This is a genomic window from Mesorhizobium sp. CA13 (assembly GCF_020165235.1).
GTDB lineage: Bacteria > Pseudomonadota > Alphaproteobacteria > Rhizobiales > Rhizobiaceae > Mesorhizobium.
On sequence record NZ_JAIUHS010000004.1, the window covers coordinates 110,958 to 334,842 of the forward strand.

General features: G+C 62.8%; 214 protein-coding genes, 3 tRNA genes and 2 pseudogenes (2 of these 219 only partly in view). 103 read left to right on the forward strand and 116 right to left on the reverse strand.

Annotated elements, in window-relative coordinates:
* The 5 genes from LB566_RS11990 to LB566_RS12010 form a co-directional block, all read left to right on the forward strand.
* Nucleotides 1-924, forward strand: partial view of a cysteine synthase A gene (locus tag LB566_RS11990; RefSeq protein ID WP_140548621.1) — the 3' portion only. It extends 111 nt beyond the left edge of the window; the window shows 924 of its 1,035 coding nt (coding positions 112-1,035); its start codon lies off the left edge, out of view; it ends in the stop codon at nucleotides 922-924.
* Nucleotides 924-1,667 carry an alanyl-tRNA editing protein gene (locus LB566_RS11995; protein ID WP_224624548.1) on the forward strand — a complete coding sequence of 248 codons (744 nt, stop codon included), beginning with the start codon at nucleotides 924-926 and terminating at the stop codon, nucleotides 1,665-1,667. The genes LB566_RS11990 and LB566_RS11995 overlap by 1 nt, the downstream gene beginning before the upstream one ends.
* Before the next feature lie 75 nt (nucleotides 1,668-1,742).
* Nucleotides 1,743-2,594 carry a 3-mercaptopyruvate sulfurtransferase gene (sseA, locus tag LB566_RS12000; protein WP_140548617.1) on the forward strand — a complete coding sequence of 284 codons (852 nt, stop codon included), beginning with the start codon at nucleotides 1,743-1,745 and terminating at the stop codon, nucleotides 2,592-2,594.
* A 2-nt stretch (nucleotides 2,595-2,596) separates the two neighbouring features.
* Nucleotides 2,597-3,160: a GNAT family N-acetyltransferase gene (locus LB566_RS12005; RefSeq protein WP_224624549.1), complete on the forward strand. Its 564-nt coding sequence runs from the start codon at nucleotides 2,597-2,599 to the stop codon at nucleotides 3,158-3,160.
* A gap of 173 nt (nucleotides 3,161-3,333) precedes the next feature.
* The gene (locus tag LB566_RS12010) at nucleotides 3,334-3,801 is read left to right on the forward strand and encodes a DUF1203 domain-containing protein (protein ID WP_224624550.1); all 468 of its coding nucleotides are present in this window, start codon (nucleotides 3,334-3,336) and stop codon (nucleotides 3,799-3,801) included.
* A 374-nt stretch (nucleotides 3,802-4,175) separates the two neighbouring features.
* Here the strand turns inward: LB566_RS12010 and ald are convergent, their stop codons facing one another.
* A complete protein-coding gene (gene ald, locus LB566_RS12015; protein ID WP_140501325.1) occupies nucleotides 4,176-5,291 on the reverse strand; it encodes an alanine dehydrogenase in 1,116 nt (371 codons plus the stop codon).
* A 157-nt stretch (nucleotides 5,292-5,448) separates the two neighbouring features.
* On the opposite strand from ald, the gene LB566_RS12020 reads away from it, so the two are divergent.
* Nucleotides 5,449-5,922, forward strand: a complete 474-nt coding sequence (locus LB566_RS12020; RefSeq protein ID WP_140501327.1) for an Lrp/AsnC family transcriptional regulator — start codon at nucleotides 5,449-5,451, stop codon at nucleotides 5,920-5,922.
* A gap of 32 nt (nucleotides 5,923-5,954) precedes the next feature.
* On the opposite strand, the gene LB566_RS12025 is transcribed toward LB566_RS12020, so the two are convergent.
* The gene (locus tag LB566_RS12025) at nucleotides 5,955-6,614 is read right to left on the reverse strand and encodes a 5-formyltetrahydrofolate cyclo-ligase (RefSeq protein ID WP_224624551.1); all 660 of its coding nucleotides are present in this window, start codon (nucleotides 6,612-6,614) and stop codon (nucleotides 5,955-5,957) included.
* Between the two features lie 165 nt (nucleotides 6,615-6,779).
* Between LB566_RS12025 and LB566_RS12030 the strand changes: the two genes are divergently transcribed.
* The 7 genes from LB566_RS12030 to LB566_RS12055 all read left to right on the forward strand — a co-directional run bounded on the left by LB566_RS12030 (nucleotide 6,780) and on the right by LB566_RS12055 (nucleotide 13,241).
* The gene (locus LB566_RS12030; protein WP_224624552.1) at nucleotides 6,780-8,045 is read left to right on the forward strand and encodes an NAD(P)/FAD-dependent oxidoreductase; all 1,266 of its coding nucleotides are present in this window, start codon (nucleotides 6,780-6,782) and stop codon (nucleotides 8,043-8,045) included.
* 153 nt (nucleotides 8,046-8,198) lie between these two features.
* Nucleotides 8,199-10,178, forward strand: a complete 1,980-nt coding sequence (locus LB566_RS12035) for a bifunctional 2',3'-cyclic-nucleotide 2'-phosphodiesterase/3'-nucleotidase (protein ID WP_224624553.1) — start codon at nucleotides 8,199-8,201, stop codon at nucleotides 10,176-10,178.
* Between the two features lie 201 nt (nucleotides 10,179-10,379).
* A complete protein-coding gene (locus LB566_RS30350; RefSeq protein ID WP_263486323.1) occupies nucleotides 10,380-10,514 on the forward strand; it encodes a hypothetical protein in 135 nt (44 codons plus the stop codon).
* A 118-nt stretch (nucleotides 10,515-10,632) separates the two neighbouring features.
* Nucleotides 10,633-10,923 (forward strand): Dabb family protein, encoded by a 291-nt coding sequence (locus tag LB566_RS12040; RefSeq protein WP_140548605.1) that lies wholly within the window; start codon nucleotides 10,633-10,635, stop codon nucleotides 10,921-10,923.
* A gap of 47 nt (nucleotides 10,924-10,970) precedes the next feature.
* The gene (locus tag LB566_RS12045; protein WP_224624554.1) at nucleotides 10,971-11,861 is read left to right on the forward strand and encodes a VOC family protein; all 891 of its coding nucleotides are present in this window, start codon (nucleotides 10,971-10,973) and stop codon (nucleotides 11,859-11,861) included.
* A complete protein-coding gene (kdsA, locus tag LB566_RS12050) occupies nucleotides 11,858-12,703 on the forward strand; it encodes a 3-deoxy-8-phosphooctulonate synthase (RefSeq protein ID WP_224624555.1) in 846 nt (281 codons plus the stop codon). The genes LB566_RS12045 and kdsA overlap by 4 nt, the downstream gene beginning before the upstream one ends.
* Before the next feature lie 172 nt (nucleotides 12,704-12,875).
* The gene (locus LB566_RS12055; protein WP_140501340.1) at nucleotides 12,876-13,241 is read left to right on the forward strand and encodes a PRC-barrel domain-containing protein; all 366 of its coding nucleotides are present in this window, start codon (nucleotides 12,876-12,878) and stop codon (nucleotides 13,239-13,241) included.
* Nucleotides 13,242-13,310: 69 nt separating this feature from the next.
* Here the strand turns inward: LB566_RS12055 and LB566_RS30355 are convergent, their stop codons facing one another.
* Nucleotides 13,311-13,433, reverse strand: coding sequence for a hypothetical protein (locus LB566_RS30355; RefSeq protein ID WP_263498129.1), 123 nt, complete (start codon nucleotides 13,431-13,433; stop codon nucleotides 13,311-13,313).
* A gap of 199 nt (nucleotides 13,434-13,632) precedes the next feature.
* Between LB566_RS30355 and eno the strand changes: the two genes are divergently transcribed.
* The 10 genes from eno to LB566_RS12105 all read left to right on the forward strand — a co-directional run bounded on the left by eno (nucleotide 13,633) and on the right by LB566_RS12105 (nucleotide 23,725).
* Nucleotides 13,633-14,907, forward strand: a complete 1,275-nt coding sequence (gene eno / locus LB566_RS12060; protein WP_140501342.1) for a phosphopyruvate hydratase — start codon at nucleotides 13,633-13,635, stop codon at nucleotides 14,905-14,907.
* A gap of 157 nt (nucleotides 14,908-15,064) precedes the next feature.
* Nucleotides 15,065-15,388 (forward strand): FtsB family cell division protein, encoded by a 324-nt coding sequence (locus LB566_RS12065; RefSeq protein ID WP_140501344.1) that lies wholly within the window; start codon nucleotides 15,065-15,067, stop codon nucleotides 15,386-15,388.
* Between the two features lie 214 nt (nucleotides 15,389-15,602).
* Nucleotides 15,603-16,640 carry a pyruvate dehydrogenase (acetyl-transferring) E1 component subunit alpha gene (gene pdhA, locus LB566_RS12070; RefSeq protein ID WP_140548599.1) on the forward strand — a complete coding sequence of 346 codons (1,038 nt, stop codon included), beginning with the start codon at nucleotides 15,603-15,605 and terminating at the stop codon, nucleotides 16,638-16,640.
* Nucleotides 16,641-16,655: 15 nt separating this feature from the next.
* Nucleotides 16,656-18,047, forward strand: coding sequence for a pyruvate dehydrogenase complex E1 component subunit beta (locus LB566_RS12075; protein WP_224624556.1), 1,392 nt, complete (start codon nucleotides 16,656-16,658; stop codon nucleotides 18,045-18,047).
* An 18-nt stretch (nucleotides 18,048-18,065) separates the two neighbouring features.
* The gene (locus LB566_RS12080) at nucleotides 18,066-19,478 is read left to right on the forward strand and encodes a pyruvate dehydrogenase complex dihydrolipoamide acetyltransferase (RefSeq protein ID WP_224624557.1); all 1,413 of its coding nucleotides are present in this window, start codon (nucleotides 18,066-18,068) and stop codon (nucleotides 19,476-19,478) included.
* A gap of 123 nt (nucleotides 19,479-19,601) precedes the next feature.
* The gene (locus LB566_RS12085) at nucleotides 19,602-20,237 is read left to right on the forward strand and encodes an SGNH/GDSL hydrolase family protein (RefSeq protein WP_140548593.1); all 636 of its coding nucleotides are present in this window, start codon (nucleotides 19,602-19,604) and stop codon (nucleotides 20,235-20,237) included.
* A 15-nt stretch (nucleotides 20,238-20,252) separates the two neighbouring features.
* Nucleotides 20,253-21,698 (forward strand): dihydrolipoyl dehydrogenase, encoded by a 1,446-nt coding sequence (gene lpdA / locus LB566_RS12090; RefSeq protein ID WP_224624558.1) that lies wholly within the window; start codon nucleotides 20,253-20,255, stop codon nucleotides 21,696-21,698.
* 99 nt (nucleotides 21,699-21,797) lie between these two features.
* A complete protein-coding gene (locus LB566_RS12095) occupies nucleotides 21,798-22,055 on the forward strand; it encodes a GlsB/YeaQ/YmgE family stress response membrane protein (protein ID WP_140498561.1) in 258 nt (85 codons plus the stop codon).
* Between the two features lie 134 nt (nucleotides 22,056-22,189).
* Nucleotides 22,190-23,155 (forward strand): lipoyl synthase, encoded by a 966-nt coding sequence (gene lipA / locus LB566_RS12100; protein WP_140549367.1) that lies wholly within the window; start codon nucleotides 22,190-22,192, stop codon nucleotides 23,153-23,155.
* 114 nt (nucleotides 23,156-23,269) lie between these two features.
* Nucleotides 23,270-23,725 carry a type II toxin-antitoxin system RatA family toxin gene (locus LB566_RS12105; RefSeq protein WP_140548589.1) on the forward strand — a complete coding sequence of 152 codons (456 nt, stop codon included), beginning with the start codon at nucleotides 23,270-23,272 and terminating at the stop codon, nucleotides 23,723-23,725.
* On the opposite strand, the gene LB566_RS12110 is transcribed toward LB566_RS12105, so the two are convergent.
* Both LB566_RS12110 and LB566_RS12115 read right to left on the reverse strand, forming a co-directional pair.
* A complete protein-coding gene (locus LB566_RS12110) occupies nucleotides 23,704-24,210 on the reverse strand; it encodes a CinA family protein (protein ID WP_224624559.1) in 507 nt (168 codons plus the stop codon). The two genes, LB566_RS12105 and LB566_RS12110, sit on opposite strands and share 22 nt — an antisense overlap.
* Nucleotides 24,207-25,436, reverse strand: a complete 1,230-nt coding sequence (locus LB566_RS12115) for a bifunctional 2-C-methyl-D-erythritol 4-phosphate cytidylyltransferase/2-C-methyl-D-erythritol 2,4-cyclodiphosphate synthase (RefSeq protein ID WP_224624560.1) — start codon at nucleotides 25,434-25,436, stop codon at nucleotides 24,207-24,209. The genes LB566_RS12110 and LB566_RS12115 overlap by 4 nt, the downstream gene beginning before the upstream one ends.
* Before the next feature lie 238 nt (nucleotides 25,437-25,674).
* On the opposite strand from LB566_RS12115, the gene dusB reads away from it, so the two are divergent.
* From dusB to hflX, 8 genes are all read left to right on the forward strand, one after another.
* A complete protein-coding gene (dusB, locus tag LB566_RS12120) occupies nucleotides 25,675-26,697 on the forward strand; it encodes a tRNA dihydrouridine synthase DusB (protein ID WP_224624561.1) in 1,023 nt (340 codons plus the stop codon).
* Nucleotides 26,694-27,836, forward strand: coding sequence for a two-component system sensor histidine kinase NtrB (locus LB566_RS12125; RefSeq protein WP_140548581.1), 1,143 nt, complete (start codon nucleotides 26,694-26,696; stop codon nucleotides 27,834-27,836). The genes dusB and LB566_RS12125 overlap by 4 nt, the downstream gene beginning before the upstream one ends.
* Nucleotides 27,833-29,293, forward strand: a complete 1,461-nt coding sequence (ntrC, locus tag LB566_RS12130; RefSeq protein ID WP_224624562.1) for a nitrogen regulation protein NR(I) — start codon at nucleotides 27,833-27,835, stop codon at nucleotides 29,291-29,293. The genes LB566_RS12125 and ntrC overlap by 4 nt, the downstream gene beginning before the upstream one ends.
* 129 nt (nucleotides 29,294-29,422) lie before the next feature.
* Nucleotides 29,423-31,708 carry a sensor histidine kinase NtrY-like gene (locus tag LB566_RS12135; protein WP_224624563.1) on the forward strand — a complete coding sequence of 762 codons (2,286 nt, stop codon included), beginning with the start codon at nucleotides 29,423-29,425 and terminating at the stop codon, nucleotides 31,706-31,708.
* Nucleotides 31,698-33,059 (forward strand): sigma-54-dependent transcriptional regulator, encoded by a 1,362-nt coding sequence (locus LB566_RS12140; protein WP_140548579.1) that lies wholly within the window; start codon nucleotides 31,698-31,700, stop codon nucleotides 33,057-33,059. The genes LB566_RS12135 and LB566_RS12140 overlap by 11 nt, the downstream gene beginning before the upstream one ends.
* Nucleotides 33,060-33,244: 185 nt before the next feature.
* Nucleotides 33,245-34,108, forward strand: a complete 864-nt coding sequence (locus LB566_RS12145) for a D-amino-acid transaminase (protein WP_224624564.1) — start codon at nucleotides 33,245-33,247, stop codon at nucleotides 34,106-34,108.
* A gap of 145 nt (nucleotides 34,109-34,253) precedes the next feature.
* A complete protein-coding gene (hfq, locus tag LB566_RS12150) occupies nucleotides 34,254-34,499 on the forward strand; it encodes an RNA chaperone Hfq (protein ID WP_006202172.1) in 246 nt (81 codons plus the stop codon).
* A complete protein-coding gene (hflX, locus tag LB566_RS12155; protein ID WP_224624565.1) occupies nucleotides 34,500-35,888 on the forward strand; it encodes a GTPase HflX in 1,389 nt (462 codons plus the stop codon).
* A gap of 6 nt (nucleotides 35,889-35,894) precedes the next feature.
* On the opposite strand, the gene mazG is transcribed toward hflX, so the two are convergent.
* Nucleotides 35,895-36,719 carry a nucleoside triphosphate pyrophosphohydrolase gene (mazG, locus tag LB566_RS12160; protein WP_140548573.1) on the reverse strand — a complete coding sequence of 275 codons (825 nt, stop codon included), beginning with the start codon at nucleotides 36,717-36,719 and terminating at the stop codon, nucleotides 35,895-35,897.
* A gap of 89 nt (nucleotides 36,720-36,808) precedes the next feature.
* Nucleotides 36,809-37,993, reverse strand: a complete 1,185-nt coding sequence (locus LB566_RS12165; RefSeq protein ID WP_224624566.1) for an aromatic amino acid transaminase — start codon at nucleotides 37,991-37,993, stop codon at nucleotides 36,809-36,811.
* Between the two features lie 194 nt (nucleotides 37,994-38,187).
* Here LB566_RS12165 and LB566_RS12170 point away from each other — a divergent pair, with 194 nt between their 5' ends.
* The 5 genes from LB566_RS12170 to LB566_RS12190 all read left to right on the forward strand — a co-directional run bounded on the left by LB566_RS12170 (nucleotide 38,188) and on the right by LB566_RS12190 (nucleotide 41,791).
* Nucleotides 38,188-38,721, forward strand: coding sequence for a sigma-70 family RNA polymerase sigma factor (locus LB566_RS12170; RefSeq protein ID WP_411910474.1), 534 nt, complete (start codon nucleotides 38,188-38,190; stop codon nucleotides 38,719-38,721).
* The gene (locus LB566_RS12175; protein WP_140548567.1) at nucleotides 38,718-39,491 is read left to right on the forward strand and encodes an anti-sigma factor family protein; all 774 of its coding nucleotides are present in this window, start codon (nucleotides 38,718-38,720) and stop codon (nucleotides 39,489-39,491) included. Before LB566_RS12170 ends, LB566_RS12175 begins: the two co-directional genes overlap by 4 nt.
* Nucleotides 39,492-39,514: 23 nt before the next feature.
* The gene (locus LB566_RS12180; protein ID WP_224624568.1) at nucleotides 39,515-40,231 is read left to right on the forward strand and encodes a Bax inhibitor-1/YccA family protein; all 717 of its coding nucleotides are present in this window, start codon (nucleotides 39,515-39,517) and stop codon (nucleotides 40,229-40,231) included.
* Nucleotides 40,232-40,436: 205 nt separating this feature from the next.
* Nucleotides 40,437-41,321 carry an aldose 1-epimerase family protein gene (locus LB566_RS12185; protein ID WP_224624569.1) on the forward strand — a complete coding sequence of 295 codons (885 nt, stop codon included), beginning with the start codon at nucleotides 40,437-40,439 and terminating at the stop codon, nucleotides 41,319-41,321.
* 77 nt (nucleotides 41,322-41,398) lie between these two features.
* Complete coding sequence (locus LB566_RS12190; protein WP_224624570.1) at nucleotides 41,399-41,791, forward strand: GFA family protein; 393 nt, start codon at nucleotides 41,399-41,401, stop codon at nucleotides 41,789-41,791.
* 25 nt (nucleotides 41,792-41,816) lie between these two features.
* Here LB566_RS12190 and LB566_RS12195 read toward each other — a convergent pair whose 3' ends face one another.
* On the reverse strand, nucleotides 41,817-43,334 hold the full coding sequence (locus LB566_RS12195) for a winged helix-turn-helix domain-containing tetratricopeptide repeat protein (RefSeq protein ID WP_224624571.1): 1,518 nt from the start codon (nucleotides 43,332-43,334) through the stop codon (nucleotides 41,817-41,819).
* Between the two features lie 136 nt (nucleotides 43,335-43,470).
* Here LB566_RS12195 and LB566_RS12200 point away from each other — a divergent pair, with 136 nt between their 5' ends.
* Both LB566_RS12200 and LB566_RS12210 read left to right on the forward strand, forming a co-directional pair.
* Nucleotides 43,471-43,731, forward strand: coding sequence for a DUF1127 domain-containing protein (locus LB566_RS12200; RefSeq protein WP_318012712.1), 261 nt, complete (start codon nucleotides 43,471-43,473; stop codon nucleotides 43,729-43,731).
* A gap of 287 nt (nucleotides 43,732-44,018) precedes the next feature.
* Nucleotides 44,019-44,150: pseudogene (locus LB566_RS12210) on the forward strand (sulfite exporter TauE/SafE family protein); the annotation flags it as partial.
* A 232-nt stretch (nucleotides 44,151-44,382) separates the two neighbouring features.
* On the opposite strand, the gene LB566_RS12215 reads toward LB566_RS12210, so the two are convergent.
* The 7 genes from LB566_RS12215 to LB566_RS12245 form a co-directional block, all read right to left on the reverse strand.
* Nucleotides 44,383-45,204 (reverse strand): MBL fold metallo-hydrolase, encoded by an 822-nt coding sequence (locus LB566_RS12215; RefSeq protein ID WP_224624572.1) that lies wholly within the window; start codon nucleotides 45,202-45,204, stop codon nucleotides 44,383-44,385.
* 3 nt (nucleotides 45,205-45,207) lie between these two features.
* Entirely contained in the window at nucleotides 45,208-46,002 is a 795-nt protein-coding gene (locus tag LB566_RS12220) for a TatD family hydrolase (protein ID WP_224624573.1), read from the reverse strand.
* Complete coding sequence (gene metG / locus LB566_RS12225; RefSeq protein ID WP_224624574.1) at nucleotides 46,002-47,555, reverse strand: methionine--tRNA ligase; 1,554 nt, start codon at nucleotides 47,553-47,555, stop codon at nucleotides 46,002-46,004. Before metG ends, LB566_RS12220 begins: the two co-directional genes overlap by 1 nt.
* A gap of 83 nt (nucleotides 47,556-47,638) precedes the next feature.
* Complete coding sequence (locus LB566_RS12230) at nucleotides 47,639-48,694, reverse strand: DNA polymerase III subunit delta' (RefSeq protein ID WP_224624575.1); 1,056 nt, start codon at nucleotides 48,692-48,694, stop codon at nucleotides 47,639-47,641.
* Nucleotides 48,691-49,365: a dTMP kinase gene (tmk, locus tag LB566_RS12235; RefSeq protein ID WP_224624576.1), complete on the reverse strand. Its 675-nt coding sequence runs from the start codon at nucleotides 49,363-49,365 to the stop codon at nucleotides 48,691-48,693. The genes LB566_RS12230 and tmk overlap by 4 nt, the downstream gene beginning before the upstream one ends.
* Nucleotides 49,366-49,536: 171 nt before the next feature.
* On the reverse strand, nucleotides 49,537-50,703 hold the full coding sequence (locus LB566_RS12240; RefSeq protein WP_224624577.1) for a D-alanyl-D-alanine carboxypeptidase family protein: 1,167 nt from the start codon (nucleotides 50,701-50,703) through the stop codon (nucleotides 49,537-49,539).
* A gap of 83 nt (nucleotides 50,704-50,786) precedes the next feature.
* The gene (locus LB566_RS12245) at nucleotides 50,787-52,001 is read right to left on the reverse strand and encodes a septal ring lytic transglycosylase RlpA family protein (protein ID WP_224624578.1); all 1,215 of its coding nucleotides are present in this window, start codon (nucleotides 51,999-52,001) and stop codon (nucleotides 50,787-50,789) included.
* Nucleotides 52,002-52,328: 327 nt separating this feature from the next.
* Here LB566_RS12245 and LB566_RS12250 point away from each other — a divergent pair.
* A tRNA-Ser gene (locus LB566_RS12250) sits at nucleotides 52,329-52,418 on the forward strand.
* A gap of 151 nt (nucleotides 52,419-52,569) precedes the next feature.
* Here LB566_RS12250 and LB566_RS12255 read toward each other — a convergent pair.
* Nucleotides 52,570-53,694, reverse strand: a complete 1,125-nt coding sequence (locus tag LB566_RS12255) for a helix-turn-helix transcriptional regulator (RefSeq protein WP_224624579.1) — start codon at nucleotides 53,692-53,694, stop codon at nucleotides 52,570-52,572.
* 187 nt (nucleotides 53,695-53,881) lie between these two features.
* Here LB566_RS12255 and LB566_RS12260 point away from each other — a divergent pair, with 187 nt between their 5' ends.
* From LB566_RS12260 to LB566_RS12290, 7 genes are all read left to right on the forward strand, one after another.
* Entirely contained in the window at nucleotides 53,882-54,352 is a 471-nt protein-coding gene (locus LB566_RS12260; protein ID WP_224624580.1) for a cupin domain-containing protein, read from the forward strand.
* Between the two features lie 587 nt (nucleotides 54,353-54,939).
* Complete coding sequence (locus tag LB566_RS12265) at nucleotides 54,940-56,505, forward strand: FAD-dependent monooxygenase (RefSeq protein WP_224624581.1); 1,566 nt, start codon at nucleotides 54,940-54,942, stop codon at nucleotides 56,503-56,505.
* A 172-nt stretch (nucleotides 56,506-56,677) separates the two neighbouring features.
* Complete coding sequence (locus tag LB566_RS12270; protein ID WP_224624582.1) at nucleotides 56,678-57,376, forward strand: DUF2161 domain-containing phosphodiesterase; 699 nt, start codon at nucleotides 56,678-56,680, stop codon at nucleotides 57,374-57,376.
* Between the two features lie 45 nt (nucleotides 57,377-57,421).
* On the forward strand, nucleotides 57,422-57,829 hold the full coding sequence (locus LB566_RS12275; RefSeq protein WP_140548530.1) for a DUF930 domain-containing protein: 408 nt from the start codon (nucleotides 57,422-57,424) through the stop codon (nucleotides 57,827-57,829).
* Between the two features lie 195 nt (nucleotides 57,830-58,024).
* Nucleotides 58,025-58,711 carry a TerC family protein gene (locus tag LB566_RS12280; RefSeq protein WP_224624583.1) on the forward strand — a complete coding sequence of 229 codons (687 nt, stop codon included), beginning with the start codon at nucleotides 58,025-58,027 and terminating at the stop codon, nucleotides 58,709-58,711.
* Nucleotides 58,712-58,868: 157 nt separating this feature from the next.
* Complete coding sequence (rimO, locus tag LB566_RS12285) at nucleotides 58,869-60,182, forward strand: 30S ribosomal protein S12 methylthiotransferase RimO (protein WP_140664458.1); 1,314 nt, start codon at nucleotides 58,869-58,871, stop codon at nucleotides 60,180-60,182.
* A 99-nt stretch (nucleotides 60,183-60,281) separates the two neighbouring features.
* Nucleotides 60,282-61,388: an acyltransferase family protein gene (locus tag LB566_RS12290; protein WP_224624584.1), complete on the forward strand. Its 1,107-nt coding sequence runs from the start codon at nucleotides 60,282-60,284 to the stop codon at nucleotides 61,386-61,388.
* A 45-nt stretch (nucleotides 61,389-61,433) separates the two neighbouring features.
* Here the strand turns inward: LB566_RS12290 and LB566_RS12295 are convergent, their stop codons facing one another.
* From LB566_RS12295 to LB566_RS12330, 8 genes are all read right to left on the reverse strand, one after another.
* Nucleotides 61,434-62,501 (reverse strand): BMP family ABC transporter substrate-binding protein, encoded by a 1,068-nt coding sequence (locus LB566_RS12295; protein WP_140548524.1) that lies wholly within the window; start codon nucleotides 62,499-62,501, stop codon nucleotides 61,434-61,436.
* Between the two features lie 51 nt (nucleotides 62,502-62,552).
* The gene (locus tag LB566_RS12300; RefSeq protein WP_224624585.1) at nucleotides 62,553-63,473 is read right to left on the reverse strand and encodes an ABC transporter permease; all 921 of its coding nucleotides are present in this window, start codon (nucleotides 63,471-63,473) and stop codon (nucleotides 62,553-62,555) included.
* Nucleotides 63,473-64,603, reverse strand: a complete 1,131-nt coding sequence (locus LB566_RS12305; RefSeq protein ID WP_140548520.1) for an ABC transporter permease — start codon at nucleotides 64,601-64,603, stop codon at nucleotides 63,473-63,475. The genes LB566_RS12300 and LB566_RS12305 overlap by 1 nt, the downstream gene beginning before the upstream one ends.
* Nucleotides 64,600-66,177 carry an ABC transporter ATP-binding protein gene (locus LB566_RS12310; RefSeq protein ID WP_224624586.1) on the reverse strand — a complete coding sequence of 526 codons (1,578 nt, stop codon included), beginning with the start codon at nucleotides 66,175-66,177 and terminating at the stop codon, nucleotides 64,600-64,602. Before LB566_RS12310 ends, LB566_RS12305 begins: the two co-directional genes overlap by 4 nt.
* Before the next feature lie 215 nt (nucleotides 66,178-66,392).
* Nucleotides 66,393-67,370: a quinone oxidoreductase family protein gene (locus LB566_RS12315; RefSeq protein WP_224624587.1), complete on the reverse strand. Its 978-nt coding sequence runs from the start codon at nucleotides 67,368-67,370 to the stop codon at nucleotides 66,393-66,395.
* A gap of 26 nt (nucleotides 67,371-67,396) precedes the next feature.
* Nucleotides 67,397-68,215, reverse strand: coding sequence for a phosphatidylcholine synthase (gene pcsA / locus LB566_RS12320; protein WP_318012756.1), 819 nt, complete (start codon nucleotides 68,213-68,215; stop codon nucleotides 67,397-67,399).
* Nucleotides 68,212-68,826, reverse strand: a complete 615-nt coding sequence (locus tag LB566_RS12325) for a DUF1326 domain-containing protein (protein ID WP_140548513.1) — start codon at nucleotides 68,824-68,826, stop codon at nucleotides 68,212-68,214. The genes pcsA and LB566_RS12325 overlap by 4 nt, the downstream gene beginning before the upstream one ends.
* Nucleotides 68,827-68,840: 14 nt before the next feature.
* Complete coding sequence (locus LB566_RS12330; RefSeq protein ID WP_224624588.1) at nucleotides 68,841-69,737, reverse strand: DUF2182 domain-containing protein; 897 nt, start codon at nucleotides 69,735-69,737, stop codon at nucleotides 68,841-68,843.
* A gap of 112 nt (nucleotides 69,738-69,849) precedes the next feature.
* Between LB566_RS12330 and LB566_RS12335 the strand changes: the two genes are divergently transcribed.
* Both LB566_RS12335 and hspQ read left to right on the forward strand, forming a co-directional pair.
* Nucleotides 69,850-71,064 carry a UbiH/UbiF family hydroxylase gene (locus tag LB566_RS12335; protein WP_224624589.1) on the forward strand — a complete coding sequence of 405 codons (1,215 nt, stop codon included), beginning with the start codon at nucleotides 69,850-69,852 and terminating at the stop codon, nucleotides 71,062-71,064.
* 160 nt (nucleotides 71,065-71,224) lie between these two features.
* A complete protein-coding gene (hspQ, locus tag LB566_RS12340) occupies nucleotides 71,225-71,548 on the forward strand; it encodes a heat shock protein HspQ (protein WP_181169261.1) in 324 nt (107 codons plus the stop codon).
* Between the two features lie 75 nt (nucleotides 71,549-71,623).
* Here hspQ and LB566_RS12345 read toward each other — a convergent pair whose 3' ends face one another.
* Nucleotides 71,624-72,253, reverse strand: a complete 630-nt coding sequence (locus LB566_RS12345) for an invasion associated locus B family protein (protein WP_140638130.1) — start codon at nucleotides 72,251-72,253, stop codon at nucleotides 71,624-71,626.
* A gap of 225 nt (nucleotides 72,254-72,478) precedes the next feature.
* On the opposite strand from LB566_RS12345, the gene LB566_RS12350 reads away from it, so the two are divergent.
* From LB566_RS12350 to mgtE, 4 genes are all read left to right on the forward strand, one after another.
* Nucleotides 72,479-74,299, forward strand: a complete 1,821-nt coding sequence (locus tag LB566_RS12350) for an extracellular solute-binding protein (RefSeq protein WP_224624590.1) — start codon at nucleotides 72,479-72,481, stop codon at nucleotides 74,297-74,299.
* A gap of 71 nt (nucleotides 74,300-74,370) precedes the next feature.
* Nucleotides 74,371-75,051, forward strand: a complete 681-nt coding sequence (locus LB566_RS12355; RefSeq protein WP_140548506.1) for a DsbA family oxidoreductase — start codon at nucleotides 74,371-74,373, stop codon at nucleotides 75,049-75,051.
* A 617-nt stretch (nucleotides 75,052-75,668) separates the two neighbouring features.
* Nucleotides 75,669-77,573, forward strand: coding sequence for an ABC transporter ATP-binding protein/permease (locus tag LB566_RS12360; RefSeq protein WP_224624591.1), 1,905 nt, complete (start codon nucleotides 75,669-75,671; stop codon nucleotides 77,571-77,573).
* Between the two features lie 290 nt (nucleotides 77,574-77,863).
* Nucleotides 77,864-79,228: a magnesium transporter gene (gene mgtE / locus LB566_RS12365; RefSeq protein ID WP_224624592.1), complete on the forward strand. Its 1,365-nt coding sequence runs from the start codon at nucleotides 77,864-77,866 to the stop codon at nucleotides 79,226-79,228.
* A gap of 52 nt (nucleotides 79,229-79,280) precedes the next feature.
* Here mgtE and gor read toward each other — a convergent pair whose 3' ends face one another.
* From gor to rpiA, 3 genes are all read right to left on the reverse strand, one after another.
* Nucleotides 79,281-80,672 (reverse strand): glutathione-disulfide reductase, encoded by a 1,392-nt coding sequence (gene gor, locus LB566_RS12370; RefSeq protein WP_224624593.1) that lies wholly within the window; start codon nucleotides 80,670-80,672, stop codon nucleotides 79,281-79,283.
* 117 nt (nucleotides 80,673-80,789) lie between these two features.
* Nucleotides 80,790-81,386: a DUF2059 domain-containing protein gene (locus LB566_RS12375; RefSeq protein WP_224624594.1), complete on the reverse strand. Its 597-nt coding sequence runs from the start codon at nucleotides 81,384-81,386 to the stop codon at nucleotides 80,790-80,792.
* A 22-nt stretch (nucleotides 81,387-81,408) separates the two neighbouring features.
* Entirely contained in the window at nucleotides 81,409-82,104 is a 696-nt protein-coding gene (gene rpiA, locus LB566_RS12380; RefSeq protein WP_224624595.1) for a ribose-5-phosphate isomerase RpiA, read from the reverse strand.
* A 404-nt stretch (nucleotides 82,105-82,508) separates the two neighbouring features.
* Between rpiA and LB566_RS12385 the strand changes: the two genes are divergently transcribed.
* A complete protein-coding gene (locus LB566_RS12385; RefSeq protein WP_224624596.1) occupies nucleotides 82,509-83,192 on the forward strand; it encodes a phosphoglycolate phosphatase in 684 nt (227 codons plus the stop codon).
* A gap of 125 nt (nucleotides 83,193-83,317) precedes the next feature.
* Nucleotides 83,318-83,392, forward strand: a tRNA-Val gene (locus tag LB566_RS12390).
* A gap of 242 nt (nucleotides 83,393-83,634) precedes the next feature.
* Here the strand turns inward: LB566_RS12390 and LB566_RS12395 are convergent.
* Together LB566_RS12395 and LB566_RS12400 are read right to left on the reverse strand one after the other, a co-directional pair.
* Nucleotides 83,635-84,111 carry a TIGR02391 family protein gene (locus tag LB566_RS12395; RefSeq protein WP_140674679.1) on the reverse strand — a complete coding sequence of 159 codons (477 nt, stop codon included), beginning with the start codon at nucleotides 84,109-84,111 and terminating at the stop codon, nucleotides 83,635-83,637.
* On the reverse strand, nucleotides 84,108-84,788 hold the full coding sequence (locus LB566_RS12400; protein ID WP_140674676.1) for a DUF5343 domain-containing protein: 681 nt from the start codon (nucleotides 84,786-84,788) through the stop codon (nucleotides 84,108-84,110). The genes LB566_RS12395 and LB566_RS12400 overlap by 4 nt, the downstream gene beginning before the upstream one ends.
* A gap of 553 nt (nucleotides 84,789-85,341) precedes the next feature.
* Here LB566_RS12400 and LB566_RS12405 point away from each other — a divergent pair.
* Both LB566_RS12405 and LB566_RS12410 read left to right on the forward strand, forming a co-directional pair.
* Nucleotides 85,342-85,599: a PepSY domain-containing protein gene (locus LB566_RS12405; protein WP_224624597.1), complete on the forward strand. Its 258-nt coding sequence runs from the start codon at nucleotides 85,342-85,344 to the stop codon at nucleotides 85,597-85,599.
* 156 nt (nucleotides 85,600-85,755) lie between these two features.
* Complete coding sequence (locus tag LB566_RS12410) at nucleotides 85,756-86,226, forward strand: hypothetical protein (protein ID WP_224624598.1); 471 nt, start codon at nucleotides 85,756-85,758, stop codon at nucleotides 86,224-86,226.
* Nucleotides 86,227-86,230: 4 nt separating this feature from the next.
* Here LB566_RS12410 and LB566_RS12415 read toward each other — a convergent pair whose 3' ends face one another.
* Both LB566_RS12415 and LB566_RS12420 read right to left on the reverse strand, forming a co-directional pair.
* Entirely contained in the window at nucleotides 86,231-88,126 is a 1,896-nt protein-coding gene (locus LB566_RS12415) for a murein L,D-transpeptidase (RefSeq protein ID WP_224624599.1), read from the reverse strand.
* A gap of 213 nt (nucleotides 88,127-88,339) precedes the next feature.
* Complete coding sequence (locus LB566_RS12420) at nucleotides 88,340-89,086, reverse strand: SDR family oxidoreductase (RefSeq protein ID WP_140548474.1); 747 nt, start codon at nucleotides 89,084-89,086, stop codon at nucleotides 88,340-88,342.
* Between the two features lie 98 nt (nucleotides 89,087-89,184).
* Here LB566_RS12420 and LB566_RS12425 point away from each other — a divergent pair, with 98 nt between their 5' ends.
* Both LB566_RS12425 and LB566_RS12430 read left to right on the forward strand, forming a co-directional pair.
* Nucleotides 89,185-89,799 carry a TetR/AcrR family transcriptional regulator gene (locus LB566_RS12425; protein ID WP_224624600.1) on the forward strand — a complete coding sequence of 205 codons (615 nt, stop codon included), beginning with the start codon at nucleotides 89,185-89,187 and terminating at the stop codon, nucleotides 89,797-89,799.
* A 71-nt stretch (nucleotides 89,800-89,870) separates the two neighbouring features.
* Nucleotides 89,871-90,272 carry a rhodanese-like domain-containing protein gene (locus tag LB566_RS12430; RefSeq protein ID WP_140548470.1) on the forward strand — a complete coding sequence of 134 codons (402 nt, stop codon included), beginning with the start codon at nucleotides 89,871-89,873 and terminating at the stop codon, nucleotides 90,270-90,272.
* A 7-nt stretch (nucleotides 90,273-90,279) separates the two neighbouring features.
* Here the strand turns inward: LB566_RS12430 and LB566_RS12435 are convergent, their stop codons facing one another.
* Nucleotides 90,280-91,191 carry an alpha/beta hydrolase gene (locus tag LB566_RS12435; protein WP_224624601.1) on the reverse strand — a complete coding sequence of 304 codons (912 nt, stop codon included), beginning with the start codon at nucleotides 91,189-91,191 and terminating at the stop codon, nucleotides 90,280-90,282.
* 47 nt (nucleotides 91,192-91,238) lie between these two features.
* Between LB566_RS12435 and LB566_RS12440 the strand changes: the two genes are divergently transcribed.
* Nucleotides 91,239-91,691 carry a MarR family winged helix-turn-helix transcriptional regulator gene (locus tag LB566_RS12440; RefSeq protein ID WP_140548466.1) on the forward strand — a complete coding sequence of 151 codons (453 nt, stop codon included), beginning with the start codon at nucleotides 91,239-91,241 and terminating at the stop codon, nucleotides 91,689-91,691.
* A 21-nt stretch (nucleotides 91,692-91,712) separates the two neighbouring features.
* On the opposite strand, the gene LB566_RS12445 is transcribed toward LB566_RS12440, so the two are convergent.
* Both LB566_RS12445 and LB566_RS12450 read right to left on the reverse strand, forming a co-directional pair.
* Nucleotides 91,713-92,324: a pyridoxamine 5'-phosphate oxidase family protein gene (locus tag LB566_RS12445; RefSeq protein ID WP_224624602.1), complete on the reverse strand. Its 612-nt coding sequence runs from the start codon at nucleotides 92,322-92,324 to the stop codon at nucleotides 91,713-91,715.
* Between the two features lie 63 nt (nucleotides 92,325-92,387).
* A complete protein-coding gene (locus LB566_RS12450; RefSeq protein WP_224624603.1) occupies nucleotides 92,388-92,741 on the reverse strand; it encodes a gamma-butyrobetaine hydroxylase-like domain-containing protein in 354 nt (117 codons plus the stop codon).
* A gap of 195 nt (nucleotides 92,742-92,936) precedes the next feature.
* Here LB566_RS12450 and moaA point away from each other — a divergent pair, with 195 nt between their 5' ends.
* The 9 genes from moaA to LB566_RS12495 all read left to right on the forward strand — a co-directional run bounded on the left by moaA (nucleotide 92,937) and on the right by LB566_RS12495 (nucleotide 100,632).
* Entirely contained in the window at nucleotides 92,937-93,932 is a 996-nt protein-coding gene (gene moaA / locus LB566_RS12455) for a GTP 3',8-cyclase MoaA (protein WP_224624604.1), read from the forward strand.
* Nucleotides 93,933-94,110: 178 nt separating this feature from the next.
* Nucleotides 94,111-95,031: a DMT family transporter gene (locus LB566_RS12460; protein WP_224624605.1), complete on the forward strand. Its 921-nt coding sequence runs from the start codon at nucleotides 94,111-94,113 to the stop codon at nucleotides 95,029-95,031.
* A 179-nt stretch (nucleotides 95,032-95,210) separates the two neighbouring features.
* Nucleotides 95,211-95,720 carry a molybdopterin-guanine dinucleotide biosynthesis protein B gene (mobB, locus tag LB566_RS12465; protein ID WP_224624606.1) on the forward strand — a complete coding sequence of 170 codons (510 nt, stop codon included), beginning with the start codon at nucleotides 95,211-95,213 and terminating at the stop codon, nucleotides 95,718-95,720.
* A gap of 159 nt (nucleotides 95,721-95,879) precedes the next feature.
* Nucleotides 95,880-96,665 carry an ABC transporter substrate-binding protein gene (locus tag LB566_RS12470; protein ID WP_140498631.1) on the forward strand — a complete coding sequence of 262 codons (786 nt, stop codon included), beginning with the start codon at nucleotides 95,880-95,882 and terminating at the stop codon, nucleotides 96,663-96,665.
* Nucleotides 96,666-96,738: 73 nt separating this feature from the next.
* Nucleotides 96,739-97,455 (forward strand): ABC transporter permease, encoded by a 717-nt coding sequence (locus LB566_RS12475; RefSeq protein ID WP_140498632.1) that lies wholly within the window; start codon nucleotides 96,739-96,741, stop codon nucleotides 97,453-97,455.
* The gene (locus LB566_RS12480; protein ID WP_224624607.1) at nucleotides 97,452-98,276 is read left to right on the forward strand and encodes an ABC transporter permease; all 825 of its coding nucleotides are present in this window, start codon (nucleotides 97,452-97,454) and stop codon (nucleotides 98,274-98,276) included. Before LB566_RS12475 ends, LB566_RS12480 begins: the two co-directional genes overlap by 4 nt.
* A gap of 110 nt (nucleotides 98,277-98,386) precedes the next feature.
* A complete protein-coding gene (locus LB566_RS12485; protein WP_224624608.1) occupies nucleotides 98,387-99,256 on the forward strand; it encodes an NAD(P)-dependent oxidoreductase in 870 nt (289 codons plus the stop codon).
* A 7-nt stretch (nucleotides 99,257-99,263) separates the two neighbouring features.
* Nucleotides 99,264-99,968: a DNA alkylation repair protein gene (locus tag LB566_RS12490; RefSeq protein WP_224624609.1), complete on the forward strand. Its 705-nt coding sequence runs from the start codon at nucleotides 99,264-99,266 to the stop codon at nucleotides 99,966-99,968.
* A 97-nt stretch (nucleotides 99,969-100,065) separates the two neighbouring features.
* Nucleotides 100,066-100,632, forward strand: coding sequence for a DUF3299 domain-containing protein (locus LB566_RS12495; protein ID WP_224624610.1), 567 nt, complete (start codon nucleotides 100,066-100,068; stop codon nucleotides 100,630-100,632).
* Between the two features lie 47 nt (nucleotides 100,633-100,679).
* On the opposite strand, the gene LB566_RS12500 is transcribed toward LB566_RS12495, so the two are convergent.
* From LB566_RS12500 to LB566_RS12515, 4 genes are all read right to left on the reverse strand, one after another.
* Nucleotides 100,680-101,171: an Lrp/AsnC family transcriptional regulator gene (locus tag LB566_RS12500; protein ID WP_006205209.1), complete on the reverse strand. Its 492-nt coding sequence runs from the start codon at nucleotides 101,169-101,171 to the stop codon at nucleotides 100,680-100,682.
* Nucleotides 101,172-101,279: 108 nt separating this feature from the next.
* Nucleotides 101,280-101,960: a uracil-DNA glycosylase family protein gene (locus tag LB566_RS12505; protein ID WP_224624611.1), complete on the reverse strand. Its 681-nt coding sequence runs from the start codon at nucleotides 101,958-101,960 to the stop codon at nucleotides 101,280-101,282.
* Complete coding sequence (locus LB566_RS12510; protein WP_224624612.1) at nucleotides 101,900-102,511, reverse strand: glutathione S-transferase; 612 nt, start codon at nucleotides 102,509-102,511, stop codon at nucleotides 101,900-101,902. Before LB566_RS12510 ends, LB566_RS12505 begins: the two co-directional genes overlap by 61 nt.
* A 49-nt stretch (nucleotides 102,512-102,560) precedes the next feature.
* Nucleotides 102,561-103,184 (reverse strand): thermonuclease family protein, encoded by a 624-nt coding sequence (locus LB566_RS12515; protein ID WP_140548444.1) that lies wholly within the window; start codon nucleotides 103,182-103,184, stop codon nucleotides 102,561-102,563.
* 73 nt (nucleotides 103,185-103,257) lie between these two features.
* On the opposite strand from LB566_RS12515, the gene LB566_RS12520 reads away from it, so the two are divergent.
* Nucleotides 103,258-104,778 (forward strand): sensor histidine kinase, encoded by a 1,521-nt coding sequence (locus tag LB566_RS12520; protein WP_224624613.1) that lies wholly within the window; start codon nucleotides 103,258-103,260, stop codon nucleotides 104,776-104,778.
* 37 nt (nucleotides 104,779-104,815) lie between these two features.
* Here LB566_RS12520 and LB566_RS12525 read toward each other — a convergent pair whose 3' ends face one another.
* On the reverse strand, nucleotides 104,816-105,814 hold the full coding sequence (locus LB566_RS12525) for a nicotinate-nucleotide--dimethylbenzimidazole phosphoribosyltransferase (RefSeq protein ID WP_224624754.1): 999 nt from the start codon (nucleotides 105,812-105,814) through the stop codon (nucleotides 104,816-104,818).
* A 160-nt stretch (nucleotides 105,815-105,974) separates the two neighbouring features.
* On the opposite strand from LB566_RS12525, the gene LB566_RS12530 reads away from it, so the two are divergent.
* Nucleotides 105,975-106,208, forward strand: coding sequence for a DUF1289 domain-containing protein (locus tag LB566_RS12530; protein WP_140548438.1), 234 nt, complete (start codon nucleotides 105,975-105,977; stop codon nucleotides 106,206-106,208).
* A 13-nt stretch (nucleotides 106,209-106,221) separates the two neighbouring features.
* The gene (locus LB566_RS12535; RefSeq protein WP_224624614.1) at nucleotides 106,222-106,926 is read left to right on the forward strand and encodes a TIGR02281 family clan AA aspartic protease; all 705 of its coding nucleotides are present in this window, start codon (nucleotides 106,222-106,224) and stop codon (nucleotides 106,924-106,926) included.
* Between the two features lie 17 nt (nucleotides 106,927-106,943).
* On the opposite strand, the gene dusA is transcribed toward LB566_RS12535, so the two are convergent.
* Nucleotides 106,944-107,948 carry a tRNA dihydrouridine(20/20a) synthase DusA gene (gene dusA / locus LB566_RS12540; protein WP_224624615.1) on the reverse strand — a complete coding sequence of 335 codons (1,005 nt, stop codon included), beginning with the start codon at nucleotides 107,946-107,948 and terminating at the stop codon, nucleotides 106,944-106,946.
* A 464-nt stretch (nucleotides 107,949-108,412) separates the two neighbouring features.
* Here dusA and LB566_RS12545 point away from each other — a divergent pair, with 464 nt between their 5' ends.
* The gene (locus LB566_RS12545; RefSeq protein WP_224624616.1) at nucleotides 108,413-108,619 is read left to right on the forward strand and encodes a hypothetical protein; all 207 of its coding nucleotides are present in this window, start codon (nucleotides 108,413-108,415) and stop codon (nucleotides 108,617-108,619) included.
* A gap of 152 nt (nucleotides 108,620-108,771) precedes the next feature.
* Here the strand turns inward: LB566_RS12545 and LB566_RS12550 are convergent, their stop codons facing one another.
* The 3 genes from LB566_RS12550 to LB566_RS12560 form a co-directional block, all read right to left on the reverse strand.
* Nucleotides 108,772-110,172, reverse strand: a complete 1,401-nt coding sequence (locus LB566_RS12550) for an aspartate ammonia-lyase (protein ID WP_224624617.1) — start codon at nucleotides 110,170-110,172, stop codon at nucleotides 108,772-108,774.
* A gap of 132 nt (nucleotides 110,173-110,304) precedes the next feature.
* A complete protein-coding gene (locus LB566_RS12555; protein ID WP_224624618.1) occupies nucleotides 110,305-111,693 on the reverse strand; it encodes a M20/M25/M40 family metallo-hydrolase in 1,389 nt (462 codons plus the stop codon).
* 44 nt (nucleotides 111,694-111,737) lie between these two features.
* Nucleotides 111,738-112,949, reverse strand: coding sequence for a trans-sulfuration enzyme family protein (locus LB566_RS12560; RefSeq protein WP_224624619.1), 1,212 nt, complete (start codon nucleotides 112,947-112,949; stop codon nucleotides 111,738-111,740).
* Between the two features lie 110 nt (nucleotides 112,950-113,059).
* Between LB566_RS12560 and LB566_RS12565 the strand changes: the two genes are divergently transcribed.
* The gene (locus LB566_RS12565; protein ID WP_224624620.1) at nucleotides 113,060-113,935 is read left to right on the forward strand and encodes a LysR substrate-binding domain-containing protein; all 876 of its coding nucleotides are present in this window, start codon (nucleotides 113,060-113,062) and stop codon (nucleotides 113,933-113,935) included.
* Nucleotides 113,936-114,041: 106 nt separating this feature from the next.
* Here LB566_RS12565 and LB566_RS12570 read toward each other — a convergent pair whose 3' ends face one another.
* The 6 genes and pseudogenes from LB566_RS12570 to LB566_RS12590 form a co-directional block, all read right to left on the reverse strand.
* Nucleotides 114,042-114,818, reverse strand: coding sequence for an amino acid ABC transporter ATP-binding protein (locus LB566_RS12570; protein ID WP_224624621.1), 777 nt, complete (start codon nucleotides 114,816-114,818; stop codon nucleotides 114,042-114,044).
* Between the two features lie 3 nt (nucleotides 114,819-114,821).
* On the reverse strand, nucleotides 114,822-115,733 hold the full coding sequence (locus tag LB566_RS12575) for an amino acid ABC transporter permease (RefSeq protein ID WP_224624622.1): 912 nt from the start codon (nucleotides 115,731-115,733) through the stop codon (nucleotides 114,822-114,824).
* Nucleotides 115,734-115,737: 4 nt separating this feature from the next.
* Nucleotides 115,738-116,637 carry an ABC transporter substrate-binding protein gene (locus tag LB566_RS12580; RefSeq protein ID WP_224624623.1) on the reverse strand — a complete coding sequence of 300 codons (900 nt, stop codon included), beginning with the start codon at nucleotides 116,635-116,637 and terminating at the stop codon, nucleotides 115,738-115,740.
* A 178-nt stretch (nucleotides 116,638-116,815) separates the two neighbouring features.
* Nucleotides 116,816-117,145, reverse strand: a complete 330-nt coding sequence (locus LB566_RS30560; RefSeq protein ID WP_140549361.1) for a SapC family protein — start codon at nucleotides 117,143-117,145, stop codon at nucleotides 116,816-116,818.
* An 86-nt stretch (nucleotides 117,146-117,231) separates the two neighbouring features.
* Nucleotides 117,232-117,378: pseudogene (locus LB566_RS30565) on the reverse strand (SapC family protein); the annotation flags it as partial.
* A gap of 323 nt (nucleotides 117,379-117,701) precedes the next feature.
* Nucleotides 117,702-125,402, reverse strand: coding sequence for an autotransporter-associated beta strand repeat-containing protein (locus LB566_RS12590; RefSeq protein WP_224624624.1), 7,701 nt, complete (start codon nucleotides 125,400-125,402; stop codon nucleotides 117,702-117,704).
* Between the two features lie 268 nt (nucleotides 125,403-125,670).
* Here LB566_RS12590 and LB566_RS12595 point away from each other — a divergent pair, with 268 nt between their 5' ends.
* Nucleotides 125,671-127,281, forward strand: a complete 1,611-nt coding sequence (locus LB566_RS12595) for a tetratricopeptide repeat protein (RefSeq protein ID WP_224624625.1) — start codon at nucleotides 125,671-125,673, stop codon at nucleotides 127,279-127,281.
* 770 nt (nucleotides 127,282-128,051) lie between these two features.
* Here the strand turns inward: LB566_RS12595 and LB566_RS12600 are convergent.
* Nucleotides 128,052-128,354, reverse strand: a complete 303-nt coding sequence (locus LB566_RS12600) for a DUF982 domain-containing protein (RefSeq protein WP_140548411.1) — start codon at nucleotides 128,352-128,354, stop codon at nucleotides 128,052-128,054.
* Between the two features lie 328 nt (nucleotides 128,355-128,682).
* Here LB566_RS12600 and LB566_RS12605 point away from each other — a divergent pair, with 328 nt between their 5' ends.
* Nucleotides 128,683-130,140 carry an NCS1 family nucleobase:cation symporter-1 gene (locus LB566_RS12605; protein ID WP_224624626.1) on the forward strand — a complete coding sequence of 486 codons (1,458 nt, stop codon included), beginning with the start codon at nucleotides 128,683-128,685 and terminating at the stop codon, nucleotides 130,138-130,140.
* 45 nt (nucleotides 130,141-130,185) lie between these two features.
* Here the strand turns inward: LB566_RS12605 and LB566_RS12610 are convergent, their stop codons facing one another.
* The 5 genes from LB566_RS12610 to tpiA form a co-directional block, all read right to left on the reverse strand.
* The gene (locus tag LB566_RS12610; protein WP_224624627.1) at nucleotides 130,186-130,737 is read right to left on the reverse strand and encodes a DUF1697 domain-containing protein; all 552 of its coding nucleotides are present in this window, start codon (nucleotides 130,735-130,737) and stop codon (nucleotides 130,186-130,188) included.
* A 27-nt stretch (nucleotides 130,738-130,764) separates the two neighbouring features.
* The gene (locus LB566_RS12615; protein WP_140498648.1) at nucleotides 130,765-132,402 is read right to left on the reverse strand and encodes a CTP synthase; all 1,638 of its coding nucleotides are present in this window, start codon (nucleotides 132,400-132,402) and stop codon (nucleotides 130,765-130,767) included.
* 212 nt (nucleotides 132,403-132,614) lie between these two features.
* Nucleotides 132,615-133,739 carry a L,D-transpeptidase gene (locus LB566_RS12620; RefSeq protein WP_224624628.1) on the reverse strand — a complete coding sequence of 375 codons (1,125 nt, stop codon included), beginning with the start codon at nucleotides 133,737-133,739 and terminating at the stop codon, nucleotides 132,615-132,617.
* Between the two features lie 335 nt (nucleotides 133,740-134,074).
* A complete protein-coding gene (gene secG, locus LB566_RS12625) occupies nucleotides 134,075-134,530 on the reverse strand; it encodes a preprotein translocase subunit SecG (protein ID WP_224624629.1) in 456 nt (151 codons plus the stop codon).
* A gap of 171 nt (nucleotides 134,531-134,701) precedes the next feature.
* The gene (gene tpiA / locus LB566_RS12630; protein ID WP_140560956.1) at nucleotides 134,702-135,469 is read right to left on the reverse strand and encodes a triose-phosphate isomerase; all 768 of its coding nucleotides are present in this window, start codon (nucleotides 135,467-135,469) and stop codon (nucleotides 134,702-134,704) included.
* Nucleotides 135,470-135,611: 142 nt separating this feature from the next.
* Here tpiA and LB566_RS12635 point away from each other — a divergent pair, with 142 nt between their 5' ends.
* From LB566_RS12635 to glp, 5 genes are read left to right on the forward strand one after another with little or no spacing between them, the layout of a single operon-like run.
* Nucleotides 135,612-137,504, forward strand: coding sequence for a SurA N-terminal domain-containing protein (locus LB566_RS12635; protein WP_140548401.1), 1,893 nt, complete (start codon nucleotides 135,612-135,614; stop codon nucleotides 137,502-137,504).
* The gene (trpD, locus tag LB566_RS12640; RefSeq protein ID WP_224624630.1) at nucleotides 137,501-138,511 is read left to right on the forward strand and encodes an anthranilate phosphoribosyltransferase; all 1,011 of its coding nucleotides are present in this window, start codon (nucleotides 137,501-137,503) and stop codon (nucleotides 138,509-138,511) included. Before LB566_RS12635 ends, trpD begins: the two co-directional genes overlap by 4 nt.
* 4 nt (nucleotides 138,512-138,515) lie before the next feature.
* Nucleotides 138,516-139,328, forward strand: coding sequence for an indole-3-glycerol phosphate synthase TrpC (gene trpC, locus LB566_RS12645; RefSeq protein WP_140548397.1), 813 nt, complete (start codon nucleotides 138,516-138,518; stop codon nucleotides 139,326-139,328).
* Between the two features lie 2 nt (nucleotides 139,329-139,330).
* Nucleotides 139,331-139,831, forward strand: a complete 501-nt coding sequence (gene moaC / locus LB566_RS12650) for a cyclic pyranopterin monophosphate synthase MoaC (protein ID WP_224624631.1) — start codon at nucleotides 139,331-139,333, stop codon at nucleotides 139,829-139,831.
* Nucleotides 139,831-141,036 (forward strand): gephyrin-like molybdotransferase Glp, encoded by a 1,206-nt coding sequence (gene glp / locus LB566_RS12655; protein WP_224624632.1) that lies wholly within the window; start codon nucleotides 139,831-139,833, stop codon nucleotides 141,034-141,036. Before moaC ends, glp begins: the two co-directional genes overlap by 1 nt.
* A gap of 36 nt (nucleotides 141,037-141,072) precedes the next feature.
* Here the strand turns inward: glp and LB566_RS12660 are convergent, their stop codons facing one another.
* A complete protein-coding gene (locus tag LB566_RS12660) occupies nucleotides 141,073-141,912 on the reverse strand; it encodes an alpha/beta hydrolase (protein WP_224624633.1) in 840 nt (279 codons plus the stop codon).
* A 166-nt stretch (nucleotides 141,913-142,078) separates the two neighbouring features.
* On the opposite strand from LB566_RS12660, the gene LB566_RS12665 reads away from it, so the two are divergent.
* Together LB566_RS12665 and kynA are read left to right on the forward strand one after the other, a co-directional pair.
* The gene (locus LB566_RS12665) at nucleotides 142,079-143,704 is read left to right on the forward strand and encodes an AMP-binding protein (protein ID WP_224624634.1); all 1,626 of its coding nucleotides are present in this window, start codon (nucleotides 142,079-142,081) and stop codon (nucleotides 143,702-143,704) included.
* Nucleotides 143,701-144,537 (forward strand): tryptophan 2,3-dioxygenase, encoded by an 837-nt coding sequence (gene kynA, locus LB566_RS12670; protein ID WP_140548387.1) that lies wholly within the window; start codon nucleotides 143,701-143,703, stop codon nucleotides 144,535-144,537. The genes LB566_RS12665 and kynA overlap by 4 nt, the downstream gene beginning before the upstream one ends.
* Nucleotides 144,538-144,597: 60 nt before the next feature.
* On the opposite strand, the gene kynU is transcribed toward kynA, so the two are convergent.
* Both kynU and LB566_RS12680 read right to left on the reverse strand, forming a co-directional pair.
* Complete coding sequence (gene kynU / locus LB566_RS12675) at nucleotides 144,598-145,845, reverse strand: kynureninase (protein ID WP_224624635.1); 1,248 nt, start codon at nucleotides 145,843-145,845, stop codon at nucleotides 144,598-144,600.
* 2 nt (nucleotides 145,846-145,847) lie between these two features.
* Nucleotides 145,848-146,519 (reverse strand): TetR/AcrR family transcriptional regulator, encoded by a 672-nt coding sequence (locus LB566_RS12680; RefSeq protein ID WP_224624636.1) that lies wholly within the window; start codon nucleotides 146,517-146,519, stop codon nucleotides 145,848-145,850.
* 465 nt (nucleotides 146,520-146,984) lie between these two features.
* On the opposite strand from LB566_RS12680, the gene lexA reads away from it, so the two are divergent.
* A complete protein-coding gene (gene lexA, locus LB566_RS12685) occupies nucleotides 146,985-147,725 on the forward strand; it encodes a transcriptional repressor LexA (protein ID WP_224624637.1) in 741 nt (246 codons plus the stop codon).
* On the opposite strand, the gene LB566_RS12690 is transcribed toward lexA, so the two are convergent.
* Entirely contained in the window at nucleotides 147,719-150,169 is a 2,451-nt protein-coding gene (locus LB566_RS12690) for a ComEC/Rec2 family competence protein (RefSeq protein ID WP_224624638.1), read from the reverse strand. The two genes, lexA and LB566_RS12690, sit on opposite strands and share 7 nt — an antisense overlap.
* Before the next feature lie 103 nt (nucleotides 150,170-150,272).
* On the opposite strand from LB566_RS12690, the gene gltX reads away from it, so the two are divergent.
* Both gltX and gltA read left to right on the forward strand, forming a co-directional pair.
* Nucleotides 150,273-151,697, forward strand: coding sequence for a glutamate--tRNA ligase (gltX, locus tag LB566_RS12695; RefSeq protein WP_224624639.1), 1,425 nt, complete (start codon nucleotides 150,273-150,275; stop codon nucleotides 151,695-151,697).
* A 182-nt stretch (nucleotides 151,698-151,879) separates the two neighbouring features.
* Nucleotides 151,880-153,208: a citrate synthase gene (gene gltA, locus LB566_RS12700; RefSeq protein ID WP_140498678.1), complete on the forward strand. Its 1,329-nt coding sequence runs from the start codon at nucleotides 151,880-151,882 to the stop codon at nucleotides 153,206-153,208.
* A gap of 74 nt (nucleotides 153,209-153,282) precedes the next feature.
* On the opposite strand, the gene lpxB is transcribed toward gltA, so the two are convergent.
* The 13 genes from lpxB to LB566_RS12765 form a co-directional block, all read right to left on the reverse strand.
* Entirely contained in the window at nucleotides 153,283-154,461 is a 1,179-nt protein-coding gene (gene lpxB / locus LB566_RS12705) for a lipid-A-disaccharide synthase (RefSeq protein ID WP_224624640.1), read from the reverse strand.
* Nucleotides 154,454-155,353, reverse strand: a complete 900-nt coding sequence (locus tag LB566_RS12710) for an LpxI family protein (RefSeq protein ID WP_411910475.1) — start codon at nucleotides 155,351-155,353, stop codon at nucleotides 154,454-154,456. Before LB566_RS12710 ends, lpxB begins: the two co-directional genes overlap by 8 nt.
* On the reverse strand, nucleotides 155,340-156,173 hold the full coding sequence (gene lpxA, locus LB566_RS12715; RefSeq protein ID WP_224624642.1) for an acyl-ACP--UDP-N-acetylglucosamine O-acyltransferase: 834 nt from the start codon (nucleotides 156,171-156,173) through the stop codon (nucleotides 155,340-155,342). Before lpxA ends, LB566_RS12710 begins: the two co-directional genes overlap by 14 nt.
* 14 nt (nucleotides 156,174-156,187) lie before the next feature.
* A complete protein-coding gene (gene fabZ / locus LB566_RS12720; protein WP_140548369.1) occupies nucleotides 156,188-156,655 on the reverse strand; it encodes a 3-hydroxyacyl-ACP dehydratase FabZ in 468 nt (155 codons plus the stop codon).
* Entirely contained in the window at nucleotides 156,648-157,706 is a 1,059-nt protein-coding gene (lpxD, locus tag LB566_RS12725; protein ID WP_140548367.1) for a UDP-3-O-(3-hydroxymyristoyl)glucosamine N-acyltransferase, read from the reverse strand. The genes fabZ and lpxD overlap by 8 nt, the downstream gene beginning before the upstream one ends.
* A 76-nt stretch (nucleotides 157,707-157,782) precedes the next feature.
* Complete coding sequence (gene bamA, locus LB566_RS12730) at nucleotides 157,783-160,155, reverse strand: outer membrane protein assembly factor BamA (RefSeq protein ID WP_224624643.1); 2,373 nt, start codon at nucleotides 160,153-160,155, stop codon at nucleotides 157,783-157,785.
* Between the two features lie 217 nt (nucleotides 160,156-160,372).
* Nucleotides 160,373-161,515, reverse strand: coding sequence for an RIP metalloprotease RseP (rseP, locus tag LB566_RS12735; protein WP_224624644.1), 1,143 nt, complete (start codon nucleotides 161,513-161,515; stop codon nucleotides 160,373-160,375).
* 100 nt (nucleotides 161,516-161,615) lie between these two features.
* On the reverse strand, nucleotides 161,616-162,431 hold the full coding sequence (locus tag LB566_RS12740; protein ID WP_224624645.1) for a phosphatidate cytidylyltransferase: 816 nt from the start codon (nucleotides 162,429-162,431) through the stop codon (nucleotides 161,616-161,618).
* Nucleotides 162,428-163,162, reverse strand: coding sequence for an isoprenyl transferase (locus LB566_RS12745; RefSeq protein ID WP_224624646.1), 735 nt, complete (start codon nucleotides 163,160-163,162; stop codon nucleotides 162,428-162,430). The genes LB566_RS12740 and LB566_RS12745 overlap by 4 nt, the downstream gene beginning before the upstream one ends.
* Nucleotides 163,163-163,195: 33 nt before the next feature.
* Complete coding sequence (gene frr / locus LB566_RS12750) at nucleotides 163,196-163,750, reverse strand: ribosome recycling factor (protein ID WP_224624647.1); 555 nt, start codon at nucleotides 163,748-163,750, stop codon at nucleotides 163,196-163,198.
* Between the two features lie 111 nt (nucleotides 163,751-163,861).
* Nucleotides 163,862-164,584, reverse strand: coding sequence for a UMP kinase (gene pyrH / locus LB566_RS12755; protein WP_140498986.1), 723 nt, complete (start codon nucleotides 164,582-164,584; stop codon nucleotides 163,862-163,864).
* Nucleotides 164,585-164,745: 161 nt separating this feature from the next.
* A complete protein-coding gene (locus LB566_RS12760; RefSeq protein ID WP_224624648.1) occupies nucleotides 164,746-165,855 on the reverse strand; it encodes an aldo/keto reductase in 1,110 nt (369 codons plus the stop codon).
* Nucleotides 165,856-165,893: 38 nt separating this feature from the next.
* Nucleotides 165,894-166,421 carry a nuclear transport factor 2 family protein gene (locus LB566_RS12765; RefSeq protein WP_224624649.1) on the reverse strand — a complete coding sequence of 176 codons (528 nt, stop codon included), beginning with the start codon at nucleotides 166,419-166,421 and terminating at the stop codon, nucleotides 165,894-165,896.
* Between the two features lie 111 nt (nucleotides 166,422-166,532).
* On the opposite strand from LB566_RS12765, the gene LB566_RS12770 reads away from it, so the two are divergent.
* Nucleotides 166,533-167,459, forward strand: coding sequence for a LysR family transcriptional regulator (locus LB566_RS12770; protein WP_224624650.1), 927 nt, complete (start codon nucleotides 166,533-166,535; stop codon nucleotides 167,457-167,459).
* 27 nt (nucleotides 167,460-167,486) lie between these two features.
* Here the strand turns inward: LB566_RS12770 and tsf are convergent, their stop codons facing one another.
* The 4 genes from tsf to LB566_RS12790 form a co-directional block, all read right to left on the reverse strand.
* On the reverse strand, nucleotides 167,487-168,407 hold the full coding sequence (gene tsf / locus LB566_RS12775; protein WP_140498706.1) for a translation elongation factor Ts: 921 nt from the start codon (nucleotides 168,405-168,407) through the stop codon (nucleotides 167,487-167,489).
* A gap of 107 nt (nucleotides 168,408-168,514) precedes the next feature.
* Entirely contained in the window at nucleotides 168,515-169,297 is a 783-nt protein-coding gene (rpsB, locus tag LB566_RS12780) for a 30S ribosomal protein S2 (protein ID WP_224624651.1), read from the reverse strand.
* Between the two features lie 201 nt (nucleotides 169,298-169,498).
* Nucleotides 169,499-169,777, reverse strand: a complete 279-nt coding sequence (locus LB566_RS12785; protein ID WP_140548351.1) for a DUF4031 domain-containing protein — start codon at nucleotides 169,775-169,777, stop codon at nucleotides 169,499-169,501.
* A 167-nt stretch (nucleotides 169,778-169,944) separates the two neighbouring features.
* Complete coding sequence (locus LB566_RS12790; RefSeq protein WP_140548349.1) at nucleotides 169,945-170,772, reverse strand: cell envelope integrity EipB family protein; 828 nt, start codon at nucleotides 170,770-170,772, stop codon at nucleotides 169,945-169,947.
* A 138-nt stretch (nucleotides 170,773-170,910) separates the two neighbouring features.
* Here LB566_RS12790 and LB566_RS12795 point away from each other — a divergent pair, with 138 nt between their 5' ends.
* From LB566_RS12795 to LB566_RS12810, 4 genes are all read left to right on the forward strand, one after another.
* Nucleotides 170,911-171,375, forward strand: a complete 465-nt coding sequence (locus LB566_RS12795; RefSeq protein ID WP_140548347.1) for a RidA family protein — start codon at nucleotides 170,911-170,913, stop codon at nucleotides 171,373-171,375.
* An 11-nt stretch (nucleotides 171,376-171,386) separates the two neighbouring features.
* The gene (locus LB566_RS12800; protein ID WP_224624652.1) at nucleotides 171,387-172,115 is read left to right on the forward strand and encodes a glycerophosphodiester phosphodiesterase; all 729 of its coding nucleotides are present in this window, start codon (nucleotides 171,387-171,389) and stop codon (nucleotides 172,113-172,115) included.
* A gap of 56 nt (nucleotides 172,116-172,171) precedes the next feature.
* Nucleotides 172,172-173,386, forward strand: coding sequence for a GNAT family N-acetyltransferase (locus LB566_RS12805; protein ID WP_224624653.1), 1,215 nt, complete (start codon nucleotides 172,172-172,174; stop codon nucleotides 173,384-173,386).
* A gap of 158 nt (nucleotides 173,387-173,544) precedes the next feature.
* Complete coding sequence (locus LB566_RS12810) at nucleotides 173,545-173,976, forward strand: HIT family protein (protein ID WP_224624654.1); 432 nt, start codon at nucleotides 173,545-173,547, stop codon at nucleotides 173,974-173,976.
* A 194-nt stretch (nucleotides 173,977-174,170) separates the two neighbouring features.
* Here LB566_RS12810 and LB566_RS12815 read toward each other — a convergent pair whose 3' ends face one another.
* Nucleotides 174,171-174,812, reverse strand: coding sequence for a chloramphenicol phosphotransferase CPT family protein (locus LB566_RS12815; RefSeq protein WP_224624655.1), 642 nt, complete (start codon nucleotides 174,810-174,812; stop codon nucleotides 174,171-174,173).
* Between the two features lie 116 nt (nucleotides 174,813-174,928).
* Between LB566_RS12815 and LB566_RS12820 the strand changes: the two genes are divergently transcribed.
* The 3 genes from LB566_RS12820 to LB566_RS12830 all read left to right on the forward strand — a co-directional run bounded on the left by LB566_RS12820 (nucleotide 174,929) and on the right by LB566_RS12830 (nucleotide 177,982).
* Nucleotides 174,929-175,603 carry a response regulator transcription factor gene (locus LB566_RS12820; protein ID WP_140548337.1) on the forward strand — a complete coding sequence of 225 codons (675 nt, stop codon included), beginning with the start codon at nucleotides 174,929-174,931 and terminating at the stop codon, nucleotides 175,601-175,603.
* On the forward strand, nucleotides 175,600-176,928 hold the full coding sequence (locus tag LB566_RS12825; protein WP_411910472.1) for a sensor histidine kinase: 1,329 nt from the start codon (nucleotides 175,600-175,602) through the stop codon (nucleotides 176,926-176,928). The genes LB566_RS12820 and LB566_RS12825 overlap by 4 nt, the downstream gene beginning before the upstream one ends.
* Before the next feature lie 193 nt (nucleotides 176,929-177,121).
* Nucleotides 177,122-177,982, forward strand: a complete 861-nt coding sequence (locus tag LB566_RS12830) for a DUF3313 domain-containing protein (protein ID WP_224624656.1) — start codon at nucleotides 177,122-177,124, stop codon at nucleotides 177,980-177,982.
* 56 nt (nucleotides 177,983-178,038) lie between these two features.
* On the opposite strand, the gene clpA is transcribed toward LB566_RS12830, so the two are convergent.
* The 3 genes from clpA to LB566_RS12845 form a co-directional block, all read right to left on the reverse strand.
* Nucleotides 178,039-180,507, reverse strand: coding sequence for an ATP-dependent Clp protease ATP-binding subunit ClpA (clpA, locus tag LB566_RS12835; RefSeq protein WP_140548333.1), 2,469 nt, complete (start codon nucleotides 180,505-180,507; stop codon nucleotides 178,039-178,041).
* Nucleotides 180,508-180,513: 6 nt separating this feature from the next.
* Nucleotides 180,514-180,843: an ATP-dependent Clp protease adapter ClpS gene (clpS, locus tag LB566_RS12840; protein ID WP_027051901.1), complete on the reverse strand. Its 330-nt coding sequence runs from the start codon at nucleotides 180,841-180,843 to the stop codon at nucleotides 180,514-180,516.
* A gap of 269 nt (nucleotides 180,844-181,112) precedes the next feature.
* On the reverse strand, nucleotides 181,113-181,442 hold the full coding sequence (locus LB566_RS12845) for a phasin family protein (RefSeq protein ID WP_140498728.1): 330 nt from the start codon (nucleotides 181,440-181,442) through the stop codon (nucleotides 181,113-181,115).
* Between the two features lie 282 nt (nucleotides 181,443-181,724).
* Between LB566_RS12845 and LB566_RS12850 the strand changes: the two genes are divergently transcribed.
* Nucleotides 181,725-183,158, forward strand: a complete 1,434-nt coding sequence (locus LB566_RS12850; protein ID WP_224624657.1) for an SPOR domain-containing protein — start codon at nucleotides 181,725-181,727, stop codon at nucleotides 183,156-183,158.
* Between the two features lie 47 nt (nucleotides 183,159-183,205).
* Here LB566_RS12850 and LB566_RS12855 read toward each other — a convergent pair whose 3' ends face one another.
* From LB566_RS12855 to LB566_RS12865, 3 genes are all read right to left on the reverse strand, one after another.
* A complete protein-coding gene (locus LB566_RS12855) occupies nucleotides 183,206-183,904 on the reverse strand; it encodes a DnaJ domain-containing protein (protein WP_224624658.1) in 699 nt (232 codons plus the stop codon).
* A 350-nt stretch (nucleotides 183,905-184,254) separates the two neighbouring features.
* Nucleotides 184,255-184,692 (reverse strand): DUF1489 family protein, encoded by a 438-nt coding sequence (locus LB566_RS12860; protein ID WP_224624659.1) that lies wholly within the window; start codon nucleotides 184,690-184,692, stop codon nucleotides 184,255-184,257.
* A gap of 69 nt (nucleotides 184,693-184,761) precedes the next feature.
* Nucleotides 184,762-186,165, reverse strand: coding sequence for an L-serine ammonia-lyase (locus LB566_RS12865; protein WP_224624660.1), 1,404 nt, complete (start codon nucleotides 186,163-186,165; stop codon nucleotides 184,762-184,764).
* A 175-nt stretch (nucleotides 186,166-186,340) separates the two neighbouring features.
* On the opposite strand from LB566_RS12865, the gene LB566_RS12870 reads away from it, so the two are divergent.
* Nucleotides 186,341-187,060: a DUF599 domain-containing protein gene (locus LB566_RS12870; protein ID WP_224624661.1), complete on the forward strand. Its 720-nt coding sequence runs from the start codon at nucleotides 186,341-186,343 to the stop codon at nucleotides 187,058-187,060.
* Here LB566_RS12870 and LB566_RS12875 read toward each other — a convergent pair.
* The 6 genes from LB566_RS12875 to LB566_RS12900 all read right to left on the reverse strand — a co-directional run bounded on the left by LB566_RS12875 (nucleotide 187,033) and on the right by LB566_RS12900 (nucleotide 191,401).
* Nucleotides 187,033-187,830, reverse strand: a complete 798-nt coding sequence (locus tag LB566_RS12875) for a YdcF family protein (RefSeq protein ID WP_140548323.1) — start codon at nucleotides 187,828-187,830, stop codon at nucleotides 187,033-187,035. The genes LB566_RS12870 and LB566_RS12875 overlap by 28 nt on opposite strands.
* Before the next feature lie 27 nt (nucleotides 187,831-187,857).
* The gene (locus LB566_RS12880) at nucleotides 187,858-189,423 is read right to left on the reverse strand and encodes an amidase (protein WP_224624662.1); all 1,566 of its coding nucleotides are present in this window, start codon (nucleotides 189,421-189,423) and stop codon (nucleotides 187,858-187,860) included.
* Entirely contained in the window at nucleotides 189,423-189,866 is a 444-nt protein-coding gene (locus LB566_RS12885; RefSeq protein ID WP_224624663.1) for a GNAT family N-acetyltransferase, read from the reverse strand. The genes LB566_RS12880 and LB566_RS12885 overlap by 1 nt, the downstream gene beginning before the upstream one ends.
* Nucleotides 189,867-189,873: 7 nt before the next feature.
* On the reverse strand, nucleotides 189,874-190,161 hold the full coding sequence (gatC, locus tag LB566_RS12890) for an Asp-tRNA(Asn)/Glu-tRNA(Gln) amidotransferase subunit GatC (protein WP_027044576.1): 288 nt from the start codon (nucleotides 190,159-190,161) through the stop codon (nucleotides 189,874-189,876).
* 88 nt (nucleotides 190,162-190,249) lie between these two features.
* A complete protein-coding gene (locus tag LB566_RS12895; protein ID WP_140548317.1) occupies nucleotides 190,250-190,666 on the reverse strand; it encodes a hypothetical protein in 417 nt (138 codons plus the stop codon).
* Between the two features lie 39 nt (nucleotides 190,667-190,705).
* Entirely contained in the window at nucleotides 190,706-191,401 is a 696-nt protein-coding gene (locus LB566_RS12900) for a metal-dependent hydrolase (protein ID WP_140548315.1), read from the reverse strand.
* Nucleotides 191,402-191,524: 123 nt separating this feature from the next.
* Here LB566_RS12900 and ruvX point away from each other — a divergent pair, with 123 nt between their 5' ends.
* A complete protein-coding gene (gene ruvX / locus LB566_RS12905) occupies nucleotides 191,525-192,031 on the forward strand; it encodes a Holliday junction resolvase RuvX (protein WP_224624664.1) in 507 nt (168 codons plus the stop codon).
* On the opposite strand, the gene LB566_RS12910 is transcribed toward ruvX, so the two are convergent.
* The 3 genes from LB566_RS12910 to LB566_RS12920 all read right to left on the reverse strand — a co-directional run bounded on the left by LB566_RS12910 (nucleotide 191,949) and on the right by LB566_RS12920 (nucleotide 194,585).
* Nucleotides 191,949-192,290: a DUF6105 family protein gene (locus tag LB566_RS12910; protein WP_224624665.1), complete on the reverse strand. Its 342-nt coding sequence runs from the start codon at nucleotides 192,288-192,290 to the stop codon at nucleotides 191,949-191,951. The genes ruvX and LB566_RS12910 overlap by 83 nt on opposite strands.
* Nucleotides 192,290-192,838 carry a hypothetical protein gene (locus LB566_RS12915; RefSeq protein WP_224624666.1) on the reverse strand — a complete coding sequence of 183 codons (549 nt, stop codon included), beginning with the start codon at nucleotides 192,836-192,838 and terminating at the stop codon, nucleotides 192,290-192,292. Before LB566_RS12915 ends, LB566_RS12910 begins: the two co-directional genes overlap by 1 nt.
* Nucleotides 192,839-192,956: 118 nt before the next feature.
* The gene (locus LB566_RS12920) at nucleotides 192,957-194,585 is read right to left on the reverse strand and encodes a DNA alkylation response protein (RefSeq protein ID WP_140548307.1); all 1,629 of its coding nucleotides are present in this window, start codon (nucleotides 194,583-194,585) and stop codon (nucleotides 192,957-192,959) included.
* A gap of 149 nt (nucleotides 194,586-194,734) precedes the next feature.
* Between LB566_RS12920 and LB566_RS12925 the strand changes: the two genes are divergently transcribed.
* Genes LB566_RS12925 through dprA form a run of 4 tightly spaced genes read left to right on the forward strand, consistent with a single transcriptional unit; the run spans nucleotide 194,735 to nucleotide 198,763 of the window.
* Nucleotides 194,735-195,700: an aspartate carbamoyltransferase catalytic subunit gene (locus tag LB566_RS12925; protein WP_224624667.1), complete on the forward strand. Its 966-nt coding sequence runs from the start codon at nucleotides 194,735-194,737 to the stop codon at nucleotides 195,698-195,700.
* Nucleotides 195,697-196,983 carry a dihydroorotase gene (locus tag LB566_RS12930; RefSeq protein ID WP_224624668.1) on the forward strand — a complete coding sequence of 429 codons (1,287 nt, stop codon included), beginning with the start codon at nucleotides 195,697-195,699 and terminating at the stop codon, nucleotides 196,981-196,983. The genes LB566_RS12925 and LB566_RS12930 overlap by 4 nt, the downstream gene beginning before the upstream one ends.
* A gap of 59 nt (nucleotides 196,984-197,042) precedes the next feature.
* Nucleotides 197,043-197,630 carry a glycerol-3-phosphate 1-O-acyltransferase PlsY gene (gene plsY, locus LB566_RS12935; RefSeq protein WP_224624669.1) on the forward strand — a complete coding sequence of 196 codons (588 nt, stop codon included), beginning with the start codon at nucleotides 197,043-197,045 and terminating at the stop codon, nucleotides 197,628-197,630.
* Nucleotides 197,627-198,763, forward strand: a complete 1,137-nt coding sequence (gene dprA, locus LB566_RS12940) for a DNA-processing protein DprA (protein WP_224624670.1) — start codon at nucleotides 197,627-197,629, stop codon at nucleotides 198,761-198,763. The genes plsY and dprA overlap by 4 nt, the downstream gene beginning before the upstream one ends.
* Before the next feature lie 9 nt (nucleotides 198,764-198,772).
* Here dprA and LB566_RS12945 read toward each other — a convergent pair whose 3' ends face one another.
* From LB566_RS12945 to LB566_RS12965, 5 genes are all read right to left on the reverse strand, one after another.
* Nucleotides 198,773-198,985: a hypothetical protein gene (locus LB566_RS12945; RefSeq protein ID WP_140548297.1), complete on the reverse strand. Its 213-nt coding sequence runs from the start codon at nucleotides 198,983-198,985 to the stop codon at nucleotides 198,773-198,775.
* 52 nt (nucleotides 198,986-199,037) lie between these two features.
* Nucleotides 199,038-199,841, reverse strand: a complete 804-nt coding sequence (gene otsB, locus LB566_RS12950) for a trehalose-phosphatase (protein WP_224624671.1) — start codon at nucleotides 199,839-199,841, stop codon at nucleotides 199,038-199,040.
* Complete coding sequence (locus tag LB566_RS12955) at nucleotides 199,841-201,610, reverse strand: trehalose-6-phosphate synthase (protein WP_224624672.1); 1,770 nt, start codon at nucleotides 201,608-201,610, stop codon at nucleotides 199,841-199,843. Before LB566_RS12955 ends, otsB begins: the two co-directional genes overlap by 1 nt.
* A 79-nt stretch (nucleotides 201,611-201,689) precedes the next feature.
* Nucleotides 201,690-203,852 (reverse strand): glycogen debranching N-terminal domain-containing protein, encoded by a 2,163-nt coding sequence (locus LB566_RS12960; protein WP_224624756.1) that lies wholly within the window; start codon nucleotides 203,850-203,852, stop codon nucleotides 201,690-201,692.
* Between the two features lie 45 nt (nucleotides 203,853-203,897).
* A complete protein-coding gene (locus tag LB566_RS12965) occupies nucleotides 203,898-204,956 on the reverse strand; it encodes a glycosyltransferase family 4 protein (protein WP_140548291.1) in 1,059 nt (352 codons plus the stop codon).
* 17 nt (nucleotides 204,957-204,973) lie between these two features.
* On the opposite strand from LB566_RS12965, the gene LB566_RS12970 reads away from it, so the two are divergent.
* On the forward strand, nucleotides 204,974-205,612 hold the full coding sequence (locus LB566_RS12970) for a hypothetical protein (protein WP_224624673.1): 639 nt from the start codon (nucleotides 204,974-204,976) through the stop codon (nucleotides 205,610-205,612).
* A 1-nt stretch (nucleotide 205,613) separates the two neighbouring features.
* Here LB566_RS12970 and LB566_RS12975 read toward each other — a convergent pair.
* Nucleotides 205,614-205,689 (reverse strand) — tRNA-Lys (locus LB566_RS12975).
* Between the two features lie 300 nt (nucleotides 205,690-205,989).
* Between LB566_RS12975 and LB566_RS12980 the strand changes: the two genes are divergently transcribed.
* On the forward strand, nucleotides 205,990-206,460 hold the full coding sequence (locus LB566_RS12980; RefSeq protein WP_224624674.1) for a BA14K family protein: 471 nt from the start codon (nucleotides 205,990-205,992) through the stop codon (nucleotides 206,458-206,460).
* 99 nt (nucleotides 206,461-206,559) lie between these two features.
* Here the strand turns inward: LB566_RS12980 and LB566_RS12985 are convergent, their stop codons facing one another.
* From LB566_RS12985 to LB566_RS13065, 17 genes are all read right to left on the reverse strand, one after another.
* Nucleotides 206,560-207,030, reverse strand: coding sequence for a DUF6882 domain-containing protein (locus LB566_RS12985; RefSeq protein ID WP_224624675.1), 471 nt, complete (start codon nucleotides 207,028-207,030; stop codon nucleotides 206,560-206,562).
* A gap of 40 nt (nucleotides 207,031-207,070) precedes the next feature.
* Nucleotides 207,071-208,564, reverse strand: coding sequence for a glycerol kinase GlpK (glpK, locus tag LB566_RS12990; protein ID WP_224624676.1), 1,494 nt, complete (start codon nucleotides 208,562-208,564; stop codon nucleotides 207,071-207,073).
* A 93-nt stretch (nucleotides 208,565-208,657) separates the two neighbouring features.
* A complete protein-coding gene (locus LB566_RS12995; RefSeq protein WP_140548283.1) occupies nucleotides 208,658-210,382 on the reverse strand; it encodes an ABC transporter substrate-binding protein in 1,725 nt (574 codons plus the stop codon).
* Nucleotides 210,383-210,465: 83 nt separating this feature from the next.
* Entirely contained in the window at nucleotides 210,466-210,753 is a 288-nt protein-coding gene (locus LB566_RS13000; protein ID WP_140548281.1) for a DUF2160 domain-containing protein, read from the reverse strand.
* Nucleotides 210,754-210,755: 2 nt separating this feature from the next.
* On the reverse strand, nucleotides 210,756-211,676 hold the full coding sequence (locus tag LB566_RS13005; protein WP_140498790.1) for a carbohydrate ABC transporter permease: 921 nt from the start codon (nucleotides 211,674-211,676) through the stop codon (nucleotides 210,756-210,758).
* 1 nt (nucleotide 211,677) lies between these two features.
* Nucleotides 211,678-212,544, reverse strand: coding sequence for a carbohydrate ABC transporter permease (locus LB566_RS13010; RefSeq protein ID WP_224624677.1), 867 nt, complete (start codon nucleotides 212,542-212,544; stop codon nucleotides 211,678-211,680).
* The gene (locus LB566_RS13015; RefSeq protein WP_224624678.1) at nucleotides 212,545-213,612 is read right to left on the reverse strand and encodes an ABC transporter ATP-binding protein; all 1,068 of its coding nucleotides are present in this window, start codon (nucleotides 213,610-213,612) and stop codon (nucleotides 212,545-212,547) included.
* 10 nt (nucleotides 213,613-213,622) lie between these two features.
* Nucleotides 213,623-214,702 (reverse strand): ABC transporter ATP-binding protein, encoded by a 1,080-nt coding sequence (locus LB566_RS13020; RefSeq protein WP_224624679.1) that lies wholly within the window; start codon nucleotides 214,700-214,702, stop codon nucleotides 213,623-213,625.
* Between the two features lie 36 nt (nucleotides 214,703-214,738).
* Nucleotides 214,739-216,265 (reverse strand): glycerol-3-phosphate dehydrogenase, encoded by a 1,527-nt coding sequence (glpD, locus tag LB566_RS13025; protein ID WP_224624680.1) that lies wholly within the window; start codon nucleotides 216,263-216,265, stop codon nucleotides 214,739-214,741.
* Between the two features lie 124 nt (nucleotides 216,266-216,389).
* A complete protein-coding gene (locus tag LB566_RS13030; RefSeq protein WP_140515319.1) occupies nucleotides 216,390-217,157 on the reverse strand; it encodes a DeoR/GlpR family DNA-binding transcription regulator in 768 nt (255 codons plus the stop codon).
* Nucleotides 217,158-217,285: 128 nt separating this feature from the next.
* Nucleotides 217,286-218,695, reverse strand: coding sequence for a pyridoxal phosphate-dependent decarboxylase family protein (locus LB566_RS13035; protein WP_224624681.1), 1,410 nt, complete (start codon nucleotides 218,693-218,695; stop codon nucleotides 217,286-217,288).
* 98 nt (nucleotides 218,696-218,793) lie between these two features.
* Nucleotides 218,794-219,525, reverse strand: a complete 732-nt coding sequence (locus LB566_RS13040; RefSeq protein WP_140548271.1) for a peptidase — start codon at nucleotides 219,523-219,525, stop codon at nucleotides 218,794-218,796.
* Nucleotides 219,526-219,556: 31 nt separating this feature from the next.
* Nucleotides 219,557-220,351 carry a transglutaminase domain-containing protein gene (locus tag LB566_RS13045; protein WP_224624682.1) on the reverse strand — a complete coding sequence of 265 codons (795 nt, stop codon included), beginning with the start codon at nucleotides 220,349-220,351 and terminating at the stop codon, nucleotides 219,557-219,559.
* Between the two features lie 7 nt (nucleotides 220,352-220,358).
* Nucleotides 220,359-221,300, reverse strand: a complete 942-nt coding sequence (locus LB566_RS13050) for an alpha-E domain-containing protein (protein WP_224624683.1) — start codon at nucleotides 221,298-221,300, stop codon at nucleotides 220,359-220,361.
* A gap of 60 nt (nucleotides 221,301-221,360) precedes the next feature.
* Nucleotides 221,361-221,753, reverse strand: coding sequence for a four helix bundle protein (locus LB566_RS13055; RefSeq protein ID WP_318012843.1), 393 nt, complete (start codon nucleotides 221,751-221,753; stop codon nucleotides 221,361-221,363).
* A 43-nt stretch (nucleotides 221,754-221,796) separates the two neighbouring features.
* Nucleotides 221,797-223,209 carry a circularly permuted type 2 ATP-grasp protein gene (locus LB566_RS13060; protein ID WP_224624684.1) on the reverse strand — a complete coding sequence of 471 codons (1,413 nt, stop codon included), beginning with the start codon at nucleotides 223,207-223,209 and terminating at the stop codon, nucleotides 221,797-221,799.
* Between the two features lie 170 nt (nucleotides 223,210-223,379).
* On the reverse strand, nucleotides 223,380-223,616 hold the full coding sequence (locus LB566_RS13065; protein WP_010909609.1) for an Lrp/AsnC family transcriptional regulator: 237 nt from the start codon (nucleotides 223,614-223,616) through the stop codon (nucleotides 223,380-223,382).
* A 262-nt stretch (nucleotides 223,617-223,878) separates the two neighbouring features.
* Between LB566_RS13065 and LB566_RS13070 the strand changes: the two genes are divergently transcribed.
* On the forward strand, nucleotides 223,879-223,885 hold the 5' portion of the coding sequence (locus tag LB566_RS13070; protein ID WP_224624685.1) for a DUF4864 domain-containing protein. Its footprint extends 413 nt past the window's final position; 7 of the gene's 420 nt are visible here — the first part of the coding sequence; it begins with the start codon at nucleotides 223,879-223,881; its stop codon lies beyond the right edge, outside the window.

Consider the following 223,885-nt stretch of genomic DNA (forward strand, 5'->3'; position numbering starts at 1 on the left):
GGACAGTCGGTCAAGGACCGCGCCGGCCTGTTCATCATCCGCGATGCCGAAGAGCGTGGGCTGCTCAGGCCGGGTGGCGTCATTGTCGAGGGCACGGCCGGCAATACGGGCATCGGGCTGACGCTGGTCGCCAAGGCGCTCGGCTACCGCACCGTCATCGTCATTCCCGAGACGCAGAGCCAGGAGAAGAAGGACACGATCAAGCTGCTCGGCGCCGAGCTGATCGAGGTTCCGGCCGTGCCGTACAAGAACCCCAACAACTACGTGAAATTGTCGGGGCGGCTGGCTGAGCAAATGGCGCGGTCGGAGCCGAACGGCGCTATCTGGGCCAACCAGTTCGACAATGTCGCCAACCGCGACGGGCATATCCGCACCACGGCGCAGGAGATCTGGAGCCAGACCGGCGGCAAGGTCGACGGCTTCGTCTCGGCGGTCGGCTCGGGCGGGACGCTGGCCGGCGTCGCTTTCGGGCTGAAGGCGAAAAGCAGGGACGTCAAGATCGCTCTCGCCGATCCGCTGGGCGCCGCTCTCTACAGTTTCTACACCAGCGGTGAGCTGAAATCCGAGGGCAGTTCGATCACCGAAGGCATCGGGCAGGGACGCATCACCGCCAACCTCGACGGATTCACGCCCGACTTCTCGTTCCAGATTCGTGATGAGGATGCGTTGCCGATCGTCTTCGACCTGGTCCAGGAGGAAGGCCTTTGCGTCGGCGGTTCGACCGGCATCAACATAGCGGGCGCGATCCGGCTGGCGCGTGAACTCGGCCCCGGCCATACCATCGTGACCATTCTTTGCGACTACGGCACACGCTACCAATCGAAGCTGTTCAATCCCGAGTTCCTGCGCGAAAAGAAGCTGCCGGTGCCCGGCTGGATGGAAGAGAAATCAGAGATTTCCGTGCCGTTTGAAAAGGTTGTGTGATGGCGCACAAGACCGAAGCGCTGTTTCGCGACGACGCCTATCTCAGGACGGCCGATGCCGTGGTTGTCGCCGTCAACGAGCGCGGCGGCATCGTTCTGGACCGCACCATCTTCTATGCCACCTCGGGCGGGCAGCCGGGCGATAGCGGCTATCTCCAGCGCGCCGATGGCAGCCGCATCGTCCTGGCCGCCACCGTCACCGGGGAGACGAAGGACGAGATCATCCACGTGCCGGCGGCGGAACAAGCCGCGCCTGCGGTCGGCGAGCGCCTGAAGCTCGCTATCGACTGGGAGCGGCGGCACCTTTTGATGCGCATGCATGCCGCCTGCCATTTGCTCACCGTCGTCTGCCCGTTTCCAATCACCGGCGCGGCGGTTTCGGAAGACGACAGCCGTGTCGATTTCGACATTCCCGACGCCAGCTTCAGCAAGGAAGAGGTGACGGCTAGCCTGATGGGCCTGGTGCGGGCCGATCATCCGATCTTTACCAGGCTGATCAGCGACGAGGAACTGGCCGCCAATCCGGGGCTGGTGAAGTCCAAAAATGTCCGTCCGCCGCTGGGTACCGGCAAAATCCGGCTGGTCTGCATCGGCGAGAACGCTTCGGTGGACAGCCAGCCCTGCGGTGGCACCCATGTCAAAAGCACCGGCGAGGTCGGCGAAATCCATATCGGCAAGATCGAGAAGAAGGGGCGTGAAAACCGGCGCTTTCGCATCCGGTTCGGCCCAATGCCCCAAACATGATCTCGAAAGCTGCGACGTTTTCGACAAGATCATGCGGCAAGGCAACGTCTGGTCAATGGCGGCAGGAGAACCACAATGGCTGAAGACAGTCCTTTCACCGTCGACGCGGACTGGTTGCAGGAGCGTTTGGGTCAGCCTGGCCTGACGATTGTCGATGCATCCTGGTACCTTCCGGCGCAAAAACGCGACGCGCGCGCCGAATATGATGCCGGGCACATTCCGGGCGCCCGCTTCCTGGATCAGGATGCGGTCTCGGATCCGGACGCTGCGCTGCCGCATACGCTGCCGTCGCCGCAGCATTTTGCCCAGTATGTCGGCGCGATGGGCGTTTCGGCAGATGACACGATCATCGTCTATGACGGCCCGGGCTTTTTCTCGGCACCTCGAGCATGGTGGATGTTCCGGGTGATGGGCGTCTTCCAGACCTATATCCTCGACGGCGGTTTCGATGGCTGGAAAGCGGCAGGTCGGCCGGTGACGGCCGAACCGACCAAAATCGCGCCAAGCGTGTTCCACGCCGATTTCGACGCCGGCCGGGTCGCCAGCCTTGCCGATATGCGCCGCATCGTCGAAACCCGGGAAAGTCAGATCGCCGATGCGCGCGGGGCAGGGCGCTTCACCGGCGCGGAGCCGGAGCCGCGCGCGGGCGTCCGTTCCGGCCATATGCCGGGCGCGCGCAACTTGCCTTATTCGGCGCTGTCGGAAAACGGCGTGCTTCTGCCGAAGGAGCGGTTGCGCAAGGTGGTCGAGGAAGCCGGCCTCGATCTGTCGAAGCCTGTCGTCACCTCCTGCGGCTCCGGCGTTACGGCGGCGGTGATCACGCTTGCGTTGGAAACGCTTGGCCATACCGACAACAGGCTTTACGACGGCTCATGGACCGAATGGGGCGGTCTCTCCGACACACCAGTCGTGACAGGCAAGGAATGACGATGGAAAACGGCGAGCTGAAGGACATCGAAGTCACGGTGACGTTCCTCGAGATGCATGCGCCACCGGCCGTGTCGCCGCCCATGCCCTACAACCGCCAGGTCGCACTCCTGAAAACCAAGGACATTCCGCTGCATTTCTATCGGTACCTGATGGATCGGGTGGGGCGTAAATGGCACTGGGTCAATGTGCTGAGGCTGGATGACGACGAACTATCGGCCGGCATCCACCGCGAGGATCGCGACATCAGGGTGCTCTATCTTGATGGCGCGCCCGCCGGTTTTTTCGACCTCAAGCCGCATCTGCCTGATGAAGTCGAGCTTGCCTATTTCGGCATGATGGAACACGCCACCGGGCAAGGCATCGGCCGCTGGTTCCTGGGATCGGCGATCGCCGCGGCTTGGTCGTATGGACCGAAGCGGGTGACGGTGCAGACCTGCACGCTCGACCATCCTGCTGCCTTGCCGCTCTACCAGAAGCTCGGCTTCGCGCCGGTGGCGCAGAAGAAGGAGACCGTGCACCCCCTGCCTTTCGCTGAGCGCTCGGCCAGCGTCATGCGGCCATAAGCGGTCCTCGAATTACCCGGGATGTCACATGTTTGGTCGGCTAGTATGGCCGACTAGGCAGGCGATTGCCCGGCAAGGCTCGATACAGCGAACTCCAACGCTTGGCAGGAATCGGGTGGGAGGCGGGGACTGAAGCGCATAATTTCCGATCAACGACATCGGAGATTTTCGCCATGACCATCCAGTTCAAAGCCTTGCCGACGCAAGATGTACGCGCGCTGCAGCGCGGCGGACCCGATGCCTATGGAAACACGTCCGAGCGCAAGATTTCCGACGGCGACGGCATGCCATGCCGGCATTGCCTGAAGAATATCGCCGCAGGAGACGACTATCTCATCCTGGCCTACCGGCCATTCCCCGAACTGCAGCCCTATGCCGAGACCGGACCGATCTTCCTGCATGCGCAGGAATGCGAACGCGCCGCCGATGCGCAGGCGCTTCCCGAAATTCTCGAAAGCCCGGATTACATCGTGCGCGGCTACGGCAGGGATGACCGCATCGTCTATGGCAGCGGCGGCGTCATTGCGACCGATGCGATCCCCGCGCGCGCCGAGGCTCTCTTGGAACGCGATGACATTGCCTACGTGCATGTCCGCTCAGCGCGCAACAATTGCTACCAGTGCCGGATCGAACGCGTCTGACGGGCGCATGTGGCGGTGCGATAGCGGAGCGCTGTCGTACTTCCGTCATACCATTGCGGTACACGGGTAGCCGTCGATCGATTTGTCGACCGCGGATGAACCGGCGGCAAATCTCGACATCGAGGAAGCGGGGCCTTGGCTCCGCTTTTTTGTTTGCCGGAACCTCCCACAGGAACTTGTGCGCAAAGAAGCCGATGGGCTTCGACTATTTGCCTGGAGGGCTCAGTTAAACCTGCAATTGGCGCCGAGACGCAGGTTGCGGCACATGTTTTAGGCCCGAGCCTGGTGCAGGCCTGACAGCCCTCAATCCGGAAAGAAAAAACCCGCCGGAATGACCGGCGGGCTGACGGGAGGCAGGTCTCCTCTCAGGGGAATCAGGCCGCGAGAACCGCCTTCGGTTCGACCAGTTCGTAGCCGAGCGCTTCGGCGACCGCACGGTTGGTGATCTTGCCTCTGTGGACGTTGAGTCCATTGCGCAGATGATGGTCGTCGACCAGCGCCTTCAGGCCCTTGTCGGCGAGCTGAAGGCCATAGTGCAGCGTCGCGTTGTTGAGTGCATGTGCTGAGGTGACCGGCACGGCGCCTGGCATGTTGGCGACGCAGTAGTGGATGACGCCGTCGACCTCGTAGGTCGGCTCGGCATGCGTGGTCGCGTGCGAAGTCTCGAAGCAGCCGCCCTGGTCGATGGCGACGTCGACCAGCACCGACCCCTTCTTCATGCCCGAAAGCATTTCGCGCGAGACCAGCTTCGGCGCCGCGGCACCCGGGATCAGCACGGCGCCGACGACGATGTCGGCGGAAAAGCATTCTTCTTCCAGAGCCTCCACGGTCGAGTAGCGGGTGTGGACGCGGCCGGCAAAGAGATCGTCGAGCTGGCGCAGGCGCGGGATCGAGCGGTCGATGATGGTGACGTCGGCCCCCAGGCCGGCCGCCATCCTGGCCGCGTGCAGGCCGACGACGCCGCCGCCGAGCACGGTGACCTTGCCGGGCAGCACGCCGGGCACGCCGCCGAGCAGCACGCCGCGGCCGCCATTGGCCTTCTGCAGCGCCGTGGCACCGGCCTGGATCGACAGGCGGCCGGCGACTTCCGACATCGGCGCCAGCAACGGCAGGCCGCCACGGTCGTCGGTCACGGTTTCATAGGCGATGGCGGTAACGCCCGAAGCGAGCAGGCCCTTGGTCTGTTCCGGATCCGGAGCGAGGTGAAGATAGGTGTAGAGGATCTGGCCATCGCGCAGCTGGGCCCATTCGTTAGGCTGCGGCTCCTTGACCTTGACGATCATGTCCGACTTGGCGAACACATCGGCCGCTGTCTTGGCGATGGTGGCGCCGGCGGCGCGATAGGCATTGTCGTCGGCGCCGATGCCGGCGCCGGCTCCGGTCTCGACCAGCACCTCATGTCCGTGGGCGACATATTCGCGGACCGAGCCGGGCGTAAGTCCGACGCGATATTCATGATTCTTGATTTCCCGGGGGCAGCCGACGCGCATTTCTTTTCTCCTGACACGGCCCTTCGGGGCTCGTTCCCTGTATTGACGCAGTCAACCACGAATCGTTGCGTAAGTGTTTGCGAATGCACTTGCAGGAGGGCTCGCTATTCGATAATTGTTGCGTAAAATGCGCAAAAATTCGCAGGAATCACGAAGAATGCCGCTCGACAGGATTGATATCGCCATTCTGGAGACATTGCAGAAGGATGGCCGGATGCCGAACGCCGCCCTTGCGGAAAGGGTCGGCCTGTCGCAGTCGGCCTGTTCGCGCCGGCTCGACAATCTGGAGAAATCCGGAACCATCCGCGGCTATCATGCCCGGCTTTCCAATGCAGCACTTGGTCACCAGATGACGGCGATCGTGCACATATCGCTGTCGGGCCAGTTCGAGAAGACGCTGTCGGATTTCGAGGCTGCGATCAAGCGCTGCCCCAACGTGCTATCCTGTCACCTGATGTCGGGCGAATACGACTACATCCTCAGGATCGCGGCCAAGGACCTTGCTGACTACGAACGCATCCACAAAGAGTGGCTGTCGGCGATGCCGCATGTGACGAAGATCAATTCGTCTTTTGCCCTGCGCGAAATCGTCGACCGGACGGCGATGGGTCTGAAGCCTGAAATGGCCTGATCATTCGATCGGCCTTCTCCGCCTTAAGCCATCTACGCCTTGGCAGCCTCCGTCACGATCCGGTCCATCGGGATATCGTGCGGCTGCGGGTAGATGGTGGCGATGCGCTGCAATTCGTAGCCGACGCCGATGACCAGCGGCTTGAACGGCATCGCCGCCAGCGTTCGGTCATAGAACCCGCCGCCGTAGCCCAGGCGATAATTGCCGGAATCGATGCCGACGATTGGCGAGATGACGATGTCGGGCAAGACCGGTTCGCCCTCGGCGGGAATTGGAATGTTCCACACGCCCTTCTCCAGCCGGTCGCCCGGAACATAGGCCCGGAAGATCAGCGGCCGTGCCTTTTCGACGACGACGGGCAGCGCGGTGCGCCCGCCTCGTTCATTGATGGCAGCCATCCATGGCCGCAGGTCCGGCTCGCCGCGAAACGGCCAATAGAGGCTGACCATGCGGCCGGCGATATTGCCGATCACCGCGTCGAGGGCTCCGGCGATGCTCTGCGACATCGCCGTTCGCGCATCGGCGGAAACCGCGAGACGCGCCGCGATCAGGCGTTCCCGTTCGGCCTTGCGCCATCGTCTGACGTCGGTCCAATCGGATATCGGCGCGTGAAACGCAGGATCGAGTTCGTGCATGAAGCATGGCGGCGAGGAATATTGCGCGGGACCCTGGTCGTCGTGATCGTTGGCCATGCTTCACCTCATCGCTGTTTTCCATAACGCTATACCCGGCGGCGGGATGCGACATGTGCATTCACGACATGGAACGACGAGTCTCGGGCACGGCCTTTGTGTTGCTGCATTGCACAAAAGCTCCTACATCAAAGGCAGGCGATATTGCTCGTCAGGGTGAACGCGATGGATCAAGCCAACCACCATGTCGTCGTCGTAGGGGCGGGGTTCGGCGGCCTCGAATTCACCCGCGCTCTCGCCGGTGCGCCCGTGCGCATCACCATGATCGACAAACGCAATCATCATCTTTTCCAGCCGCTGCTCTACCAGGTCGCGACGACGGCGCTGGCGACCTCGGAGGTCGCTTGGCCGATCCGCCACCTGCTGCGCAAGCGTAAGGACGTGACGACGTTGCTCGCCAATGTCACCGGCATCGACCGAACCGGAAAACGCGTGCTGCTCGATGACGGCAGCACCGTTGCCTACGATACGCTGGTGCTCGCCACCGGCGCCCGACACGCCTATTTCGGCCACGATGAATGGGAGCCGTTCGCACCAGGGCTGAAGACGCTGGAGGACGCCACCACCATTCGACGGCGCATTCTGCTCGCCTTCGAACAGGCCGAGCGGGAAACCGATCCCGCCAGGCGCCAGGCGCTGCTGACCATCGCGATCGTCGGCGGCGGTCCGACCGGTGTCGAACTCGCCGGCACCATTGCCGAACTGGCGCACGACACGCTGCGCGGCGAATTCCGCAACATCGACACGCGCGAGACGCGTGTGGTGCTGATCGAGGCGGGCGACCGCATACTGGCCAATTTCGCGCCGAAACTGTCCGATTATGCCAAAAAGGCGCTGAAGCGGCTCGGCGTGACGATCGAGCTCGGCCGGGCGGTCACGCGTTGCGACGCCGAGGGCGTCGTCTTCGGCGACACGCATCTGCCGGCGAGGACCATATTGTGGGCGGCGGGCGTTGCCGCCTCGCCTGCAGCCGAATGGCTGGGCGCCGCCGCGGACCGCGCGGGAAGGGTGCTGGTTGAACCCGATCTCACCGTGCCGGGCAGCCCCGAGATTTTCGTCATCGGCGACGCCGCCCTCGTGCTGCGGCGCGATGGACGGCCCGTGCCCGGCGTGGCGCCTTCCGCCAAGCAGGAGGGCCGTCATGTTGCCGCGACCATCAAGGCCAGGCTTGCGGGCGACACGAGCGTACGGCCGTTCCACTACAAGCATGCCGGTGACCTGGCCACGATCGGCAAACGGGCGGCGGCGATCGATTTCGGTTGGATCAAACTAACTGGCTGGCCGGCTTGGTGGCTATGGGGCATCGCCCACATCTATTTTCTGATCGGTTTCCGCAACCGGCTTGCGGTTTCCCTGAACTGGCTATGGATCTATGTCACGGGCCAACGGAGCGCCCGCCTGATCACGCAGGGCGACGACGACAAGGGCTGATCTTCCACGCCTGCGCCCGTTCATCCGCCCGTCATCTGTTGCTGATCGACTGACAGCTCCGGCGCGCGCAACTTCTTGAGTGGACTCGAATGGGTTTCAGCGCGAAGTTCGCTCCGGGGCAGGGTCTTTCTTGTCGTCGAAGAAGGAGAAGACATGTCGCAGCTGCTCCATTCCGTCTCCCGCCGCGGTCTCCTCGCGGGCGCCGCCGCCACGGGCGCGCTGATTGCGCTTCACCCTTTCTCCGCCCGCGCCCAGGCCAACCAGGCGCATCTCCGGATCATGGAGACCACCGACATCCATGTGAATGTGCTGCCCTACGACTATTACGCCGACAAAGCGAATGACACGATGGGACTGTCGCGCACGGCCTCACTGATCGACGCGGTGCGCAAGCAAGCCGTCAATTCGATGCTGATCGACAATGGCGACCTTTTGCAGGGCAATCCGATGGGCGACTACATCGCCTATGAAAAGGGCATGAAGGACGGCGACCTCCATCCGATCATGAAAGGCATGAACCTGCTCGGCTACGAGTGCTCGACGCTGGGCAACCACGAATTCAACTACGGCCTGTCCTTCATGGACAAGGTTCTGGCCGGCGCCAATTTCCCCTTCGTCTGCGCCAACCTGATCCGCGGCACCGAGCTTGCCGCGAACCCGCGCGACGACAAGCTCTACCTCAAGCCCTACGTCATCCTCGACAAGAAGATCAAGGACGGTTCAGGCACCGAGCAACCGATCAGGATCGGCATCATCGGCTTCGTGCCGCCGCAGATCATGGTCTGGGATCTCAAGAACCTCGAAGGTAATGTCAGAACGCGCGACATTGTCGAGGCCGCCAAGGCCTGGGTGCCGCAGATGAAGGAGGAGGGCGCCGACATTATCATCGCGCTCTCGCATTCTGGCATCGACATCAAGCAGGGCGATATGATGGAGAACGCATCGTTCTTTGTCGCCGGCGTTGAAGGCATCGACGCGGTGTTCACCGGTCACCAGCATCTGGTATTCCCTGGCAAGAAGGATTTTCAGGCGCTCGAAGGCGTCGATGCGCAAAAGGGCACGCTGCAGGGCAAGCCCGCCGTCATGGGCGGCTTCTGGGGCTCGCATATGGGCCTGATCGACCTGATGCTGGAGCGCGACGGATCGAAATGGAAGATCGTTTCCGCCACCTCGGAGGCGCGGCCGATCTTCGAGCGTGTCGACAACAAGAACAAGCCGACTGTCGCGGACGACAACCGCATCATCGCCGCGCTCGAGCAGGACCACCAGGCAACGCTCGCCTATGTGCGTCGTCCCGTCGGCAAAACCGCAGCGCCGCTCTATTCCTATTTCGCGTTGGTCGCCGACGATCCGTCGGTTCAGGTCGTCAACCAGGCGCAGACTTGGTACCTCCAGGACATCCTGAAAAACACACAGTGGAAGGACGTGCCGCTGCTGTCGGCGGCAGCTCCCTTCAAGGCCGGCGGGCGCAACGGCGCCGACTACTACACCGATGTGCCGGCAGGCGACATCGCCATCAAGAACGTCGCCGACCTCTACCTTTATCCCAACACCGTGCGGGCCGTTGAGATCACCGGGGCGCAGGTCAAGGAATGGCTGGAAATGTCCGCCGGCATCTTCAACCGGATCGAACCCGGCAAGGCGGACCAGTCGCTCATCAACACCGGATTTCCGTCCTACAATTTCGACGTTATCGACGGCGTCACCTACAAAATAGATCTGTCCCAGCCGCCGAAATACGATGCCAAGGGCGGGCTTGCCAATGCCTGCGCCAATCGCATCGTCGGCTTGATGTTCGACGGCAAACCGATCGATCCCAATCAGAAGTTTGTGGTTGCAACGAACAACTACCGGGCCGGCGGCGGCGGCAATTTCCCTGACATTGATGCTTCCAGGATCATCTACGAAGCGCCGGACACCAACCGCGACGTCATCGTCCGCTACATCGTCAAGCAGGGCACGATCAACCCGTCGGCGGACGGCAACTGGTCGTTCGCGCCGCTGCCCGGAACCAGCGTCGTGTTCGAGACAGGGCCTAAGGCGAAGGACTTCATCTCCGAAGTGAAGTCGTTGAAGATCGAGCCGGCGGGCGAAGGCGAGGCAGGATTCGCGAAATACCGAATCCTTCTCTGATCGCCACTCGCAATTGGGCCGCGGGCCGTTTCGGGGTCATGCCCGGCCAGTCGCCCGGCGACGAGATCGAAGGCGCATCGGCATTGATTTGCCAGCTCCAGGTGCCGAGAGATCACATACCGGACGAGGGTCGACACGGATCCCGTCTTTGCCTGGCGGAAACGTCTATGAGCACAGCCGGGCTTATGCGATAGATTAGCCATGCGTTATGTCATCGTCATCGCCGCCGTTGCGTTTTTCCTGATCTGGGACGGTCTCTACAACCAGGGCCGGTACCTCGATATGACGGTGAGGAATGTCTCTCACGTGGTGCGTTACGTCACCGGCAAGGCCTAGTTCCCGGTCAGGTCTCATGCATCCCGGGCGCGTCGCAAGGACGCGCGGCACCCTGAACGGTTGACCTGACGGTTTCGTCGTCACAAAAGACCCCGGATTTTTGATCGAGGAGGCGGGGTTGATCCGGCATATCGTTTTCTTCAGCGCGCGGCGTGACGAGGATGTGGAGGCAGTGCGCTCTGGGCTGCTGGCGCTCGGCGGCATTCCCCATTCCAGCCTGTTCGAGGTGACTCTGAACACCAAGGTCGATCCGCTGTCGGATGAAATCGACGTGGTCGTCTATGCCGAATTCACGGATGCCGCCGCATTGGCCGCCTACAAGGCGCATCCGCTCTATGCGCAGACCACCAGCAGGGTCAAACCATTGCGTGAATTGCGCTATTCCGCCGATGTGGTGGCGGGGAGCTGATCCGACACTCTTGAACCCTTTTGCGGAATGATGCACACCGCGCTGGCATGATCCAAACACTACCCACAGGCACTCATCCGCTCGACCACCTCGTGCTGCCGACCTCGAGCCTGGGTGTGGCGCGGGCGCGGCTAACGGCCCTCGGCTTCATCGTCGCGCCGACAGGCATCCATCCATTCGGTACGGAAAATTGCTGCGTCTTCCTTGCGGACGGCACCTATCTGGAACCGCTGGCTGTCGGCGATGACCAGGCCGCGATGAAGGCCGCCGGCCAGGGCAATGTCTTCGTCGCGCGCGACCGGCTCTATCGTGACCGCAATGGCAATGAAGGTTTTTCCGCCGTGGTCCTGGCCACGGATGACGCCGATGCGGACCATGCACGCTATGTCGATGCGAGCCTGTCGGGCGGGGACATGCTGGGCTTTTCGCGCGCCTTCACCGATGCCTCCGGCAAAAGCGATATGGCGTCATTCAAACTGGCCTTCGCGTCGGCAGGGGGTTCAACCGATGCGTTCCTGTTCGCTTGCCAGCGCGTCAACGCGCCGGAAGTGGACCGCACAGCGCTGCAGGCTCACGCCAACGGTGCCACGGGAATCGTCGAGATCGTGGCGCTCAGCGACGAGCCCGCCGAGCAGCGCCGGCTGATTTCCGTGGCAGCAAACGATCCGACGGCTGACGCGCGCGCCTCCATTTTTCGTCTACCTAACGCTATCTTGACTGTGCTCGACCCGGCCTCTTTCACGGCACACTTTGGCGTGCCCGCCGGTAAGCCGACGCAACTCCGCTTCGCGGCAGTCGTCTTTTCGGTTCAGCGTGCCGCTGTCGCGGCAGGTCTGCTTGCAGCCAATTCCATCAGATACGATATGTCGGGCAATGATATCGTCGTGCAGCCGGCATCCGGGCAGGGCGCGGCCTTCATCTTTCGGGAGATACAATGAGCAACGCCTTGGCGCCCAATTCATCGGTAACCGTCGGCAATGTCGTCTTCGACAACGCAGCACCGCTGTCGCTGATCGCCGGCCCTTGCCAGTTTGAATCACGCCAGCATGCCTTCGACATGGCCGGCGCGCTGAAGGAATTGACAGGCAGGTTGGGCATAGGCCTCGTCTACAAGACCAGCTACGACAAAGCCAACCGCACCTCCCTGTCGGCAACGCGAGGTGCCGGTATGGAAGCGGCGCTCCCGGTCTTCGACGAGTTGCGCAAGGAATTCTCCTTGCCGGTTCTGACCGACGTCCACACCGAGGAACAGTGCGCCATCGTTGCGCCACATGTCGACGTGCTGCAGATCCCGGCCTTCCTGTCGCGTCAGACCGACATGCTGGTTGCCGCCGCAAGGACAGGCAAGGTGATTAACGTCAAGAAGGGACAGTTCCTCGCGCCCTGGGACATGAAGAACGTGGTGGCCAAGATCACCGGCTCCGGCAACGCCAATGTCTTGACCACCGAGCGCGGCGCCTCGTTCGGCTACAACACGCTTGTCTCCGACATGCGGGCCCTGCCCATTATGGCCGACATCGGCGCGCCTGTTATTTTCGACGCCACGCATTCGGTCCAGCAGCCGGGCGGGCAGGGCGGTTCCTCCGGGGGCGAACGCCGCTTCGTCGAGACTTTGGCCCGCGCGGCTGTCGCTGTCGGCGTTGCCGGCGTCTTCATCGAGACCCACCAGGATCCGGATAATTCGACCTCGTCCGACGGACCGAACATGGTGCCGCTGAAGGACTTGCCGGCACTTCTGGAAAGGTTGATGGCGTTCGACCGGGTGGCGAAGGCCCGCTGACCCGGCGCAGTTGAAGGTTGCGCCGAGGTGGGCAAAGCATCGGCCTGCCACGTCAGCGAGAAGTCACCTTCATACAGGCGGAAAAACTCGAACAGACCGGCGGAAAAGTCGGGAACCTTCGATCTCGCCCCTCATTGTGAAAGTCCAGAGCAACGACAATGAGGAGCACATCATGACAACCCAGGCAGGACACACAGAGGCTATCGCTGCTTCGCGGGTTATCGGCACATCCGTCTATAATACCGAAGGCACGAAGATCGGCAGCATCGAGGACGTCATGCTCGACAAGCTGTCCAACGGCATCATGTTCGCTGTGATCGGTTTTGGCGGCTTTCTCGGCATGGGTGAAAAATATCACGCCATCCCATGGGCGAGTTTGGATTACGATGAGGATCGGGGCGGCTATGTCGTGCCATTCTCCAAGGACCAGCTGAAAGCCGCTCCCGCCTATTCGATCAACGAACTGACGGGCGCCGATGGCGAGGCCGCACGTGACGCTTCCTACAATTACTACAAGGTCGAGCCTTACTGGCACTGACCGGCCAGCCTGACGTGAAAAGGCCCCCGCAAACGCAGCGGGGGCCTTTTACATGATCGCCTGCCGTGCCTACTCCGCGCTGCGGAGGGTCGACAGTTGCACCGCGCCCGGTGGAGGCTGCTGGTTGTCGCAGGACGTCAGGAACGCCGCCGCGATCAGGAACAAACTCACGATACCGCTCAACTCGGACATGGCGAAACTCCTCCTGTTTCGCCCCGCGCAACCGCCATCATAGACCGGCGGCCACCCCATGGCGCATGACTTATGATGACAGGAATTTGCGCTTCGTGAATCTCGCCGGCGGCAATAATTGCCGGTGGCCCGATTGCCTTTTGCGCCGCTTTGGCTAAGACGGGCGCGACGTTTCGTCAGATCAATCGGGGACATCGCAATGACCGCCATCATCGACATTGTCGGGCGTGAAATCCTGGACAGCCGTGGAAATCCGACCGTCGAGGTCGATGTCGTGCTCGAAGACGGTTCGATGGGCCGCGCGGCCGTGCCGTCTGGAGCTTCGACCGGCGCGCATGAAGCCGTCGAACTGCGCGACGGCGGCGCCCGCTATCTCGGCAAGGGCGTGCTGCGGGCCGTCGAGGCGGTCAATGGCGAACTGTTCGAGGCAATCGGCGGCATGGAAGCCGAAAACCAGATACACATCGACCAGACCATGATCGAACTCGACGGCACGCCCAACAAGAGCCGGCTCGGCGCCAACGCTATTCTTGGCGTGTCGCTGGCGGTGGCTAAGGCCGCGGCCGAAGCCGCCGGCCTGCCGCTCTATCGTTATGTTGGCGGCACCAAGGCGCATCTGCTGCCGGTACCGATGATGAACATAATCAATGGCGGCGCCCATGCCGATAACCCGATCGATTTCCAGGAATTCATGATCCTGCCCGTCGGTGCGCCGACCCTGCGCGAAGGCGTGCGCTGGGGTTCGGAGGTGTTCCACACGCTGAGGAAGAAGCTGAAGGACGCCGGCCACAACACCAATGTCGGCGATGAAGGCGGCTTTGCCCCGAACCTGAAGAGCGCGCCGGTGGCGCTGGATTTCATCATGGAATCGATCGAGCAGGCCGGCTTCAAGCCGGGCGAGGAGATCGCGCTCGGCCTCGATTGCGCCGCAACTGAATTCTTCAAGGACGGCAACTACGTCTATGAAGGCGAGAAGAAGACACGCGACCCAAAGGCGCAGGCGAAATACCTGGCCAAGCTCGCCGCCGATTATCCGATCATTTCGATCGAGGACGGCCTTGCCGAGGATGACTGGGAAGGCTGGAAATATCTGACCGACCTGATCGGCAAGAAGACGCAGCTCGTCGGCGATGATCTCTTCGTCACCAACACTGCGCGCCTGCGCGACGGCATCCGCATGGGGGTCGCCAATTCGATCCTGGTCAAGGTCAACCAGATCGGCTCGCTGACCGAGACGCTCGATGCCGTCGAGACCGCGCACAAGGCCGGCTACACCGCCGTCATGTCGCATCGCTCGGGCGAGACCGAGGATTCGACCATCGCCGATCTCGCCGTCGCTACCAATTGCGGGCAGATCAAGACCGGATCGCTGTCACGCTCCGACCGCATGGCCAAATACAACCAGCTCATCCGCATCGAGGAAGAACTCGGCAAGCAGGCGCGCTACGCCGGCAAGTCGATGTTGAAGGGCTGAGCCGAAGCATCGGACACAGGGATGGCGGTGAGGGGCGGGAATTCCCGCCCTTTTTCGTTGGAGCGCCTGTGGACGCGTCATCCGTAACCGTCCGTTAAGCACAATGGAGCGAAAAAGACCGTGGTCGCCTGAGTTCGCGACTGCGAGGGAACGGACGATGTGGACGCGTCAGCACAAACAGAGAAACACCGGCCGGCTGATCATCCCCTCGCTCTGCGCGGTGTTCCTGGCCTATTTCGGCTTCCATGCCTATCACGGCGAGTTCGGCATCAATTCGAAATACCAGCTGGAGGCCGAGACTGTTGCCCTGCAGGCCCAGCTCGATGCGATCAAGGCGCGCAGGATGGAGCTGGAACGGCGCGTCAAGCTGATGCACGACGGCACGCTGGAGAAGGACATGCTCGACGAGCAGGCGCGTAAGGCGTTGAATTTGTCCCAGGCCGACGAGATCACCATCATGCTGCCGGTCTCGGCAAAGTAACCAATATCAGGTTAATCACCAATATTTTCAATGATTCTAATTGCTTAGTCGCATGCCAGCTATGCAATTTCGACATGGCGGAACACGTTCTCACGTGTTAGCCTCCCCAAAATCAGTGGGGAGAGCTGATCTCCCCTGAGCAGATTTCATCTTGCTCGAGCAGATTTCATCTTGCTCGAAATGTCCGCGAAGAGACGCCAACAGGGAGTGATGCATGGCAACCGCAGCCAGGAAAGCGCCTGCCAAGTCGAAATCCGACGGCAAATCGGGCCTTTCCGCGCCCAAACCAGTGGAATTCACCAAGGACGAGGAGCTTGCCGCCTACCGGCACATGCTGCTTATTCGTCGCTTCGAGGAAAAGGCCGGCCAGCTTTACGGCATGGGCTTCATCGGCGGCTTCTGCCATCTCTACATCGGTCAGGAAGCGGTCGTCACCGGTATGAAGATGGCGCTGGTCGACGGTGACCAGATGATCACCGCCTACCGCGATCACGGTCATATGCTGGCGATGGAACTGTCGCCGCGTGGCGTCATGGCCGAACTGACCGGCCGCCGAGGCGGCCTGTCGAAGGGCAAGGGCGGCTCCATGCACATGTTCTCCAAGGAAAAGCATTTCTACGGCGGTCACGGCATCGTCGGCGCCCAGGTCTCGCTCGGCACGGGCTTGGCCTTCGCCAACCGCTATCGCGGCAACAACAATGTCACGCTGACCTATTTCGGCGACGGGGCCGCCAACCAGGGCCAGGTCTACGAAAGCTTCAACATGGCTTCGCTGTGGAAGCTGCCGGTGATCTACATCATCGAGAACAACCGCTATGCCATGGGTACCTCGGTATCGCGCTCCTCGGCTGAGACCGACTTTTCTAATCGCGGCGCCTCGTTCAAGATTCCCGGCATCCAGGTCGACGGCATGGACGTGCGTGCGGTCAAAGCCGCCGGCGATCTCGCCACCGAATGGTGCCGTGCCGGCAATGGGCCGCTGATCCTCGAAATGCAAACCTATCGCTATCGCGGCCATTCGATGTCCGACCCGGCGAAATACCGCTCCAAGGAAGAAGTGCAGAAGATGCGCTCCGAGCATGACCCGATCGAGCAGGTCAAGGCGCGGCTGATCCAGAAGAAGTGGGCAAGCGAAGACGAATTGAAGACCATCGACAAGGAGGTTCGCGACGTCGTCGCCGATGCCGCCGAGTTTGCCCAGCACGACGCCGAGCCGGATCCGTCCGAGCTCTGGACCGACATCGTATTGTAACGGGAGGGCAAGGACATGCCGATCGAAATTCTCATGCCCGCCCTTTCGCCGACCATGGAAGAGGGCAATCTTTCCAAATGGTTGAAGAACGAGGGCGACAAGGTGGTCGCCGGCGACGTCATCGCCGAGATCGAAACCGACAAGGCGACGATGGAGGTCGAAGCTGTCGATGAGGGCACGCTTGCCAAGATCGTGGTTCCCGCCGGCACCGAAGGCGTCAAGGTCAACGCGGTGATCGCCGTGCTGGCCGTGGATGGCGAAGACGTCGACAAGGCCGGCGAAGGCATCGGTGAAGAGCCCGCAAAGGCTGAAGCAGCGGCGCCGTCGCCGGCGCCCGCGGCGGCCAAGAGCGAGGCGGCGGCACCCGTGGCGGCCGCGCCGAAGACGGAAGTCGCCGCCGATCCTGACATTCCTGCCGGTACCGAGATGGTCTCGACCACGGTGCGCGAAGCGCTGCGCGATGCCATGGCGGAGGAAATGCGCCGCGACGGCGATGTCTTCATCATGGGCGAGGAGGTTGCCGAGTACCAGGGCGCCTACAAGATCACCCAAGGCCTGCTGCAGGAGTTCGGACCGCGTCGCGTCGTCGACACGCCGATCACCGAGCACGGCTTTGCTGGCGTCGGGGTCGGCGCGGCGATGGCCGGCCTGAAGCCGATCGTCGAATTCATGACCTTCAATTTCGCCATGCAGGCGATCGACCAGATCATCAACTCGGCCGCCAAGACGCTCTATATGTCCGGCGGCCAGATGGGCGCGCCGATCGTCTTCCGCGGGCCGAACGGTGCGGCCGCCCGCGTCGCCGCCCAGCATTCACAGTGCTATGCCGCCTGGTACAGCCATATACCAGGCCTGAAGGTGGTGATGCCTTATACCGCCGCCGACGCCAAGGGACTGCTCAAGGCGGCGATCCGCGATCCGAACCCGGTCATCTTCCTCGAAAACGAAATCCTCTACGGCCAGTCCTTCGACGTGCCGAAGCTGGACGATTTCGTGCTGCCGATCGGCAAGGCGCGCATCCATAAGTCAGGCAAGGACGTCACCATCGTCTCCTTCGGCATTGGCATGACCTATGCGGTCAAGGCCGAAGCGGAACTGCGCGGCATGGGCATCGACGCAGAGATCATCGATCTCAGGACCATCCGTCCGCTCGACTTCGACTCCATCATCGCCTCGGTGAAGAAGACCAACCGGCTGGTCGTGGTGGAAGAAGGCTTCCCGCAGAACTCGGTCGGCGACCATATCGCCAACCAGGTATCGCAGCGAGCCTTCGATTTCCTCGACGCGCCGGTCATCACCATTGCTGGCAAGGACGTGCCGATGCCCTATGCGGCCAATCTCGAAAAGCTGGCTTTGCCGAATGTCGGCGAGGTCATCGAGGCCGTCAAAGCCGTCTCATATCGCTGAACCGGGCGGGAGGACACAATGCCAATCAACATCACCATGCCGGCCCTCTCGCCCACCATGGAAGAGGGCAATCTGTCGAAGTGGCTCGTGAAGGAGGGCGACAAGGTTTCGCCCGGCGATGTCATTGCCGAGATCGAGACCGACAAGGCCACGATGGAAGTCGAAGCCGTCGATGAAGGCACGGTGGCGAAACTGGTCGTTCCCGCCGGCACCGAAGGTGTCAAGGTCAATGCGCTGATCGCCGTGCTTGCCGCCGAGGGTGAGGACGCAAGTGCCGCGGCGAAAAGCGATGGCGATGCCGCACCGGCGAAAGCGGAGGCCAAGCCGGAGAAGGCGCCAATCTCCCCCCAAGTGGGGGAGATGTCGGCGAAGCCGACAGAGGGGGGCGCTGTCCCGCCGTCTTCTCAGCGCGAGGCGCCCCCCTCCGGCCTGCCGGGCATCTCCCCCACAAGGGGGGAGATCGGCCAATCCTCGGAAGGGCGCACCTTCGCTTCGCCGCTCGCGCGCCGTATTGCCAAAGAGGCGGGCGTCGATGTGTCTGCCGTGACCGGCACCGGCCCGCACGGCCGGGTGGTGAAGGCCGATGTCGATGCCGCTATCTCCGGCGGCAGCGCCAAGGCGGCACCCGCTGCCAAAGGTCCGGCCGGCGCGCCGGCCGCTGCTCCCGCGCCGGTAAAGGCGATGTCGGACGATCAGGTGCTGAAGCTGTTCGAGGAAGGCTCCTATGAACTCGTCCCGCACGACAACATGCGCAAGACCATTGCGCGCCGGTTGGTCGAGGCCAAGACCACCATCCCGCATTTCTACCTGACGCTCGACTGCGAACTCGATGCGCTGCTTTCGCTGCGCACGCAACTCAATGCGGCCGCACCGGTAAAGAAGACCGACAAGGGCGAGGCGCCCGCCTACAAGCTCTCGGTCAACGACATGGTGATCAAGGCGATGGCCATGGCCTTGAAGGCGGTGCCGGATGCCAATGCCTCGTGGACCGAGAGCGCCATGGTCAAGCACAGGCATGCCGATGTCGGCGTCGCCGTGTCGATCCCCGGCGGCCTGATCACGCCGATTATCCGCAAGGCGGACGAAAAGACGCTGTCGGTGATCTCCAACGAGATGAAGGACCTGGCCAGCCGCGCGCGCAGCCGCAAGCTGAAGCCGGAGGAGTATCAAGGCGGCACCACGGCGGTGTCGAACCTTGGCATGTTCGGCATCAAGGACTTTGCCGCCGTCATCAACCCGCCGCATGCGACGATCCTGGCGGTGGGCGCCGGCGAGGAGCGGGCGGTGGTCAAGAACGGCGAGATCAAAATTGCCACGGTGATGTCGGTGACGCTGTCGACCGACCACCGTGCGGTAGACGGCGCGCTCGGCGCTGAACTGCTGGTCGCCTTCAAGAAGCTGATCGAGAACCCGATGGGCATGCTGGTGTAGGAAGAACAAGGCGGTGCGGAAATTCTTCACCGGCTTCTTCGCCGGCGGCTTGGAGGCGCAGGAATTCGCCGTCGTCACCAATGCCGAGGAAGAATACACCCTCGCAAGGGCGGGTTGAGCACGATGAAGACGGTTCTTTGCTACGGCGACTCGCTGACCTGGGGCTACAATGCCGAGGGTGGCCGTCATGCGCTCGAGGATCGCTGGCCAAGCGTGCTGCAGACCGGACTAGGTGACGGCGTGCATGTCATTGCCGAGGGGCTGAATGGCCGCACAACGGCGTTCGACGATCACCTGGCAGGCGCCGACCGCAATGGCGCAAGAACGCTGCCGACGGTGCTGACCACGCATGCGCCGATCGACCTCATCGTCATCATGCTCGGCGCCAACGACATGAAGCCCTGGATCCACGGCAATCCCGTTGCGGCCAAACAAGGCATCCAGCGCCTGATCGACATCGTGCGCGGCCACGACTATCCGTTCGACTGGCCGCCGCCGCAGATCCTCATCGTTTCACCGCCTCTCGTCAGTCGCACCGAAGATGCCGAGTTCAAGGCGATGTTTGCCGGCGGCGACGATGCCTCCAAGCAGCTTGCGCCGCAATATTCCGCGCTTGCCGATGAGGCCGGCTGCGGCTTCTTCGATGCGGGCACGGTGGCCCAGACCACGCCGCTCGACGGCGTCCATCTCGATGCCGAAAATACCCGAAATATCGGCGAGGCGTTGACGCCGCTCGTGCGCGTCATGCTGGAATTGTGATTGAAGGAGAAAACCGTGGCTGAGAACTACGACGTCATCATTATCGGCTCCGGTCCCGGCGGCTATGTCACCGCGGTACGTTCCGCGCAGCTCGGTTTCAAGACGGCGATCGTCGAGCGCGAGCATCTTGGCGGCATCTGCCTGAACTGGGGCTGCATTCCGACCAAGGCGTTGCTGCGTTCGGCCGAGATCATGCATTATTCGGATCATCTGAAGGACTATGGACTGAAGCTCGACGGCAAGGTCAGCGTCGACACGTCGGCCGTCGTCGACCGCTCGCGCAAGGTTTCGCTGCGGCTCAATGGCGGCGTCGCCTTCCTGATGAAGAAGAACAAGGTCGACGTCATCTGGGGCGAGGCCAAGCTGACAAAACCGGGCGAGATCGTCGTCTCCAAGACGGCCAAGAAGCCGATGGAGCCGCAGCCGCCTGTGCCGAAAGGCGTCAAGGGCGAGGGCACCTACACCGCCAAGCACATCATACTGGCGACCGGCGCCCGGCCGCGGGCGCTGCCGGGCATCGAGCCGGACGGCAAGCTGATCTGGACCTATTTCGAGGCCATGGTGCCCAAGGAAATGCCGAAGTCGCTGCTGGTGATGGGTTCGGGCGCTATCGGCATCGAATTCGCCTCGTTCTACCGCACCATGGGCGCCGACGTGACCGTCGTCGAACTGCTGCCGGCGGTAATGCCTATAGAGGATGCCGAAGTCTCGAAATTCGCCCAGAAGCAGTTCGAGAAGCAAGGCATGAAGATCATCCTCGAAGCCAAGGTGACCAAGGTCGAGAAGGGTGCCAACTCCATCACTGCGCATGTCGAGATGAAGGACGGCAAGGTGGAGAAGATCACGGCCGACCGCATGATCTCGGCCGTCGGTGTGCAAGGCAACATCGAAGGCCTCGGCCTGGAGACGCTTGGCGTAAAGACGGAGCGCGGCTGCGTCGTCGTCGACGGCTACGGCAAGACCAATGTGCCCGGCATCTATGCCATCGGCGATGTCGCCGGGCCGCCGATGCTCGCCCACAAGGCCGAGCATGAAGGCGTTGTCTGCGTCGAGAAGATCGCCAATTTCCCCGGCGTGCACGCCACCGACAAGCTGAAGATCCCTGGCTGCACCTATTGCAATCCGCAGGTCGCTTCGGTCGGCCTGACGGAAGCGAAAGCCAAGGCCGAGGGCAAGGATGTCAGGGTCGGCCGCTTTCAGTTCGCCGCCAATGGCAAGGCCATCGCGCTTGGCGAGGACCAGGGCTTCATCAAGACCATCTTTGACAAGAACACCGGCCAACTGCTTGGCGCCCACATGGTAGGCGCCGAAGTGACCGAGCTGATCCAGGGTTTTGTCGTGGCGATGAACCTCGAGACGACCGAGGAAGAACTGATGCATACGATCTTCCCGCACCCGACCCTGTCGGAGATGATGAAGGAAAGCGTACTCGACGCCTATGGCCGAGCGTTGAACGCATGATAGATTGGCCGCACGAGACTCAGGTGCGAAAGCCGCAGGAGCTCGACGGCAAGTTAGTTCGTTTCCGGATGCGTTTTTTCTCAAGCAAGGAGAGGGCATATGGACGTGAATGGCGTGGGCTGGATCGCAGCCATCATCATCGGCGGCCTGGCGGGCTGGTTTGCCGAAATGGTCATGAAGAGCAATACCGGCGTCTTGATGAACATCATTTTGGGTATTGCCGGCGCAGTGGTGCTGAACGCGATCCTGCGTGCCTTGAACATCGGCGTGTTTGGCGTCGGCTGGACCGCCTACCTGATCACCGGTTTCATCGGCGCCTGCCTGTTGATCTGGGCCGGGCGTCTGGTGCGCCGTTAGTCGGTATCGTTTCCGCCATGCGAAAACGGTTGTGGCGGCATGTTCCGCCGCAGCCTTTTTCTTTGTGCTGAAAAGTCCTAGATGACGTGTAAGTGACGATCGCCGGCGGCGATCGCAAAGAAACCAGGGTTCCGATGGTCACCGTCCTCGACACGATTGCCAATGCGCCGCGGCTGCGCCATCCCGAGAAGGCGCACAAGCCCGACCAGGACGTGCTGCGCAAGCCTGACTGGATCCGCGTCAAGGCGCCGGTATCGAAAGGCTATGCCGAAACCCGCGAGATCGTGAAATCGCATAAGTTGGTAACGGTCTGCGAGGAGGCCGGCTGCCCGAACATCGGCGAGTGCTGGGAGAAGAAGCACGCCACTTTCATGATCATGGGCGAGATCTGCACGCGCGCCTGCGCCTTCTGCAATGTCGCCACCGGCATCCCGACCGCGCTCGATCCGGATGAGCCGGCCCGCGTCGCCCACGCGGTCAAGCAGATGGGCCTCAGCCACGTCGTCATCACCTCTGTCGACCGCGACGACCTCGCCGATGGCGGCGCACAGCATTTCGCCGACGTCATCCGTGCGATCCGCGCGGCGACGCCCTCGACCACGATCGAGATCCTGACGCCTGATTTCCTGCGCAAGGACGGCGCCCTGGAGATCGTCGTGGCCGCCAAGCCGGACGTGTTCAATCACAATTTGGAAACCGTGCCGTCGAACTACCTGACGGTCCGGCCAGGCGCCCGCTATTTCCATTCGATCAGGCTTTTGCAGCGGGTCAAGGAGCTCGACCCTTCGATCTTTACCAAGTCCGGCATCATGGTTGGACTGGGCGAGGAGCGAAACGAAATCCTGCAGCTGATGGACGATCTGCGTTCAGCCAATGTCGACTTCATGACCATCGGTCAGTATCTGCAGCCATCGAAAAAGCACCACCCGGTGATCCGCTTCGTCACTCCGGAGGAGTTCAAGTCCTTCGAGACGATTGGCCGGACCAAGGGCTTCCTGTTGGTGGCGTCGAGCCCGTTGACCCGCTCCTCGCACCATGCCGGCGACGACTTCGCCAGGCTGCGCGCCGCGCGCGAAGCGCAGCTCCAGAAATCGCTCTGATGCATGTCGCCCAAAGTGACCTCGGGTTTTGGGAGAACGACATGCACGAGAACAAAGACTCCAAAGCGCGTCGCATGAGTCTGTGTCGACGCGACGCGCTTTAGAGTTGGGTTCATGCCGAAATTCGAAGCCACCCGCCGCGTTGCCCACACGCCGGAACAGATGTTTGCCCTGGTCGCCGACATCGAAGCTTATCCGCAATTCCTGCCGCTTTGCGAGGCGCTTACGGTGCGCTCGCGCAAGGAGCGTGACGGGCGCACCATCCTCGTCGCCGATATGAGCATCGGCTACAAGGCGATCCGCGAGACCTTCACGACGCAGGTGCTGCTGAAGCCCGACGAACGTGCGATCGACGTCAAATACATCGACGGTCCGTTCAAATATCTGACCAATGTCTGGCGATTCGACCCTGCCGACGGCGGCTGCGCCGTCTGCTTCTTCATCGATTACGAGTTCAAGAGCCGCATCCTCGGCGCCCTGATGGGCACGATGTTCGACCGTGCTTTCCGTATGTTTTCCGAGGCATTCGAGAAGCGTGCTGATGTCATCTACGGTGCAAAACCGGCGTGAGCATGCCCAAGCGCGTGCAATCCCAGCTTGAGTGCATGGCTGACGGTCTCCCGGCGAATGAAATCACGGCCTTCATCGGCGAACAGCACGCGCTCGGCCGTCACCGACCGGCCGCTTAGGCCAATCCCGAACCAGACGAGGCCGACCGGTTTCTCCGGCGAGCCACCGCCCGGTCCGGCAACGCCGGTGACCGCCAGGGTCAGCCTGGCACGCGAATGGGCCAGCGCGCCGGCCGCCATCTCGATCGCGGTCTCGCGTGAAACCGCGCCATAAGCCTCCAGCGTGGCGGCGGAAACCCCGAGCATGTCCATCTTGGCTTCATTGGAATAGGTGACGAAGCCGCGATCGACCACGGCGGACGAACCGGCGATGTCGGTCAGCGCGGCGATGATCATGCCGCCGGTGCAGCTTTCCGCCGTCGCAAGCATGATGCCGCGCTTCCGGCAGGCTTGCAGCAATGCGTTCGCCAATTCGCGGTTGCTCATTCCGGCACCTCGCCGGGAAACACCACGCTCGCCGTCGCGATCGCCGCTATGCCTTCCTCGCGTCCGACGAAACCGAGCTTCTCGTTGGTTGTCGCCTTGATCGAGATGCGGTCAGCGGAAATGGTCAGCATCTGCGACAGGGCAGCCGTCATCGCCTCACGATGCGGGCCGACGCGTGGCGCCTCGCAGATCAGCGTGATGTCGGCATTGGCGATGCGCCCGCCGCGCGCGCGTACCAGCTTTGCCGCATGTTCGACGAACAGCCGCGAGGCAGCGCCCTTCCATTGCGGGTCGGAGGGCGGGAAATGCGTGCCGATATCACCGGCGCCGCAGGTCGCCAGCAGCGCATCGGTAAGGGCATGGAGCCCGACATCGGCATCGGAATGGCCGGACAGTTTCTTGTCGTGCGGGATGGGGATGCCGCATAGCGTGACGTGGTCGCCAGGCTCGAACGCGTGGACGTCGTAGCCATTGCCGGTTCTGATATCGGGAAAGCGCATGCGCTCGCTGGAAAGCCGTTGGTCCGCCATGGCGATGTCCCGTGCCCAGGTGAGTTTGACATTGTCCGGCGAGCCGGGAACGAGTTTGACCGGCATCTGCATCCACTCGGCGATCGCGGCGTCGTCGGTAAAGTCGGTTTTGCCGCTGTTATAGGCTTCCTCATGCATCGTCATAATCGCCAGGAATGGAAAACCCTGCGGCGTTTGCGCTGCGTGAAGCCCGCTCCGGGAGACCGTTTCAGCGACCATGCCGGCGGCGGATTCGCGTTTGAGCGTGTCGGCAACGGGCAGCGCCGGGAGCGCGCCTTCGCGCTCGCCGATGGCTGCGATCGTACGGTCGATCAGATCGGCGTCGACGAAGGGGCGCGCCGCGTCGTGGATGAGAACCTTGTCCGGTGCGTGGCTTCTCAGCGCCAGCAGGCCGAGCCGAACCGAATCTTGCCGGGTGGGGCCACCCGCAATTGCCGTGACGCGATCGGCGTGCGCGCCGACCGCATGCCGAAAAAGGTCATGATCCTCGGCGTGAATAGCCACGACGAGCGGGCCGATACGCGGATGCGCCAGGAAAATATCGATGACGTGGGCGATGACGGCGCGACCGCCGATCTGCTGATATTGCTTTGGGCCGTCGGCCTGTCCGGCACGCGCGCCGCGGCCGGCCGCGACAATAACCACCGCGACCTTGTCGTTCGCCTCCAAAGCCTGATTTTCGCTCGCGTCAGTCATGCCGATTGGCTTAGCGCACGATCCCCAAAAGTGTAATCGGTTTTCGGAGAGATCGTAGGCGAACATGAAGTCCTAAAATGTCCATTGCGTGTCCGTGCAAGGCGCGGCGCTATGCTCGGGACTGCAGCCGAGCTCGGCATTTCCCAATTGCGCCTTAATGTGGCGTCATTCCGCGTTGCACATTGCGGCCGATATGGCTAGAGAATGTGCAGCAAATGAACATGCTTGGTTTTTGTGCATGCTTGACCTGACCAAATTGGCCGCACCTCTCGATCTCGGCGGCGTGAGTATCCGCAATCGCGTGTTCCTCGCGCCGATGTCGGGAATTACCGACGAGCCGTTCCGGCGACGCGCCCATGCGCATGGCGCCGGCCTTGTCGTGTCCGAAATGGTGGCAAGCGGCGAGCTCGCTAAAGGCAGGGCCGGCTGCGACCTGCGCATACGTCATTCGGGCCTGCCCGTCCATATGGTGCAGCTTGCCGGCCGCGAGGCGGCACACATGGCCGAAGGCGCGCGCATCGCCGCCGGCGAGGGCGCCGATATCATCGACATCAATATGGGTTGCCCCGCCAAGAAGGTGACCGGCGGCTATGCCGGTTCGGCACTGATGCAGAATCTCGATCATGCACTGTCGCTGGTAGACGCCGTGGTCGGCGCGGTCAGTGTGCCGGTGACGCTGAAGATGCGGCTCGGCTGGGACGAAACTGCGCTCAACGCACCTGACCTGGCGCGCCGTGCCGAGCAGGCGGGCGTGAAGATGGTAACGGTGCACGGCCGCACGCGCTGCCAGTTCTACCAGGGCAAGGCTGATTGGCGCGCCATAGCCCGCGTCAAGGCTGCCGTGTCGATCCCGGTCGTCGCCAATGGCGACGTGTCTTCGCCTGCGCAAGCAGCCGCTGCTCTGGAGCAGTCCGGCGCCGATGCGGTGATGGTCGGCCGCGCCCACTACGGCGCGCCCTGGGCCGCCGGAACCATCGCGGCCGCGGCGGCGGGCGAGCTTGCCCATCTGCCGGAAAGCGCTGCGGAACTGGCCCACTACATCATTGCCCATTACGAGGACATGCTTGCGCTCTACGGCGTCGAAAGTGGCTTGCGCCAGGCGCGCAAGCACCTCGGCTGGTATCTGGACCGCCGTGCCGGCGCCGTCGCCGACGAAAAGCGCAAGGCCATTCTCACGTCGTTCGACCCCGCGCGGACGATCACCTTGCTTCGCGAGGTGTTTTCGGCCGCCGAGCAAACACCCTTGCGGAGCGCCGCATGAACGCCTCGGTCGGCCAGAGCCCGGAAATGGCGGATGCCGCCCAGATCGTGCTCAACACCATCCGCCGTCCGGTCATCATGATCAGCCCGGAGGGGTTCATCACCTTCGCCAACGCCGATGCGGAAGACTTCTTCCGCTCGAGCGCGACGATGCTCGCCCGTAACACGCTGTCAAAGCTCATCCCCTTCGGCAGCCCGTTGCTGACGCTGGTCGACCAGGTGCGCGAGCGCCGGGCCCCCGTCAACGAGTACCGCGTCGACGTGTCGTCTCCGCGTCTCGGCATCGAGAAGGTGGTCGACCTCTATGTCGCCCCGGTACCCGAGTTTCCAGGCTCCGTCGTGGTGATGTTCCAGGAACGGTCGATGGCCGACAAGATCGACCGGCAGATGACGCATCGCGGCGCGGCGCGCTCGGTGACCGGTCTGGCGGCGATGCTGGCTCATGAGATCAAGAACCCGCTCTCCGGCATCAGGGGCGCTGCCCAGCTGCTTGAACTGTCCGCTTCCGACGAGGATCGCGCGCTGACGCGGCTGATCACCGACGAGACCGACCGCATCGTCTCGCTGGTCGACCGCATGGAGGTGTTTTCCGATGAGCGGCCGATCGACCGTTACCCCGTTAACATCCATGTCGTGCTCGACCATGTGAAGGCGATCGCCAAGAACGGTTTTGCGAAAAAAATCAAGATATTGGAGGATTATGATCCTTCATTGCCTCCGGTTTTCGCCAACCGCGACCAGCTCATCCAGGTGTTTCTCAACCTGGTCAAGAACGCCGCCGAGGCGATCGGCGGCGATCCCCAAGGTGAAATCGTCCTGTCGACGGCCTTCCGGCCGGGCATTCGCGTTTCGGTTCCAGGCACCCAGGACCGCGTGTCGCTGCCCCTCGAGTTCTGCGTGCGCGACAACGGTTCCGGCGTCTCGGAGGATATCCTGCCGATCCTGTTCGATCCCTTCATCACCACCAAGCCGAACGGCTCGGGACTGGGCCTCGCGCTGGTGGCCAAGATCGTTGGTGAGCATGGCGGCATCATCGAATGCGAATCGACGCCGCGCGCGACGATGTTCCGCATCCTGATGCCGGCCTGGAAGGAAACGGCGCTCGGCGCCGATGAAGACGCTGAAGGAGACCGCAAATGACCGTTCGCGGCAATATTCTCGTCGCCGACGACGATGCGGCGATCCGTACGGTCCTCAACCAGGCCCTTTCGCGTGTCGGCCACGAGGTGCGCGTGACTTCCAATGCCTCGACGCTGTGGCGCTGGGTGGCGGCGGGCGAGGGCGATCTCGTCATCACCGACGTGGTGATGCCGGACGAGAACGCCTTCGACATGCTGCCGCGCATCAAGAAGGCGCGGCCGGAGCTGCCAGTCATCGTCATGAGTGCCCAGAACACGTTCATGACGGCGATCCGTGCCTCCGAGACCGGCGCCTACGAATATCTGCCGAAGCCGTTCGACCTCACCGAGCTCCTCAACATCGTCAACCGGGCGCTGTCGGAGCCGCGGCGCCCCAAGATCGACGCGCGGCCGGAAGAGCAGCCCGAGACCATGCCGCTGGTCGGCCGCTCGGCCGCCATGCAGGACATCTATCGCATGCTGGCGCGCATGATGCAGACCGACCTGACGGTGATGATTTCGGGCGAGTCGGGCACCGGCAAGGAGCTGGTGGCGCGTGCGCTGCACGAATATGGCCGCCGCCGTGGCGGCCCTTTCGTTGCCATCAATATGGCGGCCATCCCGCGCGACCTGATCGAATCGGAACTGTTCGGCCATGAGAAGGGCGCCTTCACCGGCGCGCAGAACCGCTCAACCGGCCGCTTCGAACAGGCCGAAGGTGGCACGCTGTTCCTTGACGAGATCGGCGACATGCCGATGGAAGCGCAGACGCGCCTGCTGCGCGTCCTTCAGCAGGGCGAGTACACGACGGTCGGTGGCCGCACGCCGATCAAGACCGACGTGCGCATCGTCGCAGCCACCAACAAGGATTTGCGCACGCTGATCCACCAGGGGCTCTTCCGCGAGGATCTTTTCTATCGCCTCAATGTCGTGCCCCTCAGGCTGCCGGCACTGCGCGAGCGCTCCGAGGACGTGCCGGACCTCGTCCGGCACTTCTTCAAGCTCGGCGAGATGGAGGGTCTCCAGACCAAGCGTATCTCGTCGGGCGGCATCGAATTGATGAAGCGCTATCCCTGGCCGGGCAATGTGCGCGAACTGGAAAACCTGGTCCGCAGGCTCGCCGCGCTCTATTCACAGGACGAAATCTCCGCCGAGATCATCGAGGCGGAACTGAAGACCGGCGAGCGCCCCGTGGTGCCGGGCGGCGGCAACCTCATTCCCGACGACCTGTCCATCGGCCAAGCGGTCGAGCATTTCCTGCAGCGCTATTTCACCTCGTTTGCCGGCGAATTGCCGCCTGCCGGCCTCTACCAGCGCATTCTCTCGGAGGTCGAATATCCGCTTGTGCTGGCCTCTATGACCGCGACGCGCGGCAACCAGATCAAAGCCGCGGAACTGCTGGGGCTCAACCGCAACACGCTGCGCAAGAAGATTCGCGAACTCGGCGTCAACGTCTACAAATCGTCACGCCAGGCCTGAGCCGGGATCGAGCCGAAGCGCTTTTCCGGGGGACTGGCCGCGAAAGATTTCCGTCCAGGCCACACTTGTTGCATAATCGCCACAATGCGTTGCATAGATCCGACGCAATCACTGGCTCTAGACGGCGACATGGCTTCGCAGGCTCCGACACCGAACGAACCGCTTTTCAACGACCCCGGCACGCGTGACGGGCGCCGGCTGCTGGCGCTGCCCGGCGTGGTGGCGGTCGTCGGTGCGCTGGTCATGGCGGCCATTTCGTTCGCCATCCTGGTCGGCGCGACGCCGATTGCGCCCGACGCCAGGACAACCTGGGCGTTGATCGCACTCAACGCCGCCTTCGTCCTGTTGCTGATCGCACTGATCGGCCGCGAGGTCCATCGCATCGTCATGGCGCGCCGGCATGGCAAGGCTGCCTCGCGGCTGCATGTGCGCATCGTGGCCATGTTCGCGCTCGTCGCCGCCATCCCTGCCATCATGGTGGCCATCATCGCATCGATCACGCTCGATATCGGTCTCGACCGCTGGTTCGAGATTCGCACCAAGACGATCGTCAATTCGTCGCTGTCCATCGCCGATGCCTATGTGCAGGAAAACGCGCGCAACCTGCAGGGCACGACGCTGTCGATGGCCTATGACCTCGACGCCTCGCGCACGCTTTACGGCCTCGACCGGACTGGCTTCCTCGATCTGATGAGCAAGGAAGCGGTGGGCCGCTCGCTGGCACATGCCGCGCTGATCAAGCCCGACGGCTCCTTCGTGATGAGCGCCAAGACCGATGCCGACTTCGCCATGCCGGAACCGCCGGAGGGAGCGGTCGCCAGCGCCACCGATGGCAAGCCGGTTCTGATCGAGCCGCGCACGCGCAACATCATGGGCGCCATTGTCAAGCTGCGCGAGATCGATGGGCTCTACCTCTACACGATCCGGCTGGTCGATCCCGAGGTGATAAAGGCGCGCCAGATCGTCAGATCGAACACCGACGAATATCGCAACCTCGAAGGCAACAGGCGCACTTCGCAGGTGGCTTTCGCGCTGCCCTATCTGTCGCTGACGCTGATCATCATCCTGTCGGCAATCTGGACCGGCATTGCCGTGGCCGACCGTCTGGTGCGTCCGATTCGTCAGCTCATCGGCGCGGCCGACGAGGTCGCGACCGGCAATCTCGACGTCGCCGTACCGGTGCGGCCGTCCGACGGCGACGTTGCCTCGCTCGGCAATACTTTCAACAAGATGCTGCAGGAATTGAAATCACAGCGCAACGAGATCCTGTCGGCCAAGGATCTGATCGACGAGCGACGGCGCTTTTCGGAAGCGGTGCTGGCCGGTGTCACTGCGGGCGTCATCGGCGTCGATCCCTATGGCATCGTCACCATCGTCAACCGCTCGGCCGAGTCCATGCTGGCCATTTCGGCCAGTGCGGCACTCGGGCAGAACCTTTCCGCCATTCTGCCGCATGTCGGCCGCGTCTTCGAGATCGGCCGCCAGTCGGGTAAGCCCGTCTATCGCGAGCAGGTGACGTTTTTCCGCGCCGGCACGGAGCGGACTTTCAACGTGCAGATCACCATCGAGGCCGGCGATAACGGCATGGAGGAGAAATCCTACGTCGTGACGGTCGACGACATCACCGATCTGGTCCAGGCGCAGCGCTCCTCGGCCTGGGCCGATGTGGCGCGCCGAATCGCCCATGAGATCAAGAACCCGCTGACGCCGATCCAGCTTTCAGCCGAGCGCATCAAGCGCCGCTACGGTAAGGTCATCACCGAGGACCGCGAGGTCTTCGACCAGTGCACCGACACCATCATCCGGCAGGTCGAGGATATCGGCCGCATGGTCGACGAATTCTCCGCTTTCGCGCGCATGCCGAAGCCCGAGATGAAGTCCATCGACCTGCGCGAAGCCCTGCGCGAAGCCTCGTTCCTGGTCGAGGTGAGCCGTTCCGACATCACGTTTGAGCGCATATTCGGCAACGAACCGCTCAAGGGTACTTTCGACAGCCGCCTGTTGGCGCAGGCTTTCGGCAACGTGATCAAGAACGCCGCCGAAGCGATCGACGGGCTGGAACAGAAGGACGGTTCGCACGGCATAATACGGATTCAAGCCGGACGTCAGAATGGCGCGATTCGCATCGACGTCATCGACAATGGCAAAGGCCTGCCGCGGGAGAATCGCCAACGGCTGCTCGAGCCCTACATGACCACGCGTGAGAAGGGCACGGGCCTTGGCCTCGCCATCGTCAAGAAGATCGTGGAGGACCATGGCGGCAGGCTGGAGCTCCACGATGCGCCTGCGGATTTCCACGGCGGGCGCGGCGCGATGATCAGCATCATCCTGCCACCTGCGGCCGTGGCGCCAGCGCGCGGCGAAAGCAGGACGGAACACGAAAGAGAAACTGAAAAGGTCGGTAATGGCGTCTGATATTCTGATCGTCGATGACGAGGAAGACATCCGTGAGCTCGTCGCAGGCATACTGAGCGACGAAGGTCACGAAACCCGCACGGCATCCGATGCCGACACCGCGCTGGCGGCTATCGCCGACCGAGCGCCGCGGCTGATTTTCCTCGACATCTGGTTGCAGGGTTCGCGCCTGGACGGTCTGGCTCTGCTGGACGAGATCAAGACCATGCACCCCAACCTGCCGGTGGTGATGATTTCGGGCCATGGCAACATCGAAACCGCGGTCTCCGCCATCAGACGCGGCGCTTATGACTTCATCGAGAAGCCATTCAAGGCGGACAGGCTGATTCTGATTGCCGAGCGTGCGCTGGAAACCTCCAAGCTGAGGCGCGAAGTTTCCGATCTCAAGCTGCGCAGCGGCGAGACCTTCGACCTGATCGGCATGTCGTCGGCGATGAGCCAGTTGCGTCAGACCATCGAGCGCGTCGCGCCGACCAACAGCCGCGTCATGATCATTGGCCCCTCCGGATCTGGCAAGGAGCTGGCCGCGCGCGCCATCCACACGCTGTCGGCGCGCAAGAGCGCGCCTTTCGTGACGCTGAGCGCCGCCAACATCACGCCCGAACGCATGGAGATCGAACTGTTCGGCACCGAATCGAACGGCGTAGAGCGCAAGGTCGGCGCCCTGGAGGAAGCCCATCGCGGCATCCTCTACATCGATGAGGTGGCCGACATGCCGCGCGAGACGCAGAACAAGATCCTGCGTGTGCTGGTCGAACAGCAGTTCGAGCGCGTCGGTGGCACCAAACGGGTCAAGGTCGATGTCCGCATCATCTCCTCGACGTCGCAGAACCTGGAGGCGATGATCGCCGATGGCCGTTTCCGCGAGGATCTATACCATCGCCTTGCGGTGGTACCGGTGATGGTGCCGGGACTTGCCGAGCGGCGCGAGGACATTCCTTATCTCGTTGACAATTTCATGAAGCAGATCGCCCGTCAGGCCGGCATCAAGCCGCGCCGCATCGGCGATGACGCCATGGCGGTGCTGCAGGCGCACAATTGGCCAGGCAATGTTCGCCAATTGCGCAACAATGTCGAACGGCTGATGATCTTGGCGCGCGGCGACAATGTCGATGCGCCGATCACCGCCGACCTTTTGCCGTCCGAAATCGGCGATGTCATGCCGCGCACGCCGAACCAGTCGGACCAGCACATCATGGCGCTGCCGCTGCGCGAAGCGCGCGAACAATTCGAGAAGGACTATCTGATCGCCCAGATCAACCGGTTCGGCGGCAACATTTCGAAAACGGCCGAGTTCATCGGCATGGAGCGTTCCGCGCTGCACCGCAAGCTGAAGTCGCTCGGCGTCTGACCTGATAGCTTGAAGGGTTCGGCGTTTCAGGGATCGCCGACCGCTTGGGCTTTGTCTGTACAATGGCGGACGCAAAACCGTTACAAGTTTTTTTCCTGGAATTGCTCCAGTGGCCCACGCGATTATCCATCACTGTTGATGCGGAATCGCCTAAACAAGCCGAAGCAGATCCCCCGAGGTGACAAATGCCGCGTATTGCCTATGTGAACGGGCGCTACACCGCTCATGCCGATGCCGCCGTGCATATCGAAGACCGTGGCTACCAGTTCGCCGACGGCGTTTACGAGGTCTGCGAAGTGGCGCGGGGCTTCATCGTCGACATGCCGCGTCACCTTGCCCGGCTGAAGCGTTCGCTGGGCGAGCTGTCGATCGGCTGGCCGGTCACCCCAGGCGTCCTGCCGCTCATCATGCGCGAAGTGGTCAACCGCAACCATGTCATCGACGGCCTGGTTTATGTCCAGGTCACACGCGGCGTTGCCAGCCGCGACTTCGCCTTCCCCTCGGCTGACACCAAGCCGTCGCTGGTGATCACCGCCAGGAAGCTGGATCCCGCTGCTGGGGCCAAACGGGCCGAGACCGGCATCGCCGTCATCACAGTGCCCGAGAATCGCTGGGATCGCGTCGATATCAAGAGCACCGGCCTGCTGCCCAATGTGTTGGCCAAGCAGAAGGCCAAGGAAGCTGGCGCGCAGGAAGCCTGGTTCGTGGATACGGACGGCAACGTCAAGGAAGGCGGGTCGTCGAATGCCTGGATCGTCACCAGGGACGGCGTTCTGGTCACCAGGCCGGCCGAGCACGGCATTCTGCGCGGCATAACCCGCACCACCATGTTTGAAGTGGCGGCCAAGCTCGGCCTCAAGATCGAGGAACGCGGCTTTTCCGTCGCCGAGGCAAAGGCGGCGAGGGAGGCTTTCATCAGTTCCGCGACCACGATTGCGATGCCGGTCGTGGCCATAGACGGCGATCCGGTCGCCAACGGCCACCCCGGCTCGATAACACTTTCGTTGCGGCAAGCCTTTTTTGACATTGCGGAAAAAAGTCCAGCCTGATAACCGCACAGGTGGAATGAACATCAATATATCTCGTTCTGCTTGTCGTTACTGACGACAAGACGGTGTTTGCGCGCTTGACATGTGCTGGTTAATTTGGCGCATTGGCCTGCAAACCGAAGGGGATCGGCGAAAGACAAGAACAATGGCGGAACGATCGCAAAACCTTCAGGACCTGTTCCTGAACTCTGTTCGCAAGAGCAAGAACCCGCTCACCATCTTTCTCATCAACGGCGTGAAGCTGACCGGCGTCGTCACTTCATTCGACAATTTCTGTGTCCTGCTGCGCCGCGACGGCCACTCCCAGCTCGTCTACAAGCACGCCATTTCCACGATCATGCCGAGCCAGCCGGTTCAGATGTTCGATGGCGAGGAAAGCCAGGGCGCCTGATTGGCACGTGAGAAGGACCCGGACCGCAGCGTTCGTGGAAAATCAGTACATCAGCCGGGGACGGAAGCCGAGGGTCCGACCCGGGCAGTCGTCATCGTGCCGGTGCTTACCCGCCAGCCGCGCGGCGAGGACGACACCAGCCGTCCGCGGCTGACGCGCTCGGCCGAGGCCCGTCATGATGAGGCTGTCGGCCTTGCCCGCGCCATCGATCTTGATCTGATCCACACGGCCGTGGTTACCGTCAACGATCCACGCCCGGCGACCTTGCTCGGCAGCGGCAAGGTCGAGGAGTTGGCGGAGATCGTCAAGGAAGGGCACGCGGAGGTGGTCATCGTCGATCATCCGCTGACGCCGGTGCAGCAGCGCAATCTCGAGAAGGAATTCAACGCCAAGGTGCTGGACCGCACCGGGCTGATCCTCGAGATCTTCGGCGAGCGCGCCCGCACCAGGGAAGGCACGCTGCAGGTCGAGCTTGCCCATCTCAACTACCAGAAGGGCCGGCTGGTGCGTAGCTGGACCCACCTCGAGCGCCAGCGCGGCGGTGCCGGCTTCCTCGGCGGTCCCGGCGAAACCCAGATCGAATCGGATCGGCGCGTCCTGCAGGACAAGATCGTCAAGCTGAAGCACGAGCTGGAGACGGTGCGCCGCACCCGCGACCTGCATCGTGCCAAGCGCAAGAAGGTGCCGTTTCCGGTGGTGGCCATCGTCGGCTACACCAATGCCGGAAAATCGACGCTGTTCAACAAGCTGACCGGGGCAGGGGTACTGGCGCAGGACATGCTGTTCGCAACGCTCGATCCGACGCTGCGCCGCGTGCGGCTGCCGCACGGCACGCCGATCATCCTCTCGGATACGGTCGGCTTCATCTCGGACCTGCCGACGCATCTCATCGCGGCTTTCCGCGCCACGCTTGAAGAGGTGGTCGAGGCAGATCTCGTCATCCATTTGCGCGACATCTCCGATCCCGACACATCCGCCCAGGCCGAGGACGTCGAGCGCATCCTGGCCGATCTCGGCGTCGACGCCGGCGATACCAAGCGGGTCATCGAGGTCTGGAACAAGGTCGACCTGCTCGATGAAGGCAATCGCGCACGGCTGCTTGCCGAGAGTACGGATGCCAAGGCGCCTCCCGTCGCCATATCGGCCGTCACGGGCGAGGGCATCGATGCGCTGAACGCGATCATCGAGACACGGATGTCCGGCGAACTCGAAGATCTGACGGTGACGATCGAGCCGGCGCAGTTCGGCCTTGTCGACTGGCTTTACCGCAATGGCGATGTCGTTTCGCGAACCGACAACGAGGACGGCAGCGCCACCATCTCGCTGAAGGCGACGCAAAGTGCCCGCGAAGAGATCGAAAGCAGATTGCGTCGCAAGAATAACGGCTAACGCCAGTTATTTCGCGCTCTTCGCTTCCTGCCAGAGCGTTTCCATTTCTTCCAGATCAGCCTTTTCCAGCGAGCTGCCGGATTTCTCCAGGGCCTGCTCGACATAGTGGAAGCGCGAACGGAATTTCTCGTTGGTGCCGCTCAGCGCTGCTTCCGAGTCGAGCTTGAGGTGGCGGCCGAGATTCACGACGGCAAACAGCATATCGCCGAATTCGTCCTTGATCTCGGCGGTTTCGCCCTTGGCCAGCGCCTCGCGCAATTCGCCGATCTCTTCCTCGATCTTGTCGAGGATGGGCGCTGCCTCGCTCCAGTCGAAACCAACGTGGGCGGCCTTTTCCTGAAGTTTCAGGGCCCGCGTCAGTGCGGGCAGGGCGACCGGCACGCTGTCCAGAAACCCCTTGCCATTGTCTTCCGGGTCGAGACCGCGCGCGAGACGGGCGCTACGCTTCTCAGCCTTCTCTTGCGCCTTGATCCTCTCCCACATGCCCTTGGCCATGCCGGCGCTGCGCGCCTTCTCGTCACCGAAGACATGCGGATGGCGGCGGATCATCTTCGTGGTGATGGCCTGGACCACGTCCCCGAAAGCGAACTCGCCGGCCTCCTCAGCCATCTGCGCGTGGTACACGACCTGCAAAAGGAGATCGCCGAGTTCGTCGCGCAGGTCGTCGAGATCGCCGCGCGCGATGGCGTCGGCCACCTCATAGGCCTCCTCGATCGTGTAAGGCGCGATGGTCGAGAAATCCTGTTCGATGTCCCACGGACAGCCGGTCTTCGGCGCGCGCAGCGCCGCCATGATTTCGATCAGGCGCGAAATGTCTTTCGATGGCTTCATGCGGCGGATGCTATCGCGCGGTCCGCCGCGCGGCCAATGCTGTCGGCCGGCGAAGCGGGCTTGTCCACAGTTGCGCCGGACAAGTCCGGTCAGTCGAGCACGGAAACGATCGCCTTGGCGAGCTTGTCCATGCCGTCTTCCGGCAGGCCGGCGACATTGATGCGGCTGTCGCCGACCATGTAGACGCCATACTCCGCGCGCAGCCGTTCGACCTGCGCTTCCGTGAGCCCCAGCCGGGAAAACATGCCGCGATGGCTGGCGACGAAATCGAAGCGGTCGGAGTTGGACTGCCGGCGCAGCGCCTCGGCGAATTGCACCCGGAGCCTGAGCATGCGCAGGCGCATCTCCTCGAGTTCGGCTTCCCAGTCCGCGCGCAAGACCGCGTCCTCAAGCACGATGCGCACAGCCGCCGCGCCGTGGTCCGGCGGCATCGAATACATGGCACGAGCCGCCGACAGCATCTGGCCCAGCGCCACGTCGGCCTGCGCGCTGTCCCTCGCCAGGATCATCGCAGCGCCGACACGGTCGCGGTAGACGGCGAAGTTCTTCGAGCAACTGGACGCGACGACCATTTCCGGAACCTTTTCGGCCAGCAGCCGCAGTCCGGCGGCATCGGCCTCGAGGCCATCGCCAAAGCCCTGATAGGCAATGTCGACAAACGGCAGCAGGCCGCGCTCGACGACGAGATCGGTGACAGCGGCCCACTGCGCGATGTCCAGATTGGCGCCGGTCGGGTTGTGGCAGCAGCCATGCAGCAGCACCACGTCGCCGTTCTTTGCCGTGCGCAGTGCTGCCAGCATGTCGTCGAAGCGAACGGCGCCCGATGCCGCGTCGAAATAGGGATATTCACGGATTTGCAGCCCGGCGGCGCGCATCACCGGCATGTGGTTCGGCCAGGTGGGATCGGACAACCAGATCGTCGCATCGGCGCGGGTTCGCATCAAAAGCTCGGCCACCAGCCGCAATGCGCCGGAGCCGCCAGGCGCCTGCGCGGCACGGATCCGCGTCATGTCTGCACCCGGACCGAAGGCGAGCCTGGCCATCACGGTATTGAACCCGGTGTCGCCGGCGAGGCCGAGATAAGTCTTGGTGTCCTGACCCTGCAGCAGCCGCTTCTCCGCCTCGCGGACGGCCCGCATGACCGGCGTCTTGCCGTCGCGATCCTTGTAGACGCCGACACCAAGGTCGACCTTGTCGGGTCGAGGATCGGCGCGATAGAGGCCGATCAAGGCAAGGATCTTGTCGGCGGCAGCCGGCTGAAGGTTTTCAAACATCTGCATGGTTCCGTTGGCGCGGCGGAGTGATACGCAAATCGAACCCCTTGCACCAGCGGTTTTAACTCGCGCCAGCCCGAATCGCATAGCCTTGGCATCGCCGCGAGCTACGTCCGCGGCTGCATATCTGCGGCGTTTCGCGAAAAAATCTGCAGGGCCGGGATTAAAACCCCCACATGTTCCGTAAACAGGGCATGAAACGGTCGATGCCACGCTTCGATATCGTCGGACAACTCGGCTCGCTCAGGCGTTACGCGCGCTCGTTGACGCGCAACGGTGCCGATGCCGAGGATCTCGTGCATGACGCTCTTGTGCGTGCCTATGAGCGGCGCGGCACCTTCCGCTCGGGCGGAAATTTGCGCGCCTGGCTGCTGTCCATCGTCCATAACACGTTCGTCGACCGCATGCGCTCGCGACGCTCGGAAGCAGCGCGCCTCGAACAGGCTGGATACCTTGCGGACGCCAGCGCGCCGGCGCCGCAGGAGCATTCGGTGCGCCTGGGCCAGGTGCGCGATGCTTTTTTCAGCCTGCCCGAAGAACAGCGCTCGGCCCTGCATCTCGTCGCCATTGAGGGCCTTTCCTACAGCCAGGCGGCCGATGCCAGCGGCGTGCCGCTCGGAACGCTGATGTCGCGCATCGGCAGGGCACGCGCCGCGCTTCGCGAGATGGAGGAGGGGGCTCCGGCGAAGGCGAAAAATCACCTCAGGATTGTCGGAGGCCCGTCATGACAGCAACTATCGACCCCGTGACGGACGCCGATCTCGACGCCTATGTCGACGATCAGCTCGACGTCTCGCGCCGCATCGAAGTCGAGGCCTTCCTCTCCGCCCGGCCGGAAGCGGCCGCGCGTGTGATGTCGGATCTCAGGATGCGGGACGAACTGCGCGTGGCGCTGGCGGGGTCAGGCGGCATGGCGAGGCCGGCCACGACCGATGCCGCGCGGCGCCTGGAGAGGGGGCTTGCCCGGGGCCGTATCTTCGGTGTCTTGCAGCGTGCCGCGGCGGTGGCCGCTTTCGTCGCCGCCGGCTGGCTTGCCAACGGCATAATCGGGCCGATGTCGGTGACGAAGGTCGTCGCCTCGCCGCAGCCGCCCGCCTATCTCGACGAGGCGGTGCGCGCGCACAGGACGACCCTTGTGCGCGAGACCATGCCCTCGCAGGCCGAGGCGCCGAACTACAATGCCGGCGAAATCCGCGCGGCGACGGCCATCGTCATGCCGTCCTTGCCCAAGGACTGGAAGGTCCGCGACGTGCAGGTCTATCCGTCGCGCTTTGGGCCCAGCGTCGAGATGGCGGTCGAGACCAAGGAGATGGGCCTGGTGTCGCTGTTCGCGATCCGGCCGGGAACCTTCGACGTGGTCAAGCCGACCGTCGCGCCCTCGGGCGATATTTCCTCGGCCTATTTCCAGATCGGCGAGGTCGCCTATGCGGTGGTTGCGCAGGGCGAGGTCCGTGACCTCGACCGCGCCGCCGAGACGCTTGCCAGAACGCTTTACTGATCCGTTCACAAAGGAGAATGCAAATGAACACGCCCAATCTGGGATACCGCGTCGGCACCGGCGCCCAAAGCGGCGCCCTCTACGACGAGGGCCTGCGCCAGCACATGCTGCGCGTCTACAACTATATGGGCCTCGGCCTCGTGGTCACCGGCCTCGTCGCGTTCATGGTGTCGTCGACGCCCGCGCTCTACGTGCCGATCTTTTCCAGCCCGCTGAAATGGGTGGTGATGCTGGCGCCGCTCGCCTTCGTCCTGCTGTTCTCGTTCAAGATGCAGACGATGTCGGCGGCAAGCGCGCAGGCGATGTTCTGGGCCTTCTGTTCGGTCATGGGTCTGTCGTTGGCTTCCGTCTTCCTGGTTTTCACCGGAACCAGCATCGCGCGCACCTTCTTCATCGCCGCCACCATGTTCGGCGCCACCAGCCTCTACGGCTACACGACCCGGCGTGACCTGACCCAGTTCTCGTCCTTCCTGATCATGGGCCTGATCGGCGTGGTGATTGCCAGCATCGTCAACATCTTCCTCGGCTCGACCGCTTTGCAGTTCGCCATCTCGGTGATCGGCATCGCCGTGTTCATCGGCCTGACTGCGTGGGACACGCAGTCGATCAAGGAACAGTATGCGGAGAACTTCGACGCGGAGTCGCGGCAGAAACTGGCTGTTTTCGGCGCCTTCTCGCTCTACCTCAACTTCGTCAACATCTTCCAGCTGCTGCTGAATTTCACCGGCGAGCGGGAATAGTCCGAACTGTAGCAGGCAACATTTGGCATCTTGCCGTGGCCGGAGGGAAATCTCCGGCCACTCTTCATTTGAGACGGCGCCTGGCCCACTTGTGCCATCACACGTTCATCGTGACTGTGTGAAACGCAATGCAAACCGCCGCCTTGAGTTCACGCCTGGCCATTTGCTAGCCTGCCGGCCAAGCAAAGACAAACCGCGAGAACATATGGCACAGGACAGCCAGACACTTCATGGCGACGGCATTTCGGCCGTGATAGTCGGGCAGGGGGCCGAACTGGTCTCGCTGCGGGATGCGGATGGGCTGGAACTTGTGTGGCAGGCCGGACCGGCCTGGCGCCGTCATTCCCCAGTGTTGTTTCCGATCGTCGGCCGGCTGAAGGGCGATCAACTGCGCCATCGCGGCCAGACCTATCCGATGACGCAGCACGGCTTCGCCCGCGATAAGTCGTTTGCCTGGGCGGAGAGGGGTTCTCGGTCCTGCATGCTGGTGCTCACCGACGACGCGGAGACCCGAACGCACTACCCTTTCGCCTTCCGTCTGGCGGTAGCCTACACTCTCGACCGCCGGCAGCTTGGCGTCACGTTCGAGATCACCAACACCGGCGACGAGCCGCTGCCGGCGTCGATCGGGGCGCACCCGGCATTCAACTGGCCGCTGCTGCCGGATCTGCCCAAGGAGGCTTACCGCCTGACCTTTGCACAGCCCGAGCCTGCGCCGATCCGCCGTCTCAAGGACGGGCTGCTGCTGACGGCGCGGCAGCCGACGCCCATCGAGGGCAACAGTCTCGCTCTGTCGGATCGCCTGTTCGACAAGGATGCCGTGATCCTGGACCAGCCTGCCAGCACCGCCGTGCGTTACGGCGCCGACCGCGGTCCGGCGATCGAGATGCATTGGCACGGATTTCGGGAGCTAGGCATCTGGTCCAAGCCGGGAGGCGCGCCGTTCCTCTGCATCGAGCCCTGGTACGGTCTCGCCAGCCCGGCGGATTTCGACGGCGAATTCGCCGACAAGCTAGGACTCATGCTGATCGAGCCGGCCGGAAGGCGCGTGCTCGGCTACCGGATCGAACTTCAACCGCGGACGCGTTAGCTGAAAGCTGGCGCCGCGTTCATGGATGGTGGAGTTGGTCGTAAACATCCAGCCCGCTTGATTTGGAGGAATACAGCATGGACCGATTCACCGGCGGTTGCCTGTGCGGCAACGTCCGAATTGTGGCGACTGGACGCCCATACCGGGTGGGCCTCTGTCACTGTCTCGATTGCCGCAAGCATCACGGGGCGCTTTTTCACGCTTCCGCGATTTTCCCTCAGGACGCGGTGACGATCGACGGCGAAACACGCGACTATGCCGGGCGGTTTTTCTGTCCGCGCTGCGGCTCGACCATTTTCGGCCGCACTGCCGACGAAATCGAAGTGAACCTGGGATCCCTGGATGCCCCTGACCAGCTGACGCCGACCTACGAAAGCTGGATCATCCGTCGCGAAGCCTGGTTGCCTCCGTTTCCGCTCACGAGACGATATGAGCGCGATCGTGACGCCACGGGCCGCTTCGAGGAGTAGGCGGCACCAGGGGACCGGCGGCGAGTCATTCCGGAAGGCCGGCCTTGCGGAAGCCGTCGACAAAATGATCGAGCATCGCCGCATCGCGGAAGGGCTCCGTCCAGACCCAGTGGCTGGTGGTGAAATGCGGGTTGCCGACGAGGAACAGTTCGACCTCCGTGCGCGCCTCGTCGAGCCGGCCGAGCTGCGCGAGGCTAGCCGCCAGGAAGCGGCGTGAGCTCGTTCGGTAAGTCTCGTCCCGGCGCAACGTTTTGACGGCGGCCTCGTAGTCGCGCGCCGCATATTGCGCCGCGCCGAGCGTCAGATAGTACCAGCTTGCCGGAAAGGGGTTGAGCCTGAACGCCTTGCGGATCTGCTCGAGCCCCTCCTCGACCCGCCCGGCCAGCACGAAGATGTCGGACAACGTCGCCCAGGCATCGGCCTCGTTGGGGTCGAGCTCGAACGCCTTGGCGAACTCGGCATCCGCTTCGGCGAAGTCGCGCTCATAGGCGAGCAGGTTGCCGAGCACCCAGCGGCAGCCGGCGTCGTTGGGATCGATCGCCACCGCTTTGCGCGCCAGATCCAGGGCCAGGCGACGGTTGGGTTCCATCGGCTCGCCCCAATGTACCCATCCCATCCAGTGGTTCATGGCAAGCCAGCGATAGGCCTCGGCATAGTCGGGATCGAGTGCGACTGCGCGCGTCAGCATCAGATGCGCCTCCCGCGCCGTCTGCGGCGAATCGTCGATCAGCTTGCGCGCCCGAACGCAGAGATCGTAGGCCTCGAGATTCTTGGGCCGATTGCGCGGCAGCGGCGCGCGCAACCGGCCGAGCAGCGCTTCCACGATCTTGGCCGTCACCTCGTCCTGAACGGCAAAGATATCGTCCACCCCGCGATCGAAGCGTTCCGCCCACAGGTGATCGCCGCTCACGGCATCGACCAGCTGGGCGTTGATGCGCACGCGTCCCGCGGCACGTCTTGCGCTACCTTCCAGGAGGTAGCGCACGCCAAGCTCCCGGGCGATCTCGCGCACGTCCATGGCCTTTCCCTTGTAGGCAAAGGTCGAGTTGCGCGCGATGACGAACAAGCCCGAGGCCCTGGACAGGTCGGTGATCAGGTCTTCGGTCAATCCGTCGGCGAAGGGCTCCTGCTCGGGGTCGTTGCTGAGATTGACGAAGGGCAGCACGGCTATCGAGGGCTTGTCGGGCAGCGGCAAAGCTTTTCGCTTCGCGCCATCGAGGGATTCCACGATCCCGGCGAAGCGGTAGCCGACGCGCGGAATAGTGGCGATCCATTCCCCGCCGTCGGCGGGCGGACCAAGCAGCTTGCGCAGCTGCGCGATCTGGACGGTGAGATTGCCTTCCTCGACCGCTGTACCCGGCCATGCCGCATCCATCAGCTCGGCCTTGTCGAGGACTTCGCCTGGCCGTTCGACGAGCGCCGCCAGCAGCTTGAGCCCACGGTAGCCGACGGCAACGGGATTATCGTTCCGAAGCAGTGTTCCCGCATCCGGATCAAGCACAAACGGACCAAAGGCAAAGCGCGATCCCTGCATGAAGCGCATCTATAGCTCGTTTGGAACTTTTGAGAACTATTTGGGAGAGCTTAATTACGGCGCTGTTCGCATCCGGCACAATTCAACCTCTTTCAGGTCGAGGTCCCAAGTCGAGGACCCCACCCTCAAACCGTAGGAGGTTGCCATGAACGATACCCTTGCATCGACGCGGTGTCGGACCGCGCGGCCGAGGATGCCCGAGGGGCTGGCGGAAGCGTTGCATCGGCGCCTGACGACCCTGCGAAGCATTGTCGAGAGCTGGCACGATCGGAGCTGGCGCGAGCGGATACGCTTTCGCTGGGAGCTTGAGCGAATGACGAAGGACAATCCCCATCTGATCGACGACATCGGATTGACGAAACGGCAGGTCGAGGCAGAGCTAGCAAAGCCCTTCTGGCAACGGTAGGCCGAATGCTGAGCAGATATCAGCAGTATAGGGTAGGGCGGATTTCAGACCTGCCAGGCGATGGTACCAATCACATTGATGACGAGCCGTGCGGCGGTCAGGGCCGACAGGCGTCAATATCGGGACGTAGAGCGGCTTCGATGCTATGGGCATGGACCTCGCGGGCGGTCACGAAGTGGCTGCCATAATGCAAGGGCCGCTTAGACGTCGGTGTAAGGCGCGCGCTGCCTACGCTGCGCAGCCCGAACGTCAAGCAGGTGTTCGGCGAAGCGCTGCCGGCGCAGGCCCTGGGAGGCGCTGAGTTTCGTCTGCCGCTATTATTGGCACGTTCAACTTCGCTGGAAGCAGTGATCCTGAACAACGCGATCAGCCTGGTCGTGGTGGCCACGGCGTTGCCGTTCAGGGCACAGACAGTGCCTGCTGGTCATCATCGCGGCCGTGCTGTTGTTCGGTACGAAGCGCTTGAATGCACCAGATCGCCGTCAACACGAGACGGCGATCTGGTGCCCATTCGAGCAGCCGCTCTCCCGCACCAGCCTGCCATCTCCATAAGTCGCATAAGATAGATTATGGAACTGTCGCATTGAGCTGATGCAGCGTATTGCCGTATTGCCTTGATCTGTCCAGCAACGCCCCGATGAAGACTTCTTCCTATGATGCTGACTCATAAGGAATTTCAAGCGCCATGCCATCAAATGCCGGCTCGACATTTGCCGGAGTCTCAGCCATCACGGTAGCGTAGTCCAGCGGCCCATGCATATGGGTCAGCACGGCCCGTTTCGGAGCCAGCCGTTCGATCCATTCTAGCGCCTGGTCGAGCGACAGATGGCTCGGGTGTGTCCTGTACTGAAGCGCGTCCACGATCAGGACATCAAGATTACGCAGCCGCTCGGCGGTGGCAGCCGGAAAATCGCTGATGTCGGGGCAATAGGCTAGTCCGCCGATGCGGAAGCCGAGCGATATGATGTCGCCATGAACCTGCGGCAGCGGCTCGAGGGTGAGGGCACCGCCCTCGCCTTCGATCACGACGGGCTTTGCGTGATCGATGATATGGGCGTCGACGATCGGCGGATAGGAGCTGCCTGGCGGCGTCTCGAAACAATAGCCGAAGGCCTGGCGCAGCCGCAGCATCGTTGGCTGGTCGGCATGGATATCGATCCGCTGCCGCTGGTCGAGCACGAAGCCGCGCAGGTCGTCGATGCCGTGGATGTGGTCGGCATGTGGATGCGTGTAGACGACGGCGTCGATGCGTTTGACCGACGCCATCAGCATCTGCTGGCGGAAATCCGGTCCGGTGTCGATGACGACGGTGGTGCGGGCGCCACTCGCGGCGATCCGCTCGACAAGGGCGGCCGTGCGCATGCGCCGATTTTTTGGATTTTGCGGGTCACAATTGCCCCAGTCGCCGGTGATGCGAGGCGTGCCGGGTGACGAGCCGCAGCCGAGAATGGTGAGGCGCAGCCGGTCTGTCATCGTTCAGGCGCTTTGCTCGGTGGGTCGCGGCATTTTGCCGAACAGCCGGAAGAAGTTGTCGGTCGTCAAAGCCGCGATTTCACCTTCGCTGACGCCGACCGTCTCGGCCAGCACCTTGGCCGTGTGCGCGACATAGGCGGGTTCATTGCGCTTGCCGCGAAACGGGATCGGCGCGAGATATGGCGCATCGGTCTCCACCAGCAGCCGGTCATGCGGCAGGTCGGCGGCTATGGCGCGTATTTCGGCCGAATTCTTGAAGGTCAGGATGCCGGAAAACGAAACATAGCCGCCCAGCGAGACGCCAACCTCGGCCAGCCTGCGTCCCGACGAAAAACAGTGCAGGACGAACGGGAAGGCGCCCTTCCCCGTTTCCTCCTCCAGAATATGAGCCATGTCGTCGTCGGCATCGCGCGAATGGATAACCAGCGGCAGGCGCGTCTCGCGGGCAGCGGCGATGTGGTTGCGCAAACCCTGCGCCTGCGCATCGCGGGGCGCCTTGTCATAGAAATAGTCGAGCCCGGCTTCGCCGATCGCCACCACCTTGGGATGGGCGGACAGGCGCACGAGATCCGCCGTCGTCACATCAAGCTCTTCGGCCGCATTGTGCGGATGGGTTCCGACGGAGCAGTATACTTCGTCGAAAGTTTCTGCGATTTCAAGTATTTGCTGAAATCGCTTCACGTGCGTCGAAATCGTCACCATGCGGCCGATCCCGGCGGCCAAGGCGCGGGCGACGATGGCTGCCCGCTCCTCGGCGAAGTCCGGGAAATCCAGATGGCAGTGGCTGTCGACGAGCATCAGCCGTTCGCTTCCGGCTGATCGACATAACGCGGAAACACGCCTTCTGGCACAGGCAACGCTCTGCCCGGCACAAGCGCATGGTCGGCGTGGAGATGCACGAAATCGCGCTCGTCTGCCGGCACAGCCAGCAGGTCGAGCAGCTTCGCGGCCGATCCTGGAGTGAAGGGCTGGCACAGAATCGCCACGCGCCGCACCACTTCGGCCGTAGTCCACAATACCGTTTGCATGCGCTCGGGGTTGGTCCTCTTCAGCGCCCAGGGTTCCTGTCCGGCGAAATACCGGTCGGCTTCGGCCACCACGCCGAAGATCGATGCCAGCGCCAGATGGATGCCTTGCTCGGCCATTGCCTTGCGCGCGGCGGCAAGAGCGGCCGCCGCCTGATCGAGGATTGCCTTGTCGGCATCCGTCAGTTCGCCGCGCGTCGGCACCACGCCGCCGCAGTTCTTGGCGATCATCGACAGCGAGCGCTGCGCCAGATTGCCGATGCCGTTGGCGAGGTCGGCATTGGTGCGGTTGACGATCGCTTCGTGGCTGTAGCTGCCGTCCTGGCCGAACGGCACCTCGCGCAGGAAGAAATAGCGCACCTGGTCGAGCCCGTAATGCTCTATCATGGTGAAGGGGTCGATGACGTTGCCGACCGATTTCGACATCTTCTCGCCGCGGTTGAACAGGAAGCCGTGGCCAAAGACGCGCTTCGGCAGCGGAATGCCTGCCGACATCAGGAAGGCCGGCCAGTAGACGGCGTGGAAACGCACGATGTCCTTGCCGATGATGTGCGCATCGGCCGGCCAGAATTTCCAATTATCTGCTTTTTCATCGGGATAGCCGACGCCGGTAATGTAGTTTGTCAGCGCGTCGACCCAGACATACATCACGTGCTTCTCGTCGCCGGGCACCGGCACGCCCCAGTCGAACGTCGTGCGCGAGATCGACAGGTCCTTCAGTCCCGATCTGACGAAGCTCATCACTTCATTGCGCCGCTCGGCCGGGCCGATGAAATCCGGCTGGCCCTCGTAGAGCGCCAGCAGTTTGTCCTGATAGGCCGAGAGCCGGAAGAAATAGCTTTCCTCCTCGACCCATTCGACCGGCGTTCCTTGCGGGCCATAGCGGACATTGTCGGGACGAACCTCGGTTTCCTCCTCGCCGTAATAGGCTTCGTCGCGCACCGAGTACCAGCCGGCATAGCCGCCCTTGTAGATGTCTCCATTGGCAGCCATCGCCTTCCAGATCGCCTGAGATGCCGCGTAGTGCCGCTCTTCGGTGGTGCGGATGAAATCGTCGTTGGAAGCGTTGAGCGCGGTCGCCATGCGCTTGAACTCGGCCGAATTGCGGTCGGCCAGTTCGCGCGCCGAAATGTCTTCCCTTTTCGCCGTCTGCAGCATCTTGATGCCGTGTTCGTCGGTGCCGGTGAGAAAGAAGACCTGCTTGCCGTCGAGCCGCTGGAAGCGGGCAAGCGCATCGGTGGCGATCAATTCGTAGGCATGGCCGATATGCGGCTTGCCGTTGGGGTAAGAGATCGCGGTCGTGACGTAGTATGTATCGCGTGACATGAATGAACCGTCATGAATGTCTGAATGGAAGGCGTGGCGGTGGATATCGCATCGCGGCGGCGATTGCCATCCCGAGGGAACCATCACATTCGCATTGCAGACTTCAGGCGGTCGATCATGGTCAGGGCGTGCTGCTTCTTGTCGAGATTGTAAGTGTCAGTCTCAGATATAGCGTCCAGCGCCTCATGCCAAGTGTCCGACAGCGTTTTGGCTCGTGCGAGATCGCCGGCCAACGCCGCCCGGCTCGCCGCATCGGACAACAGGTCGAGCGCACGGCGGTTGAATATATCGAACTGGATCGCCTGGTCGCGCCCGGCCACCACCTCGGCAAGGCGATAGGCGCCGGCGATGTCGCTCTTGCCGGCGGTCACCAGGGCGTCCAGCGTCTCGGCGATCTCCAGCCCGCCATACTGCGTCAGGAGGATCGCATTGCGGGCGCTGCCCCCTGCCCGCGCCGCCAGCGCCGCACGCGCGGCCGGATCGTCCGGCGGAGGCGGCTCGGCGGTTTCCAGCACCGCCATCAGTTCGTCGGCATCGAGCGGCGACAGCCGCACCAATTGGCAGCGCGAGCGGATCGTCGGCAGCAGGCTGCCCGGTGCATGGACGATGAGGATGAACAGCGTTCGCGCCGGCGGCTCCTCGAGATTCTTCAGCAAGGCATTGGCTGCGTTGGTGTTCATGTCGTCGGCCGGGTCGACGATCACCACCCGGTAGCTGCCGTCATGCGAAGTCAGCGACAGGAAGCGACTGACCTTGCGTATCTCGTCGACGGTGACGACCGTCTTGAAGTTCTTGGTCTTGTCGTTCAACGGACGCGTCAGATGCAGCACGCCCGGGTGCGCGCCGGTGGCGATCTGACGAAACAGCGAGGACGCCGGATCGGGAACGGCGAGCGTCTCCGGCGCTTGCTCGAAGGCGGGATGCTTCAGGAGGTGATGCGCCAGATGGAAGGCGAGCGTCGCCTTGCCGATGCCGACCGGTCCGACGAAAATCAGCGCGTGTGGCAGCTTTCCCGCGCGATAGGCGGCGGCGAGCATGGCAGCGACCTGCCCGTGCCCGACCAGAACAGGCGTTTCGGATGGTTCGGGGACGCCGTCCAGCGTGTCATGCTGTTCCGGCGCGATGCGTTCGAAGATCATGCGGGTGCGGTCTGTCTGTTGCGTATGGGCGCCCTTGCCTCCAGCGCCGCGAACACGGTGGCGGTGACGGCATTTTCTACCGCATCGGGAGCGGCGGATGCGTCGATCACGACGCAGCGCTCCGGCTCGGCCGCGGCGATCGCCAGGAACGCCTCGCGGCGCGCCTGGTGGATGGCAAGCGTTTCCTTTTCGAAGCGGTCGGGGCCGGCGCCGGCGCCGCGACGCACTGTTGCGCGTCTCAGGCCTTCGGTGGGATCGATGTCGAAGATCAGCGTCATATCGGGCATCATGCCATTGATGGCCACCTGCTCCAGCGTCTCCATGAACACCGGGTCGAGGCCGCCGGTGACGCCCTGGTAGACGCGCGAGGAATCCAGGAAACGGTCGCATAGCACGATGGAGCCGCGCTCGACCGCCGGGCGGATGACCTGCTCGACATGGTCGGAACGCGCCGCGGCGAAAAGCAGCGCCTCCATCTTTGGTCCGAACGGCTCGGCGGCGCCCGAAAGCAGCACATGCCGGACCGCTTCCGCGCCCGGCGAGCCGCCCGGCTCCCGGGTGACGAGGACGTCGTATTTCTTGGCGCGCATCTTTCCCGCCAACCGCTCGATCTGCGTCGACTTGCCTGCTCCTTCGCCGCCTTCGAAGGTGATGAAAAATCCGCGTGCCAATCGAAAGGCCTTTATCCCATATTTGAATGGATTCTAGCGCTTTAGATAGTCCGCGCTCGGGAAAACGTCCATGCTGCCGGCGCATCGCATGTCGCTCAAAAGTGACATCTGAGAGAACGACATGCATAAACGAAGACGCTAAAGCGCGTCGAATGAATCCGTTTCAGCGCTTTAGCGCAGCCAGCCGACCGCCAGTTCCTTGACGGCGTCGAGGGCGCGTTGCGGCAGCGTGCCGACGCCGATCGATTCCGCGGCGAAAAGCGGCGTCTCCTGGCTCAGCGTGTCGCCGATCCAGACCCGCAGCGCACCTACAGGCTGCCCCTCCTCCACAGGCGCGGCAACCGGTCCGTCATAGACGATGCTCGCCCTCAACTTGTCGCGGTTGGCGACGGGCAGGAAGATCGCGATCGGCCCCTTCGCCTTCAACGTCACGCCGGCTTTAGCGCCGCCGAAAACCTGCGCTTGGCCCACCACCTCGTCCTTGGCGAAGATTTCCGTCTTCTCGAAGGAACGGGCACCCCATTCGAGCAGCTTGCGCGCCTCTTCGGCGCGTTCCTTGTCGCTGGCGAGCCCGCTCATCGCCGCGATGACCCGCACGCCATTGTGGCTGACCGAGCCGACTATGCCGAAGCCGGATACCTCACTGCTGCCGACCGCCAGGCCATCGGCGCCGATGTCCATCGCCAGCAGCGGGTTGCGGTTGCGCTGCGAAATCTTGTTCCAGGTAAAATCCTTCAGGCCGTAATAGCGATAGAGGTCCGGATAGTCGCGCCACAGATGCAAAGCCAGCATTGCCAGTTCGCGCACGCTCGTCTGCTGGCCGTCCGCCGGCAGCCCGGTCGAATTGACGAAAGTCGATTTCGCCAGGCCGATCTGGCGCGCACGTTCGGTCATCTGGGCCGCGAAATTGCCCTCGGACCCGGCCATGCCTTCGGCCAGCACGATACAGCCGTCATTGGCCGCCTGTACCGTCACGCCCTGGATCAGGTCCTCGATCCGGACCGCCGATTTGAGTTTGGCGAACATCGTCGACGTTCCGGAAGGGGCACCCCCCGTGCGCCAGGCGTTTTCACTCACCACGAATGTATCGTCGAGGGTCAGGCGTCCTGACTTGATGGCGTTGAACACCACTTCCATCGTCATCAGCTTGGCCATCGAGGCGGGCTGTATCGGCTTGTCGGCGTCCTTGGAAAACAACACCGTCCCGGTGTCGGCGTCGATCATGAAGGCCTGCGCTGCCTTGGTCTCGAAAAGCTGCGCGCTGGCGGGCCCGATGCAAAGCAGCAGCAGGGCCAATCCCAGAACTCCGGCCAAAGGCGGAAAGACGCGCAACTGCATGAAATCTCGACCCGTTTGCCGGTTCTGGCACAGCCAAGCTATCAGGATTTTTTCCGCGGGATCAACCGTGCGGGAAAAATAGATCAGTTGCGCACGGCCAGAGCGTCCGGCGCACCATGCGACCATGCCGCCTGCAGCAGATCGTCGACGCCGCCATGGCCGTCCGGATAGAGGTTCACCGCATACCAGTCCTTGCCGTCGAATTCGGAACGCTGGATCTCGATCCTGCCGAAGGGCTCGAGCGCGGCGGCCACGCGTTTTGCCTCGGTGGCGTCATCGAAGGTGCCGGCCGCGACATAGGCGGGCGATGGCGCTTGCGGGTTGGCGTTCTTCCATGAGCGCAGGATGTCGGCGGGCGACATGCCGTCGTCGAGTGCGGCAAAGACATCGGCGCGCCGCACGCGCTCGTCGGCATAGGAAAGCGAGGCCACCGAGAACGGCGATTGCGGCGGCAGGCCGATATCCGGACGCTCCGGCACGATCGGGCCGAAGTCGGGCAGCGCCAGGTCGCCCAAGGCCGGCGATTGTGCCGGCACCTGCGCTTGCGGAGCTATATCGGAATTCGTCAACTGGCCCGGAAACGGCACGGCGGCAGCGCCCACCGGCAGACTGGGCGACGGTCCGTTCATGGCCACCATGACGCCGGTTGGCAGGCCGTCGGACGGATCCGGTATCCTGTTGCCTGGGTGGTAGGAGGCCATCAGATACTGGTCGTCGTTTCCGTCGAGCGGTGCGCGGCCGACATACTCCACCTTCACCTCGGCCGTGCCGACATTGGCATAGTCGAGCATCTGGGCGGCGCGTTCCGAGACATCGATGATGCGGCCCTGGTGGTAGGGACCACGGTCATTGACGCGCACGATGACCGAACTGCCGGTCTTGAGATTGGTGACGCGAGCGTAGCTCGGCAGGGGCATGGTCGGGTGCGCCGCCGTCAGATGGCTCATGTCGTAGACTTCGCCGTTGGCGGTCAGCCGTCCATGAAAGGCATCGCCGTACCAGGACGCCAGGCCGACCTTGGCATAGTGCTTGTCTTCCTTCGGATAGTACCACTTGCCGCGAACCTGGTAGGGTTTGCCGAGCTGGTCGCGGCCGCCGCCGCGCCGCATGAAGGCGGCGCGAGGACTGGCCTTCACGCCATATTCGGTTTCGGCGAAATATTCCTTGGAACGGGTCTTCTTGTGGACCATCCCTTTTGGTTCAGGCTGCGACGCGCAGGCGGCAAGCAGGACTGCCGACATGGTGAAGAGCGCGAAAGCGCAAGCACGGCGTAGACGCGGGCGCGCCGTAGTCTGCATTTCCTGATGTCCCCTACAGTCTCGACCAAAGACGCCGCGGCTTGAATGTCGCAGGAGCCAAAGCTTACCTGACCAATACCGACGACACCTTGAACCCCTGTCCTTTGTGCGCAGGAATTGTTTATCACGCTATTAATCGATTGTGGCCGGAACCGGGCAAGATTGTGACGCCACCCGGCCCAGGGTCGGGTGCCGGGAAACGTGCTGTCCGCGCATGCCGGTTGACAGGCCTTTGCCGGGCACACTAGAGCATCAGCCGGATGGCTCTCTTCATTCGCCGCCAGGCTCGAATATATGTCGAGTGATGTTGGGCGAAGAGATGTCGCTGGAGGGATGGCCGAGCGGTTTAAGGCACCGGTCTTGAAAACCGGCGTGGGCGCAAGTTCACCGTGGGTTCGAATCCCACTCCCTCCGCCATTTGCTCAAAAAACTTTCCGGCGCGCGCAGTGCCACCGCGTAGCGGTTCACGGGTTATTCGAAGCGCTGGATTGCTGCTCCTGCGCTGTTCTTCGCAGATGGACTTCCATGCGCGGCCAGCCTGTGACCGCAAAAAACCGGCTGCGTTAGCCTATTGTCGGACGTAAGGCCCGCTGGCGGCGATGAGGCGCACCAACTCTGCCTGTCGCCGCGTCTCCGTCTTTTCGAATACGTGCTGCAGGTGGGTGCGCGCGGTCGTCAGGCTGATATCAAGTTCATCCACAACCGCCTGCAGCCCTTCGCCGCGTGCGATCGCCATGGCCACGGCCGCCTCGGCTGGGGTCAGCCGATAGAGATTGCGCAACTGGTCCTGGGCCGTCCGCGGCGCGCTGTCCGGATCGGCCACGAACACGATCGCGGCTGGACGACCCGTCACGAACCACGTCGACTCAATGATCAGCGGCGCTACCAAAACGCTCAGTGGCCGGCGCGGCCCCGGCCGCCCGAGCGCCATCACGCCGCCTGCGGCGTCCGCTCGCTCCGCGGCTGTGGCGATCAACCGCTGAAGTTGCGCGGCATCCGCTGGCCTGCTTGCGCGCAGCGCCGTTTTTTCCGTCCTGATCCCGTCGGCTTCGGCGAGCAGCGCCTCGGCCGCCCGATTGGCGAACAGAATATCGCCGTTCGCGGCGACGATCAGTACGCCCTGGGCGACGCGATTGAGCGCCTCGGCGTTGGCATTCCTGGAGATATCGGAGCGCGTGAGCCGCAGCCTCACGCTCGCCGCGCGGACCAAATGTGGCCCGATGCGGCGCAGCCGGTCGAGGTGCTCGGGCTCGAACTCACCGGCCGTCCTGGCACGGCCGCAGGTGAAGACGACGCGCATGTCCGGCTCGTTGGCGAGCACGACCCCGATCGGGTGGCACATGTCGCCGGGCCGGCAGAAGTCGTTGTAGAATTCGGAGCGCTGATAGACTTCGCGCGGCAGGAGGTTCCACACCGGAATCAAGGTGCCCGCATGCAGCCTGGCGACGCGCGGCAGGAACACATTGGTCTTGTGGTAGTACTGCGCGTAGGTGAGGTCCGCCTCCGGCGGCATGCGTACAGAACTCGCTTCGCTGCGCAATGTCCTCGCGTTCTGGAATGTCAGCTTGGTGGCGGCGCCCTCGAGGAAATCCGACAGGGCTTCGAGAACCTGCGGCCAGCGGCCGGGCTCGAGCGCCGCATCATAGACCTGCCCGACCAGTCGATCGAAGTCGTGGACGCGCGCTTCTGACATCTGTCTGGGCCGGAATTTACCGCTCCATCATCCGACGGGACTTGCAGTTTGCCGCAAGCCGGCTTCAGTGACAACCATTTCTCCGCCGGTCCCGCGCCCATCTCATATGTTCATACGAGGCACCGACCCGAAATTGGGGATAGCTATTCGTGACGATGCAAAGCCATTTCTTTGACGGGAGACTCGGATGCAACAGCTGTGGCGGGATATGCAAACGGGGGTAGCACCTGGTACCCAAACCGACTGGAATGGTACGCACTACGAAGCGCTTCTGACGCAACGCGAGACCGGCGGCAAGTTTGGCGCATTTGCATCCGATGCTGGCCGCGGCCATGGACCGCCGCGCCACCGTCATCCCAAGTCAGATGAAATCTTTGTCATTCTCCAGGGGCGGCTACGCTTTTGGTGTGCCGGCGAAGCTTCCGAACGCACCGCCGGAGAACTATTCTACATTTCCGCTGGCGTAGAGCACACGTTCGTCGTCGTTGAGCATGCACGATGGATCGCCATCCTGTCCCCGGGTGGTCTCGAGGGTTTTTTCCCGGCGGTTGCCGCGCAGGGGCTAGAGATTCCGCGCGATCTCGCGGAAGTCAAAGCGATCGCGGCCCAATTCGATATGGAGATTACCGGGCCACCCTTAGCCATCCCTCGACCATAGGCCTTGCCAAGCCACGGGCAGTTGGTGATGACGGATTGCGCCGCTATCCTACCCTTGTGGCAGATCGAATTTTCGTAGGCTGGGTAGTAGCTATTGTGCGGACGTTGGCGTGGGCGCGACGGATGTCGCTGCGGCACTCGAACAATTCAAGCTCGGAGACGTCGTCACAGAGCGCGAAAGCCGTCCGCCGTCAGGAAGCCCTTAGGGTTGTGCCACGGGAACGGTCCCCTGGAATGGCGTTCCATTCAAACCGACCGACGGCGAAACTGCGACGAGATGAACGACTCGGACAAGGCATCGGGCGGCGCTTCATCGATTCAAGCCTGAGCGCGTATGATTCCGTTCGGCATCGGCCGCAAGCCCGTCTGTTGCTGATCGCTCACCGCAACGCTATAAAGCCGGTGTCGGAAAAGGCAGACTTGGTTTGGTAAGCCCAAGTCCTTTCGGTAACGAAAGCTCTGGTCTTTGGCCTCCTGCAGGAGATCCCCACGACGAACATCGGACGCTTCTCGCGCGTCCAATCGTTCGTCCGTGTGGTTCTCAAATCCGAGGAACGCTCCGGTCGAACATCGACAAAGGAGCAGTTCATGCACAACCGCCATCTCGATTCCCATGACGTAATAATTGCTGGTGCAGGCCCTGTCGGCCTGTTCCTCGCTTGTGAGTTGCGCCTCGCCGACCTCTCGGTGCTGGTGCTGGAGCAAGCCGAAGACCCGCACTCCCCGTTGAAGCGGCTTCCGTTCGGGCTGCGCGGCCTCTCGGTTCCCACCATCGAAGCCCTCTACCGTCGCGGTCTGCTGGACGACATCGCCGCTCAACAGAATGCGAGGGATGGAACGGGCAATAGTGGCGCTGCGACTGGCGCGCACTGGCTGAATCAACCGCGCCGTCCGGGCGGCCATTTCGCAGGTATCCAGTTCTTCCACGATGCTGTAGACGCCGCGAAATGGCCCTACCGCCTGCCAGGTTCGGCCACCGCCGCAGTCGCGGTCGAGATGGCGCACCTCGAATCCGTCTTGGCCGCGCGCGCAATCGCAATGGGGGTCGAGATCAGGCGCGGCTTCGGTGTCGAGGATTTCGATCAGACGCATGAAGGCGTGACCGTTCGCGCCGGCGGTGAGATTTTTCGTGGATGCTGGCTTGTCGGCTGTGACGGCGGGCGCAGCACGGTGCGCAAGGCCGGCGACTTCACGTTCGTCGGTACCGATCCGGAATTCACAGGCTATTCCGTTCAGGTCGAAATGGCCGACCCGGACAGGCTCACGCCAGGCCGCCACTACACGCCGACCGGCATGTACACTTATCAAAAGCCCGGTACCGTCGCGATGGTCGAGTTCGATGGCGGGGCTTTCCACCGAACCCAGCCAATCACCTGCGACCATGTGCAGGCGGTATTGCGCCGAGTGTCCGGCGCGGACGTTACGCTGACGGCCCTCAAACTCGCCGCCACCTGGACGGATCGGGCCTACCAGGCAACGACCTACCGCAAGGGACGAGTGCTGCTTGCCGGCGACGCCGCGCATATCCATTCCCCCTTGGGCGGCCAGGGTCTCAACCTCGGGCTCGGCGACGCGATGAACCTTGGCTGGAAGCTGGCCGCCACCATCCGCGGCGACGCGCCGGACGGTCTGCTCGACAGTTATTTCAGCGAACGCCATCCGGTCGGGGCGCAAATCCTCGACTGGTCGCGCGCCCAGGTCGCGCTCATGCGGCCAAGCCCGGCAACGCGCGCGCTCGAAACCATCATCCGCGACCTGATCGAAACGCGCGACGGCGCGACATATTTCGCCGAACGGGTATGGGGTATTTCTCTTCGCTACGATCCTGGCGGCGGCCACGGGCTGGTCGGGCGCAGTGTTCCCGATTTCGAGCTGATCGAAGGAAGAAAAATCGGCGAACTCCTCAGCCCGGGCAAGGGCCTGTTCCTTGACTTTGACGCTCGCCCATCGCTTGAAGCGCTTGCAGGTCGCTGGGGTGACCGGATCACCTACATCGCCGGCAACGCCAGGGATCAGCTGGGCTTGAGCGCCGTGCTCGTGCGCCCCGATGGCTTCGTGGCCTGGGCCGGCGAGGATGCCCCCAACCCGGAGGAAGCCGCCCAAGCCGCATCACGATGGTTCGGCGAACCCAGAAAGGCATGTAGGCCTGCCTGATGAACCAAACGATCGGAGCGCGACATTGACCGCTGATGAAGTGACCGAAAGCGTCGCGCCGAACGCGGACGTCGGCGTCGGCAGGGTGTGGGACGCCGATGTCGCTTCCTTCATGATGTGGTGAGGGTCACTCCCGAGGCTTTTTGCGCCGAATCGGCTAAGCCTTGAACCCATGAGCGAAACCTCACTCTACGCGCCGGTGAAGCGGTTTCTCGAAAGCCTGGACTTTGCCGTGAAGGGCGAGATCGGCGGCTGCGACATCATCGCGCTGCGTGAGGGGGAGCCGCCCGTCGTTGTCATCTGCGAGTTGAAGCTGGCGTTCAATCTCGAACTGGTGCTGCAAGGCGTCGACCGTGCAACCGCCTGCGACGAGGTGTGGCTGGCCGCGCGCATGTCGGCCAGGGGCAAGGGACGCGAGAGCGACGCTCGGTTCCGCAATCTTTGCCGCCGGCTTGGCTTCGGCCTGCTCGGCGTCACGGCGAGCGACCGGGTCGAGGTGATTCTGAGCCCGGTCACAGTCATGCCGCGCAAGAACCCACGGCGCCGCTCGCGGCTGGTCGACGAACATCGCCGGCGCCGGGGCGATCCTGTCGCGGGCGGGGGATCGCGCAATCCCATCATGACAGCGTACCGCCAAAGCGCCCTCGCCTGCGCCGCGGCATTGGCCGACGGGCCCAAGCGCCCGCGCGATCTCAAGGCGTTGACGCCGCTTGCGCCGAAAATCCTGCTGCACAATGTCTATGGCTGGTTCGCGCGCGTCGACCGCGGCGTCTACGATCTGACCGACGCCGGCCGTGCCTCGCTGATGCGTTGGCCGCAGCCATCGCACGATGAATCCCGACACGGGATTTTGAACGCGCCGAGTGCCTGAGCGCGGGACAACGCCCGGCCCTTTGGTTGATTTTTCAGACAAAATATGCTGCTTGTCCCGCCCATGAAGACACTCTGCACGATGGTCATGGCGTTCTTGACCCTGGCTTTTCCGGCCAACGCCATGGACAGCGCCTTGCGCGCCGGCCTCCTGAAACTCGACCCGCAAACCCGCCTCGAACAGCGCTGTGACGCTGAAGTCCTCGACCGCATCACCCATGACGACCGCAAGTACAAGGCGGATCGGGTGGTCGCTTACGCCTTTGCCACGCCCGTCATGAGCGACGACGCCATCAAGAGCCCGGGAGCCGCCTTCCGCAGCAAGGGGCAATGGTACCGGCTGAAATTCAAGTGTGAGACGGCGCCGGACCATATGGAGGTTTTACAGCTCCGCTACCGCATCGGCGACGAGATTCCGGAGACCGACTGGGCAAAATACAATCTCTACGATTAGGCTCTACGGCTAGGTTTTCACTGCCGTTTCGGCTCGCCTGCCGCGATTGTCGAATCCCCTCAATGGCGCCGCTGCAACGAAAGCGGCTTTGCGCGTTGCCCGAAGCGATGTCTTGACGGCAAGGGACCATGCCTTTAGGGCGGGCTGGGCGATCGACAACAAACACTCGGCGAACAGGCAAGGGCTTCCAGGTCGATGGAAATATTTACTGCCGCAGGCTTATCGGCCCTTTTTCAGGTAATCGCGATCGATCTTGCGCTGGCTGGGGACAACGCCATCGTCATCGGCCTTGCGGCGGCCGGCTTGCCGGCCAGTCAGCGCAAACGGGCCATTCTGGTCGGCATCATCGCGGCCACCATCCTTCGCATTTTCTTCGCCCTGATCACGCAATGGCTGCTGACAATTGGCCCCATGCTGCTCATCGCCGGCGGCCTGCTGCTGCTTTGGGTGTGCTGGAAGATGTGGCGGGAGCTGGGTGTCAGTCACGAGCAGGAGCGCGACGCGACCGAAGCGCTGTCGAATGGCGATTTCGACAAGGATGGGACCATCGCCGGCAAGTCGCCGCGCAAGACCTTCTCGCAGGCCGCCTGGCAGATCGTCATTGCCGACGTCTCGATGTCGCTCGACAATGTCCTGGCCGTGGCGGGTGCGGCCATGAACCATCCGACGGTGCTGATCATCGGCCTCGCTCTGTCGATTGCGCTGATGGGCTTCGCCGCGTCCTTCGTCGCGCGCCTGCTGCACAAATACCGCTGGATCGCCTATATCGGCCTGCTGATCATCCTTTACGTCGCCGTGAAGATGCTTCTCGACGGCGCTGTGCAGCAGTTTCCCGACCAATTCGCTTTCCTGGCGCCATGGTTCGGGTCGAGCGGCCACTGAGCCGGAACCTTGCGCCCGCCGCCCTGTTTGCCTGATCGGGCAAGCCGTGCTATTGCGCCGCCCGAATTGAGCTCCTGCCAGAGCCGTGCAAACCGTTATATGTCGAGACTTCGAGCCGGATCAGCGTTTCCGGTTCACCTCCATTGGAAACTTGCCCATGTCCGCCCCGCGCGTCAGCTTCGTCAGTCTCGGATGCCCCAAGGCGCTGGTGGATTCGGAACGCATTATCACGCGCCTGCGCGCCGAGGGCTATGAGATCGCGCGCAAGCATGACGGTGCCGACCTCGTCGTGGTCAACACCTGTGGTTTCCTCGATTCCGCCCGCGATGAATCGCTCAATGCCATTGGCTCCGCGCTTTCGGAGAACGGCAGGGTCATCGTCACCGGCTGCCTGGGCGCCGAGCCCGACGTCATTCGCGAGAAGCATCCCAACGTTCTCGCCATCACCGGTCCGCAGGCCTATGAGAGCGTCATGGCCGCCGTGCACGAGGCGGCGCCGCCCAGCCATGATCCCTATATCGATCTGCTGCCGCCCCAGGGCGTCAAGCTGACGCCGCGCCACTACGCCTACTTGAAGATTTCGGAAGGCTGCAACAACCGCTGCACCTTCTGCATCATCCCGGCGCTGCGCGGCGACCTTGTCTCGCGGCCGGCGGCCGATGTGCTGCGTGAAGCCGAGAAACTGGCCAAGGCCGGCGTCAAGGAGCTCCTCGTCATCTCGCAGGACACCAGCGCCTACGGCATCGACATCAAATATCAGACCAGCATGTTCGGCGACCGTGAAGTACGGGCGAAATTCCTCGATCTGTCCGAGGAACTGGGCAAGCTCGGCATCTGGGTGCGCATGCACTATGTCTACCCCTACCCGCACGTGGCCGACGTCATCCCGCTGATGGCCGAGGGAAAGATCCTTCCCTATCTCGACATCCCCTTCCAGCATGCTTCGCCGCAGGTATTGAAGAACATGCGCCGGCCGGCACATGGCGAAAAGACGCTGGAGCGCATTCGCGGCTGGCGCGATGTGTGTCCCGACCTCGCCATTCGCTCGACCTTCATCGTCGGATTTCCCGGCGAGACCGACGAGGATTTCGAGATGCTGCTCGACTGGCTGGATGAGGCGAAGATCGATCGCGCCGGCTGCTTCAAATACGAACCTGTACGAGGCGCGCGCTCCAACGAACTCGGCCTTGAGCAGGTGCCGCAGGAGATCAAGGAGGCGCGCTGGCACCGCTTCATGCAGCGCCAGCAGAAGATCTCGGCGACGCAATTGGCCAAGAAGGTCGGCAAGCGCCTGCCGGTGCTGATCGACGAAGCGCACGGCACATCGGCCAAGGGCCGCACCAAATACGATGCGCCGGAGATCGATGGCTCCGTTCACATCCAGTCGCGCCGCCCGCTGCGCGCCGGCGACATTGTCACCGTCAAGGTCGATCGCGCCGACGCCTATGATCTCTACGGTTCGGCCGTCTGAGGACTGCGATTTACCACATTTCGCGATAGTTCCGGCCATTTACCCTGTTTGGCCGCCGCCTGCTTTATGGTTTCCGAACCGTAAACGCAGGGACTAAGGATGGACCCCAGACCTGCCCGCCAGGACTATATCGCGACTCTGGACCTGTTGAGGCTGGGGGCGGCGCTGGCCGTCGTGCTGTTTCACTATTTCTTCCGCGGTGCGGCAGCAGACGGCTTTCTCACGGCTGGCTATCCTCATGCCGCGCCGCTGGCTCTGTACGGCTATCTCGGCGTCAATCTGTTCTTTCTGATCAGCGGTTTCGTCATCGCATGGTCGGCGGAAGGCGGCGGCTGGGAAAGATTCGCCGTCGCGCGTTTCGCACGTCTATATCCGGGCTTTCTGCTCTGCATGACGATAAGCTTCGCGGTTATCGCCTTTTCCGGCACGCCGCTGCTCCCAGCCTCCTTCAGCCAGTATCTCGCCAATCTCGCAATGTTCGCGCCGGCCTTCGGCCAGCCTTTCATGGACGGCGTCTACTGGTCGATCGTGCTTGAAGTGGTTTTCTACGGATGGGTGACGCTGGCCCTCGTTGCCGGCGTTTTCCAGCGATGGAAATTGGCGCTGATCCTCGGCTGGCTGGCGATCGCGGCCGTCAACGAACTCTTCCTCGGCAGCGGCGCGGCGCGGCTTCTGTTTCTCACCGAGTTCGGACCGTTCTTCGCCGCCGGCATGCTGGTCCATCATCTCCACGCGCATGGTCGCTCAGTGCCGGCCTTGCTGCTGCTGGCGGCCGCCTTCGTGCTCTCCAGCTATACGCTGTCGGTGACACAACAGTGGATGATCGGGCATTACGGCATCGCGGTCCCGTCCGCCCATCTCGTGGCCGCCAACGTGGTGATGCACGCGGCGCTGACCGGCGCTGTCCTGCTGCGCGACCGGATCAGGCCGTCGCCGCTCACGCTGGCTCTGGGCGGGCTGACTTATCCGCTTTACCTCCTTCACCAGAATGCCGGCTATCTCTTCATCAACGCCTTGACGCCGCTGGCCGGCAAATGGGTTGCAGCGTGGACCTGTGTGGCGCTCATGGTTTTGGTGTCGTGGGCGATCTGGCGCCATTTCGAGCGGCCGGTGCAACATTGGTTCAAGATCCGGCTCAGCCTTGTGGTGGACGCCGGCCTGGTGCGGTTTCGCCATGTCTCGGCGGCGGCGCAAGCCGCCGAATGAAAAGGGCGCCTCGCGGCGCCCTTCCCTGTCGAACGTACGTAGAGCCTATTGCGGCAACTTGTCGTCGACGCCCTTGACGTAGAAATTCATGCCGAGCAGCGTGCCGTCATCGGCGACCTCGCCGTCCTTCAGCCATGGCGAGCCGTCCTGCTTGGCGATCGGTCCGGTGAAGGGGTTCCAGCCGCCGGCGATCTTCTTCTCGGTCGCCTCGGCCATCGCCTTCACGTCGTCGGGCATGTTGGTGTAGGGCGCGAGTTTCACTGCGCCGTCCTTGATGCCGAGCCAGACATTGTCCGGCTTCCAGGTGCCGTCGATGGCCGCCTGGACGCGGCTGATATAATAGGGCCCCCATTCGTCTGTCAGCGAGGTCAGCTGCGCGTGCGGCGCGAACTTGATCATGTCGGAGGACTGGCCGAAGCCGTGCAGCTTGCGCTCCTCGGCCACTTGCAGTGCCGCGGTCGAATCCGTGTGCTGGACGATGATGTCGGCTCCCTGGTCGAACAGGGCCTTGGCCGCGTCGGCTTCCTTGCCCGGATCGAACCAGGAATTCACCCAGACGATCTTGGCCTTGAAATTCGGATTGATCGACTGCGCGCCGAGCATGAAGGAGTTGATGCCCATCACCACTTCCGGGATCGGGAAGGAGACGATGTAGCCGGCGACGCCGGACTTTGATTCTTTGGCCGCGATCTGACCGAGCACATAGCGGCCTTCATAGAAGCGCGCATTGTAGATGCCGAGATTGTCCGCCGTCTTGTAGCCGGTGGCGTGCTCGAACATCACCTTGGGGAACTTCTTGGCGACCTTCACTTCGGCGTCCATGAAGCCGAAGGACGTGCCGAAGATGATCTTGCAGCCCTCGCGCGCCAGACGCTCGAAAGCGCGGTCGGCATCGGGGCCTTCGGAGACGTTCTCCAGATAGGCGGTCTCGACCTTGTCGCCGAGCGCCTTTTCGACTTCGAGGCGGCCCTGGTCGTGCTGGTAGGAATAGCCGAAGTCGCCGATCGGGCCTGTATAGACCCAGCATGCCTTCAGCTTGTCGGCGGCCTCCGCGGACGCGGCCAGCGAAAATGCCGCTGTCGTCGTCATCAGGGCAATAAGCAGTTTTTTCATCGTGTTACCTCTCTGAGTTAAGCCTTGGAGCTTCCCGTCTTGTTATTGTTGTCAACGATCCGGAACGAATGGCTGCCCCAAGGAAGCCGGTGTGTTCATCATCGTCAGACGCTTGTTGCGCGAGATTAGAACGAGAACCACGACCGTCGCCAGATAGGGCAACGAAGAAAGCAGTTGCGAAGGCACTGGAATGCCAAAAGCCTGTGCATGAAGCTGGCCGATCCACACCGCGCCGAAGATATAGGCGCCCGCCAGCACCCGCCACGGCCGCCAGGACGCGAACACCACCAGCGCAAGCGCGATCCAGCCGCGGCCCGCGCTCATGTTCTCGACCCACTGTGGCGTGTAGACCAGCGAGAGATGGCCGCCGGCAAGACCGGCGCAGGCGCCGCCGAAGATCACCGAGAGATAACGGTAGCGGATGACCTTGATGCCGAGCGCATGCGCCGAGGCGTGACTGTCGCCGATCGAGCGCAGTGTCAGCCCGGTGCGCGTCCTGAACAGGAACCACATCACGGCGGCCGTCAGTGCGATGGAAATGTAGAAGACCGGATCCTGGCCGAACAGCAGCCGGCCCACGACGGGAATGTCGCTGAGGCCGGGTATATACAGGTTCGGCAACCTGACGCCGGGCTGGCCGACGAAACTGGTTCCCATCATGCCGGAGAGGCCGAGGCCGAGCAGCGTCAGCGACAGGCCGGTCGCCACCTGGTTGGTGGCCAGCGACAGCGTCATGACGGCAAACAGCAGCGAGAACAGCGCGCCCATGGCGACGGCCGCCAAGAGCCCGATCCAGGGCGAGCCGGTCAGATAGCCTGCGCCGAAACCGCCGACCGCGCCCATGATCATCATGCCTTCGACGCCAAGGTTGAGCACCCCGGAGCGCTCGACCACCAGTTCCCCGATCGCGGCAATGAGCAGCGGCGTCGCCGCCGTGGCGATGGTCAGGAGGATGTTGACGGTGATGTCCATCAGCGGGCTTCCTTCAACTTTGGCGCGGCCTCGAGCTTCGCGGCACTCTCCGATTTGGTCAGCGCCAGACCGATCAGCCGGATGCGGTAATGGATGAGCGTGTCGCATCCGAGCACGAAGAACAGCAGCATGCCCTGGAACACGCGCGCCACCTTGTCGGAGATGCCGAGCGCGCTTTGCACCGCCTCGCCGCCGAGATAGGTCAAGGCCAGCACCAGGCCCGCCGCGACGATGCCGAGCGGATTGAGGCGGCCAAGGAACGCCACGATGATGGCGGTGAAACCGTAGCCGGGCGAAATGACGGGCTGAAGTTGCCCGATGGCGCCGGAAACTTCCGATATGCCGGCAAGCCCGGCCAGCGCGCCCGACAACAGGAAGGCGAAGAAGACCATGCGGTTGAGGCCGAAGCCGGCGAAGCGCCCTGCCCGCGGACTGGAGCCGAGCACGCGGACCTCGAAACCCTTGAGCATTCGGCTCATCATCAGCCACACCAGCACCGCCGCGACCAGCGCGAACACGAAGCCCCAATTGGCGCGGCCGGCATCGGGCATCAGCTCCGGCAGGATGGCCGAGTCGCCGAACTGGATGGTCTGCGGGAAGCCATGGCCCTGCGGGTCGCGCCACGGTCCGCGCACCAGCCAGTCGAGGAAGAGCTGTGCCACATAGACCAGCATCAGGCTCGTCAGGATCTCGTTGGTGCTGAAGCGGGTTTTCAGAAATGCGGGGATAGCCGCGTAGGCGGCACCGCCGACCATGCCCAGCAGAAGCATCAACGGCAGCACCAATGGGCCCTCGAACCCAGGAAACAGCACCGGAACGGCCGAGCCGAAGATGGCGCCGAAGATGAACTGGCCTTCGGCGCCGATGTTCCAGATGTTGGCCTTGTAGCAGACCGACAGGCCGACCGCGATCAGGATCAGCGGCGCCGCCTTGATCGCCAGCTCGTGCAGTTGCCAGACCTGGCTGATCGGTTCGATGAAATAGATGTTGAACGCGCTGAACGGATTGACCCCGAGCAGCGCGAACATGATACCGCCCGCGATGATCGTCAGCGCGAAGGCGATGAATGGCGACAGCATCGAAAACAACGCCGAGCGCTGCGGCCGTTTGACGAGTTCGAGGCGCATCATGCCGTCTCCAGCGTGTGTTCGGCGTGGCCTGGTTCGGCGCCGCCCATCAGCAGGCCGATCTTTTCGAAGGTCGCCTCGGCGATCGGCAGCGGCCTGGACAGTTCGCCATTGTGCATCACCGCGATCGCATCCGATATCTCGAACAGCTCGTCGAGATCCTGGCTGATGACCAGCACCGCCGAGCCGCTGCGGGACAGTTCGATCAGTGCCTGGCGGATATGGGCGGCGGCGCCTGCATCGACACCCCATGTCGGCTGGTTGACCACCATGACGTCAGGCCTGCGGTCGAGTTCGCGGCCGACGATGAATTTCTGCAGATTGCCGCCGGACAGCGTTGCCGCCTCCGGATCGGGCGCGCTCTTGCGCACGTCCATCGCCTCGATGATGCGTTGGGCGGCGGCGTAGACGGTGCCGCTCTTGACCATTCCGCCTGTGCCGACAAAGGTCCTGCCGTCGGTGGCATGGCGCGACAGGAGCAGGTTCTCCGAGAGCCTCATGCGCGGCGCGGCGCCATGGCCGAGGCGCTCTTCCGGCACGAAGGCGGCGCCCAGCAGCCGGCGCCCGGTGATGCTGAGGCTGCCTGCATCCTTGCCGCGGATGCGCACCGAGGCAGCATCCGGCTGCAGGACTTCGCCGGAGACGGATTCGAAGAACTCGCCCTGGCCGTTGCCGGCGACGCCGGCGATGCCGATCACCTCGCCGGCGCGGACGGTGAGGTTGATGTTCTTCAGCGGGATCGAAAACGGCGTCGCCGGCTTGCGGCTGAGGCTGCGGATTTCGAGCAGGGACTGCGCTGTTTCGATGCCCGCGACCGGCGCCCGCACTACGGCCTGCACTTCGTTGCCGACCATCATGCGAGCCAAGGACGAGGCTGTTTCCTCGCGCGGATTGCAGTGGCCGACCACCTTGCCGTGCCGCAGCACGGTGGCGCGGTCGCAGATCCGTTTGACCTCCTCCAGCCGGTGCGAGATGTACAGGATCGATTTGCCTTCCGAGCGCAGACGCTCCAGCGTCTCGAACAGCTTGTCGGCCTCCTGCGGCGTCAGTACCGAAGTCGGCTCGTCGAGGATGATGAGTTGCGGCGTCTGCAAAAGGCACCGGATGATCTCGATGCGCTGGCGCTCGCCCACCGACAGGTCGCCGACCAGCGATTCAGGATCGAGCGGCAGGCCGTAGCTGTAGGAAAGCGCCCTCGCCTTGGCCGCGATGCTGCTGATCGGCGAACCGTCATCCAGGGAAAGCGCGATGTTCTCGGCCGCCGTCAATGCCTCGAACAGCGAGAAATGCTGGAACACCATGCCGATGCCGAGCTTTTTCGCGACGCCCGGGCTGGTAATTCGGACGGCCTGGCCATTCCAGAAGATCTCGCCGGAATTGGGTTCCAGCGAGCCGAACAGCATCTTGACCAGCGTCGATTTGCCGGCGCCGTTCTCGCCGAGCAGCGCGTGGATCTCACCCTTGGCGATGTCGAGGTCGACATGATCGCATGCCGTCAGCGTGCCGAAAATCTTGGTAAGGCCGCGAACCTCAAGCAGATTCGCTCCGTTATGATTTGCACTCACAGTGCCTCCCATCCGGGTTCCCGGATATGTTCTGTGTTCCCGCAAGCATCGTATGCGCGGCCAGCTCCCATGCGAAAGCAGCACTCGACTTGAAAGAGCTTCAAGAATTTCAGCGGAAACTCAAGGGCAAAGATCAGCCTTCTTCATGCAACCATGCAGCGGGCCGGCTTTTCGCGCAAACCGTGCCCGCACCTGCGGCAGAGAGCTGAAAACCAGGGCAGTTCCCGTCAGGGAACCAGTATGGTCGTGCCCGTGGTCCGGCGGCCTTCAAGATCCGCGTGAGCTTTGCCCGCGTCCTTGAGTGCATAACGCTGGTTGATCTTGATCTCGACGGCGCCGCTAAGCACGACATTGAACAGGGCCGCGGCCGAGGCGTCCAGATCCTCGCGTTTTGCGTTGTAGACGAACAACGTCGGCCTCGTGGCGTACAAGGACCCTTTCTGCGCCAGCAGCGACATCGGGAATGGCGGGATCGGACCCGAGGACTGGCCGAAGCTGACGAACATGCCGAGCGGCTTCAGGCAGTCGAGCGAGGCCGGGAATGTGTCGTTGCCGACGGAATCGTAGACGACGTCGCATTTCCTGCCGCCGGTGATGGCCGCGACGCCGGCGACGAAATCCTGCTCCTTGTAGTTGATGACATGGTCGAAGCCGTGTGCCTTGGCGAGCTCGATCTTGTCGGTCGAGCTTGCCGTGCCGATAACGGTCGCGCCCAGATGCTTCGCCCATTGGCCGAGAATGAGCCCGACGCCGCCGGCTGCCGCATGGAACAGGATGGTGTCACCTGCCTTGACCTTGAAGGTCCTGCGCAAGAGATATTCGGCGGTCATGCCTTTCAGCATCATCGCTGCCGCCTGCTCGTCGCTGATGCCCTCCGGCACCTTGACGACCTTGCTGGCATCGATGACGCGCTCCTGCGCATAAGCGCCTGTGGTGACGGCATAGGCGATCCGGTCGCCCGGCTTCAGCCAGTCGACGCCCTCGCCCACTGCCAGCACCAAACCGGCGGCTTCGCTGCCGGGGATGAGCGGAAACCCGCCGGGCGGCGGATAGAGACCGGAGCGATGATAGACGTCGATGAAATTGAGACCGATTGCCGTGTGCCTGACCAGGATCTGCCCCGATCCCGGTTGCCCGGGATCGGTGTCCTCATAGGCCAGGACTTCCGGACCGCCATGGGCGTGGATGCGGATTGCTTTGGGCATGGTAGGCTTCCTTGAGAAATGGCCGATCAGGCTTTCTTGGCACCGAGATTTGGAAAAAACTGCATGATGCCGCCGATACAGGCGAGATAGAGCCCCGTAACGGTAATGCCAATCTTTATGAAGGTGCTGACCTGCGCGCCCAGCACGCCGATCTGGTCATAAAAGGCCGCGAGAGCCGCCTGCGCCAGCGCCAGCGCGCCGAAAGCGCACCACAGAAGCGTCATTGCGAGATTGATGGGCCGCAGCCGCACCACCCGCACCGGATGAATGAAATTGATCGGCACGAACGTCAAAATGCCGGCCACAACCACCACCGCGAACGAGACCCATTGCCCCGGCTCGATGACAAACAGCGTGAACACCACCATGTTCCAGACGACCGGAAATCCCTTGAAGAAATTCTCCTTCGTCTTCATGCCGGTGTCGGCATAGTAGATAGCGCTGGACACCACGATGATGGCCGCCGACAGGAACGACAGGCCCTCGCCCATGAAGCCACGCTGGTAGAGTGCGAAGGCCGGGATCAGCACATAGGTGACGTAGTCGATGATGTTGTCGAGGAGTTCGCCCGACCATGTCGGGAGGATCTCCTTGACATCGAGCTTACGCGCGATCGGCCCGTCTATGCCGTCGACGAACAGCGCCAGCCCCAGCCACCAGAACATGGCCGTCCAGCGTTCCTCGCTCGCCGCCACCAGCGACAGGAAGGCGAGGAACGAGCCCGACGCCGTCAGCAGATGGACTGAGAAGGCCCTTGCCTGCGGCCAGGTGACTTTCTTCTTCGGCCGCGGAATCCGGTCGGCGATTTTCTTGGCGGCTTTCCTGGCCGTTGTGTTCTTGCTCACGGGCCCTGCCAGTCCAGCTTGCAGATTTCGGCTGAACGGCCGCCGAAATTCCAGTTGCGGCCAAAGGCTCGCATCTTGCTCTTGTCGGACTTGGCCACGATGATCTCCGGCGCGATCCAGTATTCCGAATTGCTGATCACCGTGTCCTTGTCGCGGTCCTTGCCGACAATTGGCGTGACCGCCCCGTCGATGATCTTCGGTATCTGGAAGATACGCGTCTTGTCGCGTGTCTCATAGGTGATCGGCACTTGTTCGACGCCGAGAAATTTGCCGACGAGGATCGAAAGCAGCGAGGTGGTCCCGCCCGCCTTGCCGGTGAAGATCTTCGTCAACGCCTTGACCGCGTAGATCGAGGCCCTGATGTCGATGAACAGGCCGGCGGTCCAGTTGCCGCGGCTCATGTAGCCGGGGATTTCCATGATCAGTCCGAGATTGAGGCCTGACAGGTCGACCTCTCCGAAATGACCGGCATCGATACGGAAACCCGCCCAGGTCTGGCAGTAGCCTTCGGTCGGAGGATGGCTGCCTAGCGACAGCACGCAAGGGCAAAAAACCGTGCAATTGCAGGAGAGTACGAGCTCCCCTTTCATTGCCCAGCTCGGATCCGTCATCGAGTTTCCCCCACTCATAGCGAGACTAATAGCAGCGCGGCCGCCCAGACAAGCAGTATCGCACCGGCCAGCCGGGTTGGAAGCCTGCTTGCGGCTTGTTTTTCGATCAGGGTGAACAGGCCGATCAGCGCCATCCAGAAGACGTTCATCACGCCCACGGCGAACATCACCAGCATCAATGCCCAGCAGCAGCCAAGGCACCAGACGCCTTGCGCGACGCCGAGCCGGAAAATGGCTGTAGGCCGCGCGCTCCAGTTGGAAAACAGGATCGCGAACGGGTTCCTGCATTTCTTCAGGCAGGCCTCCTTCAAGCCGCTGAACTGGTAGAAGCCGGCAACCAGCAGGGCGACGGCACCGGCAATGCCCAGGACCGGATCGAGCATCTGGCCTGACGAGGCGAACGCATCGAGGGCGAGCGTCAGCGCCGCAAGCCCAGCCGACGCGGCCAGCCATATCGAGAGATAGCCTGATACCAGCACCAGCGGATGGACGACCGGCTCATGCCTGATCCTGGCCGTATCGGCAATCTCGCAATAGGTTCGGATCATCGGCGCCGCCGAGGGCAGCATCGTCGCGGTCGCCATCAGGAACCACATTGCCGTCAGCGCACCGGCGCGCGGGCCGATATCTCCGTCCAGCGGCGCGGCCGAGAGGCAGAGGGCGAAGAACCGGGCCAGGGAATCGGGCAACGGGAGCTGCGGCAGGGTTTTCAACAAGGCGTCGCCGGGCGCGCCGATACCCGCGGCGCGTCCCTCCGCGGCGCGGATCGCCATTGCCGCCAGGGACAGCCAGGCAAGCAGGATGCCGGTGCCCACGACGAGGTTCACCGTCAAACGCGGGTTGCACGCGATATCGGCCGTCGCACGGCCTGCGCTGTCGAGATGGCTGAAATCGTCCTGACGGCCGGTCATGACATCCGAATGGGCCGAATCGCCACGTTGATCAAGCCTTATGACCTGACCTATATGCTCATCGAATGGCGGGGCGCGCGGGCTGCCTCGCATTGCAAGCCGGAAGCCGATCTTGGAGCATCAGAAAACAGCACGGATACTCATCGCAGGCACGGGCCCCGCAGGGTTGATCGGCGCGCTCGGTTTCGCCGACGCCGGCTTCCCGGTGACGCTCGTCGGGCCGGAGGCATCCGCCCCCGATGGCCGCACGACGGCGCTGATGAACCCTGCTTTGAAGGTGCTTGAGCGGCTGGGCGTCCTCGCCGACATCAGGCCACAGGCCGCGCCCCTCAAGGTGATGCGCATCGTCGACGCGACAAGCCGGTTGATCCGCAGTCCGGTCGTCACCTTCCGCGCCAGCGAGATCGACGAGGATCAGTTCGGGCTCAACCTGCCCAACAGCGTCCTCATTCCCGCGCTCGCCGGCAGGGTCGGCGCGCATTCCGGGATCGCGTGGCTGACATCCATGGTCGACGCCTGGCATCTCGGCGCCGACAAGGCTCGCGCGGCCCTCGCCGACGGCAGCGTGATCGAAGCATCCCTGGCGGTTGCCGCCGACGGACGCCTGTCGCCGGCGCGTCAGGCGGCGGGCATCTCGACCGCCGCACGGACTTATCCCCAGGCAGCGCTGGTGCTCAACTTCTCCCACGGCCGCGACCATGGCTTCACCTCGACCGAGTTCCATACCGAAACCGGTCCGTTCACGCAGGTTCCGCTGCCCGGCAACCGCTCGAGCCTGGTCTGGGTGGTAAAGCCCGAGACCGCCAAGGAACTCGCTGCGCTGGATGATGCGACGTTGTCGCTGCGGGTCGAACAGCGGATGCAGTCCATGCTGGGCCGGGTCACGGTCGAGCCGGGCCGGCAGGTCTATCCGCTCGCAACCGCGACGCCGCTGCGTTTTGCGCGCGACCGGGTGGCGCTTGTCGGCGAAGCCGCCCACGTATTTCCCCCGATCGGCGCACAAGGGCTTAACCTTGGCATTAGGGATATCGACGATCTTATTGGAATCGCGAATGAAAATTATGAGGACCCAGGGGCCGCGAAAGCCCTCGCCGTCTATGACTTCAAGCGCCGGCCCGATATTCTGGCGCGCAGCAGCGCGGTCAATCTGCTGAACATGTCGCTGCTTTCCGACATGTTGCCGGCGCAGATGGCGCGCGGCGCCGGGCTCGGCGTGCTTGGCGGTTTTGCACCGCTTCGCGCTTTCTTCATGCGCGAAGGGCTCCGTCCCGGCAGCGGGTTTGCGGCGCTTGGCGGTGGCCTGGGGAAGCAAGCGCGTCAGCGGTGAGCTTGCGAACACATGTGCTGCCGGCAGGCATCGATGGCCCGCCGCCCACCCAAAATCTTTGCTCCGCATCATAGGCAGCTCGAGGACGCACAAACGCTTCGGGATTGAATTGACTCGGAGTCTGCGCCAAATAAAGCTAAGGAATTCAGTGGTGAGTACGATGAAAACAGCCAAATTCGCGATCGGACAGGTGGTTCGCCATCGGCTGTTTCCGTTCCGGGGAATCATTTTCGACGTCGATCCGCAATTCGCCAATACGGACGAATGGTACGAGGCCATCCCCGTCGACGTGCGCCCGCGAAAGGACCAGCCGTTCTACCATCTGCTCGCCGAGAATTCGGAAACCGAATACATTGCCTATGTGTCCGAGCAGAATTTGCTTGAGGACCAGTCGGGAGAACCGGTCCGCCATCCACAGATCAACGAGATGTTCGACAAAAAGCCGGACGGGCGCTACGAGCCTAAACGGCAGTCCAGGCACTGATCAGCGAGGTCAGGTGCAGAAGAAAAAAGCGGGGCATGACCCCGCTTTTTTGTGGCTTGAGAGTGCCCGAACCGATCAGTTCGCGGTCTTCGCCTTGTCCTGCTCTTCCTTGAGCTTCTTGGCGAAGTCCTGGTTGTTCTTGGCGACGAAGTCCTGGAGCTTCTTCTGCCGGTCCTCGATGTCGGACTGCTGCAGCGGCGGGCCGTCATAGGCGCCGCTGAAGCCCTGCAGCGCGACCTTGATCGGATTGGGCTGGTTCTGGAAATTGATCGAGGTCAAGGTGATCGCCTGGCCCTTCTTGAAGGAGGCGACGAGCTGGTCGGTCAGCGGTACTTCCGCAACGCAGCGGTCGGGGAAGCAGACCACATATTCAAGCTTCTGCGTCTTGCCGGTATCGATCTGGAGGCCGATGCCGGCACCGACCAGACGACCGGTCGGAACCGTCACCTGGAAGACCTTGCGGTTCACCTTGCCTTTCAGCTCGATCAGGCTCACGCCGGTGACCAACTGACCGTTGCCGGCGGTGGTGATGTTCTGCACGTTGCAGATGTCGACGTCTTCCTGCTTTGTGCAAGCCTTGAACCAGCCCTGCGGGATCTGTTGTTGCTGCTGTGCGGAAGCAACGGGAATTGCCGCGCCCAGAAAGCCGATCACGCCAGCGGCCATGACCGACAGGCGGTACGCATTGCTGTTCAGGCTCGTCATGTCGTGCACTTCCTCTCAAATGATCCCGGGGACCGGCTTCTTCGCGCCATGTGGTCCAGCTACCTGTTGCCGAAATGAGGCAACAGAATGACTTCGGACGGCGTGTTACACTGCAAGCGGTGCCGAATCCAGCCTGCAATCTGCGATTCTTGGCAACGAACATTGGCGGTGCCTCATGCTAGTGTGCGCACCGAATCATCAAGCCGACCCGGTAAGGAGACGGTCATGGGCCGCGTTCTCGTTTGGCTGATCACCGCGACATCATTTTTCGTCCTTTCGTCCCTGCCGGCGGCGTCGGAACCCAAATATGCAATTGCCATGCAGGGTGAGCCGGCCCTACCGCCCGACTATGCGCATTTCGACTACGTCAATCCCGACGCGCCGAAAGGCGGCAGCATCACCTATTGCGTCGTCGGCAGTTTCGACAATCTCAACCCCTTCATCCTGAAGAGCCTGCGCACCACGGCGCGCGGCATGATGGACACGATCTTCGGCAATCTGGTCTTCGAGCCGCTGATGCAGCGCAATGCCGACGAGGCCTTCACGCTCTATGGCCTGCTTGCCGAGTCGGCCGACATGGATCCCGAGCGCAAGAGCATCGAATTCCATCTCAACCCGAATGCCAAATGGTCGGACGGCCAGCCGGTGACGCCGGAGGACGTGCTGTTCACCTATGATGCCTACACGCAGAAGGGCCGTCCGCCCTACAGCGACCGCATGGCCAGGATTGCCAAGCTTGAGAAGACCAGCGACCACAGCGTGCGCTTCACCTTCAACGACAAGGCCGATCGCGAGTTTCCGCTGATCATCGCGCTGACGCCGATCATTCCCAAGCACGCCTTCGACATGGAGACTTTCGACAGGACCACGCTGAAGCCACTGATCGGCAGCGGCCCCTACAGGATCGCACAGGTGACACCCGGTCAGCGTATCGTCTTCAAGCGCAATCCGGATTATTGGGGCAAGGATGTTCCGGCCAAGCGCGGCTTCGACAATTACGACCAGATCACCATCGAATATTTCCTCAACGCCAATGCCAAGCTCGAGGCGTTCAAGAAAGGGCTTTGCGCCATCGACGACGACAGCGATCCGGTTAAGCGCGAACGCGATCTGGATTTTCCCGCCTTCCATAGAGGTGAAGTGGTTGCCGAAACCTTCGACACCGGCATTCCGCCCGTCGTGACCGGTTTTCTGTTCAACACGAGGCTGCCGAAATTCTCGAATCCCGTGGTGCGTCGGGCGCTCGGCATGCTCTACGACTTCGAATGGGCCAACAAGAACCTGTTCGGCGGCAAATACGCGCGGACCATGAGCTACTGGCAGAATTCCGAGCTTTCCGCGCTCGGCCATCCGGCCGACGACAGGGAAAAGGCGTTGCTGGCGCCCTACCCCGGACGCGTGCCGGCGGACGTCATGGACGGAACCTGGCGGCCGCCGGTGACCGATGGCTCGGGCCAGGACCGCAAGGTGCTTAAAGCGGCCTTCGATCTCCTGAAAAGCATTGGCTACCACCTGCAGGGCGGCACGATGCTCGACCCCGAAGGCAAACCCTTCGGCTTCGAGATCCTGACGGCCTCGCAGGACGAGGAGCGTCTCGCCGGCATCTACCAGCGCACGCTGGAAAAGATCGGCATCGATGTCTCCATCCGCAGCCTCGACGGCGACCAGATCCAGTCGCGCAAGCAGCGTTTCGATTTCGAGGTGCTGATCGGCTCGAGCGGCTTCAACAATTCGCTGTCGCCCGGCATCGAGCAGATCGGTCGTTGGTCATCCTCCGCCGCCAAGGCTGAAGGTTCGTTCAACCTCGCCGGCGTCGCCGATCCCGCGGTGGACGCTGCGATCGAGGCCATGTTGCGCGCCCGCACGAAAGAGGATTATGTCGCCGCCGTGCGCGTACTCGACCGGCTGCTGATCTCCGGCAACTACATGGTGCCGATGCAGCACAACACGCAGCAATGGATCGCTTACTGGAATTATCTGGACCATCCGCGAAAGACGCCCATATTCGGTTACCAGTTGCCGACCTGGTGGCGCAAGCCGAACTGAGCATGGGCCCGAGGAGTGGAAGCCCGGTTCTCGCGGAAGTGCACGGCACCCAAGACGTTCAGGAGATCGAGATGAGCCAAGCGAATGCGATCACCGTCGACGTGGTATCCGACGTCGTCTGCCCATGGTGCTTCATCGGCCAGAAGCGGCTGGACAAGGCGGTCGCCGCCGCCGGCGAGGTGGATGTGCATATACGCTGGCGGCCGTTCCAGCTCGACCCGACCATTCCGCCGGAAGGCAAGGATCGCCGCGAGTACATGCTGGCCAAGTTCGGCAGCGACGAACACATTCGCCAGATTCACGCCCGTATCGAGCCGCTCGGCGAAGCTGAAGGCATTTCCTTCGCTTTCGGCGCCATCAAGGTCGCGCCCAACACGCTTGATGCCCATCGCGTCATTCGCTGGGCCGGTGCGGCCGGCGAAGACGTGCAGAACCGGCTGGTGCGCCGCCTGTTCCAGCTGAACTTCGAAGAAGGCGCCAACATCGGCGATCAGGCCGTGCTGGTCGAGGCGGCGCGCGAGACCGGAATGGACGCATCCGTTGTCGAGACGCTCTTGCCGACCGATGCCGATGTCGAGGCGGTTCGCACCGAAATCGCCACCGCCTCGCGCATGGGCATATCAGGCGTGCCGTGCTTCCTGCTGGAGGGCAAATATGCGGTGATGGGCGCGCAGGACGTCGACACGCTCGCCGACGCCATCCGCCAGGTAGCCGCCGCCAAGGCGCGTGGCGAACTGGAAAAAGTCGACTGAGCCCGATCCTCAACGCAGGTTTTTCAAAGCAGCCCTGCCCGGGCGTGAGGCAACGCCTGACCCCGTGGGATCCGCGCTTGCGTTGGCTTTCCCGGCGTCGCGGTCTGCGCTGATGCCGCCCGGTCCGGTCGATTGATGGCTTGTCAGCGTCCAGGTCATTTCCGGACCTCCGGCGTGGACATGCCAGCGAGGAATCAGGCGTCCGGGGCGACATGTTTCCGGAATTTTTGATTAGCCTGCGATGAAAAGCCGGCTTGCCGGGCAGGCCAAGCGGGTCACAAATTCGTGCAATCGCTTTACCTAGGGGAAGGTAGAAATGCGGCGCCATGGTACCGCGTAATTACCTGATATCTCTAGCTTAAACCCGCTTTTTATCGGCTTTGACGCGACGCTCGGAAAGTCGGCCCTGTTGCCCTGCAGCCACGGCCAGCGCTTCAATGTCGCCTGTCCCCTATAAAAATTAATGGAAAATGATCAATTGGTGTTACCATCCGTAACAAAACAAAAAAGGTTTGGGCGGGATTGTGATTCGGGTCGGCAGACCACCGCAACAGTCAGGAACGGATGGACTACACAGCGATGCCGCAAGGCGGCCGCTTCTGACCCCGGTTTCCTCGATGCGCAGCTTCTGGGGCCTGATGCGGGCCTACTGGGTCTCGGACCGGTGGAAGGAAGCCTGGACGCTGACGCTGGTGATCGCGCTGCTCACCGCTCTGTCCAGCAAGGCCGGCGTCTGGTTCGCAGAAGCGTCCGGAGAACTGGTCAACTCGATCGCCTTCTTCCACGACGCCGCCAACACCACCCCTCTCCAGACGCTTTTGGTCAATGCCGGTATCCTTGTGCTGCTGGTGGTGCTCAAGGACGCAGGCTTCACCGGCATCCGCAATCTCGTGTCGGCAACCTTGCACCGCAAATGGCGCGGTTGGCTCGACAGCCGCTTCAACGAGGCGCTGCTGGACGGCAATCACACCCATTTCCACGCCCAGCATGCCTCGACAGGCAATGGCGCGCCGGCCCCCGACAACATCGATCAGCGCGTCCAGGAATCGATCAAGGACATGACCGGGGGCGCCATCGGGCTGGCCATGGGCGTGCTGGGTGTCGCCACTTCGCTGTATTTCGTCGGCCAGAAGCTGCTCGAAACCTCGGTCGAGGTGAAGGGGCTTGAATTCCTCGGCAGCTATGGCAGCGCCATCCTCGCCCTCCTTGCGGTCGCCATCTACGTGCCGCTCAACACCTGGATCGCGATGAAGCTCGGTGGCATGCTCGAGCGTCTCAATGTCAGGATGCAGCAGGCCGAAGGCAGTTACCGTGGTGAGCTGACGACATTCCTGCGCCGCAGTTTCCATGTCGCGGCCTCGCGCGGCGAAGGCGTGCAGAGGACCATGCATGGCCGCCTCTATGGCGATATTGACGGCACGTGGACGCGGCTCAATATCGTCAACACCGTCTACATGTCGTTCGAGCTGATCTACAATTTCATCGGCGCCCGTATTGTTGCCTACGGGCCAGGCCTTGTGCCGTTCATCCACAACGGCTTCGACCTCAAGGGTTACATAACTGGCTCCGAACTGGTCAATTCGCTGATCGGCCAATGTTCGTGGTTCATCCATGTCATGCCCGCCATCGCCACCCTGCGCGCCAACAGCCAGCGCGTCACCGAGCTGGCCAACGCGATCGAGAACGTTCAGCACCCCCAGGAATTCTACAGCCAGAGCGGCCGTTCCGATTTCCGCTACGCCAGCCAGAACCCGGTTTTCGGCTTGACCATCCAGAAGCTGGAACTGGCGCATCAGGGCGAGGACGCAACGCCTTTCCTCGTAGCGGCGAACCTGCGCTTCCGGCGCGGCGAATGGACCTTCCTGAAAGGCGAATCCGGCTGTGGCAAGACCTCGCTGATCAAGGCCATCAACGGCCTTTGGCCCTACGGCCGCGGCACCATCGTCTTCCCCGAAGGGGTGAAGAGTTTCTATGCCGCCCAGGAGGTCAAGCTGCAGCAGGTGTCGCTGAAGCAGCTGGTCTGCCTGCCGGGCTCCGAGCACGACCATGGCGACGCGCAGGTCGCGTCCGCGCTGCACAGAGCGGGCCTGGGCGACTTCATCGAGCATATGGCCGACGAAAGCCGCGAAGGCAAAAGCTGGGACCAGGTCCTGTCCGGCGGCCAGAAACAGAAGCTGGTGGTGGCCCGCATCGTGCTCCAGCAACCCGGGCTGCTGTTCCTCGACGAGGCGACCGGCGCACTCGATCCGGAGGGCAAGGTTGCCTTCCACCAGGCGATCAAGGACAACTGCCCCGATGTCACGGTAATCAGCGTCATGCATGAAGCAGTGGCGCCGCGATCGGTCACCGGTGCCGAGTTCTACCACTCGATCGTCGCCATCGCCGACGGCGTCGCCACCAAGAAGCCGCTGGTTCCGAGCCTGCCTCCCGAACTCACCACCATTCTCGCACAGCCAGGGCCGGTCCCAAGGTCGGTCGACGATAAATGGCTGCGTTTCCCGCGCCGGCTGAAGCAGAAGTAGCCGGACTGGCCGTGGCATAGGCCGGCCAGTCATTTCGCCATTTCTACGCGACACGCTTCAGCGATCACAGTCTCGCGAGTGGGGCATGCTGGCCGCATTTTCCTCGATCACATCGATTGACAGGGCAAGGCGAGCTCCTATGTTGCGCCCGCTCGCAGACATCAAACTCGAACCCGCGAGCGGAAAGGTCACCGCGCCATGCCTGGCGACAGTCACAGTCGAACGCAACCGCCGTCCGCCCTGACGTGACCTCGATGGTTCACGTCTTGCCGGACGGCAAGGAGTGAACCATGAACGATTTTTCCCCGGTAGCGGACGACGAGGCCGTCGCCATCGCCCGCATCCTTGCAAACGACCATGTCGCCGACGTGGTCGAAGCACTCAACCGCGAGTCGCGCGAAACGGCGACCGAGCTGCTTTGCGAAGTGCCGTTCGAGCGGCTGGTCGAGATTTTCGACCAGCCGGAGCTCGAGGGCGCGCCCGAGCTGGCGGAGGCCTTGCCTCGCGCCAAGGCGGGCAAGCTGCTTACCGCCATGTCGGTCGATCGCGCCGCCGACATCCTGCGCGATCTTGACGAACCAGCCCGCTCCGAGCTGCTCGGCGTGCTGGCGCCGCAGCTGCGCGCAACCCTGCTTTCGATTCTCGGTTACCCCGAAGACAGTGCCGCTTCGATCATGACGACGGAGTTCGTCAGCGTGCCCTCGGACTGGACCGTCGGCCGCACGCTCGACTACATCCGCAAGGTCGAGCGAACGCGCGAAACCGTCTACGCCATCTACATCGTCGATCCTGAGACGCATCTGCTCGTGCGCTCGACGGGCCTGCGCCGGCTCATCACCGGCGAGCCTGACGATTCGATCCTGTCGGTGGCGCCGGACCGCGCGCCGGTGACCGTCACGCCTTTGACCGATCGCGAAACCCTGGCGCAGACGATTTCCAAATACGATCTGCTCGCCGTTCCCGTCGTCGACCACGGCAAGATCCTCGGCATCGTCACCATCGACGACATTATCGACACGATGATCGAGGAGACGACGGAGGACGTGCATCGCTTCGGCGGCATGGAGGCTCTCGACGAGCCCTACATGAAGATGAGCTTCCTCGCCATGATCCAGAAGCGCGCCGGCTGGTTGTGCGCGCTGTTCGTCAGCGAGATGCTGACGGCCAATGCGATGCAGAGTTATGAAAGCGAGCTGGAAAAAGCGATCGTGCTGACGCTCTTCATTCCGCTGATCATGAGCTCCGGCGGCAATTCCGGCTCGCAGGCGACCTCGCTGGTCATACGCGCGCTGGCGTTGCGCGAGATCGGGCTTCGCGACTGGTGGCGGGTGGCGCTGCGCGAATTGCCCACCGGCCTCCTGCTCGGGGCGATACTCGGCGTGGTTGGCATCTGCCGCATCGCGCTGTGGCAGTATTTCGGCTTCTACGACTACGGCCCGCACTGGACGTTGATCGCCGCGACGGTCGGAACGGCATTGGTCGGCATCGTCACCTTCGGCTCGCTGTCGGGATCGATGTTGCCGTTCGCCTTGAAACGCATCGGCTTCGACCCGGCCAGCGCGTCGGCGCCGTTTGTCGCCACGCTGGTCGATGTCACCGGGCTTGTCATCTATTTCTCGGTGGCGCAGGTGATCCTGCGCGGCACGTTGCTGTAGCGGCTCTCCCAACTGCGCCGCGGCAAGCACCTTGCCGCGGCGCGTTTGTCCGTCAGCCGATGCGCTCGCCATCCTTCACGAGGTAGGTCGGCTTGTACATCGTCACAAGCTCTTCCGCGGCTGTCGGATGCACGGCCATGGTGCGGTCGAAATCATCCTTGACCAGCCCGGCCTTCAGCGGAATGGCGAGAAGCTGCGCCATTTCGCCGGCATCCGGCCCCAATATGTGCGCGCCGAGTACCTTCTTGGACGCGCCATCGACCACCAGCTTCATCAGCATCTTTTCGTCGCGCCCGGACAAGGTGTGCCGCATCGGCCGGAATGTCGCGCGATAGATCTCGATATCGGGGAAACGCTTGACGGCTTCGTCTTCCGACAGGCCGACCGTACCGATCTCCGGTTGCGAGAACACTGCGGTCGCGATCGTGTCGTGGTCGGGCGCGGTCGGGTTGCCCTTGAAGGCGGTCTCGACGAAGCACATCGCCTCGTGGATCGCCACCGGCGTCAGTTGCACGCGGTTGGTGACGTCGCCGATGGCCCAGATGTTTTCGACGTTGGTGCGGGAATACGCGTCGACCTGGATCGCGCCGGTCGCGGTCATCTCGATGCCGATGCCTTCCAGCCCCATATTCTCGGTGTTGGGGATGCGGCCGATGGCGAGCATCACCTGGTCGACCGTCAAGGTCTGGCCGCCGGTGAGCAACGCGTCGAGCCGGCCATCAGGCCGTTTGCGGATCCATTCCGACACGGCGTGGCAAAGGATCTTGATCCCCTTCTTCTCCATCGTTTCGTGCAGCATGCGCCGCAGGTCCATGTCGAAGCGGCTGAGGATCTCCTTGCCGCGATAGACCAGCGTGGTGTCGACGCCCAGGCCATGGAAGATGTTGGCGAATTCGACCGCGATATAGCCGCCGCCTTCGATCATGATCGACTTGGGCAACTGCTCGAGGTCGAAGGCCTCATTGGAGAAGATGCAGTATTCGTGGCCGGGCAATGCCGGGTGCGGCGCCGGACGGCCGCCGGTGGCGATCAGGATCTGGTCGGCGGTGACGGTACGGTCCCCGTCCAGAAGATGCACCACATGCGGGTCGACGATCATGGCGCGCGTATGAAAGGCCTCGCCACCGGCGCCCTCGACGTTCCTCTTGTAGATCGCCTCCAGCCGGCTGATCTCGCGGTCCTTGTTGGCGACCAGCGTAGGCCAGTCGAAACTGGCTTCCGGCACCGTCCAGCCATAGCCGGCGGCGTCGGCGAAATGCTCGGGAAATTGCGAGGCATAGACATAGAGCTTCTTCGGCACGCAGCCTCTGATGACGCAGGTGCCGCCGAAGCGGTATTCCTCGGCGATGCCGACCCGCTTGCCGAGCGCGGCGGCGACGCGCGCCGCCCTCACCCCGCCCGAACCGCCGCCGATGACGAAAAGATCGTAGTCGTAACCGGCCATTGCGCGGCTCCTTGGGCTTCGGAAAATGTGAGTGACAGGTAGGCCGCAAACCATCAAAAGAAAAGCCCGGGCAAGCCGGGCTTCACAGATGGCCGCAAGGGCCTTTGGAATGCAGGATCAGTTCTGCGTGTCGTCGGCAGGCGCCGACCCGTCGGCGGGGGCGGCGCCATTCGCGGGCGCGGCCGCATCGGCAGGCGCTGCCGGCGCCTTCGCCTTGGCAGCCGCCGCCAACGTTTCACCGACCTGCTGGGCGAGGTCGCGAGCAAGCCCGTTCTGCCAGATATCGGCGGCCTTCACCAGGTCGCGCGTAACGGCCGGGCCGCTGTCGAGGAGCTTCTTGCCGGAGTCTGAACTGTAGAAGGTCGCGATGTCGTTGAGTTCCTTCTCGGAAAACACCTTCGCATAGGCAAGCGCCGCTTCCTTCTCCAGGTCGGCCCGGCGCGAGGCCAGCGCCAGGGCCTTCTCGTTGATCGTCTTGGCGATCAGCTCCTGCATGTCGGGGTTCTTCTGGATGAGCTGCGATTCGAGAGCGGCGGCGGCCTGCGGCAGGATGTTGTCGAACGGGTCGGTCGCGTGGATCGCGGTGACCGCGGCGCGCGCCGCCTTCAGGTGCGCTTCCGTGACGTCCTGCGAGAACGCCGGCGAAGAGAAGGCGAAAACGGCCGATGCCGCCAGAAGGACGGAAAGGCGGCGAACCCGGTTATGCAACATCATGGTCGATAGAACTCCCTGTTTTTCAGGCGGCATGGACGGTTTGGATGCCATCGCCCCCGGCGGTGATGGCCGCTGACGCCAGCCCGATGAAAAGACCGTGCTCGACCACGCCGGGAATGGCGTGGAGAGCATTCGATAGCGCTCTTGTATCCGGAATGCGGCCAAAAGATGCATCGAGGATAAAGTGGCCGCCGTCTGTAACAAAAGCCTGGCCGCCCGTCATCCTCAATGTAACCGGACCGGAAAGACCGAGCCTTGCAGCCGCCTTGCCGACCGCGATTTCGGTTGCGCGCAGGCCGAACGGGTTGACCTCGATGGGCAGTGGAAAACGGCCGAGTGTCTCGACCATCTTGGACCGGTCGGCGATGACGATCATGCGAGCGGAAGCCGCCGCGACGATCTTCTCGCGCAGCAATGCGCCGCCGCCGCCCTTGATCAGGGTCAGCGCAGGGTCGACTTCGTCGGCGCCGTCCACAGTGAGATCGAGCTCAGGCGTCTCCTCCAGTGTCGACAGCGGCACGCCGAGCTCGCGGCACAGCGAGGCGGTGCGCTCGGAAGTCGGCACGCCGATGATGGTCAGGCCGGTGGCCACCTTGTCGGCAAGCAGCCGCACGAACTCGTCGGCGGTAGTGCCGGTGCCGATGCCGAGCCGCATGCCGTCGGTGACATGGGTAAGGGCCGCTCGCGCGGCTTCGACCTTCAACTGTCTTGCATCCATGCCGCTTTTGCCGCCCCGGAACCTGGTGTTTGGGGCTCCTACCATTTTTGCCGGTCCGGTCAAAGCTTTTGACCGTGGTTAAGCCCTTGGCGGCGGGGTAGGTTGATGATGCCCGGTATCCCGCCAATGGTATGCCCGTGCGGTCAGCGAGCGATGCGCGGCAACGTTCGTAGGAATTTTTTCTTAGGGACTATTGACTGGGTGAAGGCAGTTATGCTACATATTTGCCTATGGTGCAGATTTGCGCCGGGACCCGCCGCTCTGGCGGGTTTTTCATGCCTGGCGGCTTGTCGCGAATGCCCGGTCCGGGGAGCTTGCTTGCCTGAACGAGCTTGCCCGGCGCTTGCCTTGACGCGCCGCAGCCTTTATCGCCTGCCCATTGCATAAACTGCCCAGGATGGATCATGACCCGCCCGATCATCGTGTTCGACCTCGACGGTACGCTGATCGACACAGCGCCGGACCTGCTCGACAGCCTCAACCACAGCCTTGCCGCCAGCGCGCTCACGGCCGTCGACGAAGCCGGCTTCAAGCGTTTCGTCGGTCATGGCGGCCGCGTCATGATCGAACGGGCGCACGCCACCCAGCAACGGTCGCTCGATGTCGCGGAACACGACCGACTGCTGAAACTGTTTCTCGATCACTATACCGACAACATCCCCGGCAAATCGCGCCCCTACCCCGGCGTCCTCGAGGCGATCGCGCGCTTCGAGAAGGCGGGCTATCTCCTGGCCGTCTGCACCAACAAATACGAGGCAAACTCGCTGGCGCTGATCGAGGCGCTCGGCCTGACCAAACATTTCGCCGCGATTGCCGGCCAGGACACGTTCGCCTTCCGCAAACCCGACCCGCGCCACCTGACCGAGACCATCAAGCGCGCCGGCGGCGACCCGCATCGCGCTTTGATGGTCGGCGATTCGCAGACCGACATCGACACCGCCAAGGCCGCCGGCATTCCGGTCGTGGCCGTCGATTTCGGCTACACCGACCGCCACGTGCGAGAGTTCGAGCCCTCGGCGGTTATTTCTCACTTTGACGCGCTGACGCTGGACCTGGTGCAACGGCTGATGACCGCCGCCGCACACTGACGGACCACCCGGCATGGGTGCCGCAGGTCAAGAAATCCGATCCTTGCAAGAACGTCGGACATCGCCTTGACTTCCCCAGCCTGCCTCCCTTATATCGCGGCTCGCTTGGCCTTCGGGCAACGAGCGGGCGATTAGCTCAGCGGGAGAGCACACCCTTCACACGGGTGGGGTCGCAGGTTCAATCCCTGCATCGCCCACCATTTAACCACGTCAAAACGTTGGATTAGTTGGTCCTCACGGAAATCCCTGAAAGTCGGCACCGGCGCGTAACTGGCGCGCAACCCGAAAAAGCCTAGGCCTAGTGCAGAATCTTGGCGGGATGACGCTCTCGGTTCTCTACTGCGTTCCCATTGGGTGGGGTGCGAAATAAGCAGATATCGGAAGGTGACGAAAGCACGCTCCGCCTTACCCGAAGGCAATTGAACCGTCTTGCGAGCGGGCTTTAAGGGGCCTTGCGGGCGTCCAGCCTGCGCATAAGGACCGATGCCAGTGACAGGTGGTCAAGGCACAAGTCGATGGGGTCTACTACGTTGTCGTGCGCGCGCGGATTACGGATACCAGACATGGAGCCCGCAAACATGTGGCGGAATCCCAGCTGCTCGTCCTTATCGCTTGTCGAGACAAGGTCAGTGAGCTGGATTTTAGAATTTTTCTCCGTGAACGCGCCCATCATGAGATTAAAACCGCTATCCTGAATGCCAGACAAGGCTTTGATCTTGTTGTCTATGAACTTGAAAGCCTCGAAGGTGGCCTGTGAAAAATGGCCGTCATCGAAGAGCTTCTTCGACACCGTTGCAATTTCCGGGTGAATATTGCGCTCATCGAACGGATGGCCGCTCCGGCTTTCCGCAGCCGGGGTCTGGCCAACGTTCTTGGTGGCTCGCGCAACCCGTTCAAAAATCTCGAGCGCTATGCTCATGGAAACAGGTTGGCCCGAATGCTCTTGAAGATGGCGTCATAGGTCTCCTGCGTGCCTTCGGCGGGCAGGTTAATCTCAATGCGCACAGTCAGCGTCACGTCTCCTTTCTGCCCTTTCAGGACCGTGGCAACTGGCGGCTCCTGCAGAACCTCCTCAGCTTTGCCGGAAGCGGCTGCCTTCGGCACCCTTTTAGGCGGCGCGGTCTTTCTAGGCGCGCTCGGAGCCTTCATCCTCGGCGTGGTGCTCTCGTCTGTGGCGTGCCCAGCAAGGTCGCGCAAAGCAATGAAGACGTTGGCCTGTCGGCCCCCAATAACATCGCCGGTCTTGTCGGCGCTGCGGAAGTAGCCAATCAGCTGGTCGCGGCTCATTTCCCAAGCAGCGTCGCCGCGCAACTCGAAAAGCTCCGTATAGGCCGCCTTGATCAGATTGCCGAATGCCTCTTGGAACTCGGTGTCGTCATGTTTCGTAAGGACGGTATGGCCCACGTCAGTGCGTTTCCCCTCGCCATCAATAACATTCAAGAACTGAAGCACGTTGATGACGTAGCTTTCGTTCTGGGGCGCGAGGCCCAACTTCTTCACTGTGTCGGATGTCACAGTGGCTGGGAAACTTTTACGCAGGAACCCAATCATCTGGGTAATGTTGCGCGCACCGGAAATGTACGGGTGGGAAGCCATATTGAACCCCTCAAGTAAATATCGGATGCAAGCTACCAACTCTGGCGGGCGGTCAATGTTAGGAGGAGGTTATTCGGCTGAAAATCCTATGTATTCACAGCTCTCGTCGCGGAAGTCCAGCAGTGAGGCCTTCTCGCCGCGTAGCAGCGCCGGCGAATCCTAGTCCCATTGCAGATAGAAGAGCCAAAAGGGGTCCATGGACTGACACCGGCAATTTGATAACTCTCAACTTTGGGGAGTACGGTGACAGTCTGGACAGATATGCCTGATGACCTCTTTACACCCTGTTGTGCACTTTACGAGCCAGTTGGTGCACGCTGTAGCTCATCGAAAACGGCATTCTTGATGTATCGGCTGCTTCACGGTGGGGTCGCGGGTTCAATCCCTGCATCGCCCACCATCTCCTTTCTCGGCAATACCTCCATCCTCCGGTTCTGATGACGACAGCACGGCGCCTCGCAACGCGCCAGGCAGGGACGGTACGGCATTGCGCGGTCGCGGAACAAACCTGCACACAAGTGAGTTTCTGTGCGTGGAAACTTGAGGGAAAACCATGCCCAGACTTCTTCTATCGGCCAGCGTCGCCATTCTTCTCTTTGCCGCACCGGCTCTTGCCGCGGATGACAAACTGCTGCCGCCTCCCAACGCCAAGAAATTGTCTGACATCCTTGCTAAGGTCGAACAGCGCGATGGTTTTCGCTATGTCAAGGAAGTCGACTGGGATGACGGCGCCTACACCGTCACCTACTACACCGCCGACAAGGCGAAGGTCGAAATCACCTATGATCCGGTGACGGCCGAGCCCAGATAGCTTCGTTAGGAGACGTTGTGGAGAGCGAGCGCAGTTTTGCGATCCCTTCCCCGCAGTGATCACTTGAAATGCCGAGCCTATGGCGTGAGATGCGCCCGGCCCTTGCGCCAATGCACCTTTGATGGCTGATTACATCGGAGCGTCACGGGGGTGGGCATGGCGAAGCATGTGTTGAAACGCGTCCTGATGATGCTTACCGGCTATCTCGTCGCCGTGCTGATCGGCCTCATCGCCGTGGCGGCCATCTATGCCGTGCTCAGTTCCCTGCCCGACGCGCCGGGCTATTTCGACTTCATGGGTGTCACGCCGATCGCGGCACTGGCGGTGCCGCCGCTCGGCATGTTCATCTATTTCCTGACGATCGTGCTGACCGGGCTGCAGACCCTGGTCTTCGCGTTGATCGCCGAATTCTTCTCGTTGCGCAACGCCCTGCTGCACATGCTCTTCGGCGGGGCGGCGGCGGTCGGCGGCTTTGCCCTGATCTGGCCGAGCGCGCTGGAGGACATGGCCCCGGAGCGATGGGCCGACATCGGCATCATCGCCGCCGCCGGCCTGGTCGCCGGGCTTGTCTACTGGCTGATCGCCGGTCGCGACGCCGGTTTCCGGCGACCGCTCTTGGCCCGCTGAATTCTCAGCTCGACGGCGAGCGCGCCGCTTCGGTAGCGTCCAGGGCCTGCTTCAGACGCGTGTCCCGGTCATAGACGTCGTTGAAGTATTCGACCTTGCCCGACATGTCGGGCCATGCGGTGAAATAGGCAACATAGACCGGGATCGTGCGTGTCACATTCTCGGTCGAATGGCCGTGTTTCAGCTTCTCGGCGATATCGTCGACTGACGTGCCCAGCACCGCGGCCGCCATGCCGCGCGGATCCTGCAGGCGCACGCAGCCATGGCTGAGCGCGCGCATGTCACGCTGGAAGAACGATTTCTGCGGCGTGTCGTGCATGTAGATGGCGTGCTTGTTGGGGAACAGGATCTTCAATTCGCCCAGCGCATTGGCCTCGCTCGGCAGTTGGCGCACGCTGTAGGGGATGTTCGCGCCATAGCCGCCCCAGTTGACCGCCGATGACGGGATGCGCTTGCCGCGCGAATCGGTCACCTCATAGCCGGCCCGGTCGAGATAACCCGGATCGCTGCGCAATCTCGGCAGCATTTCGTTGACGATGATCGACTGCGGCACCCCCCAATAGGGATGGAAGTCGACCTGCTTGATCTGGTCGTAGAAGAAGGCGGTCTGGTTGGTGGTCCTGCCGATGACGGCGCGGGTTTTCAGCTTTTCCTCGCCATTGTCGATGTAGCTTGCCGTAAAGGCCGGCTGGTTGATGAAGACACGCGGACTGCCGAGGTCGGACGGCAGCCAGCGAAGTTCTTCCAGCGCCACCTGCACCTTGAGTAGCCGGTCGGCCTTGGACGTTCCGGCCAGCGACGCGACGGTGCGCGGTCCGATGACGCCGTCGCCCTTCATGCCCGCCTTTTGCTGCATCGCCTTGATGACCGGGACCAGCTCCGGCAGGTAGACCTCGCTGGTGACGAGCCGCGACAGCACTTCGCCATAGGCGCCGCCCATCTCGTCGTCGAGATTGCGCGCGATCAGGGTCAGCAGCTTGGGAAGCTCGGGACTGGTTTCGCCCGGCTTCAGCAACAGCTTGGGATCGACGACGATCTCGTTCTCGGCGCTCGCTTGCAGCGCTTCCAACTCGACGCGCAGCGCCTGGTACTCCGCGTTCTGCGGATGCCGCGATTCGAGATAGGTGCGCACTTCCTGGGTGTGCGCCAGCGTCTTCAAGACGCCTTCCATGTCGAGCGGCTTGGCGGGGAAATCATAGTAGCCGGTCATGCGATTGGGTTCGACACGACCGCTTTGGGCGTCATGGACATAGCGGAGCACGCGCGCGGACAACGCCATTTCGAAGCGCACGAACTCCTTCAGGCGTGCATCGGCATCGCCTGTCGTCGACGCAGCGGCGGGCGGCACGTCGACCGTGTAGTCGGACGGCGTCAGGCCGTAGCTCGCCGCCTCGCCGAGCACCCGCACCGCATCCTGCGCGCGGCTGTTGGCGCCGGCTCCGGTCACCCAGATGAAATCCGGATTGGCTGAATAATAGGCGATCAGCGCCTTGGCGATAGCGGGCTCCGCATAGAGCTCATAGTCGCTCAGTCCGGCGATTGCCTCGCGGAAGGCGTTGCCGGTGGCGGACGGCACGAAGGCGGCGTCCTGCGGCGTTGCCGGTTGCGGCGCTGCCATAAGCGCCGAGAAGTCGACGCGAACAAGCTTGTCGGCCTTGTAGGTGTAGTAGGAAGGGCTGCTGATCTTTACGCTGCCGCCGCCACCGCCGGCAGATACATTGGGTTTCGGCTTGTACCTTGGCGGCGGAGGGGGAAACTCACCTCGCGGCTCGTGCCTCACGCCGCCCCCGAAAAGCATGTCGAAAAGCCCCTGCGCGCCTGCTTGCGGCGTGCCCAGGGCCAGCGTCGCCGCGAGCGCTGCAAGCGGCAACGCGGTAGCTCTGTTTCCCGGCAATTTCATGGATCACCCGCTCCGGCTGCAACCGGCTCCCGTTCAGCACGCTCGACCGTCTTGCCCACCGCATGGCGGATGTAAGACGCAACTATACCGATTCATACCGATTTCGTTAAGCTTTCATAAATTTTGGAGCGGCTGTTGCAGAACAGTTTCACAACAACGTGACGGCCGGAGCGAACACAATCCGCTCCGGCCGTCGAGGTCAGTCGGGCGAGGTCAGGCGTTGGCGCCGCCGTCGATGGTCAGCGCGGCGCCCGTTACAAAGCGCCCTTCGGGGCCGGCGAGCCAGGCGACCATCCCGGCGACCTCATCGGCCTCGCCGAAACGCGGAGTGGCCATTTTTTGCCGTTGGTGATCCGCATGCGGACCGCCTGCCGGATTCATGTCGGTGTCCGTCGAGCCGGGATGAACGATGTTGGCGGTAATGCCGCGCGCGCCGAGATCGCGCGCCAAGGCCTTTGTCAGCCCGACAAGCGCGGCCTTGCTCGCGGAATAGGCGCTGAGGCTGGTGTCGGTCACGCGCTCCGCCAAATTGCTGCCGATGGAGATGATCCTGCCGCCCTCGCCCATATGTGCCACCGCGGCCTTGGAGGCGACGAACGGCGCTCTCAGATTGACCTCCATGGTTTCGTCGAAGTCGGCAAGCGACAGGGTGTCGACGGGCGCGGCGCGCCAGATGCCCGCGCTGTTGACCAGTATGTCGAGCCGTCCGAAGGCCGAGGCGGCATCGTCGACCGCCCTGGCAACTGCCGCGGCGTCGCGGTTATCGGCCTTGATGGCGATGGCGCGTCCCCCCTTGGCCTCGATTTCGCCGACCACCGCGCGGGCCTGTTCCTCGCCATTGACATAGGTCAGCGCCACGCTGGCGCCGTCTGCCGCCAGCCTGCGCGCGATCGCCGCGCCGATCCCGCGGCTGCCGCCAGTGACGAGCGCGGCCTTGCCGCTCAAACGGTTCGATGACATTGAGTTCTCCTTTATGTAACGATCGATACATAAATAACTGTCAGGCTTGCCCGGCCCCGTCAACTGAATTATGTATCGATCAGCACAGAAAGAGCATCATGTCGGAACGAGGCCGCCCCCGCACCTTCGACAGAACCGCCGCCTTGCGGCGCGCGATGGAGGTGTTTTGGGCCAAGGGCTATGAAGGCACGTCGATAAGCGACTTGACTCGGGCCATGGGCATCAACTCGCCGAGCCTCTACGCCGCTTTCGGCAGCAAGGAGGCGCTCTTCCTCGAAGCGACCGAATTCTACACGCAGGCGGAAGGCACCGATATCTGGACCGCACTGGACGAGGCGCCGACGGCACGCAAGGCGATAGAGGATTTCCTGCGCCAGACCGCCAGGGCCTATTCGCAGACCGATCGCCCACAAGGGTGCCTGATCACGCTCGGCGCGTTGCATCAGGACAGCTCGCGCGGCGCCATCTGCGACGACCTGCGCCGTCGTCGCGCCGAAAACCATGCAGCCTTGCAGAGGAGGCTGGAGCGTGGCGTGGCCGAAGGCGAATTGCCGGGGAGTTTCGACTGCGGGGCCGCCGCGACCTTCTTCGCGACCGTTCAGCACGGCATGTCGATCCAGGCGCGCGACGGTGCTTCGCTTGGTGCCCTGCTGGCGACCGTGAACGGGGCAATGGCGGCCTGGAAGACGATGGCCGCTACCGACGCGGCGTGACAAACGCCGGCCATTGTGCTCGAAATCCTAACGGACGGAGCGCCAGTCTAAACGGGCCGGAGGATCGGACGGTGAAAAAGGGCTATCGCGAACTGCTGGACGAGGCGAATGCCGAGATCGAAGTGCTTTCGCCCGAGGAAGCGGCAGCCCTGATCGAGGACGAAGGCACCATCTTTGTCGACCTGCGAGATCCTCGCGAGATTGAACGCGACGGCAGGATTCCCGGCGCCAAACATGTCACCCGTGGCATGCTGGAATTCTGGATCGATCCCGAGAGCCCTTACCACAAGCCGTTCTTCGCTTCGGGAAAGAGTTTCGTCTTCTTCTGCGCCGGCGGCTGGCGTTCGGCGCTCGCCACCAAGACCGCGCAGGACATGGGGCTGTCGCCGGTCAAGCATATCCTTGGCGGCTACACCGCCTGGAAGGCTGCCGGACTGCCGGTGGAACCCGGCGAGAAGAAGAAACAGCCCTGATTGCGGCTCAATGGAGCAGCGACGGCTCCCGGTGCGCGGCCACGAAGCTGACGGCGCGTTCCACCACGCCCTTGTCCGCCAGGATGCGGCGATGGCCGAGCCCTTCGGCCCAGTGGAGCAACACATGGTCACCGGCGCCGGCATAACGCCAGGCATGATCGGCCGAGACTTCGCGATCGTCGGGTGCGTGAATGACCAGGGTCGGCACCGGCGCCTGGGCAAGCTGGCGATCGCCGGTGAATTCGCTGAGCGGCCGACCGGAAAGATGTTCGACACGGTCCGCCATGGCGGCCTGCGAGCGCGGACCGACATTGAGCATGCGGCTGAAGTCGGCGAAGATGGCCGGCAATGAACTCGGCGCGGCGATCAGCACCAGGCGCCCGGCCGCCAGCGGCGCAATGTTCCTGATCGATCCGGCGATTGCATTGGCAGCGACGGCGCCGCCGAAGGAATGACCGATCACCGCCGCGAACGGGCCGAACCATTCGCCCGCGATTCGCACCGCATCCACGGCGTTGACCATGTTCAACCGCCGGCCATGCGATTGGCCGTGGCCGGGAAGGTCGAGCGAGACGACCCTATAGCCGGCGGCGCGGTAGCCCTCGATCAGCATGCGCATATATTCGGTGCGCGAGCGCCAGCCATGGACGACGAGAACCGTTCCGGCGGACGCCCTGCCCGGCTCCGGACGGAATTCATGCGCCATGATGCAGCCGGATCCGGCCTTCAGCCGGTGATGCCGCGCTTCGGCCATGAAATCTACCGCGCGGTCCACTGCGCGACGTTCTCCCTCGCTCAGCGCCCTGGCGTTCGGTGTACGGCAGAACAGCTCGAATGCGGCGCGCCCCGTAAGGCGCGGGGCGACATGTTCGGCGGCCCCGAATACACCCCGGATGACCTTCAGTCCGAATGATGCCATAGTGGGAATCCATCCATACGTTCAAGCATGAACATAATAGTTCAAAGATGAACAATAAACAAGAGCTGCCCTGGGACAACCCGCGGTTTCGCAACTGGGTCGCGGTGGCGCGCGCCTGCCATGTGCTGGAGCGCACGCTTGCCGTGAAGCTCGCGCCGCTCGATCTAAAGCCCGCGCAGCTTGATGTTTTGATGAACCTCTACCGCCATCCCGGCATGTCGCAGCACGATCTCGCCCGCAAGCTGCTCGTCGGCCGCTCCAACATCACCATGCTGTTGCCGCAGCTGGAGGCGCGCGGCCTGCTGCGTCGCGAAGGCGACGAGAAGGACAAGCGCATCCTGCGGCTGGCCCTCACCGAAGCCGGCGAGGCACTGCTGATGCAGGCGCTGAAGGTGCACATGGCGCTGATCGAGAAGGCGATGAGCCAGTCGACGCCGGAGCAGTGCGACATGATCGGCGAGCAGATGCGCAAGATCTACGAGGTGTTGAAGGACGCCTGACCGCCATTGCGGTCCGCCCGCTCACCACATCGTCTTTTTCGCCCGCTCCGGCCATTCCTTGTCGTAGGTTTCGCCGTCGATGTTCCTGCGGCTGGTGATCTCCAGGATCTTTCCTGGCGTCGGCAGGGACTTCGGATCGACATGCCTTGCGGGGTTCCACAGCTCCGAGCGCACGATGGCGCGGGCGCATTGGAAATAGACCGTATCGACATCGATGACGGTCACCGAGCGTGCCGGCCTGCCATCGACAGTGAACGACGCGCAAAGCGCGGCATCCGTGGTGACGTGCGCGCGGCCGTTGATGCGCAGCGTCGTGCCGGAGCCCGGCACCAGGAACAGCAGCCCGACGCGGGGATCGCGAATGATGTTCTTCAGCGAATCGGCGCGGTTGTTGCCGCGCCGGTCCGGCATCATCAGGGTTTTCGGATCGACGATGCGCACGAAGCCGGCGAGATCGCCGCGCGGCGAGCAATCCAGCCCTTCCGGCCCGCTGGTCGCCAGCGCGACGAAGGGCGAGGCCTCGATGAAGGCGGCGTATTCGGGAATGACGTGGTCGAGTTCCTTGACCACCGAGGCTTCGCCGGGCAGGCCATAGAGCGCTTCAAGCTGTTCGACGGTGGTTATGATGGACATTGTCTCGTCTCCCGATCCGCCGCCCCTACTCCCGCTCCATGACATCTCGACGACGCCCGCCGGCTAACGGTCGCGGCTGAGACCCTTTTGCGCAAGTTCGGCAAGGTAGGCATTCCAGCGCGCATCCTTCTCGTGGCCCAATGTGTGCAGGTAATTCCAGGTGAAGATGCCGGTGTCATGGAAATCATCGAAGGTTATGCGCACCGCGTAGTTGCCGACCGGTTCAATTTTGAAGATGGCGACATCGCGCTTGCCGGGAACGGTCACCCGCTGGTCGGGCGAATGGCCCTGCACCTCGGCCGACGGCGAGGCGACGCGCAGCAGCTCGGCCGGCAGCTCGAATGGCTGGTGGCCGGGAAAGGTCACGGAGAGCAGTTTGCGGTCTTTGGAGACCCGCAGTTCCTTCGGCGCCGTCATGATGTTTTCCGTTTCGAACCGCCCTTCCCTACGCCGCTTCGCCGGATTGGAAAAGCCCGTACCAGGCAGCCGACATCCGGTGTCGGTCGGGGAATGTTACCAAAGATCGAGAGCGGCTATCTTGAACGACAGGCCGGATCGTATCACATAGCGATATATAACGCCGTCGTTCACAGCACGGGAAACGCTTCACGCATGGACATGATCGATCCTTTCGGCCGCACGATCAGCTACCTGCGCGTGTCGGTCACCGATCGCTGCGATTTTCGCTGCACCTATTGCATGGCCGAGGACATGGCTTTCCTGCCCAAGAAGGACCTGCTGTCGCTCGAGGAACTCGACCGGCTGTGCAGCGTCTTCATCGCAAAAGGCGTTCGCAAATTGCGCCTGACCGGCGGCGAGCCGCTGGTGCGCAAGAACATCATGCACCTGGTCCGCCAGCTGTCGCGTCATCTCGAAAGCGGCGCGCTGGAAGAACTGACGCTGACCACCAACGGCTCGCAGCTTTCGCGTTTTGCCGCCGAGCTCGCCGATTGCGGCGTCAAGCGCATCAATGTTTCGCTCGACACGCTCGATGCCGACAAGTTCCACGCAATCACCCGCTGGGGCCATCTCGGCAAGGTCATGGCCGGCATCGATGCGGCGCAGGCGGCGGGACTGAAGATCAAGCTCAACGCCGTGGCGCTGAAGGATTTCAACGACGCCGAATTGCCTGAGATGATGCGCTGGGCGCATGGCCGGGGCATGGACCTGACCGTCATCGAAACCATGCCGATGGGCGAGATCGATGCCGACCGCACCGACCAGTACCTGCCGCTGTCGCTGCTGCGCGCCTCGCTGGAGCGCCAGTTCACGTTGACAGACATCCCGTTCAAGACCGGCGGTCCGGCCCGCTATGTCCATGTCGCGGAAACCGGTGGCCGGCTCGGCTTCATCACGCCGATGACGCATAATTTCTGCGAGAGCTGCAACCGCGTCCGGCTGACCTGCACCGGCACGCTCTTTATGTGCCTGGGCCAGGAGGATGCCGCCGATCTCAGGGAACCGTTGCGCGCGTCCGAAGGCAACGACCTGGTCGGTGCGGCGATCGACGAGGCGATCGGGCGCAAGCCGAAGGGGCATGATTTCATCATCGACCGCCGCACCAGCCGCCCCTCCGTGTCGCGGCATATGAGCGTCACCGGCGGCTGATCTTTCCACTGGACGATCCCGGGCAAGGACGGCAACGAGGTGTCGGCGCCGAAGATGTACGGTCGACCATCCGCGGTTGAATTCCGGGCCGCGATCAAGGCCGTGGCCCAGCCCTTTGTCATTGCTGTTTCGTTCCCGGCTGCTACAGGCTTTTTTCAAAGCAGAACCGGTAGAGATCTTGCCCCTTTCTCCCAATCTTCGCGGTGCGTTGTTCATGGTGGTGGCGATGGCCGGCTTCACCCTCAATGACGCCATCACCAAATACTCGTCGCAGTCGATGAACATGGCGCAGGTCATGTTGATCAGAGGCGCATTTGCCTCGCTCTTCGTCGGCCTGCTCGCCTGGCAGCGCGGCGCGCTGGTCCGGCCGCGCTCGATGCTGCAGCCGCTGGTGGCACTGCGCGTCCTTGCCGAGGCCGGCGCGACGGTGACCTTCCTGGTCGCGCTTGCCCATTTGCCGATCGCCAGCGTCTCGGCCGTCCTGCAGGCACTGCCGCTGGCCGTGACAATGGGTGCGGCCCTTGTCTTCGGCGAGGCAGTCGGCTGGCGCCGCTGGCTGGCGATCGCTGTCGGATTTGCCGGCGTGCTGGTCGTGGTGCGCCCGGGCTTCGACGGGTTCAGCATGTTTTCCCTGGTGGCGCTGGCCAGCGTCGCCTGCTGCGCGGTGCGCGACCTCGCCACCAAGCGGATTCCGCAGGCTATCCCGACGCTGCTCGTCTCCACCGCAACGGCATTGGCCATGACCGTGGTCGGCGCGCTGCTGCTGTCGCCGATGGGCGGCTGGACACCGATGACGGGAAAAGCCACTGCGCTGCTGGCGCTCGCGGCAGTGCTGGTGCTCATCGGCTATCAATTCATCATCATGGCGATGCGCTCGGGCGAGATTTCTTTCATAGCGCCGTTCCGTTATACGGCGCTGCTCTGGTCCATTGTGCTCGGCCTGCTGGTCTTCGGCGATGTCCCCGATATGACGATGATCATCGGCGCCAGCACAATCGTGGGCTCCGGCCTTTACGCGCTTTATCGTGAGCGGGTCGTCGGCCGGCGCAGGATCGTCGCGGAAAGCACTGGTCCTGCCATGGCCCCGGACGGCATATGAGGGGCTCGCGGAGAACCCCGTGATTTTCCGCGACGGCGCAAGGGCTCGATGGTGAGAGACATTGCGGGATTTTGAATTTCCACTGCTGGAAACCGAGGGCCAGGCTGTCGATCCTTTCTTCGACGTCAACATGCCCGACGATCTTGCCAAGGCGGCGCGGTTGCTGCAGAGCATCTGAGATGAACAAGCGCCTCTTCGGCATCACCGGCTGGAAGAACTCCGGCAAGACGACCCTGACTGAGAAACTGGTCGCGGAACTCGTTGGGCGCGGCTGGACGGTTTCGACCGTAAAGCACGCCCATCATGATTTCGACATCGACAAGCCGGGCGCGGACAGCTTTCGCCACCGGCAGGCAGGAGCCATGGAAGTCGCCATCGTCTCCGCCAATCGCTGGGCGCTGATGCACGAACTGCGCGGAGAGGATGAGCCGGCGCTGGAAGCGATCCTGTCGCGGCTTGCGCCGTCCGACATCGTGCTGGTCGAAGGCTACAAGCGCGAAGCCCATCTCAAGATCGAAGCCCGGCGCCTGGAGGCGAAGGACCGGACGCCGCTTTCGGCGGGTGATCCCGGGATCGTCGCCATCGCGGCCGACTTCGTCATCGAGGACAACAGCCTGCCGGTGTTCGATCTCGACGACGTGAAATCGATAGCCGACTTCATCGAGCGCGCGACCGGCCTCGTTGCTTGAAGAAGTAACGTAACGGCAGAAGGACATTGCCGATTTTCGTGGTTTTGCAGTTGCTTTTTTCTTGGAAAGAGTGGGAGTATCGGGCCAGCGGGCGGTCAAAAGCACCGCCCCACAGAGCCGTTTCGGAACGACGGCCGGGACCATAAAGAGAGGACCATCATGCGTATTGCACTGCGTATCGCGCTCGCCGCCTCGGCCGCGCTGCTGACGCTCGGCGTAGCCCAGGCCCAGGAAAAAACCCTGAGGATCGGCACCGAAGGCGCCTACCCGCCCTTCAACAACCTGACCTCGGACGGCAAGCTCGTCGGCTTCGACATCGACATCGCACAGGCGCTCTGCGACGAGATGAAGGTCAAATGCACCTTCGTCGCCCAGGATTGGGACGGCATCATCCCGGCGCTGCAGGCGGGCAAGTTCGACGCCATCGTAGCCTCGATGTCGATCACGCCGGAGCGTGCCGAGAAGGTCGACTTCACTCACAAATACTACAACACGCCCTCGGCGCTGGCCGTGCCGAAGGATTCGACGCTGAAGGGCGTGACCAAGGAGGACCTCGCCGGCAAGAGTATCGGCGTGGCCACCACGACGACCCATTTCAATTATGCCTCGAAGACCTACACCGACAGCACGATCAAGGGTTATCCGAGCAGCCCCGAGGAACAGGCGGATCTGGCCAACGGCCGCCTCGACGCCATCGAGGATGATATCGTGGTGCTGCAGCAGTGGCTGGATTCGCCTGACGGTGCCTGCTGCAAGATCCTCGGCCAGCCCTCGCCGCAGCCGGTCGAGATTTTCGGACCTGGTGCCGGCATTGCCGTGCGTAAGGGCGAGACCGATCTGGTCAACAAGCTGAATTCCGCGATCGACGCCATCAGGGCCAACGGAAAATACAAGGAAATCAACGACAAGTACTTCAAGTTCGACGTCTACGGCGCCGAGTCCTGATAATCACTCCAAGGGCGGCAGGGTCCCCCTGCCGCCTTACCCGATCTGGGAGCTCTGGAGATAACACCACTCGATGCCAGCCCAAAGCATATGGACACTTCTCAGTTGGGGACCCAATGGCTGGCTTGACGATATCGCCTATGGCGCGGTGGTCACCATCGCGCTGGCGCTCGCCACGCTTCCGATCGGCCTGACGATCGGCTTTTTCATTGCCTGGGCAAAGCAATCCGAAGAGCCTTCGCTGCGGCTGGCCGCGAACATTTACACCACCATGTTTCGCGGCCTTCCGGAGCTGGTGACGCTCTTCCTGTTCTTCTTCGGCATGCCCATCCTGCTGCAATACATCATCCGCTTCTTCAGGCCCGAGGCGACGATCGATGTCGACAGCTTCATCGCCGGTATGATCGTTCTCTCGCTGATCTTCTCTTCCTATGCCAGCGAGGTGTTCCTTTCGGCCTTTCGCGCCATTCCGAAGGGCCAGTATGAGGGCGGCTATGCGATCGGTCTGTCGAAGTGGCTGACCATGCGCAAGGTGATCCTGCCTCAATTGCTGCGCATCGCCTTCCCCGGTCTTGAGAATTGCTGGCTCAGCCTGCTCAAGGACACAGCCCTGGTCTCGGTCGTCAACCTCGCCGAGACCTTGCGCAATGCGGGCGTCGCGGCGCGCGTCACCAAACATTCGTTCCTGTTCTACAGCGTCGCGGCGCTGGTCTTTCTCATCCTGGCCATCCTGTCTTCGATCGCCACCGGCTTCATCTTGCGGTCGCTCGGACAGAAGGAAGCGCGATGAGCGTCACCGACACCATTGCCGTCGATCGGCCGCCGCCGCCGGCGCGCGGGTGGCCGCGTGCCCGTATCGTGGGATACGCATTCGTCGGCCTCTGGATCCTCTTCGGCTTCGGTATACTGGCCTATCTGGTCTCCGCCTGGAACGGCGAGTTCTTCGCACGATATGCTCCGGCCTATCTGCAGGGACTTGGAACCACCCTGTCGCTGGTGGCGGTGTCGATGGTGGCCGGCGCCATCCTGTCGCTGCCCGTCACCTATGGCCGCATGTCGAACAACCGGTTGCTGTCGTGGCCTGCCTATTGCTACGTCTATTTCTTCCGCGGCACACCGCTGCTCGTCCAGGTCTACCTGGTCTATTACGGGGTCGGTTCTTTCCGCGTGCAGCTCGAATCGGTCGGGCTATGGTGGTTCTTCCGCGACGCGTTCAACTGCGGCGTGTTCGCTTTTGCCCTCAACACGGCCGCCTATCAGGCCGAAATCCTGCGCGGCGCCATCGAGAGCGTTCCCAGGGGCCAGTGGGAAGGCGCCGCTTCGCTCGGCCTGCACAAGCTGCAGACGCTCCGCAAGGTCATTCTGCCCCAGGCGATCATCGTGGCCTTGCGACCCTACGGCAATGAACTCGTTCTGATGATCAAGGCCTCCGCCATCGTCGCCATCATCACCGTCTACGACCTGATGGGCAATGCGAAACTCGCCTATGCCAAGTCCTTCGACTTCCAGGCCTATATCTGGGTGGCGATCGTCTATCTCGTGATGGTCGAGATCCTGCGCCACGGCGTCGAGTGGATCGAGCGTCGGATCACCATTCACCTGAAACGGTGAGCGTACCTGGTCTGTGCCAGTCGATGGCGCGGCACGTGCCTTGACGAATCCGCCGCATGGCCTAGACCTTCCGCAACTGCAATCTCTGCTCCCGTCGGAAGGAACAAGCCATGGCATCGGTGGCATTTCTCGGTCTTGGCGTTATGGGCTACCCCATGGCCGCGCATCTGAAGAACAAGGGCGGCCACGACGTCACCGTCTACAACCGCACCAGGGCAAAGGCCGAGCAATGGGTCGCCCAGCATGGCGGCGCTCTTGCCCTGACGCCGGCACAGGCTGCTGAAGGCAAGGACTTTGTTTTTTCGTGTGTGGGCAATGACGACGATCTGCGTTCGGTGACGACGGCAAAGGACGGCGCCTTTCAGGCCATGAAAAGGGGCTCCGTCTATATCGACAACACCACGGCATCGGCCGAGGTCGCGCGCGAATTGGCCGAGGCCGCACAGGAGCGCGGCTTCTCGTTCCTCGACGCGCCGGTCTCCGGCGGCCAGGCCGGCGCCGAGAACGGCGTTCTGACCGTCATGGTCGGCGGCGACCAGGCCGCCTTCGACAAAGCCAGGCCCGTCATCGACGCCTATGCCCGGATGGTTGGGCTGATGGGACCGGCAGGTGCCGGCCAGCTCACCAAGATGATCAACCAGATCTGCATCGCCGGGCTGGTGCAGGGACTGTCCGAAGGCATCCATTTCGGCAAGAAGGCCGGGCTCGACATCGAGAAGGTCATCGATGTGATCTCCAAGGGCGCGGCGGGCTCGTGGCAGATGGAGAACCGGCACAAGACGATGAATGCAGGCAAATACGATTTCGGCTTTGCCGTCGACTGGATGCGCAAGGATTTGGGCATCTGCCTTGATGAAGCCGACCGCAACGGCGCCAGGCTGCCCGTGACGGCGCTCGTCGACCAGTTCTACAAGGACGTCCAGGCGATGGGCGGCAGGCGCTGGGACACATCCTCGCTGCTGGCGCGGCTGGAAAAGTAGAACGCAGATGTCCCTGCCCGGCCCGAGCTGGAGCGCGGACGAGATCGTCGCTCACCTGCGCTCGATCGGCACGCAGGAAAACCGCGACGGCATGGCCCGGTTCGGCATAAACACCGCGACGGCGCTTGGTGTAGGCAATTCGGATTTGCGGCCGCTGGCGCGCAAGCTGAAGCGCAATCACGAGCGGGCGCTTGCCCTGTGGGACAGCGGTGTTCGCGAGGCGCGGCTGATGGCGGCATTCACCGGCGAGCCGAAAAGGATCACGGCCGAGCAGTGCCGCCGCTGGGCCGGCGATTTCGATTCCTGGGAGATCGTCGACGGCGTCTCGGATCTCTTTGCCGAAACGCCGTTCCGGTGTGAGTTGATCGAGGAGTTTGTTGCCGACGAACGCGAGTTCGTGCGCCGCGCCGGCTTTGCCATGGTGGCCTGGAGCGCAGTGCATCTGAAGCAGGAGCCGGACGCGACCTTTCTCGTCTATCTGCGGTTGATCGAGGCGCATGCCGGCGATCCGCGCAATTTCGTCAGGAAGGCGGTCAACTGGGCGCTGCGGCAGATTGGCAAACGCTCGGCGGCACTGCATGCTCCTGCCCTTGCGCTTGCGCAAAAGCTGGCCGGATCATCCGACAAGACGGCGCGCTGGATCGGCCGGGACGCCGTGAAGGAGTTGACGGGTCCAAAGACGCTGGACCGGCTTGTCGAGAGAAGTGCCTGAGATCGTCCGTATGCGGGTTCTCGCCGACATGTGATGCGGGCCGAACGTTGACGTTGCTGATGGCAGCGGCTTAATTCGGGTCAAAGGGAGCGGCCCAATGAGCAACCATCTCAAAACCGCCGCGCTGGCAGTCGCGATGTTCGGGTCCATCGCCGCCGGCGCCTCGGCCGAGACCGCCCATATACTCTGGAAGGATCTGCGGCCCGCCAGCCAGGCCGCCGCCGAGGATGCCGGCTTGCCGATGATCGCGGCCAAGATTCCGGACCATGGCGAGACGTTGTCCCTGAATCTGCAGGACAAGACCATCGAGTTGGCCGGCTACGCCCTGCCTGTCGATCGCGACGGCGACCTTGTCTATCAGTTTCTGCTGGTGCCGTGGACCGGCGCCTGCAGCCACATGCCGACACCGCCACCCAACCAGATCGTCCTGGTCACCCTGGCTCATCCCTACAGGATGTCGCAGGCCTACCAGCCGGTTTCCGTAACCGGCGCGCTGAAACCAGGCATGGAGAAGAGCCAGCTCTTCATCCTGGACGGCGTCTCGGTCATCCAGTCGGGCTACACCGTGCGCAGGGCAAGCGTCACCGGCGTCGACACCGTGCCGGACACAGTCACCCTACCGGTCAACTCGCCTTGGACTTTCCTCAACAAAAAGAAGAACTAAGCAAAACGAGCTTGCGTGCCCCTGCATGCATCAAGGGTCACGTGCGCTCAGGCCGCGTTCGCACCAGATTCCTTGTCCAGCACCATGTAGTCGAGCGGGATCTCGGTCGTGTACTTGATCTGCTCCATGGCGAAGGAGGACGAGACGTCGCGAATCTCGATCTTGGCGATCAGCCGCTTATAGAAGGCATCATAGGCTGCAATGTCGGGCACCACGACACGCAGGAGATAGTCGACATCGCCGCTCATGCGGTAGAACTCGACCACCTCGGGGAATTCCTGGATGACTTCGGAAAAGCGCCGCAGCCATTCATGGCTGTGCGAATTGGTGCGGATCGAGACGAAGACGGTGACCCGCACATTGACCTTTTCATGATCGAGAATGGCGACACGCCGCTTGATGACGCCCTCTTCCTCGAGCTTCTGGATGCGCCGCCAGCAAGGGGTCGTCGACAGTCCCACTTTCTTGGCGACATCTGCGACCGCGAGCGTCGCGTCCTCCTGCAGGAGGCGGAGAATTTTTCGGTCAAGGCGGTCCATCGAATGCTCCTGAAGGAATGGATTGGCCATAATCGGCGTTATTATAGCCTTTCACAAGAAAAAAATTCTGCTGATTGGCGAAAAAGCCGGTGGTTTCTTGCTGAATGTCTAACCGAGGCGATAGCGGATTTCCGACCTGAGGAAAGGCAGCAAATCCATTTCAAACCAGGGATTCCGCTTCAGCCAGCCGGTGTTGCGCCAGGACGGATGCGGCAGCGGCAGCACCTTCTGGCCAGCGGATTTCTCCCAGATGGAGCGCCAGTCCCTCACCGTTTCCGTCAGGGACGGGCGCCGCGCGGCACCCATGTGCCAGGACTGCGCGTAGATGCCGATCGTCAGCACCAGGTCGATCTGTGGCATGAGCCCCATCAACGGCGCGCGCCAGGCCGGCGCGCATTCCCGCCTTGGCGGCAAGTCGCTGCCCTTGGCGTCCTGGCCGGGGAAACAGAAGCCCATCGGCACGATGGCGAACTTCTCGGTGTCGTAGAACTCCTCGCTGGTGACGCCGAGCCAGTCTCTGAGCCGGTCGCCCGAAGCATCGGTGAACGGCATGCCCGACAGATGCACCTTGGTTCCCGGCGCCTGGCTGGCAATCAGGATGCGGGCATTCGACGAGGGCCGCAGCACTGGGCGCGGTTCGTGCGGCAGCGGCCGGCCGATCGGATTGTCGACGCAGATGCGGCAGGAGCGAACCGTCGCGGCAAGGCTTTCGAGTTCCGCAGTCATCCTCAGGCCGCGGCACTCGGCCGGCTCGAAACCATCCGATACCAGCGCAACACATTGCTGCACTCGTCCGGCACCTTGATGCGCGCCGGTTTCATGAAATCGATGGCGATCATCCCGGTGATATCGGCGATCGAATAGGCGTCGCCGGCGGCGAATTCGCGGGTTCCCAGCTCGCCGTCGAGAAGTCTCAGGAATTCGATTGCCTTCGGCTTGTTGGCCTCGCCCCATTCGGGAATCTGCGGGATTTCCCATTCCTTCATGGCCGGATGGATATGGCGGAAGGCCTGCGCGACGCAGGTCAGCAGGTTGAATTCCATCCGCCTTTGCCACATCTCGACCTGCGCCTTGCCGAGCGCCCCGCGCCCGAACAGTGCGGGCTCGGGATTGAGTTCCTCGAAATAGCGGCAGATGGCGACGGACTCGGTGATGACGGTGCCATCGTCAAGCTCCAGCACCGGCAGTCGCCGCAGTGGATTGCGCGAGCTGACCGCCTGTTGCCTGTGTTCCAGCGCGCCCATGTCGACGGACACCAGCGGAACCGCGATTCCCTTCTCGGCCAGGAAAACGCGAACCCGTCTTGGGTTCGGCGCTCGGCCGCCGTCGAAGAGCTTCATTCGATCCTCCAGTTCTTGCCGGTGATGGCAGGGTTCAGCTTCCGCCGGCTTACCAGAAGCGGAAAATCTCTCGCACGGCATCGCCGATGGAGGCGAGCGTGCCATGTTTTCTCTCGACGGATTCGCCATGGTGGCTGTCGCGCCAATCTTGCGGCTGGTCGAACGTACCTGCCCAGATGCCGGCCTTTGCCGCGCGCGCGATCGCTTCCTCGCTCTCGTAATCGCCGAAAGCGACAGCCCAGCCTGCCTCCACTTGTGCGCGGTTGAGATCGGTGTCCCCGGCCTTGCAATCGCCGAGCAGCCGGCCGTACCGGTCGCGCTGCCAGCCGCTGCAGATGACGGGCCTGCCGGCGATCAGGCGCACCAGAGATTGGCGCGCAAGCGTGCCACAGGAATAGTCGGCGCCTTTCTTGCGGCAGATCTGGGTGTATTCCGGCGCGTCGATGCCGCGCATGCGGATGCGTTCGGCGCCGAGCGTGATCGAGTCGCCATCATTGATGATGGCGACGCCCTGTGTCTTTCGCGTCTCCACGCGATCGAGGCGCGCTGCAAGCACGATCAGCAGCCCCAGAACGATGACCGTCAGCCCATAGTCCAGCAACTTGCGCCATGGGCTTCGCGGGCGCGGCGCAGCGTACCGCCGGCGCGGTCCTTGCGACCAGGAACGGCTCATATGGCAAACGGTTGGTTAATCATTCGAACGTAGCTTAACACCTTGAAATGCCGCCCGCATAATTGAAGTCTTCATGCCTTTGCAACGCTCGAACACAGCGGACAAATTCATTGTGGACCGCAGGAAACGCCATCGCAACAGCGATGTCGCGCGCGCGGTGCGCAAGACGCGCGACCGTCTTTCGCAACAGGCCGGCAATCCGGATTTCGATCGCGAATTGCTGAAACTCCATGCGCGCGCGATGACCAGCGGCGCCATTGCCATTCCGCTGCTCGTCCTGGCGATCGCAGCGCTTGGCCGGCTGGCCGGCATCGGCAATGAGATCATTCTTTGGGCGCTGTTCACCCTGACCTGCTACACGATCGTGGCTTTCATGGCGCGCCGCGTCGAACGCGCCGAAGCGTCCGAGCTTAACGCGTTGCAAACACGGAGGGAATTCCTGTTCGGACATTTCCTGTGCGGCCTCGGCTGGGGCTGGTTCGTCTGGCTCGGCTGCGACGTGTGCCAAATCGACCAGTTCCAGGTGGTCAAGGCGGTGGTGCTGCTGTTCGCGATGGCGGCGACCGCCGTCATGGCGTCGTCGCTGAGCGGCGCCCTTTTGGCGACCTTCGCCATTCCGGTGGCGATTTACGCCTATACCGGAATCCGCCTGTGGATGCCGGTCGAGGCGATCATGGCCGGGCTGCTTGTCGTGTCGATACCCTTCTTCGTTTATGTGGCGCGACACCTCAACCGCTCGTCGCTGATGCTCCTGTCGTTCCGGTCCGAAACCGACGCGTTGGTCGCGGAGGTTGAGACGGCGAAGGCGATGTCGGACGAGGCGCGGCGGCGCGCGGAAGATGCCAATCTGGCGAAATCGCGCTTTCTTGCCTCGATGAGCCATGAATTGCGCACGCCGCTCAATGCCATTCTCGGTTTTTCCGAAGTGATGTCGAACGAAGTGCTGGGGCCGATGAGCAATCCCACTTATCGCGACTATGCCCATGACGTGCACGAATCCGGCCAGCATCTTCTCGACCTCATCAACGAGATCCTCGACCTGTCGCGCATCGAGGCCGGCCGCTACCAGCTCAATGAAGAGCCGGTGATGCTGCTCGGCATTGTCGAGGATTGTTGCCACATGATGGAGTTGAAGGCGCGCAACAAGGATATCCGCGTCATTCAGGATTTCGAACATGCCTTGCCGCGCCTGTTCGCCGACGAGCGCGCGGTGCGCCAGATCACCCTCAACCTGCTGTCCAACGCGATCAAGTTCACCGCCACCGGCGGCGAAATCCGCGTGCGCGTCGGCTGGACGGCCGGTGGCGGACAATACATCTCGGTCAAGGATAATGGCCCCGGCATACCGGAAGACGAGATCCCGGTAGTGCTTTCGGCCTTCGGCCAGGGTTCGATCGCCATCAAGAGCGCCGAACAGGGCACCGGACTTGGTCTGCCGATCGTGCAGGGCCTGCTCGCCATGCATGGCGGCGAGTTCCAACTTCATTCCAAACTGCGCGAAGGCACAGAGGCCATCGCCATCTTCCCGCTGAGCCGGGTGATGGAGGAACTGCCGGCCCTGCCGACCGCAGCAGTCGCGGCGCGTCGGCGTTGACGCGCCTCATGCGTGGAATGAGCGACGAATGCTCGGCCTAGCCGCGAACGGCCGCGGCCATGCCCGAACTGGTCAGTGCCGCTGCCTTGATTAGGCCGGCGGCAAGTGCCGCGCCTACTCCTTCGCCGTGGCCGACGCCGAGGTCAAGCAAGGGGCGAAGGCCAAGGCGCTCGGCGGCCTGCGCATGCGCGGGCTCCGGCGACAGGCCGGCGAGCAGGCAATGATCCAGTGCCGCAGGGTTTGCGGCATGCAGCACTGCCGCCGCGGCCGTTGCCGCAACTCCGTCGAGCAGCACAGGGATCCTCTGCATCCTTGCCGCAAGGATGGCACCGGCTATCGCCGCGAACTCGCGGCCGCCGAGCCGGCGCAGCACCTCCAACGGCTCATCGAGATGGCCGGCGTGGAAAGCCAGCGCCGCATCGACCACCTCCGCCTTGCGCGCCTGCATCGCCGCATCGGCGCCGGAGCCCGCGCCGACCCAATCGGCTCCCTTGCCGCCCAAGAGGGCCGCGAACAGGGCCGCGGCGACGGTGGAATTGCCGACGCCCAGATCGCCGAGGCAAAGCAGGTCGGCACCGCCGGCGATCGCCTCCATGCCGAAGGCCATGGTCGCGGCACAGCCCCGCTCGTCGAGTGCGGCATCCTGCGTGATGTCGGCTGTCGGAATATGCAAGGCGAGATCGAAGACCTTCAACCCGAGGTCGTTGGCGACGCAGACCTGGTTGATCGCCGCACCGCCGGCCGCACACAGTTCGACGGCGTTGGCGGTCGCCGCCACGGCTCTCGGCGAGACGCCGTGCCTGACAACACCATGGTTGCCGGCAAAGACGGCGACCAGAGGCCGCGTCACCGCCGGCGGCGCACGGCCGCTCCATGCCGCCAGCCAGGCAGCGATATCCTCGATGCGACCAAGCGAGTTCCTTGGCTTGTCCGCCTTGGCGAACAGCGTTCGCACACGGGCCTCCGCTGTCGTGTCGGCCGCCGGCAGATTGGCCAGCAGATCACGGAAATCATCGAAAGGCTGTGCTCTGGTCATGTCGTGGAAATCGTCCTTGCAGATCGCAGCGGCATAGCCGCCCTCGTGCGCCGGCACAACCTCCCACTCTTGATGTAAAAGCGGCCGCGGGCGACGCATTCCCGAGGGCTTGCAAAGGCCATGTCGTTGCACCATGTGGAAGTCAGCCAAGGAAACATCCATGACGGCCATCGAATCCCCATGCATTCTGGTCTGTTCGATCGATATGAAGACCGGTTTCTGTTTTGGGTGCGGCCGCACCCGGGACGAGATCGGCGCCTGGATCGACATGACGGCGCAGGCGCGCCGCGACGTCATGGCCCAACTGCCGGCGAGGCTGGAGACGATCGAGCGCCGGCCGCGCCGCGAAACCCGCCGCACCCGCATGGCGCGCGAACGCGACGCGCTCTCGTGAACGGATCGCCGACATGAACCGCCTGTTCTGGATCCTGATGCTCCTCATCGGCGTCGGCGCGGTGCTGCTGATGTTCAACGATTCCGCCGGCAATACGCTCGGCGTCGAAAACGATGATTTCGGCCGGTTGATCTGGCTGGGCGCCTTCGGCGCGCTCATCGGCGCCGGCCTTCTAAGATCGGGCCGCCCGCTCAGCGCCATGGCGCGCAATCTCGGCGCATGGGCGGCCATCGCGCTCGCGCTGATCGCCGGCTATCAATATCGCTACGAATTGCAGGACTTCGCCAGCCGGGTAACCGCCGGGCTCGTTCCCGGCAGCCCGCTGGCGCTGGGCTTTGAGAACGGCCATGCCACCGTGACGCTCGACAAGGCCGACAATGGCCATTTCGAGGCGCGCATCCTGATCAACGGCGCGCCGGTGCGCACGGTTGTCGATACCGGGGCGACCAGCACCGTGTTGACCTCGCAGGACGCCCAGGCAGCCGGTATCAATCCCGCCGCTCTCGATTTCACCATACCGGTCTCGACCGCCAACGGCACGGCGCGCGCCGCCGCGGTGAAAACCAACGAACTGGCGATCGGCGGCATCGTGCGCAAGAACATGCCGGTGATGGTCGCGGCGCCCGGTATGCTTGGCCAGAGCCTGCTCGGCATGAACTTTATCAGTTCGCTGTCCGGCTTCGACGTGCGCGGCGACCGGATGACCCTCCGGGATTGACGTTCGGCAAAAGCGGTTCAGGCGGCCTTGTCGACCGCCGAGCTGAGGTCGACCGCAGCGAACGCCGTCTTCAGCACCTGCGGCCCAGCGCCGGGGCGCGTTGCATCCGTGGAGAGGATCTGGCGGTAGCGGCGCGCACCGGGCAATCCATGGAACAACCCGACCATATGGCGGGTAACGTGGCCGAGCCGCCCGCCCTGTTCGATATGGCGTGCGGCGTAGCCGGCCATGACATCGATCAGCGCGGCGAAATCGAAGGGACCGGTCCGCTCTCCATAAAACATCGAATCGATGCCGGTCAGAATACCTGGAGTATGATAAGCGGCGCGGCCGAGCATGGCGCCGTCGAGGTAATGGAGATGCGTCCGCGCCTCTTCAAGCGATTGAACACCGCCGTTGATGCCGATGAATTCGCTCGATTTTCTCGCCTTCAGCCGATAGACGCGGCCATAGTCGAGCGGCGGGATGTCGCGGTTTTCCTTGGGGCTCAGCCCTTCCAGCCATGCCTTGCGCGCATGCACCCAAAGGGCGTCGGCCCCGGCCGCAAAAACGCCGTCTGCAAGCGCATCCAGCGCCGGCTCGGGATCCTGCTCGTCGACGCCGATGCGGCATTTGACGGTTACGGGAATGGCCACCGCCGCCTTCATCGCCGCGACGCAGTCCGCGACGAGGTCAGGCGCCTTCATCAGGCAGGCGCCGAACGTACCGGACTGGACGCGGTCCGACGGGCAGCCGACATTGAGGTTGATCTCGTCATAGCCGAAAGCCTCGCCAATGCGCGCCGCCTCGGCCAGCTTCCCCGGCTCGGAGCCGCCGAGCTGCAGCGCGACGGGATGTTCCGCATCATCAAAACCAAGCAGGCGTTCGCGCGCGCCCTGGATGACCGCGTCCGCCACCACCATCTCGGTGTAGAGCAACGCACGGCGCGTCAGCTGGCGATGGAAGAACCGGCAATGGCGGTCCGTCCAGTCCATCATGGGGGCCACGGCCACTCTATGATCTTGATTTATTTTCTTTAACATCAAATTCTTAGCTCCCAGCGAGCCAATCCGAATTTACGCCAGAATACGACCCTTTTCGCCACGTTTCGATCTCTCAGTGCACACGGAGCGCACACGAAAAAATGGCCACCTAAACGAAGCTCTCATCCGGTTCCTGGCGCGTCCAAGTCTGTCGCAAAGGTCGCTACGTCAGCGAGACCTTCCTTCGCCGAGACGACGCACGACGCTGGGCAACCGACGCCGAGCGCCAGGTCGATCGCGGTGAGACGCCGACCAAGTCACGCACAGCGCGCCTGAAAACCTTCGGCGAACTCATCGACCTCCATATCGACGACATGTGCGATGTAGGCAAGTCCCCTCGCCGCTCCAAGGCGGCTGCCCTCGCTATGCTCCAACGGCATCTGGGGAATTGCAACCTAGCAGCGCTCGATCGCGAACGGCTCATTCGTTTTGGTCGTGACCGCGCCGCGCAAGGTGCCGGACCGATGACCCTCGGCATCGACATCGGCTTTATAAAACTTGTTCTGACTCACGCCGCTGCGGTCCACGGCCTGCCCGTCAAGGTCGAACCGGTTGATCTCGCGCGTATCGCCCTAAAAAGGCTTGGCCTTGGTCTGGAGGACAACCCGCTGAATGAAATCGGCCTCTATTTCGAAGGCCAGGATCTGGCGACGTCTTGCTCGGAAATTTGAAGCTGAAAGCCAATAGCGCGATTGGCGGCTGTCGGTCACGTCAGCGTGAACGTGTGATCGCAATCTGGATACTGGTTACATCCGAAGAACGGCGCTATTGCCACGAGCTTACCGCTAGATCACGCAGCAGGATGGCAAGTGCCGAGTGGGATTCATGCGACGTCCTCGTGATAGGCAGTGCTCTTGTGCAGCACGTCCAGTACCTCGTCGCGGGTCACCAAGCCCAATTCTATAGCCAGATCGATAAACGGCCGCTGTTCCGTCACCGACGCGTGCACAAGTTTCGAAACCTTTGTGTAGCCGAGCTTCGGAACGAAAACGGTCGCAATGGCCGCCGAGCACATTAGGTTCTTCAGTGACTGGTCGCGGTCGACTTCGATGCCGGCGATACAGCGATCCGCGAAGATAGGGGTCGATTTCGCGAGAAGTTCTATGGAGTCGAATAGGCGCGAAGCAATGACGGGCTCGAAATGATTGATCTCGAGTTGCCCCTGGAGCGACGCCAGCGACACGACCGCGTCGTTGCCCACCACGGCGAAGGCGACCTGCTGCATCATCATCGGAAGGACCGGATTGATCTTGCCAGGCATGATGGAGGAGCCGGGCTGCACTGAAGGCAGCCGCAACTCCCCCACGCCGCTGTTAAGGCCTGACGACAGGATGATCAGGTCCGAGGCGATTTTCCCGATGACCTCGGCGCAGATGCGAATCTCCGATGAGACCCGCGCGAAGCCGTCGGCGTTCTGCATGGCGTCGAACATGTTCTCGCCCGGGCGCACGTCGGCCCCGACGAGTTCGCGCAAGTGGCGGTAGACGGCGCTGCGATAGCCGGGCGTGGAGCCGAGGCCGGTGCCGATCGCGGTTCCGCCGAGCGGCAGGGTCAGCATCTCGTCCCGCGCCGCCGTGAGTTTGGCCATGAGCCTCCGGATCGCCGCCGCGTAGCCACCGAACGCCTGGCCCAGGCGCATGGGTTGGGCCGGCTGCATGCAAGTCCTGCCGAGTCTCAGCACGTCCTCAAAAGCCCTGGCACGATCCTCCAGCGCCTCTGCGAGACGCGTCAAGGCGTCTATCAGCGTCTGGGACTTTTCATAAACCGCGAGCTTCATGGCCGCCGGCACAACGTCATTGGTCGACTGGCCGATGTTGACGTGATCGTTCGGATGCACTCGGTCGTATTGGCCGGGTTGATCGCCCAACAGTTGCAGCGCCCGGTTTGCGATCACTTCGTTGACGTTCATGTTAATGGATGTGCCGCCCGATCCCTCAAGCAAGTCGACGATGAATTGATCGGCGTGCTGGCCGCTCTCGACTTCGATCGACGCTGCGATGATCGCATCAGCGACATCAGGCCGCAGCACGCCGATGTCGCGGTTGGCAGCCGCCGCGGCGTGCTTGATGCGTGCGAGCGCGTTTAGCAACTCGGGGGCGTCGCCGAGCTTACGGAAGGAGATGTCGAAATTGTCCTGCGCGCGCAGGGTGGCCACGCCGTAAAGCGCCCCGGCAGGCAGCTGTCGGGGACCGAGGCTATCGGTGTCGATGCGGGTGGCAGGCATTCTGCGTCCAGTTGAACAATGCAAGCTCTCCGCCGGTTTGACGGAAGTCCGAGGATCAAAGGGTTTCACCAATTTGCCTATTCCGGTCTGCTGTCATGCTTGCTCGTTGCAAGCCGTTGGTCGAGCTTGTCCTCAAGGATTTCCGATCTCTTCAAAGATCCGTACCCAGCTGCGAATTCCTTTGAGAAGACGTCGCGTATCGTAGCGTTCGTCCGGCGCATGGATTGCATCGCCCGGTAAGATGAAACCGATGACGACGCATTCGGCGCCAAGGACCTCGCTGAGTTGTTGCACGAGCGGTATCGCGCCGCCTGTTCCTCTCAGAATGGTAGGGCTTTCCCACTCCTGTTCCAGTCCGCGCGCGGCAGCCGCGAGAAACGGACTGTCCTGCGAAAGCACCACCGCCGAGCTGCCGCCGGCGCCGACGAATTCCACCGTGCATCCCTTCGGAAGTTTTGATTTGACATAAGCCCTGAATCCAGCGCGGATCTTTTCCGGCTCCTGTCCTCGGACAAGCCGGAAAGAAAGACGGGCCGTAGCGCTCCCGGGCAAAACTGACCGTTCGCCCGGCCCCTGATTTCCACCTGTGATCCCATTGATATCGACGGTCGGGCGCCCCCACATCGCTTCCAGCGCGGAATATCCTTCCTCTGTTACGCCGCCGCTCAGGTTGACCTCTTCGAAGTGGGCTGTGTCCCGCTCCAACTCTCGCCATCGCTGGCGCAGCCTATTCGGGATCTCGGACACGTCGTCATAGAAACCGTCGATGTTCACTCGCCCGGCTTCGTCATGAATGCCTGCCAGAATGTCGCTCAGTATGCGGATGGGATTTGCGGCTACCGCACCGTAGTGCCCTGAATGGAGATCGGGATTGGGAGCAAAGATCGTCACTCGTTCATGGACAAGCCCCTTGAGTTGGGTCGTGATTGCCGGCTGTGTTGGTGACCACATCTCGGCATCGCAAATGAACGCAACGTCGCATCGAAGGTCATTTCGATGGGCGTCGATGAATTCGGGCAGGCTCGGCGAGCCCGACTCCTCCTCTCCTTCCAGCATCACGACGATATCAGCTGGAAAATCGCCTTTGGCGGTCTTCCATGCGCGCAGCGCCTCTATAAAGGTCCAAAGCTGGCTTTTGCTGTCGGACGCACCACGACCGTAGAAGCGATGGACGCCGCTCTCCTCGATCACGCGCGGCTCGAAGGGAGGATGCTTCCACTGATTTACGTCGCCGGTCGGCTGCACGTCGTAGTGTCCATAGAACAGCAGCCGCGGACGCTTGAAGTGCGAGGTCTGGGGAGATTGGGCGAGAACGACTGGGTGCCCCTTCGTTTCGATGATCTCCGCAGACAGCCCGACGGACGACAGCTCCGCCTGGAGCCACTCGGCCGCCCGGGCAATGCCCGGTCCCCCCGGAGCTTCGCCTGAAATCGATGGGATGGCGACCAATTCCAGAAGCTTGCGCACCGAAAAGTCGAAATTGTCGTCGATGGCACGGAGCGCGCTATCCAAATTCGGCATTCTGGTCCTCTTGATGATTGGTTGGCAGGGGCTGTCCTAAATCGTCAGCCACTGCGAGCGGTCTTGAAGGGTGCCTCGGACCTTTTGTTTTCCTGGGCCTCGATGCTTGTCAGAAGACGCTCGATATCGGCCCATAGTTCGTGCTCGTCCTCGAGCCCGATGCTCAGACGGAGAATGACATCCGGACCCGGCCAGCGGGTCGCAGTTCGAAAGGCATCGATGGACATGGGCGCGGCAAGGCTCCGGGTTCCGCCCCAGGATGCGCCGATGGCGAAGATCTTCAGGGTATCGAGCGCGGCCGCCAGATGCTGCGACGCGCTGTTCTTGAAGAGGATGCTGAAGACCCCGCTCGAACCGAGGAAGTCGCGTTTCCAGATCGCGTGCCCGGAAAAGCTTTCGAGCGCCGGATGCAACACGCGCTCCACAAGCGGATGGTCCGCAAGCTTGCGGGCGAAGTCGAGAGCAACCCTTTCGGAGTGACGCAAACGCACACCGAGGGTTTCGAAGCCGCGCAGCACAAGCGAGGCATCATCCGGCGAGACGCCGATGCCCATCCGCCCGATCAGGGAGCGGATAGGTTTGATGAGTGCGCCATCCCCGACCGTGATGGAGCCCATCAGCACATCGGAATGGCCCGAAACGAATTTGGTGAGTGCCTCCGTGACAATATCCGCGCCGTGTTCGAGCGGCTTGAAGTTAAGCGGCGTCGCCCATGTGTTGTCGAAGCCGACCAGCGCTTCCCCTTGGTGAGCGATCGCCGCCAGCTTCGGCAGGTCGACGATTTCCATCGTCGTAGAGCCAGGGCTTTCACACCAGACGATCCGCGTCATGGTCCGCATCTTCGATGCAACGTCCTCCGGTGAAAGCGGATCGAAGAATTCCACATCCACGCCCAAACGGCGCAGGTCGGATTCCGCGAGATCCCGCATCGGCGGATAGGCCGTGTCGGCGATCAGGATATGGTCACCCGCGTCCAGGAAAGGCATGACGGCAAGCGCATTCGCCGCCTGTCCGGACGGGGTGAGAAAGGTCCACACGCCGGATTCGAGGCTGGTTATCTTGGCTTCCAGAGTGCGTGTCGTCGGGGTGCCGTAAAGGCCGTAGGAATAGCCTTCGTGACCGCGTTCGCCGCGCGAGGCATAAGCAGCGGCATCCTTGAACACGATCGTCGAAGCCCTGTGAACGCCAACACCGAGAGGTGCAAATCCCTCGGTCGGTACTTCAGGCGTGAGAACGCATTGGGTGAGATCATTCATCACACGGCCTTTCCAAGCAACAGCGACCGCCTTGGCGATTTCAATCGAAAAACATGTACTGTTGCGGTATTTCTATTCCGCAAAGTTATTGATTTTGAGGGAGAGCCGGCATGAACCTTCGGCAGGTCGAAGTTTTCCGGATCGTTATGACCAACGGCACCACGGCGCGCGCGGCTGAGGTTTTGCACGTATCCCAGCCCGCGGTCAGCAAAATGATACAGGAACTTGAACGCTCGCTTGGTTTCGCTCTTTTTCAGCGGATCAGAGGCAGACTCCACCCTACGCCCGAGGGACAGCTTTTCTTCCGCGAAGTCGAACAGGCCTTTATCGGCTTGAGCTATCTCAGGGGGGCGGCTGCCCGCATTCGAGATTATGGTTCTGGTGAACTGAGGATCGCCTGTCTTTCGGCCCTGTCGACCAATGTCCTCCCCCGCGCCCTTCATGCGTTCATGGCTCGCAATCCGAATATCGCTGTGACTTTTCAGGCGCGCATGTCGTCCAACGTGCGCGATCTGGTAGCTTCCGGTCAGTTCGATCTCGGGATCGTCGCCGACGAGATCGATCGTACGGGCGTTGAGACGAATGAGTTTGCGCAGTTTCGCGTCACTGTGGCGGTGCCCCAAGGACATCCGCTCGAGGCCCTGGACGTCATTCGCCCAATGGATTTTGCGGGGTATCCCTTTATCGCTCTCGCTCGGGAAGATACAACGCGACGCGACGCCGAGCACGTTTTCAATGAAGCTGGCGTCGCGATCCGAACGGTAATGGAAACGCCTTATTCGACAACGATCTGCGCGATGGTGGCCGCCGGCATCGGGGTTGGCCTTGTCGATCCTTTGACGGCCGAACCTTACGAGGGGCGCGGGCTGACGTTGCGGCCGTTCGAGCCTCCACTTTACTTCCGGACCCTCCTGATCAGGCCGCCAAATCGCCTTCCCTCTCGAATCCTTGCGGAGTTCCTCGACGATCTGCGGGCGGCGATCTGAGATAGCCGAATGCACCTGTGTATCAGGTTGCTTCCGGATCAGTTGAGAAGCGGCATGAAGCCCCATCTCGTCAGCATTTCTGGTTTCAGTGATAGCTACGCCCATCTCATAGCACCTTCGACAGGAAGGCGATCGTCCGCGGGTTTTTCGGATTGGCGAGCAACGTCTTTGGGTGACCTTCCTCGACGATCTGTCCGTGGTCCATGAAGACCAGGTGATTGCCAACCTCGCGTGCAAATCCGATCTCGTGCGTCACCACGACCATGGTGATGCCGCTTCGCGCCAGATCCTTTATGACGTCGAGGACCTCGCCGACGAGCTCGGGATCGAGCGCCGAGGTTGGCTCATCGAAGAGCATCACCTCCGGCTCCATTGCCAAAGCGCGCGCTATCGCGACCCGCTGCTGCTGCCCGCCGGACAGGTGGGCGGGATATCGGCTTCCGAGCCCATCCAGCCCGACCCGTTTTAGGAGTTCAATCGCCTTGGCTTTCGCGCGCGCTCGCGCCCAACCTTTTACGTGAAGAGGTCCCTCCATCACGTTTTCCAGAGCGGTCATGTGCGGAAACAGGTTGAAGCGTTGGAACACCATGCCGGTCGAGCGCCGCTGTGCAGCGACCCGGCCCGGCGACAAGGGGTGGAAGTGGCCTTCCCGCTCCACGAATCCCTGTAACTCACCCTTCACGAACACGCGTCCCGTTGAGATGCCCTCCAATTGGTTGATGCAGCGGAGAAGCGTCGACTTGCCGGAACCTGAGGGGCCGATGGCAACGCAGACCTCGCCGCGCCTCACCTGCAGATCGACGCCTTTGAGGGCGTGGACGGTGCCGTAGAATTTGTGGATGTTCCGCATTTCCACGCAGAAATCGGAGATGCTTGCCTCCATGGTTCACTCCACTCGCGCCGGGTGGGCCGATACGCCCTTACCGAAGTGCCGTTCGAGGAAATACTGGCCGACCATCAGCAGGCTTGTGATAACGAGGTACCAGGTGCCGGCGACCATCAGCAGCGGAATCGGCAGATAGAGCCGGTTGGCGATCGCGTTGGTCGCAAACGTAAGGTCCAGCGTAAACGGTACCGCGAGAACCAGGGACGTCATCTTCAGCATGCCGATCGTTTCATTGCCGGTCGGAGGAATGATCACTCGCATTGCCTGCGGCATGAGTATCCGCCACCAAATCTTTGCTGGCCGCATGCCAAGCGCCTGCGCTGCCTCGGCTTGCCCGCGGTCGATCGAGTTGAAACCGGCTCGGAATATCTCTGTCAGGTAAGCGGATTCATTGAATCCGAGCCCGCATATCGCAGCGAGAGCGGGCGTCACGATATATTTCGTCTCCACGCTCACGATCTCGGGACCGAAAGGGAGCGCGATGCTTAGGCTGGGAAACAATACGGCGAAAAGGCCCCAGAAAAGCAACTGCGTGTAGACGGGCGTTCCGCGGAAGAACCATATCCACGCATAGGCCAGTCCGCGGAGGATTGGATTGTCGCCGTCACGCATGATCACGAGAAGCGCCGCGATGACGATCGCCGTCGCCATCGCGACCACAGTGAGGAGCAGGGTCCAGCCGACGCCCCTCACCACCTGCGCATGAAGCAGATAGGTCAGATAGATATCCCAGTGAAAATTGGCGTTTCCTGCGACGGCGATCGCAATCTGAACAGAGATGATCGAGATGATCGCAACCGCGACCCAGCGCCCCGGATGCCGACGCGGAACCACGAGGTTTCGCGCGATCTCCGATGGATTTTGTATGGGAGCCGGCCGCGGGCCGGCTCTGATATCTGGTTCGAAATCCATGATTTCAGTCGTTAACCTGAGGATTTACCACGGCTTTGTCGATAATGGCGGAACCGATACCCCAAGTATCCAGAATAGCCTTATACGTACCATCGTTGATGAGAGAATTGATGGTATCCGCGATGAGCTCCGTCAATTTCTCATCGGATTTGGCTACTGCGATGCCGTTGTTCCCGATCTGAGCCATTGCGGGGGTTGCTTCCATTGTCTCCAACTGGCCGTTGGAGTTCTTCGCCGCATAGCCAATTGTGGCCGGTCCGGAAAACGTTGCATCCGCACCACCGGCCGCAACACGGGTCAACGCCTCGGTCTGGACCTTGAAAGGAATGAGTTCTATCTCTTTCTTTCCAGACGAAGTGCACTTCTGACTTTCTTCCACGACCTCTTTTTCGTGGGACGTGCCGGACATGATCGCAATCTTGGTCCCACATAGATTGGCTGGATCAAAGTTCGTGGGATTACCTGCCTTTACGGCCCATAGATTGCCCGATTGAGTGTAGCTGACAAAGTTAACCGCCTTCATGCGCTCCTTGGTGATCGAGAGTGCGGAAATGCCGAGGTCGAACTTCGTTCCGAGCGCGGGCAGGATGGCGTCGAAAGCCGAGGTCTGGAAATCGATCTTGACCCCGAGTTTCTTACCGATCGCATCGGCGATGTCGACGTCGATGCCGACTGGCGTCTGGCCATCAGTCTCGCTCAAAAATTCCCATGGCGCATAGGCCGTGTCGGACCCGATCGTCAGCACGCCTGCTGACTTGATCTTTGCCGGGAGGCGATCCGCAAGAGCTTGATCGACCTTGACGCCCGAGGTGTCGAAGCTCTGCGCGTATGCTGAGCAGGTTACCATTGTTGCGATGGAGGCTGCGGCGGCTAGCATCCGCAGCTTGGTGCTCATATCAGACATGATGTTCCCCATTTTGTATTTGCTGTTGACAGATCGCGTAAGCTTGAAAGGGTTCTGGCAACTCGTCCGTCGAATGCATCATGGGAACGTCACACAAGTACGTCCAATAGTAAGATTGAGGCGTTCTATTCGCTGCGGTTATCGACTGCCGTTTCAAACGGTCCAAGAATGTACGCCCCTATCTCAACCCAACCGCGAACTCCAGGAAACCGCGAGCGGGTTGAGAAAGCGTAGCCTCGCCGAGATGGGCGACTACAACCTCCTGCATGGGCTCGGTGCTCGATAGTGGCAGCCACATCAACGGTGCGCCGTCGCAAGTCACATTTGGCTTAGTCTGGTGCCGCGAGCCGTCCGGAAGCCGGAAGTCCACATGGTACGGTGTCAGCACCTTCGCGGCGATCTGCGCCTGGCCAAAGGCCACCGTGTTCTTTGAATCGGCGAAGTAGGCCTGGCAGAAGGCCATCGCCGATTGTGCGGTCGCAGTCGGACCACCGGCCTCGTCGAACAGTCGCTCCTCGTCGCGCTAGTTCGCGGCCGATGGGACGAAGCGATCCGATGCGCGATCGATGCTGACGTCTCGTTGCCGATGAAGGGATCGCGGCGCACATAGGCCGGGATGTAGGTGTTCTCGCGCCACGAGCTATCGCGCTCGATGAACAGATTGAGCTCCCGCTTTATCGCGACGAGTGCGATCGGCGAGGCGTTGTCGTCGACGGCGAAGGCGATCGGGTAGTGCCGCATGGCATGGCGAATTCGCCGATGCAGAGCGGAATGGCGACCGCCTCGCGCGCAAACCCGAAGCCCGGCACTGGCGCAAGCCCAGGATCGCGATGGTCCTCGAAACGCAGGAGAACGGGGTCCTTGTAGAATAGCGGGAGGAGCGATTTTGTCGGATTTTCTCGTGTGTTTTTGGTTATCGTCAACTCAGGTTCCAGTCCGGCGAGGAGCGCCGTGATCGTTCAGCCCATGTTGCTCTTGCATTGCCGCTTTCATGATGTTCGCGTTTCGCATCGAACGCTTCGCAGCGGATCAGCTCTGACTATGCTCGTTCACGCCGCTCGCCATCAGAATTTGACGTTGAAGTTGAAGCGGGCCGACTGGTCGGACATTCCCGAGCCGAACTGGCCGCCATAGGAGACGCCGAGGGTGGCGCTGGACGTAATCGCGTAATCGAGACCGGCTTCGATCACCGCGGCATCCCGGGCGATCGGAGCCCCGCCGACGGCGAAGGCATTGCTGCCGTCGCCCACAAAGCGCACGGTCGAGGTCGGCGCCATGTCACCGAAAGCATGACGCCAGCCGACCATGCCCTTCGCATTGAGCGCGGTCCCGCCGATGTCGAAGGTCGTCGAGGCACGAAGGCCGAACGTCGTGAAGGTCGCGTCGGTGTTGGCCGAGGCGCCGGTCAGCGCCGCTGCGCCGCCCTGCTCGGTGAAACCATCGGTATGGAAGTTCACGTAGGCAAGGTTGGTAAAAGGCTCGACTCGGGCGCTACCCGCGCTGAATCCATAGGCGAGTTCGCCGAACATCTGTGCTGTTGCTGTGTTGTAGCCGCCCTTCAGGCTTCCGTCGAAGCCGGGAAACGCCACGCTCCGGTTGGTCGAGACGTCGTGCCAGGTGTAGGCAGCACCCGTCCGGAACGCGAGATCACCCCAGGCCGTGCCGCCGTAGAGTCCGACATAGTAGTTGTCGCTTGAACCAGAGGAGCGGCGATCCTTCACGTCGAAGGACGTTTGGCTGTAACCGGCGACGGCGCCGAAGCGCCAGGTGTCGAACACCGGCGCATCGGCGCCGATGAAGAAGCCGCCGGTCTTGCGGCCGAGACGGGCGGCGTTGCCGTCACTACTCGTATGGCCCCACGAGCCGAACGCCTGGCCCCAGACCGCGAAACGGTCGGTATTCGCCTTCACCGTCACAAGCTTTCCGCCCTCATAGGTCGAGACCGTACCCGACGCGCCGACGGCATCGAAGGCGGCGCGAATGCGATCATTGATGGCACTGCGGACGAAGCGGCTGTCCTCGATCAGCGCGGTCTTGGTTGATGAGTGGATCTCGCCTGAGAGCTGATTGAAGGCATATTGCGCCTGTGGAGCGGACAGGTTCAACACCGCACTGTAGACCCGATTGCCGAAGCCCAGACTTTCGACGCCGCCGCCAGTGGCGATCTGGTTCGCCGTAATGCCGATTGCGGCGAAATCGATAGCGTTGCGGGTCATCGTCAGAGTAACGTCGCTAGCGTCATAGCCGAGCGTCGGCGTGAGGAAGGCCAGATTGGAGCTGACGCTATCGAACGTCCCCGTCCTGCCGCCATTGGTCGTCGTGCTGAGGATGATGTAGGTGGTGCTGGGCGCATAATGGCCCGAACCCGCCAGCACATTGACCGAGCCGCCATTGATCGCGATCGATCCCGTGGCGTTGATGCGACTAGCCTGACCGGCGGTGTTGACGGTGACCTGATAGATCGAGCCTGCATCGAAGGTGACGTTGCCGGCCGCGCTCATCGTGCCGATGCCGCCTGCCACGCCCGGGGCGACGGTCGCGCCGCTGGCGATCGTCAGGCCGCCGACCGAACCACTACCCGTGAACAGGCCGCCCGAGACCGCGGCGGCGCCGGTGATGGTGCCGTTGTTGGCCGTCGTTCCCGCGGTCTGAATCAGGCTGCCATTGATCGTCCCCTCACTGTTGACGATACCCGACGTGTTGAAGTTGCCGCTCCATATTCCGCCGGCCGTATTGTTGATCGTGCCGGAATTGGAGGCCACAGTGGCATTGTAGGTGCCGTTGTTGGTGACGAGCCCGGCATTGTCGAGAGCGTCTGTCAAGGTGCCGTTGTTCGTAATGACGCCGCCGGCACGGTTGAGAATGCCGCCGGGCGCCGTCAGCGAGCCGCCCGCAGCGACCGTGACGGCGCCACTGTTGGTCAGCAGCCCCGCGAGGGTGTAGTCGCCAGTCGCGGACACCGTGAGGGTCGCGCCATTGGCGTTGTTGAAAGTGCTGTCGCCGGTCAGCGTGCCGCCAACAGTGAAGATGCCGCCGGCATTGTTGGCGATCGCGCCATTCAGCGCACCGCCATTGGCGTTCACGGTGCCGTAGTTGATCACGTCGCTCGAGACGCCACCCCCCGTCTGGGTGAAGATCGCGCCGGCATTGTTGGTCACGCTACCGGCCACCGTGCCGGCGTTCCGGAATGTGGCGTTGTTGATGACATCGGAGGTGATACCGCCGGTCGCCGTGATCGCCAGCGTGCCACCATTGATGGTCGTCGTGCCGGTGTAGGTGCTCATCGCCGAGAGCGTCAGCGCACCACCGCCGGCTTTGGTCAGGCTCTTGCCGTCCCAGCCGCTGGCGAAGGGACCGGTCTGGTTTGTCAGCGCCACATCGACATTGAAGGCGTCCGTGCTGTTCGTCAGCGTGAAAGTGCCGTTGCCTTGCGCCGCGCCGACGGTCCAGATCAGGCCGAGGCCGATGTTGTAGTCGAGATTGTCAACGCTCCTGCCACCCGTCACCCTCAGGTAATCGACCGGGTTTGACGAGCCGCCGATGGTGATGTTTGCGAAGTCGCCGGAAATGCCGTTCGTCGTCGCGAGGACCGTGAACTGGGTGCCCGCCAGTGCGCTGGCAGACGAAGGCGCCGTGAGGCCGGCAATTTTCAGGGTTCCGCTCAGCGACGCGGAGTCCGCCGTGATGGTCGGCTCGTTCGCGCCCAGGGTGACGTTCAGTGTCGAGCCGGTGTCCTGCGTGAAGGCTCCGGTCACGGCGAGTTGTGCGGCTCCGCCGATGGCCGTGACCGCACCGCTCTGTGTCGTGTAGCTTGCGGCGCTGAACGTGCCGGTCTGACCGAGCGCCAGCGTGCCATTGCCGACCGTGACCATGCCCACCGAACTACCCGCGCCGGTCAGCGTGGTCGTGCCGCTGCCGATCTGATTGAGCGCGCCGTTACCCGACATTGCGCCGGCGAAGGTGAACGCATCGGAGCGGTTGAAGGCCAGCGTGCCGTTGTTGGCGACATGGCCCGTGATGCTGCCGGTCGCGCCCCCCTCGCCGATTTGCAGCGTGCCGCCCGAAATCGTCGTGCCCCCGCTATAGCTGTTGGCGCCAGTCAGGATCGTCGTGCCCTGGCCGATCTGCTGGACAGCGCCGCTGCCGGAGATATCGCCGCCAAATGTCACCACGTCAGAGCGGTTCAAGGCGAGCACGCCGTCGTTGGAGACATTGCCGGTGATCGAGCCGATTACACCGCCATCGCCGAGTTGCAGCGTACCGCCCGAAATCGTCGTGCCGCCCGCGTAGGTATTGCTGCCGGCGAGGATCGTTGTGCCGCTGCCGATCTGCTGGACAGCGCCGGTGCCGGAGGTGTCGCCGGCGAAGGTCACCGCATCGGAGCGGTTAAAGGCGAGGACGCCGTTGTTGACGACGTTGCCGAGGATCGAGCCGGTTACACCGCCATTGCCGATTTGCAGGGTGCCTCTCGCGATCGTCGTGCCGCCGCTATACGTATTGTCGCCGGTCAGGATGGTCGTGCCCCCACCGATCTGCCGCACCGCGCCGCTGCCCGAGATCACGCCGCCAAAGGAGGCAACATCACCGCGATTGAAGGCGAGCACGCCGTCGTTGACGACGTGGCCGAGGATCGAGCCGGTCGCGCCGCCGTTGCCGAGTTGCAGGGTGCCGCCGGAAATCGTCGTGCCGCCAGTATAGGTGTTGTCCCCCGTCAGGATCAGAGTGCCGGGACCGGCCTTGGTCAGCGCGGCGCCGTTCCATCCGGTGACGGGATTGGCGGCCTGGTCGCTGAGCGTTGCGCCGACGGTGAAGCTGTCGGTCGGATTGGCCAGAGTAAAGCTGCCGTGGGCGAGGTCATTGCCGGCGTTCCAGCTTAAGCCGTAGCTGGCGATATATTGCAAGCTGTCGGTCGACTTGCGGGTGGAGACCGTGAGGTAGTCCACCGTGCCGCCGAAGCCGCCCACGGACACACTGGCGAAGTCGCCGCTGATGCCCGACGTGGTGTCGATCAGCACCTTGTCGAGTTGGCTCGCATCGCCGATACCGCTGATGTTCAAGGCCACATTGTTGCCAATCGTGACACTGTTCGCCGACAGCACCGGGCTGTTGGCGCCAGCGGTGATGGACAACGCGGTGTTGGCGCCGAAGGTCACGGTCTGGGCGACGCTTACCGTCGCCGGCGTTTGGATCGCCAGCGTGCCGCCGGCCACGATGAGGTTGCCGCCGAGCGTATTACTGCTGCCCGCGCTGCCGTCGCCGAACTGCAACCGGCCATCGGTGACCAGGGTGTCGCCAGAATAGCTGTTGGTGCCCGTCAGGATCGTGGTGCCCAAGCCGATCTGCTGCGCCGCGCCGCTGCCCGAGATGTCGCCGGCGAGTGTCAGCGTCCCGGTTCGGTTGAACGCGAGCACGCCGTCGTTGATGACGTTGCCGATGATCGAGCCGGCGCCGCCGGCGTTGCCGAGTTGCAGCGTACCGCCCGCGATCGTGGTGCCGCCACTGTAGGTGTTCTCGCTGGTCAGGATCGTCGTGCCCGCGCCGATCTGCCGGACAGCGCCGCTGCCCGAGATGACGCCGGAGAAAGTCACTACGTCGCTGCGGTTGAAGGCCAGCGTGCCGTTGTTGGTCACGTCGCCCGTGATGCTGCCAGTCGCGCCACCGTCGCCGATCTGGAGCGTGCCGCCCGAAATCGTCGTGCCCGCCGAGTATGTGTTGCTGCGGGTAAGGATCGTCGTGCCGTGGCCGATCTGCCGCACGGCGCCGCTGCCGGAGATGTCGCCATAGAAGATCACCGCATTGCTGCGGTTGAAGGCGAGCACGCCGTTGTTGACGACGTCGCCGAAGATCGTGCCCGCCCCGCCGCCATTGCCGAGTTGCAGCACACCGTCCAAAATCGTCGTGCCGCCGCTATAGCTGTTGACTCCCGACAGGGTCAGCGTGCCCCCGCCGGTCTTGACCAGCGCGCCGCCGGCGCCTGAAATAACGCCGCTCACCTCGGTCGAAAACCCGTTCGAGCCGACCGTCAGTTCGTTGCCGCCGAGGTTGTAGTCGCCGGCGCCCGCGATCGACCCAGCGCTCAGCTTGCCGTCGCCGTTCGGGCCTAAGCTGCCCGAAAAATCGACCGTGCCGACCAGACTATTGGTGATGGCGGCATTGCCCGCCGTGCTGGTGCCGTAAAAATACAGGCCGCCGTTGTTGGTGATGGCGGCGCCGCCCGCCGTGCCGTTGTCGACGAAAGACAGGACGGCGTTGCTGGTGATGGTGGCGCCGCCCGCCGTGCTGCTGCCGTAGAAAGACAGGCCGTCGTTGTTGGTGATGGTGGCGTTGCCGGCTGTGCTGCTGTCGCTGAAAACCATGGAGCCGCTGTTGGTGATGGTCGCATTGCCCGCCGTGCTGCTTCCGTGGAACGACAGGTTGCCGTTGTTGGTGATGGCGGCGCTGCCGGCTGTGCTGGCGTTCCAGAAATATAGGTATTGGTTGTTGGTGATGGCGGCGCTGCCGCCCGTGCTGTTGTCGTAGAACGACAGGTAGCCCTCGTTGGCGATGGTGGCGCTGCCCGCGCTGGTGCCGTTGCGGAAATTCGTCGTGCCGGTGTTCGTGATGCTGGTGATGCCGCTGGTATCGGCGTTGACGACATCGAACGTGCCGCTATAGCCCGCCACGTTCACAGCACCCAGGATCGCGCCGGCCATGCTTGAATCGCCGAGTTGCAACGTGCCGGCGTTGATCGTCGTGCCGCCGGTGTAGCTGTGTGCGCCCGTCAGAACCGTCGTGTCGGGGCCGCCCTTGGACAAGGACGCCGTACCGGCCAGCGTCGTGCCAATCGCGCCGGGGCCCCAGAGGTAAATGCCGCCCGCGGCCTCGATCGTGCCCGCGCCGGTGGCGGTGCCGCCATAGAAGTTGAGGAACTGCACGCTGAGCTTGTGGCCCGCGGCGATATTCAACGTCGCCCCGGCGGCATTGGTGAAACTGTTCACCCAGGACATGTCGCCGCCGGTGAGCGAGACGCTGCCGCCGCTCTGATTGTTTAAATAGCTCAACCCCATCCGGACGTCGCCGCCGATGACATTGATCTGGCCGCTGTTGTAGACGTTACCCGCTGGCGACAATTGCGCCGTGCCACCGGGGCCTTCGAAGGTGATGACGCCGCCGGCATTGTTGTTGATGTCGCCATTGCTCCTGACGATGCCGTCGGTGCCGACATTGATGGTGGCGTCGTTGTTCAGCACGCTGCCAGTGTCGTAGAGGGCGGCGCGCGCGCCCAGATTGATCCGGCCCGCGCCAGTGTTGGAAATCGACCCGGCGAGCAGGTTGTCATCACCAACGTTGACGACGCCGCCCGCATTGGTCAGGCTGGTGATGCCGCTGGTGTCGGCGTTGACGACATCGAACCTGCCGCCGGATCCCAGCGTGAGTGCGCCGATGATCGCGCCGGTCGCGCCGCCGTTGCCGAGTTGCAGAATGCCGCCCGAAATCGTGGTACCGCCGCTATAGCTGTTGGTTCCCGACAGGGTCAGCGTGCCCGTGCCGATCTTGGCCAGCGATCCACCCGCGCCTGAAATGACGCCGCTCACCTCGGTCGAAAGCCCGTTCGAGCCGACCGTCAGTTGGTTGGCGCCGAGGACATAGCTGCCGGGCCCCGCGATCGAGCCCGCGCTTAGCCTGTGGTCGCCGTTCGGGCCGGTGCTGTACGAAAAATCGACCGTGCCGCCCGAATTGTTGGTGACGGCGGCGTCGCCCGCCGTGCTGGCGTCCCAGAAAGTCAGCTCGTAGTTGTTGGTGATGGCGGCATTGCCGGCCGTGCTAGTGTCGTAGAAATACAGACCGGCGTTGTTGGTGATGGCGGCACCGCCCGCCCTACTGTTCTCGAAGAAAGACAGGCCGGCGTTGTTGGTGATGGTGGCGCCGCCCGCCGTGCTGGTGCCACGGAAAGACAGACTGCTGGTGTTGGTGATGGTGGCATCGCCGGCCGTGCTGTTGTCGAAGAAATACAGATAGCCATAGCTGGCGTTGGTGATGGCGGCATTGCCCGCCGTGCTGGTGTTGTTGAAAGAAAGGTAATTGTCGTTGGTGATGGCGGCGTTGCCCGCCGTGCTGGCGTCGTAGAAGTACAGGTTGCCGTTGTTGGTGATGGCGGCGCTGCCCGCCGCGCTGTTGTTGTAGAAATACAGGTTGCCGTTGTTGGTGATAACGGCGCTGCCCGCCGTGCTGGCGTTGTTGAAATCCAGAGTGGAGGTGTTGGTGATGGTGGCGCCGCCGGCCGTGCTGTTGTCGTAGAAAGCCAGGTAGCCGCTGTTGGTGATAGCGGCGCTGCCGGCGCTGCTGTTGCTGTAGAAGTATAGGCCCCCGTTGTTGGTGATGGCGACGCGGCCACCGTTGGCAACGATGCCGGCGCCGTTGAAGGTGAGGGCACTGCCGTTGATGAAATCGTAATCCGGGCCACCCGCATTGAACGTCCAGCCGTCTATTGTGGTATTTGAGGAAAACGACAGGCTGGTGACGGACGAAGCGCCGAACGTGGCCGTGGTGGTCGGCGCGGCGCCGGAACTCCAGTTGGCGTCGTTATTGTAATTGCCGTCGGCCGGACTGGCGAGCCAGGTCGCGTCCTGCGCCCGGGCCGGAGCCGAATAGGCCGTGGCTGTCAGCGCCGTCGAAACCAGCAATGAGGCGCGCAACAGGCGGCCCGATGACGTTGCGCGGTTCCAAACGACGCCGCGCGATGAAGCAGCGCCGCGGTCGGAGGTCGAAACTGTTCTTGAACCCATGTTCCCCGGCTCCAACAGAGACGCGCGGCCGCTGGATGCCGGATTTCGATTCACCCCCGCCTACGTCATTCCTGTCCGTTTCTGTCATCGCGCGCCGGGAAAGTCCTGAATCGCCCACCGCCATGTTCTGAAGCTTTCCGACATTTTCTGAATGGACCGCATCTGGCCGCGTTTTATGGTAATTGGAGACATTTTTAGCGGCTGTTTGCCGTTGCGGGGGTAGTACGGCGTGTTGCAATTTTTAGGATTTGAACTGGATCGGAAACGCGTGGAACTGCGCGGGCCGGACGGCGCCGTCATCAAGGTCCGGCTGAGAAGCCTCGAAATGTTGAAGTTTTTCGCCTGCAATGCGGGGCGAGTTCTCAGCAAGCAAGAACTGATGGAGGCGGTTTGGCCTGGCGTCCATGTCGCCGAAGATAGCCTGTTCCAGTCCATTCGCGAGCTTCGCAGCGCGCTGGGCGACGAGCAGCGGCAGATCATCAAACTGATGTCCGGCCGCGGTTACCTGTTCGTGGCTGAGGTGTCGGACACGATGGACAGGGACGCGCCGGAACAGCCGGCCCCGCCGTTCGTCCCCGAGACAAACAACGAATCGGCGCTGGGCCGGCACCGTTTTGGCATGCGGCGCCGCGCCGCACTCCTGGCCATGGCGGGACTGGGCGTATCGGCCTTGACGGCGGCGCTCTGGCTGCCCCGTCTCCTGATGGGGTCACCCATGACCATCGCCGTGATGCCCATGGCGGCGGGCGACAACCCGCGGGCCGCCCGGATGGCGGCTGACGTCACCCGTGACCTCACCGACGGACTCGCGAAAATCGACGCCATCCGAGTGGTGGTTCCTTCCGACGCCGCGAAGGGCGCCGATTACGTCGTCAGCAGCGAACTGGAGAAGGCAGCAACTGCGTGGAATTTGCGTGCGCGCATGACCGAACCGGCAACCGGCGCGGTCAAATGGACAATATCGCTTTCCGTTGATCTGGCCGCCGCCGATGCGCAACGTCAGCAGACCCGCCTGACCGCTGGAATGGGCCACGCGCTGTCGCTGCGCATCAATGCGCTTCAGAATACCGATGAACGCCGGGCCGAAGGCGTGCCGACCGGCCCCGCCAAGGTCGCCATCGAGCAGGCGACGGCCTCGATCGACCAGACGACGCTGGAACGCTTTCGCGCCGCGCAGGTGATCCTGGAAAAAGCCCTTGCCGACGACGCCGACAATGTCGACTTGCAGGTCGCGCTGGCGGCTTTTCAGCTCCGCGGCATTCAGATGGCCTGGTATCCCACCGAAGAGCGAGAGACGGTCGAGACCAGCATCGGGGCGATCATGGCGCGCGCGTTGCGCGCGCAGCCGGACTACATCCCGGTGCTGGAAGCGCATTGCCGGTATCTGTCGACGACAAACCGATTCGTCGAAAGTCTGGTCGCATGCGGCAAGGTGCTCGCCCGCGATCCATGGGATGGGATCGCGCTGTACCTCATCGGGCTGTCCCAGGTTTTCCTCGGCCGCTTCGACGATGCACTCGCCACGTTCAAGCAGGCGGACAGCTTCGATACGCCCCCGGTCGCGCGTTGGACCTGGGCGATTGGGGCAGGTTTCACCTATCTGCTCATGGGCCGCGCCGAAGAAGCCTTGCCCTGGTTGCAACGGTCGATCGCGATCACGTCGGCCAGCGGGCGCACACATCTGCTGTTGGCCGCCGCCTATCAGCAATTGGGCCGCGTCGCCGAAGCCCGGGCGACGATGACCAAGGCCCTTGAGCTGAGGCCCGGCTCGACCACGCTCAATGTGCCGGCGCCGACCAAAAACACCAGCCCGGTGTATCTCAAGGCTTCCGAACGGATCGTGAGCCTGATGGCGGCAGCCGGGCTGCCGGAGAAATAGCGCTGCGCAGGAGTGGTAAGGACAACAGTGTGGGCCCGGCCGAAATCGTCGGACAGTTCTGCCGCCCGACCTAATGGTTCATACGCGGACCAAAATGCGCCCCCTCGGATGCGCTGGCGTAGACCGTCGCGGCCCAGATGAGCGCAGCCGGAAAAATGCGCTTCGAGCGGCCAAACGCCCCCCCATCGTAGGAACGAAAATAGAAGAGAAGCAGAACTTTCGTGTGCAGTTTTTGCACACGGTCTCAGATACCTAGTTGATTTTATTCGCTTATATGTCCAGTCCACGATCGGGGCGATTGCCGCCTTATGCTCTTGGTATCCCGGCATTTTTAGCGTCGATTGGTTGGTTGATGCGGCGGTATGGCCACCGATCCCCATATCGGCGACATATGCGAAGTAGGCAAGCCCCTCTCTCGAGCAGTAAGTCTGAACGCGGTCCTTCTGCGCCTGCCAAATCCTATGGCCTGAAGTGCTGTCTTCTTTCGAGTGCTGGGCGGAATCATTCCGAAATATCGGAAGCTTGCGCCCGGTTTTTGCTGCACCTTGGAAAGTGGCACGCTGTTTTGTGATCTGGTCGATGGTCTTTCAACTGCGGCGAACAAGACGGGGGAACCGCCTTTCCAGGATTGGCAGTTGCCGACCACAAGCAGATGGTGGCCATCCTGGGCTGCGCCGCATTAGGCGTTCGCAGACACAATGGCAAACGGACAAACAGTGAAATCTGCGCCGGGAGCCGGCACCGTTTTCGACTACAGTCGGTCCAGAACGTTACCGCCGCAGCGCGTACACGCGCCCCGCTGGCTCGTTGCCCACCGACAAGGCCATGTCGTCATCCAAAAGCCGCGTGATCCGGGCGAAGCCGGTGAACGCCTTCCTGGCTTCTTCAGCCGACATCTGCCCCGACAAGGCGGCCGCGCAGCAGTTCAGCGCGCATTGATAGACGGGGCCACGTCGCCCGGTCGGCCATTTACGCAAAAACACCATGGCCTCGGCAACACTGTCGATTTCCTCGATAGGGTGTCCCTGCCCGCGTGAGATCCGCACGGGCGAAAAAAAATGCAAATAATCCATCGTATCCTCCCGCTCGGTCGCGACGTGTTCGACCGAACCCCATTAAACGCGCCATCATCCACTTGGTTCCATAAAAAACGGACGCCTGGCAAAAAAAGGGCAGGTTTGCCCGCCGCGACTGCGATGTCGTCGCGCCGGCGCTTGAAAGCGCCACGAATCGGACTCGCCGGTCAGAGTGCAAGCATCATGCCGCGCGATAAGCGCGATCCCCATTGAATATCTTTAAGGCCAAAGCCGGCAAATCAGCCGATTGCCCCTTCCCTGACGTCAGGCGTAACCTTGACGGTCAACGCGTGAGGGCGCGTGCTGCAAGAAGGGGACAATTGCAATGACGATACAAGGCGCATCGCCGGATCTATATAACGAGGATCTCGCACCGGCCAAGATACGAAACTGGGGACCATTCTCGATCTTCAACGTCTGGACGTCGGACGTCCACAGCCTCTGGGGCTATTACCTCGCCGCCAGCCTTTTCCTGTTCTGCGGCGGCTTCGTCAACTTCATCATCGCCATCGGCATCGGCTCGCTCATCATCTACGCGCTGATGAACATGGTCGGCTATGCCGGCGTGAAGACCGGCGTGCCTTACCCAGTGCTCGCCCGTGCATCCTTCGGCATCTGGGGCGCCAACATACCGGCGCTGGTGCGCGCCATCGTCGCCTGCTTCTGGTACGGCGCACAGACGGCGGCCGCTTCCGGCGCCATTGTCGCGCTGCTGATCCGCTCGCAATGGTTCGCCGATTTCAACGCCAACACCCATTTCCTCGGCCACTCCGGACTGGAAGTGATCTGCTTCGTGGTCATCTGGGCGCTGCAGCTGCTGATTATCCAGAAGGGCATGGAGACGGTGCGCCGCTTCCAGGATTGGGCCGGGCCGGCTGTCTGGGTGATGATGCTGATCCTGGCCGTCTATCTCTGCGTCAAAGCGGGGACCTTCGCCTTCACCAGTGACATTCCGATGGATGTGCTGCTCGAAAAGACCAAGGATGCGGGCGTGCCAGGCACGCCGGGATCGTGGACGTCGCTGTTCGCCGTCGCCGCGATCTGGGTGACCTATTTTTCGGCTCTCTATCTCAACTTCTGCGATTTCGCCCGCTATGCACCGGACAAGGCATCGCTGCGCAAGGGCAATATTTGGGGTCTGCCGGTCAATCTCATCCTGTTCTCGCTGGTCGCTGGCGTCACCACCATTGCCGCTTACGACGTCTATCACGAGGTGCTGCTGCACCCCGACCAGATCTCGGCGAAATTCGGCAGCTGGTTCCTGGCCGCGCTCGCCGCGTTGACCTTCGCGGTGGCGACGCTCGGCATCAATGTCGTGGCCAACTTCGTCTCGCCGGCCTTCGACTTCTCCAACGTCTTCCCGCGCCAGATCGACTTCAAGAAGGGCGGCTACATCGCGGCACTGATCGCGCTCGTGCTCTATCCCTTCGCGCCTTGGGAAGGCAGCGCTGCATCCTTCGTCAACATCATCGGCGCGACGATGGGGCCGATCTTCGGCGTCATGATGGTCGACTACTACCTGATCCGGAAGGGGGAGGTCGACGTCGAGGCGCTTTATCGCGAGGATGGCGAGTTCCGCTTCCAGGGCGGCTGGCATGTCAATGCCTTCATCGCTGCCGGCATTGGCGCCGTCTTCTCCTCGATCCTGCCGAACTTCACCAACTGGCTGCCATCCTGGTGGGGCGTCTATGGCTGGTTCTTCGGCGTCGGGATTGCCGGCGTCATCTATTACATGCTGCGCACCGCGGCCGTGGGTGCCGGCGCCAAGACGGCGAAGGCTTGAAATGAGGCAGTAGGCAGGAAGGCAGGGAAAGCAGCCGCCTCCTCCCTACTGCCTACTGCCTACTGCTACCATCTCGGCCAACCGGCGCACCGTGTTCCAGTTGCGCGACGTGCCGATGCCCAGGCGTTTGTGATTGGCGGCCGCGAGCAGCCGTGACCTCGGTCGTTCCCGCGAAAAGACGACCCAGATGTCGCCGCCGCGTGACATCACCTTCTCATCGGCGGCGGCATAGGTCTCGAGCGCCGCCGCCGCATCGTCGGGCACGGGCTTGCGCATTATCCGTACCGCCACCTGGTCACCGGTCTCGGCGGATTCAGCCGGAAACGGATTGCCGGCTGCAAGCCTCAGCCAATCTTCGGCAGCGCGCACGATGATGTCGACATGGCGGCCGAAAGCTTTTTTGAAGGCGGCTTCGAGACGCTGCTCGAGAACGGCGACGTCCGTCGCCGGCGCCTCGAAGACAAGATTGCCCGTCGCCACGAGCGTACGGACATTCTTCAGCCTGAGGTCCTCCGCCATCGCCCTCAGGTCGGACATCACGACCCGGCGCCCTTCTCCCAGGACGATGCTGTAGAGAAGGGCGACATAAGTCTGCATCAGATGCCGAACCGCGCCTGGTGCGGCCTATACCAGGCGCGATTGTTCGACCGCCGCCTCGATGAAGCTGGCGAACAGCGGATGCGGGTCGAGCGGCCGGCTCTTCAGCTCGGGGTGGTATTGCACGCCGATGAACCAGGGATGGTCGGGGTATTCGACCGTTTCGGGCAGCACGCCGTCGGGCGACATGCCGGCAAACACCAGGCCGCAATCCTCCAGCCGCTGCTTATAGTCGATATTGACCTCGTAGCGGTGGCGGTGACGCTCGGAAATTTGCGTGTCGCCATAGATGTCGGCGATCTTGGAACCCTTGGCGAGCTCGGCCTGATAGGCGCCGAGCCGCATCGTGCCGCCGAGATCGCCGGTTGCCCGGCGCTTCTCCAGCATGTTGCCCTTCAGCCACTCCGTCATCAGGCCGACGACCGGCTCCTTGGTCGGGCCGAACTCGGTCGAGGAGGCCTCATCGACCCCGGCCAGGGATCGCGCCGCCTCGATGCAGGCCATCTGCATGCCGAAGCAGATGCCGAAATACGGCACCTTGCGCTCACGCGCGAATTTCGCCGCCAGGATCTTGCCTTCCGAGCCGCGCTCGCCGAAACCGCCGGGCACCAGGATGCCATGCACCTTTTCCAGCCACGGCGTCGGATCCTCCTTCTCGAAGATTTCCGATTCGATCCAGTCGAGCTTGACCTTGACGTGGTTGGCCAACCCGCCATGCGACAGCGCCTCGATCAGCGATTTATAGGCGTCCTTGAGGCCGGTATATTTCCCGACGATGGCAATGGTCACCTCGCCTTCCGGATTGTGGATGCGGTTGGACACGGCCTGCCACGGCTCCATGCGCGGCTTCGGCGCCGGGTCGATGCCGAAAGCGGCCAGCACTTCCGAATCGAGCCCTTCCTTGTGGTAAGCCATGGGCACGTCGTAGATGTGCGGCACGTCGAGCGCCTGGATGACCGCGCTCTCCCTGACATTGCAGAACAGGGACAGTTTTCGGCGCTCTTCCTTGGGAATGGCTCGGTCGGCGCGGACCAGCAGGATGTCGGGCGCGATGCCGATGCCGCGCAGCTCCTTGACCGAATGCTGGGTCGGCTTGGTCTTCAATTCGCCCGCGGTCGGGATATAGGGCATCAGCGTCAGATGCACATAGACGGCGTTGTTGCGCGGCAGGTCGTTGCCGAGCTGGCGGATCGCCTCCAGGAAAGGCATCGCCTCGATGTCGCCCACGGTGCCGCCGATTTCGCACAGCACGAAATCATAGTCGTCATTGCCGTCGAGGACGAAATTCTTGATCTCGTCGGTGACGTGCGGGATGACCTGCACAGTGGCGCCGAGATAATCGCCGCGCCGCTCGCGCTCGATGATGTTCTTATAGATACGGCCGGTGGTGATGTTGTCCTGCTGGTTGGCGGAACGACCAGTGAACCGTTCGTAATGGCCAAGATCGAGATCGGTCTCCGCGCCGTCATCTGTGACGAACACCTCGCCATGCTGATACGGCGACATCGTGCCTGGATCGACATTGAGGTAGGGATCGAGTTTTTTGATGCGTGCGCGATAACCCCGCGCCTGCAAGAGAGCCCCTAGGGCCGCTGCGGCAATGCCTTTTCCAAGTGAGGAGACCACGCCGCCTGTGATGAATACATATCGCGCCATGGGAGTCATCGCTTAACGCGGCCGGATTGATTCCGCCAGAGAAAAAACCGCCGCTAAGGCTTTTTCCCAAGAAGGCGCTCGAACCGTGATCCGAAAATGGGATCCGGTTTTCGGATAGGCCCATCTCGAACGGGCTGGCCCGTTCCACTGGAACGCGACCGTGAACGAGGCAAAACAAAAGGGCCGGCTGAACCGGCCCTTTTGGCACGCTGCTGCAAACGTCAGATGATGACGACCTTGGTGCCGACCTTGACACGGCTGTAGAGGTCCATGACGTGCTCGTTCATCATGCGGAAACAGCCATTGGAAGCGCTGGTTCCGATCGACTGCGGCGCGATGGTGCCGTGGATGCGCAGATGCGTGTCCTTCTTGCCGTCATAGAGGTAGATGGCGCGAGCGCCGAGCGGATTCTGACCGCCGCCGGGCATGCCGTCCTTGTACTGGGCATAATGCTTGGGCTCGCGCTTCTGCATGTCCAGCGTCGGAATCCAGCGTGGCCACTCCTGCTTGTCGCCGACCGCCACGGTGCCCTTGAACTGCAATCCTTCGCGGCCGACCGCGATGGCGTAGCGGCGGGCGGTGGACGATGATTCCACCAGATAGAGCCGGCGAGCACTCGTATCGATGACGATCGTGCCGGCCTCGTAACCGGTGAATTCCACGTCCTGTGGCACGAACTCCGGCTTTACCTTGAATGGCTTCTTGGCGTTTTTCCTGGCGAGCGCCGAATCCAGCGCACGGGTCTCAGGCAGATAATTGATCGAGGGCGATGCCATCTGGCCGCCAAATAGTCCGGCGAACAGGCCGCCGCCGGTGCGCTGCTTCTGGCCGGGCAGCTCGCTGCGCAATTCGCCATTATTGCCGGTCAGCGCAACGTTCATCACCTCGGCCGATTCCGATTCGGCCGAAGGAATCGGCTCGATCGGCGTCAACGGCTCGATGATCTTCGTGATCTTCTTGACCGACTTGGCCGCGGCCACTTCGGTCGCCGGGGCAGTCTTGCCTCTCTTGGCCAGGAACGCCTGCCGTTCCGCCTCGGCCTTCGCCTTCGCCGCCTCGCGCATCGCCATCTTCCTGGCTTCCAGCGCCTTGGCCTTGGCAGCTTCCCTGTCGGCAACGATCTTGGCCTCGATCTTTTTGATCTGGGCGAGATCGTCCGGTGTCGGATTTTTCTTCTTCTTGAGAAGCCTCAACTGTGCCGCATCGCTCTTGGCTGCGACGTTGATGGCGTCGGTCTTGCCGACCGACTGATTGGCGGCCAAATTGGCTGGCACGCCGGCGAAAGCCGGGGAGCTCATGCCGAGTGCGGCGCAAAGTCCCAGGAAGATGAAGCTGCGAAGCTGCATGGCGAAGATCCGATCGTTCGATATTTGTTGCCCACGGCGTCGCCCGGCGTCCCCCAAGGACACCGAAAATGCCGCGCGCAATCTATAGTCGAATAAGCGCGGGCGCCTCAAGCGCGAGGCCGCTGCACTTCCCGTCGAATCTTCGTGATGCCGCCGCATTTGCCGCGACTGTGGTCAAACGACAACAGATCGGCTTATGAAGATCAGAGCGCCGAGAGACTGGCCGCGAGAACCCGAGCTGAAAGCAGTTCGGTTGCGACGCCCGCAAGCGCCGGAAGCCGGCGTTCGCACGCCGGCATTACCTTGCTGTCACATGGTCTTGAGAAGGAGCCAGACTACTGGTTCGGAACCTGCGGGGCTGCGGGCGCGGTGCTGGTGCCGTTGGCCGCCGGCGGCGTGGCCGGAGCATTGGCTGGCGGCGTCGTCGCGGCTCCGTTGCCGGAAGGCGGCGTCGGCTCGGCATTGCCTGAAGGCGGCGTCGGGGTGGTCGTGCCAGGCAATTGGTTGAGTACGCCCTTGCCGGCGCCGTCCGATGTCGCGGGAACGCGGTCGAGAATGTCGATCGGCTTCTCGCCGTAGCGGGCAATGATCGACAAGGTCAGCGACGTCACGAAGAAAGCGGCCGCCAGAATCGCCGTCGCCCGGGTCAGCGCATTGGCGGCGCCGCGCGCCGTCATGAAGCCGGATCCGCCACCAATGCCAAGGCCGCCGCCTTCGGAGCGCTGCAGCAGCACAACGCCGACAAGGGCCAGAACGACCATGAGATGGATGACGATCAGTACGGTTTGCATAGTTTATCCTGGCAATGCCCTGCCCGGCCGCGGACACGACCGGGGAATTGGAGGCGGCTCAATACAATGCTTTCACGGCATTTCCAAGCCCGTGGCCGGAATATGGGAAGCAAGGCGCCCTTTACAACGATTTCCCGTGCGCCGCGGCAGCTTCGGCGCCGCGCGAAGTCATCAAGAGATGCTGCGATAGGCTTCCGCGATGCCCAGGAAGTCGGCCGCTTTCAGGCTGGCGCCGCCGACCAGCGCGCCGTCGACATTCCTGACCCCAAGCAGTTCCACTGCATTGGACGGCTTGACCGAACCGCCATATAGAATGCGCATCTTGCCCGCGGCGGTGCCGAGCTTCTCCGACAGTTTTTCGCGAATATGCGCATGCGCCTCGGCTACATCCGCGACGGTCGGCGTCAGGCCGGTGCCGATCGCCCACACCGGCTCATAGGCAACGATCGTGTTGGACGCGGTGGCGCTTGCCGGCACCGAACCGGCAACCTGGCGTGACAACACGTCCAGCGTCGCGCCCGCTTCGCGCTCCTGCCGCGTCTCGCCGATGCAGACAATGGCCACAAGCCCGGCGCGCCAGGCGGCGGAGGCCTTGGCCTGAACTGTGGCATCATCCTCGCCGCGCTGTTCGCGGCATTCGGAATGGCCGACGATGACGTGGGTCGCGCCCGCATCCTTCAGCATCTCCGCGGAGATGCACCCGGTATAGGCGCCGCTCTCCTTGGCGTGGCAATCCTCACCGCCGGCATGAACCGGCGTACGCGACAGAATCTCGGCGGCATGGGCGAGCAAGGTCGCGGGAACGCAGACCAGCGCCTCGGTATCTGCGTCGAGCCCGCTCATGAAACCGTTGCCGATCATCCTGAGTTCGTTGAGCGAGGCGCTGGTACCGTTCATTTTCCAGTTGCCTGCGACGAGCGGGCGAATTCCTGGCGTCATCGTTTGCTTCTCCGGGTGACATTCGGCTGGCGTTCTCACTACCAAAATCAAGCCACAAAGCAATCGACAGTGGACCGGAAGGGCGCTATTGCGCTTGTTTCAGACTCGGCGCATCCGAAATGCGCATAAATCGGAAGTAACGATGCTTGGTATATTGAGAAGCGCGGCGGGCACCTGGGTCGCGAAGTTACTGCTTTCGCTGCTGGTGGTCAGTTTTGCGGTCTGGGGCGTATCGGGACGGCTGATGGGTGGCCTTGCCGGCCACGACTCCGTCATCACGGCTGGCGGCACCAAGGTGTCGATCAACGAATACCGCCTTGCCTATGACCGCCAGCTCGCCGTCATGTCGCAGCAGTTCGGCCAACGCCTCACCCACGAACAGGCAAAGGCGCTCGGCGTCGACAACCAGGTGTTGGCGCAGCTTGTTTCGGGCGCGGTCCTCGACGAACAGGCTCGCAAGCTCGGCCTTGGCCTGTCCAAGGACCGGCTGGCCGAACTCACCCGCGAGGATCCGGCGTTCAAGGGCCCCGGCGGACAGTTCGACCGGAGAGCCTTCGAATACAGACTGCGTGAGGTCGGCATGCGCCCGGAGGATTATTTGAAGAATCGGGCCCAGGTCGCGGTGCGCCAGCAGATCGTCGAGGCGGTTTCGGACGGCCTCAAGGCGCCTGACACCTTCTTCAAGGCGGTGGCCCTGTACCGTGGCGAGGATCGTACGGTCGACTATCTGACCTTGCCGAAGGCGCTGGTCGAACCCATCGAGGCGCCGAGCGACAGCGCGCTGCAGGCCTATTTCGAGGCCAACAAGAAGACCTATGCCGCGCCCGAATACCGCAAGTTTTCCTATGTCAGGCTCGAGCCGCAGGACATCATGGATACGAGCTCGGTGACCGACGCCCAGGTCAGCGACGACTACAACAAGAACAAGGCGCGCTACACCACTCCGGAGATGCGCACCATAGAGCAGCTTGTGTTCAAGACGCCAGACGAGGCCAAGGCCGCGCTCGATTCCTTGAAGTCCGGCGCAACCTTCGACAAGCTCGTCACTGCGGAAGGCAAGACCCCGGCCGACACGCTGCTCGGAACGCTCGCCAAGGACAAGATCGCCGACAAGGCGGTCGCCGACGCTGCTTTTGCGCTCAACGTCAATGAGGTGAGCCCTGTCGTGCAGGGTGCCTTCGGTCCCGTGCTGCTGCGCGTCACCGAGATCAAGCCCGAAGTCGTGAAGCCGCTGGCCGAAGTGTCGGACCAGATCCGCAAGGACCTGGCACTGGGCGAGGCAAGCCGCATCCTTCTGGACGTGCACGACAATTACGAGGACAGCCGCGCCGCCGGCAGTTCGCTGGCTGACGCCGCCGCCAAGCTGAAGTTGAAGGTCGTCACCGTCGACGCGATCGATCGCAGTGGCCTGCGGCCCGATGGCTCCATCGTCAAGGACCTGCCGGAATCGCCTGCTCTGATCAAGGCTGCCTTCGAAGCCGAACCGAATACCGAAAACGAGGCGCTGACCACGGCCGATAACGGCTTCATTTTCTATGAAGTGGCTTCGATCACGCCGGCCCGCGACCGCACGCTGGACGAAGTTCGCCAGAAAGTCGTTGCCGATTGGACTGCGGCCGAGACGGCCAAGCGGTTGACCGCCAAGGCGCAGGAGCTGGAAAAGCGGCTCAAGGCCGGCGCAACGCTCGACGTCATCGCCGGCGAGCTCAAGCTGGAAAAGCAGACCAAGCGTGGCCTGAAGCGCGAGGCCGACGACGCCGATTTCGGCAAGGAAGGTGCAGCGGTGATGTTCGGCGTCGGCGAAGGCGGCACCGGCCTGATCCCCTCTCCCACCAGCGACGCGCAAATCCTGTTCAAGGTCGCCGAGGTGTTCGAACCCGCCGGGGCCGACGCCAGTTCGGTGCCCGAGGACGCGCGCAAGTCCTTCACCGCCGGCATGTCGGACGACCTGCTCGACCAGTTGGTAGCGCAGTTGCAGACGCAGTACGGCGTCCGCGTCGACCAGGCTGCCGTTGCCCAAGCCTCGACAAGATGAGCGCGCTGAAAACCCATATCGCCAAGGTCGCGGCCGGCACCGCCCTGTCCTTCGACGAGGCGCGCGAAGCCTTCGACATCATCATGTCGGGCGATGCTACGCCCGGTCAGATCGGCGGCTTCCTGATGGCATTGCGTGTGCGCGGCGAGACGGTGGACGAGATTTCGGGCGCCGTCGCCACCATGCGCGCCAAGATGCTTCGCGTCGACGCACCTGTCGGCGCCATCGACATCGTGGGCACCGGCGGCGACAATTCGCACTCCGTCAACATCTCGACGGCATCCGCTTTCGTCATCGCTGCCAGCGGGGTTCCGGTGGCCAAGCATGGCAATCGCGGGCTGTCTTCGCTCACTGGTGCGGCCGACGTCCTGACCGCGCTCGGCGTCAAGATCGATCTCACGCCGCAGGCCATCGGCCGCTGCATCCACGAGGCCGGGGTCGGCTTCATGTTCGCGCCGGCACATCACCCGGCGATGAAGCATGTCGGCCCGACCCGCGTGGAGCTCGGCACCAGGACCATCTTCAACTTGCTCGGTCCGCTCTCCAATCCGGCCGACGTGCGCCGGCAGATGGTCGGCGTGTTCATGCCGGAATGGATCATGCCGGTGGCCGAGACGCTGAAGGCATTGGGCACCGAGCATGCCTGGGTCGTTCATGGTGACGGCTACGACGAGATCACCACCACGGGCGAAACGCATGTCGCCGAACTGATCGGCGGCGAGATCCGCACCTTCACCTTGACGCCCGAAACGGTTGGTCTGGCCCGTCACACCAAGGAAGAACTGCGCGGCGGCGACGCTGCCTACAACGCCGAGGCGTTGCGCGCTATGCTGGGTGGCGCCGTGGGCGCTTTTCGCGACACCGTGCTGATGAACGCCGGTGGCGGCTTGGTGGTGGCTGGCAAGGCGACGACGCTCGCCGACGGCATGGCGACGGCGGTGCAAGCCATCGACAGCGGTCGGGCGCTGCAGGTTCTCGACCGGCTGGTCGAGATTTCGAACGGTTAGACAGATGTCGGACATCCTGCGCAAGATCGAGGCCTACAAGCGCGACGAGATCGCGACGGCCAAGGCGCGCGTGCCGCTGGCCGAGATCAAGGCGCGGGCGAAAGACACTGACGCGCCGCGCGGCTTTCTCGCGGCACTTGAGGCGAAGCGCAGATCCGGCGGCTTCGCGCTGATCGCCGAGATCAAGAAGGCAAGCCCGTCCAAGGGCTTGATCCGCGCCGACTTCGATCCGCCAGCGCTCGCGCGGGCCTATGCAAAGGGCGGCGCCGCCTGTCTTTCGGTGCTGACCGATGCACCGTCCTTCCAAGGCGCGCCGGAATTTCTCACCAAGGCAAGAGCCGCTGTCACCCTGCCCGCGCTGCGTAAGGATTTTCTGTTCGATCCTTATCAGGTCCATGAAGCTCGCGCCTGGGGGGCGGACGCCATCCTGATCATCATGGCCAGCGTCGATGACGATTTGGCGAGCGAGCTTGAAGCGACGGCATTCGAACTCGGCATGGATGCGCTGATCGAGGTCCACGACGAGGCCGAGACGGAGCGCGCACTGAAGCTGTCGTCGCAATTAATCGGCATCAACAACCGTAATCTGCGGACATTCGAGACCCGTCTCGAAACCTCGGAACGACTGCGGGCGATGGTGCCGGGCGGTTACTTGCTGGTCAGCGAAAGCGGCATCTTCTCTCATGACGACTGCCTCAGATTGCAAAAGAGCGACATCGGCACCTTCCTGGTCGGCGAAAGTTTGATGCGCCAGCAGGATGTGACCGCCGCAACGCGCGCGCTGCTCACCGGCAAGGCAGCGGCCGAGGCTGTCTGACGATGACGGCCGCCCTCACCCATCTCGGCGCGCAGGGCCAGGCCAACATGGTCGATATTGGCGGCAAGGACGAAACGACGCGCACCGCTGTCGCCGAGGGTTTCGTCTCGATGCGGCCCGAGACGCTGAAGATGATCCTGGCCGGCAATGCCAAGAAAGGCGATGTGCTGGGCACCGCGCGCATAGCCGGCATCATGGCGGCGAAGAAGACGCATGAGCTGATCCCGCTCTGCCATCCGCTGCTCTTGACCAGGGTCTCCGTCGACATTGAGCCCGATCCTGCCCTGCCCGGACTGAAGATCACCGCGCTGGCGCGCGTCAACGGCAAGACCGGCGTCGAGATGGAAGCGCTCACCGCGGCTTCGGTTGCCTGCCTGACCATTTACGACATGGCCAAGGCGGTCGACCGCGCCATGGTCATCACCGGCATCCGGTTGGTCGAAAAGACCGGCGGCAAGTCGGGCGACTACAAGGCCGCTGGCGAAGATGGGGCGGTCGCCTGATGGCGCTGCTTCCGGTCGCAGCAGCGCTCGAACGCCTGCTGGAGGGTGCTGCGCCGCTTGCGAGCGAAAGTGTTTCGCTCCTCGAGGCCGTGGATCGTGTTCTCGCGGAACCGGTGGTGGCGTTGCGCACCCAGCCGCCCTTCAACGCCTCTGCCATGGACGGATACGCGGTCCGCGCCATCGATGTCGCGTCCGTGCCGTCCCGGCTTTCGGTGATCGGCATGGCGGCGGCCGGGCGCGGCTTTGACGGCGCCGTCGGCAAGGCGCAGGCCGTGCGCATCTTCACCGGTGCTCCGCTGCCGCAAGGCGCAGACACCATCGTCATCCAGGAAAATGTTCGTGACCTCGGCGGCGGCAGCATCGAGGTGGTCGAACCGACGGCCGAGGGTCGCAACATCCGCCGCTTCGGGCTCGATTTCTCCGAAGGCGACATCCTGCTGGAAAAAGGCCGCGTGCTCGATCCGGCAGCACTGTCGCTTGTCGCCTCGGCCAACCATCCCCAGGTGGGCGTCGTAAAGCGACCGCTGGTTGCCATCATCGCCACCGGCGATGAGCTGCTGCCGCCCGGCAGCGAACTCGGCCCCGACCAGATCATTTCGTCAAACGCCTATGGCGTCGCCGCCGCCGCGCAATCGGTCGGTGCGCATGCGCTTGATCTCGGCATTGCTGCCGATCGCGAGGAAGCCATCGCGGCGCTGGTCAGGAAAGCGGTCACGGCCGGCGCTGATGTCATCGTCACGCTCGGCGGCGCCTCGGTCGGCGACCACGATCTGATCCATGACGTGCTGACCGGCGAAGGCATGACGCTCGGTTTCTGGAAGATCGCCATGCGTCCCGGCAAGCCGCTGATGTTCGGCCGCCTCGGCGACATCAGGTGCATCGGCCTACCCGGCAATCCGGTGGCGAGCCTCGTCTGCTCGCAACTGTTCCTGAAACCGCTTCTGGCACGCCTCGGCGGCCGCAATTTCCGGCAAGATATCCGTCAGGCACGGCTGGGCGCCGCGATGCAGGCCAATGATCTGCGCCAGGACTATGTGCGGGCGGCGGTCAGGCAAGAGGCCGGCATGCTGGTGGCAACCCCTTTCAGCATCCAGGATTCCTCGATGCTGAGGATGCTGGCCGACGCCAACGGACTGATCGTGCGCGAACCATTTGTATCCACCGCGGCTGCAGGAGACGCTTGCAGCGTTCTCATGCTGAGGTGAATATTCCCCGTATAACCCGCTGATTCTAGCGACAAATCAGATCGTTGACTCCGCTAGCAAAACTCGTGTCAGCGGATGCGCCGGATCGGCCAGGCCTTCGACAATGTCGTAATGATGTCGGTCCGGCTCGACCACCGCGCTCGTGACGGCACCAAGCCCTGTCCAGATATTGGCCAGCAAGGCGCTCTGGCGCAAGAACTCGGACCGCTCGCCGCCTCCGGCCCAGCACGTGATGCGCGCGCCATCCATGGGCCGCAGCAGCGCCGGACTTTCCGTCAGCGCCTCGGCTTCATCGATTTTCAGCGCCGCGTTCATGCCGGTGCGCATGAGCGGACGCAGGTCGTGCAGGCCTGAAATCGAAACGACGTGGCGTATGCGCCTTGCCACGTCGGCTGCCAGGGGCGTTGACGTCGTCGCCATGCGGCTGGCGAGATGGCCGCCGGCCGAATGCCCGGTCAGCATAAGCGGTCCCCCGACCATCGCCGCCGCCTTGCCGATCGCCGCGCCGATCTCGTGGGAGATGCCGGCGATGCGTATGTCGGGGCAGAGCGTATAGGACGGCATCGCCACGGCAAAGCCGCTGTCAACCGAGCCCCTGGCGAGATGCGACCAGGTATCCTTGTCGGACTCCAGCCAGTAGCCGCCATGAATGAACACGACGAGCCCCTTGGGCATGGCGGCGGGAAGGAAGAGATCGAGCCGGTTGCGCGGCCTGTCGCCATAGGCGATATCGAGCTGAGCCCTGCCCTTTGCCGCAAGCGCATCGCGAAATGCCTGCGCTGGTTCGACCCATGCAGCCGGCCAGCGATCGCTGCCGGCGATGTTGGCGCCATTGGCGTAGGCATTGTCCCAATCGGCAATGCGATGTTCGAGCATCGGCACCCTCCCCCGGACGGCATCGTTTCAGCGCTAGCAATGGCCATCGACAGCGGCAACGTCAATGCTCCCGGAGCAAAACATTTTAGGCTTGAAACAAATTTCGACTGGTGCGATCCTGTGCCTTGTTCAGCGATGGGCGTGAGGCAGACAGGGGCAGCCGAAAATGCTTGGGCCATCAGCGCATATCGATACCTTCACGCGCGATAACCTGCCGCCGCCCGACCAGTGGCCGGACTTCCTGCTCGACGGCTTCGACTATCCCGAGCGGCTCAATGCCGGCGTCGAACTGACCGACAGGCTGGTCGAGAAAGGCCTCGGCGACCGTACCGCGCTGATCGGCAATGGCCGCCGCCGCACCTACAAGGAATTGTCCGACTGGACGAACAGGCTGGCGCATGCGCTGGTCGAGAATTACGGCGTCAAGCCAGGCAACCGGGTGCTGATCCGTTCGGCCAACAACCCCGCAATGGTGGCCTGCTGGCTGGCCGCCACCAAGGTCGGCGCCGTCGTGGTCAACACCATGCCGATGCTGCGCGCCGGCGAACTGGCCAAGATCGTCGACAAGGCCGAAATCACCACAGCGCTGTGCGACACCAGGCTGATGGACGAGATGACCGCCTGCGCCAAGGACAGCGCGTTCCTCAAGCAGGTCATCGGTTTCGACGGTACTGCCAACCACGATGCCGAACTCGATCGCGCAGCCCTCGACAAACCCGTGACATTTGCCGCGGTGCAGACCGGGCGCGACGACGTCGCCCTGCTCGGCTTCACCTCGGGCACGACGGGCGTGCCGAAGGCGACGATGCATTTTCACCGCGACCTCCTGATCATCGCCGACGCCTACGCCCGCGAGATCCTGCAGGTGACGCCGGACGACATCTTCGTTGGCTCGCCGCCGCTGGCCTTCACCTTCGGCCTTGGCGGGCTCGCCATCTTCCCGCTGCGTTTCGGCGCCGCGGCGACGCTGCTGGAACAGGCCACGCCGCCCAACATGGTCCACATCATCGAAAGCTACAAAGCGACAATCTCCTTCACCGCGCCCACCGCCTATCGCGCAATGCTCAAGGCCATGGACGAAGGGGCCGATTTATCGTCGCTGCGGGTCGCGGTTTCAGCCGGCGAGACCTTGCCCGCGCCGGTCTTCGAGGAATGGACTGAGAAGACCGGCAAGCCGATCCTCGACGGCATCGGCGCCACGGAAATGCTGCATATTTTCATCTCCAACCGCTTTGACGACATGAAGCCCGCTTCCACCGGCAAGGCCGTTGGCGGCTATCAGGCGCGCATCGTCGACGAGGAAATGCGTGAAGTGCCGCGCGGCACCGCAGGCAGGCTCGCGGTGCGGGGACCGACCGGCTGCCGCTACATGGCCGATGCCAGGCAGAGCGACTATGTCCGCGACGGGTGGAACCTCACAGGCGACACGTTCTGGCAGGACGAGGACGGTTTCTTCCACTTCGCCGCGCGCTCCGACGACATGATCGTCAGTGCCGGCTACAACATCGCCGGCCCCGAGGTCGAAGCGGCGCTGCTAGCGCATGCCGATGTCGCCGAATGCGCGGTGGTCGGAGCCGAGGATGCAGAGCGCGGCCAGATCGTCGAGGCGCATGTGGTGCTCGTACAAGGCGTGGCGCCGGACGCAATGACCGTCAAGCGCCTGCAGGACCATGTCAAGGCGACGATCGCGCCCTACAAATACCCGCGCTCGGTAAAATTCATCGCCGCTTTGCCCAAGACGCAGACCGGCAAGATCCAGCGCTTCCGGCTGCGCGCGGAGAAGATCAATTGAGCAAGCCCTACGACCCTTCCACCGAGGGCGCGGAAATGTCGTTCAAGGAGCGCATGTCCTACGGCGACTATCTGCATCTGGAAAAGGTGCTCGAGGCGCAGCAGCCGCTTTCGTCAGCCCATGACGAGATGCTGTTCATCATCCAGCACCAGACATCGGAACTCTGGATGAAGCTCGCGCTGCACGAAATCGGCGCCGCAATCCGCTCCATCCGCGCCGACCGTCTCGAACCGAGCTTCAAGATGCTTTCGCGCGTCGCGCGCATCTTCGAGCAGCTCAACAATGCCTGGGACGTGCTGCGCACGATGACGCCCAGTGAATACACCGAATTCCGCGATGCGCTCGGCCAGTCCTCGGGCTTCCAGTCCTGGCAATACCGCGCCATCGAATTCATGGCCGGCAACCGCAACCTCGCAATGCTCGGGCCGCACAAGCATCGGCCGGACCTCAGCGAGAAACTGGAGGCGATCCTGGCGCAGCCGTCGCTCTACGACGAGGCGCTGCTGCTGCTCGCCCGCAACGGCTTCGACATCGGCGCCGACGCAAGGCGAACGGACTGGCGCGAAACGCGGACCGAGAACGAAGAGGTCCTGGTCGCCTGGCAGACCATCTATCGCGACCCGCAGCGCTACTGGATGTTCTACGAACTCGCCGAGAAGTTGGTCGACTTCGAGGATTATTTCCGCCGATGGCGCTTCAACCACGTCACCACGGTCGAGCGCATCATCGGCATGAAGCGCGGCACCGGCGGCACATCGGGCGCGTCCTATCTGAAGAAGATGCTGGAGGTCGAGTTGTTCCCGGAGCTGTGGAAGGTCCGCACCCGGCTCTGACGCAGCTTTGAGTGCATATCGTTATCTCGAAACCGCTGCGCTTTTCTGAGCGACAGGCTCTTAAGTCACCGCCGCCTTGACGGCGAAACGCGCCTCCTGCCAGGCGTCCGTGCGCAAAATGTCTTCCAGCACCTCGACCGCCTGCCAGACATCGACATAGCCGACATAAAGCGGCGTGAAGCCGAAGCGAATCGTGGATGGCGCGCGGAAATCGCCGATCACGCCGCGCTCGATCAGGGCCCGCATCACCTGATAGCCATGCGGGTGGAGGAACGACACCTGGCTGCCGCGCTCATTGCCGTCGCGCGGGCTTTCGAGTTCGAGGCCGTAGACGCCGCATTTTGCCTCGACGAGCTGGATGAACAGATCGGTCAATGCGATGCTTTTCCTGCGCACTTCTGCCATGTCGACGTCGTTCCAGACATCGAGCGCCCCTTTGAGCGCGCGCATCGACAGCACAGGCTGCGTGCCGCAGAGAAACCGGTGGATACCTGTGCCGGCAGCAAAACCCTGTTCGAAGGCGAAAGGCCGCGCATGGCCCCACCAGCCGCTGAGCGGCTGGCGGACATCGCCATGGTGGCGCTCGGCCGCGTAGATGAAGGCCGGGGCACCCGGGCCGCCATTGAGATATTTGTAGGTGCAGCCGACGGCGAAATCTGCGTTCGAACGGTCGAGCTCGACCGGCAGGGCGCCGGCGGTATGGCAGAGATCCCAGACGATCAGCGCGCCGGCATCATGCGCCCTGCGCGTCAGCGCGGCCATGTCGCGCAGCTGCCCGGATTTGTAGTTGACGTGGTTGACCAGGATGACCGCAACGCGCTCATCGATCAGTTCTTCTATGGTCGGCGCATTGACACCCTCAAGACGCAGCATCGTGCTCGGCCGCGTCGAGGCAACGCCTTCGGCCATATAGAGATCGGTCGGAAAGCTGTCCCCCTCGGCGACGATGACCGACCTGTCCAGCCGCATCCCGAGTGCCGCATGCAGCACCTTGTAGATGTTGATCGAGGTGGTATCGCAGACCACCGTCTGGCCGGCGGCGGCCCCGATCAGGCGCCCGAGCTGGTCGCCGAGTTCGACCGGCATGTCGAACCAGCCGGCGGTGTTCCAGGCGCGGATGAGATCCTGCGCCCACTCCTGCGTGGCGGCCTTCTGCAGCTCGCCGAACACGGCGGGCGAAGCGGCGCCGAGCGAATTGCCGTCGAGATAGATCACCCCTTGAGGCAAGGTGAAGCGGTCACGCATGGCACGCAGCGGATCCGCGGTGTCCATTGCCTCGATCGCTGCGAGATCGGGAATTTTGCTCATGGTCACGATGTTCCTCGGTGAGAAGAGCGCCCCGGAAACGGGCCGGCCGTTTTGCCGCCGGGGCAAGGGCTGGCCGCATAGAGGCGCAAAAACAGGGTGAACGCCCGGTTCGATCTTTGCTCGATTTCCGGCCGAGGCAACTCCTCGAGCACCCCGACGATCCGGCGAACCTGGAGATCGCCGATCAAAAGCCGGACGTAGATGTCGGCGGCTTCGGCAGGATCGTCACAGGCGATCAGGCCGGCCCGACTTGCGGTTCGAAGCAGGTCGCCAACAAGCGGCATTATGGTATTGCGGCCGAATTGCGCGATCGACTGGCCAAGCGTGCCTGTATCGTTGACGTCGCCGGCTGCGGCGCGATTGAGCGCCACCGCCTTGTCGCCCGTCACAAGGGTCAGCAGGACTGGCCCGAGCAAGTTCAGGGTTTCGAGCGGATCGCGCGCCTGGCGAAGGGCGTCCTCCAGCAGCTTCCTTGCTTCTCCCGCATTGGCTTCGATCAGGGATCGAAACAGGACCTGCTTGTTGCCGTACCAGTTGTAGAGGGTTTCGTTCGAGGCCGATGCCCGCTTGGCGATGGCAAGCAGGGAGGCGCTTTTGTAGCCGGTTTCCCGGAGCACCGCATAGGCGGCCTCCTCTATCCGTTCACGTCGCGCGGCCTGCTTCGGCGTGGTCATTGGTGTCCCTCTTCGAAAACCGTACATTGTTATACGGTTTAGTCAAGCGAGCCGGAAGCAAGGAGCGAACGAACGCAGCCCGTCGCATTCGGTGATGCCTGGCCGCTTTCCGGCAGGAAGTTGGCATTTTGGTTTCGTTTCGTTCACGAGCCGCGGAGATTTTGATCCGCCCCAAAAGGCAGCCGGCACCTGCCGGTCACACAGTTTGCAGGCTTGTACCAACAGTGGAGATCGGCCGGGCCACAGGCCATTAACCAAAATAGTTTCAAAGAGGCTGAGAGCGCATTGACGACAGACGGCGCTGGCAGGATGCTGGCTGCGGGAGGGCCTTTCGTTTCCGCCGCCTTAACGAATTCATTAAACTTTAAATGGTTGCGGAACACAACTGGAACAGATAGTGTTTGTTCTGGGTTTGTTTTCTGATTCTGATTCCAGACCCTTCGTGCAATGCCTTTGGGGGCCGCCATGCTCACGCGCAAGCAACATGAACTCTTGATGTTCATCCATGAACGGCTGAAGGAAAGCGGCATTCCGCCGTCCTTCGACGAGATGAAGGAAGCGCTGGACCTCGCCTCTAAGTCGGGAATTCATCGGCTGATCACGGCGTTGGAGGAGCGCGGCTTCATTCGCCGCCTGCCGAACCGGGCCCGCGCGCTGGAGGTGCTGCGCCTGCCGGATTCGATCGCGCCGGGTCTTAACGCGGCAAAGAAGTTCTCCCCGAGCGTCATCCAGGGCAGCCTCGGACAGGGCGGCCTTAACAGGCAGATCAAGCCGGCGGCGCCCTCGCGCCTGCCCGCCGCTGGCAATGACGACGACGTGGTTTCAGCGGTTTCGATCCCGGTCATGGGCCGTATCGCGGCCGGCGTGCCGATCGACGCTATCCAGCATCAGACGCATTCCATCTCGGTGCCGCCGGACATGATCATGGGCGGCGAGCATTATGCGCTGGAGGTCAAGGGCGATTCGATGATCGAGGCCGGCATCTTCGACGGCGATACGGTCATCATCCGCAACGCCGACACCGCAAGTCCCGGCGAGATTGTCGTGGCCCTGGTCGACGAGGAGGAAGCGACGCTGAAGCGCTTCCGTCGCAAGGGCGCCTCGATTGCGCTCGAGGCCGCCAATCCGGCTTATGAAACACGTATTTTCGGACCGGACAGGGTCAAGGTGCAAGGCAAGCTGGTCGGACTGATCAGGCGCTACTGAGCGGGTTCGGCGTTGGGCTTTTCGGGTTTGCGGTAGGGAGGCAGTCCCCGTGCCTCGCGCGAGAATTTTCGCTGTTCGTGCCAGGGCCGATATGGCCTGTCGACGGCAAAGCTGACCTGGGCCGGTTCCGTCGCCGATTGCTGGTCGAAGAAGACGGCGGCACTTCCGTTCCGAGCGAGCTGCCGCTTGGTGATGACGAGGACCAGCGGATTGTGGCAGGGGTCGTAGCCCCCGGGATCGTCGATGACTATCAGATCCGCATAGGCGCAGGCCCTCCAGGCATCCTTGCGATCCTCCACCTGCGCGATGATCGCCCCGGAGGGATGCCGGGCCATGCACAGGCCGGTGAAGCAATAGAAAGGCGCTCCGGCGGGAAGTTGCGCGGGATCGAAGATGTCGAACTGTCGGTCGCCGCTGTCGAACAGCTCCGGCCCAACGATGGTTTCGGATTTCAGCGCGCGTTTCCAGTTGTCGACCGTGAATTCGTTCGGGCGCGCCCGGTTGATCGCGAGCTCGCCGCCGCCGATCGGCAGCGCCACCAGGCGGGCATCCTCCGAAATCAGCACGTCCGGCGTGCGCGTATCCGCGACGGTCAACAGGCCGGCGAGCGCGAAGGGAAGTGCCGCCAGCCGCAGCCATGTCGTGGCCATCGTCGCGATGACCAGGGCGATCGCGACCAGAAGAACGGATTGCTGCGAAATCAACCCGACCGCGTCGACCGGCGAGCGTTGCGAGATCCATCCGGATATGGCGATCATCGCGGTCAGTCCCTTGCCCATCAGATAAAGCGATGGTCCATCGAACCCGAACGGCATCAGCAGCGCACTGGCAACCGCAAGGAACATCACGACGGAAACGATCGGCATGACTGCAAGATTGGCGAACAGGCTGAGTGGCGACACGCGCTGGAAATGCCAGATGGCGAAAAGCGCCGTGGCGCTTCCCGCGATGATCGAGGTCATCGCCAGCCCACCTGTCGCCAGCAGCAATTTTCGCGTCAGGAAGCCGGGCCAGGTCCGTTGCGGCGGCGGGGTCCGCGCTTTGTCGGCTTTGCGATCCGACCAGCCGGCATAGGCGCCGACCAGGGCCGCGGTGGCGGCGAACGACATTTGGAAGCTCGGCCCTACCACCTCGTGCGGCGACACTACGATGACGGCGATCGCCGAAATAGCCAGATTGCGCATGGTGAGTGCCGCCCGATCGAACAGGACGGCGATCAGCATCACCGCCAGCATGATGAAGCTGCGTTCGGCGGCAACGACGACGCCCGAAATGACGAGATAGGCGGCGATCGAGAAAAGTGCCGCCGCGGCCGCGTATTTCTTGACCGGCCGGCGGGAGGAAAAGTTCGGGAACAGCGCGAAGCCACCACGCAGCAGCCCCATGACGGTGCCGGCGACCAGCGCCATGTGCAGCCCGGAAATTGAGATGATGTGGTAGATGCCGGTGCGTCGCATCGCTTCGTTGATTTCGTCGGGAATCCCGGCGCGCACGCCCACGATCAGCGCCGCGGCGATCTCGCCCTCGGCGCCGCCGATGCTGTCCCTGATATGGTCGGCAATGCTTTCACGAGCACTCTCGATGGCGGCTGAAAGAGCGGCCCACAGCGGCCTGTCATCGGCCGAGACGATCTTGGGATTGCCGAGAAAGAACCCGCTGGCACCGATGCCGGCGAAGTAGCTGTCGAAGGAAAAGTCGTAGCTGTCCGGCCGCACCGGCCCGGTCGGCGGCAACAGCTTGGCATAGCCGGTCACGAGCGAGCCGGCCGTCACCTCAGCCGGTACCTTGCGCGCCGAAAGGCGGACGCGCTCCGGCGCGTAGCGTAGTTTCGGCCGTGCGGTCGATGTCACGTCGATGGTCAGCCGGATGCGGCCGGTCTCCATCTGGTCGACTGAAACGACGCGGCCGGTGATTTGCGTGGAGATTTCCGAGCCCAGCATCCGCGTTCCCGCCCGCCAGGTCTCGACTTTGCCGGCGAGCATGCCGAGCGCGCACAACAGCGCCGCCATGAAGCACAGATGGGTTTTCGACCATGAGCGCGAAACGAGCGCGCACAGCGCCATCAGGATCGCGATCGCGAGAGGCTTGGCAAAGCCCGGCTCCGCCGCCAGCGAAAAATAGGCCACCGATCCGCATGCCAGGAACACCGGTATCAGCAGGAAGGCTACGCCCCGATCGAGTTCGAGCTCGGCGGCTCTGGCCACTCCGTTGCGCAGGCGAGGCCATGAAGCACGACCGAACTCCCGGCGCAGGCGCGAGGCCGCGCGGACAGCGGGGACGCCAGGCGGCGCGGAAACATCCGGCGGCAGCGACTTGCCCGGCTGCTGCAAGGGCGGCGGCGCCAGCGGCAATGAGACCGGCGCGGGCATGGCAAAAAGCGAGCGTTCGCTGACGCCAGCAACGACGTCGTCGCCTTCCTCCGCGGCCCGGCCCGCTCCAGCCATCGGGTCTGCCCCTTGCGCCCTCGACACCCTATGCTACATGAACGCGCGGCGCGCGAAAGTGCGCGTGATCCGCACCCCGCTCCAGACGTTTCCCGAGAGTTGTATGTCCGACAAGGTTGTCACCCGTTTTGCCCCCTCGCCCACCGGCTATCTGCACATTGGCGGCGCGCGTACGGCGCTGTTCAACTGGCTCTATGCCAGGCACACCGGCGGTACGATGCTGCTGCGCATCGAGGACACCGACCGCGAGCGCTCCACCGATGCGGCGACGGCCGCCATTCTCGATGGGCTGACCTGGCTCGGCCTCTCCTGGGATGGCGGGGCGGTGTCGCAGTTCGAGCGCGCGCCGCGCCATCGCGAGGTGGCCGAGGAGCTGGTGCGCATGGGCAAGGCTTACTACAGCTACGAGACCCCCGCTGAGCTTGAGGCAATGCGCGAGGCGGCGCGGGCCAAGGGCCTGCCGCCGCGCTATGACGGAAGCTGGCGTGACCGCGACCCTTCGCAGGCGCCTCCCGGCGTCAAGGGCGCGATCCGCATCAAGGCGCCGACCAAGGGCGAGACGGTGGTGCATGACCGTGTCCAGGGCGACGTGCGCTTTCCCAACAAGGATCTGGACGACTTCATCATCCTGCGCTCGGACGGCAATCCGACCTACATGCATGCCGTCGTCGTCGACGACCACGACATGGGCGTCACCCACATCATCCGCGGCGACGACCACCTCACCAATGCCGCTCGCCAGACCGTGATCTACAACGCCATGGGCTGGGATGTGCCTTCAATGTCGCACATACCGCTGATCCACGGCGCCGACGGCGCCAAGCTGTCGAAGCGGCACGGCGCGCTGGGCGTGGAGGCCTACCGCGCCATGGGCTACCTGCCCGAAGCGCTGCTGAACTATCTGGCTCGGCTCGGCTGGAGCCACGGCGACGACGAGATCATGTCGATCCAGGACATGATCGCCTGGTTCGATATCGGCGACGTGAACAAGGGCGCCGCCCGCTTCGATTTCGCCAAGCTCGAGGCGCTAAACGGCGTACATATGCGCCGCATGGGCGATACCGAGCTGTTCGACATCTTCATCGCCACCCTGCCCTATCTCGAAGGCGGCCCGGCGATGGCCGCACGCCTCGACGAGAGGAACAGGGCGCAGTTGCTGGCAGCGCTGCCGGGACTGAAGGAGCGCGCCAAGACGCTGGTCGAACTCGTCGATGGCGCCGCCTTCCTGTTTGCCGCGCGGCCGTTGCCGATCGACGAGAAGGCAGCCCTGCTGCTCAATGACGATGCGCGCAAGGTCCTGCGTGGCGCTCACGACGCCCTCGAGGCGGTTTCAGGCGACTGGACGGCGGCCTCGGCTGAAGCCGCGATCCGCGACTATGCGACGGCCGGCGGCCACAAGCTCGGCGCCGTCGCCCAGCCCTTGCGCGCCGCCCTGACCGGCAAGAGCACCTCACCCGGCGTGTTCGACGTTCTCGCCGTGCTTGGTCGCGAGGAGAGCTTGGCGCGCATCGCGGATCAAATCGATTAGGAGCAATCTGGCCCAAGAAGATTGGCATTGAAAGGCGCGTTTCGCAGTGCAACATTGGGCCTTGGCCCAATCTGGCACGCACCCCCTAAAATGCGGTCGCGAATACGCGCATTCGGTGACTTCGACGTGTCGCTTTGCAGAATTTGCCTTTGCCGGCATGAGGAAACAAGAAGGAGTTTGCAATGACCGAAGCTGCGACAAGACGGGAACTGGGCGGCAAGACCCAGGAAGCCACCGCAAAGCTGGAATTCGCCGGCAAGACGCACGAATTCAAGGTGCGAAGTGGTTCGGTCGGGCCTGACGTCATCGATATCGCCACGCTCTACAGCACCACCGGCGCCTTCACCTACGATCCCGGCTTCACTTCGACGGCAAGCTGCGAGTCCGAGATCACGTTCATCGATGGCGACGCCGGCATCCTCCTGCATCGCGGCTATCCGATCGACCAGTTGGCCGAACATGGCGACTTCCTGGAAGTCTGCTATCTCCTGCTCTACGGCGAACTGCCGACCAAAGCGCAGAAGGACGATTTCGACTACCGCGTGACGCGCCATACCATGGTGCATGAGCAGATGTCGCGCTTCTTCACCGGTTTCCGCCGCGACGCGCATCCGATGGCGGTGATGTGCGGCGTGGTCGGCGCGCTGTCGGCCTTCTATCACGACTCCACCGATATATCCGACCCGTACCAGCGCATGGTGGCGTCGATGCGGCTGATCGCCAAGATGCCGACGATCGCGGCCATGGCCTACAAATACCATATCGGCCAGCCCTTCATTTATCCGAAGAACGAACTGAATTTCGCCGCCAACTTCCTGCACATGTGCTTTGCCGTGCCGTGCGAGGAATACAAGATCAACCCGGTCCTGGCGCGCGCGATGGAACGCATCTTCATCCTGCACGCCGACCATGAGCAGAACGCCTCGACCTCGACCGTGCGGCTCGCCGGCTCGTCGGGCGCCAATCCGTTTGCCTGCATCGCCGCCGGCATCGCCTGCCTGTGGGGTCCGGCGCATGGCGGCGCCAACGAAGCGGCGCTGAACATGCTGGGGGAGATCGGCCATGTCGATCACATTCCCGAATTCATCGCCCGCGCCAAGGACAAGGACGATCCGTTCCGGCTGATGGGTTTTGGCCACCGTGTCTACAAGAACTACGATCCGCGCGCCAAGATCATGCAGAAGACCGCGCACGAAGTGCTGGGCGAGCTCGGCATCAAGGACGATCCGCTGCTCGACATCGCCATGGAACTGGAGAAGATCGCGCTCACCGATCCCTACTTCATCGAGAAGAAGCTCTATCCCAATGTCGACTTCTACTCCGGCATCACGCTGAAGGCGCTGGGCTTCCCCACCACCATGTTCACCGTGCTGTTCGCCGTTGCCCGCACCGTCGGCTGGATCGCGCAGTGGAAGGAGATGATCGAGGATCCGCGCCAGAAGATCGGCCGCCCGCGCCAGCTCTACACCGGCGCACCCGAGCGAGACTACGTGCCGATCGCGAAGCGGTAAAATAAGGCAGTAGTGAGTAGTCAGTAGTCAGTAGTCAGTAGTCAGTAGGGAAAAAGAGCGGCATTTCCTACTCACTACTCACTACTCACTCCTTTGATATACCTCATCACCACCTGCGCGGCGATGTCGCCTGACGGCTTGGCGGTTGTCATGCGCCGCGCGATCTCGGCGAACCCGTCCTTCTGCCATCTGCGCATGCCTGTGTCGGCGAACAGCGCTTCGAGCTGGCGGGCCAGATTGTTCGGCTTGACATACTCGTTGTAGAATTCCGGGATCAGCGCCCGATCCGATATCAGATTGGGCAGCAGCGCCGACCAGACCGAAACGAGATATGGCGCCACGATGCGCGCAACAGGGTCAAGCCGGTAGCAGGAGATCATCGGCACATCGGACAGCGCCAATTCAAGCGAAACCGTGCCGGACGCGATCAGCGCCGCGTCGGCCTTGCCGAAGGCCTGCCACTTTCGCTCAGCGTCGAGGATGATCTCGGGCTTCTCGTCCCAGCGAGCGACCGCGGAGCGCACGACATCGGCGACATGCGGCACGGTCGGCAACATCAGCCGCAGGCGATGTCCGCGTGCCCGCAGCATCGACACGGTCTCCCCAAACGGCTCGAGCAGCCGCCGCACTTCGCTGCGCCGCGAGCCGGGCAGGACAAGCAGCGTCTTCAGGCGATCCGGCGAAAGATCCCGCGGTTGGGCCTGCGTCCTGGCTGCCGAGAGCACGCCCGCGTCATGGGTGAGGCGATGTCCGACATAGGTGCCTGGCGGTCCGCCGAGCCTGCCTAGCTCCTTCACCTCGAACGGCAGGATGCAGAGGATGTGGTCGACATAGGGCTTCATCGCCACCGCCCTGCCCGGCCGCCATGCCCAGACGCTGGGGCAGACATAGTGGATGATCGGGATGGACGGGTTGGCCGCGCGCACTTTCCTGGCCACGCGCAGCGAAAAGTCGGGACTATCGATGGTGATGAGGCAGTCGGGTTTCTCATCCGCGACCATCCTGGCCAGCTGTCCGATCCGCCGCATCAGCCTTGGCAGGTCGCGCAGGATGGCGCTGAAGCCCATGAGCGCGATCTCGCCGGCGTCGAACGGCGAGACCAGCCCGAGCGCCTGCAGATGACGGCCGCCGAGACCGACGATCTGCACCTCGCGGCCCGTCGACTGCTTGATCGAGCGCACGATGTCGGCGCCAAGCAGGTCGCCGGATTCCTCGCCGGCCACGATTGCGATCTTCAGCGCCTTGTCAGCCATGCGCCGGCTCCGCCGCTGGCAGCCCGACGATGAACAGGCCCAGCGCGTTCGCCCGCGACAGCGTGGCGGGTCCCTCCAGGATCAGCGAGCGCCCCGCTTCGACGGCAATGCCGGCAAGCCCCGCCGCATGGGCTGCTTCCACCGTCTGCGGTCCGATCGACGGCAGGTCGGCCCGCAGCTCCTGGCCGGGTTTGGCGCATTTGACCAGCACCCCGCGGGTCTTTCCGGCAAGCCTGCCATGGCCACGCAGCGCGCGCGCTCTTTCGAGCAGGCCGCTCGTGCCCTCAATGCCTTCCAGCGCGATCGCCCGGCCTCCGATCGCAATCGCCGCCTGCCCGATATCGAGCGCGCCGATGGCCTTGGCGGCCAGCCTGGCCGCCTCGATGTCACGCCAGTCGGATTGTTTTGGTTCCGCCGCGGTCAACGTGCCTTCGCCGGCCGCCAGTTCGGGAACGACCTCATGCGCGCCGACAACTTTGATGCCCCGCTTCTCCAGGCCGCGTGTCACCACCTTCAAAAGTCCGTCGTCGCCGCGCGCCAGCGCCATGATCACCGACGGCACGATCGCCAGCAAGCCGAGGCTAGGACGGATGTCGGTCAGCCGGGGCCTGCGTTTGATTTCGCCGGCAAGGACCACATGAGTTATGCCGTGGCGCTTCAGCGTCGCCACCAGTGAACCGATCTGCTCGAGGGCGAGGCTGTCGTGTTCGTATCGGAGCAACTCCTGCTGGCGGTCGGCCTCACCTTCCATCAAGAGGATGAAAGGCGGGTAGCCATGCCCGGCCAGGCCTTGCGCGACTTCCACCGGCAGGCTGCCGCCGCCGGCGACGATGCCGACCCTGGCTCCCGGCGAGAGAACGAAATCCGCTGCAGCCGCCTCAGTCTTCGTCATCGCCGTCATCGCCATCGCTCCCCTTGAGCGATGGCACAGCATAGTGCCGCTTGCCGCGACTGGAGATGAAATCGATGATCTTCATGGCGGTCGGTGACGTGGCGAATTCCGCCTTGGCGAGTTCGATGTTCTCGCCGACGGTGCGCGAGCGGTCGAATATTGTCTTATAGACCCTGCGCAGCAGATAGATCTCGGATCTTGGCAGGCCGGAGCGCTTCAGCCCGATGATGTTGAGGCCGCGCAGGCTGGCCCGATTTCCCGCCGCCATGGCATAGGGAATGACATCACCAACAAAAGCCGAGCACCCGCCAAGAAAAGCGTTGTCGCCTACCCGCACGAATTGATGAACGGCGCTGAGACCGCCGATATAGACGTTGTCGCCGATTTCGCAGTGTCCGCCCAGCGTCGCGCCGTTGGCGAAGGTGGCGTTCTTGCCGACGACGCAGTCATGGGCGATGTGGGCGTAGGCGAGAAAATTACCATTGTCGCCGACCGTCGTTTCGCCGCGGCTGGTATCGGTGCCGACATGCATGGTCACGCCTTCGCGAATGGTGCAATTCTCGCCGATGACGAGCGTGGTGCGGCCCCCCTTATGCTTGGTGTTCTGCGGCGGCCCCCCCAGTATCGCCATCGGATAGACCTTGGTCGACGCGCCGATCGTCGTCGCGCCGATCACCGAGACATGGCTGACCAGTTCGACGCCGTCGCCGATCACGGCATCTGCGCCGACATAGCAGAGCGGTCCTATGCGAACGTCCTGGCCGATTTGAGCGCCTTCCTCCACGACGGAAGAAGGATGGATGGATGTGTTGATTTTCATAAGCATTCGATTTGTCAGTCGCCGGTGACCATCATGGCTGAAATCTCGGCCTCGGCGGCCTTGTTGCCGTCGACCAGGGCTTCACAGGCGAATTTGAGCAGGTTGCCGCGTTTCTTGATTTTCTTGACATGGATCTTCAACTGATCGCCGGGAACGACCGGTTTGCGGAACTTGGCGTTGTCGATGGTCAGGAAATAGACCAGCGACGGCTTTTCAGTGCGAAGACTGCGGATGCAGATGGCGCCGGCAGTCTGTGCCATCGCCTCGACGATGAGCACGCCCGGCATGACCGGCTGCTCCGGGAAATGACCCTGAAAATGCGGCTCGTTTATGGTCACGTTCTTGATGCCGGTAGCGGATTCGTCGCCATCGATGTCGACGATCCGGTCGATCATCAGGAACGGATAGCGATGCGGCAGGAGCTTCATCAGCGCCAATATGTCGACTGCTTCCAGCGTCGTCGCCGCGGTCATGTCAGCCATTGCTCCCCTCGCCCTGTTTGCGGGTCCTGGCGAGCTTGCGCAGCATGGCTATCTCGCGCATGGCTTCCGCCATCGGCTGTGCCGGATAGCCGCCCCAGATCTCGCCCGCGGGCACATTGCTCATGAATCCGCTTCTCGCGGCAAGCTTCGCTCCCGACCCGATGGTCAGGTGATCCGCAAGCCCGACGCCGCCGCCCATGGTGACATTGTCGCCCACGACGACGGAACCGGAGATACCCGAAAGCCCGGCCACGATACAGTTGCGGCCAATGCGGACGTTATGCGCGATCTGCACGAGATTGTCGATCTTGGTGCCTTGGCCGATGATCGTGTCGGACATGGCGCCGCGGTCGACGGTGGAATTGGAACCGATCTCGACGTCGTCCTGGATGATGACGCGGCCGATCTGCGGAACACGTTCCGGTCCCTTGGCACCGGCAACGAAGCCAAAGCCGTCCTGGCCGATCCGGGCGCCGCCATGGATGATGACGCGGTTGCCGATCAAGGCATACTGGACGCTGGCGCCCGGGCCGATATAGCCGTCCCGCCCGATCTGGCAGGAGCGGCCGATGACGGCATGAGGCGCAATGACGGTGCCGGCGCCAATGGACACTGCCGGACCGATCACCGCCCCGGCTTCGACGACAGCACCTTCCTCGACATGTGCGCTCGGATCGACATGGGCATGCGGCGAGATGCCGGTTTCACCGGTCATCGGCCCCGGTGTCGCCGCTGTCGGAAACAGCAGTCGTCCGACCAGCGCGAATGCCTGTTGCGGACGAGGATGTACAAGGACGGCGATGGCGGCAGGCGCCTTGCCGGCGAACTCCGCCGGGCACAGCACAGCGGCCGCCCGCAGCGACGGCATCAGCACGGAATTGCGTTTGCCATCGACGAAAACGAGTGCATTCTCGCCGCCTTCGTTGGCAGGCGCCAGCGCGTCGATGAAAACGCCGGACTGGCCGGAATCGACAAGCACCGAGCCGGTCAGATTCGCGACTTCGCCCGCCGTATACCGGCGTGATGGCGCGAAGAACACCGGATCGGTCATTCCAGAAGCTATATCCAGCTAGATCGGAACATTTTCTCCCGGATCTCAACGACCCGGGAGCATCGTCATCCGCCGGTCAGAAGCGGGTCGATATGCCGAAGTTGAATTCCTGCACGTCGTCCCTCGCTTCTTTCTTGACCGGGATCGCATAGTCGATACGGATCGGGCCGAACGGCGAAGCCCACATCAGGCCGACACCGACGGAGGCGCGCCATTTCATGCCCACGGATGATTGGTCAACCAAATCATTGGCAACCTTGCTGCCATAGAGTGTTGCCGCGTCTGCAAAGACCGCGCCGCGCAGACCGAAGCTTTCTGGAACGACCGGCAGCGGGAATTGAGCCTCTGCCGACGCGTTGAAATAAGTGGTGCCGCCAAGGTGGTCACCCGCACCGTCGCTGTCGACTGGGCCGATGCCGCCATAAGCGAAACCGCGGATCATGCGATCGGTGCTCTGGAAGTGATCGAAGATGCGGAGATCGCCGTCGCCGCCGTAGCCTTCGACATGGCCTGCGCCGCCGGAAATGAGGCCGACAAGATCGAACTGCTCGGACAGCGTCTGATAGACGCTGCCGCGTCCGGTGACCTTCACGAACTTGGCGTCACCACCGAGGCCGGCCACTTCAACCGTGGAGGTGGCATAGATACCCTCATGCGGGTTCTTCATGTCGTCGATGGTGTTGTAGACCAGTCCCAGGCTGACCGACGACTTGATCCACGGGCTTTGCTCGATGCCATCCAACACGGCTCGGGAAATATCGCAGTTGCCGCTGGGATCTACATCGGTGGCATCGCAACCGTCGTCTACCTCATACTTCTCCCGGGAGATATTGTACGCCAGCTGGGTCGAGATGCTGTCGGTGATCGGCAGACCGAAGCGCACCGTCGCGCCCACAGTATCGCTGTCGTAGTCGTCGTATTCCCTGGTCCGCTTGTAGATATCGAAGCCGGCGGCGATACGACGCCCGAGGAAATACGGCTCGGTGAACGAAAGGCTGTAATCGCGCGAGTTCTTGCCGCCACCCGCCGACACCTTGATGAATTGGCCGCGGCCGAGGAAGTTGCGCTCGGTGATCGATCCTTCGACGGACGGACCGGCGGTGTCGCCACCGGTCGAATAGCCGGCGCCGACCGAGAACTCGCCGGTCGACTTTTCGACCACATCGACCACCAGCACGACCTGGTCCGGCGCCGAGCCGGGAACCGTCGAAACCTCGACTTTGTCAAAGTAATTGAGATCTTCCAGCCGCTTCTTCGCGCGCTGGATCAGCACCTGGTTGAACGCGTCGCCTTCGCTGACGTCGAACTCGCGGCGGATGACATAGTCGCGTGTGCGGTCGTTGCCGCGGATCTCGATACGCTCGACATAGGCCTTGGTGCCCTGGTCGATGGTGTAGACCACCGAAATCGTATGATTCTCGAAATTGCGGTCGCCACGCGGCGTCACCTGCGCGAAGGCGTAGCCAGAGCCGGCCACCTTCTCGGTCAGGGCAATGATGGTGTCCTCGACGTTCTTGGCGTTGTAGACGTCGCCCTTATGGGTCTCGACCACCGATTCAAGCGCCTTCGAGTCGACTTCCGGAATCGTGCTTTCGACGCTGATGTCGCCGAACGTATAACGCTCGCCTTCCTGGACTGTTATGGTGACCGTGTACTTGTTGGTCGCGTTGTCGAGTTCGCCGACAGCGGATACGACCTGGAAGTCGGCATAGCCGTGATTGTAGTAGAAGCGCCGCAGCAGCTCCTGGTCGGCGCGCAGCTTGTCGTCGTCATAGACGTCGTCGCGCAGGATGAACGAAACCCAGGACGAGCGCTTGGTCGAGATCACATCTGACAGGCGGCGGCTCGAATAGGCGCTGTTGCCGACGAAATTGATCGCCGCGATCTGCGTGCGATCACCTTCATTGACATGGAAGACCACGTTCACGCGGTTGTCGCCGAGCTGCATGACCTCGGTGGTTACGGCGGCATCGTCTCGGCCGATACGCCTGTAGGCGGCCTTGACCGACTCTACATCGGCGTCGAGCGCCGCCTGCGAGAACGTGCCGCGCGGCTTCAACTGTACGGCAGCCGCAAGCGCGTTGTCCTTGAGCTTCTTGTTGCCCTGGAACAGCACCTGGTTGACGACCTGGTACTCGGAAACCTTGACCACCAACGTCGAACCGACCTGATTGATCTGCACATCCGAGAACAGCCCGGTGCCGAACAGCGCCTTGACCGCGCTGTCGATATCGGAGCTGGAGAAGGATTTGCCCGGCTTGATGGTGATGTAATTGCGGATGGTATCGGCGTCGACACGTTGGTTGCCGCTCACCTCCACCCTGCTGACGACAGCGGCTTCGGCCGCCGATGTGGCAACGAACTGCACTGCGAGCGCACCTGGCACGACCAAAGCCGCGGACAGGGCTGCCGCGGAAGCGGCGCTCAAAAACTTGGATGCTGCCTTCATCGGGCTTAATAACCTTTTCTCGTAGTCCCCACGGCGAGAAAACCGGACGTGCGGTAATTTCCCGTACCGTATTAACCGGATTTTCCCTACACGCAAGGCTTCTGGTTAATTTGTATTTACTTAACCCTGGTGCGTGGCTTTCGCGTCACTCATATCCCCGTGCATGGTAAACGGCGTCTCAACATCGACCATGCCGAAGCCAAATTTCTTCATGATTTCAGCACCCAAACAGATCGTTCCAGAATACGAAAGCCATGAAGCCCAAAACCAGAAGCAGACCGGCCCGATAGGCCATTTCCATCATCCGTTCCGACACCGGCCGTCGGATGACGGCCTCCACCCCGTAGAACAGGAGATGGCCGCCGTCGAGGGGGGGAATCGGCAAAAGATTGAGGATGCCGATGCCCACGGACAGCAGCGCAACAAGCTGCACGAGCCATTCGAAGCCGAGCTTCGCCGCCTTGCCGGCCATGTCCGCGATCTTCACCGGGCCGCCGAGCTGGCACTTGTCCTCGCGCCCGACGACGAAGCGCTGCAGGAACTGGCCGGTGCGCTGGATGACGTGCCCGGTTTCCTCGACCGCCGCGGTAAACGCGCCGGCGGGGCTATAGGTGATCAGCCTGGGTTGGCCGAGTTCCTTGTTGTTGACGACGCCGATCACGGCCACCTTGACCTTGTTGCCGAGCGCGTCCTGCTGCTCCATCAGCTGCGGCGTGGCAGTCACGGTCACTTCCTTGCCGTCGCGCAGCATGACGAAGGTGATGCTGTCGCCGGCCCGGCCCGAAACCAGGCGCTGGACGTCACCGAAGGTGTCGATCTTGCTGCCGTCGACGCTGACGAATCGGTCGCCGGGCAGGATGCCGGCCTTTGCCGCCGGGCTGCCGGCGGTCACCTCGGCCACCATGGGTTCCGCCACGTAGCGGCCATAAGCCGAAAACAGCACCGAAAAGACGACGATCGTCAGCAGGAAATTGAACAGCGGCCCGGCCACCACCGTCGCCGCCCGCTTCCAGATCGGCTGGGTGTGAAAGGCGACCTTGCGTTCCGCGTCGGTCAGCGTTTCGATCTCTTCCGTCGACGGCTGGCTGGAGGTGGCGTTCATGTCGCCGACGAATTTGACATAGCCGCCAAGCGGTATGGCGCAGAGCTTCCAGCGCGTGCCCTGCCTGTCGTTGAAGCCGAAGAGTTCCGGGCCGAAACCGATCGAAAAGGCCCTGACGCCGATGCCGCACCAGCGGCCGACGAGATAGTGGCCCATTTCGTGGACGAACACGACCACGGTCAGCACGAACAGGAAGGGCACGAGCGTGCCGAGAAGGAAGCCTTCCATGCCGAAGATCGCGTGAAGAATCTCGTTCAACTCAAGCCCTCAGTTCTTCCGCGACATCGTTGCGCCGCGACTGTGACATCAATCCAGGCGAATCCAAGGCGCGCCCGCATCGATCGTGGAACGATGCCGCTCAAATGGGAAACAGCCCCTGTGCCGGCTGATCGGCGCCCGCCGCAATCCAGCCGATGACGTATAGGGCGAAAGCCGCCGCGACAAGCCCGTCGACACGGTCCATGACGCCGCCATGGCCCGGAATGAGCGCGCCCGAATCCTTGCGGCCGTGGCGGCGCTTGACCCAGGATTCCAGGAGGTCGCCAGCCTGGGAGACGATTGAAAGCGCGAGCGCGACGAGACCGAGCATTGCCAGGTTGCCCGCACCGGCGGCGGCGGCCAGGATGAGCCCCGCGACGACCCCACCCACGGCGCCGCCGAGTGCGCCGCTCCGTGTCTTGCCGGGAGAGATGGACGGCGCCAGCCTCGGGCCACCGACGGCCCGGCCGACGAAATAGGCAAAGATGTCGGTCGCCCAGACCACCGCGAACAGGAACAGGATGGCGACGAGACCGGAATGGTCGCCGTCACGCAGCAGCGCAAGGGAAAGACCCGAGACGGCTGCATAGGCAAGGCCGGACGCATCCCACTGCCCGGCCCCGCGCAGTTGGGCGGCGATGGCCGTGACGGCGACCAGTGCAGCCACCAGCAGCAGCAGCCACAAGGCTGGCAGGCCGGCGATCAGGGCGACGAGGAACACCAGCAGCAGCGCTTCCGGCAAAAAACCCAGCCCGGTCGTCCCGGAGGGGCGGGACATGCGCGTCCATTCATAGAAGATCACCGCGGAAATCGCGGCTGAAAGCAGTCGGAACGGCAGGCCGCCGAGCCAGGTCAGGCCAAGCGTCGCGATGGCAAGCACGACCCCCGAAAGGACGCGAAGCTGAAGATTGCTCATCCCGCGGCCGGTCGCGAAGCGACGTCCTGCGGGCCCAGTCCGCCGAAACGGCGTTCGCGGCCGGCAAATTCGCGCAAGGCTTCGGCGAGGTGCTCACGGCTGAAGTCGGGCCAATAGCAAGGCAGGAAAACAAGCTCGCTATAGGCAGCCTGCCATAGAAGAAAATTGGAAAGGCGAAGCTCACCGCTGGTGCGTATGACCAGTTCGGGATCGGGAATGCCTTGTGTGTCGAGGCAGCCGGCAAAGGATTCGGCGGTGATCGCCTCGCTGTCGAGTTCGCCGCGCGCGACGGCCGAGGCAAGTTTGCGCGCCGTGCGCACGATCTCGTCGCGTCCGCCATAGTTGAAGGCGATGATCAACGTCAGCGCTTCGTTGGCCGACGTCAGCGCTTCGGCTTCTTCCAGCAGGAGCCTGATATCGGGCTGCAGCCCTACCCTGTCGCCGATGATCCTGACGCGTACGCCGCTGCGGTGCAGTTCGGCGAGATCGCGGCGAATGAACAACTTCAACAGGCCCATCAGGTCGCTGACTTCGGATTTCGGCCGCGACCAGTTTTCCGAAGAGAAGGCATAGACAGTCAGGTAGGAAATGCCGAGATCGGGCGCGGCGCGCACCGTCTTGCGCAGTGCCTCTACGCCCGCGCGATGGCCGGCGAGCCGCGGCATGCCGCGCGCCTTGGCCCAGCGTCCGTTTCCATCCATGATGATCGCGACATGCGCGGGCGTTGCCATGATCTCGCTTTCGGGCCAGCCGCCGGCCAGACCCTAAACCTGCATGATTTCAGCTTCCTTGTCGGAAAGCAGGTGGTCGATGGTGCTGATCGTTTCGTCGGTAAGCTTCTGGACCTGGTCGGAGCGCTTGCGCTGATCGTCTTCGCTGATAACGCCGTCCTTCTCCGCTTTCTTCAGGAAGTCCATGCCGTCGCGGCGCACATGGCGCGCTGCGACACGGGCGTTCTCGGCGTAGCCATGCGAGATCTTGACGAGTTCCTTGCGGCGCTGCTCGTTGAGTTCCGGCAGCGGAATCCTGAGATTGGTGCCGTCCACGATAGGATTGAAGCCCAGATTGGATTCGCGGATGGCGCGATCGACCGCGCCCACCATCGACTTGTCCCAAATCGACACCGAAATCATGCGCGGCTCAGGCACCGTGACATTGGCCACCTGGTTGATCGGCATGCTGGTGCCATAGGCCTGCACCTGGATAGCGTCGAGCAGATTGCTGGAAGCGCGACCGGTCCGCAGCGAAGCCAGGTCATGCTTGAACGCGGCGATTGCCCCATCCATGCGCCGCTTGAGATCGTCGTACTCACCACTCATTTTAGTCTCCTCGACCCGTCTGACGCGGGTTCACTGCTTTCGGGGCACGGCCCCGTGTTCGAGCCTGATTTCGAAACCGGTTTTCGCCTTTTTCTGCGATCAGGCCCCGGATCAATCGTCCGCGACGACCGTGCAGCGGCCGCCGCCCCTCAGAATATCGCCGAAACCACCTTTTTCGTGGATCGAATAGACGATTATCGGAATGTTGTTTTCGCGCGCAAGTGCAATCGCAGCCGTATCCATGATGGAAAGCCCGCGATTTATCACTTCGGCATGGCTGATGCGCTCGAAACGCGTCGCGTTCGGGTCCTTCTTCGGGTCGGCAGAATAGACGCCGTCGACCTGTGTGCCCTTGAACAGCGCGTCGGCGCCGATTTCAGCGGCGCGAAGTGCCGCGGCCGAATCAGTGGTGAAGAATGGATTGCCAGTGCCGCCGGCAAAGATCACCACCTTGCCCTGGTTCATGTAGGCGGTTGCCTGGCGCTGTGAAAAGCTCTCGCAAAGCTCAGGCATGGCGATCGCGGAAAGAACCACCGCATCGACGCCGATCTTGTTCAGCGAAGTGCGCAGCGCCAGCGAATTGATGACGGTGGCGAGCATGCCCATATGGTCGCCGGTGACGCGGTCGCCACCCTTGGAGGCAACCGCCACACCGCGAAAGATATTGCCGCCGCCGATAACCACGCCGACCTCGATGCCCAGCGCGCGGGCTTCGGCGATGTCGCCGGCGATGCGGTCGACGACCGAGACGTCGATGCCGAAATGCTGTTCGCCCATCAACGCTTCACCAGACGCCTTCAGCAAGACACGTCGGTAGAGGGGCTTCACCGTCATCTGGTCCTCGTCATTTGCATGTGGTGCGCCCGGGCGTGGCCACCCCCTTCGCGCAGGCGCCGCCCCCGAACAATGGCGCGATGCCGAGTTCCGATACACGAAGGGCGCCACGATGTCACGCAGCGCCCGACGGCAAATGGCGGCCGGCGCCAGCGGATCGATTAGCTGGTGGAGACGCTGGCCGCCTCGCCTTCGACAAGCACCGGCAATGCGTAGCCCGAGGGCTTATCGCCGGTCGTCGCGCCCCCGGTGACGCGCGCTTGTATCTGCGATCCGAAATAGGAATAGGGAAACGGTGCGGGAGTTCTGCTGACCGAATCCAGCCGGTCGCGAAGCGCGGCTGGGATCTCGAAGTCCAACGCCCCGAGATTGTCCTGCATCTGCTCGAGCTTCGTTGCGCCGAGAATGACGGTGGCAATGCCCGGCTGTGTCGCCACCCAGTTGAGTGCGACCTCGGCCATGCCGCGACCAAGTTCGGCCGCGACCTTCTCGAGTTCGGCCACGATCGCCCAGTTGCGCTCGGTGAATTTCTGGAAGCCCGGATGCGTCGAGTTGCGGAACCCGTCGAGCCGGCCGGCATTGCCGGCCTGCATCGGCCGGTATTTGCCGCTGAGCAGGCCATTGGCCAGCGGGCTCCAGACCATGATGCCGGCGCCATGGCGCGTGCCGAAAGGCACGAACTCGTTTTCGATCGTGCGCTCGGCGAGCGAGTATTCCAGTTGCAAGGCCGAGACCGGCTCATAGCCGCGCAATTCGGCGATCGCCTGCGCCCGAGCCGCGTACCATGCGGGCACGTCGGACAGGCCGACATGGCGTATCTTGCCCGCACGCACGAGGTCGTCCAGCGTGCGCATGACCTCCTCGGCCGGCGTCAGCCTGTCCCAGACATGCAGGAGATAGAGGTCTATATACTCTGTACCCAACCGCTTCAGTGAAGCGTCGACCGCCCGCATGATGTTCTTGCGCCCGTTGCCGCCGGCATTCGGATTGCCGGGCTCGGTGTTCATCGTGAATTTGGTGGCGATCACCGCTCTGTCGCGCAGGCCGCGCTCGGATACGAACTCGCCCAGCCAGGTTTCGGCGGTGCCGCCGGTATAAAGATCGGCGGTATCGAAGAAATTGCCGCCGGCCTCAACATAGGCGTCGAATATGGCGCGGGCGGTCTCCCTGTCCGCTCCCCAACCCCATTCGGTGCCGAATGTCATCGTACCCAGCGCCAGCCGGCTGACGCGCAGGCCGCTGTTGCCTAGAGTATAGTAATTCATGGTCATGATATTGTTCCCATTCTGATCCGCAGGATGCCCGCCGTTCACCGGCCGGGCGTGGTCTTCACCCAGGGGTTGCCGCGCTCATGCGTCATGCGGAATATGAAGCCATCCACCTTCCAGCCGGCGTCGGAACGGATGAAATGGTGCTCGTATGTGCCCCAGACTTCCCAGAGCGGATCGCCATTGCCTTCCATGCGGTTCCAGGCATAGCCGTTCGACAGGACGATCGCTGTGTCCGCTTCGAGAACGACCTGGTGATTGGTGCGCAGATGCAGGCTGGTCTTGCTGCCCTTGAGGTTGCCGGCCCAGGCGCCGATCAGGTCGTCGGAGGCAATGTTGGCCGCCGGCTGTCCGGACAGGCTGCTGAAATCAGCGGTAACCCGATCCGCGAAATAGCTGCGGGCAAGCTTCCAGTCCTGTGCATCGACGGCGCGGTCGATGGCATCGGCGATGCGGATGACCGCGCGCTCGTCGGCAAGCGCATGCCAGTCCGCCGGTTCGGCGCCGCCAGCATCGATCGGCGCCAGCGCCAATCCTGCGGCGAAGGTCACATGTTTCAAAGCGTTCATGTCTCGTCTCCTGGAAATCAGCCTGCCCGCTGTATCTGGGACAATGTGGATCAACGCGCCGCCGTCGATAAGATTGCATTGTTCGCAAAGACTATGCGATATCATTCATGAATGGACCGGGACCTGCTCACCCACCTGCCCGTCATCGTTGCCGTGGCGCGACGGGGCGGCTTCGCGCTTGCCGCGGCCGAGCTCGGCATGAGCCCGTCGGCGGTCAGCCATGCGGTGCGGCTGGTGGAAGAACGCATCGGCCAGCCGCTGTTTGCGCGCACGACACGTAGCGTCTCGCTGACAGAAGCCGGCAAGGCACTGGTGGAGACAGCGGGCCCTGCCCTTCAGGACATCGCGGAGCGGATGGACCGCATCCGCGGCGTCAAGGGACGGCCTTCCGGTCTGCTCAGGATCAATGCCTCCAACATCGCGATCCCTTTGGCGGTGACGCCTGTGCTCGCAGCCATGGCTGATCGCTATCCGGATGTGACGGTCGAGGTTTTCGCCGATCAAGCCCTGGTCGATGTCGTCAGGGAAGGTTTTGACGCCGGCATCAGGCTGGGCGAGATGATCGCGCAGGACATGACCGCCATACGGCTGACGGAGCCCTTCAAGGCCGTGCTGGTCGCCTCGCCGGACTATATCGGAAAGCGCGGCCGTCCACGCGACGTGGCCGACCTCGAGAACCATAATTGCATAGGCTACAGGCTTGTCCGCTCCGGCGCGCTCTATCGTTGGGATTTGAACGATAACGGCAAGGATATCGTGGTCGAGACGCGTGGCACCGCCGTCGTGACCGATTCGCTGGCGGCGATCGATCTTGCACTTGCGGGGGTCGGGCTCGCCTATGTGTTCGAGCCGCTGGTACGCGCCGATCTTGCCGCCGGACGCCTCGTCCAGATCCTGCCAAAGACGGCAATCGAGGAACCTGGCCTTTTCCTTTACTTTCCGCGCCGGGCGTCGATGGCGCCGAAGCTGAGGGCCTTCATCGACACCGCACAGGAAATCGGCCGGGCATCCAAGCGGACACCCGGCCGAGTTGCCTGAGCTGTTCTGCCGTACTTGGTCTTCGGGCTATTTCTTGACCGCCGCCGCGACTTCCGCCGCGAAATCGGTCGCTTCCTTCTCGATGCCTTCGCCGAGCGCGAAACGCAGATAGGCCGAGATCTTGGCCGGAGCGCCAATCTCCTTTTCGGCATCCTTCAGCGCCTTCTCGACGGTGATGTCGGGATTGAGCACGAAGGCCTGCTTCAGGAGCACGACTTCCTCGTAGAACTTGCGCAGGCGGCCCTCGACCATTTTCTCGATGATCGCCTCCGGCTTTCCGGACTGGCGCGCCTGGTCGGCGAAGATCGCCTTCTCGCGCTCGACCGCCGCGGGATCGAGTTCCTCGGTGGTCAGCGCCATCGGGTTGGTGGCGGCGACATGCATGGCGACCTGGCGGGCGAATGCATTGGCGGCGTGCTCGTTGCCCGTGGTCTCGATGGCGACCAGGACGCCGAGCTTGCCAAGGCCGTCGGCAACCGCGTTGTGAACATAGGTCGCGACGGCGCCGTGCGGAACGGTGAGCTTGGCCGAACGGCGAAAGCCCATGTTCTCGCCGATGGTGCCGACGGCATCCTTGATCGTGTCGGTGACCGACTTGTCCGAACCCGGGTACTTCGCGGCAGCCACGGCCTCGCTCGTGCCATAGGCCAGAGCCACCTTGGCGACGTTGGCGACGATCTCCTGGAAGGCGGCGTTGCGGGCGACGAAGTCGGTCTCGGAATTGACCTCGACGACCGCGGCCTCGCGCACGCCGGAATCGACGCCGATCAGGCCCTCGGCCGCGGTGCGGCCTGCCTTCTTGTCGGCCTTGGAGATGCCCTTTTTGCGCAGCCAGTCGACGGCCTCTTCCATGTTGCCGTTGGTCTCGTTCAACGCCGCCTTGCAGTCCATCATGCCCGCGCCGGTCAAGTCGCGGAGTTCTTTGACCTGTGCAGCCGAAATGCTCATTGTCGCCTCTTTGTTCAAATGCGCCGACGCACCATCGAATCTCGACGGTGCGTCCGTTTAACGCGTCAAAATATTAGAAAGATGAAGGCCGTGACCGGCCTTCGCTATCACGCTTCCGGAGTTTCCGCCGCCGGCGTTTCGCCGAGCACCGGCTCGACCGGAGCTTCCACCGAAGCGCCGATGTCGACGCCGAGCGCGCCCTGCTGGCGGGCGATGCCGTCGATGGCAGCCTTGGCGATCAGGTCGCAATAGAGCTGGATGGCGCGCGCGGCGTCATCATTGCCCGGGATCGGAAAGTCGATCTTGTCCGGATCGCAGTTGGAATCGATGATCGCCACGACCGGAATGCCAAGACGCTTGGCCTCGAGGATGGCGATCGCCTCCTTGTTGGTGTCGATCACGAACATCAGGTCGGGCGTCGAGCCCATGTCCTTGATGCCGCCGAGAGCCTTGTCGAGCTTCTCGCGCTCGCGGTCGAGGTTGAGGCGCTCCTTCTTGGTCAACCCTTGCGCCTCGCCGGCCAGCATCTCGTCGAGCTTGCGCAGGCGCTGGATCGAGTTCGAGATCGTCTTCCAGTTGGTCAGCATGCCGCCGAGCCAACGCGAGTTGACATAGTACTGGGCCGAACGCTGCGCGGCATCGGCGACGATGTCGGACGCCTGGCGCTTGGTGCCGACGAACAGCACGCGGCCGCCCTTGGCGACGGTGTCGGAAACCTGCTTCAGCGCCTGGTACAGCAACGGCACCGTTTGGCTGAGGTCGATGATGTGGATGTTGTTGCGGGCGCCGTAGATATAGGGCGCCATCTTTGGGTTCCAGCGGTGGGTCTGGTGGCCGAAGTGAATGCCAGCTTCCAAAAGCTGGCGCATGCTGAAATCAGGCAGAGCCATTCTCATTTTCCTTTCCGGTTAGCCTCCACGGACACAGGCATTTTCGGACGAAGTCCTCGATGCCACCGGAGGTTTCAGCCGGATTTCTCCCGGGCAGACACCAAAGTCCGTGTGTGGAATGAGCGCGCATATAGAGGGGAAGTGCTCTAAACGCAAGCGCGACGACACATTGCGGCGCGCCTGCGGCGATCCGCGCGTGCTTCAACGCTTTATCTTACCCTTTGGCACCCTCACCCGCCGGAAGATCGCGACGATCTCCTCGCGGCTGCACTCGATGGCGCCAAGCCGCACCGCGCGGTCGCGTTCGAAACCGGTTATGTCATAATGCGGCGCCGATGTCTTCGGCGGCCCCTGGTAGGATGAGCGCTTGATGCCGAGTTGCGCGGCGAAACGATGCAGTTCATCGGTGTCGTCGGCCATCAGATGGCACCAGCGGTGACCAACCCATTTCCAGATCGCCGCGTCGACATAAACCGCCATGAGGCTCGCCGCATTCCTTCTTTCGCCGACCGGTGGTCCGCGACGAGCGATGATAGAAGGGATTCGCACAGAAGATGAAGCGGCTGGCGGCCTCGAGAAGATGAGAAGCGGCCGCGGCGCCTTCAAGCCGTGGACCGCGACGGCGCTGCGTCGAGGCAAATCGAAGCTTATTTCGTCGGGCAGGCCTTCGTCTGGTCGAACAGCGACAGATTGACCAGCTTGCCGGTCATGGAGAAATCGCCATAGTCCATGGTTAGATCGCGGGTGATGCCGTTCTCGTGCAGCTTGAAGCTGATCCGGTATTCCGGCGTCTCTTCTCCGTTCTTGGCACTGTCGTCGAAATAGGCGATGTCGACCGGCCAGTATTTGTCGGTAGCGAGCTTGGCCAGCGCCGGCGCTTCCGGATCGGCCTTGTCGGCATCGGTCCTCTTGCCGACGACGACGGTGGTGGACATCACCTTGTTGGCGTCCTCGGAACCGTCGAACAGATTGGTTTGATAGAAGTTTTCACCCTTCTCGGCCTTGTCTATCAATTCGACCAGATGCTGGGTCGGAAACTGGGTGGCGGCAAGTTCCAGGCTGCTCTTCTCGGGCTTATCGATGTCGACCTTCAGCCCTTTCGTTTCCTTCGTGGCGACGCCCTTGACCTCCTTGTCGAGGTTCTGGTCGACAAAGGATTTGGTCACGAACGAGAAGGTCTTGCCTTCGGCGTCTTCGAATGTCGTCGTCTGCTGGTCGGTCAGCTTGGTGTTGTCGCTGGTGGCGATCTGGGTGACAAAGCGGAATTTCACCGTATAGCCTTCGCAGGCCGACCCGTTGAATTCATAGACCATGCGGCCGGTAATGCCGGTGATGCCGGAGCGGTCGTCCGCCTTCTTGAGCGTAAGATCGTAAACGGCGCGATGCGCCTGCAGCGCCGGCACGGCGAAAGCGGGACCTATCGAAAAGACCGCCGGCAACAGGACGGCATGGAATGCAAGGCGCGTTGCGCGCATGAGAGGCTCCGATCGTCGCGGCTGATGGCAGGCCGCAGGGAAAGATGGTCCAGCTTAAAAAAAGTCGTGGCGGAAGCGAGGCAAAAATAGCAATTTCGGCCCGGCTGACGCGGCGCCTTCCAGCAATAGGGAAAAGCAATGAGTGAAACAATCGAAAAGCGGCTAAACGACCTCGGGGTCACCATTCCCGCGGCCGCGGCGCCTGCCGCCAATTACGTGCCGCATTGCAGGACCGGAAATCTGCTTTTCACCGCCGGACAGTTGCCGCTCAAGGACGGCAAGCTGCAGGCGAGCGGACTGCTTGGCCGCGACGTCGACACAGCAACCGGCAAGGAAGCGGCAAGATACTGCGCGATCAACATTCTGGCGCAGGCCAAGGCAGCACTTGGCGATCTCGAGAAGATACGCCGGCTGGTCAAGATCACCGTCTTCGTCGCCTCCGCGCCGGATTTCGTCGAGCAGCATCTGGTCGCCAACGGCGCCTCCGATTTCCTGGTGGCGGCGCTCGGCGAGCGCGGCAAGCATGCCCGTTCCGCCGTCGGCACGGCTTCGCTGCCGCTTAATGCCGCCGTGGAAATCGAAGCGATCTTCGAAGTCGAGTGAGCGAGCCTGACATGACTGACCTTTCCTGGCTGATTGCCCGGCCTGTCGCCCATCGCGGCTTTCACGACATGAACAAGACGCGCTGGGAAAACACCCTCTCCGCCTTTGCCGCCGCGGCCGAACGCGGCTATGCCATCGAATGCGACGTGCACCTGTCGTCGGACGGAGTTCCCGTCATCATCCATGATGGGGACTTGCAGCGGCTGACCGGGCACGACGGTTTCGTCTGGCAGCGCACGGCGGCCGAACTGGCGGCGCTCAGGGTCGGCGGCACGTCTGATCATGTGCCGACGCTGCGCGAGGTGCTCGAGCTGATCGACGGCCGGGTGCCTCTGGTGGTCGAGCTGAAAGGCGTGGCTGGATATGACAATGGCCTGGTGGCGAGCGTCGGCAGGCAGCTCAAGCGCTACAAGGGCAAGGTGGCGATCATGTCGTTCGACCACTGGCTGATCCGCGATTTCGCCAAGGACGCGCCGGGCATACCGGCTGGATTGACCGCCTATGGCAAGGACGACAGGCTGATCGAAGCACATTTCGCCATGCTGGCGCATCAGATCGCCTTCACCTCCTACGCAGCGGGCGACCTGCCAAATCCATTCGTCAGCTTTGTCCGTGAACGGCTCAAAATGCCGGTCATCACCTGGACGGTGCATGACCAGCCGGCGGTCGACCTTACATTCAAATACGCGGACCAGATGACGTTCGAAGGGTTCGAGCCTGATCTGGTCAAAGTCGCTTGAGGCAGGGTGCCTGGAACGTGACTTGTAGCGGTCCGGATGGAGCTTAAATAAGCCTCATGGATCAGGGCGACGACGGCGACGGGCAAACGGTTGATGCGGAGTATGCGATCCGCATTGCGGCGGGCATCGGCGCCTTCACCTGCGAAGAGTGGAACGGTTTCGCGGGAACCACGCGCAGTGATGCCGAAAACGGTTATAACCCCCTCGTTTCATATGCTTTTCTGAGCGCACTCGAGGATTCCGGCTGCGCCGTGCGGCGCACCGGCTGGCAAGGTCATCATCTCAGGCTAGAGAATGGTCAAGGCACGCTGCTCGGCGCGGTCCCCTGCTATCTCAAATCACACAGCCAGGGCGAATATGTGTTCGATCACGGCTGGTCGGATGCCTTCGAGCGCGCCGGCGGCCGTTACTATCCCAAGCTGCAATGCTCGGTACCGTTCACGCCGGTCACCGGCCCTCGCCTGTTGGTGAGCAGGGGCCAGGATTCCAGCACCGTCAAGGCCGGGCTCGCCGCGGGATTGAAGGCGGTGACGGAAAGGCTCGGCGTCTCTTCCGCTCATGTTACCTTCGCGCAGGAGAGCGACGTGGACGTGCTGGAGGCGGCGGGCTTCCTGCATCGCACCGACCAGCAGTTCCACTTCGTCAACGAGGGCTTCTCGACCTATGACGATTTCCTCGCCACGCTCGCCTCGCGCAAGCGCAAGGCGATGAAAAAGGAGCGGCGCGAGGCGCTTGCCGACGGCATCTCCATCGACTGGCTTACCGGCAAGGACCTTACCGAACGGGCCTGGGACGACTTCTTCGCCTTCTACATGGACACCGGCAGCCGCAAATGGGGCCGGCCCTATCTGAACCGCGAATTCTTCTCGCTGATCGGCGAGCGCATGGCCGACGACATCCTGCTGGTGATGGCCAGGCGCAACGGCCGCTATATTGCCGGCGCCATCAACTTCATCGGCTCGGATGCGCTCTACGGCCGCAACTGGGGCTGTATCGAGGATCATCCCTTCCTGCATTTCGAGGTCTGCTATCACCAGGCCATCGACTTCGCCATCGAACGCAAGCTGAAGGTGGTCGAGGCGGGCGCACAGGGCGAACACAAGCTGGCGCGAGGCTACCGGCCGGTGATCATGCATTCCGCGCATTACATCGCCCATCCCGGCCTGCGCAACGCCGTCGCCGACTATCTCAGGCGCGAACGGCGCGAGGTTGAACGCATGGGCGAATACCTGGAAGAGCACACGCCGTTCCGCAAGGATCTCGAGGTGTAGGCCATCCTGCAGGGCAGGAGCATATGTAAGGTTCGGCATCCCTTGGGTTGGCAGTGCACGCCTGTCGAGATCGGCTTCATCGATCTCGCCCGATCGTCTTGCCGCTCACGAGAGGCTTCGCTACACCAACTGGCGAGGCACAATCCGGAGCGTTCGCCATGGCCGAAACCGCCTATGACACCGACAACATCTTTGCCAAGATCCTGCGCGATGAAATTCCCTCGCACCGCGTCTACGAGGACGAAGCGGTCGTTGCCTTCATGGATGTGATGCCGCAGGGGCCAGGCCACACGCTTGTGGTGCCGAAGGCGCCGTCGCGCAATCTGCTCGACGCCGATCCGGCAACGTTCGGCCCGCTTTTCACCGTCGTGCGGAAGGTGGCGGTCGCCGTCCGCAAGGCGTTCAACGCCGATGGCGTCACCGTGATGCAGTTCAACGAGCCGGCCTCCGGGCAAACCGTCTATCACCTTCACGTCCATGTCATTCCACGCTTCGAAGGCATCGCGCTGAAGCCCCATACGGGCCAGATGGAGAAACCCGAGGTGCTGGCCGAGAATGCCGGCCGGATAAAGGCCGCCTTGCTATCATGACGCCTGGCTTTCAGCGGTTCCCAGCAACTGCGACCGTCTGGGAAGGTTCCGCAGTTGCGCATCGAAAACCATGGATCCGAGCCGCCACAGCGTGATCGCCATTCCGCCGAACACATCAATCAGATTATGCCCGCCATGGATGAGGATCGGGCAGCGCGGCTGAGATTCATTCTCATCGCTCGCTTGGCGCGCGATCAGGACAGCTTGTTTGCGGAGAACGCCGAAAGCCTCTCAAACGCCGTCGGAGGCTCTACATTTTGCCTGAGCCGCCGGCGGATCGCATCCGCACATTGTGCTGGCGTCAGAAGCGATGTGTCCACTTCCAGATCATACACGCCGGGCCGGTGTACCTCCTCCTGCCACAGACGCACCGCCAACGGTACGGGATCGTCAGGCGACCCGGTCACATATCCCCTCCCCGCCGGACTGGCGGCATGCCTCTGCAGGATGATTTCAACCGGGCAGCGGACACCGACAAACAGAACCGGCAGGCCTGCGAGGCGCCGGGCGCAATCGACAAGGCAATCAAGGGGTTGCGAATAGCTGTCGTGATGGCCGAGATCGGCCACGATATTCAACCCCACCCTGCTGTGGGCGGCGATCGATTCGTAGAGCGCGGCATAGAACCGAGGCACGAGACCCTCGAGATCCGGGCGCTCGCCGCCGGGCCGCAAACCTATCCCCGGGCGACAGCGCAGCGGTGTGACCTGCTCATAGATGTCGACTCCCAAATTCATCCATAGGCCCTCGAAGCTCTCCAGAACTGCCTGGACGATGCTTGATTTCCCCGATCGCGGTGCGCCGTTGAGGATGATGATCTGACCTGGTCCGGACATAAAATTCCCAATCTCATGGAAATGAACGCACGCAGCCATCTGGCGAACGGCTGTTGTTCGCAATGCTGCTGTAATCCTGACGGATGACAAGGGCGCCGGCGAGACGTGGACGTGCAATGCGGGTTCTGTTGATCGAGGACGAAAGAGAAATGGCTGACGCGCTCACCAGGGCGCTTGGCAAACAAGGCGTCGTCGTCGATCACACCGTGCTCCTTGGCGATGCTATCGAACTGTCGCGCCAGCACGTCTATGAGGCAATCCTGCTCGACCGAACATTGCCGGATGGTGAGGGACTGAGCTTCATTCCCAGGCTGCGGGCGGCAGGTGTCGATGCGCCGGTGATCGTCCTGACGGCACGCAATGAGCCAAGAGAGCGCATTGAGGGGCTCGATGCCGGCGCCGACGACTATCTGGGCAAACCATTCCTGATCGATGAACTGATGGCGCGGCTGCGGGCGGTGTTGCGCAGGCCAGCAGCCTTGGCGGAGCCGCGGATCACCGTTGGCATGGTCACCATCGACCCGCTGAATTTCAGCGTGACGGTCGGGTCCAGCCCCGTCGATATACCGAGACGCGAACTGTCCGTCCTGCTCGCCCTGGCAAAGCGACGCGGAAAGACTGTCATCCGCTCCACGCTGGAAGAAGCCGTCTACAACTACGAGGACGAGATCCAGTCGAACGCCATCGACGCCCATATTTCGCGCCTGCGCAAAAGGCTGACGGATGCCGGCGCTGGGGTGGCCATCCACAACATCAGGGGCGTCGGTTATCTCCTCAGGGAAGTAAGATGATGCAGCGGGGCGCCTCGCTGCGGTGGACGTTGATCTGGCAGCTCAGCGTTGTGCTGACGTCAGTCGTTGCCGCCGTCATTGTCGGCCTGTGTTTCTACGGAAAAAGGGTCCTTTCGCCCAACGTGGCCCTGGAGCACAGGCTCACCGCTGCCATAGCCGAATCCATCAAACTCGGCCCTCGGCGAAATATCGAGATCCAGGACAGGCCGAGCCTGACCTCGCTCAAGCAGGAGAACAAGAACCTCTGGTATGTCATTGTCACAACTGACAGCAGGTCGGTCTCCTTTGGCGCCATACCGCCGGTCTATCTCGACGTCGCGCGCAACGTGCACCTCTTTCACGATGCCGACTTGCGCGGCGTCGACGGCACGGACGAGATCGCATCGATCGAAGAGTTTGATACGCCAGCCGGCGAGATGCGGATGCTGTTCGGCGGAAATTCCGGCAATGACTCGGTTCTGGTCACACTGATAAAAGAGGTGAGACGGATATATGTGCCTCTGCTGGCCCTCGCCCTGCCGGCGATATTCCTTAGCGTGCCCCGGATTGTCCGCCGCGCCCTCACCGGCCTGAACGACGTCGTTGGCAAGGCGATGGAGATCGAGCTTCGCAGCCAGGGCGCTCGCCTTCCAACCGAAGCCGTTCCGCGCGAAGTCGTGCCGCTGGTGGCGGCATTCAACGGGGTTCTGGAGCGTCTCGAGCGCGAATTTCAAAAGCGCCAACGTTTCCTGGTCGATGCCGCCCATGAGCTTCGCACCCCCATTGCAATCATGCAGACGCGGATCGAGGGAATGGAATATGGCCAGGATCGCGAACGCCTGCTGCAAGATGTCGCCCGGCTTGGCGAAACCGCCGAACAACTGCTCGATTTCGAGCGCAACGACCAGAACAGGGAAAATTACGGGACAGTCGATCTCGTCGATATCGCGAGGACCGTCGTGGCCGACCTTGCGCCGCTTGCGATAGCGGCCGGCTACGAGATCTCCTTCCTTCGCGAAATCGATGGATTGGAGCGCCAGGGCAACCGTCCCGCGCTGGTCAGGGCGATAACCAATCTGGTCCGCAATGCCATCGAGCATGGGGGAAATCGCGGCATGATCTCGGTGTCCGTCACCGCCGATGGGCAGATCACCGTGGCCGATCAGGGCCAGGGGATATCGCTGGACCAGCAGGAGCTCGTCTTCGAGCCGTTCTATCGCACCACGCCGCGCAGCACCGGCGCCGGACTGGGGCTGGCTCTCGTCAGGCAGATCGTCACCAATCACGGCGGGCACGTGGCGGTCGACAGCGGGAGCCACGGAACGATGTTCCGCATCCAGATGTGACCGAGACCAGGGCACGCTGCACGGGCAGATCAGACGATGCCATTCGTCTGACGATGGATGTCCAAGCCGCGTAATGTTGCTGTAATTCAGTGACTTCAGGACTCTTCCCGTCGATCAACAAGGGAAGGCCCGACGACCAATGCTCAACACTGTAACACCTAGACCACGCGCCGCGGCCACGTGGTCGGCCCGGATGCTGCGATTGAAGATTGCTTGTATCGGGCTGTCTCTGGCGCTTGCCGGTTGCAGTTCCGTTCCCCTCAAGGAGGCAGGAACCTTGACCTCCTACAATCAGCTCGGCCCGGCAAAGGGCAAGTTCAACAAATCACGTACGTTCGTGGATGCCAAAGCACTGGGGAGCATCAGATCCGTCAGCATCTCGCCGACCGTTTTTTCCCCGAGCGCCGCCTCCCGTGTCAAGGAGGCTCGGGATCGCGCTCTGGTTCTCAACGCACTCGACCGGGCTATGTGCGTCGCGCTGAGCGACAAATACCAGGTGGTCCCTGCCGGCCAGCCTTCGGATCTAACCGTCAAGACCGTGATCGCCGACCTCGTGCCTACGGACAAAATCACTGCGGGCGTCTCCAAGGCGGTTTCTCTGGGCAGCAGCGCCGTGCTGCCGGTTTCCATTCCGCGCCTTCCCCTGGGTTTTGGAGGGCTCGCGGTCGAGGCCGAGGCACTTGACCGGAACGGCACGCAACGCGCAGCCATGGTCTGGTCCCGCGGAGCGAACTCCTTTACCACCGAGGCCAGGGTCTCAGAGATCGGCGACGCGTACAGTCTGGGCACTACTTTCGGAAACGACTTTTCGCGCATGCTCGTCACCGGCAAGGCGCCATCGGGATGGCATATCTCGATACCGTCGGGTCAACGCATAAAATCGTTCCTCGGCGGCAAGCCGAAATACGCGGCCTGCGAGGTCTTTGGCCGCGCGCCCGGGCTGTTCGGCATGGTCGGCGCCAAGGTGGGAGCACCACCGTCCTGGACGGACAAATCAGCCAAAACCCGCCCAACGTCGCTTGCTGTCCAGGGGCCGCCGGCAACGCTTCAATGATCGTCCTGTCCCAACAAAAAAGCCCCGTTTCCGGGGCTTTTTCGAGGGAGTGCCTATCAGCTCTTGCGCGGCAGTTGCGGCACCAGGCTGCGCTTGCCGCCGTCCTTGCCCTTGGGCTCGGGTTTCTGCGCGACGGCCTTCTTGGCTGCCGGCTTCTTGGCCGCTGCCTTGCGCGGCTTGGGGGCGTCTTCCGGTTCTTCCTTCTTGGGCTTCACCGGTGCCTCGTCGGCGAGCGATTCGAGCTTCAGGCCGGTCTCGCCGGTTTCCTTCTTCTCGACGCTGACGCGCACCGTGCCGCCCTTCTTGAGCTTGCCGAACAGCACTTCGTCTGCCAGCGGCTTCTTGATGTGCTCCTGGATGACGCGGCCGAGAGGACGCGCACCCATGCGCTCGTCATAGCCCTTGTCGGCGAGCCAGGCGATCGCCTCCGGCGACAGGTCGAAGGTGACGCCACGCTCGGAGAGCTGGGCCTCCAGCTGCATGACGAACTTCTGCACCACCTGATGGATGACCGGCACCGGCAGCGAGCCGAACGGGATGATCGCATCGAGACGGTTGCGGAACTCCGGCGTGAACAGCCGGTTGATCGCCTCGACATCGTCGCCTTCGCGCTTGGTCGAACCGAAGCCGATCGCCGCGCGCTGCGCATCCGACGCGCCCGCATTGGTGGTCATGATCAGGATCACATTGCGGAAGTCGATCTGCTTGCCGTTGTGGTCGGTCAGCTTGCCATGGTCCATCACCTGCAACAGGATGTTGAACAGGTCCGGATGTGCCTTCTCGACCTCGTCCAGCAGCAGCACGCAATGCGGATGCTGGTCGACGCCGTCGGTCAAAAGGCCGCCCTGATCGAAGCCGACATAGCCGGGAGGCGCGCCGATCAACCGCGATACGGTGTGGCGTTCCATGTATTCCGACATGTCGAAACGGATCAGTTCGACCCCGAGCGAAGCGGCCAATTGCTTGGCGACTTCGGTCTTGCCGACGCCGGTCGGACCCGAGAACAGGTAGGAGCCGATCGGCTTCTCCGGTTCGCGCAGGCCGGCACGCGCCAGCTTGATCGCCGAGGTCAGCGCGGTGATCGCGGTGTCCTGGCCATAGACGACGCGCTTCAGCTCGATGTCGAGCCCCTGCAGCACCTTCTCGTCGTCGGCCGAAACCGTCTTCGGCGGGATGCGCGCCATGGTGGCGATCGTCGCTTCGATCTCCTTGATGCCGATGGTCTTCTTGCGCTTGGCCTCCGGCACCAGCATCTGCGAGGCGCCGGTCTCGTCGATCACGTCGATCGCCTTGTCCGGCAGCTTGCGGTCGTTGATGTAGCGCGCCGACAGCTCAACCGAAGCCTTGATGGCTTCCGTCGTGTAGCGGACCTTGTGGAACTCCTCGAAATAGGGCTTCAGACCCTTCATGATCTCGATGGCGTCCTCGATAGTCGGCTCGTTGACGTCGATCTTCTGGAAGCGACGTACGAGCGCGCGGTCCTTCTCGAAGAACTGGCGGAACTCCTTGTAGGTGGTCGAACCGATGCAGCGGATCGCCCCCGAAGACAGTGCCGGCTTCAACAGGTTCGACGCATCCATGGCGCCGCCCGACGTCGCACCGGCGCCAATGACGGTGTGGATCTCGTCGATGAACAGCACAGCGCCCGGATAATCCTCGAGCTCCTTGACGACCTGCTTCAGCCGCTCCTCGAAATCGCCGCGATAGCGCGTGCCGGCCAAAAGCGTGCCCATGTCGAGCGCGAAGATGGTGGCGTTGTGCAAAACCTCCGGAACATCACCTTCGACGATGCGCTTGGCGAGGCCCTCGGCGATCGCGGTCTTGCCGACGCCGGGATCGCCGACATAGAGCGGATTGTTCTTGGAGCGGCGGCACAGCACCTGGATGGTGCGATTGATCTCGGACTCGCGCCCGATCAGCGGATCGATCTTGCCGGCCTTGGCCTTGTTGTTGAGATTGACGCAATAAGCGGTCAGCGCGTCCTGCTGCTGCTTTTTCTTGCCACCTTCCTCTTGCGGCTCGGCGCCGTTCGCGCCGCCCTGCTCGTCATCGGCCCCGCGCGGCGAACGCGTCTCCGACGCGCCCGGACGCTTGGCGATGCCGTGCGAGATGTAGTTGACCGCGTCGTAACGGGTCATCTGCTGTTCCTGCAGGAAGTAGGCGGCATGGCTCTCGCGTTCGGCGAAGATGGCGACGAGCACGTTGGCGCCCGACACTTCCTCGCGGCCAGACGATTGCACATGGATCACCGCGCGCTGAATGACGCGCTGGAAGCCGGCGGTCGGCTTGGAATCCTCGTCATAGCCGGTGACCAGATTGTCGAGCTCGGTGTCGATATAGGTCAGAACAGTGTGCTTCAACTCGTCGAGATCGACATTGCAGGCGCGCATGACGGCGGCGGCCTCGGTGTCGTCGATCAGGGCGAGCAGCAGATGCTCAAGGGTTGCATATTCATGGTGCCGCTCGTTGGCGAGCGTCAGCGCTTGGTGAAGCGCCTTTTCCAGGCCTTGGGAGAAAGCCGGCATGTTACCTCACTTCTTCTCCATCACGCATTGCAGCGGATGCTGATTTTGTCGGGCGAAATCCATGACCTGGGACACTTTGGTCTCGGCCACCTCGAATGTATAGACCCCGCACTCGCCCACTCCATGATTGTGAACATGAAGCATGATGCGTGTGGCGGCTTCGCGGTCCTTCTGGAAAAAACGCTCCAGCACGTGAACCACGAACTCCATCGGTGTGTAGTCGTCGTTCAGGATGAGGACCCGATAGAGGCTGGGTTTCTTGGTCTTGGTCTTTGTGCGCGTGATGACCGCCGTGCCGCGGCCGGCCTCATTGCCGTCGCCGCTGCCGTTCTGCATCCGTGCCCTGGTGGCAGTCAAACCGATCGTCACGTAATCCTGCCTCTTTCGAATCCTCATGCGAGTTCGACATGTAGGTGTTCGATGGACGATTTTAAGCCCTTCTGGTTAGCTGACAATATGGCTAGGTGCCCAACTTGGCGGATTTTCGCAATCGTGAAGGCGAGCCAGGCCCCTGATCGGAAATTGACACGAAAAAACCCGGCCGCGCTTGCGCGGCCGGGCTCTGTCTGGGCCCAATGGGCCAAATCCCGGTACTGCCGGACGAGTTATTTCGCCTTGGCAACGATCGATTCGAACGGCTTATAGGCTTCCTTGGCGAGTTCGGCATAGAGGTCGCCGATCTTGGTGGCCTCGGCGACGAACGCCTCATAGGACTGCTTGGCATAGTCGGACTGGACCTCGATCGCCTTGTCGAGCGACTTGGCCGAGACAATCTTCTCGAAAGCGGCGCTGCCGGCCTCGAAGCTCTTCTTGGTATATTCGCCGGCCTCGGCCGCAATTGCCTGCGCGCCCTTGGACAAGGAGGCAAAGCTCTTCAATCCGGTGTCGGCGAACTCTTTGCCGTATTTGCTGAAGTCCTCGTAGGTCTGCGTCATTTCAATTCTCCCTGGACGGTTGATGCGCCCTGCCCCGAGCGCCTTGTGCAATGCACCCGAATATATTGTGCGGCGCACAAAAGTCAAGAAATCGCCTGCTTCTGTCCCAGCCGGCGGGGGCAATGGCTAAAATTCGAATAAAGAGAGGATCAAACCACCAGAAAATGGTGAACGCGGCGGTTACCATAAACGGATTGGTAACGCTGGCTCGATAGCTTGCCGGAAGCGAGGCAGGATCCCTTTGCCGCCTCCAGCGCAACAAGAAATTCAAAGGAACTATCAGTGCGTCAGGCGTTGTCGGGCATCGTTTCCAAATCCGTGTCCCCTTTCAAAACGATCATGATCATCGCCGCGGCGATGACCATCGTCGTTGCAGGTGCGGCCTCGTCGCTCGCCGCGAAGTCCGCGGCCATCGTGGTCGACGCCAAGACCGGCAAGGTGCTCTACTCCTCGGATGCCAACGCCCGGCGTTATCCCGCCTCGCTTACCAAGATGATGACGCTTTATTTGACTTTCGAGGCTCTGGCCAAGGGCAAGATCAGCCGGAACTCGCCGGTCGTCTTCTCGGCTCATGCCGCGGCAGAGCCGCCGACGAAGCTTGGCGTGAAGCCGGGCGGGTCGGTGGCGGTCGAGACCGCCATCCTGTCGATGGTGACCAAATCGGCCAATGATTCGGCCACCGCGCTCGGCGAAATGCTCGGCGGCAACGAGACCAACTTCGCCCGCATGATGACTGCCAAGGCGCGGCAGCTCGGTATGAACGGTACCGTGTTCCGCAACGCCAACGGCTTGCCCGATCCCGGCCAGTTCACCACTGCGCGCGACATGGCAACGCTCGGCATCGCGCTGCGCGAACATTTCCCGCAATATTACGGCTATTTCTCGCAGCGCTCCTTCCTCTATGGCCGCCAGCGCATCAACGGCCACAACCGCCTGCTTGGACGCATCAAGGGCGTCGACGGCATCAAGACCGGTTACACCCGCGCTTCGGGCTTCAACCTGGTTTCGTCGGTTTCCGACGGCAACCGTCGCATTGTCGGCGTGGTCATGGGCGGCACCTCGGGCAGCAGTCGCGACAATCAGATGGCGGCCCTGATCAACACTTATCTGCCGCGGGCATCGACCCGGGGCGGCGGCGATCTGGTCGCCAAGGCCGATAGCGGCAACCCGGTGACGGCATTGGCCAAGGTGCTGTTGCCCAAGCACGACGCACCGACTCCGGACGAGAAGCCGGTGGCGGTGGCAAGCGCCGATGACGCGGCCGAAGCCGTTGCTGACGACGCGGCGGTTGCCCAGGGCGACAGCGATGAAGCCGACGATACCGCAGCCGCAGAACCCAAACTGGTTGTTCCGGCAAAGAAAGTGAAGACGGTTATCGTCTCCGCCCCCAAGGTCGCCACGGCACAGGTGGTGTCCGCTTATGCCGAGCCCGCGCCGGCCGTCGACCCGGTCAACACCGCGTCGGTGCCGTCGGGTTGGGCCATTCAGGTCGCCTCGTCGCCGAAACAGTCCGAAGCCCAGGCCTTCCTCGACAAGACCACCAAGCAGGCGCCGAAGGTGCTGGCTGATGCCTCCGGCTTCACCGTCGCCTTCGACAAGGACGGCGTCACCTACTACCGCGCCCGCTTCGGCGGCTTCGGCTCCAAGACCGCTGCCTGGAAGGCCTGCACCGCCCTGAAGAAGAAGAAAATAGAGTGCTACGCCGTCCAGCAGTAGGGACGGCGTGGAAGATATCTCCCGGAAAATTTCTGCGTCGAAGGAGACTAATCGTGATTGGAGAGCAAGACGTCCTTGGCTTCGTTGATCCGCGCCGCCAGGAAAGACGTGCCGCCGATATCGGGGTGCAGGCGTTGCATCAGGCGGCGGTGCGCCTTGCGGACATCCGCCGCGGCGGCCCCCGCTTCAAGACCAAGGATCTTGTAGGCCTCCTCCTTAGTCATGGCGCCCGGACCTGGCGCAATACCCAGCCCTTCGCCACCGTGCGCCTCAGCGTTTTTGCGCCAGACGGGAAATCTGCCGTCAAGATACGTCTCTAACAGTTGCCGGCTCTCCGGGTCGCCGGAGAGTTCGCGAAACAGCTGCAGCAATTCGGCTCTGCCCATCGCACCAAGCATCTTGCCTTCATGGCGGCCTGCCAGCACAAGGCCTTCAAGGCCGCCTGTATCGTGATCGAGGTCCATTTCCAGCGCCGCTGTGCGTACGGTCGAGCGTCTCCGCGCCGGCATCGCGGCTCGCCGGTTCAGCCGCATCGAGCCGTACCAGGCAATCGCTGCGAGCAGGATGATACCGCCAAGACCGCCGCGCCCGACCAGCAGCACGGCGCCGCCGACCAATGCCAGCAAAACCGGCCCAACCTTCCTCATGTCGCCCGCAAGCCTGCTCGGGTCGGCTCGCACGAAAGCCGTTGCCAGGCCCATCAGCACCAGCAGCAATGCGACGACAGCGATGATCGCGCCCATCATGTTCGGCTGCCCCGCAAATGGCCGGCGATCAGCGGTATTTCCAGACTATTCCTGAACATGCGCACGCCGCCACCGTGCGCAGTTCCTGCGCCGCAGTCATGACCCTGCGCGACACATGGTCCGCATCCCACGCCGCGGCGCGATGTGGTGGGCGCGGATGCGTCAGATATCGAAACCGGATGGTTCCTATCGCTCATGGTTTTCAAGATGTGGCGTTGTCGCGACGCTTGCAAGTCCAACGGACAGCAACATTGAGGGCCAGCAACCGCAGTCCGCCTATGCGGGCCGACCATGCCGCCAGATCGCCCGGAAGCAAGCCCATGGGCTGCTCGGAACAAGCCGATGGTGATTCAAAGCAGGCCCAGATCGGCGAGCTCGCGCCGGAGTTTCGGCGGCATTTCGACCTGCCCCGGCTTGCCCTTGCCGAGATCGGCAGGTGCATCCGATGGCTTTAGATAGCGCCAGCCCTGAAAGGCGCGGCGCGGCTGCCAGTCGGTGCGCACCACTTGCGGATCCAGCATCAGATGGCAGCGGCCGATGCCCTCGTCATCGGTGAACGGCCGGATCTCGGTGATCAACTGGCGGCATTGGACGCTGCCCTTGATCACCCAGTAGAGCGAGCCGCCGTTGACAATCTCATCGCCACGCGTCGGCACCATGCGGGTGGTGTGCCAATGCTCGGTCGGTTCGCCGGCACGGCGCCGCTCGTCGAGGCGGAACGCGATCCATTCTTCGAGATCCTCGACGCTGTCGCAGCCGACGCAGAGCTTTAGGAGGTTGAGAGCCATTGCCCAAGATTTAATCCGTCGCACGGATGCGTCAACGGCCTGAGCAAGTTCTCCACAGTGCCGGCGGGCTCAACACTCCACCACATTGACCGCCAGCCCGCCGAGGCTGGTCTCCTTGTACTTCTCGTTCATGTCGAGGCCGGTCTGGCGCATCGTCTCGATCGCCGCATCCAGCGGCACGAAATGGGTACCGTCGCCCTTGATGGCAAGCGAGGCGGCCGTCACCGCCTTGACAGCGCCCAGCGCGTTGCGCTCGATGCAAGGCACCTGCACCAGCCCGCCGACCGGATCGCAGGTCATGCCCAGATGATGCTCCAGCGCGATCTCGGCGGCGTTCTCGACCTGTTCGGGCGTGCCGCCCATGACGGCGCACAGCCCGGCCGCCGCCATAGCCGAAGCGGAGCCCACCTCGCCCTGGCAGCCGACTTCGGCGCCGGAGATGGACGCATTGGACTTGATGATGCCGCCCACGGCGGCGGCAGTGAGCAGGAAGTCGCGAATGCTGGGCTGGTCGGCCTCGGGATGGAAATGCAGCCAGTAGCGCAGCACCGCCGGCAGCGTGCCGGCCGCGCCGTTGGTCGGCGCGGTGACGACGCGCCCGCCGGCCGCATTCTCCTCGTTGACCGCCATGGCATAGATCGACAGCCAGTCATTGGCGAGCAGCGGATTGGGCCGGTTCTGCTGCCACTGCTCCTGCAGCTTGTCGTGCAATTGCCTGGCCCGGCGGCGCACCTTCAGCCCGCCCGGCATGATGCCGTCCTGCGACAAGCCGCGGTCGATGCAGCCTTTCATGGCACCCCAGATGGCGTCGAGGCCGGCGTCGAGCTCCTCGCGCGACATTTGTGTTTCCTCGTTGACCCGCTTCATCTCGGCAATGGAAAGGCCGCTTTTGCCCGCCATCTTCAGCATTTCGAGGGCGTTCTTGAAGGGATAAGGGACTTTCTTGCCCTCGGTCGTCACCGAACCCTTGGCTTTCATGCGCTGCAGCTCTTCTTCCGAAACCACGAAGCCGCCGCCAATCGAATAATAGATGCGCTTGAGCAGCAGGCGGTCGCCGGCGTCATAGGCATAAAACGCCATGCCGTTGGCGTGGCCGGGGAGCGGCGTCTTGCGATCGAGCACCAGATCGCTGGCCGGATTGAAACGGTAGGAAGGATGACCGGGCGGTGAAACGAGCTTGTCGGCGGTGATGCGAGCGACAATGTCGTCCGCCTGATCAGGGTCGACCGTCTGCGGCGTCTGGCCGGCAAGGCCGAGAATGACGGCACGGTCGCTGCCATGGCCGATGCCCGTATAGGCGAGCGAGCCGTGCAGGCTGGCGCCGATGCGAGCAACCTTGGCGCCGGCCGGACGCGGCCAGTCGTCTCCGGCGATCTCGTCGAGGAAACGGCGGGCGGCCGTCATCGGTCCCATCGTGTGCGAACTCGATGGTCCGATGCCGATCTTGAACAGGTCGAAAACCGAAAGGAACACGCGCCGCAATCTCCCGAAGCCGCTCTGGGACTACATATAGGAACTCCTGCGATGTTTCCGCTGTTTTGAACGGCGCGGCGCAGCGCCTGCCGACCTTGTTTGCTCCGGCAGCGACATGACCATCGAAGCCCGCGGACGATCGAAGCAATCGCACTGGATGTGATAGGTTCCGCCAATGGGCGATTCCCTCGATCTTTCGACAGCCGATCTCGCGGCGTTGGCGTTCTTCCTCATTGCGTGGGTTTTGCATACGCTCGCCTCGGACGGCGTGCTCGTCAGCCGCATGTCGCTCACCACGGCGATGAATGCGCAGCGGCAAGCCTGGATGCGCACGATGGCCGAGCGTGAGATACGCATCGTCGACACAGCCATCATGGGCGGCCTGCAGCAAGGCACCGCCTTCTTCGCCTCCAGCTCCCTGATCGCGCTTGGCGGCTGCTTTGCCTTGCTCGGTGCCTCGGACCGCGTCCTCGAGGTGTTGAGCACACTGCCTCTGGGCGGCGCCCCGTCGCGCCCGGCTTTTCAGATCAAGGTGCTGGGACTGGTGCTGATCCTGGCGTTTTCGTTCTTCAAGTTCGGCTGGGCCTACCGGCTGTTCAACTATTGCTCGATCCTGATCGGCGCCGTGCCGATCCCGCATGGCGAGGCCTCGCGCAATCCGGTCACCGAGACGGCGGTGTGGAGGGCGGCGCAGATGAACATGCTTGCGGGCAAGCATTTCAACTCCGGCCTGCGCGGCGTGTTCTTTTCGATCGGCTATCTCGGCTGGTTCGTCGATCCGGTGGTGTTCGTGCTGTCGACGCTTCTGCTCCTGGCCGTTCTGGTGCGACGCCAGTTCTTCTCGGCGGCGCGCCGCGCCGTGATCGGTCAGCCGCCGGGTGCGGGAAAAGGCTGATCGATGCGGCCGGACAGCCAATAGGCGAACAGCCCGATCCATTCGCGCATCGCCATGGTCGTGGCCTGCAGCGAATCGGCTGGATTGTCGCGGAACAGGCCGATGCCTTCACGCCCCGACGTCCGATAGTCGACCGGCCACGGAACCGTGGCGAAGCCGGCCTTGTCGAACAGCGCCTTGGCGCGTGGCATATGGTAGGCCGAGGTGACCAGCAGCCAGGTTTCGCCCGGCTTCGGCGCTATCAAAGCCTTGGTGAAGACGGCATTCTCGTAGGTGTTGCGCGATTTGCCCTCGAGGATGAGGCGTTCCGGCGCCACGCCAAGCGCGCCGAGCAGGCGCGGCGCGGTAGCGGCATCGCCCTCGGCGTCGAGGAACAATTCGCCATTGCCGCCCGAGACGACCACCTTGGCATCGGGAAAGCGCCGCGCCAATACGGCGGTCTCCACCATCCGGTCGCCGCCACTGTTCAATTCATAACCGCCGCGCGCCAGGTTGATCGCGCCTTCGAAGCCGCCGCCGAGCACGACGATGCCATCGACCTTTTGCGGCAGCGGCGGGCGTGGAAAGCGTTCCTCCAGCGGGTCGAGCATCATGGCGCCGAGCGACGTCCAGGCCGAAAGCGCCAGAATCAGAAACGCCAGCCCGCCGCCGACCGCTGCCAGCCGTCGGCGGCCGAAGAATGCCGCGACCAGCCCCGCCAGCAGCAGGAAGATCGTCAGGTTGAGCGGCTGGATAAAGAACCAGAAGATTTTCGAAAGATAAAAGAACATCCCTCACCCCTCAGATGAGAAACGATCCTACCACCACTTCTCCGGCTGGAACGTGCCGGCCGCCTGTTCGATGACGGCGGCGGTCTGGAACAGCGTCTCTTCCTCGAACGGCCTGCCGATCAGTTGCAGGCCAAGCGGCAATCCCTTGGGGTCGAGGCCGGCGGGCACGGCGATGCCCGGCAGGCCCGCCATATTCACTGTGACGGTGAAGATGTCGTTCAGGTACATCTTCACCGGATCGGAAGCCATGTCCTCGTCGGCGATGCCGAAGGCGGCAGATGGCGTCGCAGGCGTCAGGATGACGTCGACGCCGGCGGCAAAGACGTTCTCGAAGTCGCGCTTGATCAGGTTGCGCACCTTCTGCGCCTGCAAATAATAGGCGTCATAATAGCCTGCCGACAGCACATAGGTGCCGATCATGATGCGGCGCTTGACCTCGCGGCCAAAACCGGCGGCGCGGGTCTTTTCATACATCTCGACGATGTCCTTGCCGGGCACACGCAGGCCGTAGCGGACGCCGTCATAGCGCGCCAGGTTGGACGAGGCTTCGGCGGGCGCCACGATGTAATAGGCCGGCAGCGCGTATTTGGTGTGCGGCAGGGAGATGTCGACGATCTCGGCGCCGGCCTCCCTGAGCCAGGCAATGCCCTTCTGCCACAGCGCTTCGATCTCCTCCGGCATGCCGTCGACGCGGTATTCCCGGGGAATGCCGACCTTCATGCCCTTGATCGGCTTGCCGATCGCCGCCTCGTAGTCCGGCACCGGCCGGTCGACCGAGGTCGTGTCCTTCGGATCGACGGAGGCCATCGATTTGAGCAGGATCGCGGCATCGCGCACGTCGCGCGCGATCGGCCCGGCCTGATCGAGCGACGAGGCGAACGCAACGATACCCCAGCGCGAGCAGCGGCCATAGGTCGGCTTGATGCCGACTGTGCCGGTGAAGGCGGCCGGCTGGCGGATCGAGCCGCCAGTGTCGGTGGCCGTAGCGCCCGCGCACAGGAAAGCCGAGACGGCGGAGGCCGAGCCGCCCGACGAGCCACCCGGCACCAGATGCGCATTGTCCAGGGTGCGCGCGGTCCTGGTGCCGCCGGCCGAAACGAAGCCGCCATCGCCCTGATGCGTGGTCGGCATCACCATCGTATCGACGCGCGAACGCCGCCACGGATTGACCACCGGCCCGTAGTGAGACGTCTCGTTGGACGAGCCCATGGCGAACTCGTCCATGTTGAGCTTGCCCAGCATGACCGCCCCGTCGGCCCACAAATTGGAGGTGACGGTCGATTCGTAATGCGGCTTGAAGCCGTCGAGCACATGGCTGCAGGCCTGGGTGTGCACGCCCTCGGTGCCGAACAGGTCCTTGATGCCGAGCGGAATGCCTTCCAGCGCACCGCCCTCGCCCTTGACCAGCCTGGCGTCGGAGGCCTTGGCCATGTCGCACGCCTTCTCGGCGGTCACCACGACATAGGCGTTGAGCGCCGGATTGGCGCGCTCGATCGCAGCGAGATAGGCGTCGGCGATCTCGGTCGCGGTGATTTCCTTGGCGCGCAGCTTGGCGCGGGCCTGCGAAATCGTCAGTCGGGTCAGGTCGCTCATCAGGCAAGGCTCTTTTCGTAAAATACCGACCACTCGGAATCGGGATAATCCAGCACCGGGCCGCAACGCGAGAAGCCGGCACGTTCATAGACAGTCCAGGCGGCAGGATGGCGATCGCCCGTCTCCAGCACCAGACGCTTCAATCCTTCCTCGCGCGCCAGCGCTTCGACACGCTCCACGATCCTGGCGCCGATTTTCTGGCCGCGATGCGTGGGCCGCGTGTACATGCGCTTGACCTCGCCTATGGCACCATCATGGCGCTTCAGCGCCCCGCAACCGACGGCAAGACCGTCGTCGCGGGCGACGAAGACCGTGGTCTGCTCGACGGTCAGATGATAGCAGTGTTCCGGCGGCGTCAGTTCGAGCAGCGTCTCGTTGAGTTCCGCGACCAGGCCGCGCACATCGTCCTGCAGCGGCGTCTCGATGGCGATTTCGATGGCCATCGGCCTGTTACTCCACGACCTTCGGCACGAGGAAGAAGTTCTCTTCGGTGGCTGGCGCGTTGGCGACAATGTCGGCCGCCTTGTTGCCGTCGGTGACGACATCCTGGCGCTTCTTCATCTCCATCGGAGTAACCGAAGTCATCGGCTCGACACCGGAAACATCGACCTCGTTCAGCTGTTCGACGAAGCCCAGTATGGCGTTCAGCTCGCCGGTCATGCGTTCGGCATCTTCCTCGCTCACCGCAATGCGGGCGAGACGCGCGACGCGCTTCACTGTCTTGACGTCAACGGACATGTTTGTGCCTCGGGAAAACCAGCCCCGGCCTATAGCGGCGCCGCGCGCGGCGCGCAACATGTGCATGCCCACAATCGGGCAAATGACCTCACGGCAGGGCCATGCCCTCGCACAGATAGTAGCTGCCGCTGTTGCCGCTCGCCTCGCTCTCGTCTTCGATGGGCCGGACGGAGACGAGATCGATCTGCGTCGGGCTCATCTGCGTCACCGAGAGCACGTCGGGAAAGACGTAGCCCGGCTCCTGGCAAATGGCCGTCACCGCCCAGCTTGGCGAGCGTGTCGCCTTACTGATCTGCAAGAACTCGCAATTGTATTCGACCCCCTGCAGGCCATGGGCCGACAGCACGATGTTGCCGGCATCGATCAGCGTCTGCAGGGTGTCTTTCCTGGCTTGTGCGCAGAGCTCCTCGGACTTGAGGTAGACCCCTTCGATGAAATCGTCCGCGGCAAACGCCGGCGACGCCGCAAACAGCATCGAAACGCAAAGAGAGTTCCTCAAGCCCATGGTCTTATTCCGTTTTCAATTTATAGAATTTCTAGCGTGTTATAGCGTGACCGCCTCGCCGATCCCAGGCACGACGACATTCACGCCCGACCCCTCCATTCCGGCGACAAATTTGTCGGGCGTCTGGTCGAGCAGGCCGAAAGTCGCATAGTGGCATGGCACGGCGACATCGAACTTGAAATAACGGCGGCAGGCGAGAGCCGCGACGGCGCCTCCCATGGTAAAGCGGTCGCCGACCGGCACCAGGCCGATCTTCGGCTCATGCAGTTCGTTAACCAGCGCCATGTCCGAGAAGATGTCGGTATCGCCCATGTGATAGAGCGTCTTGTCGTCGTGGAAATGCAGGACCAGCCCGCAAGGATTGCCCATATAGATGCCGTCGCCGTAGGACGAGGAGTGCAATGCCTGGACAAAAGTCGTCGTGAACGGGCCGCAATCCACCGTACCACCGGTGTTGCCCTGGTTGATATTGTTCTGGTCGACGCCCTGGCCGCCGAGATAGCCGCAGACCTCGGGATTGGCGACCAGCATCGCTCCCGTCTTCTTGAGGATCTCCAGCGCATCGCCGACATGGTCTCCGTGACCATGCGTCAAAAGAACGTGGGTGACACCTTCGGCCGGGCCTTCCCAACTTTTCTTCCAAAGCGGATTGCCGCTCAGGAACGGGTCCATCAGGATGCTTGCGCCCGCCACCTCGATCTTGAAGGCGGATTGTCCGTACCAGGTGAGTTTCATCGGCGAGTTCCTCGATTTTTGCTCCGTCGGAGGATAGAACGGCGTCAGCTCAAGAGCAAAGTGTTACGGCGTCCTCGCGTGTTCAAAACGCCGCGACGGCACTGTCGGGTCAAAGGAAAACCGTTGGCTATCATTACCATCGAGGAATTGCCGGCACGGCTGGCCGGCGGCAGGACGCTCGCCGGGCTCGATCTCGGCGACAAGACGATCGGCGTCGCCGTTTCGGACCGTGGCTTTTCCTTCGCGCATCCGCGTCCTGTCATCATGCGACGGAAATTCTCGCTCGACGCGGCCGTGCTGCTGGATCTGCTGCAAAAGGAGAATGCCGGCGCGGTGGTGATTGGACTGCCGGTCAACATGGACGGCTCGGAAGGTCCGCGCGCGCAGAAATCGCGCGCCTTCGTACGCAACATGGCCGCCTTGAGCGACCTTCCCTTCCTGCTGTGGGACGAGAGGCTGTCGACGGTAGCCGCCGAACGGACGCTGATCGAGATGGATTTTTCGCGCGCCAAGCGCGCCGGCAAGATCGATTCGGCCGCCGCCGCCTTTATTCTGCAGGGAGTTTTGGACCGGCTTCGCTCGCTCGGTGCGGCCGCTCGAACGGCACCGGAACCGCCGACCGCCTCTTGATCCACCCGATGATTTCACGGCGGCGGCGAAACGCCCAGATCGCCAGCAGCAGCAGGCCGTCGAATATACAGGCTCTTCCCACCATGCCGGGAATGATTGCCGGGTCGATGCCGAGCATCTGGCCGTAGAGTTGGAAGACGAAATCGTGCAACTGCCGGCTCAGCATGACGTAGCCGAAATTCATGTCGTTGAGCGACAGGTAGAACCAGCCCCAGAAAAGCGCCATCGGAGCCGCCCACAATGCGAAGATGTAACGCATCAGCGGCCTCCCTTCCGGGTCGGCTCGGGTCGGCCCGATATCAGCGAAAGCAGCGAATTGTGGGCTGCGGCCCTGGCCATGCTGTGCGCCGTGGCGTGGATTTCGACCTCATCCGATGCGGCCAGGGCGCGGCGCTCGGCAAGCATGGCGACATAGGAGGCCAGAAGTGCGGCCAATTGCACGGCGACGACCAGGAACAGCCCGTTGATGCCTTGCGCCGCGCCTCCGACCAGGATGAGCGAAAGCACGCCGGAAGCGCTGATGAAGGCGACGCGGGCAACGCTGTCGGCGCCCGGATTGCTGGCATTGTTGATCAGCGCCTCGACAAAGGCCCAGAAGAACAGCACCGCCACGACAAGCAGGGCCGTGGCCAGAGGCGCAACCACGACGACATTTTCGAGATCGACGAAGCGGGCGCTCTCGATTGTCACGCCCAGCACGCCAAGCGCCCCGGCCACGCCGCGGTTTCCATCGATGCAGATGATCGCCAGCAGGGCGAAAACGATCGTCCAGTGCAAGGCGAGAAAAGAGGTCAATACCTGTCGCATCGTGATTCCTGCTTCGACAGGAATGACAGTGGGCTTTGCCGCCAGCCCTCGCAACGGAAACCATTTGTTAAGGTTAACGGCGCGGGGGAACGACCAAGGCTTGGCCCATGGCTGCTGCTCAGTTGGTTGGCGGATAGAGCGTGTCGATGATCATGCGCGCATCATGGCGCGAATCGAGCATGCCATAGGTGTTGCGCCACTGGCCCGCCAGCCGCGTCTCGACGAAGGCATCGGCGATCCGCCCTGCCCCCAACCGGCGCAATTCCGCCGCCGCCGCCGACAGCGCCAGTTGCTCCGTCAGCAGGCGGGCCGAGCCTTCATCGGTCGCGGCCACCTGCATCGCCGCCTTCAGCACACCGATGGTGCCGCGCCCGCCCGCGCCCAGGTCGCGATCGATGCCGGCAAGCACCTCCTCGAACAGGCCCGGCGCGCGGCCAAGCACGCGCAGCACATCCAGTGCCATGACATTGCCCGACCCTTCCCAAATCGCATTGACCGGAGCTTCGCGATAGTAGCGGGCGAGCGGCGCCTCCTCGACATAGCCATTGCCGCCTAGGCATTCCATCGCCTCGTAGAGCAGCGGCGGCGCGATTTTGCAGACCCAATATTTGACGACCGGCGTCATGGCACGGGCAAAGGCCGCCTCGCCGCGATCGCTCGCCGCCTCGTCGAAGGAACGCGCCAGACGGAACGACAGCGCCGTGGCAGCGGCGACGTCGAGCGCCATGTCGGCCAGCACGCGCTGCATCAGCGGCTGCTCGATCAGGTTGGTGCCGAACACCTGGCGATGGCGGGCGTGATGAACGGCTTCGGCCAGACCCGCCCGCATGATCGCCGAAGACGCCACGGCGCAGTCGAGCCGGGTCAAGGTCACCATGTCCATGATCGTCTTCACGCCGGCGCCCGGCTCGCCGACCATCTCGCCGATCGCGTTGACGAACTCCACCTCGGAAGACGCATTCGACCGGTTGCCGAGCTTGTCCTTCAGGCGCTGGAAACGGAAGCCGTTGCCCGAGCCGTCGCCAAGGACGCGCGGCACGAGGAAGCAAGACAATCCCTCGGGCGCCTGCGCCAGCACGAGGAAGGCATCCGACATCGGCGCCGACATGAACCATTTGTGGCCGGTCAGGCGATAGAAGCCGCTGCCTACGCGCTCGGCCTTCGTCACATTGGCGCGCACATCCGTGCCGCCCTGTTTCTCGGTCATGCCCATGCCGAGCGTAAGCCCGGTCTTCTCGACCGGCGGCTTTTGGCTCTGGTCATATTTGCGCGTCGTCACGCGCGGCGCCCACTCGCGAAACAGTTTCGGGCTCGCCATCAGCGCCGCCAGCGAAGCGCTGGTCATGGTGATGGGACACAGATGTCCGGTCTCGAGTTCGGCCGTCAGGTAGAACCGGGCCGCGCGCACCTGATGGCGGCGGCCGATCTCGGCATCGCCGTTCTCCCAGACCGAGGAGTGCAGCCCGTTGGCGACGGAACGGCGCATCAAGGCGTGATAGGCGGGGTGGAACTCGACCAGATCGATGCGCCGGCCCTGGCGATCATGCGTCCTGAGCCTCGGCGTTTCGACATTGGCGAGGCGGGCCAGTTCCTGGGCCTCCTGCGTCAGCACGAAGCGGCCGAGCCCGTCGAGATCCTTGCGCACCGGATCGGAAAAGCGCTCTGCAAGCTGGATCAGCAACGGATCGCCCCGCCAGGCGTTGCCGCCTGTCAGCGGCGGCGGCTGGTTCGTCACGTCGTCGGTCACGCTTCATCCTTACTGCCAGGCGGCTACGAATCCGGAGCCATCGGCTAGATATAGCCCAAGGCGCGCGACGAAAATACCGGGGAGAACGGCCGCAATCCAAAGCTGGCGCTTGCAGCCATGGAACGTCCACCCTATAGCAGCCCCTTGAGATGACCGACGCTTCGTCCCTGCCACTCTATCCCCACCGCCATCTTCTGGGCATCCGCGATCTTTCCCCCGCCGACATCGAGCTTCTGCTCGACAGGGCGGACCGGGCGGTCGCGATCTCGCGGCAATCCGAGAAGAAAACCTCGGCGCTGCGCGGCCGCACCCAGATCAACCTGTTCTACGAGGCTTCGACGCGGACGCAGTCGTCGTTCGAGCTGGCCGGAAAGCGTCTCGGCGCCGACGTCATGAACATGTCGGTGGCGAGTTCCTCGGTGAAGAAGGGCGAGACGCTCATCGACACGGCCATGACGCTGAACGCCATGCGGCCCGACATATTGATCATCCGCCACCAGTCGGCGGGTGCGGCCGCCCTTCTGGCGCAGAAGGTCGGCTGCTCCGTGGTCAATGCGGGGGACGGCGCGCATGAGCACCCGACACAGGCGCTGCTTGACGCGCTGACCATCCGCCGCGCCAAGGGTCCGCTGTCGAAACTGATCGTGGCGATCTGCGGCGACATCCTGCATTCGCGCGTCGCCCGCTCCAACATCATGCTGCTCAACGCGCTCGGTGCGCAGGTGCGCGTCGTCGCACCCTCGACGCTGCTGCCCGCGGGCATCGACAGGATGGGTGTAATCGTCTGCCGCTCGATGGCAGAAGGCCTCAGGGACGCCGACGTGGTGATGATGCTGCGCCTGCAGCGCGAGCGGATGGAGGGCGCCTTCGTGCCTTCGGTGCGCGAATATTTCCGCTATTTCGGCCTCGATGCCGAGAAGCTGAAAGCGGCCAAGGACGACGCGCTGGTGATGCATCCGGGCCCGATGAACCGTGGCGTCGAAATCGCCTCGGAGATCGCGGACGGGCCGCAGAGCGTCATCCAGGAACAGGTAGAGATGGGCGTCGCCGTGCGCATGGCAGTGATGGAAGCGCTGCTCGACCCGCGGCGCAACCATGAGGGCCGCGGCGCATGAGCATCACGGTATTCGAGCGCGCCCGCATCATCGATCCCTCGCGCGGCGTAGACGAGACCGGGACGGTTATCGTCGACGGGAAGAAGATAGCCGCCGCCGGCAAGGCTGCGCTGAACCAGGGCGCGCCCGCAGGGGCCACCATCGTCGACTGCTCCGGCAAGGCGGTCATTCCGGGCCTGATCGACGCCCGCGTCTTCATCGGCGAACCGGGCGGCGAACATCGCGAAACGATCGCGTCGGCAAGTGTCGCCGCGGCTGCCGGCGGCGTCACCTCGATCGTCATGATGCCCGATACCGATCCCGTTATCGACAATGTGGCCTTGGTCGAATTCGTGTTGCGCACCGCCAAGGACACGGCCATCGTCAATATTTTCCCGGCCGCAGCCATCACCAAAGGCCTCGACGGCCGCGAGATGACCGAATTCGGCCTGCTGCGCGAGGCCGGCGCCGTGGCCTTCACCGACGGCCGCCACACCATATCAAGCGCGTTGGTGATGCGCCGGGCGCTGACCTATGCCCGCGATTTCGGCGCAACCATCGTGCACGAAACCCAGGATGCCGACCTCGCGTCGTCGGGCGTGATGAACGAGGGACTCTACGCCAGCTGGCTAGGACTTTCCGGCATTCCGCGTGAGGCCGAAACCATCCCGCTGGAGCGCGACCTTGCCCTGGCGCGCCTGACGCGCGGTTCCTACCACGCGGCAAAGATATCGACGGCAATGGCGGCGGCGTCGGTGGCGCGCGCGAAGGCGGACGGCGCGACCGTCACATCGGGCGTGTCGATCCACAATCTGTCACTCAATGAAAACGATGTCGGGGAATATCGCACCTTCTTCCGCCTGACCCCGCCGCTGCGCGCCGAGGAAGACCGCCTGGCGATGATCGAAGCGATCAGGGACGGCACGATCGACATCATCGTCTCCTCGCACGATCCGCAGGACGTCGACACCAAGCGCCTGCCCTTCGCCGACGCGGCAGCCGGCGCCATCGGGCTGGAAACGTTGCTGGGCGCGGCCTTGCGGCTCTACCACAATGGCGACGTGCCGTTGTTGCGGCTGATCGAGACCTTGTCCACGGCGCCGGCACGGCTGTTCGGCCTGCCCGGCGGCACGCTCAAGCCCGGCGCTCTCGCGGACCTTGCGCTTGTCGATCTGGATGAACCCTGGATCGTCAGCGAAAGCGGCATCCGCTCGCGCTCGAAAAACACCTGTTTCGAAGGCGCGCGCCTGCAGGGCAAGGTCTTGCAAACGCTGGTGGCGGGCCGCACAGTGTTCTCGGTCTGAGCTGGCGGTGGCGCATCGCGCCGAATTCAGCCCGTCAGAGGGAAATGCGGGGGGGAACAATGACTTACAACCTGATCCCGGCGCTGGTGCTCGGCTATCTCCTGGGCTCGATTCCGTTCGGGCTTCTGCTGACCCGTGCGGCAGGGCTTGGCGACGTGCGCCAGATCGGCTCCGGCAATATCGGCGCCACAAATGTGCTACGCACCGGCAACAAGGGCCTTGCCGCGGCCACGCTGCTGCTCGACGCACTGAAGGGCACGGTCGCCGTGCTGATCGCGGGCCATTTCGCGCCCGAACTCGGCGCTTGGGCCGGCCTTGGCGCCTTCCTCGGCCATCTCTTCCCGATCTGGCTCGGCTTCAAGGGAGGCAAGGGTGTCGCCACCTATCTCGGCGTGCTGATCGGTCTTGCCTGGCAGGTGGCGCTGATCTTCGCCGTCGTCTGGCTGGCCATGGCATTCCTGTTCCGCTACTCCTCCCTTGCAGCGCTGACGGCCGCGGTCGCCGTGCCGATCGCCCTCTATTTCCTGAGCACACCGCAGATTGCCGCATTGTTCGTCGTGATGAGCCTGATCGTCTTCATCAAGCACCGGGCCAACATTTCACGCCTGCTTGCCAGCACCGAGGGCAAAATCGGGGCGAAGGAGTGAGCAAGCCGGTCGCCGGGCCGCGCCTCAGCGACCGGCAGCGGTTGAGCTGGCTGCGGCTGATCCGCACCCAAAATGTAGGTCCTGCCTCCTTTCGCGACCTGATCAACCGCTTCGGTTCGGCCGAGGTCGCGCTGGAAATGCTGCCGGAACTGATGATTTCGGGCGGCGCCAGCAGGATCGCCCGCATTCCCTCGATCGCCGAGGCCGAAGCGGAACTGGAGGCCGCAAGGCGGGCAGGCGCCCGCTTTGTCGGTATCGGCGAGCCGGACTATCCCGCTTTGTTGAAAAACATGGACCATCCTCCGCCGCTGCTGGCGGTGAAAGGCGAAGGCGCCGTGTTCCGGCTGCCCGCGGTGGCTATCGTCGGCGCCCGCAACGCCTCGCTCGCCGGCATCAAGATGGCGCGCATGCTGGCGAGCGACCTTGGCCGCGACGGTTACGCCATCATCTCCGGTCTCGCGCGCGGCATCGACACTTCAGCACATCAGGGCAGCCTCTCGACGGGCACGATCGGCGTGCTGGCCGGAGGCCTCGATCTGCCCTACCCGCCTGAGAATGCCGGCTTATGCGATGAAATCGTCGAGCGCGGCGGCGCCATCATTTCGGAGATGCCGTTCGGCTGGCAGCCGCGTGCCCAGGATTTTCCGCGCCGCAACCGCCTTGTCGCGGGTGCGGCAGTCGGTCTGGTGGTGGTCGAGGCGGCGCAGCGTTCCGGGTCCCTGATCAGCGCCAGGCTTGCAGGCGAAATGGGCCGGCTGGTGTTTGCCGTACCCGGCTCGCCGCTTGATCCACGCGCCGCCGGCACCAATGGCCTGCTCAAGGACGGCGCCACCTTGGTCACCGAAGCAGCCGACATTCACAGAGCAATCGCGCCGCTGACCGGTTTGCGGGCCCCCGAACTGCCGCCCTTTGAAGATCCGCCCGATTTCTCGGCCACGCCGCCACCCGGCGAAAACGACCGCGCCAAGGTGATCGAAGCGCTCGGCCCGATCCCGGTGGCCATCGACGAGATCATCCGCCACACCGGCCTGCACCCGGCACAGGTGTTCATGGTGCTCCTGGAGCTCGACCTTGCCGGCCGGCTCGAACGTCATGCCGGCGGCAATGTCTCGCTGGTTTTCGCGGAAGGCTGACAGCCTCCGTCAGTGGCGGTCGCGCTTCTTCTGTTCGGCCTCGGTGTAGTCGGGCGTGTTTGCGCCGAACAGGTCCCTCTCGACGGCCTTTCGCCAGACGGCATCGGCGTCTTCAGGACGCGATGGATCGAAAGTTGTCTCGGTGTCCTGCATGCGCCGGTGCGAACGCCGCCGGAGCCACGCGGGCATGATCTCGTGAATGAGGCTGGTGAACTGGACCATTGATCAACTCCCTGAACCCGTTCTTCAACGTGCAAGATGCCTCTGCGCGGCCTCAGCTCTGCCGGGCAGTGGGCTGGACCACCTCCTCAAACCGGCCCGTGCCGGATTGGTCGTGGCATAGGGATTCGAGCCAGTTAAGGGTCTCGCCGACATCGGCCAGCGCGTGGCGCGCCGCGGTTTTCCCTTGCGGTTTGATGCGGACCGAAATGCCGTCCATTTCATTGACGGCCTCGAAGCCGTTCTCATCCGACGTGTCGTCTCCGAGGAATACGGGAACCCGCCCCCTGAAAGCCGGCAACTCGCAGAAACGCCTGATTGCCGCTCCCTTGGCCGCTTCGAGCGGCATCAATTCCACCCCGGCATTGCCGGCTAGAACCCGATATCCCTGGGGGAGCCGCTCCAGCGCCTGTTCGACCAATTGCGTCGCCCGTTGCAGCAACTGCGGCGCCGCGCGCGTATGGATGGCGAGGATCGGGCCCTTGCGCTCGATATAGACATCCCCATTGTCCAGTTCCGCCTCGATTTCCTCGGCAAGCGCGGCAATGTCGGCGGGCTCGCCTGCGGCCTCGACCGGCCCATCGCGCACAAGCCGGTGTTCCAGGCCATATAGACCGGCGGCCGGCAGGCGCAGCGGCTGGAAGAGCCGGTCGACAGCGGAAACGGATCGGCCAGTTATGAAGGCCAATGCGCCGGCCAAGCGCCCGTCCAGCTTTGTCAGCATGTTTCGCAACGTATCGCCGACGACCACCGCATCGGGATGCGCGGCATGTTCGAGAAGCGTGCCGTCAATGTCGAGGAAGAGTGCCCACGGCTCTTGCGGGACGGTCGGTGCAGGCAGGCTTGTCGATCCCGACATCACAGCGCCGCGACCCGTTTGCGATCAAGCAGCGATATCACATTGGCCGCGGCAACCGAGCCCGGCCCGGCGGGATCGATCGCGGCCCGCTTGCGCAAGCGGGCGGCATCGAGAAGCATGCTGCCCGCCCAGCGATAGACATTGTTGTCGCGGACGATCTCGCGCATGCGTTGCATGCGCTGGCGCTGCTCGGCGGGCACCATGGTCAATGCCTGCAGCAACGCCTCGGCCATCATCGTCTCGTCGTAAGGATTGACGATCAGCGCCTCGAGAAGCTCCTTGGAAGCGCCGGCAAACATGCTGAGCATCAACACGCCCTGCTCGTCGTCGCGCGCGGCGACAAATTCCTTCGCGACCAGGTTCATTCCGTCGTGCAGGCTGGTCACCATGCAGACATCGGCGGCTCGGTAGATTTCGTAGACCTGCTCCTGGGAATGGTGTTCAGCCACCATCAAGACAGGCGTGTAGCCGTCCCGGCCATAACGCTCGTTGAGCTCCGCCGCGCAGCGCAGGCATTCCTCGTGCAGTTGCTGGTAGGCCGGCAAGGTTCCACGGCTTGGCGCCGCGATCTGCAGGAAAGCCACCTTGCCGATCCACTCCGGGTGTTGCTTGAACAATTCGTCCAATGCGTGAAACCGGTCGAGAATGCCTTTCGTATAGTCGAGGCGCTCGACGCCGACACAGAGGCTGACATTGTCCGCCAGCCCGAATTTTTCGCGAATTCGCGCGCGGCACTGCGCGATAGCGGGCAATTTCCCGAGTTGAGCCGGCGGCCACTCTATCGAGATCGGATAGGCGTGGACCAGGCTGGTCTGGCCGCCATAGGAGATCGCCGAGTCCTCGCGCTCGATCCTGCTTTCCAGGAAGCGGTCGACGCTCTCGATGAAGTTGTTGCAGTGGAACTGCGTATGGAAGCCGATGATCGAGCTTCCCAGCAGGCCGTCCAAGATCTTCTCCCGCCAGGGGCAGATGCTGAAGACTTCCGAATTCGGCCAAGGAATGTGCCAGAAGGTGATGACGATCGCATCGGGCAGGCGTTCCCGGATCATTCGCGGCAGCAGCGCGAAATGATAGTCCTGGACGAGGACGATCGGGCGTTCGTTCCGGGCTTCGGCAACGACGGTATCGGCGAATTTCTGATTGACGGCTTCGTATGTCTCCCAGTCGGACGTGCGGAAGACGGGCCGTGTAAAGGCTATGTGGCACAAGGGCCAGAGACCTTCATTGGCAAAGCCCAGATAGTAGCCTTGCTGTTCCTCCTCGGTCAGCCAGACACGGCGCAACGTATAGGATGGGTTCTCAGGTGGGACCTCGATGCGGTCGTTCTGGTCCACGACGAGATGATCCGCCGAGCCGCCGCCATAGGCTATCCAGGTCCCCGCACAGGCACGGGTGATCGGCTCCAGCGCCGAGACAAGTCCGCTGGCCGGTACAACCAGGTCGACATTGTTGTCCCTGAGATTGTGAATGTAGGGCTCGCGGTTGGAAACGACGATCACCTGCGCATCCGGCAGTTCCTTCGCCAGGATTTCGCGCAATGTCGAGGGCGACCAATTAACGAGCGCCGCGTCGGCGGAATGGCCATTTTTTTCGAATTCCCGCAACACGACGCGAGCCGGTGCCGGCTCGACATTCGCCGGCTCCGACGGGGTTCGGCGGGATCGCAGCGCGGAAATCACCAAGGCAACGAGGGAAACACAGAGGCTGGCAAGAATGACGAACCATAGAGCGGAGGCGGAATGGAGGAAGTCGAAACCGTTGTCTGCCATTGATGTGAATTGCTCCGGCCTAAATCGCGCACTCGTGGGGTGATTGTGCAACGCACGTCGCCGGTGATGGTTCCGGTTTTTAGCTGCGCACGATCAAAGGCGCCAACCCCTCATGGCGGTCGGCCAGGAAGGCGCCCACACGATCCCCTACCCGCTGGAACGTCAGGTCGACTGCCGTGCCCGCCACCGCGAGATGGCGGATCACTAGGCTATCGATGCCGATTGGCAGGCGTGGCCTTGTGACATGGATTTCGCCGGCCCAGCCGTCGATATGGAGGCCTAGACAGGCCTGCATCAGCATGAAGGTGGAACCCGCCGACCAGGCCTGCGGCAGGCAAGCGACCGGATACGCGATCGGCGCCTCGCCCGGAGCGCGGGTGAAACCGCAGAAGAGTTCGGGCAGGCGCATGTTGAAATGGACGGCGGATTCGAACGTCCCGCTCATCAGCCGCACCACATTGTCGCGGATTCCGTATCGCGCAAGGCCTGCCGCGCAGATCGCCGTGTCGTGCGGCCAGATGGAGCCATTGTGATACGACATGGGATTGAAGAATATCGCGTCGTCGGCGAGCGTCCTCAGTCCCCAGCCGGAGTGGAAAGAAGCCGACAGCAACTGATCGGCGACGATCCGCGCCCGATCAGGATCCGGAAGTCCGACATAGAGCAGATGTCCGGCATTGGATGTGCGCACCTCGCATGGCTGGCCGTCGCCATCGAGCGCCAGCGCATAGTAACCCAGCTCTTCGATCCAGAAATGGCTTTCAACCCGCTGGCGGATCTCTTCGGCCCGCCTTTCCCAACCCTCCGCCCTTTCGGTTTCGCCGCGCCGCCGGGCCAGTTTCGCCAGCCCCTGGAACGCCGCGAAGACGTACCCCTGCACCTCGACCAGTGCGATCGGTCCCTTCGGAATACGACCGTCGGCATGAAAGACGGAATCGAAGCTGTCCTTCCATCCCTGGTTGGCGAGACCCGATTCCGCAGCGCGCCGGTAAGTGACGAATCCGGTCGGCCCGCTTGCCGCTTCGATCCATTCGGCGGCCGCACATAGCGACGGCCATAGACCGTCGATAAAGGTCATGTCTCCGGTGCGGTCCGCATAGGCGCAGGCGAGATGAATATAGAGCGGAGTGGTGTCGACGCCGCCATAGTAGCGGCCGAACGGCAACTCGCTCAGCGCCGTCATTTCGCCCTTGCGCGTTTCATGCATGATCTTGCCGGGCTGGGAGTCGCTGAAGGGCGAGGTTTCGGTTGCCTGATGCTGCGCAAGAAAGGCAAGCACGCCGCGCGCCAGGCCGGGATTAAGCCAGAGCATTTGCAACGCCGAGATGACGCCATCCCTGCCGAAGGCGGTCGAGAACCACGGAATGCCGGCATAGGGATAAGGACCGGTCGCGAGTTCGGTGGTGAGCAGCGCCACATCCGCACGGGCGCGCTCCATCCAGTCGTTGAACACCCTGCCCGAACTGTGCAGCGTCGCGCCATGGCGGCGCTTGGCGCGCATGCCGAAACGCGCGCGCGCCGCTGCGGCGCGAAACCGGTCGCGGTCGGGAACATCCGCTATTTCGCTGCCGACCTCCACATACAGCGTCTTGCGGCTGCGCTTTGTGACGGCAATGTAGAAATCCGCCCGGTCGGAGGTCAACTCGTCGGGTTTCTGCGAAAACGTTATCGTCGAGGTCCGCACCACCTTGTCCAGGCCCTCGTAGCGAAGCAGCACCGAATTCTCGCCTATCTCGGCCGTATGGGCGGTGCCGCGTTTCGGGCGCGTCGAGCCGCGAACTTCGAACATGTCGCGGAAATCGGCGGCGAAGCGCAGCGAAAGCAGGATGGTCGAGTGTTCCTGGCTGTAGTTGGATAGGGTCAGGCGCTCATACAGCCGGTCCTGCCACAGCAGCCTGACACGCTCGATGTGGATCGCTCCTTGAGGCATGGGCCGGCCGCCGGCGCTCTCGATCGGCAGATTTGTCAGATTGCTGGTGAACAGGACATTGTCCTGGCTCAGCGACGCTCCCAGCAGCGATGTCGAACGCCCGCCGACCGCCAGGCGGAATTCGGAAAGCACGCGCGTGTCGTCGCGGAAGAAGCCGTCGCCGACACCGCGTATGTCGCCATAGGAATCGGCGACGGCGAAGCAGTCGCCATGTTTGAGTGCGAAAAGCCGGTGCGGTTCCCTCGGCGCGGTTTCGTCCAGGGAGGCCAGTGCTATTGCGGGATCGAGCTTGCGCTCGTCAAGTTGGGTGATGGTCAAGAAGACTGTCCCGTGCTTGTTTCTGAACGGGGCACTGTACTAGGAAGCCCGGATCTGTTGAGTGTCGATTGCCTGTGAATAGGTCGCGACATAGTCGCGCGCCATACGGTCGGCTGAGAACCGTCCTTCGAAAACGGCCCTTATCCGGCGCCTGTCGAGCTGGAGCAGAGCCGGCATGGTAGCGACGGCATCCTCGATGGTTTCGACGACGAAGCCGGTCACGCCGTGATCGATGATCTCCGGCATGGCGCCGCAACTCCAAGCCATGACAGGGGTTCCGCAGGCCATCGCCTCGATTACCGCCAGACCAAAAGGCTCGGGCCAGTCGATGGGAAACAGCAAGGCAGCGGCGTTGCCGAGAAACCTGCTCTTCTGGTCCTCGCTGATCTCGCCGACATATTCGACGCGATCGCCATCGATCAGCGGCTGAACGACTTCCTCGAAATAGGCCCGGTCGCCGTCACCCACCTTGGCCGCGAGCTTGAGCCTGAGGCCCGTGCGCCTGGCAATCTCGATCGCCCGGTCCGGCCGCTTGTCGCGCGACATCCGGCCGAGGAACGCCAGATACGTGCCGTCGGAGCCGGCCTCGAAATCCGGCCGATAAAGATCGAGCGGCAGCCCATGATGGATGGTCGCCAACCAGTTGGCGGACGCGAGCCTTGTCCTTTGGCTGCGTGAAATGGAAATCATTGGAAAGCGTGGGAACCGCTCATAGGCCTGTGCCAGATCCACATAGTCCAGCCTGCCATGCGGCGTCGTCACCGTTCGCTCCGGCATATGGCGGAAAAACGGGAAATGCACGAAGTGGCTGAGATGGAAGTGAAGAATGTCGAAATCGTCGGCCTGTCTCCGGACTTCCTCGAGCATCGACAGATGCGCCGCGATCTCCGACTTCAACGGCCTGGGATCGAGGCGCAGCGCCCGTTCCCGGCATGCAACCAGCCGGGCGGAGGTTCTCGTATCGCCGCTGGCAAACAACGTCACATCGTGGCCGAGGCCGACGAGAGCTTCGGTGAGATAGGAGATGATGCGCTCGGTGCCTCCATAGAGCCTAGGCGGCACGGACTCGTACAGCGGCGCGACATGGGCGATCTTCATTGGCCTGCGTTCCCTCAATGAGCTGGTCACAGGCGAAAATGCATCAGCGGCGGTATCGTTCCTCCGCCATCGGCAGATGCGTCACTCTCGTGTTTGATGTTCTCCCGGGCGGCCCTATTTCTTTAGGTGCTGCTCCTGTGCGCGACGACCACCCCGAGGAGGTTCCGATGCAGCAACCGAAGGACATTGCGGCCCGGCGGCTGGACATGATCATCGAACAATATGTCGAAGCCAGAAAAAAGCAGCGCTTCGGCTATGTTTCGACGGACCAGGCCGCCAGGGTCATTCACAGAATCCTGAAACCCACGCCTTCCGATCCCTCCTTTTCGGATCACGAGCTCGACGACATGGTCGCCGCCCTCGCCGTCAAGAACGGATTGGCCGTCGTCTTCGACCGCGGCGTCAGAGGGTCGGTCGGCGGTAGCGAGGCGGAGCTGGACAGAAAGGACCCGGCCATGAGAGCACCAGCGGAAGGCCCCGACGTTGCCGGCGCGGTGGACGCGATCCTGGTTCAGCAAAAAACCGCCCCGCCATCGATGAGGGCGATGATCTCACTGCTGCGCGAACGCACCGGCACCAGCCGATCGGACGCGGACCTGGAAGGACTGATCGCCAAAAAGGCCGCTGTCCTGAATGTGCATTTGCGGAACGACTGAGTGGTGAGCGCGATGGGATTCGAACCCATGACCTACTGATTAAAAGTCAGTTGCTCTACCGGCTGAGCTACGCGCTCCCGTGGGCTGGAAACGGCGCCCTCGAAATTGCGCGGAACATAGGGAGAGTGCCTCGACCGGTCAACCGGAAAAAACGGGCCACCAAGCCATGCGTTCCCGCCGTGCCGGCTCTCCCGGCCGGCCGTTTCGGCAAGGACATGCCGAACCTTTGCCAGGCAGGCGAAAGACCCTGTCGCTGCCATCGACGCCAAACCGGAGAAACATTACAAATCAGCAACTTGCCTTTTTTTCCAGGAACAATTCGCGAGCGTGCCCGTTTCCTCCGCCACAAGGGACGTCAACCTTTCAAGGAGAAGATCATGAACAAGGTCCTGTCGGGTTTGCTGGCGACCACACTGTCAGCTTCGTTCACAGTGGCGGCTGCCATGCCGGTCGAAGCCGCACCGGCCTATGTGCCGCAGCCTGCGTCGGTCTCGTCTGATGTCCAGACCGTGCAGTACAGGCCGTGGGAGCGGCGCCGTAACTTCCGCGGCGAGTTTCGCGGCAACCGCAACTTCTACCGCGACAACCGCGGAGCCTACTGGAACGGCCATCGCGGCTACCGTGAATACCGTCCAGGCTATCGCCGTCACGGCGATTTCTGGTTCCCGCTTGCTGCTTTCGCCACTGGCGCGCTGATAACCGGCGCGATCGCCAACAACCGGAACCGCGTCTATGAAGGCAATTCGCACGTGCAGTGGTGCTATGACCGTTACCGTTCGTACCGCGCCTCCGACAACACGTTCCAGCCGTATAACGGCCCGCGCCAGCAGTGCATTTCCCCCTACTGATGGGCGGCAGTGTTCGTCAGAGGGATAGAAAGTCAAAGCCCGTGCCGGAAATGGCGCGGGCTTTCTCTGGCTGGCGAAAGACCGACAGACAAGTTGTGATCAGTTGGCCCAGTTGATGGTCTTCAAGATCAAATACAGACCGCCTTGGACGCTCGGGGAGCGGTAGGCTCCCAGTGCATCGCAAATCCTGACCGTAGCGCCGGTCAGTCCCCAGCCGAGCGCTTCGAGGTGGTCGGTATCGGTCACGTAAGCCTGAGCCAGTTCATCGATGCCGTTCTCCTCACCGAAGGATCGAACCCGCTTCGCATCGCTAAGGACCTCCCAAGGCAAGTTTGAGTTTGCCCAGGCCCAGAGCCAGTTATTGGCTCTGACACTCGTGGTGCCCGCAACCTGGATTTCGGCGGCGACCTTAACGACGCCTTCCTCCGAAAAAAGAAGCGTGCCCGCCGTCAAGTCGTAGTCATAGCGGGACCAACTACCGAGGCGGAAATCGCGCAGGCGTGTATTCTTGGCCTTCAGCTCGTCGAATGCCTCGTCGCGCCACGCTGGATACCAGTCTGGATGCTTCATTCTCCCCGCCCCGTCGCCGAGCCTTTCACAGCGCTCCTTGCTATGGCACGCTTAGCGTCCTGCGAACAGCATCGCGCCACCCCGCCAGCTTGGCCGAGCGTACCGATGGTTCCATGTCCGGTCTGAAGCGCCGGTCGAGCGCCCACGTCTTGGCGAATTCCCGCGCCTTCGGCCACACGCCCGCCTTCGAGCCGGCAAGCCAGGCGGCACCGAGCGCGGTCGTCTCCAGAATGGTCGGCCGGTCGACCGGGGCGTCGAGAATGTCGGCCAGCCGTTGCATGGTCCAGTCGGATGCCACCATGCCGCCATCCACCCGCAGCACCGTCTTGGCCGCCGTACCCTTCCAATCCTTGCGCATGGCATCGAGCAGATCGCGCGTCTGATAGGCCACGGATTCGAGCGCGGCGCGGGCGAACTCCGGCGGCCCCGAATTGCGGGTCAAGCCGAAGATCGCACCCCGCGCCTCGGCATCCCAGTGCGGCGCGCCGAGCCCGACAAAGGCCGGCACCAGATACACATCCTGGGTCGGATCTGCCTCGGCCGCCAGCTTGCCGCTCTGTTCGGCCTTGCCGATCACCTTGATGCCGTCGCGCAGCCACTGCACGGCGGCTCCGGCGATGAAGATCGATCCTTCCAGCGCATAGGTGGTCTTGCCGTTCAGCCGGTAGGCAATGGTGGTCAACAGCCGGTTCTTCGAGCGCACCAGATCGGCGCCGGTGTTGAGCAGCGCGAAACAGCCGGTGCCGTAGGTCGATTTCATCATGCCGGGTTCGAAACAGGCCTGGCCGATGGTCGCGGCATGCTGGTCGCCGGCAACACCGAGGATCCTAATCTCCGCACCAAAGAGATTTTTCTGGGTGATTCCAAAATCATCGGCGCAGTCCTTCACCTCAGGGAGCATCCTTGCCGGGATGTTCAATATGGCCAGCAGCTCGTCGTCCCAGACGTTCTTCTCGATGTTGTAGACCAGCGTGCGGGAGGCATTTGTGGCGTCGGTGGCATGCACCTTGCCGCCCGTTAGACGCCAGATCAGGAAACTGTCGATGGTGCCGGCCAGCAATTCGCCCTTCTCGGCGCGTTTCCTGGCGCCTTTCACTTTGTCCAGCATCCAGGCGATCTTGGTGCCGGAGAAATAAGGATCGAGCAGCAGGCCGGTCTTCCTGGTGAAGGTCTTTTCCAACCCCTGCTTCTTCAGCTTCCGGCATAGCGGCGCGGTGCGCCGGTCCTGCCAGACGATGGCGTTGTGGATCGGCTTGCCGGTAGTCCTATCCCAGATGACGACGGTCTCGCGCTGGTTGGTGATGCCGAGCGCGGCGACGTCCGAGGCCTCCCGCCCGGCATTCTTCAAGGCGCCCTTCACGGTCGCCACGACGCTGGCCCAGATATCTTCCGGATCATGCTCGACCCAGCCGGAAGCAGGATAGTGCTGGGTGAATTCTTGCTGGCTGCTGCCGACGACCTTCATGTCGCCGCCGAACAGAATCGACCGGCTCGATGTCGTGCCTTGGTCGATTGCCAGGACAAAGCCATTCATTCGCACTTCCTCCGTCATGATACAAAGAAGGGAGACGGCAACGTGCCGCCTCCCTGAATTTCACACGGGCGCGAGCGCCCGCATAGGACAGTCCTACTTCTGCCAGCTCTTGACCAGTTCGTCATAGTTGATGGTCTGCGGCTTCTCCTTCTCGTTCTCGATCTTGAGCTGAGGAGCGAGATTGCCGGCCTTGACCGCGTCGGCGTTCCAGTAGGCGAGATCATGTTCCTCGGCGAGCTTCGGCCCGATATCGCCCTGGACGCCGGACCTCTCGATGCGGCCCATGACCTTCTCCTGCTCGGCGCAAAGCGAATCCATCGCCTCCTGGGCGCTCTTTGCGCCCGACGAGGCATCGCCGATCGCCTGCCACCACAGCTGTGCCAGCTTCGGATAGTCCGGCACGTTGGTGCCGGTCGGGGACCATTGCACGCGGGCCGGCGAGCGATAGAACTCGATCAGGCCGCCGAGCTTCGGTGCGCGCTCCGTGAAGCTCTTGTCGTGAATGGTGGAGTCGCGGATGAAGGTGAGGCCGACATGGCTCTTCTTCACGTCCACCGTCTTGGAGGTGACGAACTGGGCGTAGAGCCAGGCGGCCTTGGCACGGTCGGTCGGCGTCGACTTCATCAGCGTCCAGGAACCGACGTCCTGGTAACCGAGCTTCATGCCGTCCTTCCAATAGACGCCGTGCGGCGACGGAGCCATGCGCCATTTCGGCGTGCCATCGTCGTTCATGACGGGCAGGCCGGGCTTGACCATGTCGGCGGTGAAGGCCGTGTACCAGAAGATCTGCTGGGCGATGTTGCCCTGCGCGGGAACCGGGCCGGACTCCGAGAAGGTCATGCCCTGCGCTTCCTGCGGTGCGTAGGCCTTCAGCCAGTCGAGATATTTCTGGATGGAGTAGACGGCGGCCGGGCCGTTGGTATCGCCGCCACGCGCCACGCAGGAGCCGACCGGACGCGAATTCTGGTCGACCTTGATGCCCCATTCGTCGACCGGCAGGCCATTCGGAATGCCCTTGTCGCCATTGCCGGCCATGGACAGCCAGGCATCGGTGAAGCGCCAGCCGAGCGACGGGTCCTTCTTGCCGTAGTCCATATGGCCGTAGACCTTCTTGCCGTCGACGTCGCGGCCGGTGAAGAACTCGGCGATGTCCTCATAGGCCGACCAGTTGACGGGAACGCCCAGATCGTAGCCGTACTTGGCCTTGAAGTCGGCCTTGTTCTTCTCGTCGTTGAACCAGTCGTAGCGGAACCAGTAGAGGTTGGCGAACTGCTGGTCGGGAAGCTGATAGAGCTTCTTGTCTGGCGCGGTGGTGAAGGAGGTACCGATGAAATCCTTCAGATCGAGATTCGGATTGGTGACGTCCTTGCCGTCGCCCGCCATCCAGTCAGTCAAATTGCGCACCTGCTGGTAGCGCCAGTGCGTGCCGATAAGGTCGGAATCGTTGACCCAGCCGTCATAGAGGTTCTGGCCGGTCTGCATCTGGGTCTGGATCTTCTCGACGACGTCACCTTCCTGGATGACGTCATGCGTGACCTTGATGCCGGTGATGGCGGTGAAGGCCGGCGCCAGCACCTGCGATTCATACTGGTGGGTGGCGATGGTTTCCGACACGACCTTGATGTCCATGCCGGCGAACGGCTTGGCCGCATCGATGAACCACTGCATTTCCTTTTCCTGATCGGCGCGCGAAAGCGTCGACAGATCGCCTATCTCCTTGTCCAGGAAAGCCTTTGCCTCGTCCATGCCGGCGTAGGCGTTGCCCACGCCGAGCAGCAGGACAAGGGCGGTGGTCGATGTTAAAAATTGCCGTCGCATTGTGTTTCCTCCACGTTTTGAAAAGATTTCAAGTGCGATCTGGAGCGGTCGCCAGCAAGCGGCCGCTCCAACAGTTTCCCCCTCTATGCGTAGCGGAAGACGCCGATGGCGTAGACCACGGAGAGAGCGAGAGCCCACCACAGACTGGGTCCGACAAGACCCAGCCAAGCGAGATGGATGAAGGCGCTGCCAAGCAGCGAAACGAAGAGACGATCGCCGCGCGTCGTCTTGAAACGCAGCACGCCGATGCGCGGATTGCCGCCCGGCGAGGCATATTCCCAGACACCCATGCCAACCAGCAGCAGCGCGATGACGGCGAAGAAGGCGGCAGTCGGCCAGGTCCACGCCATCCACGAGAAGTCGAGGTTCATGGTCACACCCTCCCCAGGGCGAAGCCCTTGGCGATGTAGTTGCGGACGAACCAGATGACGAGCGCCCCGGGGATCAGCGTCAGCACGCCGGCTGCAGCGAGCAGGCCCCAGTCCATTCCCGACGCCGACACAGTGCGGGTCATGGTAGCGGCGATCGGCTTGGCATCGGTGGTGGTCAGCGTTCGGGCGATGAGCAGTTCCACCCATGAGAACATGAAGCAGAAGAAGCAGGCGACGCCGATGCCGCTGGCGATCAGCGGCATGAATATCTTCACGAAGAAACGCGGAAACGAATAGCCGTCTATGTAGGCCGTTTCGTCGATCTCCTTCGGCACCCCGGACATGAAGCCCTCAAGGATCCACACCGCCAGCGGCACGTTGAACAGGCAGTGCGCCAGCGCCACCGCGATATGCGTATCGATGAGGCCGAATGCCGAATAAAGCTGGAAGAACGGCAGCGCGAACACCGCTGGCGGGGCCATGCGGTTGGTCAAAAGCCAGAAGAACAGATGCTTGTCGCCGAGGAACCGGTAGCGCGAAAAGGCATAGGCCGCCGGCAGCGCCACGGCGACCGAGATCACCATGTTCATCACCACATAGGTGATCGAATTGATGTAGCCCGAATACCACGACGCATCGGTGAAGATGATGGTGTAGTTGCGCAGCGTCGGCGCATGCGGATAGAGCGTCAGCGAATTGACGATCTCCGCATTGGTCTTGAAGCTCATATTGATGAGCCAGTAGATCGGCAGCAGCAGCACGATGATGTAGAGCGTCGGCACGATCCACCACCAGCGCGATTCCTCGCCACGGCGGCGCATGCGCCTGTCCAGCTCACTCTGCGACAGCGAACTGGCGAGTCTTTCCGAAGCGGCGGTCCCGTTCACCAGGTTGCGCTCGGTGCGTTCGTTGGCGCCGGCCATATCAGCGCTCCGCGTCGTAGTTGGTCATGACGGTATAGAACACCCACGACAACAACAGGATGATCAGGAAGTAGACCAGCGACATCGCCGCCGCCGGACCGAGGTCGAACTGTCCGAGCGCGGTCTTGACGAGGTCGATCGACAGGAAGGTCGTCGAATTGCCCGGACCGCCGCCGGTGACGACGAAGGGCTCGGTGTAAATCATGAAACTGTCCATGAAACGCAGCAGCACCGCGATCAGAAGCACGCGCTTCATCTTCGGCAATTGGATGTAGCGGAACACCGCCCAGCGCGAGGCGCCATCGATCTTGGCCGCCTGGTAGAAGGCGTCGGGGATCGAGACCAGGCCGGCATAGCAGAGCAGCACGACGAGGCTGGTCCAGTGCCAGACGTCCATGATGATGATGATAACCCAAGCGTCGAACGGATCCTGCACGTAATTGAAGTCGATGCCAAGCGCGTTGACGTAATAGCCGAGCAGGCCGATATCGTTGCGGCCGAACACCTGCCAGATGGTGCCGACGACATTCCACGGGATCAAGAGCGGCAGCGCCATCAGCACCAGGCAGACCGGCACGCCCCAGCCTTTTTTGGGCATGTTGAGGGCAATGAAAATGCCGAGCGGCACTTCGATCGCCAGGATGATGAAGGAGAAGATCAGGTTGCGCACCATGGCTTCCCAGAAGCGATCGGAATGCAGCAACTCCTCGAACCATTCGGTCCCCGCCCAGAAGAAGACGTTGTTGCCGAACGTGTCCTGTACCGAGTAGTTGACGACGGTCATCAGGGGGATGACGGCCGAGAACGCCACCAGCACGAGCATCGGCAGCACGAGGAACCAGGCCTTGTTATTCCAGGGCTTTTCCATTTACGCCCCCATCTCGACACGCCAGGAATCGGCGTAGATGTTGATGCCGGCTGGATCGAACCGCACTTTTGGATCGGCGGGAACGGTTTCGTCCTCGCCGATGACGGCGGCGATCTCGCGGCCTTCCAGACTGGCGCGCACGACCTTGTGGCGGCCCACATCCTCGACCTTGCTGACGTGGACGGCCATGCCATCGCGGCCAAGCCTGACATATTCAGGACGGATGCCGAGTTCGACGACGCCGCTTCCGGCCTTCGGCGCGCCTGGCAATTGGATGCGCTGGGAGCCAAGCGTCGCTGTCTTGCCATCGATCGCTACTGGCATGACGTTCATGCCGGGCGAGCCGATGAAGTAGCCGACGAAGGTGTGGCGCGGCCGCTCGAACAGCTCGGCCGGCGTGCCGATCTGCACGATGCCGCCATCATACATGACCACCACCTGGTCGGCGAAGGTCAGCGCCTCTGTCTGGTCGTGCGTGACATAGACCATAGTGTAGCCGAAGCGGCGGTGAAGCTGCTTCAACTGCGAGCGCAGCACCCACTTCATGTGCGGGTCGATGACGGTCAGCGGCTCGTCGAACAGGATCGCATTGACATCCGAGCGCACCAGTCCGCGGCCGAGCGAGATCTTCTGCTTCTGGTCGGCGGTCAGGCCCCTCGCCTTCTTCCTGGCCCAGTCTGCCAGGTCGATCATGTCGAGCGTCTCGCGCACCTTGCGGTCGACGTCGGCCTCCGGAACGCCGCGGTTGCGCAGCGGGAAAGCCAGGTTGTCGTAGACGGTCATCGTGTCGTAGATGACCGGGAACTGGAACACCTGGGCGATGTTGCGCTCCTGCGTCGACAGTCTCGTGACATCCCTGCCGTTGAACAGCAACTGGCCGTGCGAGGGGTGGAGCAGGCCGGAAATGATGTTGAGCAGCGTGGTCTTGCCGCAGCCGGATGGGCCTAGCAGCGCATAGGCGCCGCCGTCCTCGAAAGTGTGGTGCACCTCCCGCAGTGCGAAATCCCCATCGGTACGCGGGTTCGGCAGATATGAGTGCCTGACATGGTTGACGTCGATGCGCGCCATCTTTTTCTCCTCAGGCCGCCAGCTTCGCCGCGGCCACGGCGACGCCGTGCTGGTCGAAAACCATGATGTGACGCGGGTCGATGAACACTTCGACCACGTCGTCGGTCTCGAAATCGCGGATGCCATGGGTCAGCATCACCCAGCGCGCGTCGGCGAAATCAAGGTGGATGAAGCTTTCCGAGCCGGTGATCTCGGTGATGGTGACCTTTGCCCGCACCGGCACGGCACTCGCATTCGGCCGCTCGAGCGACAGATGGTGCGGCTGGAAGCCGATCGTGTAATTGCCGTCGGCAATGCCGACAAGTTCCGGCGGCACCGGCAGCTTGACGCCGCCCTCCAACAGGAAATCGGGCCCGTTCTTGGCCAGCACGATCGTGTTGAGCGGCGGATCGGCGAAGGTCCTGGCCGTCACCAGGTCGACCGGTTTGCGGAACACCTCGATGGTCGGGCCGAACTGGGTGATGCGGCCTTGCGACAGCGTCGCCGTGTTGCCACCGAGCAGCAGCGCCTCGTGCGGTTCGGTCGTGGCATAGACGAAGATGGTGCCGGCGGCGGCGAAGATCCTCGGCAGTTCTGCGCGCAATTCCTCGCGCAGCTTGTAGTCGAGATTGGCGAGCGGCTCGTCGAGCAGCACCAGGCTTGCGTTCTTGACGATGGCGCGCGCCAGCGCGGTGCGCTGCTGCTGGCCACCGGACAGGCTGAGCGGCGTGCGGTCCAAATAGGGCGTCAGCTTGAGCAGGGCAGCGGCTTCACGAACCTGACTGTCGATCTTGGCCTTCTCGACGCCCGCTACCCGCAGTGGCGAAGCGATGTTTTCGTAGACGCTCATCGCGGGGTAGTTGATGAACTGCTGGTAGACCATGGCGATCTTGCGCTTTTGAACAGGCTGTCCGGTGACGTCCTTGCCGTCGAACCAGACCGAGCCGGAAGTCGGCGCGTCGAGGCCGGCCATCAGCCGCATCAGGCTGGTCTTGCCGGACAGCGTCGGCCCGAGCAGCACGTTCAGCGAGCCATGCTGGAGCGTCAGCGACACGTCGCGGATATGCTCCACCGCGCCGACCGTCTTGGTGACGTTCCTCAGTTCCAGCATGATGCCTCCTCCCAGGCCTTGTGCATCAGCAGCCCTTCATTCCGCGGCCGCGACGTGGCGGCGGCTTATGCCGCGCATGAATTCATCCAACGCCGCCGTCTGCTCGCGGCTGAAATGCAGGCCGCGCTTGGTCCGGCGCCACAGCACATCTTGCGATGTGACGGCCCATTCGTTCTCGACGAGGTAGCGCACCTCGGCCTCGTAAAGGTCCGCGCCGAAATTGCGGCCGAGATCGGCATTCGATTTGGCAAGGCCAAGCAGCATCTGCGCGCGCGTGCCGTAGAGCCGCGTGAGCCGGCGCGCCAAACGCTGGTCGAGAAAGGGATAGGCGCCCTTCAGCCTCGCCACTTGCGCATCAAAACCGGTCGCCGCGAAGTCGCCGCCCGGCAGCGGCGCATTTGCCGTCCACGGCTTGCCGCGCCTGCCGAGAAAGCCTTCGATCTTCTCCAGCATCGATTCCGACAGCCGGCGATAGGTGGTGATCTTGCCGCCGAACGTGTTGACGATCGGGGCTGTGCCCTCGCCGCCATCGGCTTTCAGCACATAGTCGCGTGTCGCCTCCTGTGCCTTCGAAGCGCCATCGTCATAGAGCGGACGCACGGCCGAATAGGTCCAGACGATCTCCGAGCGCTTGACGGGTTGGGCGAAATACTCGCTTGCCGCCGCGCAGAGATAGTCGATCTCGGTGTCGCTGATCTTCACGTCGTGCGGATCGCCGGGATAGTCCTGGTCGGTGGTGCCTATCAGCGTGAACTCGTCCTCGTAAGGAATGGCGAAGATGATGCGGCCATCCTTGTTCTGGAAGAAATAGGCACGCGGATCGTCGAATTTCTTCGCGATCACGATGTGACTGCCCTGCACGAGGCGGACATTGTGCACATCGTTGAGGCCGACGACGCCGGAAAGCACATGATCGACCCAGGGGCCGGCGGCATTGACCAGCAGCCGCGCCTTGACCTCTTCGGTCTCGCCGGTCCGCAGATTTTCGATCCTGATCGTCCACAGCCCGCCTTCGCGGCGTGCCCCGACCACCTTGGTGCGGGTGCGGATGGTCGCGCCCCGGTCGGCGGCATCACGCGCGTTCAGCGTCACCAGCCGCGCATCGTTGACCCAGCCGTCGGAATATTCGAAGGCCTTCTTGAACAATGGTTTCAATGGCTTGCCGGCAGGGTCGGTAGCCATGTCCAGGGTCCTGGTCGCCGGAAGCAATTTGCGCCCGCCAATGTGATCGTAAAGGAAGAGGCCGAGCCTGATCAGCCAGGCCGGACGCAGGCCCTTGGCATAGGGCAGCACGAAGCGCATCGGCCAGATGATGTGCGGCGCGTTCTTCCACAGCACCTCGCGTTCCATCAGCGCCTCGCGCACCAGGCGGAATTCGTAGAATTCTAGATAGCGCAGGCCACCATGGATCAGCTTGGTCGAGCCTGAGGAGGTTCCGCTGGCGAGATCGTCCATCTCGGCCAGAAATACCGAAAACCCGCGGCCGGCGGCATCACGGGCAATGCCGCAGCCATTGATGCCACCGCCTATGACGAAAATGTCACGGATCGAAGATGCGTCCACCAATTCCTCCAGCAATTTCGCAATGCACCATTTGGCTCTTTTGCGAAACCGTGGCGGGATTATTTCGAACTCATAACGAATGTCAAACGAAATATCACAAGCCCGTGAAAGCGCTACAGCATCCTCAATCGAGCGAGGTTTCGATCAGTTGAACCTCGGCCTCCTGGCAGATCTTGCGCACCGAGGGGATATCGCAGCGGTCGGTGATGAAGGTGTTGACCTGCGACAGATGGCCGATGCGAACCGGCGCTGTGCGCTCGAATTTGGTCCGGTCGGATACCAGGATGACGTGCCTGGCATTGGCGATGATGGCTTGCGCGACCTTGACCTCGCGGAAATCGAAATCGAGCAAGGCGCCGTCATGGTCGATTGCCGAGGCGCCGATGACGGCGTAGTCGACTTTGAACTGCCTGATGAAATCCACCGCCGCCTCGCCGACGACCCCGCCATCGGAGCCGCGAACCACCCCGCCCGCGATCACCACCTCGATCGAAGGATAGATGCGCATCCTGTTGGCAACATTGATGTTATTGGTGATGACCATGAGGCCGCTGTGATCCAGCAGCGCCTTGCTGACTGACTCCGTCGTGGTGCCGATGTTGATGAACAACGAGGCGTTGTCCGGGATCAGCCTGGCGGCCGCGCTGCCGATCGCCTCCTTCTCCTCGGCGGCGATCTTGCGCCTGGCTTCGTACTCCATGTTCTCGATGCCGGAAGGAAACAGGGCGCCGCCATGGATGCGCGACAGCAACCGCTGGTCGCAAAGATCGTTGAGGTCCTTGCGGATGGTTTGCGGCGTGACGTTGAAGTGGGTGGCCAGATCGTCGACCAGAACGCGGCCATGATCCTTGGCCATTTGGACGATTTCGGCATGGCGCGGCGACAGATACATCTGAAGACCTTCTGCTTTCGTTTTTCTTGACCATAGACGAAAACGAAAGCAATGAAAAGGCGTGAGCCGGCTAATGGAAACCGCATGATAGCAAAGGCAAACTTCGTCGCAGTTCCGACTCAGCCGGTTCAGGTTAGTCCGCGCGCGATTTCGGTGATGGAGGCAAAAGCCGAATCGACATCCGCCGTGGTCGCCTCGAACTGGCCGACCTGGAAGCGGATGGCGACGCGCCCGTTCACACTGGTCTGTGTCAGGTAGATGCGTCCGTCATCATTGATCGCATTGACCAGCCGGAGATTGTGGTCGTCGGCATCGGCTCCCTCCGCCTTGTGCCGGAACGAAAACAGCGACAGCATCGGCTCGGTGACGATCTCGAAATCCGGCTCGCTGGCCAGGCGCGCTGCCAGGCCTTCGCTCCAGGCGACGTGGTTGCGGATCATCGTGCGCAGGCCTTCCAGCCCATGCGCGCGCAGCAGGAACCACAGTTTCAGCGCGCGGAAGCGGCGTCCGAGCGGCACCGACCATTCGGAATAGTTGATGATGGCGTCATGACCGTGCGTCTTCAGATAATCCGGCTTGATGGCGAGCGTCCTGACATGGCTTTCGGGGTCGCGCAGGAACTGGATCGAGCAATCGAACTGTGCGCCAAGCCATTTATGCGGGTTGAAGACGATGGAATCCGCCTGCTCCACACCAGCCCAGAAATGCCGGTATTCCGGGCAGATCATCGCCGATCCCGCCCAGGCCGCATCCACGTGAAGATAGACCCCGTGGCGTTTGGCGATCGCGGCGACGCCGGCGATATCGTCAGTGCCGCCAGTACTGGTGCCGCCGACGCAGGCGATGATACCCGCGGGCAGCAGGCCTGCCTTCTTGTCGGCGACGATCGCCGCCTCGAGGGCCCCTATGTCCATGGCGCGAAAGCGGCCGGCGACTGGAATGCGCACGAGATTGTCCTCGCCGATGCCGGCCACCCAGATCGCCCGGTCGATCGAGGTATGCACCTGATCCGACGAATAGATGCGCGACCGCGCCTGCCCCGCCAGGCCCTTTTTGTTGCCTTGCCAGTCGAGCGCCCGTTCGCGCATCGTCAGGACCGCCGCCAGCGTCGCCGATGAGGCAGAATCCTGGATGACGCCGGAAAAGCCTTCCGGCAGGCCGAGCGCCTGGCGCATCCAATCGACAGCCCGCGTTTCGAGCTCCGTCGCCGCCGGAGACGTCTGCCATAGCATGCACTGCGCGGCCATCGCCGAGACCAGATACTCAGCCACCACAGAAACTGGTGCCGCATTGGCCGGAAAATAGGCGAAGAAGCGGGGATGCTGCCAATGCGTCATGCCCGGCACGATCTTCTCCTCGAAATCGGCGAAGATCCTGTCCATCGGCTCCGCGTCTTCGGGCGGCGACGCTTCTATGCTCCTGAATATGTCGCCGGGCTCGATCCGCGGCCGCACCGGGCGCTGGCGCAGCGTTTCGCGATAGTCGGCGCCCCAGTCAGCGGCCCGCCGCGACCATTGCCGGAAATCATCACTGTTCATCCTGTCCTCCCGACATGATCGCTTCACCGGCGCCCTTCGCCCCGGTTGTCAAAAACCACTGTTAAACATTGCAGCCACCGGAGAAATCCGGCGCGTCCTTATCCCGGAAAATCCGGCAGACTGGCAAACGCCGTCTTCAAGGCGCTCGACCAGCCCTCGGAGATCGTGCGGTAGTACGGGTCGTCATGGCCGATCCGCTTCTTCAACCCGACCTGGAAGGCGTCCTTTTCCAGGAAAAGCAGATCCAGCGGCAGCCCGACCGACAGGTTCGACTTCAGCGTGGAATCGAACGACACCAGAAGCAGCTTCACGGTCTCCGCCAGACTCATAGACCGTTCATAGGCACGGATGATGATCGGCTTGCCGTATTTGGTCTCGCCGATCTGGAAAAAGGGCGTGTCATCCGTCGATTCGATGAAATTGCCCTCGGGATAGATCATGAACAGGCGCGGTGCGCTGCCCTTTATCTGGCCGCCCAGGATGAAGGAGGCGTTGAAGTAGGAATCGGCCTTGTCGCCGGCGGGCGAGGAATGGGCGATGACGTCCTTGACGGTTTCGCCGACCAGCCGCACGGTCTGGTACATGGACGGCGTTTCGAGCACTGCCGCGTGGCGATCCGCCACTGCTTTCGGGCGCTCGTCGAGCATGCTGATCACGGCCTGCGTCGTCGCCAGATTGCCGGCCGACATCAGCACGATGACACGCTCGCCGGGCTCTTCCCAGACATGCATCTTCTTGAAGGTGGAGATCGAATCCATGCCGGCATTGGTGCGCGTGTCCGACATGAACACGAGCCCCCGATCGATCTTGAGGCCGACGCAATAGGTCATGATTACTCTTCCGGCGGTCAATCTTGCGGGATTACTGCTCTACCGTGACCGTGACCGCAAGCTGTTCTTCCGCCTGCCCAAGCCGAATTCCCGAAACCGGCGAGGCGTCGCGATAGTCGCGGCCGATGGCTACCTTCACATAGCGTTCATCGGGAGAAATACCGTTGGAGGCGTCGAAAGCAACCCAGCCGAGGCCCTGGACATGCGCTTCGGCCCAGGCGTGGCTTGCTGCCTGCTCTACGGCGGCGTCCATCATCAGATAGCCGCTGACATAGCGGGCCGGAAAACCCATGGCGCGCGCGGTGGCTGCAAAGATGTGGCTATGGTCCTGGCAAACTCCGGTTTTTAGCCCCAGTGCCTCCTCCGCCGGTGTCGACGCATTGGTGGCGCCCGGCGTGTAGGCGACCCGCTCGGAGATGATCGCCATCAGACGGTGCAGTCTTTCGATGTCGGTGCCTTTGCCGACTGTCTCGGCGAGTGCGCGAATGCCATCGCCGATCATGGTCAAAGGCGTCTCCTGTGCGAACAGCCAGAGCGGCGCGAAGCCCTGATGCGGCCCGCAAACGCCCGATGTATCGCGCGTCACCACCTCGCCCGATGCCTCGACCGTAATGAAATCATGGTCACCCTCGACGCTCAACAATCGGGTGTCATTGCCGTAATGGTCGGTAAATCGCACTTCCTCGCGCGCGCCGTCCACCTTCAGGGCCCAGGACAGCACCGTCTGCGTCCGCCCGCTCACCGGAAGCAGCCGTAGCCGCTGCAGCAGGTAATGCACCGGTGCATCGTAACGGTATTCGGTCCGATGGGTGATCTTGAGCCGCATGGCCTCCTCAATAGAACCTGTAGTCCTGCGCGATCTCGTCGCCGAGCCTGGTGTTGTCGCGAATGAAGCCGGCAAGGAATTCATGCAAACCGGCGTCGAAAATATCCTTGATCGAGCCTGCCCGCAGCATGGCCTGGGTTTTTTCCGCCGTCGCATGGCAGGCATGGCGCTCGCCATAGTCGTCGCCGAGGAACTTCAGGTGCTCGGCCAGGAAGCGATAGCAGAAGGTCAGCGATCGCGGCATGCGCACATTGAGAATCAGGTAGTCGGCGATGTTGGTCGGCTTGTAGTCGGCATCGTAGACCCAGCGATAGGAGCGATGCGCCGATACCGAGCGCAGGATCGATTCCCACTGGTAATTGTCGAGCGTCGAGCCGACCCAGGAAATCGACGGCAAGAGCACGTAGTACTTCACGTCGAGGATGCGCGCCGTGTTGTCGGCGCGCTCGACATAGGTGCCGAGCTGCGAGAAATCGAAGATCTCGTTGCGCAGCATGGTGCCGTAGAACGAGCCGCGGATCAGCGCCGTTTCGCGCTTGATCGCATCGAGCACGCTTGGCAGGTCACGCTCGTCGATCGGCCTTGCCAGCATGCGCTTCAGCGCCATCCAGGCCTCGTTGATGCTTTCCCAGGTCTCGCGCGTCAGCGCGGTGCGCACCATGCGGGCATTGTTGCGTGCCGTCTCGATCGACGACATCGTACTCGACGGGTTCGACGTATCGCGCAACAGGAAGTCGGCTACATCGGCCGCCGTATAGTCCTGGTATTTCTGCGTGTAGGCGACGTCGGAGCCGGCGCTGAGCAGCACCGAATTCCACTCTTCCGACGCGCTCTGGGTGCGCGTCAGCGCCATGCGCAAACCGGCATCGACCAGACGTGCCATGTTTTCCGAACGCTCGATATAGCGGTTCATCCAGTAGAGCCCGTTGGCGGTGCGGCCGAGAAGCATGTCAACGTGCCCCGATGAGCGAATAGCGAATAGCGAGTAGCGAATAGCGCAAAGAAATTTTCATGATTTCTGTTGCAGGCTCCTGATCATCGAACGCAGCATCTTCCCAATTTCGTCAGTCTGGCCAAGCAAGTTGGCGGCCTCCGCTTCGATCATCAATCCTACCTCCCCACACAGGATGATATGTGTCTCCAACTCCTTTAAGGAGCCCTGTGCCACGCGAAGAAACTGAATGAAGGCTCCTGTACTTTCTCGTCCATGACCTTCAGCGACGTTCGCTGCGATGGAAGCCGCCGAGCGTCGTATCTGAGAGGTCATTCCGTATACTTCGCTGTTCGGAAAGCCTTTCGTGGCCGCGTAGCAATTCACTGCCAACGCTAGGGCCGCCTTCCAAACAATAAGGTCCCTGTAGGAATTAATCGTTGTCGTATCCCCTCTTTCCCCACTCCCCACTCCCTACTCCCTACTCCCTACTCCCTACTCGCTATTCGCTCTTTCAATCATCCAGCACCCAGGTATCCTTCGTGCCGCCGCCTTGCGAGGAATTGACCACCAGCGAGCCCTCCTTGAGCGCGACGCGCGTCAGCCCGCCCGGCACGATCTGGATGCGGTCGGAGACCAGCACATAGGGCCTCAGATCGACATGGCGCGGGGACAGGCCCTTTTCGGTCAGGATCGGACAGGTCGAGAGCGCCAGCGTCGGTTGGGCGATGTAATTGGACGGCTTGGCCTGCAGCTTCTTGGCAAAATCCTGGCATTCCTTCTTAGTCGCCGCCGGTCCGACCAGCATGCCGTACCCGCCGGAGCCATGCACTTCCTTGATCACCAGCTCATCAATATGTTCGAGCACGTATTTCAGGCTGTCCGGCTCGGAACAGCGCCAGGTCGGGATATTGCCGAGGATCGCCTTGCGGCCGGTGTAGAATTCGACGATCTCGGGCATGTAGGAATAGATCGCCTTGTCGTCGGCGATGCCGGTCCCCGGCGCATTGGCGATCGTGATGTTGCCGGCGCGGTAGACATCCATGATGCCCGGCACGCCAAGCGCGGAGTCCGGCCGAAAGGTCAGCGGATCGAGGAAGGCATCGTCCACCCGGCGATAGAGCACGTCGATCTGCTTGTAGCCTTCGGTCGTGCGCATCGCGACATGGCCATCGACCACGCGCAGATCCTGTCCCTCGACCAGTTGCACCCCCATCTGATCGGCCAGGAAGGCATGTTCGAAATAGGCGGAGTTGTAGCTGCCGGGCGTCAGCACGGCGATGGTCGGCGTACCCTTGGCGTTCTGCGGCCGCACCGCCGCCAGCGACTGGCGCAAAAGCTGCGGATAGTTCTCCACCGGCCGCACCTTGATCTGTTGGAACAGCTCGGGGAAGAGCTGCATCATCGTCTCGCGGTTTTCCAGCATGTAGGAAACGCCCGACGGGGTGCGCGCATTGTCCTCCAGCACGTAGAACTCGTTTTCGCTGATGCGCACGATGTCGACGCCGATGATGTGGGTGTAGACGCCCGCGGGCGGCCTGACCCCGATCATCTCGGGCAGGAAGGCTTCGTTCCTGGCGACCAGGTCGCGGGGAACGCGTCCGGCCCGCAGGATTTCCTGGCGGTGATAGATATCGTCGAGAAAGGCGTTCAGCGCCTGCACGCGCTGCTCGATGCCTTGCGTGAGGCGGCGCCACTCATTGCCAGAAATGATGCGCGGAACGATGTCGAAGGGGATAAGTCGCTCGGACGCTTCCTGCTCGCCATAGACGGCGAAGGTGATGCCGGTTTTGCGGAAGACGCGTTCGGCGTCCTGCATTTTCTCGGTAAGCCTGGCCGGGTCCTGCTCTTTCAGCCAGCGATCGTAAGCCGAATACGGTCTTCTAAGTCCGGAGACCTCCGGAAGCATTTCATCGAACGCTGCCAATCGCATACTCCCCTGTGACGCCATTTCACTGGCGCCGCCGGAGAAAATCAAGCGCAATCGGTGATTTGAGGAATGCGGGCGATCAGTATGTCGCCCCTGCCTAAAATTGAGGCAGCTGAAATACGGGCTTGGTCAGGCTTTGCCTCATGCTCGGGCAAATGCGCCCGACGCTAGAAGGCGCGAAAGGTGACGACGGTGAACGTGTCCTTGATGCCGGGGAGAATCTGCACCTTCTCGTTGACGAAGTGGCCGACATCCTCCTCGTCGTCGACATAGAACTTGGCGAGCAGGTCGTAATTGCCGGCAGTGGAGTAGATTTCCGAGGCGATCTCGGCATCGGCGAGCGCGCTGGCAACCTCATACGACTTGCCAAGCTCGCATTTGATCTGCACGAAAAACGCCTTCATGGCTTCGCCCTGCTAAACGTCCAATCCAAGCGGCCCTTCTGGCAGACTGGAGGCGGGCTTTCAAGCGCTGGAACGGTACTTAGCCAGTTCGGGGCGTTGGCCACGCTCCCGCAATTCCGCCAAGGCTGCCTGGACTTCCTCGCGGGACAACACTGAATATTCGCCGCCGGTGAAACCCTGAAGCGCCACCAAACGTATGTTAGGATGCCTGCACGGCAGGATTTTTTCGAAGGCAAGTTCTCGAAAGACAACGGAAACAGCTATGCGCC

What these genes read in the sequence shown, in the direction of transcription:
- LB566_RS11995 (WP_224624548.1), top strand. Translation starts at nt 924, where the DNA reads ATGGCGCACAAGACCGAAGCGCTGTTTCGCGACGACGCCTATCTCAGG.
- sseA (WP_140548617.1), top strand. Translation starts at nt 1,743, where the DNA reads ATGGCTGAAGACAGTCCTTTCACCGTCGACGCGGACTGGTTGCAGGAG.
- LB566_RS12005 (WP_224624549.1), top strand. Translation starts at nt 2,597, where the DNA reads ATGGAAAACGGCGAGCTGAAGGACATCGAAGTCACGGTGACGTTCCTC.
- LB566_RS12010 (WP_224624550.1), top strand. Translation starts at nt 3,334, where the DNA reads ATGACCATCCAGTTCAAAGCCTTGCCGACGCAAGATGTACGCGCGCTG.
- ald (WP_140501325.1), bottom strand. Translation starts at nt 5,291, where the DNA reads ATGCGCGTCGGCTGCCCCCGGGAAATCAAGAATCATGAATATCGCGTC.
- LB566_RS12020 (WP_140501327.1), top strand. Translation starts at nt 5,449, where the DNA reads ATGCCGCTCGACAGGATTGATATCGCCATTCTGGAGACATTGCAGAAG.
- LB566_RS12025 (WP_224624551.1), bottom strand. Translation starts at nt 6,614, where the DNA reads ATGGCCAACGATCACGACGACCAGGGTCCCGCGCAATATTCCTCGCCG.
- LB566_RS12030 (WP_224624552.1), top strand. Translation starts at nt 6,780, where the DNA reads ATGGATCAAGCCAACCACCATGTCGTCGTCGTAGGGGCGGGGTTCGGC.
- LB566_RS12035 (WP_224624553.1), top strand. Translation starts at nt 8,199, where the DNA reads ATGTCGCAGCTGCTCCATTCCGTCTCCCGCCGCGGTCTCCTCGCGGGC.
- LB566_RS30350 (WP_263486323.1), top strand. Translation starts at nt 10,380, where the DNA reads ATGCGTTATGTCATCGTCATCGCCGCCGTTGCGTTTTTCCTGATCTGG.
- LB566_RS12045 (WP_224624554.1), top strand. Translation starts at nt 10,971, where the DNA reads ATGATCCAAACACTACCCACAGGCACTCATCCGCTCGACCACCTCGTG.
- kdsA (WP_224624555.1), top strand. Translation starts at nt 11,858, where the DNA reads ATGAGCAACGCCTTGGCGCCCAATTCATCGGTAACCGTCGGCAATGTC.
- LB566_RS12055 (WP_140501340.1), top strand. Translation starts at nt 12,876, where the DNA reads ATGACAACCCAGGCAGGACACACAGAGGCTATCGCTGCTTCGCGGGTT.
- LB566_RS30355 (WP_263498129.1), bottom strand. Translation starts at nt 13,433, where the DNA reads ATGTCCGAGTTGAGCGGTATCGTGAGTTTGTTCCTGATCGCGGCGGCG.
- eno (WP_140501342.1), top strand. Translation starts at nt 13,633, where the DNA reads ATGACCGCCATCATCGACATTGTCGGGCGTGAAATCCTGGACAGCCGT.
- LB566_RS12065 (WP_140501344.1), top strand. Translation starts at nt 15,065, where the DNA reads ATGTGGACGCGTCAGCACAAACAGAGAAACACCGGCCGGCTGATCATC.
- pdhA (WP_140548599.1), top strand. Translation starts at nt 15,603, where the DNA reads ATGGCAACCGCAGCCAGGAAAGCGCCTGCCAAGTCGAAATCCGACGGC.
- LB566_RS12075 (WP_224624556.1), top strand. Translation starts at nt 16,656, where the DNA reads ATGCCGATCGAAATTCTCATGCCCGCCCTTTCGCCGACCATGGAAGAG.
- LB566_RS12080 (WP_224624557.1), top strand. Translation starts at nt 18,066, where the DNA reads ATGCCAATCAACATCACCATGCCGGCCCTCTCGCCCACCATGGAAGAG.
- LB566_RS12085 (WP_140548593.1), top strand. Translation starts at nt 19,602, where the DNA reads ATGAAGACGGTTCTTTGCTACGGCGACTCGCTGACCTGGGGCTACAAT.
- LB566_RS12095 (WP_140498561.1), top strand. Translation starts at nt 21,798, where the DNA reads ATGGACGTGAATGGCGTGGGCTGGATCGCAGCCATCATCATCGGCGGC.
- lipA (WP_140549367.1), top strand. Translation starts at nt 22,190, where the DNA reads ATGGTCACCGTCCTCGACACGATTGCCAATGCGCCGCGGCTGCGCCAT.
- LB566_RS12105 (WP_140548589.1), top strand. Translation starts at nt 23,270, where the DNA reads ATGCCGAAATTCGAAGCCACCCGCCGCGTTGCCCACACGCCGGAACAG.
- LB566_RS12110 (WP_224624559.1), bottom strand. Translation starts at nt 24,210, where the DNA reads ATGAGCAACCGCGAATTGGCGAACGCATTGCTGCAAGCCTGCCGGAAG.
- LB566_RS12115 (WP_224624560.1), bottom strand. Translation starts at nt 25,436, where the DNA reads ATGACTGACGCGAGCGAAAATCAGGCTTTGGAGGCGAACGACAAGGTC.
- dusB (WP_224624561.1), top strand. Translation starts at nt 25,675, where the DNA reads ATGCTTGACCTGACCAAATTGGCCGCACCTCTCGATCTCGGCGGCGTG.
- LB566_RS12125 (WP_140548581.1), top strand. Translation starts at nt 26,694, where the DNA reads ATGAACGCCTCGGTCGGCCAGAGCCCGGAAATGGCGGATGCCGCCCAG.
- ntrC (WP_224624562.1), top strand. Translation starts at nt 27,833, where the DNA reads ATGACCGTTCGCGGCAATATTCTCGTCGCCGACGACGATGCGGCGATC.
- LB566_RS12135 (WP_224624563.1), top strand. Translation starts at nt 29,423, where the DNA reads ATGGCTTCGCAGGCTCCGACACCGAACGAACCGCTTTTCAACGACCCC.
- LB566_RS12140 (WP_140548579.1), top strand. Translation starts at nt 31,698, where the DNA reads ATGGCGTCTGATATTCTGATCGTCGATGACGAGGAAGACATCCGTGAG.
- LB566_RS12145 (WP_224624564.1), top strand. Translation starts at nt 33,245, where the DNA reads ATGCCGCGTATTGCCTATGTGAACGGGCGCTACACCGCTCATGCCGAT.
- hfq (WP_006202172.1), top strand. Translation starts at nt 34,254, where the DNA reads ATGGCGGAACGATCGCAAAACCTTCAGGACCTGTTCCTGAACTCTGTT.
- mazG (WP_140548573.1), bottom strand. Translation starts at nt 36,719, where the DNA reads ATGAAGCCATCGAAAGACATTTCGCGCCTGATCGAAATCATGGCGGCG.
- LB566_RS12165 (WP_224624566.1), bottom strand. Translation starts at nt 37,993, where the DNA reads ATGTTTGAAAACCTTCAGCCGGCTGCCGCCGACAAGATCCTTGCCTTG.
- LB566_RS12170 (WP_411910474.1), top strand. Translation starts at nt 38,188, where the DNA reads ATGAAACGGTCGATGCCACGCTTCGATATCGTCGGACAACTCGGCTCG.
- LB566_RS12175 (WP_140548567.1), top strand. Translation starts at nt 38,718, where the DNA reads ATGACAGCAACTATCGACCCCGTGACGGACGCCGATCTCGACGCCTAT.
- LB566_RS12180 (WP_224624568.1), top strand. Translation starts at nt 39,515, where the DNA reads ATGAACACGCCCAATCTGGGATACCGCGTCGGCACCGGCGCCCAAAGC.
- LB566_RS12185 (WP_224624569.1), top strand. Translation starts at nt 40,437, where the DNA reads ATGGCACAGGACAGCCAGACACTTCATGGCGACGGCATTTCGGCCGTG.
- LB566_RS12190 (WP_224624570.1), top strand. Translation starts at nt 41,399, where the DNA reads ATGGACCGATTCACCGGCGGTTGCCTGTGCGGCAACGTCCGAATTGTG.
- LB566_RS12195 (WP_224624571.1), bottom strand. Translation starts at nt 43,334, where the DNA reads ATGCGCTTCATGCAGGGATCGCGCTTTGCCTTTGGTCCGTTTGTGCTT.
- LB566_RS12200 (WP_318012712.1), top strand. Translation starts at nt 43,471, where the DNA reads ATGAACGATACCCTTGCATCGACGCGGTGTCGGACCGCGCGGCCGAGG.
- LB566_RS12215 (WP_224624572.1), bottom strand. Translation starts at nt 45,204, where the DNA reads ATGACAGACCGGCTGCGCCTCACCATTCTCGGCTGCGGCTCGTCACCC.
- LB566_RS12220 (WP_224624573.1), bottom strand. Translation starts at nt 46,002, where the DNA reads ATGCTCGTCGACAGCCACTGCCATCTGGATTTCCCGGACTTCGCCGAG.
- metG (WP_224624574.1), bottom strand. Translation starts at nt 47,555, where the DNA reads ATGTCACGCGATACATACTACGTCACGACCGCGATCTCTTACCCCAAC.
- LB566_RS12230 (WP_224624575.1), bottom strand. Translation starts at nt 48,694, where the DNA reads ATGATCTTCGAACGCATCGCGCCGGAACAGCATGACACGCTGGACGGC.
- LB566_RS12240 (WP_224624577.1), bottom strand. Translation starts at nt 50,703, where the DNA reads ATGCAGTTGCGCGTCTTTCCGCCTTTGGCCGGAGTTCTGGGATTGGCC.
- LB566_RS12245 (WP_224624578.1), bottom strand. Translation starts at nt 52,001, where the DNA reads ATGCAGACTACGGCGCGCCCGCGTCTACGCCGTGCTTGCGCTTTCGCG.
- LB566_RS12255 (WP_224624579.1), bottom strand. Translation starts at nt 53,694, where the DNA reads ATGTCAGAAGCGCGCGTCCACGACTTCGATCGACTGGTCGGGCAGGTC.
- LB566_RS12260 (WP_224624580.1), top strand. Translation starts at nt 53,882, where the DNA reads ATGCAACAGCTGTGGCGGGATATGCAAACGGGGGTAGCACCTGGTACC.
- LB566_RS12265 (WP_224624581.1), top strand. Translation starts at nt 54,940, where the DNA reads ATGCACAACCGCCATCTCGATTCCCATGACGTAATAATTGCTGGTGCA.
- LB566_RS12270 (WP_224624582.1), top strand. Translation starts at nt 56,678, where the DNA reads ATGAGCGAAACCTCACTCTACGCGCCGGTGAAGCGGTTTCTCGAAAGC.
- LB566_RS12275 (WP_140548530.1), top strand. Translation starts at nt 57,422, where the DNA reads ATGCTGCTTGTCCCGCCCATGAAGACACTCTGCACGATGGTCATGGCG.
- LB566_RS12280 (WP_224624583.1), top strand. Translation starts at nt 58,025, where the DNA reads ATGGAAATATTTACTGCCGCAGGCTTATCGGCCCTTTTTCAGGTAATC.
- rimO (WP_140664458.1), top strand. Translation starts at nt 58,869, where the DNA reads ATGTCCGCCCCGCGCGTCAGCTTCGTCAGTCTCGGATGCCCCAAGGCG.
- LB566_RS12290 (WP_224624584.1), top strand. Translation starts at nt 60,282, where the DNA reads ATGGACCCCAGACCTGCCCGCCAGGACTATATCGCGACTCTGGACCTG.
- LB566_RS12295 (WP_140548524.1), bottom strand. Translation starts at nt 62,501, where the DNA reads ATGAAAAAACTGCTTATTGCCCTGATGACGACGACAGCGGCATTTTCG.
- LB566_RS12300 (WP_224624585.1), bottom strand. Translation starts at nt 63,473, where the DNA reads ATGGACATCACCGTCAACATCCTCCTGACCATCGCCACGGCGGCGACG.
- LB566_RS12305 (WP_140548520.1), bottom strand. Translation starts at nt 64,603, where the DNA reads ATGATGCGCCTCGAACTCGTCAAACGGCCGCAGCGCTCGGCGTTGTTT.
- LB566_RS12310 (WP_224624586.1), bottom strand. Translation starts at nt 66,177, where the DNA reads ATGGGAGGCACTGTGAGTGCAAATCATAACGGAGCGAATCTGCTTGAG.
- LB566_RS12315 (WP_224624587.1), bottom strand. Translation starts at nt 67,370, where the DNA reads ATGCCCAAAGCAATCCGCATCCACGCCCATGGCGGTCCGGAAGTCCTG.
- LB566_RS12325 (WP_140548513.1), bottom strand. Translation starts at nt 68,826, where the DNA reads ATGACGGATCCGAGCTGGGCAATGAAAGGGGAGCTCGTACTCTCCTGC.
- LB566_RS12330 (WP_224624588.1), bottom strand. Translation starts at nt 69,737, where the DNA reads ATGACCGGCCGTCAGGACGATTTCAGCCATCTCGACAGCGCAGGCCGT.
- hspQ (WP_181169261.1), top strand. Translation starts at nt 71,225, where the DNA reads ATGAAAACAGCCAAATTCGCGATCGGACAGGTGGTTCGCCATCGGCTG.
- LB566_RS12345 (WP_140638130.1), bottom strand. Translation starts at nt 72,253, where the DNA reads ATGACGAGCCTGAACAGCAATGCGTACCGCCTGTCGGTCATGGCCGCT.
- LB566_RS12350 (WP_224624590.1), top strand. Translation starts at nt 72,479, where the DNA reads ATGGGCCGCGTTCTCGTTTGGCTGATCACCGCGACATCATTTTTCGTC.
- LB566_RS12355 (WP_140548506.1), top strand. Translation starts at nt 74,371, where the DNA reads ATGAGCCAAGCGAATGCGATCACCGTCGACGTGGTATCCGACGTCGTC.
- LB566_RS12360 (WP_224624591.1), top strand. Translation starts at nt 75,669, where the DNA reads ATGCGCAGCTTCTGGGGCCTGATGCGGGCCTACTGGGTCTCGGACCGG.
- mgtE (WP_224624592.1), top strand. Translation starts at nt 77,864, where the DNA reads ATGAACGATTTTTCCCCGGTAGCGGACGACGAGGCCGTCGCCATCGCC.
- gor (WP_224624593.1), bottom strand. Translation starts at nt 80,672, where the DNA reads ATGGCCGGTTACGACTACGATCTTTTCGTCATCGGCGGCGGTTCGGGC.
- LB566_RS12375 (WP_224624594.1), bottom strand. Translation starts at nt 81,386, where the DNA reads ATGATGTTGCATAACCGGGTTCGCCGCCTTTCCGTCCTTCTGGCGGCA.
- rpiA (WP_224624595.1), bottom strand. Translation starts at nt 82,104, where the DNA reads ATGGATGCAAGACAGTTGAAGGTCGAAGCCGCGCGAGCGGCCCTTACC.
- LB566_RS12385 (WP_224624596.1), top strand. Translation starts at nt 82,509, where the DNA reads ATGACCCGCCCGATCATCGTGTTCGACCTCGACGGTACGCTGATCGAC.
- LB566_RS12395 (WP_140674679.1), bottom strand. Translation starts at nt 84,111, where the DNA reads ATGAGCATAGCGCTCGAGATTTTTGAACGGGTTGCGCGAGCCACCAAG.
- LB566_RS12400 (WP_140674676.1), bottom strand. Translation starts at nt 84,788, where the DNA reads ATGGCTTCCCACCCGTACATTTCCGGTGCGCGCAACATTACCCAGATG.
- LB566_RS12405 (WP_224624597.1), top strand. Translation starts at nt 85,342, where the DNA reads ATGCCCAGACTTCTTCTATCGGCCAGCGTCGCCATTCTTCTCTTTGCC.
- LB566_RS12410 (WP_224624598.1), top strand. Translation starts at nt 85,756, where the DNA reads ATGGCGAAGCATGTGTTGAAACGCGTCCTGATGATGCTTACCGGCTAT.
- LB566_RS12415 (WP_224624599.1), bottom strand. Translation starts at nt 88,126, where the DNA reads ATGAAATTGCCGGGAAACAGAGCTACCGCGTTGCCGCTTGCAGCGCTC.
- LB566_RS12420 (WP_140548474.1), bottom strand. Translation starts at nt 89,086, where the DNA reads ATGTCATCGAACCGTTTGAGCGGCAAGGCCGCGCTCGTCACTGGCGGC.
- LB566_RS12425 (WP_224624600.1), top strand. Translation starts at nt 89,185, where the DNA reads ATGTCGGAACGAGGCCGCCCCCGCACCTTCGACAGAACCGCCGCCTTG.
- LB566_RS12435 (WP_224624601.1), bottom strand. Translation starts at nt 91,191, where the DNA reads ATGGCATCATTCGGACTGAAGGTCATCCGGGGTGTATTCGGGGCCGCC.
- LB566_RS12440 (WP_140548466.1), top strand. Translation starts at nt 91,239, where the DNA reads ATGAACAATAAACAAGAGCTGCCCTGGGACAACCCGCGGTTTCGCAAC.
- LB566_RS12445 (WP_224624602.1), bottom strand. Translation starts at nt 92,324, where the DNA reads ATGTCCATCATAACCACCGTCGAACAGCTTGAAGCGCTCTATGGCCTG.
- LB566_RS12450 (WP_224624603.1), bottom strand. Translation starts at nt 92,741, where the DNA reads ATGACGGCGCCGAAGGAACTGCGGGTCTCCAAAGACCGCAAACTGCTC.
- moaA (WP_224624604.1), top strand. Translation starts at nt 92,937, where the DNA reads ATGGACATGATCGATCCTTTCGGCCGCACGATCAGCTACCTGCGCGTG.
- mobB (WP_224624606.1), top strand. Translation starts at nt 95,211, where the DNA reads ATGAACAAGCGCCTCTTCGGCATCACCGGCTGGAAGAACTCCGGCAAG.
- LB566_RS12470 (WP_140498631.1), top strand. Translation starts at nt 95,880, where the DNA reads ATGCGTATTGCACTGCGTATCGCGCTCGCCGCCTCGGCCGCGCTGCTG.
- LB566_RS12475 (WP_140498632.1), top strand. Translation starts at nt 96,739, where the DNA reads ATGCCAGCCCAAAGCATATGGACACTTCTCAGTTGGGGACCCAATGGC.
- LB566_RS12480 (WP_224624607.1), top strand. Translation starts at nt 97,452, where the DNA reads ATGAGCGTCACCGACACCATTGCCGTCGATCGGCCGCCGCCGCCGGCG.
- LB566_RS12485 (WP_224624608.1), top strand. Translation starts at nt 98,387, where the DNA reads ATGGCATCGGTGGCATTTCTCGGTCTTGGCGTTATGGGCTACCCCATG.
- LB566_RS12490 (WP_224624609.1), top strand. Translation starts at nt 99,264, where the DNA reads ATGTCCCTGCCCGGCCCGAGCTGGAGCGCGGACGAGATCGTCGCTCAC.
- LB566_RS12495 (WP_224624610.1), top strand. Translation starts at nt 100,066, where the DNA reads ATGAGCAACCATCTCAAAACCGCCGCGCTGGCAGTCGCGATGTTCGGG.
- LB566_RS12500 (WP_006205209.1), bottom strand. Translation starts at nt 101,171, where the DNA reads ATGGACCGCCTTGACCGAAAAATTCTCCGCCTCCTGCAGGAGGACGCG.
- LB566_RS12510 (WP_224624612.1), bottom strand. Translation starts at nt 102,511, where the DNA reads ATGAAGCTCTTCGACGGCGGCCGAGCGCCGAACCCAAGACGGGTTCGC.
- LB566_RS12515 (WP_140548444.1), bottom strand. Translation starts at nt 103,184, where the DNA reads ATGAGCCGTTCCTGGTCGCAAGGACCGCGCCGGCGGTACGCTGCGCCG.
- LB566_RS12520 (WP_224624613.1), top strand. Translation starts at nt 103,258, where the DNA reads ATGCCTTTGCAACGCTCGAACACAGCGGACAAATTCATTGTGGACCGC.
- LB566_RS12525 (WP_224624754.1), bottom strand. Translation starts at nt 105,814, where the DNA reads ATGACCAGAGCACAGCCTTTCGATGATTTCCGTGATCTGCTGGCCAAT.
- LB566_RS12530 (WP_140548438.1), top strand. Translation starts at nt 105,975, where the DNA reads ATGACGGCCATCGAATCCCCATGCATTCTGGTCTGTTCGATCGATATG.
- LB566_RS12535 (WP_224624614.1), top strand. Translation starts at nt 106,222, where the DNA reads ATGAACCGCCTGTTCTGGATCCTGATGCTCCTCATCGGCGTCGGCGCG.
- dusA (WP_224624615.1), bottom strand. Translation starts at nt 107,948, where the DNA reads ATGTTAAAGAAAATAAATCAAGATCATAGAGTGGCCGTGGCCCCCATG.
- LB566_RS12545 (WP_224624616.1), top strand. Translation starts at nt 108,413, where the DNA reads ATGACCCTCGGCATCGACATCGGCTTTATAAAACTTGTTCTGACTCAC.
- LB566_RS12550 (WP_224624617.1), bottom strand. Translation starts at nt 110,172, where the DNA reads ATGCCTGCCACCCGCATCGACACCGATAGCCTCGGTCCCCGACAGCTG.
- LB566_RS12555 (WP_224624618.1), bottom strand. Translation starts at nt 111,693, where the DNA reads ATGCCGAATTTGGATAGCGCGCTCCGTGCCATCGACGACAATTTCGAC.
- LB566_RS12560 (WP_224624619.1), bottom strand. Translation starts at nt 112,949, where the DNA reads ATGAATGATCTCACCCAATGCGTTCTCACGCCTGAAGTACCGACCGAG.
- LB566_RS12565 (WP_224624620.1), top strand. Translation starts at nt 113,060, where the DNA reads ATGAACCTTCGGCAGGTCGAAGTTTTCCGGATCGTTATGACCAACGGC.
- LB566_RS12570 (WP_224624621.1), bottom strand. Translation starts at nt 114,818, where the DNA reads ATGGAGGCAAGCATCTCCGATTTCTGCGTGGAAATGCGGAACATCCAC.
- LB566_RS12575 (WP_224624622.1), bottom strand. Translation starts at nt 115,733, where the DNA reads ATGGATTTCGAACCAGATATCAGAGCCGGCCCGCGGCCGGCTCCCATA.
- LB566_RS12580 (WP_224624623.1), bottom strand. Translation starts at nt 116,637, where the DNA reads ATGTCTGATATGAGCACCAAGCTGCGGATGCTAGCCGCCGCAGCCTCC.
- LB566_RS12590 (WP_224624624.1), bottom strand. Translation starts at nt 125,402, where the DNA reads ATGGGTTCAAGAACAGTTTCGACCTCCGACCGCGGCGCTGCTTCATCG.
- LB566_RS12600 (WP_140548411.1), bottom strand. Translation starts at nt 128,354, where the DNA reads ATGGATTATTTGCATTTTTTTTCGCCCGTGCGGATCTCACGCGGGCAG.
- LB566_RS12605 (WP_224624626.1), top strand. Translation starts at nt 128,683, where the DNA reads ATGACGATACAAGGCGCATCGCCGGATCTATATAACGAGGATCTCGCA.
- LB566_RS12610 (WP_224624627.1), bottom strand. Translation starts at nt 130,737, where the DNA reads ATGCAGACTTATGTCGCCCTTCTCTACAGCATCGTCCTGGGAGAAGGG.
- LB566_RS12615 (WP_140498648.1), bottom strand. Translation starts at nt 132,402, where the DNA reads ATGACTCCCATGGCGCGATATGTATTCATCACAGGCGGCGTGGTCTCC.
- LB566_RS12620 (WP_224624628.1), bottom strand. Translation starts at nt 133,739, where the DNA reads ATGCAGCTTCGCAGCTTCATCTTCCTGGGACTTTGCGCCGCACTCGGC.
- secG (WP_224624629.1), bottom strand. Translation starts at nt 134,530, where the DNA reads ATGCAAACCGTACTGATCGTCATCCATCTCATGGTCGTTCTGGCCCTT.
- tpiA (WP_140560956.1), bottom strand. Translation starts at nt 135,469, where the DNA reads ATGACGCCAGGAATTCGCCCGCTCGTCGCAGGCAACTGGAAAATGAAC.
- LB566_RS12635 (WP_140548401.1), top strand. Translation starts at nt 135,612, where the DNA reads ATGCTTGGTATATTGAGAAGCGCGGCGGGCACCTGGGTCGCGAAGTTA.
- trpD (WP_224624630.1), top strand. Translation starts at nt 137,501, where the DNA reads ATGAGCGCGCTGAAAACCCATATCGCCAAGGTCGCGGCCGGCACCGCC.
- trpC (WP_140548397.1), top strand. Translation starts at nt 138,516, where the DNA reads ATGTCGGACATCCTGCGCAAGATCGAGGCCTACAAGCGCGACGAGATC.
- moaC (WP_224624631.1), top strand. Translation starts at nt 139,331, where the DNA reads ATGACGGCCGCCCTCACCCATCTCGGCGCGCAGGGCCAGGCCAACATG.
- glp (WP_224624632.1), top strand. Translation starts at nt 139,831, where the DNA reads ATGGCGCTGCTTCCGGTCGCAGCAGCGCTCGAACGCCTGCTGGAGGGT.
- LB566_RS12660 (WP_224624633.1), bottom strand. Translation starts at nt 141,912, where the DNA reads ATGCTCGAACATCGCATTGCCGATTGGGACAATGCCTACGCCAATGGC.
- LB566_RS12665 (WP_224624634.1), top strand. Translation starts at nt 142,079, where the DNA reads ATGCTTGGGCCATCAGCGCATATCGATACCTTCACGCGCGATAACCTG.
- kynU (WP_224624635.1), bottom strand. Translation starts at nt 145,845, where the DNA reads ATGAGCAAAATTCCCGATCTCGCAGCGATCGAGGCAATGGACACCGCG.
- LB566_RS12680 (WP_224624636.1), bottom strand. Translation starts at nt 146,519, where the DNA reads ATGACCACGCCGAAGCAGGCCGCGCGACGTGAACGGATAGAGGAGGCC.
- lexA (WP_224624637.1), top strand. Translation starts at nt 146,985, where the DNA reads ATGCTCACGCGCAAGCAACATGAACTCTTGATGTTCATCCATGAACGG.
- LB566_RS12690 (WP_224624638.1), bottom strand. Translation starts at nt 150,169, where the DNA reads ATGGCTGGAGCGGGCCGGGCCGCGGAGGAAGGCGACGACGTCGTTGCT.
- gltX (WP_224624639.1), top strand. Translation starts at nt 150,273, where the DNA reads ATGTCCGACAAGGTTGTCACCCGTTTTGCCCCCTCGCCCACCGGCTAT.
- gltA (WP_140498678.1), top strand. Translation starts at nt 151,880, where the DNA reads ATGACCGAAGCTGCGACAAGACGGGAACTGGGCGGCAAGACCCAGGAA.
- lpxB (WP_224624640.1), bottom strand. Translation starts at nt 154,461, where the DNA reads ATGGCTGACAAGGCGCTGAAGATCGCAATCGTGGCCGGCGAGGAATCC.
- LB566_RS12710 (WP_411910475.1), bottom strand. Translation starts at nt 155,353, where the DNA reads ATGACGAAGACTGAGGCGGCTGCAGCGGATTTCGTTCTCTCGCCGGGA.
- lpxA (WP_224624642.1), bottom strand. Translation starts at nt 156,173, where the DNA reads ATGAAAATCAACACATCCATCCATCCTTCTTCCGTCGTGGAGGAAGGC.
- fabZ (WP_140548369.1), bottom strand. Translation starts at nt 156,655, where the DNA reads ATGGCTGACATGACCGCGGCGACGACGCTGGAAGCAGTCGACATATTG.
- lpxD (WP_140548367.1), bottom strand. Translation starts at nt 157,706, where the DNA reads ATGACCGATCCGGTGTTCTTCGCGCCATCACGCCGGTATACGGCGGGC.
- bamA (WP_224624643.1), bottom strand. Translation starts at nt 160,155, where the DNA reads ATGAAGGCAGCATCCAAGTTTTTGAGCGCCGCTTCCGCGGCAGCCCTG.
- LB566_RS12740 (WP_224624645.1), bottom strand. Translation starts at nt 162,431, where the DNA reads ATGAGCAATCTTCAGCTTCGCGTCCTTTCGGGGGTCGTGCTTGCCATC.
- LB566_RS12745 (WP_224624646.1), bottom strand. Translation starts at nt 163,162, where the DNA reads ATGGCAACGCCCGCGCATGTCGCGATCATCATGGATGGAAACGGACGC.
- frr (WP_224624647.1), bottom strand. Translation starts at nt 163,750, where the DNA reads ATGAGTGGTGAGTACGACGATCTCAAGCGGCGCATGGATGGGGCAATC.
- pyrH (WP_140498986.1), bottom strand. Translation starts at nt 164,584, where the DNA reads ATGACGGTGAAGCCCCTCTACCGACGTGTCTTGCTGAAGGCGTCTGGT.
- LB566_RS12760 (WP_224624648.1), bottom strand. Translation starts at nt 165,855, where the DNA reads ATGACCATGAATTACTATACTCTAGGCAACAGCGGCCTGCGCGTCAGC.
- LB566_RS12765 (WP_224624649.1), bottom strand. Translation starts at nt 166,421, where the DNA reads ATGAACGCTTTGAAACATGTGACCTTCGCCGCAGGATTGGCGCTGGCG.
- LB566_RS12770 (WP_224624650.1), top strand. Translation starts at nt 166,533, where the DNA reads ATGGACCGGGACCTGCTCACCCACCTGCCCGTCATCGTTGCCGTGGCG.
- tsf (WP_140498706.1), bottom strand. Translation starts at nt 168,407, where the DNA reads ATGAGCATTTCGGCTGCACAGGTCAAAGAACTCCGCGACTTGACCGGC.
- rpsB (WP_224624651.1), bottom strand. Translation starts at nt 169,297, where the DNA reads ATGGCTCTGCCTGATTTCAGCATGCGCCAGCTTTTGGAAGCTGGCATT.
- LB566_RS12785 (WP_140548351.1), bottom strand. Translation starts at nt 169,777, where the DNA reads ATGGCGGTTTATGTCGACGCGGCGATCTGGAAATGGGTTGGTCACCGC.
- LB566_RS12790 (WP_140548349.1), bottom strand. Translation starts at nt 170,772, where the DNA reads ATGCGCGCAACGCGCCTTGCATTCCATGCCGTCCTGTTGCCGGCGGTC.
- LB566_RS12795 (WP_140548347.1), top strand. Translation starts at nt 170,911, where the DNA reads ATGAGTGAAACAATCGAAAAGCGGCTAAACGACCTCGGGGTCACCATT.
- LB566_RS12800 (WP_224624652.1), top strand. Translation starts at nt 171,387, where the DNA reads ATGACTGACCTTTCCTGGCTGATTGCCCGGCCTGTCGCCCATCGCGGC.
- LB566_RS12805 (WP_224624653.1), top strand. Translation starts at nt 172,172, where the DNA reads ATGGATCAGGGCGACGACGGCGACGGGCAAACGGTTGATGCGGAGTAT.
- LB566_RS12810 (WP_224624654.1), top strand. Translation starts at nt 173,545, where the DNA reads ATGGCCGAAACCGCCTATGACACCGACAACATCTTTGCCAAGATCCTG.
- LB566_RS12815 (WP_224624655.1), bottom strand. Translation starts at nt 174,812, where the DNA reads ATGTCCGGACCAGGTCAGATCATCATCCTCAACGGCGCACCGCGATCG.
- LB566_RS12820 (WP_140548337.1), top strand. Translation starts at nt 174,929, where the DNA reads ATGCGGGTTCTGTTGATCGAGGACGAAAGAGAAATGGCTGACGCGCTC.
- LB566_RS12825 (WP_411910472.1), top strand. Translation starts at nt 175,600, where the DNA reads ATGATGCAGCGGGGCGCCTCGCTGCGGTGGACGTTGATCTGGCAGCTC.
- LB566_RS12830 (WP_224624656.1), top strand. Translation starts at nt 177,122, where the DNA reads ATGCTGCGATTGAAGATTGCTTGTATCGGGCTGTCTCTGGCGCTTGCC.
- clpA (WP_140548333.1), bottom strand. Translation starts at nt 180,507, where the DNA reads ATGCCGGCTTTCTCCCAAGGCCTGGAAAAGGCGCTTCACCAAGCGCTG.
- clpS (WP_027051901.1), bottom strand. Translation starts at nt 180,843, where the DNA reads ATGCAGAACGGCAGCGGCGACGGCAATGAGGCCGGCCGCGGCACGGCG.
- LB566_RS12845 (WP_140498728.1), bottom strand. Translation starts at nt 181,442, where the DNA reads ATGACGCAGACCTACGAGGACTTCAGCAAATACGGCAAAGAGTTCGCC.
- LB566_RS12855 (WP_224624658.1), bottom strand. Translation starts at nt 183,904, where the DNA reads ATGATGGGCGCGATCATCGCTGTCGTCGCATTGCTGCTGGTGCTGATG.
- LB566_RS12860 (WP_224624659.1), bottom strand. Translation starts at nt 184,692, where the DNA reads ATGGCTCTCAACCTCCTAAAGCTCTGCGTCGGCTGCGACAGCGTCGAG.
- LB566_RS12870 (WP_224624661.1), top strand. Translation starts at nt 186,341, where the DNA reads ATGGGCGATTCCCTCGATCTTTCGACAGCCGATCTCGCGGCGTTGGCG.
- LB566_RS12875 (WP_140548323.1), bottom strand. Translation starts at nt 187,830, where the DNA reads ATGTTCTTTTATCTTTCGAAAATCTTCTGGTTCTTTATCCAGCCGCTC.
- LB566_RS12880 (WP_224624662.1), bottom strand. Translation starts at nt 189,423, where the DNA reads ATGAGCGACCTGACCCGACTGACGATTTCGCAGGCCCGCGCCAAGCTG.
- LB566_RS12885 (WP_224624663.1), bottom strand. Translation starts at nt 189,866, where the DNA reads ATGGCCATCGAAATCGCCATCGAGACGCCGCTGCAGGACGATGTGCGC.
- gatC (WP_027044576.1), bottom strand. Translation starts at nt 190,161, where the DNA reads ATGTCCGTTGACGTCAAGACAGTGAAGCGCGTCGCGCGTCTCGCCCGC.
- LB566_RS12895 (WP_140548317.1), bottom strand. Translation starts at nt 190,666, where the DNA reads ATGGGCTTGAGGAACTCTCTTTGCGTTTCGATGCTGTTTGCGGCGTCG.
- LB566_RS12900 (WP_140548315.1), bottom strand. Translation starts at nt 191,401, where the DNA reads ATGAAACTCACCTGGTACGGACAATCCGCCTTCAAGATCGAGGTGGCG.
- LB566_RS12910 (WP_224624665.1), bottom strand. Translation starts at nt 192,290, where the DNA reads ATGCGTTACATCTTCGCATTGTGGGCGGCTCCGATGGCGCTTTTCTGG.
- LB566_RS12915 (WP_224624666.1), bottom strand. Translation starts at nt 192,838, where the DNA reads ATGCGACAGGTATTGACCTCTTTTCTCGCCTTGCACTGGACGATCGTT.
- LB566_RS12925 (WP_224624667.1), top strand. Translation starts at nt 194,735, where the DNA reads ATGACCGACGCTTCGTCCCTGCCACTCTATCCCCACCGCCATCTTCTG.
- LB566_RS12930 (WP_224624668.1), top strand. Translation starts at nt 195,697, where the DNA reads ATGAGCATCACGGTATTCGAGCGCGCCCGCATCATCGATCCCTCGCGC.
- plsY (WP_224624669.1), top strand. Translation starts at nt 197,043, where the DNA reads ATGACTTACAACCTGATCCCGGCGCTGGTGCTCGGCTATCTCCTGGGC.
- LB566_RS12945 (WP_140548297.1), bottom strand. Translation starts at nt 198,985, where the DNA reads ATGGTCCAGTTCACCAGCCTCATTCACGAGATCATGCCCGCGTGGCTC.
- otsB (WP_224624671.1), bottom strand. Translation starts at nt 199,841, where the DNA reads ATGTCGGGATCGACAAGCCTGCCTGCACCGACCGTCCCGCAAGAGCCG.
- LB566_RS12955 (WP_224624672.1), bottom strand. Translation starts at nt 201,610, where the DNA reads ATGGCAGACAACGGTTTCGACTTCCTCCATTCCGCCTCCGCTCTATGG.
- LB566_RS12965 (WP_140548291.1), bottom strand. Translation starts at nt 204,956, where the DNA reads ATGAAGATCGCCCATGTCGCGCCGCTGTACGAGTCCGTGCCGCCTAGG.
- LB566_RS12970 (WP_224624673.1), top strand. Translation starts at nt 204,974, where the DNA reads ATGAGCTGGTCACAGGCGAAAATGCATCAGCGGCGGTATCGTTCCTCC.
- LB566_RS12980 (WP_224624674.1), top strand. Translation starts at nt 205,990, where the DNA reads ATGAACAAGGTCCTGTCGGGTTTGCTGGCGACCACACTGTCAGCTTCG.
- LB566_RS12985 (WP_224624675.1), bottom strand. Translation starts at nt 207,030, where the DNA reads ATGAAGCATCCAGACTGGTATCCAGCGTGGCGCGACGAGGCATTCGAC.
- glpK (WP_224624676.1), bottom strand. Translation starts at nt 208,564, where the DNA reads ATGAATGGCTTTGTCCTGGCAATCGACCAAGGCACGACATCGAGCCGG.
- LB566_RS12995 (WP_140548283.1), bottom strand. Translation starts at nt 210,382, where the DNA reads ATGCGACGGCAATTTTTAACATCGACCACCGCCCTTGTCCTGCTGCTC.
- LB566_RS13000 (WP_140548281.1), bottom strand. Translation starts at nt 210,753, where the DNA reads ATGAACCTCGACTTCTCGTGGATGGCGTGGACCTGGCCGACTGCCGCC.
- LB566_RS13005 (WP_140498790.1), bottom strand. Translation starts at nt 211,676, where the DNA reads ATGGCCGGCGCCAACGAACGCACCGAGCGCAACCTGGTGAACGGGACC.
- LB566_RS13010 (WP_224624677.1), bottom strand. Translation starts at nt 212,544, where the DNA reads ATGGAAAAGCCCTGGAATAACAAGGCCTGGTTCCTCGTGCTGCCGATG.
- LB566_RS13015 (WP_224624678.1), bottom strand. Translation starts at nt 213,612, where the DNA reads ATGGCGCGCATCGACGTCAACCATGTCAGGCACTCATATCTGCCGAAC.
- LB566_RS13020 (WP_224624679.1), bottom strand. Translation starts at nt 214,702, where the DNA reads ATGCTGGAACTGAGGAACGTCACCAAGACGGTCGGCGCGGTGGAGCAT.
- LB566_RS13030 (WP_140515319.1), bottom strand. Translation starts at nt 217,157, where the DNA reads ATGTATCTGTCGCCGCGCCATGCCGAAATCGTCCAAATGGCCAAGGAT.
- LB566_RS13035 (WP_224624681.1), bottom strand. Translation starts at nt 218,695, where the DNA reads ATGAACAGTGATGATTTCCGGCAATGGTCGCGGCGGGCCGCTGACTGG.
- LB566_RS13040 (WP_140548271.1), bottom strand. Translation starts at nt 219,525, where the DNA reads ATGACCTATTGCGTCGGCCTCAAGATCGATCGGGGGCTCGTGTTCATG.
- LB566_RS13045 (WP_224624682.1), bottom strand. Translation starts at nt 220,351, where the DNA reads ATGCGGCTCAAGATCACCCATCGGACCGAATACCGTTACGATGCACCG.
- LB566_RS13050 (WP_224624683.1), bottom strand. Translation starts at nt 221,300, where the DNA reads ATGCTTCTCGGCCGCACCGCCAACGGGCTCTACTGGATGAACCGCTAT.
- LB566_RS13065 (WP_010909609.1), bottom strand. Translation starts at nt 223,616, where the DNA reads ATGAAGGCGTTTTTCGTGCAGATCAAATGCGAGCTTGGCAAGTCGTAT.